Source organism: uncultured Flavobacterium sp. (assembly GCF_951805225.1).
Taxonomy (GTDB): Bacteria; Bacteroidota; Bacteroidia; order Flavobacteriales; family Flavobacteriaceae; genus Flavobacterium.
In genome coordinates, this window is sequence record NZ_OX638201.1 from 4,498,370 (window position 1) to 4,729,055 (window position 230,686).

Consider the following 230,686-nt stretch of genomic DNA (forward strand, 5'->3'; position numbering starts at 1 on the left):
TACTTTGTTTTTTGCACAAAATCACGAGATAAAAGGAACAATTACAAATGAAAGCGGAAATCCGTTGGAATTTGCAACTGTTCTTATCAAAGGAACTCAAACTAATACGACAAGTGATGCTTTAGGAAAATTTACGGTAAATGCTGCAACAAATAATCCTACGCTTATCATATCGCTATTTGGCTATCAAACTAAAGAATTGGTAGCAAAAGATCATTTTGTTGATATACAATTGGCTTTGGAAAATAATAGTCTTGACGAAATTGTAGTTGTAGGAAGTAGAAATCCTAAGAAAAGCAAACTCGAAACTGCCGTTCCTGTTGATGTTGTGAATTTAGCTAAAATCAGAAATATTACGCCACAGACTACTACAAATGATATTTTGACGTATATGATTCCGTCTTTTAATTCAAACAGACAATCTTCATCTGATGGAACGGAACATATTGATCCGGCTTCTTTGAGAGGTTTAGGTCCTGATCAGGTTTTGGTTTTGGTAAATGGAAAAAGAAGACATACAACTTCATTGGTAAATTATCAAAATACGGTTGGAAACGGTTCTGTTGGTACAGATTTAAGTGCGATTCCGGCTTCATCAATAAAACGCATTGAGGTTTTGCGCGATGGTGCGGCAGCTCAATATGGTTCTGATGCGATTGCGGGCGTAATCAATTTGGTTTTAAAAGATAACGCAGGTCTTGAAGTAAATGCAACTTATGGTTCAACATCTCGAGATGATGGTCAGACTACAAATGTGAACTTAAACTACGGAGCAAAAATTGGAAACAAAGGTGGTTTTATCAACTTAACCGGTGAATTTAATAATCGCGAAAAAACGAATCGTTCTCAAAATAACAACCTGATTATCTTTGATCAATCGGCACAAGGAAATTTCTTTGCTTATGATTTTGCTGATAATCCGGCTCAATCTCGTCAAATTGATGATGATTTATTAGCTCAAAACGGATTGAAACGTGATGATTTCAATTTTCAGATTGGAGATGCAAAAATCAAAAATATTCAGGGATTCTTCAATACTTCTATTCCGTTAAACGATCAAATCGAGTTTTATGCTTTTGGCGGCGTGAGTCACAGAAACGGAACTGGTTACGGTTTTAGACGTTTGCCAAGTGAAACTGAAAATGTTGTTGCTTCTATTTTCCCTTTCGGATTTCAACCGGAACTAAATTCTGTTGTAACGGATCTTTCGTCTTCTGTAGGTTTTAAATTTAAGTTTGGAGAATGGAAACTGGACGTGAGTAATACTATCGGTGAAAACAAGTTTATTTACGATGTATCGAACACAAACAACGTTTCCTTAGGTGATAATGGTCCAACAGATTTTAAGGCCGGAAATCACTCGTTTTTGCAAAATACTGTTAATGCCGATATTTCTCGATTGTATAAAGATGTTTTTCATGGTTTGAATGTTGCTTTTGGTGGTGAATATCGTTTTGAAAAATACAAAATTGTTCCAGGCGAAGAAGCTTCTTATATTGATGGCGGAGCACAATCATTCCCTGGCTTTTCTCCTTTGAATGCTGTAAACGAAAACAGAAACAGTGTTGGTGTTTATGCTGATGTTGAAGCTGACGTTACGGAGAAATTATTAATTGGAGTTGCAGGTCGCTACGAAGATTTTACAGATTTTGGAAATACCATTAACGGAAAATTATCTGCGAGATATAAAATCTTAGACAATCTTTTTGTTCGTGGCGCTATTAGTACTGGTTTTAGAGCGCCGTCTTTACACCAACAATACTTCAATAATATCGCAACGGATGTTGTTGACGGACAACTTCTAAATTCAGGTATTTTTAGAAATGATAGCCAAGTTGCTAAAGAACTAGGAATTCCAAAATTGAAAGAGGAGACTTCAAGAAACTATAGTTTTGGTATTGTTTTTTCTCCAACAAAAAAATTACATATCACGGCTGATTATTACCATATTAGAATTGACAACAGAATTATCCTTACGGGAAATTTAGGAAATGACGCTTACGGAGATCCTGTTCCGGCGCTTCGTGATTTGTTTGCTCAATATGGCGCTCAAACGGGTCGTTTCTTTACAAATGCAATCAACACAACTACAAACGGAGTCGATGTTGTTATTGATTATGACTTGAATGTTGGTTACGGAAAAATGAATCTTTCGTTATTGTACAACTACAACGCTAATAAAGTTGATGATAAATTGAATAATATTCCGCCTTTGTTTATTGGTCAGGAAGATGTGTATTATGGTCCGCAGGAAAGAAGTTTGATCGAATCGAATACGCCTAAACATAAAGGTACTTTCGCAATTAATTATAGTTTAACGAAATGGAACTTTTTATTGAGAAATACTTATTTTGGAGAAGTAATTCGTGATGGTTTTCCCTTTGGAGGAATCCAGAAACATAACGGAAAAGTGGTTACTGATTTAACTGTTGCTTATAAATTAACTCCAAAAATTCAGATTGCTTTGGGAGCAAACAACTTATTTGATATTTTCCCGGACAAACAAATTTACGAAAACAGTTACTATGGAGTATTTAAATATGCGCCGGTTCAAATGGGAACTACTGGAGCTTATTACTTTGGAAGAATGAGTTTTACACTTTAATATTTAAAGTTTTAATTTATATTTAACCGCTAAGCGCGCAAAGTTTTACGCAAAGTTCGCAGGTAAATTTCTCGCAAAGACGCGAAGTCGCAAAGTTTTATAATTTAAAAAACCGCCCATTTGGGCGGTTTTTGTTTGTTCTAAAAATCAAAACTAAAACTTTGCGAACTTTGCGTAAAACTTTGCGCGCTTTGCGGTTAATTTCAACTTCCTATTTCTTAACGAATTTCTTAACGATTCTTTTGTCGCCTTTATTCAATTCGATGATATAAATTCCAGTACTCAAGTTGCTTACATCAACAAGATTTCCAGAAAGTTGACCAGTTTTCAATTGCTGACCTAACGTGTTTATAATTCTAAATGAATAACCTTCGCTATTTGCAAATGAAACATTCAATTCGCCTCCAACCGGATTTGGATATAAAGCAAAACTTGAAGTTTCAACTGTTTCCACTAATCCTGCAGTAATATCTTCGCCTGCAATTGCACCTGAAGCGATTATGTTTATAGTATAATCTTCTACTTGGCCATAAGAGAAAGATTCACAAGATGTTGGGATTGCATTGTATTTCATCGAAACTCTAAGTCTTGTTGTTCCTAAAGTTGCAGTTGCCGGAATCGTGATTGATCCTGTTGCAGTTGATGCAGTTGATGCCGCTTTTGTGAAAACAGTTTCGCCTGAATCTGAAAAATCACCATCTTGATTGTAGTCAATAAAAACAGCATATCCTTCGCTGTAAACAGATGAAGTCCATGTTGGCGTTATTGTTATTGTGTATGCAGTTCCTTGCGTTGCATTTGTAGAAGTTGCTGTAAAATCTTCGTATCCAGTTGTTGCTGTAGAAGTTTTATTGATAGTTCCAAAAACAACTTTTGAGATTCTTTCGTCTGTAGCGCTATTTCCTTTTGATGTACAATAAGCAACTGAAGCAGCGGTTGTTGTAACATTTACAGCATTACTTGCTGCTGAAACATTTCCTGCAGCATCTTTAGCTTTCACTGTAAAAGTATAAGATGTCAAAGCTGTTAATCCCGTTACGGTATAGCTTGTTGTTGTAGAAGAACCTTTTAGAGTTGTTCCTTGGTAAATATCATATCCCGTTACGGCTACATTATCTGTAGAAGCTGTCCAGGTTAAATTAGTACTTGATCCTGTTGTTCCAGCCGCAGCAAGAGCTGTTGGAGCACTTGGAGCAACTGTATCTGTAGATCCTGAATATGCAGCTCCAACTCCTACTGCATAAAATGCATTTGTTGTTGCAATAACTTCTGCAGAACCAGCTCCGTATAAATCAATAGCGGATTGGATTCCTGAAGTTCTTGCATTTGCATAAGTAGAGTTCGAAGTTAAATACACACTTTCTAAACGGAAAGCAATTTTTGCTGCTTTGTCAATCGTGATTCCAGTTACGTTATACGCGTTTCCAATATCATTTGTTCCCGATTTACCTACAGACAAAATATAAAACCAGTGATTTAATACCCCAGAGTTGGTATGAACACCACATTGGTCATTGTTATTTGTTGGTGTACAGTTTACGTTTACCCAATAAGTTCCGCCATAAGTATCAGGCTGTCCTTCAGAATTTGGATCGCTCATGGAACGCAAAGCAAGATGCCCGCTTCTTCTTTCAATATCTTCTCCTACTAACCAAGTTGATTTTGTTGGCGCAGCGCGATATTCGATACAAGCTCCCCAAATATCAGAAAACGCTTCATTCATTGCTCCGGATTCTTTTTGATAAGCCAAATTTGCTGTGTAAGTACAAACCGCGTGACCAATTTCGTGCCCAGCAACATCAAGTGCTGTTAAGATATCAAATCCTCCTGTTCCGCTTCCGTCACCGTAAGTCATAACGCTTCCGTTCCAGAATGCGTTATTATTATCCGGATATCCTGCAGCCACTAAGTTATAATGCACATAACTTTTGATTTTAGCTCCGGCATTGTCATAGCTGTTTCTTCCGTGTACGGCTGACCAATAATCATAAGTCATTTCAGCTCCCCAATGTGCATCAAGTGCTCCATTGTCTTTGTTTGTATTATTATACTCTGCTGCTGTCCAGTTATTATCTGCATCCGTAAAGTTTGTTGTTGGATAAGTCGCTGTTTTAGCCGAATTATAAGTTTGAACTCCATTTCCGCGAGTACCATCAGATAAAATATATGAAGATCCGCTTAAAGTTGTCTGGATAGTTTGAGTTCCGCTATAACGCGTCGCAGCATTTGCAGCAACAATTGCCATTTTTGAAGTAGCGTTTTTGTTTTGTTCTTTGGCTGCAGCCGAAATAAATCTTCCATGGCTATTTTCGCCCAAATGTTTTATTGTTGCATTATAAAACAAAGCTTCTCCGGTTTGAGCATCGATATAAAGATCTCCACGACTCAATGGCTTTGTGGCATAAATATCAAACTTATAGGCCAAACGAACTTTATCGCTTTTTCTTTCCTTTCCTTGGTCATCCATTGAAGGAAGTAAAACAAGTTCACCTTTTGGCTTTTTATAGTCCATTGCCGCAGCATCTGCAGGAGTTTCCCATAAATACTGTTTTGCTCCTGTGTAGGCAATCGCTTTGTCAAAAGCTGCCTGGCTTGACAATTTTGGCGTTGTTTTGACATTTTCGAGTGCATAAAACTCTCCATTCATCGAAACTACTTTTCCGCCTTTAGAGTGAATCGTATAATTCGCAAATTCTACTTTAACTCCTTGTTCATACAATTGAAACTTTTCATGCGTAAAACCTTCTTTGTCTAATTCTTTTTTAACCTTAGAAAAAGACTGATTTTCTTTTAATCCTAATTGTTCTTTAAAAACAGTATTATAATCTGTTTCCTTGTAACTGGATTTTTCACTAAATGTGATTAAACTTGGCTGTCCGTTTTCAGACACACTTTTCTGACTTACTCTTTTGTCGGTATTCTGTGCAAATCCTGATAGCGAAAATGTAAGAATAACAACTGTTCCGGCCATAATTTTTGGTAATTTTCTTTCCATAATAAATGTGGTATTTTAGTTTGGTTAAATGGATTACAAACAAAATATTTAATGTAAGTAAATACTTTATTTCGAGATAAAAGTATTTTATTTCTGTTAGATAATCGATGAAATTTACCTTTAATCGATAAAATACAACATCTTTTACCTAAAATTCACATTTATTTAACAAACCATGAAGATTTCACAAAAAGAAAGGGCAAAAATTAATTATTCTATTGATTTGTAATATATTAAACCAATAAAAACAGCTGAGATCCCAATTTTACTGGGAAAAAGTACTTCTTGTGTTTTTATTTTTTTCTTACAAAAAAAGACCAGCCTTTTAAAAGCTGGTCTTCGCGAGTTTTTGTAAGAAATAAAAACTTTATCTAATGTCCATTTCCGGGATATCACCTTCAATAATTAATTCAGCTTCTGTAGATGCAATAATATGTTCGACAGAAATACCCGGCGCTCGTTCTAAAAGTTTAAAACCTTTTTCGGTCACTTCCAAAACTGCAAGTTCCGTTACAACCTTTTTTACGCAACCTACGCCTGTTAATGGCAAAGTACACTTTTTTAGTATCTTAGATTCGCCTGCTTTGTTTACGTGCATCATTGCAACGATAATGTTTTCGGCGGAAGCCACTAAATCCATCGCGCCTCCCATTCCTTTTACCATTTTACCCGGAATCTTCCAGTTTGCAATATCACCGTTTTCTGAAACTTCCATTGCTCCCAGAATCGTTAAATCTACTTTTTGACTGCGAATCATTCCAAAACTAAAAGCCGAATCAAAGAAACTTGCTCCCGGCAATGTTGTAATAGTTTGTTTTCCAGCATTGATAATATCGGCATCTTCTTCCCCGGCAAAAGGAAATGGTCCCATTCCCAAAACACCGTTTTCACTTTGAAATTCAACCGCAATATCTTCTCTCACATAATTGGCAACCAAAGTCGGAATCCCAATTCCAAGATTCACGAAATACCTGTCTTTTACTTCTTTTGCAATTCGTTTTGCAATATCTTCTTTTGTTAACATATCTTTTTAATGTGTTAATTTATTAATGTGCCAATTAGTCAATTTGATAATTAGATAATGCATTACTATGCGCAATCTATATCAATTATCAAATTATCAAATTGACTAATTATCTAATTACTTTTTAATGAAATAATCCCAAGTCACTCTCGCTATATCTGCAATTATCTTCTCTGTATCTTCTTTGCTTTCTGTGATGTTTTTTAAAAACACAGAAATTATAAAATGTTTTCCGTTTGGAAGTTTTACAATCCCTATATCATTCATTGCAACTCTTAAATTAGCATCATTTGTTTCCGAAATTCCGGTTCTGTGAGCTAATTCAGTATTTTCTGGAAGTCCCGCTTTCAACCACGTAAGTCCTCTTGAAGTTTCAACCATTATTTGATACAAATACTTGGTCGTGGCTTCTTTTAGAATTTGTCCTTTATAGAATTTTTCCAATAACTCAGTCGCTGCCAGCGGAGTCGTTGTGTTAATATAAAGATTCTCCCAGTTTTTCATTTGTTCTTCGTTGACTTTAATAACGAAGTCTTTGATTCCTTGCTTGTTGATAAATTTCTGCACCACTTTTGTGCCGCCAACTAAATCAATCAGTATATCACAACCGTTATTATCACTATGCGAAACGGTGTATCTCAATATTTTATCTAAAGTCAACTTTACATTTCCATCCGGATAATCTTCTTTCATCGGACTCCAGGTATCTTCGTGTAAATCTTTCTTTTTAACGAAAATCTCCTGTGTTAATGAAAGCTTGCCTTTATCGACCAAATCTAAAACGGTCAACGCAATATGAAATTTAAAAACGCTCATCAAAGGAGCTTTCAAGTTTCCGTTAATGCTTAAAGTATCTTTATCTTCAATGCTTTTTATAGATATTCCAACTGTTGCATTTTTACTTGCAATAATCTGATTCAATTCCTGACGAAGTTCATTTGTTGTTTGAGCAAACATCTGAAAAGACAGAAACGAAAACAGAATTATGGAGAATTTCTTCATTTAATACGGTTTTTTAAGGTTCTTATTTAATTAGAAAATGTGTCAATGAGAAAATTAGATAATTCTTTACTTTATGTAATTAATTATAAGACCCTAATTATCAAATTACAATAAATTATTTTTATTAATAAAATCGTTCAAATTAAGGAATTTAATACTATGTAATGTTTTACTTTATATAAATTACACTAAACAATTGATTTACAATAAATTTAACAAATAAAATAACACTTAACGCAATAAAGTTGCTTTTGTGTTTAGTGATATATTTATAAAAGATTTTAACTATAGAATTGAATAATATTGGACTATGTACAATCTACACAATTGTCTAATTTTCTAATTGCCTAATTATCTAATTAAACTCTCTGTCTTACGGTTCTTTGCTCTATTCTTTTCTCAAATTTTCCTCCTTGAAAAATGCGCTGTACCATAATTCCCGGAATATGAATTTGATTTGGATCTAATGTTCCAACGGGAACCAATTCTTCAACTTCGGCAATTGTGATTTTTGCAGCACCTGCCATACATGCGTTAAAATTTCTTGCAGTGCCTTTAAATATAAGATTTCCAGCTTCGTCACCTTTCCATGCTTTTACAATGGCAAACTCCGCTTTGAAGGCTTGTTCCATAATATGCATTTTTCCGTTGAATTCACGAACTTCTTTTCCTTCTGCAACTTCGGTTCCATAACCTGCCGGTGTGAAGAAAGCTGGAATTCCGGCTTGTGCAGCACGACAGCGCTCTGCTAAGGTTCCTTGTGGCGTTAATTCGACCTCAAGTTCACCTGAAAGCATTTGACGCTCAAATTCGGCGTTTTCGCCAACATAAGACGAAATCATCTTTTTGACTTGTTTTTTCTGCAAAAGTAATCCTAAACCAAAATCATCAACTCCCGCATTATTCGAAATACAAGTTAAATCTGAAATTGAAGTATTTACCAATGCTGCAATGGTATTTTCAGGAATTCCGCATAAACCAAATCCACCAAACATGATGGTCATTCCGCTTTCGATTCCTTCTATAGCGTCCTGAACGTTATTTACTTTTTTTGTAATCATAACAAACTGTCTTTATTACTGTATATTTTTGATAAAAATAAGATTTTTAGATTAAATTATAACGATTTCGTAAAAATAAATCCGCCTACGAAACCCACATTAACCGCAAAGCTCACAAAGCTTTATAAAATATGCTGTGCAAGTCTTTATTTAACTCTTTACGGTAAAATCCTTTATCCTTATTCCAAAAAAAATCCTTTTGTATTCTTCCGAATTTCAGAAGATCACAAAAGGATTTATTATTTTAAAAGAACTTTAAATTACAGTTCGAATTCATCTGTATTTTGTTCTGTTTGAGTTGTATCTTTTACTACTGCTGGTCTGCTATAGCAATCTACTTTTATCGAAAGATTTGCAGGTCTTTCAAATTCTGACTTAGAAACCTGAAGCCCAGGATCTGCATAACAAAGTTTCATGAAATAACCCCAAATTGGCAATGCTGCTGTAGCTCCTTGTCCGTAAGTTAAACTTTTGAAACGTGCCGAACGGTCTTCACATCCTACCCAAACACCCGTTACTAAGTTTGGAACCATTCCCATAAACCAACCATCTGATTGATTTTGCGTTGTTCCTGTTTTACCTGCAATTGGGTTTCTAAATACATATGGGTATCCTGTCCAACGGTTGTCTCCACTTCCTCCTCCTTCAGTTCTTAAACGAGCACCAGAGCCAGTTTCTGTAACTCCTTCTAATAACTTAATTACAGCAAAAGCAATATCTTTATTCAAAACGTCGTGAGATTCCGGAATTGGCTCGTAAATAACCTCTCCGCTTTTGTTTTCGATACGAGTTAAAAACTGTGGCTTAACATAAACTCCCTGATTGGCAAATGTGCTGTATGCTGCAACCATATCTTCAACAGTAATATCTACAGCTCCTAAAGCGATAGAAGGCTGAGGAGGAATTTCGGTTTTTACACCTAATTTATGCGTTAATTCTACAACAGCTTCCGGACCAACACGATCAATTAACTTAGCCGAAACTGTATTGATCGAATTTGCTAAACCTTGTTTTAGAGTTACCATTCCGCGGTATCTGTTGTCAGAGTTTCTTGGTTCCCAATCTGCTGTAACATTGTGACGTCCTTTGTGAATCATAAATGGTCCGTCAAGAATAGAATCACAAGGAGACATATTCAATTGTTCGATTGCAGTTGCGTAAACAAACGGTTTGAAAGTTGAACCTACTTGTCTCGCTCCTTGCCCAACGTGATCGTATTGGAAATATTTATAGTTAATTCCTCCAACCCACGCTTTGATATTTCCGGTTTGAGGCTCCATCGCCATTAAACCTGATTGCAAGAAGTGTTTGAAATAACGAATGGAATCCATTGGAGTCATTGTTGTATCACGCTCTCCTTTCCAGGTAAATATGCGCATTTTTGTTTTTACTTTGAATGAAGCAATGATATCATCTTCGCTTTTATCTGCATCTTTCATGATTGCCCAACGTGTCGAGTTTTTCATAGCCTGCATCATCAACTTATCTGTTTCTGCCTGCGTGATATTTACGAAAGGTGCATTTTTATTGTTTTTTTGCTCGATGAAAAATTGTTGTTGTAAATTTTTCATGTGCTCAGAAACCGCTTCTTCCGCATGTAATTGCATTCTTGAATCGATTGTAGTATAAATTTTCAATCCATCTTTGTAGATATCATAATCAGAACCGTCTGGCTTTTTGTTTTCAGAAACCCATTTTTTCATGTAATCACGTAGATATTCTCTGAAATAAGTAGCTGTTCCTTCGCGGTGACTTTCTAATTTGAATTTTAAAGTAATTGGCAAAGCTTGTAATCTCAATTTTTCAGATTCTGTGATCATCTTTGCTTTCTCCATTTGAGAAAGTACTACATTACGACGATTTTTTACTCCTTCTGGATTACGAACCGGATTATACAACCCTGAGTTCTTGAACATTCCCACTAAAATAGCGGATTCATCCATAGTTAAATCTTTCGGATCTTTAGAAAAATAGGTTTGTGCTGCTGAACTTACTCCAACAGAATAATTCCCAAAATCATAAACGTTGCAATACATTGCCAAAATTTCATTTTTGGTATATTGTCTTTCCAGACGAATGGCGATTATCCACTCTTTTATTTTCTGTACAATCCTGAATGGAAGAAACTTAGACCCTTCACCATGAAACAATTGTTTAGCTAATTGTTGCGATAATGTACTTGCTCCACCATTGGTTCCTAAACTAAAAACAGCTCTTAAAGTTCCACGACCGTCGATTCCTGAGTGTTCGTAAAAACGAGCATCTTCGGTAGCAACCAAAGCTTCTACCAGACTTTTTGGTAAATCTGAGTATTTAAGTTGTGATCTGTTGGTTTTAAAATATTTACCAATAACTACTCCGTCAGACGAAATAATTTCTGTAGCTAAATTGGAATCTGGATTTTCTAAGTCTTCAAATGAAGGCATTGATCCAAATAATCCCCATGATGCAAATAAAAAGAAGGCTAAAATACCCAATAAGGTATAAGCAAAAATTCTCCAGAATTTCTTTTTATAGTAGTTAATATCCTTATTACTATTAGGTTGATTGTTTTTCTTGGTGGCCATATAACTATTTTTCTAATCTTTTTGTTCTATTCTAAAACCTACGTCTGTAATACCTTCTAAAGCCTGAACTCCCGGAATTTTTCCTGATTCTCTAACAGCTTGTTTTATATGTACTTTGTATTTTCCTCTAAACTTGACATCTTCTTTATAAAACAGTTTACTTTCTTTAATGTCTGTAAAACCATTTCCTAGCAAAGTTCCATCAGGATTTGCCATTTGATATTCTAAAGTATCTACTTTGGTGAAACCGCTTGGTGTTTCTATAGCAACAATTAAAAACAAATTATTGAACGGATAATTGTTATTGTCTCTCAAATTTACAAATAAATTGTATTTTTTTGTAGAATCCAAAACTGGTAAATCAAAGGTTACAACGCTGTCTTTGTGCCATGCACTTCCAACAGATTTGTACTGATCAAATACTCTTTTTTTATCACAAGAAAAAAGAAGTATCGCTACCAAAAGAAGAATTCCGCTATTTTTTATTCTCATTTTTAGTAATAATTATAGGTTTTCTAGGTTCAGCCGGTTTATTCTCATTCGAATTTTTAGGTTTATTCGATTGATTTGGCTTATTATTATTCGGTTTGTTTCCTTTGTTTGGATTTGGATTTCCATTTCCTACTCCTGTACCCGGCTTGTTTTGATTCTGATTTGGATTCGGTTGTTGTTTCTTTGGTGCAGCCACCACTTCTGCTTCTGCATTTGGTTTGCGTTTGCGATTTGGCTTTTTCTTTCTTTTTGGCTGATCAAAACGGGTTAAACTTTCCTGACCCATTGCATTATTAAAGTCTTTTTCAGGCTCTGAAGTAATTTCAACAGCAAAATCTTCTAATGAAGAAACTTTGTTTTTCAACTTATTTTCTGCAATAATTTCTTTTACCTGATCAATTTTCAAAACGTGCCAGTTTGCAAAATTATTCGTGTAAGCAAACCACATTAATCCTTTAAAAATGTCTTGTTTTTGACAAATTGCATCTCCTTTTTCAGTCACCAATTTAGTGTCATAATCCGGAAAATCCTTCAACGCATCCATGTAAGTATCAAGCTCATAGTTCAAGCAACACTTTAATTTTCCGCATTGTCCGGCTAATTTTTGTGGATTTAATGAAAGTTGCTGATATCTTGCTGCAGAGGTATTTACACTTCTAAAATCAGTAAGCCATGTTGAACAGCAAAGTTCTCTTCCGCAAGAGCCAATTCCGCCTAAACGAGCTGCTTCCTGACGGAAACCAACTTGTTTCATCTCAACTCTGGTACTGAATTCTTTGGCAAAATCTTTAATCAAAAGTCTAAAATCGACTCTGTCATTTGCCGTATAGTAAAATGTAGCTTTCGATCCGTCTCCTTGAAATTCAATATCAGAAATTTTCATTTCCAATTTATGCTGAATTGCCAATTCACGGGCTCTAACTTTCATTTGTTCTTCGCGATCACGCGCTACAGACCAAATATCAATATCTTTTTGAGAAGCTTTTCGGTAAATTTTCGGCACTTCATTACTTTCGTGATTAACGCCTTTTTTCTTCATTTGAATTTTAACCAATTCGCCTGTCAAAGTAACAATACCAATATCATGTCCCGGTGATGCAACAGTTGCTACAATATCACCAATACTCAAAGTTAATTTTTCTGAATTTCTAAAGAATTCCTTACGTCCGTTTTTAAAACGTACTTCAACGCAGTCAAAAATAGCCTCTCCATTAGACGGGCTCATGTTTGCGAGCCAGTCAAAAACCGTCAATTTATTGCAGCTATCGGTGCCGCAAGTCCCATTATTTTTACAACCCTTTGGTGCGCCACCATCTGAGGTTGAACAACTTGTACATGCCATAATTATATATGTAGTGTTGCAAAAAAGCAACTTAAGTTCATAAACGTTTGATCGGTAAAGATAGTATTTTTTTTAGTTTGCTTTTTACTGATTATTCTAAAGCTATGTTAAAGAGATAAACACCTCATTTTTAAGTACAAGCAATTTTACCACATCCCTAAAATTGGCTTATTCTAATACTCTTTTGACTTTTACCATTAATGGAAACTGTTAAAACGAAGGAACTTTGCAAATTGAAAATTCCATCTAAATCAATACTACTTTTTATTTAATCAATTAAATAATCTGATTTATTGAATTCCTAAACTACGAAGGCGGTTTAGGTAAAAAAACAATATTACTAACCACAGTTTTCTATGTTATGCAAAATTTAAATCCTAAAAATTATAATTACTTCAAACTAATTTCTTTTCTTTTAGTATTCTTTATTACTGTTCAAATCAGGGCTCAGTTTCCTTTTTCTGAAAGTTTTAAAAACAATACTGCTCCTAATATATTATTTGGTGGATCTCCTACCGCTTTTCTTACGGGAGGTGCAGGTTCAAAAAATGGTTATAATGATCTTAATGGCTCAGGATATCTACGATTAACTAACAGCTCCGCAGATCAAAGGGGTGTAGTGTGGTCAGATCTGTATGCTTTCCCGTCTGCCTACGGAATGACTATCTCTTTTGAATATTATTCCCATTCCGGAAGTGGTGCTGATGGTATTGCTTTTATTTTATTCGACGCAACGGCATCACCCATTAGCGTAGGATCTTATGGTGGTTCCTTAGGATACGCTCAAAACAGTTCAAACAATGGTTTTTCAAAAGGTTACTTAGGAATTGGCATCGATGAATACGGTAGTTTTGGAATGAGCAGCGACGGAAAAAATGGTGGAGCACCGTTCTTCCGCAAACAAAGCGCCGTTACATTAAGAGGTGCCGGCAATGAACAAACTGGATATCCATTTTTAACAACAACTACAACAACAGAATCACCATATCTATTTAACGTTAGTGGTAATGATCGAAATGCAACTGATCAAACTAAAGCTGGTTTTAGAAAAATTGAAATAATTTTAAAACCACGTACTCCTCAAGATGGTTTTCTTATAGATGTTTATATAACACATGGTAACACTAAAACTTTAGTTATTAACAATTACCTTTACACAACACCTGCACCTCCAAATTTAAAATTTGCTATTGCTTCCTCAACTGGAGGAGACAACAACTTTCATGAAATACGTAATTTAAATTTATCTGTAGATTTATCCACTCTTCGTATTCCGGTCGCAAAACCAAATTTAATTACCGGATGTTCAGGATCAATAATCACAACATCTAATGATATAAATGAAAACAATGATGGTACATTAAATACACTAGCTACCATAAATAGATCATCAATAGACTTAGATCTTGACATACCAGGAATTCAATCTTCTAAAACAGTCGCAGGAAAAGGAACATTTACCTATGATTCTATTACAGGAAAAATAACTTTTACCCCCCTAAACATATCTGTAGAAGGATCTGCTGAAATAAATTATACTTTTAATGATACTTATGGCAAAACATCCAATGTTTCTACCATAACCTATAATGCTATTGTAAATAAACCTGCAGATATTGAAACAACAACAACAATATGTGCTGGAGAGACCTATGTTTGGGCAGCAAATGGGCAATCATATACTACTCCACAAACCGGTTTAAAAGTAATTAATAACGGATGTACAGCAAATGAAATTTTAAATTTGGAGGTGCTGCCCAGACCTAACATTCCAACTATAACTACTACGACTGCAAGTTGTTTGGCGGCTAGTACAAGTAAAATAGACAATTATTCACCTGCTGACAACACTTATACTTTTGATCCAACCGGCCCTGAAATTGATGCTCAAGGTTTTATAACCAATATTACCCCGAAAATTCAGTATAACGTCACCTCAGTTTCAAAAACTACAAACTGCTCTTCTTTACCAACATTATTAACTAAAGATGCATTTGATAATTCAGGTTGTTATCCTGTTTTAAATACTACAGTAAATTCGTTAACCAAATCTATTTGTAACAGTCCAAATGAAACAGTCTCTTATGAGATTAAAATCACAAATTCAGGAGGACAAACTGCTGGAGCAGTCAAATTAGATTTCATATTTCCCATTGGTATTATTTTTGATTATGCTAGTGCATCTTATACAAATGGCAGTTCAGGACCAACCGGTTCAATCTCATTTATGAATACTGCTAGCAATCCTGTAATAGAAAATTTTACTATACCTTCTAATGGAACAGTAATAATTCTATTAAAAGGAAAAACTACAACTGCAGCTACAACAGGTACTTTTAGTGTCAATTCTGAAGTAACATATTTAGATCCAAGTCGCACAATTAGCAATCCTAACAGAAGAATTACACCTTATATGAATTCTTACTCAGCAACATCATCATACGAAAGCGGAGGAAATGTACCGGGTTCTAATTTTGACGGCAGCAGTACATTAGAAGATGATGTGGTTATTAATCCAAAACCAACAACTGTAACCACCAAAGAGAGCATCTGTTCTGGAGAATCTTTCCTTTGGACTGTAGACGGAAAAACTTATAGTACTTCCGGAACTTATACTAAAACAAATAGTAGCTGTACTGCAAATCAGATATTAGACTTAACTGTTGGCGCAAAACCAACAACTGTAACTACAAAAGAAAGTATCTGTTTTGGAAAATCTTTCCTTTGGGCTGTAGACGGAAAAACGTATACAACTTCAGGAATTTATACTAAAGTAAATGATGGTTGTACTGCTGATCAGACTTTGGAATTAACTGTTAATGCAAAACCAATAACAGTAACTACAAAAGAAAACATATGTTTTGGTGAATCTTTCCTTTGGGCTGTAGATGGAAAAACTTATACAACTTCCGGAATCTATACTAAAGTAAATGACGGCTGTAACGCGGATCAGACTTTGGAATTAAATATCGGAACTAAACCAGTAACTATAACCACCAAAGAAAACATCTGTTTTGGAGAAACTTTCCTTTGGACGGTAAATGGAAAAACTTATAGTACTTCTGGAATTTATACTAAAGTAAATGATGGTTGTACTGCTAATCAGACATTGGAATTAAACATTGGAACTAAACCGGCAACAGTAATCACAAAAGAAAGCATCTGTTCTGGTGAATCTTTCCTTTGGGCTGTAGATGGAAAAACGTATTCGGTTTCTGGAATTTATACCCAAATCAATGACGGTTGTACGGCCGATCAGACTTTGGAATTAAACATTGGAACTAAACCGGCAACTGTAATCACAAAAGAAAACATCTGCTTTGGCGAATCTTTCCTTTGGACTGTAGATGGAAAAAACTATTCGGTGTCGGGAATTTATACTCAAACTAATGATGGATGTACGGCTGATCAGACTTTGGAATTAAACATTGGAGCTAAACCAACAACTGTAACCACCAAAGAAAATATCTGCTTTGGTGAATCTTTTCCTTGGGCTGTAGATGGAAAAACATATTCAGTTTCTGGAATTTATACTAAAGCAAATGATGGTTGTACTGCCGATCAGACTTTGGAATTAAACATCGGAACCAAACCAGCAACTATAACTACTAAAGAAAGCATCTGTTCTGGTGAATCTTTCCTGTGGACGGTAGACGGAAAAACTTATAGTACTTCTGGAATTTATACTAAAGTAAATGACGGTTGTACTGCAGAGCAAGTATTAGAATTAACTGTGGGTGCAAAACCAACAACAGTATCTACAAAAGAAAACATCTGTTTTGGAGAGACTTTCACTTGGGCTGTAGATGGAAAAACTTATAGTACTTCGGGAATTTATACTAAAACTAATAATGGTTGTACCGCAGATCAAGTATTAGAATTAACTGTGGGTGCAAAACCAACAACTATAACTACAAAAGAAAACATCTGTTTTGGAGAGACTTTCACTTGGTCTATAGACGGGAAAACTTATAGTACTTCTGGAATTTACACTAAAACTAATAATGGATGCAACGCTGATCAAGTATTAGACTTAACTGTTGGTACAAAACCAATCACTGTAACTACAAAACAAAACATCTGTTTTGGTGAATCTTTCCTTTGGACGGTAGATGGAAAAACGTATACAACTTCTGGAATTTATACTAAAACTAATAATGGCTGTACCGCTGATCAGGTATTAGACTTAAATATTGGCGCAAAACCAACAACTGTAACTACAAAAGAAAGCATCTGTTTTGACGAATCTTTCCTTTGGACCGTAGATGGAAAAACCTATTCGACTTCGGGAACTTATAGCAAAACTAATGACGGTTGTACTGCAGATCAGACTTTGGAATTAAACATTGGAACTAAACCTGCAACGGTAATCACTAAAAAAGACATCTGTTTTGGTGAGTCCTTCACTTGGCCTATAGATGGAAAAACTTATTCAACTTCTGGAACTTATACCAAAACTAATGATGGCTGTACCCCTAACCAAGTACTAAACCTTACAGTAAATCCAAAAACAGCCGACATTATTACTAATGACGTTAGTATATGCAAAGGTGGCACAGGTTCATTAACAATAACTACAGATTCAAAGCCGTCATTATCTTTTAATGGCACCTGGCACCCTCTTACGGACCCTAAAACGTACATGCCTACTTTGAAAGATGATAATAATTCAATATGTCTTTTCGAAGATACTGCATTGGCAAGCTACCATACAATTACTTTTTCGGTAAATGTAACAGGGACATATATCTTAAAAATGACAGGGTTAAATCCAGATTATAGAGCTGGATATATTTATAAAGGCAATTACACTTTAGGAACTTGTCCTGAAGATGGAACTTGGATAACAGAAGGTGATGATTACGGAATAATCAGTACTAAAACACCAACTTTAACAGCACATCTTGAAGTAGGAACCCTTTACACATTAGTATCTCTTGTTCAATCCATTACATCGACTCAACCTTTAGATTATACCTGGACATTAACCCCACCAGATGGAGGAGGCTTTTTCTTGAACCCAATTAATTCATGGTACACAGCTCCAACAGGCGGAAACCCAATTAACTGGGGCACCACATTTAATCCTGCAGGAGTTTCTGGTTCAGGTTTATCTAACACAAATACTGCTGGCAAGACCACCTATTATGTTGGAGATATAACAGAGTGTAAGGAAAGAGTTCCTGTAACTTTTGAAATTAAAGAAGATGCAGCTGTTGAAGTTGCTTCCTCTGCACCAGAAGTATGTATTAATACCGTATTACCAGCTATTACTCATCTAACTTCGGGAATAACTGGTATCAATTCATCAACCAATCTACCAACAGGAGTTAGTGCTAATTTTAAAAATAACACCATAACAATTACAGGTACTCCAACAGTATCAGGTATTTTTAATTACAATATTAACTTACTAAACGATAATAGCCATTGTGGTACTAACACTGCAACAGGTACTATTACGGTTAATGCGTTACCAGTAGTTCCAATTGTAACTACTACAAATGCAAGCTGTTCAACAGCAAGCATAAGTAAAATTGATAATTATGTTGTAGGTAACTCATACATCTTTGATCCAACAGGTCCATTGGTTAGTTCCACAGGAATTATTACCGGAATGACAACTGGAAGCAATTATACCGTAAAATCAGTTAATTCTGCTTGTATTTCTGCATCATCTCCTAATTTTAACTTTACGGAGCAGTTAACGTCCCCAACAAAACCAATATTAAGCACAATAATACAACCTAATTGCGACAACGCAACTGGAAGTTTTACTATCACCAATTATGATGCATCATATACTTATAATGTAATTCCATCAACGGGTGTTGTGCAAAACGGAAATACAATAACAGTTTCAAAAGGTGAATATCAAATAACAGCCATTCTGGGAAGCTGTTCTTCTGAGTTATCTGAAAAAGCAACTGTAAATGAACAACCAATAAAACCTTCTGCGTCTATTAGCTATCCAACTTTTTCATATTCAACAACAGAAGGAACTACTTTAGTAAAACTAATTGGTATGGCCGGAGGTAAATATACAGCTACACCTGAAGGTTTAACTATTGATGAAAATAGTGGCGCAATTAACCCTAGCGTAAGCTCTGATGGCACATATACAATACTTTATTCTTATACAAACGGTGTTTGTAGCAATACGACTCAAACCACCGTTAAAATAGTTTCTCCAAAAATTGCAAGTTGGCTACTTGTAAAAGATGGTAATAACAATGGAACAGTAGAACCCGGCGAAATTCTTACTTTTATGTTGAGATTGTCTAACATTGACCTTGATCATTTAACACTGAAAAACATTACAGGTTCTATCGACTTACCTGACCATACAAGCTTAGTGAATCAAGGACAATCAATATATGTTACTCCTCAAAAATTATCTTTTTCATATCCAAATACAGATATACCATATCTCTGGGATTTAAGTTATTTACGTGAACCAGCATTAATGTTGACCGTAAAAGCAGATTGTGATCTGACTGGTGTAAACCAAATAGAAACCAAAGGAAGAATATACATAAATGGAGTAGAAATACAAACATCAGTTCCTTCTATTCCAGTATCACAAGATGGAAAATGGATTATAACTACGGGGTCAAACCAGTATTTAACTCCACCAGAATTAGTAGATTGTAAAAATCCTGGAGGCTGCCCAACATCTCTTCCTGTATCAACTAATAAAGTAGTCGTTCTTAACATTGATACCCCAGAAGCAGTATGCTTTGGAACCGCAGTAAATCTTTCATCAACAGTAAATACTAATAGCACGCCTGGAATTTTAACTTATTGGACAGATACCTTAGCAACTGTATCTTTAACCAATCCGACAGCTGTAGTAACATCTGGCACATATTACATCAAGAATACCTCTGCGCAAGGCTGTGAAATAATAAAACCCGTAATAGTAACAATAACTCCAAAACCAGCAACTGTAATTACTAAAGAAAACATCTGTTCTGGGGAATCTTTCACTTGGGCTGTGGATGGAAAAACATATTCGGTTTCCGGAATTTACACGCAAATCAATGACGGTTGTACTGCGGATCAGACTTTGGAATTAAACATTGGAACAAAACCAAATGCGGTAATTACTAAAGAAAACATCTGCTTCGGCGAATCTTTCACTTGGGCTGTAGATGAAAAAACATATTCGGTTTCCGGAATTTATACCCAAATCAATGACGGTTGTACGGCCGATCAGACTTTGGAATTAAACATTGGAACAAAACCAAATGCAGTAATTACTAAAGAAAACATCTGTTTTGGGGAATCTTTCACTTGGGCTGTAGATGGAAAAACCTATTCGGTTTCCGGAATTTATACCCAAAGCAATGACGGTTGTACGGCCGATCAGACTTTGGAATTAAACATTGGAACAAAACCAACATCGGTAATTAATAAAGAAAGCATCTGTTCTGGTGAATCTTTCACTTGGGCTGTAGATGGAAAAACATATTCGGTTTCTGGAATTTATACGCAAATCAATGACGGTTGTACGGCTGATCAGACTTTGGAATTAAACATTGGAACTAAACCAAATGCGGTAATTACTAAAGAAAACATCTGCTTTGGTGAATCTTTCACTTGGGCTGTGGATGGAAAAACATATTCGGTTTCCGGAATTTACACGCAAATCAATGACGGTTGTACGGCCGATCAGACTTTGGAATTAAACATTGGAACTAAACCAAATGCGGTAATTACTAAAGAAAACATCTGCTTTGGTGAATCTTTCACTTGGGCTGTGGATGGAAAAACATATTCGGTTTCCGGAATTTACACGCAAATCAATGACGGTTGTACTGCGGATCAGACTTTGGAATTAAACATTGGAACAAAACCAAATGCGGTAATTACTAAAGAAAACATCTGCTTCGGCGAATCTTTCACTTGGGCTGTAGATGAAAAAACATATTCGGTTTCCGGAATTTATACCCAAATCAATGACGGTTGTACGGCCGATCAGACTTTGGAATTAAACATTGGAACAAAACCAAATGCAGTAATTACTAAAGAAAACATCTGTTTTGGGGAATCTTTCACTTGGGCTGTGGATGGAAAAACATATTCAGCTTCTGGAATTTATACGCAAAGCAATGACAGTTGTACTGCGGATCAGACTTTGGATTTAAACATTGGAACTAAACCAAATGCAGTAATTACTAAAGAAAATATCTGCTTTGGCGAATCTTTCACTTGGGCTGTAGATGGAAAAACATATTCGGCTTCTGGAATTTATTCGCAAAGCAATGACGGTTGTACCGCGGATCAGACTTTGGAATTAAACATTGGAACAAAACCGGCAACTGTAATTACTAAAGAAAACATCTGTTCTGGGGAATCTTTCACTTGGGCTGTAGATGGAAAAACATATTCGGTTTCTGGAATTTATACCCAAATCAATGACGGTTGTACGGCCGATCAGACTTTGGAATTAAACATTGGAACCAAACCAAATGCGGTAATTACTACAAAAGACATCTGTTCTGGTGAATCTTTCACTTGGGCTGTAGATGGAAAAACATATTCGGTTTCCGGAATTTATTCGCAAAGCAATGACGGTTGTACTGCCGATCAGACTTTGGAATTAAACATTGGAACCAAACCGGCAACTGTAATTACTAAAGAAAACATCTGTTTTGGGGAATCTTTCACTTGGGCTGTAGATGGAAAAACGTATTCGGTTTCTGGAATTTATTCGCAAAGCAATGACGGTTGTACGGCTGATCAGACTTTGGAATTAAACATTGGAACAAAACCGGCAACTGTAATTACTAAAGAAAACATCTGCTTTGGGGAATCTTTCACTTGGGCTGTGGATGGAAAAACATATTCGGTTTCTGGAATTTATTCGCAAAGCAATGACGGTTGTACGGCTGATCAGACTTTGGAATTAAACATTGGAACAAAACCGGCAACTGTAATTACTAAAGAAAACATCTGCTTTGGTGAATCTTTCACTTGGGCTGTAGATGGAAAAACATATTCGGTTTCCGGAATTTATTCGCAAAGCAATGACGGTTGTACTGCCGATCAGACTTTGGAATTAAACATTGGAACCAAACCGGCAACTGTAATTACTAAAGAAAACATCTGTTTTGGGGAATCTTTCACTTGGGCTGTAGATGGAAAAACGTATTCGGTTTCTGGAATTTATTCGCAAAGCAATGACGGTTGTACGGCTGATCAGACTTTGGAATTAAACATTGGAACCAAACCGGCAACTGTAATTACTAAAGAAAACATCTGTTTTGGGGAATCTTTCACTTGGGCTGTAGATGGAAAAACGTATTCGGTTTCTGGAATTTATTCGCAAAGCAATGACGGTTGTACCGCGGATCAGACTTTGGAATTAAACATTGGAACAAAACCGGCAACTGTAATTACTAAAGAAAACATCTGTTCTGGGGAATCTTTCACTTGGGCTGTAGATGGAAAAACATATTCGGTTTCTGGAATTTATACCCAAATCAATGACGGTTGTACGGCCGATCAGACTTTGGAATTAAACATTGGAACCAAACCAAATGCGGTAATTACTACAAAAGACATCTGTTCTGGTGAATCTTTCACTTGGGCTGTAGATGGAAAAACATATTCGGTTTCCGGAATTTATACGCAAATCAATGACGGTTGTACCGCGGATCAGACTTTGGATTTAAACATTGGAACTAAACCTGCAACGGTAATTACTAAAGAAAACATCTGTTTTGGTGAATCTTTTCCTTGGGCTGTAGATGGAAAAACATATTCGGTTTCTGGAATCTATACACAAAGCAATGACGGTTGTACAGCGGATCAGACTTTGGAATTAAACATTGGAACCAAACCAAATGCAGTAATTACCAAAGAAAACATCTGTTTTGGAGAGTCTTTCACTTGGGCTGTAGATGGAAAAACATATTCGGTTTCAGGAATCTATACGCAAAGCAATGACGGGTGTACAGCAGATCAGACTTTGGAATTAAACATTGGAACCAAACCAAACGTGGTAATTACTAAAGAAAACATCTGCTTTGGGGAATCTTTCACTTGGGCTGTAGATGGAAAAACGTATTCGGCTTCTGGAATTTACACGCAAAGCAATGACGGTTGTACAGCCGATCAGACTTTGGAATTAAACATTGGAACAAAACCGGCAACTGTAATTACTAAAGAAAACATCTGTTCTGGTGAATCTTTCACTTGGGCTGTAGATGGAAAAACATATTCGGCTTCTGGAATTTATTCGCAAATCAATGACGGTTGTACGGCCGATCAGACTTTGGAATTAAACATTGGAACAAAACCGGCAACTGTAATTACTAAAGAAAACATCTGTTCTGGGGAATCTTTCACTTGGACTGTAGATGGAAAAACATATTCGGCTTCTGGAATTTATTCGCAAATCAATGACGGTTGTACGGCCGATCAGACTTTGGAATTAAATGTGGGTGATAAGCCAGTAACTATAACTACTAAAATAAGCATCTGTTTTGGTGAGTCTTTACTTTGGAATGCAGATAGAAAAACGTATACGACTTCTGGAATTTATACACAAATTAATGACGGTTGTACTGCGGATCAGGTATTAGAATTAACTGTTGGTGCAAAACCAAATGCGGTAACTACTAAAGAAGATATCTGTTTTGGTCAAAGTTATACATGGTCGGTAAATGGAGAAACTTATAATACATCTGGAACTTATACTGTTAAAAATAATGGTTGTACTGCGGATCAGGTATTAGACTTAAACATTAATCAAGCTTTAAATGCTTTCCTTGTTTCAAATAGTACAATACCAGAATCTTGTCCAGGGGAAAATAACGCATCATTCGACATTGAAATTACAGGAGGAATTATGCCTTATAGCATAAATTTGGATAATAAAATCACACCTTTTACTCCAGTTACTAATAGTGAATATACTTTTATGAATCTTGTCGGAGGATCACATACTGTTTATATTAAAGATGCATTAAATTGTATTTCAGAACTTGACGTTTTCATCCCAAAAGGAATAACAATTAATCCAGTTGCGAATATTACCTATTCTTGCCTGAACGATCTTCCTTCAAATTCAGTTACTATTATGGTAGATCCAAGTATTACTGATCTTGATGATTTAGATTATTCGCTGGACGGAATAAATTACCAAGCAGACAAAACATTTGTAAATGTCGCAGCAGGTACTCATACCATAAAAGCAAGACACACAAATGGTTGTATACAATTGACTAGAGAATTTGTTGTTGATTACATTCAACCTTTAACATTAACACTCGCTGATGGCGAATTAAACGAAATCGTAGCAACCACAACTGGTGGTGATGGACAATACAGATATTCATTCAATAACGAATCTTTCAGTACTACAAATAAATTCATCATATACAAATCAGGAATGTATACGGTTACTGTAACTGATCAAAACGGTTGCTCAGCTACTAGCTCACGATATTTTGAATATGTAGACGTATGTATTTCAAATTACTTTACCCCAAATGGAGATGGCGTAAATGATGAATGGGGACCAGACTGCACTGTAAACTATAAAAACTTAACCTATACCATTTTTGACAGATACGGTCGAACAATTGCAACATATAAATTGGGGCAAAAATGGGATGGTAAATACAATGGTGCAGAACTAACATCCGGAGATTACTGGTATGTTTTAAAATTAAATGATCCGAAAGACAACAGAGAGTTTGTTGGTCATTTTACATTATACAGATAACAACAATCAAAATAATTATGTTATCTAAAACTTATATTACAATGAAAAAATTAATTATATCTATTATACTCATGGCTGTAACTTCAAGTTACAGTCAAGAGTTAAACTTGCCGGTTTTCACACAATATCTGGCAGATAATCCTTTTGTTATATCCCCAACTTATGCTGGTATCGGAGACAATCTTCGTATTAGAGCAAATGGACTGACACAATGGGTTGGCATAAAAGATGCTCCAAACAATCAATCTGTATACGCAGATCTTCGAATTTTAGATCGGTCAGGATTAGGTATTTCACTTTATAAAGATAGTAACGGAAACACCTCTCAAACCGGTGCCAAAGTATCCTTTGCACACCATTTGACTTTAGATTATTATTCAAAACAATACTTATCTTTTGGTATTTCATATAATCTAAATAATTTTAGAATAAACATCAACGATTTTAGTTCCGGAACAGCTAATCCAGGACCATTAGATCCTTCTATTACAAATGATAGAGCTGTTTCAAACAATAACTTTGATATTGGCGCACTTTATCGAAATAAAGATTTTTATCTAAGCCTGAATGTAAATAATATTTTAAACAAAAACACAGATAAATTCTATCATGAAGAGCCTGCTTTATTACGTAATTATCAAATATATACAGGTTATATCTTCACGGGAGACTCTCAAAACAGAGTTGAATATGAACCTTCTGTATACTTCCAACAATTTGCAAGTGACAAACGATCAAGCACTGACCTGAATTTTAAATACCGCCAGTTCAATCGTTATGATGATTATTTTTGGGTAGGAGTTTCTTATCGTTTTCTAAATGATCAGTTTTTAGAACCTTCAATGGCTGGCCCAATGGCCGGATTTAAAAAATCTAATTTCTATTTTGGTTATTCTTATCAGGCAACACTTAATCAAATTGGAGCTTACAATTCAGGAACACATGTTGTAACGATAGGACTAGATTTTCTACGTGGAATTAGCAATTGCCCTTGTACACAGGGTCCGGTTCGTCATTAAAGAATTCCATTTTAAATCAAAGAATAAAATTTAAACTGCTCTTATAAAAAACAAAAGCCCATTCTGTAAATAGAATGGGCTTTTGTTTTTTAATTAATGGTTAAGTTTCCTTAACCGATTAGTCATTACTCAACAAGTTTTTATCTTTAATTTACTATTTTATAAATTTTATCTGATAATCTTATTCTAAAAGGAACTTCAAAAGTAACTTTATCACCAATCTTTGCCGTTAAAGCTTCAATTTCGTTTACGATCATTTTTTCTAAAACCAATTCTTGATTACCAGTAGTTGGTCCGGAAATTAAGATTTTATCACCGGCATTCAAATCGTGGCTTTCAATAGTAAAAAGACCAACTTGTGCTTTTACATAATAATGTTCAGCTTTTCCAAGAAGTACTTTTTTTACTTTTATTTTTTGACGAATATCTGCTTGTTTTTCGGCTGTAGCCAAAGAATTATTCGGTAATTCACCTGAATGTTTGAATTTTAGATTTTCAGACTTTCCTTTTCTAAAAACCTTATTTCCAACTTGTTTTCCGGTTCTTAAACGAACTTGATCAACCAAAGGCATATGAATAATGTCAAGACATTCTGTAGAACAACAGTTTTCCATAGCAGCTTTACAATCATCACATTGAATAAACAACAAATGACAACCGTCGTTTTCGCAATTCGTGTGATTATCACAAGGTTTTCCGCATTGATGACATTGCGAAATAATATCTTCAGTAATTCTTTCGCCAAGACGATTATCAAATACGAAGTTTTTTCCAATGAATTTACTTTCTAAACCTTCAGCTTCAATTTGTTTGGCGTAATTAATGATTCCACCTTCTAATTGAAAAACATTTTTAAAACCCTGATGTTTAAAATAAGCACTCGCTTTTTCACAACGAATTCCACCTGTACAATACATTACAAGGTTTTTATCTTCTTTATGATTTTGAAGCTGATCGTTGATTATAGGCAAACTCTCTCTAAAAGTTTCTACATCCGGAGTAATTGCACCTTTAAAATGTCCAACTTCACTTTCGTAGTGATTTCTAAAATCTACCACAATAGTATTTGGATCATCAAGGATTTCATTGAATTCTTTGGCTTTCAAGTGAACGCCAATATCGGTAACATCAAAAGTTTCATCGTTTAAACCGTCAGCAACAATTTTATGACGAACTTTAATGGTTAATTTTAAAAAGGAATGATCATCATGTTCTACCGCTTCATTCAATCGTATACCTTTCATGAAATCATAAACTTCGAGAGTAGCTCTAAAAGCCTCCAAATTTTCTTCAGGAATACTCATTTGAGCATTAATTCCTTCATTGGCAACATAAATTCGGCCTAAAGCATCGAGCTTATTCCAGGCTAAAAATAAATCATCGCGAAATTTTTTGGGATCTTGAATTTTGGCATACGCATAGAAAGACAACGTTAGTCGTTGTTTACCGGCATCATCGATCATGATGGCTCTTTCTTCTGCGCTTAAAGTGTTGTACAGTTGCATGCTATAAACTAATTTAAGTTGAGAAATAATTATGTAATGAATTCTATTTTCCTAATGAATTCGGGCGCAAAGGTAAGCTTTTCTTTGCAATTTCAAAACCAACTAAACATCAAAAATTAAACAACATAAGACTTAATGGAAAATTTAAGAATTTCCGCTAACACCTCATTCAATAAAATAAACTTTTTTAGTCTAAAAAGCTCCGAAATTAAAAAACATTACTGTTTATCAGATAGTTACTAAAAATTTAGTATATTTATGTTAACAATTTTAACATTTATACTTATGAATGCTTTAAAACTACCAAAACCAATCTTCCCAATTCTCCTTTTTCTACTCTTTTTTATTTCTTGCAAAAAAGAACAACCGAAAGCGCCGCCGCCCATTCAGGCTCCTTTTGTCACAGTAAAAAGTGAAGATGTCCCAATTTATAAAGATTTTGCCGGACAAACTTTTGGCGAATTAGACATTGAATTAATTGCACGAGTAGACGGAATATTGACTGGAGTATATTTTAAAGAAGGTCAAAAAGTTAAAAAAGGTCAATTGCTTTATACAATTGATCCGTTAGAATATGAAACTAAAGTTGAACAAGCTCGCGGACAGGTTGCTGTTGCACAAAGTAGCTTGGTAAATGCTAACGAAGAATTAAAAAGAATTAGGCCACTTGCTGATATGAATGCCGTAAGTAAGCGAGAATTAGACGCCGCAGTTGCAAAAGACAAAGCCGCAAGATCTAATTATGCCAGTATGCAGGCAAGTTTAAAAAATCAGGAAATAGAAAGAGGTTATTGCAATATTAAATCTCCAATCGATGGCGTTATCGGACTTTCGAATGCCAGATTAGGAGACTACATTACCAAATTAGGTAATGCCTCGAGATTGAATATGGTTTCGAAGCTTGATAAAGTAAGAGTGCAATTTACAGTTAGTGAATCTGATTATCTTAAATACCAAAAAAGCACTAAACAAGGAGAGAAAATCACGGATCTTCAGCTAATATTATCAGACGGAAGTATTCATCCTGAAAAAGGAACTCTGAATTTTTCGGATACTAAAATAGATCCCACAACAGGAACAGTAACTATTGAAGCACAATTTCCAAATCCTGACGGAACTTTGCGTTCAGGGCAATTTGGAAAAGTTCGTGTTCTGATTCGCACAGCAAAAGATGCAATCGTAATTCCTCAAAAAGCAGTTACCGAAATTCAGGGACTATTTCAGGTTTCTATAATTGATGATAAAAACACTATTCAAACCCGAATGGTCGAAGTAGGTCAAAAAACTGGTGTTGACTGGATTATTACAAAAGGACTTAAGCCTAATGAAAGAGTAGCTATAATTGGTAATCAGTTTATTCAACCCGGATCAACTGTTGCCCCAGTTCCTTATGTAGCCGACAAAAAACAGATTGCATCATCTCAAAACGACTAAATTATGGATAATTTTTTTGTAAGAAGACCGATAGTCGCCATCGTGCTATCCATATTTATCGTTATTATTGGAGGGCTTTCAATCCTTGGAACTCCCATTGCACAATATCCCGAAATTGCACCGCCTTTGGTACAAGTTTCAACTAGTTATAGAGGTGCAAATGCCTTAAATGTAGAGCAAGCCGTTGCCACACCAATTGAACAAAAAGTAAACGGAGTTGAAAACATGCTCTACATGCAATCCACCAATACCGGAGATGGAAGTATGACTCTGAACATTACATTTGATATGGGAACTGATTTGGATATCGCAACAATGCTTACCCAAAACAGAGTAAATGAAGCCACCAACAAACTCCCAAACGATGTAAAAACAACGGGAGTTACGACCAAAAAGTCGCTTTCGATGCCTTTGCTTATTATATCATTATTCTCTCCCGAAAAAACATTCGACAATAACTTTTTAACCAATTACGCCAATATCAATATTGTAGATGCATTGGCGCGTATTAAAGGTGTTGGAGAAGTTACACTCTACGGAGGAAGTAGTTATGCAATGAGAATTTGGGTCAAGCCCGATATCATGTCCAAATACAATCTGACAGTTCCCGATATTATTCAGGCGATTAAAGAACAAAATGCGATTTCGCCAGGAGGAAAATTTGGAGCACCACCAGCAAAAGACAATAATGAATTTACCTATAATGTAACGCTAAAAGATCGTTTAGTAAATCCTGAAGATTTTGAAAATATCATTCTAAAATCAAACATCAACAATCAACAAGTTCGTTTAAAAGATGTTGGAACCGTGACTTTAGGAACTGAAAGTTATGCATCAGTCGCCAGACTAAACGGAAGTCCTGCAGGAACAATTGGAATTAAACAAATGCCAGGTTCTAATGCCTTAGAAGTTGCTGCCAATGTCAAAAAAACCATCGAACAATTAAGCAAACGTTTCCCGCAGGATTTAAAATATCGGGTTTCATTAGATACAACCCTCGCCATTTCTGAAGGAATAAACGAAATCATGCACACACTTGTAGAAGCGATTATATTGGTAATTATAGTAGTTTTTATCTTTTTGCAAAACTGGCGTGCAACGCTGATTCCGTTAGTAACCGTTCCTGTTTCCTTGGTTGGAGTTTTCATGCTTTTCCCACTATTAGGATTCTCAGTAAACGTACTTTCACTTTTAGGATTAGTACTCGCGATTGGTATTGTGGTCGATGATGCAATTGTCGTCGTCGAGGCCGTAATGCATCATATCGAACAAGGAATGTCTCCAAAAGACGCTACAAATCAGGCGATGAAAGAAGTTTCGGGTCCCGTAATTGCCATCGCAATTGTATTAACCGCCGTATTTATTCCCGTTGCGTTAACACCCGGAATTACTGGACGACTTTATCAGCAATTTGCCATTACGATTGCGATTTCGGTAATATTTTCCGCTTTAAGCGCCTTAACTTTAAGTCCCGCATTATGTTCTTTATTACTAAAACCCAATCAGGAAGCAAAAGGCTGGCTTGGAAAATTCTTTGCCGCTTTCAATCGAAAATTTTCATCCTTTACAGATAAATACACCGGATTTTCAGGTTTTCTAATCAAGAAAATGGCTCGAAGTTTTATTTTCATCGGAATACTGATTGGAGCCATTATTCTCTTGGGAGGAAAAATTCCGGGTGGATTCGTTCCCGAGGAAGATCAAGGATATATGTTTGTAAATATCGAATTACCCGGCGCTTCATCCTTAGAAAGAACCAATAAAGTGATTCAGAAAATTGAACATATTTTAGCTAAAAATGATGGTGTCGAATATTATACTTCTGTTGCCGGATTTAGTTTAATCAAAAACTCGGTTGCAACCAATAACGGATTCTTTTTCGTAGCCTTGAAAGAATGGAAAGAACGTAAACAAGACGTTTTTCAGATTCTAAAAGAAGTAAATGGAAAAGTAGTTTTTGGAATTCCCGAAGCAACCGTCTTTGCTTTTGGTCCACCGCCAATTACCGGAATTGGTAATGCCGCAGGATTCTCAATGATGCTTCAGGATAAGGAAGGAAATACACCTCAATATCTCTTTGAAAACTCACAACGTTTTATGGCTGAAGCTAAGAAACGACCGGAAATTGGAACAATCCGAACGACCTTTAATCCAAATGTACCACAAATTAGTCTTGATGTCGATCGCGAAAAAGTTACAGAACTTGGGCTTTCTCTTTCAGATGTCAATCTCGCTATTGGTGCCAGTTTAGGAGGTCAATATATTAATGAATTCAACAAATTTGGACGTCAATATATTGTATTACTTCAGGCAGATCCAAGTTTTACAGTAAATCCCGAAGACATAAATAAGATTTTTGTTCGAAGTAAAAGCAACAAAATGATTCCGATTTCGAGTATTGCGACCATTCGAAAAGAAAGCGGACCAGAATTTACGACCCGATTTAATTTGTATAGGGCCGCAGAAATTGGTGGAACGCCCGCGCCCGGATTTACTTCCGCGCAAGCGATGACTGCTTTAGAAGAAACCGCTCAAAAAACCTTGCCAGCAGCGATGAGTTATGAATGGGCGAATATGAGTTATCAGGAAAAACAAGCCGAAGGAAAAGGAAATACAGTATTCATCATGGCACTTGTTTTTGTATTCCTGATTTTGGCAGCACAATACGAAAGTTGGAAATTGCCATTTAGCGTACTTCTGGGAACTCCTTTTGCTGTTTTTGGCGCATTTTTAGGATTATACATCTGTCGCTTTTTTAGTCCGGATTATGTCAATAATGTCTTTGCACAAATTGGACTTGTTATGCTTATTGGACTCGCCGCCAAAAACGCCATTTTGATTGTCGAATTTGCCAAAGAAGAATATGAAAAAGGAATGCCGGTAAAAGAAGCAGCTTTATACGCAGCCAAACTTCGTTTCCGTCCAATTCTAATGACAGCATTTGCATTTATTTTGGGAGTTGTGCCTTTGTTAACCGCAACCGGAGCCGGAGCTCAAGCAAGAAAAGTAATGGGAATGACCGTTTTTAGCGGTATGCTCGTCGCCACCATTTTAGGAGTCTGTTTGATTCCGGTGTTATTTGTATTTATTGAAACTTTTGGAAAGAAACCTTCAAAAGAAATTGATGAACCTAAAAAGGAAGAGCCATGAAAAATCTAAAATTAATAGTAGCAGTACTTTTGATGGCCGTTTTTCCTTATGGATGTATGGTTGGACCAAAATACAAGCAACCCGAACAACCTAAACCGGAAACTTTTTTGCATGGTGATCATAGTACGGACACAACAAATACGGTGCGAACCATAAAATGGTCAACAATCTTTAATGATCCCGTTTTAATTGGATTAATCGAAAAAGGGCTTCAAAACAACTTCGATTTAAAGATCGCTATTTCACGATTAGAGCAAGCCAGAGCCAATCTGGGAGTTGCTAAAGCCGACTTATATCCTTCTTTTCAATATTCAGGACAAGTAAATAGTGCTGAAACGTTTGCAATGCCTAATTCTGCTTTTGCAAACATGTCATGGGAATTGGATTTTTGGGGAAAATACCGTCATCAGAACAAAGCCTTTCTAAATGATCTTTTGGCTTCTGATGAAGCTCGAAAAGTAGTACTTTCAGATATCGTAAGTAATATTGCGATTTCGTATTTTGAATTACGTGATTTTGACAATCAATTGGAAATCACGATTCATACTTTAGAAACAAGACAAAAAGCTTATGATATTATAAACGAACGTTTTAAAAGTGGTTATGTTGCTGAATTAGATAAAGTTCAAATCGAACAACAAGTTGCAATTGCCGAAGCTAATATTCCTGCTATTAAAAGACAAATTACAGCACTTGAAAATTCGATTTCAATTTTAATCGGACAAGTTCCGCAACCTATAGAAAGAGGAAAAACCAATAGCGAATTATTGATTCTCACTACTTTTCCAACTTCAATTCCATCTGCTTTGCTCGAAAACCGACCTGACGTAAAAGCCACTGAACTTTTGTACCGTTCTGCAAACGAAAGAATTGGTGTTGCACAAGCCATGCAATATCCATCTTTTAATATTGCGGCTTTGGCTGGTTTTACGAGTGTTATGGTTGCAGATTTATTTAACGATGCTTCGTATTTACAAAATGTTGGCGCAGGAGTTACAGGTCCAATTTTCAATTTCGGAAAAAACAAACGTCGTGTCGAAGTTAACCGTCAAATTGCCGAAGAACGCAAACTGAACTTTCAAAAAACTTATTTAATAGCTATTTCTGAAGTTGAAAATTCGCTTCAAAATGTAGCGATGTACAAAGAAGAATGGGCTGCAAGAAACAGACAAGTCATAGCTGCCCAAACAAATTATGATTTATCAAATGCCAGATATTACAATGGTTACGTTTCATATCTGGAAGTTCTGGATGCACAAAGATCACTATTTGAAGCACAACTTAGCCTTTCTCAATTGACACAAAAACAATTAACCTCAATGATCCAATTGTATAAAGCACTTGGCGGAGGATGGAATTAGTTTTTTTTTAAAGGTACTAAGGTTCTGAGTTGCTGAGGTACTAAGCTTTTAAAATCTATGAGCATAAAAAAAAGCATCAGCCTTGGCTGATGCTTTTTTTATTTAAATCTTTGTCCCTCTGTACCTTTGCTACTTTGAACCTAAAAACTTAGCGCCTTAGTAACTCAGAACCTTAGTCCCTTAAAAATTAGCAAAACTCATTAAACGCATCTTGCAAGTTCTCAGCGATTAATTCCGCTGGACGACCTTCGATGTGGTGACGTTCTAACATATGAACCAATTCTCCGTTTTTGAATAAAGCCATAGATGGCGAAGATGGAGGAAAAGGAAACATATGTTGTCTTGCAGCATCAACAGCTTCTTTGTCAACACCAGCAAAAACAGTAATTAAGTGATCTGGTTTTTTAGCTCCTTCTAAACTCATTTTTGCTCCCGGACGTGCATTTCTTGCAGCACAACCACAAACAGAGTTTACAACAACTAGAGTGGTACCTTCAGCTTTGATAGCATTCTCTACAGCGTCAGCACTATGTAAATCTTGAAAACCTGCAGCTGTCAATTCAGCTTGCATTGGTTTTACCATTTCTTCTGGATACATATTTCTTATTTTTAAATTTTACTTTTGAACTGCAAAGTTACAAAGTTTACTCGCAACTACTTAATTTCAAGTATAAAGTTTTGTTATAGTACGATAATAGATTATAAATCAAGCCAAATGTTATAAAATCCAGTCAAATATTCTCGCTTCACTACTAATTTAATAATGGATCTTTAATTATTAAAGTGCAAGTTTTACCCTTCTGTCAGGAAACTCATAATTATGTTGTTTCAAATAATTTTTTCTGCCTATTAATTTGTGCCTGGTTGCCGAAACCGTTGACTTACTTTGTTCCGGAATTTCGATAGTTGAAAGATAACTGCTCAAATATTTTTTAAGCATTTGAATATTCTCAACCTCAACAGAATAAATAGTTTTCTTTCCAACATTTTCTATAGCTACCAGATTTGCTTTTTTTAATTCTAACAAATGTTTCGATATCGTCGATTGAGCTAACGGAATTAATTCAACAATTTCCCCACAAGTTCTATTGTTTCTTTTCCATAAAAGCGTCATAATTTCAATTCGGGTTGGATGTCCAAGAGCTTTGCAAATTTTGCCTATTGCTTTTGTTTCTAAATCAAAATTTAAGTGTTTTGTAATTCCCATTAACTTGCCAATTTGTTCATTATCGTAAAAAAACGATTACAGTAAATCTGTGCGGCAAAATTAAATATCAAAGCAAGTTTTGAATGCCCCCAAAAGGCTCTTAAAGCAAAAGAATAAGACATTTTATTAGAATGAATCTTCATATTCTAAGGTATCCACTACTTTTTACGATATAAGAATTATTAAAATAGTAATTAAAACAAAGAGATAAATTGCACGCAGATTATACCGATTTAAACAGTTAAGCACAGATTTTTACTTTAAGTTACTATAAAACAAATCTGCTTAAATCTGTAAAATCTAAGTGAAAAGAAATTTTTTATTTAAAGATAACACGAAGTAGCGCCTTTATAAACGGAAATTTTGGGCATTTTAAAATCACCTGAAAATCCTGTGCTAAAGTAGTTTCTTCATCCAGAAACTTAAAAATCAAAGCCGGATTTCCTTTTCTAAATAAAGAAGAAAAAATAGCACTTCCCAATTCATTATGGCGATACAGAATATCCAAAAGCAATAAATCATAAAACCAAAATCGGCTTTTTTTATGGAAAGATGACATTTTAATTGATTCTGATGTCATCCTGAGCGGAGTCGAAGGAGCGCAAAGAAACTCGACCAATTCAGATGATTTTTTATCCGAATTTCTAAACGTAAAACCCGTACTTGCTTTTGTCCATCCGCCGGCAGTTCCAATATTTAAAACTCGTTTTGTGTTTTTTTTCCAAAAAGGATAAGATGTCATTGGAATACTTCCCTGCTCCTTTTCGATAATTTCAAAATTCTTTGTTCCGAGTTTCTTCAAATAAAGCTGAATCTCATTTTCGTATTCTTCTTTTGGAAGTAATTTTTCAGAAAACAAAGTATATTCAACCAAAGCTTCGGTTTTCGAAACAGGCAAAACATACATAAATCTTGTATTCCCTTTTTGTTCAACCGAAAAATCCATGAAAGTAGCTTGTTCCGGATTGAAGATTTCAGATTCGCTTTTTACAAACCAACCTATAAAATGCTGTTGCAAAACCGGATATTTCGTTTGATTTTCGGCGAAAGCCTTTGTATAAATACTATTGAATAACGAATCACAAGTATATCTGTTTTCTTCTGTGCCAACAAAAACATGCGTTTCGAGTTCGTTAATGTCCGTTACTTTTTCATTTAGAAAAGTAATATTTGAATGTTTCAAAAGCGCTTCAAAAACAAAATTATAAAAATCTAAACCCCGAATTTGATTGTATTGATAAGGCTTTAACGCCAAATCACGTTTAAAGTTTTCATCGGCAAATAAAGCCGAATCCCACTTTTTGAAAATAATAGAATCCCAAATTGTTTCTTCTTTTGCCCAAAAACACCAAGTTCTGTCATTTGTTTTTTTTAAATCCTGATCTAAAAGCAAAATAGATTTGTCTGAAAATTTTCCGGACAATGCCATTTTATAAACAGTCATCAAAGCAGATAAACCTGATCCGGTAAAAATGTAGTTGAAATGTTTTATTTGCGAGGAAGTCATCTTCAAAAATAAGAAATTTTATTCTTTCAATTTTTCTAAAAGAATTTTAAAATCCTTCGGACTTAAATAGTTGTTGTACTGCAGAATAATTTCTTTTTTCTCATTCAAAACACATAAAACCGGATAAACAATATGATTATTCATCGTTCCTAATTGCAAAGCCAGTTCATGAACGCCAACATTATTCCCCGAAGGTTGATATTTAAAAACCTGATTATTGAACAGAATATCTCGCTTTTCTTCGGCATTTAAATCAATGAAATAAAACTCGGAATTCAGTTTACCAATAATTTCCTGATTTTTAAAAGTGGTACTTTTCATTCTTTGGCAAAACTGACACCAATCTGTATGGATGAAAACGATTATTTTTCGCTTTTGAATTTGCTGCAAACTATCTACTTCCTCAAAACTTCTGCTTTTTAATTGACAGAATCCTGTTGAAGTTATACCGAAGAAGATTATAAATAGTATTAGCTTTTTCATTTGTTTTTTATTGCCCGCAGATTGTGCGGATTAAAAGGGTTTTCGCTGATTTTTATAACATTTTAGATTTTTAAATCTGTTGCAAAAAATAAGTCCAGCATACAAAAAACAAATCTGTGTAAACCCGTTTAATCCGCACAATCCGTGGATCATTAACTTTTATCTCAAAGTATATCTCAATCCAAAAAATCCGCGAATCGTTTGATTTTGTCCGTAAACATAAGTCGTGTCAAAAGTTAAACCATAAGGATTATCCACTGTGTCTACGATTTGACCTTGTGGAACTACTTTTCCATGAATACCCACAGCAGTTCCGTCTGAAGTTTGTACATTTTTATCAAAAGGATCATTTGTTCTTGAAATCAAAAATGGGTTATTCTGTTTTGGTGTGAAATTCAAAAGGTTTTTGATTCCGCCATAAAGCTCAAAATTCTTCCATCCATAATATGTAAACTGAATATTCTGAATACTATACCAAGGCGATTTCGGACTTCTTGGATCGTATTCGCTCAACAAAGGCAAGTTCATCGGGCTGTAAACATTTCCAGTATAATCTAATAATAAATTTAAGGAATCTAATTTATACGAAACGCTCCAAGTTGCAGTGAAATTCTCCGTTAAAAAAGGTCTTTCCGAAACTCCGTTTTCGACATTTTTATTATCCAAAACTGTCGCGCCCAAAATCATTTTTAATCCTGTTGGGAAATTTACATCAATATTCGTGCTGATTCCCTGACTTATTGCATATCCGTTTATGTTATCGTAGATGATTTTATTGGGATCCGTTGCATAATCTGAAATGATTTTATTGCTGAATCGCGTATAAAAAGCCGTGGTTTCAATTCCGATAAAAGTTCCGTTTCCAAAGTTTATTTTCTGAATATAATTAAGATTCGCATTAATCGATTGTTCAGGTTTCAGATCGCTTTTCAATACAACATCTCTCGAACCTGTTAAGGCTGCGTGATCTTCGGTAAATAAATTCACAACGCGAAATCCAGTTCCTGCGTTGAATCTAAAAATAGTATTTTCGTTTTTCTTCCATCGATATGCAACTCTTGGCGTATAAATCGAACCATGAATAGAGTTATAATCGTATCGCATTCCTAATAAAACCTGACTTTTAGGTGAAAGTGTAATTTCGTCCTGCACAAAAATTCCTGGCAACCAGGTACTCTCCGCTTCCTTTGTAGCAGTCGTATTATCGTCATAATACGAATAACGATTGGCTATTCCCGCAAGGAAATCATTTCGACCTATTTTCTTATCCCAAGTCAATTGTAAAAAACCAATCTTCTGATTTGCAATAAACGATGTTGTTCCGTAACGACTATCCTGATAATGCACATTTCCTGAGAACGAAAGCATCAGTTTTTCTTCGAAAGGCAATTGATAACTTCCAATCAATTCTCCTCTTTTTGTATAAATACTTTCACCATAAATTTCATCTCCGCCACGATATTTTTTCTCCCAACGCACATCTCCGCCCCAGCGATCTTCATACATTCCGCGGGCAGCGATCGTAAAAAGACGATTATCATTTCGCAAAAAACTCCATTTATTAAAAACCGAAATTCGCTGAGAAAGCGTAACATCCGTAAAATTGTCTTTGTCTTTATCAATAACCTGATTGTAATCAAAGTAATTGATTCCTAAAAGTGTTGTCGATTTTTTGGTTGGATTGAATTTCATTCCTAAATCAACATTCGTTTCCAGATAAGTTGTCGAAAAAATATCGGCAGAAAATAATGGAGCATTCGTTGGATTCTTAGTAATAATATTAATCAATCCGCCAACAGCTTCACTTCCGTATAAAGAAGACGCCGGACCTTTTACGATTTCAATTCGCTCAACCAAAGAATTCGGGATTCCTGATAAACCATAAACCGTCGAAAGACTGCTCACAATTGGCATTCCGTCTATTAAAACCAAAGTATACGGACCTTCCAAACCATTAATGTGAATATCTCCCGTATTGCAAACCCCGCAATTAAGTTGAGGACGAACACCATTAATATTTTGAAGCGCTTCGTAAATACTTGGAGTTGGATTTTTCTTGAAGAAAACCGGCGAATAAACCTCAACCGGAACAGCACTTTCTAATCTTTTTACAGGTTTTAAAGTTCCTGAAACTACAACTTCGTTAAGCTGATTTTCATTATCAGTTAATTCAAAATCATATGATAAAACCGAATCTTTCACAACTTCAATTTTCTTTTTTAAAGTCTGAAAACCCATTTGAGAAATCTGAATCGTATAATTTCCAACAGCAACATTTTCCAATTTATAATATCCTAAACTATCCGTAACCGTTTTGTGTTTTGTTCCAATTAAATGAACGTTTACAAGTTGCAATTTCTGCCCTTCACCAGATATAAAACCAGATACAGAAGTGGTTTCCTGCGCGGATAAAAATTGTAAACAAAACAAAAGCAATATCAAAAATAGTTTTTTCATTGTTATAAAATTAAATTTAGACAAATCTAAAAATTAAATTTGACAAATAATGATTTTAGATTTATAAATTTATAACTCAATTCACTTCAATATGTTATATTTCTTTTAAGCAAATTGAAATAAAACGAAAAAGGCTTTAGCAAATCTTATAAGTTTGGCTAAAGCCTTTTTGTTTTGTACCGTTAGGTAGTAAATATTGGTAGTTATTAGTTTGAAGTTCGTTAGCGTGCCGTAGGTACGCCACAAAACGATTGCTGTTGCGTACCTACGGCACGCATAAATTTATTCCAATTCATATTTCTACCGACATTTAGTACCTAAAGGCACATTTCAAGCTTTGATTTACCATAACTGTTTATAATCTCCCATGTAAAAAAGCTAAATAAATGACTCATCAATTAGTTCTTTATTAATTACCGCTCCGGCAAAAGATCCTGTAGAAACCGCAATTGCCACAGATCGCATTTGAGTTGTACAATCTCCGCTCGCATAGATTCCGGCAATATTTGTTTTTTGCATCGCATCGACTTTTAACAAACCTTGTTCAGTCAATTCGCAACCTAAACCTTCCGCTAAATGACAATGCTGTTCAAAAGGAGGTCTTGCATAAATGGCTTTTACTGTAATTTTTGATTGATTTTTGAAGACAACATTCTTAATATTTCCGTTTTCGTGCTCAAAAGAATCAATTTCATCTTCGATAATATCAATATTATGTTGTTGCAAAATCAATGTTTCTTCTGGAGATAAAGTTGATTTTCCGTTGGTTAATACGCTGAGATCTTTTGTCCAATTAGAAATCAGTTTGGCAAATTCAAATCCCATTTCGCCATTCGCAATAATTGCAGTTTTCTCTGTTTTAACTTCATAACCATGACAATACGGACAATGCAAAACTGAAATTCCCCAACATTCAGCAAAACCTGGAATTTCGGGAAGTAAATCTTTTACTCCGGTTGCGAACAATAGTTTTCGAGAAGTAAAGGATTTTCCCGATTCCGTTTTAATTTCAAATCCATTTTCGGTTTTAACGGCGCTTACGGCTAAACCATTATAAAACTGAACTGTATTATATAAGTCAACTTGCAATTTGGCTTTCGCCGAAATGACAGCGGGTTTTTCTCCGTCGTGTGTGATGAAGTTATGCGAATGTGGCGTTTGTCGATTACAAGGCAAACCACTGTCAATAACTAAAACTTGTCGCAGAGAACGACCTAAACTCATTGCTGCCGAAAGTCCACTATAACTTCCGCCCACGATTATAACATCGTATGTATTATTTTCTATCATAATTTTATCTTTTAATAGGTTTTTGGAATAGGAAATGGATCTTTGTTTGGGAAGAAACCGTCATGATAATCTACAATTTCATCTTCGGTACAAAGGCATTTCTTAAGTGCTTCAAGGATTTCCGTTTCGTTTATTTTCTGACCTATAAACACGATTTCATTAAGTCTGTCACCAAAATTAGAAGTCCATCGTTCTTCTATAACATCCTGAAACTCGACAAAACTGTTAAACGTCATTCGTTCACTTAATGGCATACTTGCCCACCAAACTCCCGCTCCTTCAGCTTTCATCGATCCGCCAGCCTGACTCCAATTAATGGCTTGTTCCGGTCGTGATGCCATCCACAATAATCCTTTGCTTCTAATGATGTTCGCCGGAAAATCTGAAGAAATAAAATTCCATAATCTATTGGGATGAAATGGTCTTGGATCACGAAATACAAAAGAATTTATTCCGTATTCTTCTGTTTCAGGCGTATGAATGCCTTCTAATTCTCTAATCCAACCTGCGGAATTTTCGGCTTCTTCATAATTAAACAAACCCGTATTTATAATTTCGTTTGGATTCACTTTTCCTAAAACCGAAGTAACTATTCTTGCAACAGGATTCAGTTTTTGAATAGAAGCTTTCAACATTTGCAATGATTCTGCGCTGATTAAATCTGTTTTATTCAAAATAATAACATTCGCAAACTCTACCTGATCGACCAAAAGATTGACTATAGTTCGATTGTCATTTTCAATATCCGATAAGTTTTGCTCCTGTAATGTTTTGGCTGAGCCAAAATCTTTAAAAAAATTATAACTATCGACAACGGTAACCATCGTATCGACATAACTAAATCGGGACAAATCAATGTTTCCGTCTTCATTCATAAACGAGAAAGTCTGCGCTACCGGAATGGGTTCGCTGATTCCGGAACTTTCGATAAGCAAATAATCAAACCTATTTTCCTTTGCGAGTTTCTCGACTTCAAACATTAAATCTTCGCGCAACGTACAGCAAATACAGCCATTCGTCATTTCAACTAATTTTTCTTCGGTTCGGGATAAAGTGTATTCGTTTTTTACGAGTTGCGCGTCGATATTTACCTCGCTCATGTCATTGACTATTACAGCGACTTTTAATCCTTCTTTGTTGTGCAAAATATGATTGAGCAGCGTTGTTTTGCCAGCACCAAGAAATCCGCTTAATACAGTTACAGGTAATTTTTTCATTGTTGTGAAGATTTATGATTTCTATAATTCAAAAAATGTCCAATGATCATTCCGATTCCGCCAATAAATATTAGATCAAGATGAATGTCCAGAAAAAGATCAGTCAAAACACTAATCCAAATCAAAGACATTGAAATGACAAGAATGCTCGATACCAAAAGATCTGATTTGGTTATAATTTTTAAAATGGCAAAAAGTCCAATCGTCGCAAAAACCAAATCGATAAAAGGATTGTGACTTAAGCCAAAAGGCAGAATTGTCAAAAGCGGAAAAATCAAACAATGAACTAAACAAACGGTCGCGCTCGAGATTCCTAAAATATCGTAAAGAGATGTGCTGGTTTTCTTCATTTTCTGTATATTTGCTTAATGCAATTTTGTTGCAAATATACATATAAAAATCAATTGCAACATTGTTGCGTTAATATTTTTAAATTCTAATAAAAATGAAAACAACACGTAATACCGCAGCAAAGACAGCCGTTTTGGAGATTTTTGGGAAATCTAAAACCGCACTGTCTCACACAGAAATTCAAAAAGAACTGAATGATTTATGCGATCGCGTCACTACTTATAGAATTCTGGATCGCTTAGTAAATGACGATATTGTGCATAAAATTGTCAATCTTGACGGAACGGTAAAGTATGCAAAATGCCATCATAATGCGCAACGTGTGCACATACATAACCACGCTCATTTCAGCTGTGAAAAATGTCAAGAGGTAACTTGCTTAGAAAATGTGAAGCCGAGTTATATCTTACCGCACAATTATAAGGTCAATGATATAAACTTTACGTTATCAGGAATATGCCCAAAATGTTTCAATTCTAACATTTAAGTTTTAGACAAGCCTAAAAATATTGTTGAGCGAATGTAATTTTTATATACATTTGTTAAAACAACATTTCTACAATGACCAAATCTTTAGAAGAAGTTCATCAATCGGTTGCAACACAGCACAAAAAAACAGGATTTAGAAAAATATTAGCCTTTTTAGGCCCGGCATATTTAGTAAGCGTAGGTTATATGGATCCCGGAAACTGGGCGACGGACATTGCCGGAGGTAGTCAGTTTGGGTATTCTTTGCTTTGGGTTTTGCTAATGAGCAACTTAATGGCTTTGTTACTTCAAAGTTTGAGCGCAAGACTTGGAATTGTGACGCAACGCGATTTAGCGCAGGCATCGAGAGAAACGTATTCGAAATTTATAAACTATATTTTATACTTCCTTGCCGAAATTGCCATTGCGGCTTGCGACTTGGCCGAAGTTTTGGGAATGGCAATCGGGATCAATCTACTTTTTGATATTCCGCTTATTGAAGGTGTTTTGATTACCGTTTTAGACACTTTCCTTCTACTCTTCCTGATCAATAAAGGTATACGAAAAATGGAAGCTTTTATTATAGTATTGGTCGCTATTATTGGGTTTTCTTTTATTTTCGAAATGATATTTGCCGAACCTGAATTGGACAAAGTTATTTATGGTTTGGTGCCTTCAATCCCAAGTTCAGCGGCTTTATACATCGCAATCGGAATTATTGGTGCGACCGTAATGCCTCACAATTTGTACCTACATTCTTCTTTAGTACAAACTCGTAAATTCGACAGAACTCCCGCTGGAATCAAACAAGCACTGAAATATAACTTTATAGATTCGACAATTGCTTTGAATCTGGCATTCTTTGTCAACGCTGCTATTTTGATTTTGGCTGCAGCCACATTTTATAAAAACGGAATGTTTGAAGTCGCCGAAATTCAGGATGCGCATAAATTTCTTGAACCTTTATTGGGAACCAAATGGGCGCCGGTTTTATTTGCCGTTGCTTTGATTGCCGCTGGACAAAGCTCAACTGTAACCGGAACTTTAGCCGGACAAATCGTAATGGAAGGTTATTTGAATTTAAGAATTCAGCCTTGGGTTCGTCGTATTATAACACGATTAATTGCAATTGTTCCAGCCGTTATTGTGATCTTAATTTATGGTGAAAGTGTTACTGGAAAGCTCTTGATTTTAAGTCAGGTAATTTTAAGTTTACAATTAGGTTTTGCGATTATTCCGTTGATTCATTTTGTGAGCGATAAAACCAAAATGAAAGGTTTTCATATTTCACGAACTACACAAATCGCAGCCTGGATAATTGCTTCGATCATCGTTTCTCTAAATGCGAAATTGGTTTATGACGAAATCTCTTCTTGGTTAGAAAACTCAAGTAATCCAACTATTCTTTGGTTTACCGTAGTTCCGCTTGCTTTTGGTTTTCTTGCTTTGTTGTTGTACATCATTGCTAAGCCTTTTATCGCAAAAGCAAAATCGAATATAGAGAACCATTCACCGCATCATCTCAAACTGCAATACACTCCCAAAGAAAGTTACAACAAGAAAAACATCGCGATTTCTGTAGACTTTTCTAAAGCCGATGAAGCTGCACTTAACAATGCCTTTGAACTGGGCGGAATCGACGCACAATATACCTTAATTCATATCGTAGAAACTGTTGGTGCATTAATGTATGGACAACATGTTGACGATCATGAAACGACGATCGACGAAAAATTATTATTAGAATATAAAGAGATGCTTTCGCAAAAAGGCTTCAATATCGAAACCGAACTTGGATTTGGAAAACCCAACACCGTGATTCCGAAGATTATCAACCTTGGAAACTTTGATATTTTAGTAATGGGAACTCACGGTCACACTGGTTTAAAAGATATTTTGTTTGGTACAACTGTAGATAAATTGAGACATAAAATTTCAATACCTTTGTTGATTGTTAAATAAAAGGGACTAAGGTTCTGAGTTGCTAAGTTACTGAGGTTTTTCCTTCGAGACTTTTAGCTTAGAACCTTAGCAACTCAGAACCTTAGAACCTCAAAAAAAATGACTTTCTCAGAAGAAAACTATCTTAAATCTATATATCACCTAACGGCTTCAAACGATGCTGAAGTAAGTACGAATGCTATTGCCGAAATGATGGAAACAAAAGCTTCATCTGTTACGGATATGCTTAAAAAGCTGTCAGAGAAAGATTTGGTGAATTATAAAAAATACCAAGGAGTTTCTTTGACGGAAAATGGTAAACTGGCTGCCAAAATGATTGTTAGAAAACATCGTTTATGGGAAGTTTTTCTTGTCGAAAAATTAAATTTCTCTTGGGATGAAGTTCACGATATCGCTGAACAGTTAGAACACATCAAATCTGAACAATTAATTAATCGTTTGGATGATTTTCTTGGAAATCCTACCGAAGATCCGCATGGCGATCCAATTCCGGATGCTAACGGAAGAATTGTTAAGATTGAAAAACACTTACTTTCTGAATTAATCGAAAATCAGATTGGTGTTTGTGTTGGTGTAAAAGATACTTCCTCAGAATTCCTGAAATATCTGGACAAACAAGAGATTGCTTTGGGTTCTAATATCGAGTTTTTGTCTAGAGAAAGCTTTGATTTATCTGTCAAAATTAAAGTTGATGGGCGTGAATTATCTATTTCGAATAAGATTGCTTCGAATTTGTTTGTGAAGCTTGTGTAATATATTTGACTATGGATTTCGATTTACTACTTTATATGATTTTTCAAATTCCACTGGTTTTTATTATCGTCAAACAAGATCAATTACATAAGCCTGATATTTTTCTAAAGTTCTTTTCTTTTGCATTAGTTTTATTTATAGGAGGAGCATTCTTCCTTTATGACAAAAATTCTTCTTTGCAAAAGTTAGCCTATTTCGGATCGCAAACATCCTTGATATTCTTGTTTCTTTATAAAATTATTCGGAATATTTATTATCCTATTTTCTTAAGAGAGCCCGAATTTTCAAAAACACCAATTCACAAAATTGATATAATTCCGACAGTAATTATTATTACTGGAACAATAACATTACCTTTTATAATTGACACTTTTCTTATTCAGAAACTGATAGCTACAATCTAAACAATTCCCTTCTCAATCATTTCTAACATTACTGGAGAAGCATGCTTGAAAGTTGGTTCTTGCTCGATAATACTTCCGGCGTTCTTTTTGTTTACTTTAAAAGTCACATCGTTATCTGTTGTGAACAAAAGCGCGGTCAAAAACGGGTTTTTAATATAAGTTCCTAAAACCAATAAAGCTTCATCTAAACTGTGAAGGCTTTCGATTTCTTCGGTTTTGTAACGCGTTGTTAATGCGATGGAATAGGTATTATCTTCGTTTATCGCCAAACGGAAATAGATGTTTTTAATCTCGGTATCACCCATGGTTTTCGCCAGAGTTAATTTGGCAAAAGTTCCGGCTTGAATGCTTTCTTTAACGCGTTCGCAAAAAAGAGCAAATATTGGTTCGTACATTTTTTTAAGGTTCTAAGGTTCTGAGACTCTAAGTTACTAAGCTTTTTAAGTACTTTGAGAATCTTGATGTTTTTTTACCGCAAAGTTCGCTAAGATTTACGCATAGGTTCGCAAAGCTTTGTCTTAATTTTTCTTTGTGTGTTTTGCGTAAATCTTTGCGGTTAGAGAATATTATTTTCCTGTAAATTCAGCTTTACGTTTTTCTAGAAATGCTGTTGTTCCTTCTTTAAAATCCTGAGTTCCGAAGCATTTTCCGAATGATTTTATCTCGGTATCAAAACCGTTTTTACCGTCTGTATAATTAGCATTAATTGCTTTTATAGCTTTACCAATAGCAAAAGGAGCATTTTTGATGATTTTTTGAGCGATTCCGTTTGCAAATTCAAGAAGTTCCGCTTGAGGAACAACATGATTTACAAGACCAAATTGTTTTGCTTCTTCGGCAGAAATCATCGCTGCTGTCATAATCATTTCCATTGCACGGCCTTTACCTACTAATTGCGGTAAACGCTGCGTTCCTCCATAACCCGGAATCAATCCTAAAGTTACTTCCGGCAATCCCATTTTGGCATTGTCTGATGCTACTCTAAAATGACAAGCCATCGCCAACTCTAATCCTCCGCCAAGTGCAAAACCATTTACGGCAGCAATTACAGGTTTCTTTAAATTTTCTATAAAATCAAATAAAGTCTCTTGTCCTTCTGCAGCTAATTGCGCACCTTCGACAATTGTATAATTGGCAAATTCTGAAATATCGGCTCCAGCCACAAATGCTTTCTCGCCACTTCCAGTAATTATAATTACACGAACATCATCATTTTTGCTTAATAATTTAACTGCTTTACTCAAGTCGCTAATCGTAGCTTTGTTTAAAGCATTTAGTTTTGTAGGACGATTAATTGTTACGGTTGCAATTTTTTCTTCAATCGAAATTAAAAGATTTTCGTAGTTCATGACGTTGGTTTTATGAGTTTGTGATAGGCAAAGAAACTCTAAACGTAGTTCCTTTTCCGTAAGTTGATTCAAAGGTAATTGTTCCTTTGTAATTTTCTATGATGTTTTTTATAATTCCGAGTCCAAGCCCCATTCCACTGGTTTTAGTAGTGAATTTTGGCTCGAAGATTCGGCTGATATCTTGTTTTTGAATTCCAATTCCGTTGTCTTTTACGGCAATTTCCACGTTATTATTCCTACGTTTTACTGTAACCAAAATAGATTTGTGAAACTGACTTTCCGGAATTGCCTGCGTTGCATTTTTAACCAAATTTGTAATAACACGTATTAATTGCGTACGATCCATTTTTGAAATGATTTCTTGTTCTTCGCTTTCGAAAATAATATAATCTTCGTTGAAAATGTCTAAAGCAAGTTCCACAACTTCAACCACATTTAAGGTTTCATTTTGTTGTGCCGGCATTGAAGCAAAATTCGAAAATGCCGATGCAACCGCCGTCATCGTATCAATTTGCTGAATTAAAGTTTCGGAATAATCGTTTAATTTCTGTTTTACATCCGGAGCTGTTGGATCAAACTTACGCTGAAAACTCTGCACCGTTAACCTCATCGGCGTAAGCGGATTTTTGATTTCGTGTGCTACTTGTTTTGCCATTTCGCGCCAAGCTTCTTCACGCTCACTTTGGGCTAATTTTATAGCACTGGTTTCTAACTTATCCACCATTCCGTTGTAAGCCTTTATCAGGAAGTTTACTTCTTTACTATTGGCTTCCAAAACGATTTTTTCGTTTTTCTGATCCAGATTGGTTTCTTCTAATCTGTCAGAAATGGTTTTTAGTGATTTTGTGATATATGTCGAAAGAAAATAAGCCAATGCAAAAGCCACAACCAACATAAAAGAATATACCTGACTAAGACGAATCAGGAAAGTATTCAACTCATTGTCATAATAACCATCATCTTCTAAATAGGGAAGATTTAAAATTCCGAGTGGTTTGAATTTTTCGTCTTTTATCAAACTATAAGAAGATCTGTTTTTGACTCCGTCAATAGTTTTAATATCTACAAAACGCTTTTCGATCGAAGAACGCACTAATTTCAGAATATAATCCGGAACTGGCGGCGCTACTTTATCAACCGCAAAGGATTCTTTGGATGATTTTAGTAGCTTTCCATCAAGGCTATAAATATTGATTTCGATTTTGTGAATCTGAGCTAATTCATGGATTTTATCTTTAAAGATCAAATCTAAGTTAGCCGTTTTTAGAGGATATGTTGTTGTGGAAAGCACGTAATTGATATGTTCTTTTACAGCATTTTCTTTTCGTTCAAGACGTTCCTGATGATATTCTTTGGCTTCATTCTTAAACTGAATAATCGAAATAGAAGCTAATAAAAAAGATGCTACAACAATCAATACAATCATCGAAAGGAATATCCTAACACGCAATGAAAGCATCGACATTTTGAAGCTGTTAAACATAGTTTTCTTAATTATAAATTATAAATTGTTAATTATGAATTATTGGTTCATGTCTTAAATTCACCATTAACAATTCATAATTAACAATTTACAACTATTTCTTTTCTCTAATTCTTTTATAAAAACGGAATCCCAACATAATGATAATCGAGAATAAAAAGATTCCGATTACACCGAAAATCCAGTTGATGGCACTTTTTACAATAATTATAAATACTACAGCAAATAATATAATGGTTGCGCCTTCATTCCATAAACGCATAAAATTGTTACTATATTTTACCTCATCATTTTGCAGCTGTTTAAATATTTGATGGCATTTTAAATGATATAAATACAATAAAAATACAAACCCGAATTTAACCTGCATAAAATCCAAATAGATCAAACCCGGATTTAAATATAATAATGAAAAAGCAAAAATACTCGCCAAAATTGCTGACGGCCAAGTAATAATATACCACAAACGATACGTCATAATTTTGTATTGCGCTTGTAGAATTTCCTTTTCAGGCGAAGGTTTTTCGTTGGCTTCAATTTGGTACACAAACAATCTTACAATATAAAATAAACCAGCAAACCAGGTTATTACAAAAATAAGATGCAGTGCTTTTAGATAGTTATAATATTCCATTAATATAATTATGATTTTGGTCACAACTTGCGTCCAGTATAAAGTCTTTTTTCTTTACTCTTTGTTCTATACTCTTTCTTCTATTTTCTACTTCTTAGCCCAATCATTAATCCAATTTCCAACAGTTTCGCACCATTCGTCATCGTCATTCAAACACGGAATTGCTAAGAATTCTTCTCCTCCATTTGCTTCAAAATCTTCTTTGGCGCGCATTGCGATTTCTTCAAGAGTTTCTAAACAATCAGAAACAAAGGCAGGCGTAACAACCGCAAGATTCTTGATTCCTTTTCCTGGCATTTTGTCGATTTCAACATCTGTATAAGGTTCCAACCATTTGTCACCCGCTAAACGCGATTGAAAAGTCAGACTATATTTATCTGCAGGAAGTCCTAATAATTTTACGACTTGTCTGGTTGTTTCATAACATTGGTGACGGTAGCAGAAATCATGCGCAGGCGAAGGTGTATTACAACAAGAACCATCAATTTTACAATGTGATTTAGTTACATCGGTTTTGCGAATGTGACGTTCCGGGATTCCGTGGTAAGAGAATAATAAGTGATCATAATCAAAACCAACTAAATGTTTCTGAATTGAATCAGCCAAATTCTTGATATAATCCGGCTTGTTATAAAACGCAGGAACATCGGTAAAAGTCATTTGAGGGAATTTCTTTTTACGGATTTCTTCAGCTTTTACTAAAATAGTCAAAGTCGAAGCCATTGCGTATTGCGGATATAACGGAAAAAGCAATACTTCAGTAACTCCTTTATCATGTAATTCCTGAAGTCCTTTTTCGATTGTCATACTTCCGTAGCGCATTGCTAATGCTACCGGAACATTTACTAAAGGCTGAACTTTTTTCTGCATTCTTTCAGAAAGTACCACTAATGGAGAACCTTCGTCCCACCAAATTTTCGCGTAAGCGTGAGCCGATTCTTCTGGTCTTTTTCTTAAAATAATACCACGAACCAACAAAGCTCTCAATAAATACGGAACATCGATCACGTATTTATCCATTAAAAATTCATCTAAATACGGTTTTACATCTTTTGTAGTTGGACTTTCCGGAGATCCTAAGTTTACTAATAATACGCCTTTCATTATATTTTTTCTTGCTTTAGGCTTTAAGCTTTAGGCTTTAAGCATTTGTTTGTTTTTAAAAATTTCGTCAAAAGTAGAACTTGCTACTTTTTAGAAATATGATAAATGTTATTTTTTATTTATACCTTGATTTGTAAAATTGATTTCTGAATCATCTTGAATGCTTCTTTCGCTTTTTTCTTCCGTCACACATTCAATTTCTCCATTTTCTATAGCTACAAAAGCTGTTTTATTTTTTCCGAATAAAACTTTTAATTTCTCTGATCTTATAAAAACAGAAGTAATCTTAGCTTGTCTTTTTCCACAGTTTTTAATGACATCTGCTTTCCATTTGACATTATCATTCTGAATCGCTATCAAGTTTTCACTTTTCTTTTCTATATAAAATGTTATTCCTCCAGAATGTTCCATTCCTTCTAGCTTTACCAACTGACTATAATCAATTTTTGAAGTTTTTTGAGCGTTCATATTTTGAAATCCCCAAAAAGCGATGAAAGCAATCAAAATGCCCTTCTTCATTATACATTAGTATTTATCGACATCAAATATTTCTTTGGAGTTGTAGCAAACTTTTTCTTGAAAGCCGCAATAAAGTGACTTCCGGTGCTGTAACCAATCTTCAACCCAACTTCGTTTACATTATAAGATCCACTGTCTAATAGTTTTCGGGCGAAATCCATTTTGTAATCAAATAGAAAACCATAAACCGTATCGCCGTAAATTTGTTTGAAACCCATTTTGAGTTTCTTCAAATTCAAACCAATTTCATCTGCCAATTCTTGCAATCCCGGCGGTTCAGCCATATTGGCGATAATAATTTCTTTGGCTTTTCTGATTTTTAGAACGTTATCTTCATCGATCAAAAACGGACATTGTTCTGCGTTTGGATCTTCGGTTCTATTAAAATACAAACTCAATAATTCATATCCTTTTCCTTTATAATAAAGGTTTTTTATGGATGGATGAAGGTTGTAATGAAACAGCTGACTCAGCACAATAGCCATAGAAGGACTGATATTTCCTTCATTATAATATTTTTTGTCCTTATTATCAGGACTTAAAAAAGTAATATAATCTGCTTCGGCAGAAAACAACGCGTGAAATTTCTTAATCGAAACAATTACAGAGATCACCCACGAATTTGGAGCTAACTCTAAATTAAGCGGTAATTCTTTCTGCGGATTATACAAAAGCAACGATTTTTCTTCTTTCAAATCTAAAGCATAACTGCCTTGATTGAATAAAAATTTAGCATTGCCTTTTATCCCGAAGTGAAACTGTATCAGACCACTACCTACTTCGTGCTGCCCAAAAAATGGTTCAGAACTATCGTTTTGAAAACGGATTAGCGTAAAGTCGTCTTCAATTTTTATAATTTCCTGAGAACTCATAGCGATATTTTTTTTAGATAAAAATCAAAGCTATCAGAGAATGTTATTTAGAATCACTCTAAACAAATCAATTCAAACAACTTGATTTTGCTACAAAAATACTTCTTTTTGCATAAAAACAGACGTTTAGAAATAAAAAAACATGTAGCGACACAAATAGTACTTTGAGCGTTACTTTTGTAAACACTATAATGATAATTTTGTTGCACTTTTATGAAAGTGAATTTATGGAAAACAATAACGTACCGAAACACCTATATTTTTACTCCGTTGGATTGAGTTATAAAAAAGCTGATGCTGAGGTTAGAGGTCAATTTAGTTTGGATGCAGTTGCCAAAACGCGTTTACTGGAACAAGCTAAAACAGAAGGAATAGAAAGTTTAATTGTCACTTCGACTTGTAACAGAACCGAGATCTACGGTTTTGCTGAACACCCTTTTCAATTAATAAAGCTAATTTGCGATAATAGCAATGGATCCGTGGATGCTTTCCAGAAAGTAGGATTTGTTTATAAAAATCAAGAAGCGATTAATCATTTGTTTCGCGTAGGAACTGGTTTAGACAGTCAGATCTTAGGTGACTTTGAAATTATATCTCAAATAAAAACCAGTTTTGCACATTCAAAATCTTTAGGTTTAGCGAATGCTTTCTTAGAAAGATTAGTGAATGCTGTAATTCAGGCAAGCAAGAAAATCAAAAACGAAACTGAGATTAGTTCCGGCGCAACTTCGGTTTCTTTTGCATCAGTACAATACATTATTAAAAATGTAGAAGATATTGGTAATAAAAATATTTTACTTTTTGGAACAGGAAAAATCGGAAGAAATACTTGCGAGAATCTTGTAAAACATACCAAAAACGAACATATCACTTTAATAAACAGAACGAAAGACAAAGCTGAGAAATTGGCCGGAAAACTAAATCTGGTTGTTAAAGATTATTCAGAATTGCATCTTGAACTTCAAAAAGCCGATGTTGTCGTTGTCGCTACAGGCGCACAAAATCCAACGGTTGACAAAGCAATTCTAAATCTGAAAAAACCTTTATTGATTCTGGATTTGTCTATTCCGAAAAACGTACACGAAAACGTTGAGGATTTAGAAGGCGTAACTTTAATTCACATGGATTATTTGTCTCAATTGACAGATGAAACTCTTGAAAACAGAAAATTACATATTCCTGCTGCCGAAGCTATTATTGAAGAAGTAAAAGAGGAATTCATTACCTGGACAAAAGGAAGAAAATTTGCTCCAACTATTAATGCTTTAAAAGAAAAACTAAACGAAATCAAAGTTTCAGAACTAGATTTTCAAAGCAGAAAAATTGCAGATTTTAATGAAGCTCAAGCTGAAATTATCAGTAACAGAATCATCCAGAAAATCACTACACATTTCGCAAATCATTTAAAAGACGACGACACCATGGTTGATGAAAGCATCGAATGGATCGAAAAAGTCTTTAAGATAAAAGCATCTTAAAAATAAAATTTTAAACCATATAAGTTATTTAAGTTCATTTATAAAACTGCTGTTTTTACCCAAACTTCTTAAATTTACTTAAATAACTTATATGGTGAAATTCAACAAAATGGCAGAAAAAACAATCAGAATTGGAACTCGCGATAGCGAACTAGCACTTTGGCAAGCACATACTGTCGAGAAAAAACTGAATGACTTAGGTTATAAAACTTCAATTGTTGCGGTAAAATCTCAAGGCGATATTATTCTTGACAAACCTCTTTATGAACTTGGCATTACAGGAATTTTTACAAAAACCTTAGATATTGCCATGATTAATGGAGATATAGATATTGCAGTGCATTCGATGAAAGATGTTCCAACAGCTTTACCAAAAGGTATTGTGCAAGCTGCGGTTTTAGAAAGAGCCAATGTTTTAGACATTTTAGTTCACAAAGGAAATCCTGATTTTGCAAATCCAAGTACGATTGCAACCGGAAGTTTAAGACGTCAAGCGCAATGGTTTAACAAATATCCAAATCATACCGTAGTTGATTTACGTGGAAACGTAAACACGCGTATGCAAAAATTACAAGACAATAATTGGGACGGAGCTGTTTTTGCTGCTGCAGGTTTGGAGCGCATTAACCTTAAACCAGGAAATTATATAGATCTTGATTGGATGATTCCGGCACCGGCTCAAGGCGCAATGCTTGTTGTGGCAATGGAAAATGACAATTATACTTTAGACGCACTTTCGCAATTAAACCATATCGAAACTGAAATTTGTACCTATATAGAACGTCAGTTTCTAAGAACGCTGGAAGGCGGTTGTACCGCGCCAATCGGGGCTTTGGTTAACTATAATGAAGATGAAGACACTTTACATTTTCAAGGAGTTTTACTTTCTGTTGATGGAAAACAAAAACTGGAAATCGACAAAACGGTTGACATTTCTGAATGGAAAAAACTAGGTTTCTTCGCTGCTCAGGAAATTCTGAACAATGGCGGAGCCGAATTGATGGCATCTATTAAAGAATCTTTAAAAAAATAATGGCAAAATCAATTCAAATACTATCTACAAAAAAGCTATCGGGCGAACAAAAACAAGCATTGGTAAAAGCCAATATTGAAGTTATCGAAGCTGACTTTATTCAAACTCAAAACAAACCTTTCGAATTAAAAGACCTCAACGAAAATCTGATTTTTACAAGTCAGAATGCGGTTCAAAGCATTTTATCAGATCCAAAAGTCGAAGAATTAAAAAATAAAAATGTGTTTTGCGTTGGCCTAAAAACCAAAATTCTTTTATCTGAAAGTGGATTTAATGTGGTTGCTTATACAGGTTACGCTTCTGATTTGGCTGAAATTATTACTTTGATTTACCGCAACGAAAGCTATACTTTTTTCAGTGGAAATCTTCGCAGAGAAACATTACCGAAAGCTTTAAAAGATGCCGAAGTAAAATTTAATGAGATTCAGGTTTATGACACGTCATTGACACCTCAGAAAATAAAAAATGCCCTTGATGGAATCTTATTTTTCAGTCCTTCTGGCGTTGAAAGTTATTTGAAAGATAATACCATTAAGAAAGAAACCTGCTTTTGCATAGGAGAAACCACCGCAGAAGCTTTACATAAAATTACAAAAAACATCATTATTGCAGATCAGCCAACCGTTGAAGACGTAATTGAAGATGTAATTACTGAATATAAATAATTATAGCAATACGCTTTAGGCTTTAAGCCGTAAGCAGAAAAATTAAAGACAAACACCGCTTAAAGCCTAAAGCTTAAAGCCTAAAGCAATAAAAACAATGTTAAAAAACGACCTATTTTTAAAAGCATTAAAAGGAGAAACAGTTCAACGTCCGCCAGTATGGATGATGCGTCAAGCCGGAAGATACTTACCGGAATTTATCGCTTTGCGTGATAAATATGATTTCTTCACTCGTTGTCAAACTCCTGAATTGGCTGCTGAAATCACGGTTCAACCAATTCGCAGAATTGCTCCGGATGCAGCGATTTTATTCTCAGATATCTTAGTTGTTCCACAAGCAATGGGAATCGAAGTTTTAATGAAAGAGAATTTTGGTCCGTTTTTACCAAACCCAATTCGTTCGCTTGCTGACGTTCATAGAGTTTACGTTCCGGATATTCAGGAAAGTTTAGGTTATGTAATGGATGCAATTAAATTAACTAAAGAAATGCTGAACGACGAAATACCATTAATTGGTTTCGCTGGTTCGCCTTGGACAATTTTCTGTTATGCTGTTGAAGGAAAAGGTTCTAAAAGTTTTGATACTGCAAAAGGATTCTGTTTCTCAAACCCAGCTGCAGCGCATACTTTATTACAAAAAATTACAGACACTACTATTTTATATTTAAAAGAAAAAGTAAAAGCTGGTGTTGATGCCGTTCAGATTTTTGATTCTTGGGGAGGAATGCTTTCTCCGGTTGATTATCAGGAATTCTCATGGAAATACATCAACCAAATCGTTGAAGCTTTGGCTGATCACGCTCCGGTTATTGTTTTCGGAAAAGGATGTTGGTTTGCTCTTGGCGAAATGGGTAAAAGTAGAGCTTCAGCTCTTGGAGTAGACTGGACATGTTCGGCTAGAAATGCGCGTTATTTGTCTGGTGGAAACATTACTTTACAAGGAAACTTTGATCCGTCAAGATTGCTTTCTCCAATTCCAACTATTAAAAAGATGGTTCACGAAATGATCGATGAATTCGGAAAAGATAAATATGTTGTAAATTTAGGTCACGGAATTTTACCAAATATCCCTGTAGATCACGCAAAAGCGTTTATTGACGCGGTTAAGGAATACGGAAATTAGTATATTAGTATTCAGTCGCAGTTTTCAGTTTGCCTGTAACTCTTACTAAATACCAACAATAAAGTTCCGGAGGAACGATTCACTTTGTAGCCCCGGATTTTAATCCGGGGTTTGTGAATAATGCCAAAACATCCCGATTTAGAAAACGTACAAACATGTTAAATAAAGGTTTAAGAGACGAAGAAAAAATCAGAATTGACAATGTTCTAAAAACATTGCGAACACTCATTTTTGTGCCTTATCCTTTGGAGCATTTGCAAAAATCAGATATCGAAAATCAATTAAAAGAGTTTGGACTAAATATTCAAACATTAATCGATTACTCGAATGAAGAATTAATTACCTTATTAAATCGTCTTCATCTTGACTGGGAACAGTTAGAACAATTTGGTGATATTTTAATCGAATTCTCAAAAGAAGAAAACTATAATTTTAAAGATAAAGCTTTAGCCATTTACCAATATATTCAACAGGAAAGCAAGGTTTTCTCCTTTGGGATAAACACTAAAATAGCTTTGGCTAAAAACAAATAAGCAATGGATATCATAGATTGTAAAATAGAATCAATTAGCAATATTCTTCCCGAAGAGTTCTACAACCTCATCGAAAAGAATAGAAAACATATTGAAAAAACTTTCCCGTTGACTCTTTCTTATTGTGAAGATCTCGGAAAAACAAGAAAATTTATTGCCTTCAACCAAGATAAAGAAAAACACAAAGAAGGATATTATTTCTACGCAAGAGATATAAAAACCAATACTTTAATTGGTTATTTATGTATAAAAAGCATCGATACAAATAAAGCAAAATGTGAATTAGGCTATTTTGTTGACGAAGATTTTCAAGGAAAAGGAATTACTTCAATGTTGGTTTCTGAAACTTTAGACTTTTGTTTTAATACTTTAAAAATGAACAAAGTTTTTATTTGTACTTCAAAAATCAATAAAGCAAGTCAACAAATTGCTTTGAAACATCATTTTAAACAAGAAGGAATTTTAAGAGACGAATTCAAAAATGGCGACGGAACATTAGAAGATGTCGTTTACTTTGGATTGCTTAAATCTGAATATAATACACTTGAAAAATAAACTCTTTGACTTTATTTTAATATAAGAAACAGAACTAGAAACCATCATGACTAAAGAAACTGCTATAAAATTATTTGAACAAAAACAAATACGCTCAGTCTGGAGCGATGCAGAAGAGAAGTGGTTTTTTTCTATTGTAGATGTTATGCAAGTTCTAACAGATAGTCAAAATCCGCAAGTTTATTGGAGGGTTTTAAAGAAGAGATTACTTTCAGAAGGCAACCAAACCGTTACAAATTGTAACGGTTTGAAAATGGAAGCAGCTGATGGTAAAATGAGGTTAACTGATGTTGCTGATACAGAACAATTATTCAGACTAATTCAATCGGTTCCATCTAAAAAAGCGGAACCTTTTAAACTATGGCTGGCTCAAGTTGGTCGAGAAAGAATTGACGAAATTGAAGATCCTGAACTTGGTTTTGATAGACTTATGGAAACCTATTTAAAAAAAGGATATTCTAAAGAATGGGTAAATCAACGTTTAAAAAGTATTGAAGTAAGAAAAGATCTTACTGATGAATGGGATAAACGAGGTGTAAAAAAAGGACAAGAATATGCTATTCTTACAGACGAAATCACCAAAGCCTGGAGTGGTTTATCTGTAAAAGAATACAAAAACCATAAAAGTCTAAAAAAAGAAAATCTACGTGATAATATGAGTAACTTAGAATTAGTTCTCAATATGTTGGCTGAAGCTACCACAACAGAAATCAGCAAAGAAAAGAAACCTGAAAATTTTATAGAAAATAAAATAATTGCTAATCAAGGTGGAACAATTGCCGGAAATACACGTAAAGAAATTGAAGAAAAAATAGGTAAAAAAGTAGTCAATAAATTAAATGCTATTGATTATTTGGCGAATAAAAAAGAATTAGAATAACAATGAAAGATCAATTTTACGCATACATACAAAAATTACAAGATCAGATTTGCGCCGGATTAGAAGCCGTTGACGGAACTGCAAAATTCCGTGAAGATCTTTGGAAACGTCCAGAAGGTGGCGGCGGAAGAACACGTGTTATTGAAAACGGTGATGTTTTTGAAAAAGGCGGCGTAAACATTTCAGCCGTTCATGGAAAACTTCCGGAAGCGATGCAAAAAATGTTTGGCGTTGGCGAAGCAGATTTTTTTGCCTGCGGATTAAGTTTGGTTTTACATCCTAAAAACCCGATGGTTCCTACTGTGCACGCCAATTGGCGATATTTTGAAATGTATGATGAATCTGGAAAAGTGATTGAACAATGGTTTGGTGGCGGACAAGATTTAACGCCTTATTATTTGTTTGAAGAAGATGCAAAACATTTTCATCAAACTTGTAAAACTGCTTGCGATAAACACAATCCGGAGTTTTATCCTAAATATAAAAAGCAATGTGACGCTTATTTCTGGAATGCGCATAGAAACGAAGCACGCGGAATTGGCGGTTTGTTCTTTGATTATTGCAAAGCAAGCGAAACAATGTCAATGGAAGATTGGTACAACTTTGTAACCGAAGTTGGGAATAGTTTCCTTCAAGCTTATGTTCCAATTGTAGAAAGAAGAAAAAATTTAGAATATTCTCCGGCAAACAGAAACTGGCAGGAAATTCGTCGTGGCCGTTATGTTGAGTTTAATCTCGTTCATGACAAAGGAACTTTGTTTGGTTTAAAAACCAACGGAAGAATTGAGAGTATTTTGATGAGTTTACCGCCACATGTTCAATGGGTTTACGATCACCATGCAGAAGCAGGAAGTGAAGAAGAAAAATTAGTAAATGTGCTGGAAAATCCTCGTGAATGGATCTAAAACTGATTTATATAGTGTTTTTTGGAGGCGTTTTTGGGTGTTTTGCTCAGAAAGATTCGCTTCAAAATCCCTATTTTAAATCTTATAATGACAAAGTTACCGCCAGCGCTTATTATTTAGATACTTCTAATAATTTTCAGCTTGGCTTTACCATTGACAAACAAAAAAAATACATCGACCTTAATCCAAACCGAAAAGAACAGCTTGGTTTAAGTTTAAGTTATAAGTTCATAGATATAAGTTTTGGTTTTGCTCCCAAGTTTTTCGATGTAAACAGAGACAATTCAAATTCTAAGTTATTTAGTTTCAATACCCGATTTTATTATAAAAAATGGATGCAATCCTTCACTTTTATCAATCAAAAAGGGTTTTATGCTTATGATTCCGGGATTACTATAGATTTTCCGCGAATGCGAACTACAAAAATTGGCGGAACAACTTCGTATATCTTCAATAATAATTTCTCTTATAAAGCATTGGTCAATCAAAATGAATGGCAAACGAAGAGTTCCGGAAGTTTTATTCCCACTTTTTCTTTCTATTATACCAATTTGAATTTGAACAATGAACCAAATTCTTCGAACGGAGATATCTATGTTTTTTCATTGGCTCCCTCCTATTTTTATAATTTCGTAATTAGTGATCGCGTTCTAATAGGAACCGGACTTGCTTTTGGTGCCGGAATCAATGATGTCGATGGAGACGTTTCGGCTTTGTATCAATTAGACTTCAATTTAAAGCTTGCCTATAATAGAGATCGGTTTTTTGCTTATGCGAGCTTAAACACGCTTAATTTCGTTCAGAATGACGCTGCAGAAGCTCGATTGAACGATAATATTTCAACTTTAAAATTCAGTATTGGTTACCGATTTGATCCTCCGAATAAAGTAAAAGAAGTTTATGACGAGATAAATCAAAAAACAGGCTTATAGTTATTTCAATTCAACTAAAATTTTCATTCTACAATTTAAACTAAAATGTTATGGAAAAGAGAAATATAAACACGGTACAATTAGATCGTATGCATTCCGGAAAAGGTTTTATCGCCGCACTGGATCAAAGTGGCGGAAGTACGCCAAAGGCTTTAGCACAATACGGCGTACAGGAAAGCAGTTTTTCGAATGAAGAAGAAATGTACACTCTTGTGCACGAAATGAGAACACGAATTATCAAAAGTCCTGCGTTTGATAGTGAATATATTTTAGGAGCAATTTTGTTTGAAAATACTATGGATCGCAAAATAGACGGACAATGGACCGCCGACTATTTGTGGGAGAAGAAAAACATTGTTCCTTTTCTAAAAGTTGACAAAGGTCTTGCTGATCTTGCAAATGGTGTTCAACTAATGAAGCCTATTTCTAATTTAGACGAATTGTTGACGCGAGCTGTAGAACGAAATGTTTTTGGAACCAAAATGCGTTCTGTTATTAAAGAAGCAAATGCAACTGGAATTCGTGAAGTTGTAGAACAACAATTTGCAGTTGGTTTACAAATTTTCGAAAAAGGACTTGTGCCGATTATTGAACCTGAAGTTGATATTTACAGCGTTGATAAAGAAAAATCAGAAGCAATTCTAAAAGAAGAAATCAAAAAGCAGCTTAGTTTATTAGGCAAAGATGTCAAAGTAATGCTGAAATTGTCTATTCCAACTGTGAATGATTTTTACAAAGAACTAATTTCTGATCCACATGTTGTGCGTATTGTTGCTTTATCCGGAGGTTACGGACAAGACGAAGCCAATGATAAACTATCACAAAATCACGGATTGATAGCAAGTTTCTCAAGAGCATTATCTGAAGGACTTTTTGCAGATCAATCTGAAGAAGAGTTTGACACTAAAATAGGTAAAACAATCAAAGAGATTTACGAAGCTTCAATAACATAAATAAGTCGAAAGTTAAAAGTCGTAAAGTCAAAAGTCTTGACATCAATAAAATAAGAATCTAAACACAAGATTGCAGAAAAATCTAAAATCTGCATTCTGAAATCTAAAATTTAAAACAATGTTCCCATTACAAAGAAACCGTCGTTTAAGAACCAATGAATCTATTCGTTCATTAGTTCGTGAAACTAGTTTGAGCCCACAAGATTTTATGCTTCCAATGTTTGTTGCGGAAGGAAAAGATGTAAAAGTTGCCATTCCTTCAATGCCTGGAATTTATCGTCATTCTTTAGACAATACCATTAAAGAAGTGAAAGAAGCTTGGGATTTAGGAATCAAAGCGGTGAATATTTACGTAAAAGTAAGCGACAGCTTAAAAGACAATAAAGGTGTTGAAGCATGGAATAAAGATGGTTTGATGCAACAAACTATTCGTGCGATTAAAGATGCAGTTCCTGAAATGATTGTTATGCCGGATGTGGCTTTAGATCCGTATTCAATTTATGGCCATGACGGAATTATTGAAAATGGTCAATTAATCAATGATGCAACTGTAGATGCTTTAACCAGAATGAGTTTGAGTCATGCTGAGGCTGGAGCCGATTTTGTTGCGCCAAGTGACATGATGGACGGAAGAGTTTTGGCAATCAGAAAAGCATTAGAAGAAAACGGACATCATAATGTGGGAATCATGAGTTATAGTGCCAAATATGCTTCGGCATTTTATGGTCCTTTTCGTGATGCTTTGGATTCTGCTCCGGTAGATTCTCAAAATATTCCTAAAGATAAAAAGACCTATCAAATGGATTATGCAAACCGAATTGAAGGAATTCGCGAAGCATTATTGGATGTTGAAGAAGGCGCTGACATTGTAATGGTAAAACCGGGAATGGCTTATTTAGACATTGTCCGTGAGGTAAAAAATGCCGTTCATGTGCCTGTTGCTGTTTACCAAGTATCTGGTGAGTACGCTATGGTAAAGGCCGCAGCCGAAAGAGGATGGCTAGATCACGACAAAATTATGATAGAGCAACTATATTGCATTAAGCGTGCAGGAGCAAGTATTATCTCGACTTATTTTGCAAAAGAAGCTGCTGTAATCTTAAATAAATAGTCGATGAAAAAAGTATTATTCTTATCTGCAGTTTTAGCATTTGCATCTTGCAAAAAAGAGTCAACTGAAAATCCAACAGAGAATTCAACAGAATCATATTCCGAAGGAGAATCGGCGAAAGCCAAAACGCCTGAAGCTTTAGGAAAAGAAATTTTTGAAGGACAAGGAAACTGTATTTCATGTCATCAGGTTGATCAAAAAGTAATTGGTCCAAGCTTGCAGGAAATTGCAAAAACCTACAAAGACAAAAAAGGTGATATTGTAACTTTCTTAAAAGGAAATGCAGAACCAATTGTTGATCCAAGTCAGTTTGCGGTTATGAAAACCAATATTCCAATAACTCAGGCAATGTCTGATGAAGAATTGAAAGCTATTGAAACTTATATATACAGTAATTTGAAATAATAGCGATTAAATTTTCTTTTGAAATTCACTGCTGACATACTGTTGTCACCAACTGATTATACATTTGGATTCAAATAAATAATTTAGGTACAATGGACATTCAAAAATTCAATATTATTGGGATTTCGGTTAGAACAACTAACGAAAACGGGCAATCAGGACAAGATATTCCTGCGCTTTTAAAGAAATTTATAGGAGAAGGAATTGCTGAAAAGATTCCGAATAAAATAAGCAACGATGTTATTTTCGTTTATACGGATTACGAAAAGGATCACACAAAACCATATACAACCATTTTAGGATGTCCGGTTGAAGGTTTAGATTCAATTCCCGCAGAAATGACCGGTAAAACAATTGAAGGTGTTCATTACGAGAAATTCGTTGCAAAAGGAAATCTTACGGAAGGCGCTGTTTACAAAGAATGGATGAAAATCTGGAACTCAGATTTAGACAGAAGCTTTACTTCTGATTTTGAAATTTACGGAGAAAAAGCTCAGAATCCTGAAAATGCCGAAGTTGACATTTTCATCGCAATAAATAGATAAAACAAGAACGGCACTAATGTAGCGCCGTTTTTTTGTTTTTATAAATTCCCTTGTTCCAGAGGAACAAATCATCGGTAGAAAATTATATTGGTATTTGTGTTTTACGTTCCGTAGGAACGTTTGTTTTTGACATCATGATTTTTTAACAATCTAACATATCAAACGTTCCTATGGAACGTCAACGTGACCGACCAACATTTTTTCTACCGATGAAACATTCCTATGGAATGATAAACTGGTGTAAAATTGGAGAGCTCAATTTTAATCAAATAATTATAAAAAAGGGGCTTTCTCAAAAATTGAGAAAGCCCCTTTTTATATCATACAAGAATAAATTACCAGATTTTAACTCTCTTTTCTGGATCAACATACATTGCATCTCCTTTTTTGATTCCGAAAGCCTGATAAAAAGCATCAACATTCTGAATTGGAACAACCGCTCTGTACATTCCCGGCGAGTGCGGATCTGTTTTCACTTGGCTTTTGATAGCTTCATCTCTTGATTTAGTTCTCCAAACTGTTGCCCATGAAATAAAGAAACGTTGCTCTGGAGTAAATCCGTCAATTAAGCCAGGATTTCCGTTTGCTTTCAAATACAATTGTAAACCATCGTAAGCAGCATTAATTCCACCTAAATCACCAATATTTTCACCTAAAGTAAATTTACCATCTACGTGAATTCCAGGCAAAGGTTCTAAAGCACTGTATTGTGCTGCAAGTGCTGCTCCAAGAGCCGTAAATTGTTTTAGATCTTCTGGTGTCCACCAATCAACGAGATTTCCATCTGCATTGTAACGCGCACCTGAATCATCAAATCCATGTGAAATCTCATGTCCGATTACAGCGCCAATTCCACCATAATTTACTGCTTCATCAGCTTGGTAATTGTAGAATGGCGGTTGTAAAATTGCTGCAGGAAAAACAATCTCATTATAAGATGGGTTGAAATAAGCATTCACCGTTTGTGGTGACATTCCCCATTCTGTTTTATCAACTGGTTTGCCTAATTTTTCTAAACTTTCGGCATAAGCCCATTTTGCTATATTTTTGGAATTATCAAAATAAGTTCCGCCTTCAGCAACATTTTTAAGTTCTAATTTAGAGTAATCTTTCCATTTATCAGGATATCCAATTTTAATGGTAAGTTTCTTCAACTTTTCAATTGCCTTTGCTTTTGTTGCAGTCGACATCCAAGTCAAAGCATTGATTCTGTTTTCGTAAGCTAACATTACATTAGCAATCATATTCTTTGCTTTTTCTTTTGCTTCAGCAGGAAATAACTTCTCTACATATAATTTTCCTAAAGCTTCTCCGGTTGCACCGTTGATTATTTGCAATGCAACTTCTTCACGCGGACGTTGTTTTAACGCGCCTGTTAATGTTTTTCCGTAGAAATCGAAATTAGCATTTTCTATATCTGTTGATAAAGTTGAAGCTGCTCTGTTTAAGATAGACCATTTTAGGTATTCTTTCCATGCTTCTACTTTCTTCTCTGTTAACGTTTTTTCTAAAGCAATCATGTAGCGTGGTTGCGCAACATTTACTGTATCTAGTTTTGACATTCCAATTCCTGTGAAATATTTATCCCATTGAATTGAAGGCGTATTCTTTTTTAAATCAGCAATAGCTGTTGGATTGTACTGTTTTCTACGATCTCTGCGTTCAACACGATCTAATCTTGGAGCAGACAATTCAATTTCTAAAGCCAGAATTTGTTTAGCACTTTCCTTTGCTTTTGCAGGAGATTCTCCAAGAAATTGTAACATTCTCGCCACGTGAACTTCATATTTTTCACGTTTTTCTTTTGAATCTTTATCATCAGAATTGTAATAATCTTTATCCGACAATCCCAAACCTCCCGGGCTTAAGTTAACTGAGTTTTTATTACTGTTCTTTGCATCAGCTCCAACATAAATTCCAAAGAAACCAATTCCTCCCTGAGGTTGCATTTCGATAAAGAAGTTTTGTAAATCGGTTACATTTTTAATTGCATCGATCTTCTTTAAATAAGGCTGAAGCGGTTTGATTCCATTTTTATTACGACCAACCGTATCCATAATCGTATTAAATAAAGCGATTGCTTTACCCTGATCTGTATTCGATTTGTACTTAGGATCTTTCGACGCTTCTTTTAAAATTGCAAGTGCATCATTGTCTGTCTTTTGACGTAATTCATTAAAACTTCCCCATGAATTTCTATCACTTGGAATTTCGGTTTTGTCAAGCCAGGTTCCGTTTACATAACGGAAAAAATCCTGTCCCGGACTAACTTTGGTATCCATATTAGAAAGATTGATACCCGGTTCTTTAGGTTTTGCGTTTTGTGCCTCTATAGTTACGCAACAAAGCATTGCTGAAAATGCACAAAACACAGATTTGTTAAGCTGTTTTATCATTTTTATTTATAGTTTTTAGTATATATAAACAATTAGTATTCATTTGAAATTTATGTTACAAACTTTAACTAATTGATTGGAAAGATTGTGATGAAATAAAAGTATCTATCTTAATTTTTTAAACAAAAAACGGCGCTAAAATTAGCGCCGTTTTTATTATAATTTAAAGATTACCAGATTTTAACACGTTTGTCTGGACTTACATACATTTTATCTCCGGCTTTAATTCCGAAAGCATCATAAAACGCATCAACATTCTGAAGTGGCACATAAGCTCTGTACATTCCAGGAGAATGCGGATCTGTTTTTACCTGATTTTTGATCGCTTCATCTCTTGATTTAGTTCTCCAAACTGTAGCCCAAGAAATAAAGAAACGTTGCTCAGGAGTATATCCATCGATTAAAGCTGGTCTTCCGTGTGCTTTCAAATACAATTGCAAACCATCGAAAGCAGCATTTATTCCACCTAAATCACCTATGTTTTCACCTAAAGTAAATTTACCATCAACGTGAATTCCAGGTAAAGGCTCTAAAGCGCTGTATTGATCTGCAAGAGCAGTTCCTAAAGCTGTAAATTGTTTTAAATCTTCAGCAGTCCACCAGTCAACAAGATTTCCATCTGCATTGTAACGTGCTCCTGAATCATCAAAACCATGAGAAATCTCATGTCCGATTACAGCTCCAATTCCACCATAATTTACAGCTTCGTCAGCTTGGTAATTATAAAATGGAGATTGTAAAATCGCCGCAGGGAAAACAATTTCGTTATAAGATGGGTTGTAATAAGCATTTACAGTTTGTGGTGACATTCCCCATTCTGTTTTATCAACCGGTTTTTTCAATTTCTCTACGTCTTCCTTAAAAGTCCATTTTGATAAATTGCGTACGTTTTCAAAATAACTTCCGCCTTCGGTAACACTTTTAATTTCAAGAGCCGAATAATCTTTCCATTTATCAGGATAACCTACTTTAATGGTAATTTTATTTAATTTCTCGATTGCCTTTGCTTTTGTTGCAGTTGACATCCATGTTAAATTATTAATACGGTTTTGGTAAGCCAAAATCACATTATGAATCATATCCAAAGCTTTTGTTTTTGCTTCAGCAGGAAATACTTTCTCTACATACAATTTACCAAGAGCTTCTCCAATTCCACGATTTACAACAGACAAAGCACTTTCTTCGCGAGGTAATTGCTTTATTGCTCCTCTTAAAGTTTTACTGTAAAAGTCAAAATTTGCAGTTTCAATATCTGTAGTTAATTGTGATGTTGATCTGTTTAATAAAGTCCATTTAAGATATTCTTTCCATTGAGCAACTTTGTTTTCAGTAAGAATAACTTGAACAGCTTTCATATAACGTGGTTCTGTTACAATAACACTGTCTAATTTTGCCAAGCCAAGACCTGTAAAATAAGCATCCCACTTAATAGCCGGAGTTAATTTTTGAAGATCAGCAACTGTCATTGGGTTGTATTGTAAACGGCTGTCTCTGCTCTCAACACGATCCAATCTTGGAGCTGATAAAGCAGTTTCTAATGCTAAAATTTCAGCAGCACTTTGTTTTGCTTTTGCTGGAGTTTCTCCAATAAACTGCATCATTCTTGCTACGTGAAGCTCATATTTTGCACGTTTTTCTTTTGAATCTTTATCATCAGAATTGTAATAATCTTTATCAGATAATCCTAATCTGCTTGTACCAAGAGCTACAGAGTTTTTAGAACTGTTTTTGTCATCGGCACCAATGTAAATTCCAAAGAAGTCATTTCCTCCTTCAGGTTCCATTTCAACCAAATATTTTTGAAGATCTGCTACATTTTTGATCGCGTCGATTTTCTTTAAATAAGGCTGAAGTGGCGCAACTCCTCTTTTGTTTCTTCCTACTGTATCTAAAACAGTATTGAACAAATTCACCGCTTTACCTTGATCAGTGCTTGATTTATACTTTGGATTTTTTGAAGCATCCTTCAAAATTGCCATTGCATCTTTATCTGTTTTTTTGATTAGTTCGTTAAAACTTCCCCAAGTTGTTCTGTCACTTGGAATTTTAGTTTCGTCCAACCAGGTTCCGTTTACAAATTGGAAGAAATCCTGGCTCGGGCTAATTTTCGTATTCATATACGAAACATTAATTCCCGGTTCTTTTGGAGCTGTGCTCTGAGCTTGAACTGCAGTAAAAGAAAGTATTGCAGAAAAAGCACAAAACAAAGGTTTAGTAAGCTGTTTGTTCATTTTCGAGTGTGTTTTTTGTGTACATACAAACTTATTGTTAATATTCTAAAAAATATGTTAAAATTCCGCAATAATATTCTCGCATTTTTGATGAAAATACATCATCCAAACCAGCTAATATTTTCATGAATATATGTTTGCCTTTTACTTTTTAATTGAAATTGTTTTTGGAATATTTGTTAAAAAAAAATAACACCGTGAAAACTAGGATACAAACTGCCTTTTCAGGAAAAGTTGAAGCAATCGGACTTCCGATTCTGGCTTTATTTTGGGTTAGCTTTTTTTGGGGCACAACCTGGTTGGCGTCAAAAGAAGGAGTAAAACATATGCCGGCTTTGCAATTAGCAACAATTCGTCAGTTTTTGGGCGGAATCATGTACGTTGGTTATTTTATAATTAAAAAAGAACCTTGGCCAAAAGGCAAACAATGGAGCACAATTCTGATTTTGGCAATTTTGAATTTTTGCTGTAGTAATGGTTTAAGTACTTGGGGCGTAAAATATATCAGCAGCGGATTGGGCGCTATAATTGGTGCTATTTTCCCAATCTGGATTGTTATCATTTGCTTTTTTAAAGGCGAACGTATTGCAAAATTAGCGGTTACGGGACTTTTAATCTGCTTTGGCGGAATCTGTATAATTTTTGCGGATCATCTTGGTGATTTCCTGCGACCTGATTTTCAATTTGGAATTTTCTTGTCTGTTGCTTCAACTATAACATGGGCTTTCGGAATTTTGCATACGAAGAAAAAAGCAGCGAGTTTCAATCCGTATTTTAGTTTAGGATTGCAAATGTTACTTTCGAGTTTTATCCTTTTTGGAATTACAGAAACTGCGGGAATGAATATCTCATTATCCGAAATTCCGTTAACTTCTTGGTGGGCAATTGGATATCTGGTAATCATTGGTTCTATCCTGACTTTCGTCGCTTTTATTTATACTTTGCAACATCTTCCAACGGAAGTCAGTAGTATTTATGCTTACATGAATCCGATTGTTGCTATTATTCTAGCCTTTTTTATTTTTGGAGAACCGCTTACTCAATCAATCGTTATTGGAGTTGCGGTAACTTTAATGGGATTATATCTGGTGAATAAATCTATTCGAAAATCTAAACTGAAGTGATTGCACGCGGATGACACGGATTCGCTATTGCGAAAACACGGATTTGCACTGATTTTTTATTGTATTACTTTAATAAATTGGCGATTTACTTTGTGGGTCTTCGACTTCGCTCAGACTGACAATAGAAACATTAAAAAACTTTGCGTCTCTGCGTCTTTGCGAGATTAAAAGAAAGGTTTAAAAAAGAAAATCCGTTTTTAATCCGTGTTTTCGCAATAGCGAATCCGTGTCATCCGCCTACCAATTCGCAATCCAATCGTAAGAAAGCGATTTAAAATCACATCCAAATTTTGTTAAAAAGCTTTATAATTAAGGCTTTTAAAAACCTCTTTTCGTATTTTTGCGCCAAATTGCATTTATGAAATCCCTTCTATATAAATACCGAAAATTCTTTATTGTTTTAATTGTATTTTCTGCTGTAACAATTTCCTTATTTTATTCGGCTTTAAAGCCACAAAAAACATTACCAATTTATAATCCAGCCGATGTAAATCCTGAATTAGTAGATAGTACAATACAATACAAAAGCAAATACCATACAATTGCCGATTTTAAGTTTGTCAACCAAAATGGTGATACGATTACTCAGAAAAACTATGAAGGAAAGATTTATGTAGCTGATTTTTTCTTTACGACTTGTGGATCAATTTGTCCAAAAATGTCAACCAATCTTGAAGAAGTTCAAAAAGCAATTTTAAACAATCCGAAGGTAATGTTGCTTTCTCATACTGTTTTTCCAGAGGTTGACAGTATTCCGGTTCTTAAAGCATATGCCATAAAACATCATGTTGTAGACAGCAAATGGAATTTGGTCACTGGCGATAAAAAAGAGATTTATACAATGGCCAGAAAATCTTATCTGGCGGTAAAATTAGGTCGACCTGATCAATTGTATGATATGGTTCATACCGAGAATTTTGTTTTAGTAGATCAAAAAAGACGTGTTCGTGGTTTTTACGACGGAACAAATAAAGAAGAAATTAAACGTCTTATAGAAGACATCAATTTCTTGTGTCAAGAGTAAAATCCCTTATTTTTAGAAAGATTTAGCATTTACAAAAGTGTTAAATGCCTTGCAATAAAGAATAATTGTCTATTTTTGTAATCTAAATTCAATCTAAATAAGCTTGCAAAATACAATCCATACCCTCAAAAAAGGCGAGAAAGCCATTATCAAAGATTTTGATATCGATTTGATTCCTTTAAAACTATTAGAGATGGGTTGTTTGCCGGGCAACTTAGTCCAATTACTTCAAATTGCTCCTTTTGGAGATCCATTATATTTAGATATTAATGGCTCGCATGTCGCCATTCGTGTTGAAACTGCTCGTGAAATTGAAGTTGAACTTATCAAAACCAATTTGTAATGAGCATTCAAAATATCAATGTTGCCCTTATCGGAAATCCAAATACTGGAAAAACTTCTGTTTTTAATCAACTTACAGGATTAAATCAACAAGTGGGGAATTATCCCGGAATTACTGTTGAGAAAAAAATGGGGTTCTGCAAATTACCTCACAATATCAAAGCTAACATTCTGGATTTACCTGGAACTTACAGCTTGAATGCCAGTTCTATGGACGAAAGTGTTGTAATCGAGCTTTTGCTGAATAAAAACGACAAATTATATCCTGATGTTGCAGTTGTGGTTACAGATGTTGAAAATCTTAAACGAAATCTACTAATTTACACTCAAATAAAAGATCTTGAAATTCCAACGATTTTAGTCATTAATATGTCTGATAGAATGGAAAGTAAAGGAATTACGCTTGATATTCCATTTTTGGAAGAAAAACTAAAAACTAAAATTGCTTTAGTCAGTTCTCGTAAAGGTTTAGGAATTGATCATTTGAAGGAATTAATTGTCTCATACAAAACTATTCCGCATGAACCATGTTTGAATGCTTCAGTTATTGACGCTCAATATTTTGAAAAATTACAACATGCTTTTCCAAATCAATTATTGTACAAATTATGGTTGGTTATTACGCAAGATGTGAATTTTTCGAATTTAGATCGAAATGAAATCAGAAGCACTTTTACCAAATCACATTCTGAATTAAAACGCTTACAGCAAAAAGAAACTATAAAACGTTATCAATTTATAAATGATGTTCTAAAACAAGGTTTACAAGTTGATGAAACAATGGCAAAAGACATCAGAGCCAAGCTTGATCGTGTTTTGACGCACAAAGTTTGGGGTTATGTAATTTTCTTAGCCATCTTATTTTTAATTTTCCAATCGATTTTTAGCTGGTCAACTATCCCAATGGATTTTATTGACAGCACTTTTGCTTCTTTAAGCAGTTGGACCGCTCAGGAATTACCAACCGGAATTCTAACGGATTTACTTTCGCAAGGAATTATTCCGGGAATTGGCGGGGTTATTATATTTATTCCACAAATTGCCTTCTTGTTTCTGTTTATATCTATTCTTGAAGAAAGTGGTTATATGAGTCGTGTTGTCTTTTTGATGGATAAAATCATGCGCAAGTTTGGTCTTTCCGGAAAAAGCGTTGTGCCTTTAATTTCAGGAACTGCATGTGCAATTCCGGCAATTATGGCAACAAGAAATATCGAAAACTGGAAAGAACGTTTAATCACGATTTTGGTTACTCCGTTTACAACATGTTCTGCAAGATTACCGGTTTATACGATTATTATCTCTTTGGTAATACCGGATGAACGCCTTTTCGGAATATTAAATATGCAAGGATTAGCATTGATGTTATTGTATCTTTTAGGTTTTGGAACTGCAATTCTATCTGCTTATATCTTAAACAAAATATTAAAAATCAGCGCCAAAACATATTTCGTTGTTGAAATGCCAAGTTATAAACTTCCTCTTTTCAAGAATGTTGGAATTAATGTGGTCGAAAAAACGAAAGCGTTTGTTGTTGGAGCTGGTAAAATTATCTTGGCAATATCAGTTATTCTTTGGTTCCTGGCTTCATTTGGTCCGGGAGAAAACTTTAATGAAGCAGAATCTATCGTAAAAGAAAGATTTGTAGACAAACCTCTAACCCAATTAGAATTCGAAAATGAAGTTGCTTCTCAAAAACTGGAAAACTCTTATATCGGAATCATGGGAAGAGTAATCGAACCTGCGATTGCGCCATTAGGTTACGACTGGAAAATTGGAATCGCAATTATAAGTTCGTTTGCTGCACGTGAGGTTTTTGTGGGAACTCTTGCTACAATCTACAGCGTTGGAAACAGTGATAATGAAGCGACTATAAAAAGCAAAATGCAGGAAGAGATAAATCCGCAAACGGGTAAAAAGATCTTTAATTTTGCATCAGGGATTTCATTACTTCTTTTCTATGCTTTTGCAATGCAATGTGCGAGTACGCTTGCGATTACCAAAAAAGAAACCAACTCTTGGAAATGGCCGGCAATGCAACTTGTTCTTATGAGCGGACTTGCCTATTTTGTTGCGCTTATTACCTATCAACTTTTAAAATAAACAATCATGGTACAAGAAATTATTGCCTTTGCTATATTATTTATTGCCGTTGGATTTTTAATCAAAAAGTTCTTCTGGAAATCTAAAAAGAAGAAAGATTGCGGCGATGGAAATTGCGGGTGTTCGTAGAAAGAAAGGTTCTTTCATAGAGGAAGGTTCTGAGATACTGAGATTCTAAGGGACTAAGATTTTCTCTTTTCTTTCTAAATGGAATAAATTCCATTATTGAGCACGAAGAAATTTTCAAAAAAATCAATTTAAAATATGACCAATTTTATTTATTATATATTCTTTATATCCTTAAATCTGTTTATATTTTTAATTCTTTCTAAAAGATTTCTTTTAAATCGATACGTTAATTTAAGTATTGCAATATTCTTTATAATTCTTTATTTAACACACCAATTAAACTCTTTTGCAAATCAAATAAATTCATCAGATTTTCGCAAAATATGCTTCTTCAGTTTCACTCTAATATTCTGGTTCTACTTAAATTCCCTTTTTTTAAAACAAATAGAAACTAAAAAAGATTCTCTCAATTATTTCAATAAATGGATATATGTCTTTGTGAAAAGGCGATTTTTAATTTATCTCATTTTTATAATGACGACAATAACTCAAATAGATTGGGTTTCCCGCATAAACTAACAACCTGCAGATTCTAAGTTAACTAAGGTTTTGGCGTTTTGCTTTTATTAAATGGAATAAATTCCATTATTGTTATCATACTTTTTCAACGGATTAATCCCGAAGATTCGGGACGTTGCTACAAAATAAATTGTTCCTGCGGAATTTTAAACTTCAGTGAAACATAAAAAAAGGACGGATAAAAATCCGTCCTTTTTTTATGTAAATGAAATTGTAATTCAGTGCTTTTAAAATATAAATTCTAGTGTAGTGTAGAATGTTCTGGTGTCTGATGGAATAATTCCCGGACCAGGATAACCTGTTGCACGTCTTGTAAAATATTTGTTATCTGTGAAATTGGTAACTCCGGCTTCTAATTTCCAGTTTTTCCATTTGTATGATGATGAAAAATCAGCAACATAATACGTTGGGATTTTACCCGAAATTCCATTACTTATCGAGCTTGTACTCACATCCTGATTGGTTGCATCGGTAAATTGCGATGTAACATACGTAAGCTGAATACTCGACATGAAGTTTTTGTAACCAATTCCCGTTCCGGTTTTAATATTGAAAAGCGGAACAAATTCTACTTTATTTCCTTTAACACCAAAAGCTTGAGATTTTAAATAATCAGAATCGGTAATGGCAACATTCGAAAATACATTCCAGATTAAATCAGTGTTTGCTTCAAAAAAAGTTTTGCTCAAACTCCAATCAATCATCGTTTCAAAACCGTATGTAATGGCGGTTCCAATATTGTCTCTCATCATAGTTGGAACTCCGGCTGCACTTTTGGTCCAGTAATCTCCAATTTTATCATTGTAATACAAAGCATAAATACTCGAATCAAACCTAATTTTATCGTTTATCTGACCTCGAATCCCAATATCTGAGGTGAAACCTCTTTCATCGGTAATATCGTCTGAAATCGAATAACTAGAATAAACGGTTCTAAGATCACTAAAAGTTACAGAACGGTAGTTTTGCGAAATGTTTCCGTAGAACTCAATTCCGCTTTTTGGTTTGTAACTTAAACCAACTCCAAACAAGAAGAAATCACGTTTTCTAACATTATCTTCGGGAACTGTTTCGTCTAAAATAACATTTCCGGCGCCATCAAAATTGATTTTTCTATAGCTTCCAATCGCTTGCGTTTTTATATTTTCATATCTAAATCCTGGCGTAATCGAGAATTTAGACGATACTTTAAAAATGTTTTCTCCAAAAAGAGAAATATTCAAATTCGGATATTTGTAATCGGATTGAGTTGGATATTGTGGAAATTCGGCTGTAGCCAAATTAAAATTAGCATCACTTCCTGAACTTCCCGGACCTTGAATTCCTGTGTTTTGTGCCTGATAATATTTAGCTCCAATCAGGAAAGCATTCGAGTTTCCGTTGATTGTATACTTTTTCAAATAACGAGCTTCTGCTCCCCAATTGACAAAATCTCCCAAAATCAAATCGCGCGCTCCACCCGGATCTGCTAATTCAACACGATTTGGTCTAAATCCAACTGTTTTTCGACTTGCATCTAAACCAAATAATTGCAAAGAGAAATCGGCGTCATTATCAAAATGATGTTTGAAACGCAACGCAAATAAATTCCAATTTACAGCAAACCAATTTCGGGTTCTGTTACTTTGCGTAGGATCTTGCTCAAACATCTGATCTGTTAATCCGCCTGCTTGCTGCGCAACATAATCAAAATGGGTATAATCAAAATGAACAGATGTTTTTTCGGTAAACTGATAATTCAAATTGGCAAAGTAGTTTTTACTGTGAAAACCGGAATTCGGACGGAAACCATCTCCTCGCTTATAATTGAAAAAAGTGTAATAACTAAACTTTCCTTTTGTACCGCTTAAACTCGTAAAATTGGTATACAAACCATATGAACCAACCGTATTTCGTTCTACAAGTTCGATTGGTTTTGTACTTGGACTTTTGATTTTAAAATTAATCAAACCTCCAAACTGAGTTCCATATTGTAAAGAAGCTGCTCCACGAACAATCTGAATTTCGTCCAGAGATTCCGTTGGAGTTGCGTAATAACTTTCGGGGTAACCCAAAACATCGGCGCTAATATCGTAACCGTTTTGGCGTGTGTTAAAATTGGCGCTTCGGTTTGGATCAAGACCACGACCGCCAATACTCAATTGCAAACCTCCATCTGAACTTTCGTTAATGGTTAATCCCACAACTTGCGCATAAATCTGACGCGGATTGTTTGCTGCTTTATTTGCCGTAAGCTTATCAACCTTAACAACTTCGGTTTTTTTACCGGCATAAATCGCCGTTTCTTCAATGTCTTTTAATTTATTAAGTGCAAAAACTTTATCTCTTTCATTCTTAACTACAACTTCGGATAAATTGGTAATCTTGTTTAAAGTAATTACCAAACCTGAACTTGGAGCCGAGATTTCTTGTTCTAAAACTGAGAAATCATCTTTATAGAAAACGAAAGTATAAGTTCCTGATTTAGAAACCACAATATCAAAACTTCCTTCTTTGTTGGTGGTGGTTTTACTTCCGTTTGATTTATTATAAACCTCAACATAGGATAATTTCTCGCCGGATTCTCCCACCAAAACTCCAGAAATATGAGTTTGAGAAATGGCATTTAATGAAAAAAGTAAAAATATAATTAAGCTAAAATCCTTTAATTTCATCATTGAAAGGTAAAATCCAGGTTTTGTGATCGAATGATTCATTTTCTTTTGCGAGGTTAATGTTTTGGTCTATATAAAGTTTGCTCAATCGTCCGTTGAGTGCGACGTAGCTTTCTACGTGAACTTCAGGATCGTTAAAGCCTTGTTTCTGATAATAATCATGTAAAAAATGGGCATATTCTAAAATAAAATCGGGCTGAAACGACATTTGTTTTTCCTGAAAAGCCGTCAGGAAATTTCCATTGTTTACTCTAATCTGATTTTTAGTTTTGCTATCTGTTACTGTAAATTGTGTATAACCCGCTTTTTCCATAAGCATTACGCGCCATGAAAAACGAAAACCTTCTTCAGTCCAGAATAATTCTCCGGGATATAATAAATAACGAAATGGAAATGTTAACTGCAAAATCAGAAAACAAGCTAAAATCGCCAATTTTGCTTTATATAATCCTGTAAATTCTATTACTTTTTCTTTTCCGTTTTCGAATACATTCAAACTAAAACGAAAAAGTCCGGCGATATAATTGAGGCATTTTTTATGAAAATCACTTTCAAAAAACAGCAATGAACTTACGATCATTACATATGGAAAAACGCCAATTGGGAATAAAATTTTGGTCAATACATGAAAAACAACAACCAAAATAAAGGCAAATGTTCTCGTTCGTTTGTAAAGTAATAGAAATGGAATACTTAAATCGTAAATCATTCCGCTCCAGCTAAAGGCAAAATGAATCCAATTTTCATTTAGGAAACCACCAATTATTGGCAAGCTATGATTTGTTGGAAGCCAAATTTTTAATGGCATTGCTTTCAAAAGCCAATCGGAATTTAGCTTTGCCAAACCTGCATAAAAGTATACGATTCCTAAAAGCAGTTTTAAAATATCAGTCGTCCAACGTGGAATTTTTTGATAGGCAATTTTAGGATTTCGATACGCATCAATCGAAAAATAAGCATTCGCAGGTAGAAAAATCAGCACAAAACTTATGATCGAAATAAAGTAATAATGGTTAAGATAAGTCGTCTTATCCATTAGTTCAATATATGTAAAACTAAGGAAGAATAACGTTGTTGCAACTTTGTAGCGATAACCAACTGCAACGGCAATTGATGAAAGCATTGCTACCACAAAAAGCAGGTAAGTGGGCGTCCCGAAAGGCTTTACCCATTCGAAACCATAATAGGTAAAATGGAAAACTGGCTCGATATAAAACTTTTCTACCCAGTTGTAACTCAAAAAACGAATCAAACTGAGGCTCATCATAAAACCAAACGCCAGCCTAAAAAAAGCTAGCGTTGCGGCATGAGTATTCGTTTCTAAATATTTTGTAATGCTATTTTTCATTATTAATCGCCATCACCATCTACATAATCAATTGTTATGTTAAGCGCTTGCATCATATCAAGTTTTGTGTAGGCTACATTTTTTTGCAAAACATTATAAGCATTAATAACTTTAGAATTGTCTGTATTAATCTGATCGGCAAGGCTTGCATTCAAATTATTGTTTACTGCAAATACCGCAGTATATTGTGTATTGATTATTTCGCTTAATTTCTTTCCGTCACGAACGGCATTTACAAAGTCTAAATAGGTTTTTAAACTTTCTCCTGTTGTTGTCGAATTAAAATGTTTTCCGTTAAAGAAATCCTGTGAAGCTTTTATCGAAATGTTTAGCAATTCTGTAGAAGCATTTCCTTTGTACAAAGCTTCTGTTTTCTCCGGAAATTTAACTCCATTTGAAGATAAACCTGCCGGAATACCCAATTTTAGAGTACGAATATCTTTCTCTAAATTCTTAACAAAATTATTGGTTGTAACATTTACCGCACCACTTACAGAAGTTCCTGTGTTAGCAATATAAGCTGCTCTGTAACCACCCTTCCAGTCTGTAACCACTGCATCAATTGTGGTTTTAAGTTTTCCGGTTACATCAACTAAATATTTTTTATAGTTTGATGCTTTTGCATTTGTAGTATAAAAAGTTACGATTGTTGCATCATCGGCGCCTAAACCATTTAGCAAATAGTCCAATGCAGGAAAACCTTGTTTGGCATATTGCGCTTGAAGACTTAGATTGTAAGTTCCTGAAGTGATGTTATCTTCAATACCTGTTGTACTTGTTGGAAACGTATTTGCAATTTCTTTCAGATTAATATCTAAGGCTTTTCCAAAACCGTAAATCGCAACATATTGATAGGCTTTATAAGCTTCATACCAACTTGTTCTCAAAGTTTGTAATGTCGTTGTCGTAGGTGTAGCTGTAAAATTTGCCGCGTCTGTTGACAATATTGCCAATTTTGCCTGATAATTTTCGTAACTCGGAATGATGATATTGTCCGCCCAATTGGTTAAAAGAACTCCACGATCATAATTTTTTCCGCCTGAATTATCTCCGCCACTATCTCCTGATGAACAAGCGATTACAGTTCCTATCAAAGCTAAAAGGAAAATTATTTTTTTCATTTTGATATAAATTTTGACAAAAATACAAAAGCGGATTTAACTTAAGCATATTTATTCTAAATAAAATTTGGGGGAATGTAAGAAATAGTTACTTTTGCTTGAATTTAATCATTCTAAATAAACCGAAATATGAAAAACCTATATCCAAAAGTAGCTTTTGCGTTGTTTGCAGGACTTACTTTTTTTGCTTGTAGTAGTAACGACAACAATGATTCTAACAAAGTTGCTACAAAAAAACAAGTTATCGAAAACTATTCGAACATCGCTTACGCAAACTACAAACAAGCTTATGATGATGCTGTACTTTTAGAAACAGCTATTAAGACTTTTACAACAACTCCTACTGATGCAAATTTCACGGCTGCAAAAAATGCCTGGAAAGTTTCAAGAGAAAGTTACGGAACTACTGAAGCGTTTCGTTTTGCAAACGGACCAATTGATGGAGACGAAAGTGGACCTGAAGGGCTTTTGAATTCTTGGCCATTAGACGAGAACTTTATTGATTATGTTGATGGAAATGCAAATGCAGGAATTATCAATGATTTAGTTGAATTTCCAGTGATTAGTAAAGATCTTTTACAAGCTTTAAACGAAGATGGTGGTGAAAAAAACATTAGTGTTGGATATCACGCAATTGAGTTTTTATTATGGGGACAAGATTTAACTGCTCCATCTGCAAAACTTCCTGGTCAAAGAAAATTTACAGATTATGTAACTGGTGCATCCGGAACTGCTAAAAATCAAGGCAGAAGAGCTGATTACTTAAAAGCTTGTGCTGATTTATTGACTGATAATTTAGATTATTTAGTACAACAATGGAAATCTGGCGGAACTTACAGAACTAAATTTTTGGCTTTGCCAGAAAATGACGCAATCAAAAATATTTACTTAGGAATTACAACTCTTGTTACTGCTGAATTGCCAATTGAGCGTATGGAAGTTGCTTTAGAAAATGCTGATCAGGAAGACGAACATTCTTGTTTTAGTGATAATACACACAGAGATATTGCTTTGAACTTACAAGGAGTTATCAATGTTTACCAAGGAAAATACGGAAATGTTGAAGGACCATCTTTAGAAGATTTAGTAAAACAAACTGATGCTGCAACTTATGATGAAACGTTAGCTTCATTGAATTCTTCTACTACAAAAGTAGCTGCAATATTAATTCCATTTGATTTGGCTATTTCTGGCGGACCTGATTCTCCAGAAGGTGCAAAAGTGAAAACTGCTGTTCAGCAATTACAAAATTTTGGTGCAACTTTATTAAAAGGAGCTGCTAAAATAGGTGTGATCGTAAACGGTTAAGCAAATACTAAGAAAAAAATTAAAACAAAAAGTGTTCCTTTGCGGGAGCACTTTTTTAGCATAATACCATGAAGAATTTTACCACTTATTTTCTTGTTATTCTGAGTCTTAACTTTTATAGTTGTAGCAATAATGATGACAATTATACTCCGCTAACGGCCGAAGATCGCGAACAGTTTTCAGGAGGAGATGCTACCGTTTTTAATGTTAGCGAAGAAGCATTTGGATTTTCTATAGCGTCTTTGAATTTGGACGAGCAAACAGATTTTGGAGTAGGAAATTCTTTTTTCAGGCAAAGTTGGATTTCTGCGCCTTCTTCAACAACTGCACGAGATGGTTTAGGTCCATTTTTTAATGCTATTTCGTGTGCAAGCTGCCACTTTAAAGATGGTAGAGGAAGACCGCCGGCATTTGACGGCGAATTAGGGAAAGGTTTGCTTTTGCGCTTTTCTTTAAACGGACAAGATGCAAACGGACTTGCTTTTCCTGATCCTATTTATGGCGGACAATTACAAGATAATGCGATTCTGGGACAAACTCCGGAAGGGCAATTTAAAATAAGTTACCAGCAAATTTCAGAAACTCTGGCTGACGGAACTGTTGTCTCTTTACAAAAACCAACTTATACGGTTACTAATTTAGGTTACGGACCATTGGCAAACGTTCAGGTTTCACCTCGTGTTGCAAATCAAATTATTGGATTAGGTTTACTGGAAGCAATTCCTGAAGCGACTATTCTTGGTTTTGCCGATGAAAATGATTCTAATAAAGATGGCGTTTCAGGAAGACCAAATTATGTTCATGATTTTGCAACGAATACAACACAAATGGGACGTTTTGGATGGAAAGCCAATCAGCCAAATGTACGTCAGCAAGTTGCGGGCGCTTTATCTGGTGATATGGGAATTACTTCTACTTTATTTCCGAATGAAAGTGGTCCTTTTGGAGTTGATTTAACAACAATTCCGAATGGAGGAACTCCGGAAATTTCGGAAATTAACCTTAACAGAATGGCTTTGTATTCACAAACATTGGCTGTTCCGGCTCGTAGAAACTATACAGATCAGAATGTTCTTAAAGGTAAAAAGACTTTTGAAACAATTCAATGTACAGCGTGTCATATTCCAAAGATTCAAACGGGAAATACGCATTCTATAACATCACTTCGCAATCAAACGATTCGTCCTTATACCGATTTATTATTACACGATATGGGAGAAGGTTTATCTGACAATGCAACTGATTTTAAAGCAACCGGATCTGAGTGGAGAACACAGCCTTTATGGGGAATTGGTTTGATACAAATGGTAAACAAACACACGAATCTATTGCACGACGGAAGAGCAAGAAATGTCGAAGAAGCAATTTTATGGCACGGCGGCGAAGCTCAAAATGCAAAAGATAAATACAAGAAACTGTCAAAAGCAGATCGTGATGACTTATTAGCGTTTATTAATTCGCTTTAATTTTAGACTGACTTAGATTATTTAGACTTGCTTAGATTGTTAGAATCTATTTTATACTAAGATTTTAAAATAATAAATCAACTCTTAAATATTTAAAAACAAAAACGGCTTCAAATCATGAAGCCGTTTTTGTTTAGTTTTTAGTCGCAGCAATCATAAAAGTCTCAGTTCAATTATTAATTCTTACATATCCCGTAGGGATTACATATTGGTAAAAAGAACAAAAACACGTTTTTATTGTCCCGTTAGGGACTATACCTTTCTTTTAAATTTGTCTTGTACCTAACGGGACAAATGATCAGAAAACTTAAAATATTACTACCAACATACAATCTCTAAGGGATAAAGTACCAATCTATCTCAAATTAAAAGAAAACTAAAACCTTACTTCACTCCTTCCCACTCTAAGTAGAACTGAGCAAGAAATGATTCCATGAAGCGATGTCTTTCTGCAGCGATTTGTTTTCCGGTTTCAGTGTTCATTTTATCTTTTAAGAGTAAAAGCTTTTCGTAAAAATGATTTATCGTTGGCGCGTTATTCTTTTTGTATTCTTCTTTTGTCATATTGGTTATTGGAGCAATTTCAGGGTTGTGTAAGGCACGATTTTTAAATCCGCCATAATTGAACGCTCTTGCCACTCCAATCGCTCCTATTGCGTCTAAACGATCCGCATCCTGAACGATATCTAATTCTACAGAAGAAAACTTCTTTTCGAAATTTCCGCCCTTATAAGAGATGTTTTCGATGATATTTACGACATGCTGAATAATATCCTCAGAAACTTGCTGTGATTCTAAAAAAAAACGTGCTGTTTTTGGTCCGATAGTTTCATCTCCGTTATGAAATTTACTGTCGGCAATATCATGAAGCAAAGCACCTAATTGCACAACAACCAAATCACATTCTGTTCCTTTTGCGATTAAAAGAGCGTTTTTATAAACTCGTTCGATATGAAACCAATCGTGTCCGCCTTCGGCATCGTTTAGTTTTTCTTTTACAAAGACAATTGTTTTGTTTATTAATTCGGTATAATTCATATTAGTGTTTTTGAATTTAGAAATAGCACGCAGATGACACGGATTTAAGCGGATTAACGCTGATTATCTTTTAATCTGTTCTTTGTAAAATCCCTTTTAAATAAAAATGTTGATTGCCAAAGTTTTGAAACTTCAACAATCAACAATATTTTCAATATTAATTTTGACTCTGAAATCAGTTTCAGAACAATCTAAAATTATTTACAATCTTGCAGGTTCAACCCATTTAAAGATGTGTGATTCTTGCGGAATTACTAATCTTTCTGAGATTCTAGCCATACGAGCCGGTAATTTCATTAAATAATCACGTGCTTTTTCTGCTTCATCTGTTAGGTTAGTAATTTTATCAACTTCCCATTTATCTATTAATTTTTGCATGATATCAACATAATCATTTGCCGTGTAAACACCAATACGTTGTGCAGAATCAGAAAATTGTTCGAAAGCTGAACTGATCTTTTGACCAGATTCTCTTAAGAAATGTGCCGGCATAACGATTTTTTGTTTCATCATGTATTGAAACGCCAACATCATTTCGCTTGGATCAACTGCAAAAATACGCGTAACAAATTCGCTGTAAGCGTGGTGATGACGCATTTCGTCACCAGCAATCATTTTACACATTTTAGACAACTTGTTATCACCAAATTTCTTAGCCATTTGAGCTACTCTATTGTGCGAAACATAAGTTGCTAATTCCTGAAAACTAGTATATACAAAGTTTTTGTATGGGTCAGATCCAGTTCCAATATCAAAACCGTCGTTGATTAAGTGCTGTGTTGTCATTTCGATTTCACGCATGTTCACACGACCGGACAAATACAAGTATTTATTAAGCAAATCTCCGTGACGGTTTTCTTCTCCGGTCCATTGTCTGATCCATTTTGACCAACCGTTTCCACCATTTTCGACTTGATTTATTCCTTCTACATCCATCAACCACGATTCGTAAGTTGGCAAAGCTTCCTCAGTGATAGTATCACCAACAAGCGTTACCCAGAAATCGTATGGTAATTCTTTAGCAATTTCACGCAACTCTTTTACCTCCTCAAAGAAGTTATCTCCTTCAGAATTAGGTAAAAAGTCTGACGGCTGCCAAATTTTTTCCACTGGAATTAAATACTGTTCTACGAAGCTATCCACGTTTTTTTCCAAAAACTGCATTACTTCTAATCTAATGTTTTTTATAGACATTACTTATTTAAGATTGGGATTTTCATTTCAGATTATTTCTGAATCAAAAATCTATTTATACTCGTTTACTCCTTCTACAACCGCCTTTTCTGTCAATCTCATTAACTCGGCAAAATCATAATCTTTTACCGCCATTGCTTCGTGAACGGTAAAGGTAAGATGATTTCCTAAGCTTACCGGGAAAAGACCGTATTTTACCATTTTCCATGAATTATTAATACTCACAGGTACAACATATGCCGAAGGTGCATATTTGCATAGGATTTTTAAACCACTTTGAGCAAATTCTTTAGGTTTTCCTGTTTTACTTCTTGTTCCTTCAGGAAAAATAACAGCAGATCTTGTGTTTTTTTCGATATATTCAGACAAGCCTTTGATTACAGGAATCGCTTGTTTAGGGTCTTTTCGGTCAATTAGTACAGATCCTCCGTGACGTAAATTATACGATACACTTGGAATTCCTTTTCCTAACTCCTTCTTACTTACAAATTTACAATGAAAACGTCTAAAGTACCAAATCATTGTTATAATATCGTACATGCTTTGATGATTTGAAACGAAAATTATCGGAACTCCGGTTGGAATTGACTCTCTATTTTCGATTTTATAAGTTGTTCCCACAAGATTTGTACATCTTAGAAGGCAAAAATTTAAATAATCGACACTTTTTTTGTGAGCCTGATAACCAAAAACATTTAGGCAAAACCATTGTATTGGATGAAATACCAATAAAACCGAACTAAAAAACAAATAGTAAATTACGGATATGGGATACGAAATTATTTTTTGCATGCTTTAAAAATTAAAGGCCAAAAGTAATAAATAAATTTTTAGCGGTATAAAAATTGAAAACAATAACCGTTTTTCTTGTTTAATTGTACCTTTGCCCTTGAAATTGCAAATCTTTTCTGAATTAAATGAACTTCACTTACCCTAAAAATGAACGCCTAAAGAGCAAGACGACAATTGGTTTACTGTTTTCTGAAGGAAAATCGGTATCTAAATATCCTTTGCGTCTGGTTTACCGTCAAGCGGAAGTTAATCAGGAAGAAAAAATCAAAATTGGCGTTTCTGTATCTAAAAAATACTTCAAAAAAGCGGTTGATCGCAATTATTTCAAACGTGTTTTGAGAGAAACCTATCGTTTAAATAAACATTTGCTTTTGGACAACATTCAGGAATCTTATTCGTTAATGTTTTTCTATCAAACCAAAGACAGATTATCTTACGAAGAAATCAATACCAAAACGATTCAGTTGTTTGAGAAATTCTTATCTCAGGTGAATAAAACTCCTGATTCTGAAAATAAAACAGAGTTGTAAATTTCCAAAAGCAACTTATTTAATCAAATTATACGAAGAATTACAAAAAAATTGTAGTTTTAGACTTAATTTGAAATATTTATGCGACAAATTTTCTTTATATTTCTAGCTGCTCTTACTTTCATAAGTTGCGAAAAACGCTCCGAAGACGTTGCTGTTGCAGATATGTCAATTTCTGCTGTAAAGCTTCCGGCACGAAGCGAATCAGCTCAAGATAAAAACACTGTAATTTCACAAAAAATAATCAAAGAAGCTTTCCTGAAATTTGAAACAAACGATTTAGAGGAAACTTACAATCAAATTAAAACTGCGATTTCGGCCAATAAAGCAAGTATTCAAAATGATTCTCAGGAAAAAGATTATGGTACAATCACCAGAAGATTAACGATAAGAATTCCGAGTCAGAATTTTGATGCTTTTCTGGAATCTATATCCAAAGGCGTTTCTTATTTTGACGAAAAAAACATTTCGGCACAAAATGTTACAGAAGAATATATTGACTTAACATCAAGATTACAGACAAAACGCAAACTCGAAGCACGTTACATCGAAATATTACAGAAAGCATCTAAAGTAAGTGAGATTCTGGAAATTGAAAAACAGATTTCGGCGATTAGAGAAGAAATTGAAGCAAAAGAAGGTCAACTTAAATATTTAGAAAGCAGAGTTTCTGAAAGTACGGTTTCAATTGAATTCTATAAAACCATTGCTCAAAAAGAAGGTGTAAAAATATCTTATGGCTCAAAAATTTGGAATGCAATTCAATCCGGATTTTTTAGTTTATCAGATTTTTTGCTGTCTCTTGTTAGTGTTTGGCCGTTTATTATCTTATTTTGCGTACTTGCCTATTTTATTAGAAAAAGATTTAAAAGAAAAAAAATATAATCATGTATCCTTATTTCAAAAAGAAGTTCATTATTCCAACCGTTGCAGCTGGATTTTTATTTATTGGAACCAGTTTCAAAGATGATTTCTTTGAGATCGCGAAACAAATAGAAATATTCACAACATTATTCAAAGCGGTCAACACCAATTATGTCGACGAAACAAATCCGGGTGATTTGATGGATAAGGCGATTAAAAGTATGTTGGGAAGTTTAGATCCGTATACGGTTTACTTTAATGAGCAAGATGTTGTAAACTTCAAGATTAATAATACTGGCGAATACACCGGAATTGGTGCTATGATCGCCAGAAAGAAAGATCGTTTAATTGTTCGTGAACCTTATAAAAATTATCCTGCTGACAAAGCCGGACTTAAAGCGGGTGATGAAATTATTCAGATTGGTGATGTTTTGATTGCCGATTTTAAAGATGATGCTTCGCAATTATTGAAGGGAACAAAAAACACAAAAATTAGCATAAAATATATTCGTCAGGGCAAAACTTTCACGACAGAATTGGTTTTGGACGAAGTTGATATTAAATCTGTTCCTTTCTATGGAAAAATAGATGAGAAAACGGGTTATATCGTTTTGGCACACTTTAGCCGAAAGGCATCAAATGAAGTAAAAGATGCGCTTGAGAAATTAAAAGCTGATGGAGCAACTCAAATCGTTCTTGATTTAAGAGGAAATCCGGGTGGTTTACTAAACGAAGCTATTGATATCTGTAATTTATTTGTTCCGAAAAATGAGGTTATTGTAACAACAAAATCAAGAATCGAGAAACATAATAATACTTATAAAACGACTAAAGAACCTGTAGATACTGAAATTCCGTTGGCTATTTTGGTGAATGGACGAAGTGCATCTGCATCAGAAATTGTTTCTGGAGCTTTGCAGGATTTAGATCGCGCTGTGATTTTAGGAAGTCGTAGTTTTGGAAAAGGTCTTGTGCAGCGTTCTGTTGATTTGACTTACGGAACTCAGCTTAAAGTAACAATTTCTCGTTATTACACGCCTTCAGGACGTTGTATTCAGGCTTTGGATTATGCGCACAAAGACAAAAATGGTGTGGCTCAAAAAACTGATGCCAAAAATTTCAATGCTTTTAAAACCAGAAAAGGAAGAACGGTTTATGATGGCGGTGGTGTTTTGCCGGATATCGAATTGGATGAAACTAAAATGAGCCCAATTACAACTGCATTGCTTAAAAACGACGGTATTTTTGACTATGCGACTTCTTATTATTACAAAAATCCTAATTTGGGAGACAAGATTCCAACGGTTACAGATGCTGATTATACGAGCTTTAAACAATATCTAAAAACAAACAAAATCACGTTTGATACCGAAACTGAAGTAGCTTTGAAAAATACTTTGGCTGCAGCCAAAACAGAAAAGATAGACGAAACAATTGCGCCGGAATATCAGCAATTATTGAACGCTCTTGAAAAAAGCGAAACAACTTTATTAGACAAAAATCAAAAAGAAATTAGAAACCTGATTCAGGAAGAACTTATAAAAAGATACCAATATCAGGAAGGTTTATATCAATATTACATTAAAAACAATTCAGAAATTAAAAAAGCAGTGAGCGTTTTAAATAATCAAACTGAGTATAAGACGATTTTAAAAATGTAAAAAAATAATGAAGATTTGTAGAGCCCTATTTCTGTTTATTATTTACAATTTATCGGCGCAGCAAAAACCCATCGAAACTATCTATTTTGATTTCGACAAGTATGATCTTACGGATCAGCAAACCGAAGTTGTAACTAATTTTATTAAAACTATTGACACCTCAAAAGTGGAGTCAATACAGATATATGGCTATTGTGATGATCGCGGTAATGACGAATATAATTTTCGTTTATCCAACAATCGCGTTAATACTATTCAGGAATTATTAATTTCAAAAGGCTTTAATCAAAGCAGAATCGTAATTCTGGAAGGAAAAGGACGTGTTGTTGTTCGACCTGATACTGTCGAAAATCTTCATGAAACAAGATCAAAAAACCGTCGTGTAGATTTGATCGTTGTAAAACGAAACAGTTTTGGAAAAGGGATTTATAACTCTCTTAGAAGTGATTTGAAGGTTGGCGACAAAATCTATCTTGAAAATATCTTATTTGATTTTGGAAGCGCAAAACTTACCGCTACTTCTAAAAAGGAATTAAATAAAATTGCCGAAAAACTTCTTCAGAAAAAAAGTTATCAATTTGAAATAAGAGGACACGTTTGCTGTACTCCTGAAATTTATAGTGACGCAATTGACAAAGATACTAAGGAAAGAAGACTTTCCTGGAACCGCGCAAAAGCCGTTTTTTATTATTTAATTTCCAAAAAAATCTCCAAAAGCCGAATGACTTATTTGGGTTGCGGCAATAAATATCCGCTAAAAAAAGGTGATGCCTTAGATCGCCGTGTTGAGTTTGTGATTACAAAAGTTTAGTTACTTGCCAATACTTTTGCTTAAAGTTTTACTCTAACAATATCTAGTAAATGGTTATTTTTAAGATTGTTATAATAAAAATGTAAATTGATCGCTTTTTATTATTGCAACATAATAGCATTAATTTTCAAATAGTAATCATTAAAAATATTGAACCTATTACTTATTTAAAAGTGGGTTCTTCAGGTCGTTCCGATACTGAATTATCAGATTCGAGAATTTCTTTTCCTTCCAAAAACTTGTTAATTACTACATCATTTATTGTATAAGGTTTTCCGATCCATCTTACAATTCCTTTATTGTCGATTAGAACAGTTTTAGGCAAAACGATTTCACCTTTATTATCGGCCACAAAATCATTAAAGGCTTTTCTCGTTTGATCACTTACTACAATTGAATTAAACTTTACCCTTTCTAATGTCTTTTTAGTTTTTTCAGGCGATTCATCTGTAATAGAAACAAAAACAAGATCTTTTCTGTCCTTGAATCGCTCTTGAGTTTTATTGAGATTTGGAACTTCTTCTAAACAAGTTTGGCACCAAGTCGCCCAAAACTCCAACAAAATATATTTATTTTCCAGGCTTTTATCATTCGGAGTATTCTGAAGATAATCAGTGATATTTACTTTTGGCGCTTTTTCACCAACTTTTAATTTGTTTTGACTAAAAGTGTGTTGCGACACAATTAAAACTAAAAGGATCAGAAGAATGTTTTTCATAGATGTTTTTTTTATCTAAAATAAACAAAAATGTAATTCAAAACTGATTAAATAAAAAAGCCTTTATCTGCAAAAAACAAATAAAGGCCTGAAGTATTATAAAATCTTATTGAGAAAGATTTTCAGATATGTTTTTGATATGTTTCTATAAAGGAAAATCAACCGCGAATCATCTCAATATGCTCGATATCATCTTCAAGATACATTTCGCTTGATTGAACAAATCCATGGCTTTCGTAAAATTTCTTCAAATATAGTTGTGCTCCAATCGTGATTTTATCTTTATCGAAATGTGTTTTTATTCCGGCAATTGCTTCACGCATTAAATCGTGTCCCCATTTTTTATCGCGATAATTGGCATCAACTACTACTCGACCAATTGAACTATTATCGAAACTAATTCCGGCATCAAATAAACGCGAATACGCGACGATTTTACCATCATATTCTCCTATCAGATGCAATGCTTTCTTGTCTTTGCCGTCAAGATCTAAATAAACGCAGTTTTGCTCCAATACAAAGATCTCACTTCTTAGTTTAAGCAAATCATATAACTCATGAACCGTTAGTGCTTCAAACGGTTTTATTTTCCATTTTAATTCCATCATTACCTATTGTTGACATTGAAGCGCCTAAATTAATTCAAAAAAACAGAACTAAACCAAGATTTTACGGATATAAACAAAAAAACCCGACTTCGAGAATAGTCAGGTTCTTTGTTTTTGTTTGAAAGTTTAAATCTAAAGTATTAAAATCGTGTACTTATTTTTTCTTCATGATAATTTCCATACTCTTGTATTCTGATCCATTTTTGGTGTCAAACATTTCCATTTTACGAGTAGTTGGGTCAACAATTGTATAAATTTCCCGATAAGGTGTTTTTTTACCGTTTACAGGATTCACCATTTCTCCTTTGAATTCTATACTTTTCGTTTTATCGTCAAATGTACCGGTGGCAACTACCATTCCTGTTCCCATATTGTCGATAAAAGTGGTTGTATATTCTTTACTAGCGTTGTTATAAGCTAATGTGTTTTTTCCTTCAAAAGGCTGTCCCATCATTTTTCCCTGATAATTTGCTTCCTGATAACGGCCGCCAAGTATCATTTTGATATTTGCTGTCGAAGTTGCTTTTTCAGGTTTTCCATTTGCTTCTGACCAAAAAGTCATATCGCAATTCCAGGTTCCTATTTCATCTGCCATCATTTTATGTGGATTTCCCGGAGTTGCGTAGGCTACCCATGCTTTCATTTGTGCTGCCGAATCTAAAGGTTCTTCGACAATTGGTTCTTCTGTTTTAACACCATCTGCAACTTTTGCAGTTTCAGTTTCAGCTTTTATTTCTTTTTTACACGAAACAAAACACAATGCGAACATGGATAGTGTGATATAAAAATTTTTCATAACTAATTGATTTAATGATTATTAAAACAAAAGTATAAAAAATTCAGAAACTACCTTTTATCTATTTTTACTGATTTTATAATCGCTTCGAGATCTAACATCAAATCTCGTTCTTCGTTTGACGGTGAATAACAAAATCCTTCGATGACCAAAATTCTATTATAGGTTTTGTCTACAATGGCATAATTTATAAATGGACCTGCCATAAAATCATTCTTTAATTCCCAACTTCCTTTAGTTTCATAGGCTTTTTTGCCGTCTAATTCTGTGGTTGAAAAATAAGGTGCATAAGCTTCTCCGGTGATCATTCGGGTATTTGGTTCGCGGCCTTTGATATAATAACCTACTGAATCTCTCATTTTGATAATGCTTCCAACAACGTTTGAACCTGTCTTGAAATCATGAAGGGGAATTTGATAAATAAGTAAACTTGTGTTGCCGCTAATAATGTCTTTCTTAAGCCAGATAAAGTTCTTTTTATGCAACATATATTCATATCCTGTTGGAATTTGTATGTCGATATGAAATTTGTTTTTTATAACAGCCGGATGCAATAATGATTTGCTATTATCTTCCTGAATCTTCTGAATCTCGGCATCTCTAATAATCTTTATTATTTGTGCCGAATTCATTTCGATACTGCAAATAATATCGTCTATTGATTTTCCGTAAATGCGAAATGTATTGTGTGGTAATGCTTTGCTTCGAATGATTTCGAATTTGTCCGTGGCTGCTTTTTTTACAACAATAATACTTCGGCTATCGGTAACGAAGCCTTCGAGTAATTTGGCAGGATATTGATTGATTGTAAAAAGTGGTTCTTCCTGGGTAAGTCCCCAAACCGGTGAGGCAAATTTATTTCTAATTGTATCGCCCACTTCTCCATACCATAACTGATCGTCTATGATTATGGAAATTGTATTTGTTTTACCGGATACTGGCTGGGATTGTCTTTCGTTTTTAAAACACGAAATCAGCACAAATGGTAATAGTAACAAAAAAAAATGGGTTTTATTCATTTTATTAATTTATGAAATAAAACCCAAATTTAAATAAGATTTTTTATTATCCGTTTATTTTAAGTTTCATTCCGGGTTTAATATCTCCATCTTTAATATTATTCCATTTTTTAATATCTGAAATGGTTATTCCAGGATATTTTTTTGAAATACTATATAACGAATCTCCTTTTTTAACGTAATAATCTTCTCCTAAGGTTTTTGCAGAAGCTGCTTTTTTCTTAAACGGATCGATATTATTTACTACTATAGCTGTTGAAACATTGTTTCCTTCAACAACAGTCACGATTTTAGAGATAACTAATGTTTTTCCTAATCCAACATTGTTTGATGTTAGATTGTTCAGATCTTTTAGGTCAGCAACAGTCGTACCAAATTTTTTGGCAATGCTGCCTAAATTATCTCCGGCAACTACAACATATTCCTGATTTACTGTATTTGATTTTTCATTCTCTTCAGAAGATGCAATTGCTGTTTCTGTATTTTTCTCAACTACAGGATTAGACTTTATGTCTTCAGTATTTTTAGCAATTGGATCAACATCTGATTTGATTTTTAATGTTTTTCCTAACGCAACTGCATTTGATTTAAGATTGTTCCACTTTTTTAAGTCTGCAACATTTACATTATACTTTTCAGCAATGGTAATTAAATTATCACCTTTTCTAATTTTGTATAACTGAATATCTTTAGCCAATTCCGGTTTCTCTTTTGCAAAAGGTCTTGCTTTTGGAGCTACTTTTAATGCTAATTGTGCAGGAAGAGTTCTTCTTTGTGATTGATAAGCAACATAATCGTAGATCTTATCTTCGTTTGAAGCAAATGTGGCAATTTTATCTTTCGGTAAACGCAAGAAATGAGGTTCTCCCTGATAATAAGGCACAACATTTAATTTATAAGAAGGATTTAAAAGTTGTATTTGAGATTGTGGCATGTCTAACAAATCTGCGATTTGTTTGAATGTCATTTCTCTTTTGATATTGATTGTGTCGGTTTCAAAGTTTTTAACGACTGCTCTTTCCGGGTTAATTCCGTGTTCTTTATGATATTCAAAAAGATACATTGTTGCTAAAAAAGCCGGAACATAACCTTGTGTTTCTTTTGGAAGATAATTGCGGATGTCCCAGTAACTTGTTTTTCCGCCAGAGCGACGAATTGCTTTTGTAACATTTCCTGGTCCTGAATTATAAGATGCTAAAACCAATTCCCAATCACCAAAGATTTTATACATCTTGGTCATATATTCTGATGCTGCGGCTGTAGCTTTAAGTGGATCGCTACGTTCGTCAATATAAGAATCAATTTTAAGTGCGTATTGTTTTCCGGTTCCGTACATGAATTGCCAAAGTCCGGTGGCGCCCATTTTAGAAACTGCTTTAGGGTTTAAAGCAGATTCTACAACGGCTAAATATTTAATTTCTAAGGGAACATTTTGTTTGGCAAAAGCGTCCTCAAAAATTGGGAAATAATATTCTGATAAAGCCATTAATCGAGAAAACGATTTTTTACGGTTCTTAAGAAATGACTTTATTATATTTTCTAATCCTTGATTGTATTCAATCTCAAAGGGTGATTTCTCATTCATCGCCGTAAGTCGTTGTTTGAGCAACTCTGTTGGCAATTCTTCATCAACGGTAACGTCTGTGTTGATGGTTTGAATGTCTTTTGTCAGATCGTCATAAATATCTAAACTTGTTAATTCTTTCATCCAAAGACTGTCTACTCGAGTAGCAACATCATCTTTTTTGAAAGTACTTTTAACTGAATCCAGATAAGATAACTTTACTTCTGGTTTAATTTCTATTGTTGATGTTGTTGGGACTACCTGTGCAAACATCGACATCGAAAAAAAAGCGGAAACCACTATTGATAATTTTTTTACAATCATATAACATTTTTTTAAAATCCTATAATTCAAATAATTACAGAAGTCTTACTTTTGCAAACTTAAACAGATTAACGATGAAAAATACGCAAAAAAATGTTAATTGTGATATTTTAGTCTAAAATCGCGGCGATTCCAGGTAAAACTCTTCCTTCTAACATTTCTAGCATTGCCCCGCCACCAGTGGAAACGTAGCTCATTTTGTCTTCAAAACCAAACTGTTTTACTGCTGCAACTGAATCTCCTCCACCAACTAGTGAAAAAGCTCCGTTTTGAGTAGCTTCTGCGATATAATCACCTAATGCAATTGTTCCTTTAGAGAAAGTTTCCATCTCAAAAACTCCTAATGGACCATTCCATAAGATAGTTTTTGATTCTAAAATTACTTTCTTGAAGTTCTCTAAAGATTTTGGACCTGCGTCAAGACCTTGCCATCCGTCAGGAATTTCTCTTACGTCGACCACTTGTGTATTTGCTGTATTTGAGAAATCGTCTGCTGCAATTACGTCAACCGGAATGTGAATTTGTACTCCCTTTTCTTTAGCAAGTCTTAAAATTTCAAGTGCTAATTCTTGTTTATCATCTTCACAGATAGAATCTCCAATTTTACCTCCAAGTGCTTTAACAAATGTAAAAGTCATACCACCACCAATGATCATATGATCTACTTTGTCAAGTATGTTTTCGATAACTGTAATTTTTGAAGAAACTTTCGATCCTCCTAAAACTGCTGTTACTGGTTTTTCACTGTTTTTAAGAACTTTATTTAAACTTTCAATTTCTTTTGCCAATAATGTTCCGAATGTTTTATCGTTTGGAAAAAATTGTGCAATAATTGTAGTCGAAGCGTGTGCTCTGTGTGCTGTTCCAAATGCATCGTTTACGTAGATATCTCCAAGTGACGCTAATTCTTTTGCAAAAGCAACATCTCCAGCTTCTTCTTCTGCATGAAAACGTAAATTTTCTAATAATAAAACTTCTCCCGGTTGTAAATTTTTAGCAGCGGTTTGAGCTACTTCTCCAACACAGTTTTCAGCAAACTTAACCTGAACTCCTAAAATTTCAGAAGCTGTTTTTAAAATGTGTTTTAATGAATATTTTTCTTCAGCACCTTTTGGTCTTCCTAAATGCGACATCAAAATTACGCTTCCGCCTTGAGCTAAAATTGCATCAATTGTAGGCTTTGCAGCTTCGATACGTGTTGCATCTGTTACATTAAAATTCTCATCCAGTGGCACATTAAAATCAACACGGATAATTGCTTTTTTATTTTTAAAATCGAAATCGTTTAAAGTTTTCATTTTGATAATTTTTTAATTTTTCTGATAGAAAAACAAATATAGAACTTTTAGAGTAGTAATAAATTTGAAAAATCTAAAAATAATATACCATTAACAACGAAAACGTTGTAATTTATGAAAATAAACAAATTAAGTATTAAAATTGCTAAAAATGCTTACAGATCTAATTAATCGTGAACCGGACCTTGTGTACAAGGACAGTTACTGATTGCTTGTAAGAAATCGAAACCAATCGTTATAGAATGAGTTCCGGTATTGTAAGCGCCAAGATCGTTGAACATTACCTGGTACGAATAAGCAAAATAGAATTTAGATTTCATGAAACCAACCATTGGTCCAACTGATAATGGTTTTGGAAACTGGTCGTTTAAGAAACGGTATGAAACTCCAATCCAATAATAATCTTCGTAACGATTGTAACGTCTGTACTTGAAGTTGAAATCGGTTGTTGAACGTTTATCACTAGCAAAGTATTGATAAAAAACAGATGGTTCGTATTCTATACGACTGTTTTCTCCGTCTTTAAAAGTATAACCTGTGTATACCTGATAGTTCGAAAGTAAATTAGGTTCGTTTTTTCTGTCAATATTAAAATTTTTCTTTAAAACATTATTGGCATTAAAACTGAAATAGAAACTCTTGTTACGATACAAGGCACTAATATCAAAGTTATTATTTGCTGTATAACGATTGTCCGTCGGCATGTTTGGATCTGCTATAGGTCCGTCATTGGTGAAGTTTCCGGTTTCTATACGGAAACTATTAAAGTTATACGAAATACCAAAAGACAAATATTGCTTTGAATAATAATCTAAAATGATATGATGTGCAAAAGATACTTTAGCACCCATTTGTCTCGTATTTCCGTTACTGTCATTATATAATGAAATACCAACTCCAGAACGATCTAAAACACGAAAATCAGCATACAAAGATTGGTTATCCGGCGCATCTTTAATTCCCACCCATTGAGTAAGGCCATTGGCACGAATTCTAAGGTTGTCACCAATACCCGCATAAGCAGGAGAAAGCACAAAAGGGTTATCAGCCAAATATTGTGTAAAAACTGGTAGGTTTAACTCTTGGCTGTAACTTGTTGTTACAGCCATGAGTACTAAGGATAAAATTAATTTTTTCATTGTAATAATTTTTTTAGATAACATAATAAGGGGCTTTAATTTGTTATCTGTATAAAGTGAAATGTCCAACAAACTCTCTTGCATCTTTCTCGTCATTTAGTTTAAGAACATACCAATAGTCACCTGTTGGCAATTCTGCACCATTATATTTACCATCCCATTTTTGACCTACTCGATAATTAGCAACTATTCTACCGTATCTATCGAAGATTTTGAATGATAAATCTTTGTAAGCTAATGCACCACAATCAGGTCCAATTGTTGGAGTTGCTCCACCAGGAGTGAAATAATTTGGCATACAAATGTCAATATATTCACCTGGCACATCAAGATAGAACTGACATCCATTTTGATCTCTTACAATTACCTTATAAACATCGGTTTTATAGATTTGATAGCTATTTGACGATGTAAATGGTCCTCCGTTGAAACTGTATTCGTAAGGAGCAACACCACCAGAAGCTTTCACTACGATTGTGTTTATGTCTTTACTTTCTTTCGTAACATCTACTGCAAATACCGGCTCAATTGCCTTAATTGTAATAGTATTCGACGTTTTTGTACATTTCGCAAATGTTGCTTCTACAGAGTAATTTCCTGATGGAAGGTTTTTAAATATCTTGTTACCTGTTTGAGTTACTCCAGTTGTAACACCATCTAATAATAGTGTGTAAACAATTTGTGGATAATCTACTTCTGCAATATTACCTTCAATTGATACTGTAATTGAATTTACCGGAAGATCGTTTTCACAATCATAAGATTCAACAATCGTTGGAATTAATTTAACCGGTTCCGGTAATTTAATTGTCACTTCTTGTGGACATCCGTTTGCATCTTTTACAAATACTGTGTATTCAATACCTCCTAACAGGTCTTTGAAACTGAATGTATTAGCATCAACATCCGGAGCTCTAAAGTCGATCGTTACTCCATTACCTACTATACTAGCAGTATATGGACCTTTTCCGCCTGTAACTTCAACAAATGCAATACCATCTTTATCACCGAAACAATACTCCGGAACTTGAGAATCTACAAGTTCTTTAACTACTAATGGTGTAGCGTCGTTAATTGTAACTTTATAATCCATGTAACATATGTTTCCGTCTTGAACTCTAACAACATAGTCGCCTGGTTTAAGATTTTCGAAAAGCGGTACATCAAAGAATTGTTCTAATTCTGGTGTAATTGCATAAGTATAAGTTCCTGATCCTCCTTTTGGTTCAATTGTGATTTTTCCGTTATTGAATCCTGCACAAAGAACATCAAATGGTGTTACTATTGCTGATAAAGCTTCTGCTGGCTCTGTGATTTTAATCAATTCTGAAATCTGATCACAATCAACACTGTTAACGCTTACATAGTAATCTCCTATTGGAAGATTTGTAAATGTTCCTGGTGTAAGCTGCTCTGGAGTTGGAGTTACCGGAAGTTTAGCCGCATTTAATAACGTGTAAACATAGTTTCCTAATCCGCCTTTTGCAATAGCATAGATACTACCTGTTGAACCACCTTTACATGGAACATTAATAGCAACTAATTTCTCAAATTCTAATTCAGGAACTGGTGCAAAAGGTACTTTGTTTGAAAGTACACTTGTACAATTGTTCGAATCTTTTACATAATAGCTGTAATCAACAACTGCTGTTGTTTTTGGTAACGGAATATCAATAGTTCCGTTAAATGATGCAACACTGTATGTAATTCCATCAGCACTATAATAATATGGCGCTGTTCCTCCTGAAACTGTTAGTGTAATCACTGGTGTGATTTTACAAGTCTCTGAAGTTTTTATAGATAAACCAGCTTTAACCTCATTTGGTTGGTTTATTGTCACTGTATTAGAAGGAGCTGAACAAGTCCAATCATCTGAAACAGTAACATAATAATTACCAGCTGCTAATCCTTTAAACACTTTGTCTGGCTGTGCATCTCTTACGATCACAGTTCCGTCAGCTAACGTTCCGTGTAATGTATATGTATAATTTCCTGATCCTCCGTTAACTGCGGTTACAGTTATTGTTGCATCTGCATTATTATAACAAGTAAGTAACGTTTTGTCTGCTGCAATTGTAGCTGTTATTAGTGTTGGAATTGACAAAGTAACTTTATCAGAATCCTCACAACCACCAGCATCTTTTACAGTTACTGTATAAACTCCCGCTGTTAGTTTAGTAAAGTGACTTTCTGTTCCGTATGGATAAGAAACCGGACCGTCTAATTTGTATAGATAATCTCCATCCCATCCGCCTGTTGCACTTGCCTGAATCTCTCCATTATCGTTTGCCACACAAGTAATGTCTTGTTTAGAAACTGTAATATCAAGTTTAGCCGTTGGTCCTTGGATTGTAAAGTCTGTTTTAACATCACAATTTGGTGGGCCAACTAATGTAGCAACTACTGAGTATTTACCAGCTTTTAGATTCGAAAGATCTAATACTGTAGATGTAGTTACTCCGCTTAGTACTGAACCTGATTCGTGTGTAATTACATAATTAAACTTACCTGAATTGTCTGCTGGTATAATTTTATCAACTAAAGTCAATCTAATACTACCATTTGTATCATTCAAACAAGTTACATTAACCACATTTGAAGCTTCTAAAGCAAATGTATTTGGATTGTTTACAATATGGAATCCTTCAATTGTACATCCTGTTGCTGGATTTTCTATTACAATTTTGTACTGACCAATTGCTAAATCTTTAAACAATCCTGTTGGGTTTGTTTCGTTGAAAACTGTACCGTTTAATCCAGTAAGTGTGTAGCTTAATAAAGCTGGTGTTCCTCCTGTTGTTGCAACAGAAACCTGAATTGTTTCGTTTGCAAGACAAGTAATTGGTTTAACAACATCTACTTTAACTTCATCCATTGTTATGAATGAGTCAATAATAATTGGTGCTGTCCAAGAACCTACACAACCTTTGTCATCAAATACTCTTACTGTATAAGAACCACCTTTAAGATCAAATTCTGTGTAAACATTAGAATCAGAATCCTGAACTACTGTTCCGTTTCTACTAAATTCATAACGAACATATTTACCTGAACCTTCTTTAACTGAATTTACAGTAATTGTAGCATAGTTTACTGCATTTGTTCCTGTTGTACATTTAAATGATGTTACAACCGGCGCATTTACAACAATCGCATTTGGTTCTTTAATTCTGATATCTACCTGAGCATGACATCCTCTTCCTGAAGTTACAAGAACTGTGTAATCTCCAGCTTGTAGATTATCAAACACGTTACTCTCTTGTGGAATTGTGCTTATCGCAGTTCCTCCAACTGTAGTACCTGTAAGCGTATACTTGTAAACAGGGTTATCATTTACTCCGTCTTTAGTTGGATCAAGATTAACAATAATTAATCCATCTGAACCACCATTACAAGATACATCGTTACCTCCAAGTTTTAATCCTGTAATTTCTGTCGCTTTTATCAATTCAACAATTACAGTATCTGTACAACCATAAGTAAGATCTCTTACAACAATTGTATGTGAACCTGCTGGCATATTACCGAATGTTGCAGTAGTTCCCACAACAGTTGGAATATAAGCTCCTGAACTATATTTATAATTTCCTGAACCTCCAGTTGCTGTAACAACAATTTGTCCGTCTTGGAAATCACAGCTTGGCAATGCTTTCACTGTATATTGTAAATCTAAAGCTCCTTCGATTTTAACAGCAGCTGTTGCAGTTGTTGTACAACCGTTAGCATCTTTTACTGTTATATCATAAGTTCCTGGTGCACTTACAATGAATTTTGGATCTGTTTGGAAATTACCTCCAATACTATATTGTAATGGAGCTACTCCTGTAGCAGAAACTGTAAATTCATATGTTCCTGCAGGGCTTGCACATTGACTTGTAACATTTGCAGTGATAGCACTTGGAAGCGGATCAAGTAAAATGTTTTGAACTTTTACTGGTGCCGGACATCCGTTAAGGTCTTTCACATAAACATCCCATGCCATGTTAAGTCCATTGTTTGTATCTACTACAATCGCTTTTTCTGGACTGAAAACTGTTGGTGCTGCAGTACCGCTAATTACAGCTGCATAACCATAAGCTTTTGTTCCGCCAATTGCCTCTACGGTAATTGTTGCGTTTTTATTATCACAACTAATATTTGTTGCAGTTGCAGTGAATGTAAGCGGATCAATTGGTTGTTTAATTGTGAAATCAACAACGCTATCTGTACATCCTGAAATTCTGTCTGTAACTGTAAATGTATATTTACCTGCAGTTAATCCTGTGTATGTAATAACATCTCCTGTTTGTGTAAATGTTCCAACATTTGGATTTATTGCAAAATCGTATTTAGTTGCTGTGATATAATTACTAACTGTGAATGCGATTGATCCTGTTGATCCTGCATTACATAATACATCACTTACTAATTGAGCGTCAACATTAATTTCACTTGCTTTTTCAACAATAATTGAATTTAATGTACTACATCCGTTAGCATCTGTAACCTCAATTACATATGTATTTGGTAATAAACTACCGAAAATACCTGTAGTGTTTGATGTCGCTGAAGCTGTTGGTTGTACTATAGCATATTTGTATGGTGCCACACCTCCAACAATAGTTGTTGGGTCTACAGATATTGTTGTGAATCCTCCTGTAGAATTACAATAAACTGGTGTTGCAGCAATTTTGAAATCAGTTGGTCGAGTGTAAGGAACAACTGTTGCTGATCCTGTTGCTCTACAACCGTTAACATCTACTACTACATAATTGATTGTTCCTGAAGCATTCATAGTGAATACCGGAGAAGGTCCAAACGTTTTACCATTATCAAAACTATAGCTGTATGGTCCTGTACCGTCATGAGCCGTTACTGTGATGAATGCGTCTTGTGGTGCATTTGTCGTACTACATGTAAATGGAGTAACCACATTAGTCGCTGTTAAAGTAACTGGTTCGTTGATATCAACACTTACTGCTGTAGAAAGACATTTTTTAGCATCTCTTACATTGATCAAATATGTACCTTTTTTCAATCCGGCAAAAACATTAACCGAACCAAACGCTCCACCATTAATACTGTATTCGTAAGGAGCTAAACCGTTAGCTGCCGTTACTGTAATCATTCCGTTAAGATCTCCCTGACATTTTACATCAACTTGAGCTGTTGTAAATGTAGGAGTCGTAAGTGGTGTAATAACTACCGGTACAGAAACTGCACTACATTGAGCATCTTTTACTCTAAAAGTATAAGTTCCCGCTGTACTAGTTACAAATGGCTGTGCTGTAACTGGTTTGTAAACTCCACTATTGTTAAGATCATATTCATAATTTGCATATGTACCAGCTCCAGTTCCCTGAGTTGCCAATAATGAAATTGTTGCAGTGTTTGTTGTACAATTTAAATCTACATCAAGTTTTGCTTGTAATAATAATTCTTGTCTTAATGTATATTTTGCATGTGCAATACAACCATTTCCGTCTTTGATATAGAAATCATAAGTTCCAGGCGCGTTAAGCGTGAAATTAGGACTTAAATAATATCCGTTTCCAATGCTATACATTGGTGGATTTACGATATCCTTATCTGTTGTACCTTCAATTGTAATTGCTACCGGACCACCTGTATAACAGTAGATGTTCTTGTTCAAATCAATTGTTGGTGCATCATCTTTAGTAATTGTAATTGGTAATTTATTAATACAAATAAGGTTTGCATCTCGTACATAAACATCCCAATTAGCGCCTTTTGCAAAATCTAAAACAGCAAAGTCTTCATCAAAATAATCTCCCGCTGCTGGTGTTGCTCCAGAAAGAACAAATGCATATTGGTATTTAGGTGTTCCTCCAATTCCTTTTACTGTTACTACAGCTCCTGAATAACAATTTGCTGCAGTTTGAGAAACTACCTGAACATCCAGAACTGCTGGCTGACCAATTACAATTGTCGCAGTATTTTTACATCCTGTAACATTGTCTGTAACTTCTAAAGTATATGATCCAGCAACAAGACCTGTTACTGTAACTACTTTACCTGCTTGAGTTACTGATCCTGTTCCCGCAGTAAGTACAGCTGAATAAGTTCCTGTAAAGTTTTCTACATTGAATTTAGCTGAACCATTTGCACCACCGTTACAAGAAACATCATTAGTTAATCCTGCAGAAACAGTAATGTTTATTGCTGGTTTTACAATGTATGATTCTTGGTATGTACATCCGTTTGCATCCGTAACCTGGAATACATAAGGAGCATTATTTGGAGCCAATCCTGCAAATACATTTGATGGTTGTTTTGTTACAACAATTGGAGATAAGATCTCATATTGTAGTGTACCAATTCCATTTTGAACATTACTAATTGTAACTGTACTTGTTTGTCTTCCTATTGGCTGACAGAATACTAGTGTTCCTGCAATGTCCATATCTGTTGGAGCATTCAATGCCGGAACATTAACTCCATCTGTCAATGTAAATTTACATCCATTAGCATCCTTTACATAAACATCGAATTTAATTCCTGCAAATGTTTCAAAAGTATTATCAGTTGAGTAATTAAGTCCTCCATCATAGCTGTATTGGTATGGCGTAGTTCCTCCAATTCCTGTTACTGTAACTTCTGCTTTTGTCGGTGCATTGCTAGTAGTACACAACAATTTAGTTGTGATTGCTGAACTAGCTGATAACGCTGACGGTGTACCAACTGCTGCTGGTATTAAAACTGAGATACATTCTTTTGCATCTTTAACTTCAACATTATGTGGACCTGCTGCCAATCCTTTGAATACGTTAGAAGTTTGGAAAACTCCTCCGTCGATTCTGTATTGGTAAGGCAAGATTCCGTTTGAAGCCGTTACTGTAACCGTTCCGTTACTATCTCCAGAACAAATTACACTTGTTGCTGCTATACTAGCCGTTGGAACTGTTTTAGGTGTTACGATTACAGCATTTGATACTGCAGGACATCCCTGAGAATCTGTTACTTTAAATGTATATGTTCCAGCAACTGTTGCAACATAAGGCAATGTTGTGAATGCAGTATATCCATTTCCATCACGATCTACTTCGTATAGATTATATGTTCCTGTTCCTCCTGTTGGAGTTAATTTAATAGAAGCGTCTTTAGCACATGTTAAATCCTGATCTAAGTCTGCTTGTAAAAACACTTGTGGTTTTACTATAAAACTTACTTGGTTTGATTTACATCCGTTACCGTCAATGATTCCAAATATATAAGTTCCAGCAGCTTTTACTGTATAAGTAGTACCTGGTATGTCTACACCGTTTAGGGTATATTTTGCAGGAGCTACAGCTACTGTAGATAATGCTGCTAAATCTATTACAACATCTGATCCAATATAACATATTGATGCCGGCATCGCAATTGATGGTGCTGCATCTTTAGTAATTGATACTGCAAATGGTGTTGTAATTACACAACCGTTAGCATCTTTTACATAAACTTTCCAGTTGAAAGAAGAACCAGCAGTACTTAAAAATGCTGTGTCTGATGTTGTATATGTACCAGGTCCTGTTGCTGTTGCAAGTACGAATGAATATTCATATGGTGCAACTCCGCCAGAAGCTAATACTTGTACTTTCGCTTTATTATCACAATTCTCCGGTACATTGGCAATAACTGACAATGATAATGCCGGGTTTTGAATAACATTTACTGAAGCAGGAGCTGTACAACCTGTAACTTCATCAGTTACTACGATACTTTGCGTGCTTGCAGCTGTTAATCCTGTAATTGATATTGTTTTACTTGTTTGTCCTGTAACCGGAGTTCCTGAGTTAAGTACATAACTGTAAGTTCCTGTAAAGTTACCTACTGTAAATAATACTTCTCCGTTTGCACCTGGATTACAAGTTACATCGCTAACCAATGCTCCTGAAACAGTAATGTTTTCAGCTGGTTTTACAATATAAGAGTCTTTATAAGTACATCCGTTTGCATCTGTAACCTGGAATACATAAGGATCTGCACTTGGTGCCAATCCTGCAAATACATTTGATATTTGTTGTCCTCTTACAATTGGAGATAAAATCTCATATTGTAATGTTCCAACTCCATTTGTTACTGAATTAATTGTAACTGTACTTGTTTGTCTTGCTACTGGCTGACAGAATACTAATGTTCCTGTAATGTTCATAGCTGTTGGAGCGTTTAATGCCGGAACATTAACTCCATCTGTCAATGTGAATTTACATCCGTTAGCATCCTTTACATAAACATCGAATTTAATTCCTGCAAATGTTTCAAAAGTATTATCAGATGAGTAATTAAGTCCTCCATCATAACTAAATTGATATGGTGAAGTTCCGCCAATTCCTGTTACTGTAACTTCTGCTTTTGTCGGTGCATTGCTAGTAGTACACAACAATTTAGTTGTGATTGCTGAACTAGCTGATAATGCTGACGGTGTACCAACTGCTGCTGGTATTAAAACTGAGATACATTCTTTTGCATCTTTAACTTCAACATTATGTGGACCTGCTGCCAATCCTTTGAATACATTAGAAGTTTGGAAAACTCCTCCGTCGATTCTGTATTGGTAAGGCAAGATTCCGTTTGAAGCCGTTACTGTAACCGTTCCGTTACTATCTCCAGAACAAATTACACTTGTTGCTGCTATACTAGCCGTTGGAACTGTTTTAGGTGTTACTATTACAGCATTTGATACTGCAGGACATCCCTGAGAATCTGTTACTTTAAATGTATATGTTCCAGCAACTGTTGCAACATAAGGCAATGTTGTGAATGCAGTATATCCATTTCCATCACGATCTACTTCGTATAGATTATATGTTCCTGTTCCTCCTGTAGGAGTTAATTTAATAGAAGCATCTTTAGCACATGTTAAATCCTGATCTAAGTCTGCTTGTAAAAACACTTGTGGTTTTACTATAAAACTTACTTGGTTTGATTTACATCCGTTACCGTCAATGATACCAAATATATAAGTTCCAGCAGCTTTTACTGTATAAGTAGTACCTGGTATGTCTACACCGTTTAGGGTATATTTTGCAGGAGCTACAGCTACTGTAGATAATGCTGCCAAGTCAATTGTAACATCTGATCCAATATAACATATTGATGCCGGCATCGCAATTGATGGTGCTGCATCTTTAGTAATTGATACTGCAAATGGTGTTGTAATTACACAACCGTTAGCATCTTTTACATAAACTTTCCAGTTGAAAGAAGAACCAGCAGTACTTAAAAATGCTGTATCTGATGTTGTATATGTACCTGGTCCAGTTGCTGTTGCAAGTACGAATGAATATTCATAAGGTGCAACTCCGCCAGAAGCTAATACTTGTACTTTCGCTTTATTATCACAATTCTCCGGTACATTGGCAATAACTGACAATGATAATGCCGGATTTTGAATAACATTTACTGAAGCAGGAGCTGTACAACCTGTAACTTCATCAGTTACTACGATGCTTTGCGTGCTTGCAGCTGTTAATCCTGTAATTGATATTGTTTTACTTGTTTGTCCTGTAACAGGAGTTCCTGAGTTAAGTACATAACTGTAAGTTCCTGTAAAGTTACCTACTGTAAATAATACTTCTCCGTTACTACCCGGGTTACAAGTTACATCGCTAACCAATGCTCCCGAAACGGTAATGTTTTCAGCTGGTTTTACAATATAAGAGTCTTTATAAGTACATCCGTTTGCATCTGTAACCTGGAATACATAAGGATCTGCACTTGGTGCCAATCCTGCAAATACATTTGATATTTGTTGTCCTCTTACAATTGGAGATAAAATCTCATATTGTAATGTTCCAACTCCATTTGTTACTGAATTAATTGTAACTGTACTTGTTTGTCTTGCTACTGGCTGACAGAATACTAATGTACCTGTAATGTTCATAGCTGTTGGAGCATTTAATGCTGGAACATTAACTCCATCTGTCAACGTAAATTTACATCCGTTGGCATCCATTACATAAACATCGAATTTAATTCCTGCGTATGTTTCAAAAGTATCATCTTTTGAGTAATTAGCTCCTCCATCATAACTGTATTGGTATGGTGCAGTTCCGCCTGATCCAACTACTGTAACTACAGCTTTTGTTGGTGCATTGTCTGTAGTACACAACAATTTAGCTGTTATTGATGAAGTTGCTGATAATGGTGTAGGTGTGTCAACTGTAGCACCAAGAGTCTTCGTACATAATTTTGCATCTCTAACAGTTACAACATAAGTAGTTGAAGCTGGTAAATTGTCGAATACGTTTGAATCCTGGAAAGCCCAAGTTGTTGCACCGTTAACTAATTGATATTTATATGGTCCAACTCCAGAAGTTACATTAACTGTAATTTTTCCATTAGAACTTCCTGAACAAGTTACTGCTATTGGGTCTACAGTAAAGTCAATTACTGGAATTGCATCTAAAGTAAACTTCGTATCAACACTACAAGTTGTTGTATTACCAAGGTCTGTAGCTCTAAAAATATAATTTCCTGTAACACTTGTATCAAGAACATTACTTGGCATTGTATTCCAACTTCCTCCATTATTCGTAGAGTACTCATATTTATAAGTTGGTCCATAACCACCTGAAGCTGTCAAAGTAATTTTTGCATCAGGAGTACCTGAACAATCAATATCTTTAGTTAAATCAACATCAAGTTTCAATTGTGGTTTAACCTCATAATCTACATTAGCTGTACATCCTTTACCATCTTTGATAACCAAATTGTAAATTTTCGCAGCATTGAAGTTAAAGCTAGGAGATGCTTGGAAAGCACTTCCATCAACACTATATGTTGCACCACCAACAATTGCCGGATCAACAAAACCTGTTATAGTAATTGTAAATTGATTTCCAGCATAACAAATTGGTGCCGGAAGATTGATTTTTGGATCTTGGTATTTATAAACTGTAACTGGTACATGTTTAATACATCCGTAAGCATCTTTTGTATACACATCGTACACAATTCCAGCAACACTTCCTGGTCTTGTAAACGTATTTGGAGTTTTCCAATCAGCATCTACATAAGCAGATCCAGAAGTAACTACCTGATAAGTGTATGGTGCTGTTCCGTCATTTGCCTGAGCAGAAATATTTCCTAAGTTCGTACAGTCTGCTATTGAAGTAGCAGAAGCTGTAAGACCTAATAATCTAGGTGATTGTTTGATGTTAAAGTCTTTAGAAACTACAGAACAACCTTTGTTTGGTCCTGCAACTTCTTTAACTAATACATAATATGTACCAACAGCTAATGGCCCTAAAGCTACACTAGAAGATGTTGCACCTCCAGCAATTGTAGCTGTTCCAGATGCTCCTGCAATTGGTAAATTAGTAAATGATTCGTAGACCTGATAACTTACATCAACTGAAGTTGCATAATTGTTTTTAACTTCAAAAGTCACATTTCCGTCACCTGCGTTAGTACATGTAATATTATGTGCTACATCATTAACAATAGATAATGTTGAATTTGATGGAACTGCCTTATCTGCTTGTTGATAGTAATAACATTTTGTTACTTCATCATAAACTATAAAAGTATAGGTTACTCCAGGAGTAAGTCCGTAAAAAATTGCTGATTCACTTCCTACCGCAGGAAATTCTCCTATCCATCCATCATTACCGTCTCCTGTAAATACTTGTCCATTTCCTGTATAAATATTGAAATGGAATGGTCCTTTACCTGTTAATTTAGTTCCAATTGTTACAACTGCTTTACCACCAGCAGGAACTGCAGGAGGTCCAACTACAGCTTCACAATTAACCGTTGTTAAATCAATATTAATATCAAGATTATCCGGAGGCGAAGCAACTAAAACGTCTTTTTCAATTACTGAACAACCATGTGCATCTACAACTCTAATTGTATAGTAACCAAAATCAACTACATTAAAAGTAACCGAAGTTGCTCCAGTATTATTAGGCTCATTTTTATCGTAACCATTAAGACCTGTCACGTAGTATGTATAAGGCGCTGTTCCACCTACTACACTATCAACGACAACATTTCCTTTAGAAATTCCACCACTAAGGGCATCACAAGTAATTGGATCTGCGTGAGATACAACTACGATTTTATTCGGTTGTTTAATTTCAATATCTTCTGAATAGCTACAACCTTTTGCATCTGTCACTTTAACTACATAAATAGCTGCAGGTAAACCAGATGTTTGTGTTCCATAATCTTGAAGTGTCGCTTTGTTTGTTACATTAATTACAAACGGCGCAACTCCTTGAGTAGGATCAATATTAACAGTTATAGATCCTGAACTGTCTCCATAACAACTAAGCACTGCTGGAAGTGGTGCTGTGAAATGAGGAGGCGTTGGTGTTGTAATTTGAACCGGTACTGCGATAGTCGCTGTACAGTTACTTACATTGTCTTTAACTGTAAAGATATAATCTGCCGGATCACTTGTCGTGAAAACATTTCCAGCAAAAGTTCCTACTGCACCAGCTGGTGTACTTGTATAGCTGTAAGTAAACGAACCGCTTCCGCCACCTGTTGTCAAGGTAACTTTGGCTGCTTCTGAACCTACTGTACAAGTAATGTCTTTATCTACTATTGGAGTTATTGTTAATTTATCATAAACAGTAACTGGCGTAGTAGTTTTCGCAATACATCCATTTGCATCTTTAACCCAAACATTATAAGTTCCTGCAGTAGTTACTGTGAACGTATTTGGAGTGTCAAATGAAGTACCGTTTATACTATAAGTGAAAGGTGCTTTACCAACAGCTGTAGCTGTGATAGTATAAGTACCTACACCTAAACATTGATTAGTAGCCGTAGCTGTAACTGTTGGTACAGCATCTGTAGCAAGCTTAACATCGAATTTTACTTCACATCCGTTAGCATCTACAACATAAGCATCCCAATCAACAATAGCTGGGTCTAAATTAGCCTCATTTGATGACGTTAATGTTCCTTTTGGTGCTCCATCATGTACAAATGCATATTTGTAAGCAAGTGTTCCACCTGCAGCAGTTATGGTAACTTTTGAAGTACCAACTTTACAATTGGCATTTACTTGTGCAAGAGTTGCTGTTAAAGGATTTAAAGGCTCATCAATAATAATTGTTGCCGTGTTTTTACAACCAGTTGCATTTGAAGTAACTTCTACTGTGTAAGTTCCCACTGCAACATCTTTCAATAATAAAACATTAGCATCTGTAGCTGATTTAGTAAGCGTACCAGATCCTAAAGTTCCTGCTGTTAAAGCGAAAGTATAATCTCCAACAATAGCAACGTTTGAAATTGTAAACGTTCCATTTCCTGTTGATCCTCCTTTACATTTAACATCATTGTTCTTACTACTTGAAATTGCAATTTTCACTGCAGGGTTTATCGTAATAACTTTTGTATCAAAACATCCGTTAGCATCTGTAACCTTGAAAGTATAACTTCCTGAAGCTAATCCATTGAATACATTAGATGATTGTTGTGCGATTATTGCCTGAGATGGCGCAATCGTTTCGTATTTAAGTGCAGCTACTCCTGTACCTGCTAAAAGATCAACTGTAACATTACTTGTTGTTGCTCCTGGCAAACAAGTAATTGTTGATGGCGTAATTTTATCAATTACTGGTGAGTTCAGTTTCAATAATGTAACTGATCCTGTAGTAATACATCCATTTTTATCTTTTACAGCATAATCAACTTTTTGATTTGTTCCGTTATCGTCTACCAATAATGTATTGTTTCCAGAATATCCACCTCCATTAAAACTATATTGGAATGGTGAAGTACCACCTGCCGGAGCGTCGATTACAACTTTTCCTTGAACCTTTGTATTAGTTGTGCTACACGCAAATGGTGTAACTGTTGAAGAAATTACTAAAGGATTTGGCTCAGTAATCTTAACCGGAACACTTCCAACACAACCTTTACTATCTTTTACATAGAAAGTATAATCTCCTAAGCCTAATCCTGTAAAGGTAGCGCTTGGACCAAATCCTGTTGTAGCATTGTTGCTATAAGAATATCCACCTGAACCTCCAGTACCTTTTATAGTAACTGATCCGTCAAGTTTTCCATTACAGCTTACATTGCTTTGTGTAACAATTGAAGCTACTGGATTTGTAATAGTTTGTATAATTTCTGTTATAACAACCGTACATAAATTAGCGTCAGTTACTCTAATTTTAAATGTTCCTGCAACTGCTGTTGAATAAACATTTGATGCCATTGCAGAATAACTAGTTCCGTTATTTGTCGAAACTTCATATTTATATGGTGCTAATCCTCCTGTAGGAGTAACTGTAATTGTAGCATCTTTACTAGTCGGTGTTGTTGTAGAACAATCAAGTTCTTTTATAACTGTAGTAGCTTTTAATTGGTCATAAACCGTAACTGCTGGTGCAGAAGCCGGACATTGATTTCCGTCTTTTATCCAAACAGTATAAGTTCCAGGTCCTACAGTGAAAACATTGTTTGTAGAGAATGCTCCATTTACTCCGTTGATTCCGTAAGTCAATGTTCCTGTTCCTAGTGTAGTAGCTGTAGCCGTAATAGTGAAGCTATTTCCAGATCCTGTACATTGGTTATCAACTTTTGCTGTAACTGTTGGTGTTAGATCTGTTTTAATTTTTACCGGATACTTAGCTGTACATCCATTAGCATCCATTACAAATACAACCCAATCAATATCAAGTCCAGTATTAGTATCTACTGTTAATGTTGCACTTCCTGTATAATCTGTTGTTGCTGGATCTGCAGCACTTTGTTTAACAACTGCATATTTATAAGCTGTAGTTCCACCAACCGGACTTGCCGTAATTGTTGATGTGAATTTACTACATGTAATATTTGAAGCAGTTGCTGTAAGACTTAATCCCAGAACTGGCTCATCAATAATAATTGTTGCAGTGTTTTTACATCCTGTTGAATTTGAAGTAACTTCTACTGTGTAAGTTCCTTTTGCAACATTTTTCAATTCTAAAATATTAGCATCAGTAGCTGATTTTGCAAGCGTACCAGATCCTAATGTTCCTGCTGTTAAAACGAAAGTATAATCTCCTGCAGTAGCAACGTTTGAAATTGTAAACGTTCCATTTCCAGTTGATTCTCCTTTACATTTAACGTCATTGTTTTTGTTTCCTGAAATTGCAATTTTTACTGCTGCGTTTATCGTAATAACTTTTGTATCAAAACATCCGTTAGCATCAGTAACCTTGAAAGTATAACTTCCTGCTGCTAATCCATTAAATACATTAGAAGTTTGTTGTGCGATTATTGCCTGTGATGGCGCAATCGTTTCGTATTTAAGTGGAGCTACTCCTGTACCTGCCAAAAGAGCAACCGTAACATTACTTGTTGTTGCATTACAAGTAATTGTTGATGGTGTAATTTTGTCAATTACCGGTGAGTTCAGTTTCAATAATGTAACTGATCCCGTAGTAATACATCCATTTTTATCTTTTACAGCATAATCAACTTTTTGATTTGTTCCGTTATCGTCTACCAATAATGTATTGTTTCCAGAATATCCACCACCGTTAAAACTATATTGGTATGGTGAAGTTCCTGTTGCTGGAAGGTTGATTACAACTTTTCCTTGAACTTTTGTATTAGTTGTGCTACACGCAAATGGTGTAACTGTTGAAGAAATTACTAAAACGCTTGGTTCTGTAATCTTAACCGGAACACTTCCAATACATCCTTTACTGTCTTTTACATAGAAAGTATAATCGCCAGCGCCTAAACCTGCAAAGGTAGCGCTTGGTCCAAATACACCTGTAGCACTGTTGCTATAAGAATATCCACCTGAACCTCCAGTACCTTTAATAGTAACTGATCCGTCAAGTTTTCCATTACAGCTTACATTACTTTGTGTAACAATTGAAGCTACTGGATTTGTAATCGTTTGTATAATTTCTGTTATAACAACCGTACATAAATTAGCATCTGTTACTCTAATTTTAAATGTTCCTGCAACTGCTGTTGAATAAACATTAGATGCCATTGCAGAATAGCTAGTTCCGTTATTTGTCGAAACTTCATATTTATATGGTGCTAATCCTCCTGTAGGAGTAACTGTAATTGTAGCATTTGCGCTAGTAGGAGTTGTTGTAGAACAATCAAGTTCTTTTATAACTGTAGTAGCTTTTAATTGGTCATAAACCGTAACTGCTGGTGCAGAAGCCGGACATTGATTTCCGTCTTTTATCCAAACAGTATAAGTTCCAGGCCCTACATTGAAAACATTGTTTGTAGAGAATGCTCCATTTACTCCGTTGATTCCATAAGTCAATGTTCCTGTTCCTGGTGTAGTAGCTGTAGCCGTGATAGTGAAGCTGTTTCCAGATCCTGCACATTGGTTGTCTACTTTTGCTGTAACTGTTGGTGTTGGATCTTTAGCGATTTTAACCGGATATTTAGCAGTACATCCGTTAGCATCCATTACAAATACAACCCAGTCCAAATCAACTCCATTATTAGTATCCACTGATAATGTTGCACTTCCTGTATATACTCCAGATAATGGATCTGCAGCGCTTTGTTTAACTACTGCATATTTATAAGCTGTAGTTCCACCAACCGGACTTGCCGTAATTGTTGATGTAAAATTAGTACATGTGATATTTGATGCAGTTGCTGTAAGACTTAATCCCAGAACTGGCTCATCAATAATAATTGTTGCAGTGTTTTTACATCCTGTTGAATTTGAAGTAACTTCTACTGTGTAAGTTCCTTTTGCAACATTTTTCAATTCTAAAATATTAGCATCAGTAGCTGATTTTGCAAGCGTACCAGATCCTAATGTTCCTGCTGTTAAAACGAAAGTATAATCTCCGGCTGTAGCAACGTTTGAAATTGTAAACGTTCCATTTCCTGTTGATTCTCCTTTACATTTAACGTCATTGTTTTTGTTTCCAGAAATCGCAATTTTTACTGCTGCGTTTATCGTAATAACTTTTGTATCAAAACATCCGTTAGCATCAGTAACCTTGAAAGTATAACTTCCTGCAGCTAATCCATTAAATACATTAGAAGTTTGTTGTGCGATTATTGCCTGTGATGGCGCAATAGTTTCATATTTAAGCGGAGCTACTCCTGTACCTCCCAAAAGAGCAACCGTTACGTTACTTGTTGTTGCATTACAAGTAATTGTTGATGGTGTAATTTTGTCAATTACTGGTGGGTTCAGTTTCAATAATGTAACTGATCCTGTAGTAATACATCCATTAGCATCTTTTACAGCATAATCAATTTTTTGATCCGTTCCGTTATCATCTACCAATAATGTACTTGTTCCTGAATATCCACCTCCATTAAAACTATATTGGAATGGTGAAGTACCACCTGCAGGAGCGTTGATTACAACTTTTCCTTGAACTTTTGTATTAGTTGTGCTACACGCAAATGGTGTAACTGTTGAAGAAATCACTAAAGGATTTGGCTCTGTAATCTTAACCGGAACACTTCCAACACAACCTTTACTGTCTTTTACATAAAAAGTATAATCTCCTAAGCCTAATCCTGTAAAGGTAGCGCTTGCTCCAAATCCTGTTGTAGCATTGTTACTATAAGAATATCCACCTGAACCTCCAGTACCTTTAATGGTAACTGATCCGTCAAGTTTTCCATTACAACTTACATTGCTTTGTGTAACAATTGAAGCTACAGGGTTTGAAATTGATTGTATAATTTCTGTAACTACAACCGTACATAAATTAGCATCGGTTACTCTAATTTTAAATGTTCCTGCAACTGCTGTTGAATAAACATTAGATGCCATTGCAGAATAGCTAGTTCCGTTATTTGTCGAAACTTCATATTTATATGGTGCTAATCCTCCTGAAGGATTAACTGTAATTGTAGCATTTTTACTAGTAGGTGTTGTTGTAGAACAATCCAATTCTTTTACAACTGTACCAGCTGTTAATTGATCATAAACTGTAACTGCTGGTGCAGAAGCCGGACATAAATTACCGTCTTTTACCCAAACTGTATAAGTTCCTGCTCCTACAGTGAAAACATTATTTGTAGTGAACGTTCCATTTACTCCGTTGATTCCGTAAGTCAATGTTCCTGTTCCTGGTGTAGCTGTAGCCGTTATAGTGAAGGTGTTTCCAGATCCTGTACATTGGTTGTCTACTTTTGCTGTAACTGTTGGTGTAGCATCTTTAGCGATTTTTACCGGATATTTAGCAGTACATCCGTTAGCATCCATCACAAAAACAACCCAATCCAAATCAAGTCCAGTATTAGTATTTACTGTTAATGTTGCACTACCTGTATTATATGCTCCAGATAAAGGATCTGCTGCACCTTGTTTAACTACAGCATACTTATAAGCTGTTGTTCCACCAACCGGACTTGCCGTAATCGTTGATGTAAACTTAGTACATGTAATATTCGACGCAGTTGCTGTAAGACTTAATCCTAAAGCTGGCTGCGTTAATTTCACAACATAAATTGCCTGACATTTAGTTAATTTATCTGTTACTGTAATAGTATAATCATCAGCAACCAAAGAAGAAGTAACTGCAATAGTTGTAGTTGTTGCCGGTACGCCATTTGCTTGTTGAATGGTTGCACCTGCAGTATTTGTAATTACATAATCGTATCCGCTAGCTTTAACACCACTAACTGTAAATTGAATATTTCCTTTATCAGCATTACATTTAATTGTAGTTGTAACTGATCCTCCAGCTGTTATGTCTGAAGTTCCCGATACAACGTAAGATATTGTTTTTGTACATTTTGTTTTACTATCTGACGCTTCAAAAGTATAACTTCCAGGAGTTAATGGTTGGAAGTCTCCAGTTGTATTGCTTGCTGTATTGTATCCAGCCGGACCTGAAATAATTCTATAAGAAACATTAGTCAAAGCTCCTGTTTTTACAGCTGTAATTATTACATGACCTCCTTGTGGAGTTGTAGAACAATCGTATCCTTTATCATCAAGATTAATACCTGTTATTGGTTCAAAAGTACCAACAGTAACGCTTAATGGTCCAAATTGACAACCATTAGTATCTATTATATATCCTTTTACAACTCCAGAAACTGTAGTTGAATAAGTGTTGTCATCACCATAGTTTGAAGGTCCTGTAAAACTATATTTATATGGTGCTGTACCTCCACCGGCAGTTATTGTAACTACTGCAGGAACAGTTGCTGTTGCACCACATTGAATATCTGTAGTTTTAATAGTTCCTGTAACTGCTGTTGGCTCTGTTAAAGTAATAGATCCTTGGTCAGAGATACATCCTTTATCATCTTTTACTTGATATTTATAAGCAATTCCAGCTTTTAAGCCAGTATATTTTATAGTTGATGTAAATCCACTTCCATTAAAACTGTATGAATAACCACTACCTGAACCACCTGAAGCTGAAACTGTAACTTCACCGTTTGCCCCACCAAAACAAGTAACTTGTGTAGGTGTAGCATTAGCAACTGGTTTACCAATAGTAAGAACCGCTGCAGATGTTACAACTTTACATGCTTTTGGTGTATTAGAGTCAGTGATTTCAAAATAATAATTTCCTGCTCCGGGAGCTGGATAATTAAATGTGCTTCCTGTAACGTTAACACTTGCAGAATATGTTCCTGTTGTTTCAAGTTTAACTTTATAAGTAAAAGGAGCTTTACCACCTTTAATATCAACTTTAATAGTTGCACCTGTAGAAATACAATCTAATGTTTTTGTAACATTTGCTACTGCAGTTAATTCATCATTAATTACAATACCACTTATTGTAAATGTACAATTGTTTCCATCTCTAACTACGACACTGTGTGTTCCAACACCAACGTTTGTAAAAGTATTATTGGTATCAAAATCACCACCGTCTAAACTGTAATTTAATATTCCTGTACCACTAGCTTTAACAACTAAAGTAGCTTTATTAGTACTATCATAACATAAATTTGATGTAATATCTAAACTTGCAGTTGGTGGAGTTGGTGTATTTACAACTACTGCTGTAGAAACTCCCGAAGTACAACCTTTTGAATCACGAGCTATAACTTTATAAGTTCCTGTACCTATTCCTGTAAAAATTGCTGAGTGATCGAATCCATTTCCTGGTACATCTGTTACTCCGTCTGCTAATTTTAATGCATAAGTATAAGGTCCAACACCACCATTAGCTTCAGCGGTAATTGTCGCTCCTGAAGTACAAGTTGGTAATGTTGAAACTGTTGCAGTTACTGTAACCGGAGCATTCTGTCCAATTGTTTTAGTAAATGATTTAGAACAAGTTCCTGTTGCATCACTCCTAACGATAACTGTATAAGATTTTGCCGTTAACTTATCTATTATTACCGGTGAAGTTGTAGATGAACTCCATTTAGCTCCTCCGTCTATTGAATAATAAAAACTACCATTAAAGTTTTGAGCCGTAATTGTTATTGTACCAGTTTTTCCTCCAGTACAATCTATATTTCCAATTACAGGTTCAAGAACAGTAAATGCTTTTGAATCTTCTACTTTTAAATCTAATACTTTAGCATTTAAACATGATTTTGGTAATTGACGAACCCAAATATCATCAATAACGATGTCGTTACCTCCATATTGTACGCTTCCTGATCTTATAACAAATGTTAAATCTGTATTATTTCCAGGATTCAAAGAAATTGTAGGTGGAGTAACCCATTTCTCTCTGTTTGCATCATTAACTGGACCAGCTATAGTACCACCAAGATAAGATGATACAACTTTTCCTGAAGGATCAACCAACTGAAATAAAACAGAAGGTGAATCTCCATTTTGACCTTTTCTTAATAAATTAGCTACAGCTATATCTACTTGAATTGGCTGATTTGGTATTACATCATGTATAGGTTTACTATATAAAACACCATTTGGTCCAGCCGCACTACCAATATTTACTAATAAAAATCTTCCGTTAGGATCTCCGGTATTAGCTAAATTATTAGGGTTTGTCGTGTGATCTTTAAAGTGGAACCAAGCTCCAGAATTATTGTTGCTAGGGTCATCACCTCTCCAGAAGAAACTTGCTACAGAATAAGCATTATCTTCTACAGATCTACTTGGTGTTCCGTCAGGGAATTTACATTGATATGGTGCATTAACTCTCTGATCATTGAAACAATATGCTGTTGCAATACCAGGTGTAGTTGTAGGAGGTCCGCTTCCGAAATCCTCTCTTAATAAATTACTGTATGTAGCAGCTGCTATTAAATTATATTCTACTTTAATTTTATAATCACCTGCAGGTATATCTTTAAAAATATTAGCTGGTGAATTCGTGTTTAGAGTATAGTCGTAACTAGTACCATTAAATTTACCTAAATAATAAGAGTAAGTATAATTAGCACTTGGATCAGTAGTTACTGATACAGTTACAGTTCCTTTTCCATCACAAGTATAAGTTGGTGTAGAAGTCTTAAATTCCGGATCTGCTGGTTTTTGTTGTAAAACAATACCAGGTATTGAAAATATACAATCAGCAGCATCTTTAATTAATAAAGTATAAGGAGTAGTACTAGGGTTTACATAAGCTTGACTTGCTTTAATCCAAGTTGTACCACCATCAAAACTATATCTGTACAAGTCTGGTGCAGGAAATTGTACACCTCCCTGAGCATTTGTAATTCTCACCAATCCTTGATTTCCATCAGGTCCACAACCAGATAATTCAGCAACACCTCCAGAAGCCGTTAATGGGTCTGTTGGTCCTGTAATGATAATATCTTGAGCTGTATCAAAACAATCTTCTGTTCCATAAGTATATTTTACAATAACAGAATATTTACCCGGATCTAATCCTGTAGTTGGTAAAGTAGTATAAGCTCCTCCGTTTACATTGTATGCAACTGCATATCCAGAAGTTGCAGGCACAACTGTAATCGAAATTTCACCTTCTTTAGAATTGTAACATCTTACGTTTTTCTGGTTAATAGTAACCGTTGGTTTTTGAGTATCAACAACTGTAAGAGTTGGTAAAGTAATCGAACATGAATTATAATCTTTTACTATAATATCATATGTACCTCCCGGAGGCAATGGTCTTGTAACAGGAAGCTTAACTGTATTACCAATAAGTTGCCCTAAATTAACACCATTTAAAGTATAATAGTACGATGGTGTTGCTCCCGGAATTGGAGTTCCTCCTGAAACGTTAATAGTAATTTCGCCATCACCACCACAAGCCAATGTTTTTGAAACGTTTGCTGTAGCAACTAATTTTTTATCAAATATTTCAATGCCTTTTTTAATTACAGAACATCCGTACTTAGGAGATGTTATTTCAACATCATATTTCCCCGGAGTAAATTTCTGATCGAAAACAACAAAATTTGGAAATGATATTATTCCAGAATCTGCCACTATTGTACTTGTTCCTGCTTTTTTAACTATAAATTGATAATTTCCGTCAGATAAACCATCTCCGGAAATAGTCATTGAACCTAAGTCACCCGGACATAAAGGGTCTGTTGTTGTTACAGTTCCTCCAAAAGTCTCTTTTAAGATTGTAACATTTACAAAAAATGGACAAAATGAAGTTTCACCAGCCGCAGGGTTTTGTTTGATATAAACGGTATGGCTTCCGGCAGCAACATTGTTAAATATATTTGAAGCTTGGTAAGTACCATTTACATTATCTAAACTATAAGTATACCCAGTATTAATAGGCGGATTTGTAACCGTTATAGTTCCTTTTGTATTACAAACAATATTTAGTTTATCAGCTTTTGGATCTAATGGATTTTGGAAAACACTAAAGTAAAACGTGTTCACACAATTATTACCATAAGTAATCACAACTCTAAACGCTCCGGCTCTGTCTGCCATAAACGTTGGTCCAGGTGTTCCTACATTTACCCAATTTGGAGCAGTGTCATAAGGACAACTTGCAGGGAATCCTGTTGGCGGTACATCTTTAGTTTCCTGCCAGATAATGCTTGTCGCCTGACTAATGTGAGTGTCGATTAATTGCTTATCGTTTGCTCCACACAAGAAAATTTTCGGAAACTCAATATTATCTCTCGTACAAGTATATGGTCGCTTTGTAACAGGATCAATATTGTCAGCATATTCGCTAACCGGATTATTATTTGCTCCGGCAATATGATCTTTTACATCAAACGTTTGTACAATTCCTTTACACTTACCATCAGAGCTATCACCTGTTTGTACAGTATAGATTCCCGCTTTTGTAACTGTAATAGATCTTGTGTTTCCAGCATTACTTCCGTCAGGAGCTTTCCATGAATAACTTCCATATCCTAAAGCTGCTGTTAATACTGCGCTACCGCATAATGAAACATCTCTATTGAAACGACATTTATCAACACCAACCAAAAAGTTAGTAGAAGTTGGATCTCCAACAATACAGCCCGAATCAAAAGAATAACTTCCATCTCCATAAGGCTGACCATTATTGGTTGGGCTTTTATCTCCAAAATATCTTGATACTGCAGTATTTTGAATAAGGTTAGAACAAGCGTCCATCAACTCATTACAATCGTTTATAACTCTAACTCTGATTTCTAAAGTTGTAGTTGGTCCCGATTTTACCACCAATTTATCATCGATTTTGTACACAAGAGTTCTTGTCGCTGGTGTATAAGATACAAATGTAACCCCGGCAGGTGTTATTAAACGATCTGTTGCCGGATCAAAAATCACATTTATTGGCAATACATCCGTAATAGTGAAATCTTTGGCATTATCATTTCCTTGATTTCTAAACCCAATTAGATATCTAATTTCTTGTCCTAAATTTACAGGAAGACCTCCTAAATCATATTCGGTTTCAACACCGTTCACCATTTTGACACCTTTGGCAACTTTTGTCAATATAATTTTTGGTTCAATAATATCAACCGCAAAAGTCGTAACATATGCTCCAAAACCATCACCGTCTGTACTAAGTCTTAATGTTGCGCTAGTTTCATCATTAGGGATAATTAAGTTATCGTCGTTTTGAATACCAACATTATCAATATCGATACCCATGGTATTCGTACTCTTAGGAACACGATTTGTGACATTGGCACCACCGCTTGAAATAGAGGCATTAAAGAAATTCCCTAATGGGTTTGCTGCATCCCAAATTTTTGTAAAGCCTGTAACCTTACTCGCTTTAATTTGGAAATCATCACCTGTAATCTGATTATCACCTTCTAATGCTCCAACACCAATTTTCGCTACTACAGGAAAACCTTTTGGCAAAGTTTGAAAACCGCTAACAGTATAATCAACCGTTTTGGTTGCATTTGAACCAGGGTCAACTCCAACATATCCATCAAAAACAGAGATAAATTTACTTGGCAAACTTGGGCTTTCATAAATTACAACAAGAGTCCATCCTCCTGCACCTCCACCATTTCTTTTTCCTCTTGCTGCTCTAACGTTTGCAACTGTATAAGTACCATCAGCATCTAATTGACCTGATGTATTTTTTACCCCTTGTAATAATGTTGTTACATCTTTAAAACAAACGTAAGGCGAATCTTTAAAAGAATCTGATACATTTGATCCATTCAATTTATAACCATCAAAGATTACTTCTTTTTTATCAGTTTTACTAGCTGTAAGTTCTACATAGCTACCATTTGGAACTTTAAACTTTACTTTGTTCCAGTCATCCTCTCTTAACGATCCTTCATACTTTGATCCTGTATTTGTACTTCTTTCATAAGGATATATCGCAGACCAGTATAAACCTGCAAATACAATACTCTTACAAGAATTGTTTATCAATAAATCTGCAGAAGTAGAGTTAAAAGTACTTGCATCAGAATCAATGTCAGTATACTCAACATAGAAATCATTATTATTTCCTGTACCATTAAAATCCTTATTAGCTTCAGTAGTTAAAGCTGCTAAATTTGTTACGGTTCCAGTATATTTTACTCCGTCTTTAGGTTTAGCAGGACTATAATCAGCCGGATCAGCATCTTTTCCAACCGGATAAGGTTTTGATCGGTCATTTACTTTATTTATAGCTGTATTACCAATTAAAATAACATCTCCCTTAACTTTTATGTTACCATTGGTAAGCCTAGCCGAGAACGCTGTTCCTGTTTGCGCATTTACGGCACTAAAACACAAAAACAACACAAGGCCAAGAAAAGTCTTCTTGCTTTGTATTGCTTTTAAAAATAACGGTTGCATCACTTGTTTTTTCGCAAATGATGCCTCTAGCTTTTCAAACTGATTTTGAGTACCAGAAACCATATTTCTGATCAAAGTAAAAACAGTTTTAACTGATTTAAAAGTAGTAGGTTTTTCCATAGTCATCTTTTTGTTTACTTACATTTTATCTCCAAGGGGCATTAGAAATAAAACTATTAGTATTCTAAAATATTTATTTTAATGTCCTTCTCAGTTATCTAAGAAGGACCAACTCTTTAAACTTATTGATATTAATTCTCAACTTTTACGATCGCCATTTTCCCATTATACGGCTTGGTTCCTTTTGCTTCTAATGCCTTAGTTGCTTCAGATAAACCTTCATATTTCTCGTAATAGATATAATATTTACTTGTTGTTATATTATAAAAGAAATTAACATCTGTACGTCCTGCTGCAACCGCTTTGGCAAGGAATTCATCTCTTTTCTCTGCACTGCTGTGAACCGCGATAATCAAATAATAACCACTATCAGAATTTTTAATATTCTTAATAATCTGCATGTTTGACTGATCTTCTCCAAAATCAAAATCGTTTGCAGTTAATGGTGTGCTACTTGGTTTTGTTGTTTCCTTAATACGTTTAAGAGCTGCTACATCCTGCGCATATCTTCCCTGATCATTTTCGTAAGCCGCACGTTTAATTCTACGTTTTTTCTCGATTTCAGTTTCAGCTTTAATACGTTCTAAATTCGCCAGTAATGCTGCACTATCTTGTTCTGCTTTTATTTGTGCTGCTTTTAATTGGTTTATTTTTTCTAAATAAGCTCTGTTTAAAGCATCATTTTTATTCGGAACTTTTTTAAGTCTTTCATTATACAAATTAGTCAACTTATCAATTTCCTCTTTCTGCATTCTGTTTGCATCAGCAAGTTGGTTTTTTAATGCTTCCAACTGACTATTTTCTGCGGCAACACTTTTGAATGGTTTAGGCTCTTTATAAATTCCTTTATCACTTAAGTCATTCTCTTCTTTTAAGTCGTTCAGGTCTTTTTGTTTGTTAGCCACTGTCGCATTAAATTGTGCCAATATATCATTTTGCGCTTTAGCTGAATTTTCGATAGACAACGCCAAATTATCAATTGCTTTTGCTGTGTCATCTTTTGGTGCCGAAGCAGCTTTTGCAGCGGCTGCATCAGCAGCAAGCTTAGCTTTTAATTCAGCTTCTTCAGCTAATTTTGCTTGTAATGCTTCTGCATCGGCTTTCGCTTTTGCATCTGCAGCTAATTTTAATTGTAATGCTTCTGCATCAGCTTTGGCTTTTTCTTCTGCAGCTTGTCTCGCTCTGATTGCGTCTTCTTCAGCTTTTGCTTTTGCATCTGTAGCTTGTTTTGCTTTTAATGCATCTGCGTCAGCTTTTGCTTTTGCGTCTGCAGCTAATTTTGCTTGTAATGCTTCTGCATCGGCTTTAGTTTTTGCATCAGCAGCCAATTTCGCCTGACGTGCTTCTTCTGCTAATTGCAATTGTCTAGCTTCTTCTTCTGCTTGTAATTTTGCAGTTGCCTCAGCATCTGCTTTTACTTTTGCATCAGCTAATAATTTTGCCTGAAGTGCAACCATGTCAGCTTTAGCTTTTGCATCAGCAGCTAGTTTAGCTTGTTGTGCTTCTGCATCTGCTTTTGCTTTTGCGTCTGCGGCTAGTTTCGCCTGACGTGCTTCTTCTTCAACTTTTGCTTTTTCTTCAGCAGCTTGTCTTGCTTGTAAGGCTTTTGCATCTGCAGCTAACTTCGCTTGTAATGCTTCTGCATCAGCTTTTGCTTTTGCATCTGTAGCAAGTTTTGCTTGTAATGCTTCTGCGTCAGCTTTAGCTTTTGCGTCTGCGGCTAATTTTGCTTGTAATGCTTCTGCGTCGGCTTTAGCTTTTGCATCAGCAGCAAGTTTAGCTTGAAGTGCTTGTTCGTCAGCTTTGGCTTTTGCATCAGCAGCTTGTTTAGCTTTAAGAGCTTCTGCATCAGCTTTCGCTTTTGCGTCTGCAGCTAATTTTGCCTGACGGGCATCTTCAGCTTCTTGTAATTGTTTTGCTTCTGCATCGGCTTTCGCTTTTGCTGTTGCTTCTGCATCAGCTTTTACTCTTGCATCAGCTATTAATTTTGCTTGTAAAGCTTCCATGTCTGCTTTCGCTTTGGCATCTGCAGCAAGTTTTGCTTGTAATGCTTCTGCATCAGCTTTTGCTTTTGCGTCTGCAGCTAATTTCGCTTGTAATGCTTCTGCGTCAGCTTTTGCTTTTGCGTCTGCAGCAAGTTTAGCTTGTAATGCTTCTGCATCTGCTTTTGCTTTTGCATCTGCAGCAAGTTTAGCTTGTAATGCTTCTGCGTCAGCTTTTGCTTTTGCATCTGCAGCAAGTTTTGCTTGACGTGCTTCTGCATCAGCTTTTGCTTTTGCGTCAGCAGCTAATTTTGCTTGTAACGCTTCTGCATCAGCTTTTGCTTTTGCGTCTGCAGCTAATTTCGCTTGTAATGCTTCTGCGTCAGCTTTGGCTTTTGCATCTGCTGCAAGTTTAGCTTGTAATGCTTCCGCGTCAGCTTTGGCTTTTGCATCAGCAGCTAATTTTGCTTGTAATGCTTCTGCGTCAGCTTTGGCTTTTGCATCTGCTGCAAGTTTAGCTTGTAAAGCTTCTGCGTCAGCTTTTGCTTTTGCATCTGCAGCTTGTTTAGCTTTAAGAGCTTCTGCATCGGCTTTTGCTTTTGCATCTGCAACTAATTTAGCTTGTAATGCTTCCGCGTCAGCTTTTGCTTTTGCGTCTGCGGCTAATTTTGCCTGACGAGCATCTTCCTCAACTTTTGCTTTTGCATCAGCAGCTTGTTTTACTTTAAGAGCTTCTGCGTCGGCTTTTGCTTTTGCGTCTGCAACTAATTTCGCTTGTAATGCTTCTGCATCAGCTTTTGCTTTTGCATCTGCAGCTAGTTTAGCTTGTATTGCTTCTGCATCAGCTTTGGCTTTTGCGTCTGCGGCTAGTTTAGCTTGTAATATGTCATCTTCTGCTTTTGCTTTAGCATCTGCAGCTTGTTTAATTTTTAAAGCTTCTGCATCAGCTTTTGCTTTCGCTTCTGCAGCAAGTCTTGCTTGTCTTGCTTCTGCATCAGCTTTTGCTTTTGCATCAGCAGCTAGTTTTTCTTTTAATGCAGCATCTTCAGCAGCTTTTGCTTTCGCAGCAGCGGCAAGTTTTGCTTTGTTTGCAGCATCAATACTCGCTTTTGTTTTTACTGCCTCAGCGGCCTTTATTTTAGCTTCTGCGGCCAATCTAGCTTGATATGCGTCTGAGTCTGCTTTTGCTTTTGCATCTGCAGCAAGAATCGATTGTAAGTCTGCAGCTTCAGCTTTTGCTTTTGCATCTGCTTTACGTTTCGCTTCTGCGGCGTCAGCTTTTGCTTTTGCATCAGCAGCTAGTTTAACTTTTAATGCTTCTGCATCGGCTTTTGCTTTATTATCAGCTTCTAATTTTTTAGCTGCCGCTTCTGCATCTGCTTTAGCTTTCTCAGCAGTTAATTGTGCTTGCGTTTTTTGTGGCGCAGCAGCTTTTGCTTTTGCTGCAGCTTCGGCATCTGCTTTAGATTTATCTGCTGCCAACTTCGCTTTCATAGCTTCTGCATCTGCTTTTGCTTTATCAGCTGCTAGTTGCGCTTGTGTTTTTTGTGCTGCTGAACCAGGTCCTGCAGGTTTATTTGCAATAGCTTGTGCTCTTGCTGCTGCAGCGGCATCTACTCTTGCTTTATTGTCTGCAGCTAATTTAATTCTGCGTGCTTCTGCATCAGCTCTTGCTTTATCGGCTGTTAATTGCGCTTGTGTTTTTTGTGCCGTTCCAACTGCTCTGTTTGTAGAAGCTGTTTGTGCTCTGGCTGCTGCGGCTGCATCGGCTTTCGCTTTTGCATCTGCGGCTAATTTTATTTTGATAGCTTCAGCATCTGCTTTAGCTTTATTGTCTGCTTCTAATTTTGCTTTTGCTGCAGCTTCGGCGTCAGCCTTAACTTTTTCAGCAGCTGCCAATCTTGCTTGTTTCGCTTCAGCATCGGCAGTAGCCTTAGCTTCAGCAGCTAGTCTTGCTTTTTCGGCTCCATCAACTCTGGTAATTGGAGCGCTTGTATTTTTCTTAGCTGGTACTGGTTTTGATTTTGAAGGATCTATAAGTGAACCTTCGTCATCATCTCCGTAATAGTAATTTCTGTTTTTGAATTTATATGCAATTGCAAATTCATGAGAACCTCCAAGATTAGAGAAATTTCCCATTCCTCTTTCGTAGTTATATTCGATAGCAATGCTTGGCGAAATATTAACTCCTAATCCTGCCGAAACTCCGTATAATGTATTGTACCCTGCTTGCGCCCAAACTCCTTGCTGAAGTGTAAGCATTCCAAGACCAGATATAACTGTTTTATCTTTTTTAACTTCTGTTTTAATAATTCCTGAGAATTTACTTCTGTCAAAAAAACCATAAGTGTCAATGTATCCAGTGTACATGGCGTGCAATTCAATTGCTCTTTCCGGATCATCTTTTACGATTCCTGATCCAAAATTGTAAAGCACTAAATTGTTGATCGATAAACCAAAATCAAGAAATGCTGTTCCGTAGTTAATCCCGGGATTAACGGTAAGCAACATATTTGACGGATACTCTCCATTTAAAATGGTTGGATCATCTGAGATTATTTTCCCCTGATCTAATCCGCTTTTGTAAAAACCAACATTCAAACCAAAAGTAAGGTTGCTGTCTTCTTCTAAAACGATATTATGAGCAAAGTTTCCGATTCCTCCAAACACGGTCATTAAACCATAATTTTGTTGAAACAGACCAAAAGCAAAGGCTTCATTCTCTTTAAAACGACCTGAATAATTGGCTAAATAAGTTTGTGGGGCATTATCAAATTGTACCCATTGCCTTTTATTATAAAAACTTGCATAGGCGTTTGTTTCACGAACAAAACTGAATGCAGGGTTAATTAAATATCTATTGAACTTTAAAGAATTTCTGATAGGTAACGAAAACGAAACAACTCCATTCTCATTTTTGTCCTGAGAATAGAGTGCATTTGAAAAACCGTAAAATAAAGTTATGAATAGTAAAATTTTCTTCATATTATTTTATCACAGTTATTGATCCTTTTTTTTCACCTGTGTCGGATTGAATGACATAGTAATATACTGGATTTACATTTTTAAAATCTATTGCTGTCTGGGGCCAATCACCTTGGTAATTAACTACGTCCAGAACCTTGTCGCCATTTGAACTTATGATAATAACTTTTGTCGTATCATTTTTATATACATCCGGAATATTCCAATAAGGATTCGCTCCGCTTAATTTAAGTATGTTAGGAATCACATTCGTAACTAAAGCTGTCTCAGATTTAACTTTGAAAGTAAATTCTTTAGTAACAACGCATCCTGCCGTTTGAGAAATTACCGCTTTATAACTACCAATTGTTGCAACTGTATAACTAGTTGCTGTTGCGCCTTGTATTGCATTACCGTTTAAAAACCACTCCACTTTAGGATTGCTCGCATCTGTAGTAATATTAACTTTGAGTAATTCACCGTCTTTTAATATGTACTCATCTGCAACGTCAATACTTGCATTAAATCCGTTACTTTTTAGGTTTATTGAACTACTTCCTGTACATCCTCCAAAGTCAATTTCTACAGTATATATTGCAGGTTCCGTTGCTGTAATTGAGCGCGTATTAGCGCCATTAATTACAACATTATCCTTTTTCCATACATAACTATTTCCTGATCCTACAGTTGCTGTTAAAACAGTTCCTTCACCCTCTGTTGCACAAAAAGGATTTCCTAAACTTGAGTCTATTGTAAATGCAGAACCAGCGCCAGAAGCGCTTACTACAACTCTATTTGAATAAGAAAGAGATGTACAGCTACCATAATTACTTTCAACATAATAGGTACCTGCAGTTGTAACGGTAAAAGTTGGACCACTTGCTCCAGCCAAAAGTGTTGGTTGCGAAGTAGGCCCATTATCTCTAAACCAATTGTAGGTTATAGATGGATATTTCAAAGGGGAATCGTTTGCTGGACTTACTCTGTCCGGATCGATAGAAAGTACTAAACTTCCGCCCGCGCAGAAAGTAGCAGAACCATTAAAATTATTAATGGTGTATTGCTTGTCGTGGATTTTGTAATAAATTGGAAATTGCTTCTTTGCCGTAGAAGAAAAGAAACTAGGACTGGCGGGTTGACCGCCAGAACTTTTAATTCTTAAACTATAAGTATCGCTTCCAACAATATCTGCCGGAATCGAGAATGTTATTGTTTTCTTATTTGGAGTATCATCATTTTCGCCAACAAAAACTATAGCAGTTGGATTGCTAAAGCTTCCCGTTTTGTCTGATAACTCAACCGAAAATGTAGTTCCCACAGCATAACCTGTATACGTAAATGTAGCTTTGTAGGTAGGATTCGTAGAACCACCGGCACAAATTCTGTCAAATGTTAATATATCAGGTACTATTGATTGGGCATGCAAAGACGATTCAGTACAAAACAGAATACTAAATAAAAGGAAAAAATGCGTAATAGTTAAAGTAGTTTTTTGAATCATATAGTGCGTGTTCTTGCTAAATCTATGCGCTCAAAAAACAAAATGTCGATGAATGTTTCTGAAAAATCATACTTATAGTTCTCAATAATATCTTTTGCAAGAGCTGAATAAGTATAAGTAATTGTTGAGTTTTCTTCACAGTTTGATGACTGACTATTCGGCTCATTTGCAACAGCAGAGCTATCCTTGGGGATGGATAGCCCTACTATACAATGATTAGAATTATCTAATTTGCTGCTATTACTATCAGCTATGTCATTCTTTTGGTTTAATGCACTAAACGCGTCTAATTTGCAGTTAGAATCAGTAGAAATTGTAGGTCTTTCAGCTGTACTTTGTGCATATAGACTTAACGTCATAGGAGAAACCAAAAATATTATATATAAGAAATATTTTTTTGTAGATAGTATCATTATGTCTTGATCTTTATTTGGGTCCGTATGAGACTAATACATAAATTGTGTCTGGGGACTTTATTAATAAAATTTACGTTTTGAAATAAAAATCGAAATCTATTTATCTGTTTCCGCTAGATGCTGTAATTTTTCCTAATTGCAGTCTGAAATCTGGTTTTTTAGGGTTAAAAATATCAATGAAAGTCTCTTTGTTATCACTTTGTGAATAAACGTTAAAGAACACACTGTTTCCGTACCAGTTTTCTAAATCTTCGTTGTTAGAATTGTACTCTGTAAAGATGTTTCCGTTACATAGGTTAAAGTACATTTCCTCAAATTTGATTTTTTTAAGGTTGGCATCATTAATTTCTGTTTTACTATCTAATAATACAGCTGGATTAAATCCTGAAATTACGCTTCTTTTCATTTCAAGAGAAGCAGTTTCAGCTACATATACAGCCTCTTTTACTAAACCTGACTGAATATCAGCTTTGATATTATCACTGTCATTAAGCATAGTGATATTTGTTGCAACAACAAGAGTTTGTTTTTTAGTAAAATCAGTTTCATTTTTCTTTTCAAATGATTTTACTTCCAAGCAACGAGAACCGTCTTTATTACTTGATAAGTAAGAAGATCTAACGGCTAATGAGTTGTATAAACGACATTGTACACCTTGAGTAAATTTGTAATCGTCGTTGATAGATTTATAAGAAACTAATTTAGTAGCGTTTACATCACCTCCAAAAAAGGCAAATGAATCACCACCAGAATAGCTTACCATAATGTTTTCTAAGATTGTTTTAGATCCAACACCAGCAATAGTCAAACCATTGAAAGTATCTACACCCTTAACTTTTTTACCTGCAAATTCGATTCTCACAAATCTTAAAACTCCTGAATTTCCGGCAACATTATCACCACCATAAGTAGTAAGTGTAGGATCAAGATCTAAGTTGTATGAACCAACATTTCCAAATTTGTTGATTGGCGCATCACCAAGAATTACAATTCCACCCCAGTCTCCAGCTTTTTTCTGGCTGCGGTTAGATGTAAATACAATTGGGTCAGTTTCTAATCCGTCTGCAATAAGTTGTGCACCTTTTGTAACTACCAATGCTCCTTTTGTTTCGAAATCACCGATGATTAAAGTTCCAGGTTCAATTGTTAAAACAGCGTTGTTTGTAACATAAACATTGCCTTGTAAAACATAAACATTCCTTTTCAGCAGTTTAGTGTTAACAGAAATGTTCCCTGCTAGGATTTGGTTTGGTTCTCCATATTCTACTTTGTTAGGCTTAAATTCGGTCCAGTTGTTCAACCAATTGTTGTAGCCCATAATTCCTTTCTCTTGTTGAGCACTCATACTTGTAACCGTCAAAAGAACGCAGATCATTTGAGTAATTTTTTTCATGATAAGGGGGTATTAGGGTTAATAATAAATTTGGGTATGCGTAAATGAAAAAACTCATCTCGAGTTTTCTGAAAAAATCCAGAACGCTTCGAGAACGAGTTGTTGTTTTTTATCTCTTTTTCAAAATGCCGCAGAAAGTTCTCCACCATCTACGTAAACAAAATCAAAAAGGTTTTAAAAAATATTTTTAAATATTACATTTCATTCAATTCGTTGAATTCGTGTAATGATTTCAATGTACTTTCGTAAAATAAAATTGCAGCAATCAAGTTCCCTTTATCAGAGTACGGCATCATTTTTCTTTGAAATTCTACTGTCGTATCTAAGAAACTTGTTGTACCCACAGCCTGAGCATCTAAAACTTTTTTGTGTTCAGAATCGTCCGGAATACCTAAGTCTGCCATTGTAACACCTGGTTTAGTAACCAATGCAATGTAAGGAAGAGTTTTAACTAAAACTTTTATACGCTCGATGTACAATTCTAACAATTCTCCTTTTTGCATACCACTTAATTCTTTCTGATCATGGTATTTTCGGATAAGTGCAGTTGTACTAATGATACTTCTTGGAGCGTTTTTTGCTTGTGCCGAAATAGCACCAGTCGTCAAGAAAAAAAGTGTACTTAATAAAATAATTTTCCCTTTCATAAATTCTTAGATATAATTGGTTGTTGATGAAAACAAAAATATATAATTTAACTTAAATTGCAACTTTATTGATTTCTTTTTTCAAAAAAAAAGCTTAAAGAAACCTTAAAATCGGGTCTTATGTCGAGAAAATGTGCGTTTTAACGGGGTTTTTGTTAAATTTGTTAAAATTATAACCGTAAGATATTAAGTATTAAAAGTCGATTTTATTTTCAATTAATAGCCAAAAAACTGTTACGTTTGTCGTTTTATTTAAAAAACTATTAACAAAAAAGTCTTAATATCTCCTTCAAATCGTCTCTTTATTAACAAAAGTTGGTTAACAAACTTCAAAAAATCGAACGTAAAACACCAATACCGACAGAAATGAAACGCAGTGCGCAAACTTTTGTTCTAAAATTTTTGCCTATATCATTTTCTTCTATCTTTGCTTCATGCAATTTTCTCAAATTTTAGGTCAAGATTACATCAAAAGTCACTTGATAAAAAGTGCATCTTCCGGAAGAATTCCACACGCTCAATTATTCATTGGGCCAGAAGGAAGTGGCACATTATCAACAGCAATTGCTTATGCGCAATACATTTTGTGTAACAATACAGGAAATGAAAACTCAAACGGAAATGATTCCTGCAATTTGAAGTTTCAAAACCTCTCGCATCCCGATTTGCATTTTATTTATCCAACAGTTACGACCGAGGATGTAAAAACAAAACCAAAAAGTTTAGACTTCATTCAGGATTGGCGCACATTTATTCAGGAAATGCCTTACGGCGGATTATTTGACTGGTATAAAATTCTGGGCGTTCAAAACAAACAAGGTGAAATTCGTGTCGAAGATGCAACCGAAGTTTTAAAATCGCTTTCGCTGAAATCTTACGAAGGCGGCTATAAAATCATGATCATCTGGATGGCCGATAAAATGAATATCGCCGCTTCAAATAAGCTTTTAAAATTATTAGAAGAACCTTCGGATAAAACGATTTTTATTCTGATTTCTGAAAATGAAGAAGATATTATACAAACCATAAGATCTCGTTGTCAGGTAATTCACTTTAATGGACTTCCGGAAAAGGTAATCGCCGAAGCTTTAATTTCAAAAGAAAACATCGACGAAAAATCAGCTTTCAAAATTGCACATCAAGCGCAAGGGAATTTCAGTAAAGCCTTACACTTATTAAAAGAAGACGATTCAGAATACCCTTTCGAACAATGGTTTGTAAATTGGGTTCGTGCTGCTTTTAGAGCAAAAGGAAATGCTGCTGCGATTCAGGATTTAATTTCCTGGAGCGAAGAAATAGCAGGTTTGGGTCGTGAAAGCCAGAAAAAATTTATTCAGTTTTGTATCGAAATGTTTCGTCAGGCACTTTTGCTTAATTATCAGGCACCGACTTTAGTTTACATTGAACCAAAAGTTGACAAATTTAAACTCGAAAATTTTGCTCCTTTCGTAAACGGAAATAACATTCACGAAATTTTCAAAGAACTTTCAGATGCGATGTATCACATTGAAAGAAACGGAAATGCAAAAATAATCCTAACCGATTTATCTATAAAATTGACTCGTTTAATTCATAAAAAATAATTTTCAAATGAATAATGTTGCCTCTATTTTACTATTGGCTTTTCTAGCCTTAACGTTCTTACAATCAGGGTATGAAAAAATATTTTACTGGAAAGACAATGTCGAATGGCTTAAAGGTCATTTTGCCCAGACAATATTAAAAAATCAAGTGCCTCTGGCCTTACTTCATCTTTTGATTTTAGAATTAATTTCCGGAATTTTATGTGTTGTTGGTGCTATACAATTACTAACAGAAAGCGGACGCGAATTTGGTTTTTACGGCGCTATATTTTCTTGCATTTGTTTGTTAATGATGCTTTTCGGACAACGATTAGCCAAAGATTACGATGGAGCGAGAACTATCGTTATTTATTTTATTCCGGCAATAATGGCCGTTTATTGGTTGAATTAGTCAACCTCAATTTTCAAAAATAAAGTCACAGATTTTACTCGTTAAAATAGATTATTATCAATCTTTTTAATCTTTAAATCCTGATGGCAAAAAATAAAATTTTACATCAAAAAAATGAATCCAAAACATCCTTCTGAATCCCTAACAATCTTAACTGATTTAGTTTTACCGAGCGAAACAAATCCTTTAAACAACCTTTTTGGTGGCGAATTATTGGCCAGAATGGATCGCGCAGCAAGTATTGCAGCCCGCAGACATTCACGCCGAATTGTGGTTACGGCATCTGTAAATCACGTAGCTTTTAACAGAGCAATTTCTTTAGGAAGTGTTGTAACTGTTGAAGCAAAAGTTTCAAGATCTTTCAAAAGTTCGATGGAAGTTTTTATCGATGTTTGGGTAGAAGATCGCGAATCAGGAAACAGAACAAAAGCTAACGAAGCCATCTATACATTTGTTGCCGTAGACGATACCGGAAGACCAGTTGAAGTGCCTGCAATTATACCGGAAACGGAACTTGAAATTCAACGTTTTGAAGCTGCTTTACGTCGTAAACAATTGAGTTTATTATTGGCAGGAAAAATAAAACCTTCTGATGCTACAGAATTAAAGGCTTTATTTTTATAGTACTAATTTTGGTACAATTTGGAACAATCAAACTTCGAAAAAAGAACTAATTTTACAAAAATTATAAGCCTAGAGAAATCTAATTCAGGAAGTCGTTTCATTTTCTGATTTATGTTTGAAAGAGAAAAAAATAGAAAAATTTAGATGAAAGAAAAAGAAAAAAAAGAGATGAGTTCAGAAAAAGATGCCAAATTAAAAGCGCTACAACTTACGCTTGACAAACTAGATAAAACTTACGGTAAAGGAACTGTAATGAAAATGGGAGATAAAGCCATTGTAGAAGTAGAAACTATTTCTTCAGGTTCTCTTGGTGTTGATTTAGCCCTTGGAGTAAATGGTTATCCAAGAGGTAGAATCATTGAAATTTACGGTCCAGAATCTTCTGGAAAAACGACTTTAACATTACATGCAATTGCTGAAGCTCAAAAAGCTGGAGGAATTGCTGCTTTTATAGATGCTGAGCACGCTTTTGATAGAAATTATGCTGAGAAATTAGGCGTTGATATCGAAAACCTGATCATCTCTCAACCAGATAACGGGGAACAAGCTTTAGAAATTGCCGAAAACTTAATTCGTTCAGGAGCAATTGATATTGTGGTAATTGACTCTGTTGCTGCATTGACACCAAAAAGTGAAATCGAAGGTGAAATGGGAGATTCTAAAATGGGTCTTCATGCACGTTTGATGTCTCAGGCTTTGAGAAAATTAACCGGGACAATTAGCAAAACAAACTGTACTGTTTTCTTCATCAACCAGTTGAGAGAGAAAATTGGAGTTATGTTTGGTAATCCTGAAACTACAACGGGTGGTAACGCCTTAAAGTTCTATGCTTCAGTACGTATCGATATTCGTCGTTCATCTCAAATTAAAGACGGTGAGAACGTTATTGGTAACAGAACTAAAGTTAAAATCGTAAAAAACAAAGTTGCTCCACCTTTTAAAACTGCCGAATTCGACATTATGTACGGAGAAGGTGTTTCTAAAACTGGAGAAATTCTTGACTTAGCGGTTGAATTTGAAATCGTTAAAAAAGCAGGATCTTGGTTTAGCTACGGAGATACAAAATTAGGTCAAGGTCGTGATGCCGTAAAAGCCCTAATCAAAGATAATCCAGAATTAGCGGATGAATTAGAAGAAAAAATTAAAGCGCATATCAAAGAATTGGCAAACGCTTAATACGCAATAAATCAACTAATTGTTGACAATTTTAAAAAACCGACAAGTTTAAATAACTGTCGGTTTTTTTTATTTTAAAAAAAAATCAAAAATTGACGCAACCATTTTAAAATACCTTCATCTATACACTAGACATAAGATTTGGTATTTGGCCATAAGTACCATTTCAAACGTTCTTTTTTTAGAATAAATTTGGTTGGTTTGTTCCCTAAAAATCCGTTAGTTTATTTGGTGCTAACGGGTTTTTAACATTTTTTTTAAAGTTACATGCAACCTTTTTCGGTTTTTACTATCTAAGCTGTTATTATATTAACTTGAGTTTTAATCAAACTCTTTATTATCAACCGTTTAATGTTTTTTAGTATGAAAGAGAAAATAGAAGCGCTGTACAATAAAAACCGCCGAAAAACCAAATTAAAATTTAAAAAAGTATTACGTTTTATTTCAGAAAAAATAATTCATAGATAAAGCTTTGAATATAAGACGGGGGTTTTTAATTCAAAAGAAAACCCGACAAATTTTAAAGTTTGTCGGGTTTCAATTTTTATATAATTAAGAAGCTTTACTTTGCCTTTTTAAATTCTAGTAAACCTTTATAAATCAATTGTCTTACACTATCGCGAAGCTCTTTTCTGTTTTCGCTTCCTAGTCCTTCTGTCTCTACAAAAGGCAATACTTTCACGCGCATTTTTCCAGGACTTCCACTTAAAAAAGTATACGAGAAACGTTCTTTATTATCGGCAAAAACAATTGGAACAATTGGAATCTGATGTTCTATTGCTAATCTGAAAGCACCATCTTTGAATTCATCCAGCAAAATAGATTCATCATCCGGAACTCCGCCTTCAGGAAAAATACAAATACTAAGTCCTTGATTAAGTCTGCTTTGAGCTCTTTTGAAAACATCATTTTTACTTTTCGAAGAATTTCGATCCACCAAAATGCAAGTTCTTTTATAGAAAAATCCAAACAACGGAATCTTCGAAAGTTCCTTCTTTCCAACAAAAACAAATGGATTTCTAACTACCGCCAGCATCAACATGATATCGGTCATTGAAGTATGATTTGCCACGATCATATAGCTTTTCTTTTTAATCAGCTTCTGCTCGCGTTCGACTTTGTAATAGAAACCCATGCCAAAAAGGATAAATTTAGCCCAAATGCGGGCCATTTTAAAGAAATAGGGATAACCACTCTCTGATATAATAGAAATCAGCAAAAACGGCAGCATAATCAATATCGGAATGGCCATTAAGATGTAAAACCAAATACGCCATAAAACCCAAAAAACAATTTTAATTCCTTTCATGGTTTCAAATGTAAGAAATCAGAAATGATTTTAGATTTTTAGATCATTAGATTTTTAGAATATTAGAATTTATTGGCGGGAAATTGATTTGCAAACGCATTTTACCGCAAAGCGCGCAAAGTTTTTTCGCAAAGGAAAAGAAGTTATTTTGCGTATGAATATTTGCAAACAAATAAGATCACAAAGCTCTATGCTTAATACATCACTTTGCAAAACTTTATAAACTTTGCGAAAAAAATTTGTGTGATTTTACCGCAAAGCGCACAAAGTTTTTTCGCAAAGAAAAGAAGTTATTTTGCATATCGATAATTGCAAGCAATAAGATCACAAAGCTGAGTGATTGAGATATCACTTTACAGAACTTTGCAAACTTTGCGAAAAAACTTTGCGCACTTTGCGGTAAAACCTTAATAATATTATACGAAAATCTGCGTTAAATTTATTAAAAAGCTATGACAGAAAACGAGATATCAAATATTATAATTGGGTTGGCGATAGATGTTCATAAAGCGTTGGGACCAGGTTTATTAGAAAATGCTTATCAAGAATGTTTGTTTTATAAAATTAAACAACGCGGACTTGTTGTCGAAAAAGAGAAGACCATTCCAATAATTTTTGAAGAAATAAAATTAGAATGTGGTTATCGAGTTGATTTACTGGTAGAAAACAAATTTATAATCGAAATTAAAAGCGTTGAATCGTTAACCACAATTCATTTAGCCCAAACGCTAACCTATCTGAAATTAGGAAAATACAAACTTGGACTTCTAATAAACTTCAACGAACTTCTCCTAAAAAATGGCATCAGAAGAGTAATTAATGACAAATAGAAACACACAAACCCTTTGTGATCTCAGCAATATATTGCCCTTTTTCTAATCAAAATCTTTCAAAACTTTGCGAAAACCTTTGTAAACTTTGTGGTAAAAAGACATCCAAACTTTGCGAAAAAACTTTGCGCGCTTTGCGGTAAAAAACATCCCCATTCAAGATAAAAAATAAACTTTGTGGTTATAAAAAAACATTACGACCTTTGCGTTTAAAGAATAAAAAACTAAAATGGCAAAAATACTAACTGGTGTTCAGAGTACTGGAACGCCACATTTGGGAAATTTATTAGGCGCAATTATTCCTGCAATTGAATTATCGAATAATCCTGCAAACGAATCTTTTTTGTTTATTGCTGATTTACACTCAATTACGCAAATAAAAGATGGTAAAACATTAAGAGAAAATACATACAGCACTGCAGCGGCTTGGCTTGCTTGTGGTCTAAATCCTAATAAAGTTACATTCTACAGACAATCTGATGTAACTCAAACAACTGAATTGACTTGGTATTTAAGTTGCTTTTTTCCATTTCAAAGATTGACTTTGGCGCATTCTTTCAAAGACAAAGCAGATCGTTTAGACGACGTTAACGCAGGACTTTTTACGTATCCGATGTTAATGGCGGCTGATATTTTGCTTTACGATGCAGAATTTGTTCCGGTTGGAAAAGACCAATTACAACATTTAGAAATTACTCGTGATGTCGCTTCTCGTTTCAATCATCAAATGGGAGAAACATTTGTAATTCCAGAAGCTAAAATTCAAAAAGACAGCACGTTAATTCCGGGAACAAATGGCGGAAAAATGAGTAAATCTGCGAATAACATTATCAACATTTTCGAAGATGATAAAGTTTTACGCAAACAAGTCATGAGTATTGAAACGGATAGTACTCCGCTTGAAGATCCTAAAAATCCGGATACTTGCAACGCTTTTGCGATCTATGCTCTTTTAGGAAATGAAGCGCAAATTGCTGAAATGAGAGCGAATTATCTTGGTGGAAATTACGGTTACGGTCACGCCAAACAAGCTTTGTTTGAATTGATTACCGAAAAATTCAAAACCGAAAGAGAAAAATACAATTACTATATCAACAATCTTGAAGAAGTTGATGCACTTTTGAAAAAAGGTGCTGGAAAAGCTTCAGTTATCGCTGATGGCGTTTTAGCTAAAGTTCGAGAAATACTTGGATTTGGTAAATAATATATTTTGCCACGAATTACACAAATTTTCGCTAATTAATTAGTTTTGATTGATGTAATTCGTGGCAACTTTTTTTATTTAAATCGCCTCATAAATTCTTCGATTTTCGGAAAAACTCTACTAAAATCAATCTAAATCATTGAGAAAAATATTTACAAAATACCTATTTCTTTTGCTAATAACGCTTTTTTTATTAGGCTTTTTATTAGCTAATCTATTTGGAGATGAGAGGTCTTTTGCCATAAACAAAACTGTTGGTTCTGCTTATACCTTTTCGAATGAAGCCTTGCTAAATGCATTTTTAGCGATCTCTCAGATTCTTTTCATTTTTGGTTATTTGATATTATTCCTTCTTAAGCGAAAGACAAATTATTACATTTCCCTCGCTCATTTTGAGATAATTATAATAGCATTTTATTCCGTTACTTTCGAAAATTTTACCGTTTCGGTACTTTTTGGTGCACTTTCGATTATCCTGTTTTTGATAAATATTTTCAAATCTCAGAAATAAAAACTGCATGATTTTTTATTAAATCGCTTCAAACAATTTCCCTGGTAAAGGTCTAATAACACCTTTGAGTTCCATATTCAAAAGCATTCCTGATATTTTATAAATCGGAAAATCACATTGAAGTGCTATAAAATCCAATATTTCTTTTCCGTTTTTTAAGAGAAAATCATATACTTTTTGCTCATCAGGTTCTAATTCTACAAACAATTGCTTTTGCACCGGTTTTGACTTGTTTTCGACGTCCCAGTTTAAAATATAAACCAAATCGGCAGCTGATGTTAGTACGTTTGCTTTTTGTGTCTTAATTAAGTTATTACAGCCTTGACTGTATTTATCCGTTACTCTTCCGGGAACGGCAAAAACGTCACGGTTATAATCATTGGCTATATTTGCTGTAATTAACGAACCACCTTTGTCAGCAGATTCAATAACAATTGTAGCTTCAGTCATTCCGGCAACAATACGATTTCTACGCACGAAATTCTCTTTATCCGGATTTGAAGAACTCCAAAATTCAGTTATGAATCCACCATTTTCCTCCATTTTTGCAACGTATTTTTTATGCATTTTAGGATAAATTTGGTTTAAGCCATGTGCTAAAACTCCAATCGTCTGCAAGTTGTTTTCGACAGCCAACTGATGCGCTGTAATATCAACTCCGTAGGCAAATCCGCTAACAATCACAGGATCAATCGGAACCAGATCTTCAATAAGTTTTTTGCAGAATTCCATTCCGTAAGAAGTAATCTGACGAGTTCCGACTATACTAATTAATTTTCTATTTTTCAAATTAATGTTTCCCGTGGAAAATATCAAAACCGGCGAATCAATGCAATGTTTCAACCGATCCGGATAATTTTCGTCCTGAAAAAACGAAACATTTATCGCTTTTGATTTTATAAATTCAAGTTCCTGATTGGCTTTTTCGAAAACAATTTTGTCATTCAAATTATTTAATAAAACTCCTCCAACTCCATCAATAGCAGATAATTGATTTCTTTTAGCTTTAAAAACAGCTTCTGCATTTCCGCAATGAGACATCAGTTTTTTGGCCATAATATCTCCAACTCCATCCACTTTTAACAAGGCTAATAAATAAAACAATTCCTGATCTGACATCTGCTAAAATATTATGTAAAATAGAATGTGAAATTCTAATAAATTAATACTGCAAATATGGTTAAAATAAAGTAATTTCTTAATAAAAACAGTAATTTACATTATAGTCTATTTTTAAAAACTAATAACCTAAACCTTAAAATACTGAATATTAATTATCTATAAAAAATTCAGAATTGTTAATAAAAATTGTGAATAAAATTTTGATAACTATATTCATTACCTAACTTTGCTAATATGAAAATCGAAACTTACATAGGACAGTTATTGTATCGTTATCAGTGTGTAACGGTTCCCGGGTTCGGCGCTTTTTTAACCGAAATTCAGTCGGCTCAGCTTAATGAAAGCACAAATTCGTTTTTTCCACCCAAAAAAATGATCTCTTTTAACAGCCATCTAAAAAATAACGATGGACTGCTGGCAAATCATGTCGCAAATGCAGAAAAAACATCTTATGGTTTTGCTGTAAGTGCAATTGCTTTTGAGGTTGTAAGCTGGAAAAAAACATTAGAAGAAAACGGTACTATTTACCTGAAAGGAGTTGGCGAAATTCGCTATAATTCCGAAAAAAATATAATTTTCACACCAAATGATCAGACTAATTATCTAACGAGTTCTTTTGGATTAAGTCCATTTGTTTCGCCGTTGGTTAAGAAAGAAATGTTCGAGAAAAAAATCGAGAAACTTTCAGAAAGAGAAACGGTATCATTGTATGAAAATGAAGAAGAAGGCAGATCAACAAATCCGTTTTTAAAATATGCTGCAATTCTTGTATTAGGTCTTGGAGTTACTGGTAGTATTGGATATCCATTGTACCAAAATCAAATTGCTACCAAAACGTTAATCGTGGAAAGTGCAGTTCAGAAAAAAGTACAAAACAAGATACAAGAAGCTACATTTTTTATACAAAATCCACTTCCTGCAGTTACGCTTTCAGTAGACTCAACAAAAGTTGAAACTGTTGACGAAAAAGTAATGCCATATCACATTATGGCCGGAGCTTACAGAAGCGAGCAAAACGCAAGAAAAGCATATAACCAGTTGATAAAAGACGGTTATAAAGCGAGAATGCTTGGCGAAAACAAACACGGATTATTCCCTGTTTTATACGGAAGTTATGCTACAATGGCAGAAGCTGAAAAAGCACAAAAAGAAATTCAAAAAGGTGAAAATCCAGATGCCTGGATTCTGGTTGAATCACTATAAAAACTTAAAAATCCTGTTCTAACCAACAGGATTTTTTTTTGGCTTATTTTATCTTTAAAAAGACTTTATTCGGCGCTTCAAGTTTTCTTCAGCTACTATTTTTGTTCTTCATTAACAAGAACATAAATAAAATCATGAAGCATAAATTAAAAACATTTTTTGCATTCTTTCTTATCATTTCTGCACAACAATTCTATGCGCAGGATATTGTAACAACTCAAAAAGCTCAGGATGCTTTAGCCAAAAAGGCTGACCAAGAGAGCAAAAGATCATCTGACGAAATTCACAAAAAACTGAATGATGAACAAACCAGATTGAAGAAAGAGCAAAAAACAGTCGAAAATCATCAAAAAGATCTGAAAAAATCTGAAAAAAATCTAGACAAAACAAAACAGAAGATTTCGAAGTTAGAATCTGATAATCAAAAGATTTCCACTAAAATCAACACAAATTCACTTTCTGCGGAGGAATCTCAAAAGCAAGCTATCAAAGTGAAACAAAAAGAACTTGAAATTCAAAAACTTAAGCTGAAACAAATTGATCAGCAAAAAGATTTAAATAAAGTCAAAGCATCACTTTAAACTAAAAAATCCTATTCGCCACGGCAAATAGGATTTTTTTTATTTAGCAATTATTTTCGCATTCTGACTGAGAATCACCTTTTTGCCTTGATAAATTGTGAGTTTCGCCGGAGGCGAGTTTTTTTCGCCCAAAACGATGAATGCACATTCATATTTGTACTTATCTTTTATAAATTCATATTGGTGATTCCCTCCTATTCCTTCAACTACAAGTTCGCCTCTATAGATAATTAAATCAGGCTTTTCAGTCATTTTTTTATCAATGGACCAAGAAACATAACGATAATTATTGTTCCCCAAATTATCGATTCTGATTTTAAATTTAGCCGTTTCTAAAATGCAAATGGGTTTCCAAAAAAAGTTAATACTTGAATCAAGATCCTTCTTTTGCGAAGCTATTAACTTGTTTTTGAGATCTATTTCAAATTTTGACTGATAATTTACTGCCGTTAATCGTCCGTCAACATCCATCCAAATGCTTCCGTGGTTTAACATTATCCCGCGTAAACCCATATCAGACCAGTCTTTTTCAGGATTAGAAGTTGTTATTTCATTTTTTAAAGTCGAATCAAATAGTTCCTCATAACGCTTTACAAAATCTGCTTTATCGGTAATATCCGGTATTGGATATTCTCGTTCCAAAGGATATACAATCCTGTCTCCGATTGCTTCTTTATTATCACTTTTTACGTTGTCAATAAAGCTTTTAACCAACTTTTGATAATCTGCTTTTACATCCTGCGCATCAATCAAACTACTGCAAAAAATCAATAATGCTAAAAATAAATTTCTTGTTTTCATCTTAAAATATTTTTAATCGATTATTAATCTGTTTCTCACAACTTCCTATAAAAGTACTTAATTTATATTTGATTTTTACATTTTTAATTCCTCTTATACAGCTACATAAACTAAAATTTTAATTAAAATATTGCATTCGATTCAATAAAAAAACCTGTTCCACATGGAACAGGTTTTTTATTATTTGGTGATTATTTTTGCGTCTTGAGAAAGTATTTCTTTACCGTTCTTGGAAATCGTCAAACTCGCTGGAGGAGATTCAGATGTGCCCAAAACAATGATCGAACATTGATACAAATAAGAATCTTTTTTGAAATCAAAATGACTATTTCCACCGCTTCCGTCAAAGATCCATAATCCTTTAGTGATCACTAAATCAGGTTTATCACTCATCGATTTGTTAATAGACCATGAAGCATATCTGTAATTTTCTTTTCCTATATCATCAATTCTTATTCTGAATTTAGAGGTTTCCAAAATATAAACCGGAACTTGAAAATAGGCAATAGACGGATGTAACGTTAGTTTTTCTTCAGCAATCAGTTTGCCTTTAAGATCTATCTCTGCTTTCGACTTATAATTAATTGCAATTATCTTTCCGTCAGTGTCAATCCAGATATCACCGCTTCCAAACATAATACCTCTCCAACCAACTTCTGACCAATCTTTTGCAGGATTAGATTTGATGATTTCATTTTTTAAATTCGCATCAAAAATCTCATCATATCTGTTTAAAAAATCAGCTTTGTTCTTGACCGTCGGAATTGGATAATCTCGTCTTAGCGGAAAAGAAATAAACGCCGCAACTCCCTCTTTGTTATTGCTTTTAACACTAGCAATAAAACTCTTTACAAATTTTTGATACTCCGGTTTTAAATCCTGGCCAAAAGTCAATTGACAGCAAAAAATAAAAATAACGAAGTGTATCGCTCTAATTTTCATATATTATTTAATTTATTATTATTCTGATACTTATAAAATTTTGCCATTTAAAAATTGAAATGTGCCTTTAGGTACAAAATATCGGTAAAGAGCACAAATTGAAACAAGTTTAGCGTGCCGTAGGTACGCAACAAAATAGCTACCGATATTTAGTGCCAAACGGCACAAATTACAGACTTTCAACTCTTGATTAACATTAATTATAAAATTACTTAATTAACCCTTTCGATAAACAATTTAGTTTACTACAAACAAATTCATTGCTTTTTCTCTTCGCCAAATTAAATAAATTTTAAAACAAAAAAATCCTGATCGTTTCAAAATCAGGATTATATGTTTTACGTGGAACATTTTTAATTTCAATAAAAAGAATTAATTCTATTTTACATAATGTTAGATGGAAATCTAAAATTTAATCCAGATTTCTTCGGGTTCAAAATCAATTTATACTTGCTTTGAACATTTTAAGTTCATCCCAGGTAAATTCATCTCCATATTTTTCTTTCAACGGACTAAGGGATTCTTCCTGATAAAATTCAAAAGCTTCACGCAATGCCAAAATTTTATCGTAAGGTAAAACATCTGAGATATCGACTTTCTTAGCTTGAATTAGTTTAACCAAATGCGATTCTATTGTTTGAACATTCAGTTTTCTCATTCGCGCAATATCTTCAATGGAATTTTTTGCAAGCCACAAATCATGGGTTTCTTCAACGGTTGTTTTCTTTTCAGCCTTTGGTATGGTTTTATCCAATTTTCTTGCCGTATAACGCACAACAGGCTCTTCTGATTTAAAAATATCAGTGTTCGCCATATTGAATTCCTCGCGGATCTTGGCAATCTTATCTAATTTGTAGTTTTTAATAGCTGTAGACGACAATTTCTCTTTACAGATGGTTTCACCTGCAACAACAATTTCTATTAGTAATTTGGCCTTCATTAAGCGCAAAACTGCTTTCGTTTGCAAATCGTCCAGAAAAGCCAATTCTTCGTAAAACTCTTTAACCTTTTTGAATTTCTGAATTTCGGCCATTTTCTGCAAAAGATCCGTTACCAGTTTGTCCATCGGTTTAAAGAAATAATCATACGCTGCCACTACCCTTTCCTGTACGAAAAACAAATCGACAGTTTCTTTATTGAAAATTTTATTAAGCTGATGAACGAATTTCTGCGAAGGATCAATCAACGCGTCAATAGTTTCTAAACGTTTATGTGCCCAAACGGAATGTTTTGATTTTTCGGATGCAACTGCATTTTCGTTATAGCTAAAACGGTGATTGCGCCATTCCTGAGATAAATCGGCCCAATTAAAACTGTTAATCAAATAGTTGTGAATAAAATTCTTAGTTTCAAAATGCAATGAATGTTTCAAAACATCTTCCGTTGCTTTGTTTAAAGCATAATCCATCACATCCTGATCATTCGAAATACCATTCATTTGTAGCGGAGAAAGCAAAATAAGCCCATTTAAGGACGTTAAACGCGATAATGCTACATATGCTTGTCCGGGTAAAAAAACTTGCGATACATCGAGCGCAGCTTTCTCAAAAGTTAATCCCTGACTTTTATGAACGGTTATTGCCCAAGCCAGTTTTAACGGATAATGTGCAAATGTGCCCAAAACCTCTTCTTCGACTTCTTTTGTGAGATCGTTTACTTTGTATCGAATGTTTTTCCACTCGTATTTTTCGACTTCAATTGTTTTGTTTTCTTCCGGAAAATGAATAAAAATTTCTTCGGGCGAAAGCGATTTTACAACTCCCATTTTTCCGTTGAAATAGCGTTTTTCAAAAGATAAATCATTCTTAACAAACATAACTTGTGCGCCGATCTTCAGTTTTAAATTTTCCTCTACGGGAAATATTTTTTCCGGAAAATCTCCCACAATAAACGGTTGATAAGCAAATTCATTTCCAGCTAAATCGCCAATTGCCAATTCGTTAATCGAATCAGCTTTAGCATTATGCGTGGTAAGTGTAATATATCCCGGATTATTTTTTAAGTCAAAATCAGGCTTAACATATTCGTTCAAAACCTGAATATCCTGAGGCGTAATCTGATTGTTTCGAAGATTGTTCAATACTGAAATAAACGTATCATCTGACTGACGATAAATCTTCGAAAGTTCAATGTATAATGGCGGATTCTGCTGAATTACATGCGAATGAAAAAAGAATTTTCCTTTGTAATAATTGCGTAAAGTTCGCCATTCTTCGTCTCTGATTACAGGCGGAAGCTGCAATAAATCACCAATAAAAAGCACCTGAACGCCACCAAAAGCTTTCGTGTTTTTACGGACGGTCTGCATCATAAAATCTATCGCGTCCAGTAAATCAGCGCGCAACATACTGACTTCATCAATAATCAGCAACTCCATGTTTTTGATGACATTACGCTTAACATTATTCATTTTGAAATGTCGGCGAAGTGTCTCTTTATTCTCGAATTTTACAGTTTCTGTAAACTGCGAAGCTTCTTCATAAGACGGAATAAACGCCGAAAATGGCAATTGAAACATCGAATGAATCGTCACTCCACCGGCATTTAAAGCTGCAATTCCGGTTGGAGCAACAACTACAGTATTTTTGTGCGTTGTGGCAATTATTTCGCGCAAAAGCGTAGTTTTTCCTGTTCCTGCTTTACCAGTCAGGAAGATAGATTTTTGCGTTTGATTGATGAACTGTAAGGTATAAGCTGCTGCTTCTGAAACGTTTTGCATTGGGCGTGTATTGAAAACTAAAAGTATCGCATTTTTATAAAAGAAAAAACCTAAATCTGTAGAGATTTAGGTTTTTAATTTAGTTAGTTTGTTTGGTATTATTTTTTAGCTTCTTCACCCGCTTTAGCAGCTGGTTTTTCTTCAGCTTTAGGTTCTGCTTTATATTTCTCGTTCAAAGCTTTAATGATATCTTTTGTAATATCATATTTCTCTTCAGCGTATAAAATAGATGCTGCATCACCAGTTCCGTAGATATAAGAATAACCGTTTTTCTTACCGTAATCTTTAATGAATTTTTTAACTCCGCTTACTAGAGAATCCATTTCAACACCACTTTCTTGTTGCAATTGTTGAGACAAAGCTTGTTGAGCATAACCCAATTGTTGTTCTCTTTTTTGCAACTCAGCACCTTTTTGTTGAGCCCAAGCCTGACCGTTTGCCTGTGCTTGACTTTGAAAATTAGCAGCGTCTTGTTTAAAACGTGTAATCTCAGCCTGTAGTTGTCTTCCCTTTTCTTCAGCTTGTGCTTTGTATTTTGCTTCAAGGTCTTTTGCTTCAGTGTACTCTTTCATTAAAACCGAAGTATCTACGTAAGCTGTTTTTACTTCCTTAACTTCTGCAGTTTTATTACATGAAACGGCGAAAATTGAAAGTGCGATAATTACTAATGCTTTTTTCATTTTTTGAATTTCTATTTTTTTAATGTATTGAAGACAAAAATATAAAAAAATAAATAGCATCAACATAAAGTTTAAAAAATGCTAGAATTTTATCATATTGTTTTTATTTATCGAAAGAAAAATGTCAATAATTCAACGCTATTAAAAGTGGCTTTCATAGCATTTATTAGAAACACTTTCTCAAAAAAGACATAATTTCTCCTCACTTAGTCTAAAAAATCGCCAGAAACAGGCTTATTTTGCGTTTTAGTCGTTTTTTAAAGCATAAACTGAATGTTGAATACTTTTTTTTCCAATTTGATGTTTTTGAAATTTTTAAAATCGAAAAAAACTCAAAAATCATTTATTGTTCTGAAATTTTTTAAAACCGAAATTCGATTTTCAATATTTTTTAAAATTCTGCTTTTCTAAAAATATAAATTACAATTTTCGATAAATTCAAAATTCCTGACAATTTTCATCTTCATGATTTCAAAATTTCAAATCAGAAAATTTCAGTCGAAAAATTTCAAAAAACACCCGTTTTTTATGGTATTGTTTTTATTTATGGAAGCTTCTTAAAGCATAAAAAACCACTATCGAAAGTGGCTTTTATAGCTTTAATTAGAGACGTTTTCTCAAAAAAGAGGATATTTCCCCTCACTTGAACGGAAAAAGTGCCAGAAACGCGCTTATTTTGCGTTTTAGCTGTTTTTTAAGACATAAATGTGCGATGAATACTCTTTTGTACTGCTCGCTTTTAAATTTGATTTTAAACCAACAAAAAATGCACTCACATAATTCATTTTTCCAGTTTTGTATTTTTCCGATAATAAGCTCACGTAAAAAGAATCAAATTTCATCGGAAGCACTTTTTCCAATTTCATATCGACTTTTTCAAAAAGTGATTGGATCGCTTTTTTAGAGAAATGCCAAAAGTGAATTGGCACATCATAAGCTGCCCAAAATTCATTATAATATTTTGCGTCGTAAGATTTAAAATTTGGAACCGCAACAATTAATGTTCCAGTTGGTTTTAATAAACGCTTCAATTCCTGAATTTGAAATTCCAAATTTGGAACGTGTTCTAAAACGTGCCACATCGTAATTACGTCAAACGAATTATTTTCGAGTTCGCTAATTTCTTCCACAAAAGAAATTCCTTTTTGCTTCGCAATATTTTTTGCTCGTTCGCTTGGTTCTACTCCAACAGTTTTCCAACCATCATTTTTTGCTGTCAATAAAAAATCTCCGGTTCCGGCACCAATGTCCAAAATTTTTCCTTTTTGAGATTGTTCAGCATTTATTAAATTCAGTTTATTTTTTAAAGCAATATTTTTCACAAAGTGATATGCTTTTTCAAATAACGAACGTTTGTTGTCTGTGTGAGAAATATAATCTTCGCTTTCGTAATATCTTCCCAAATTTTGTAATTCAGGTTGCGGAGATGTAATCAACATATCTAAAGTTTCGTCATGATACAATTCGAAAATTTCTTTAGACACAGAATGGTCTTTTACAGTAAGAAAATGTTTTTTGTTTAAAACGTCCATTTTTTAATTATAGGTATTTTGGTTTAATTTCATAGCAAACCCTAAAAGTGAAAATTTCACTTTTAGGGTTTATTGTTTTTAATATTTTTTTTCTTCTATCGTTTCCAATTTATTTTTACAGCCGACATTTTTTCATTTTCAATTCTTGTCTCTGCAATAATTGTAAAACCGTTTTTAATATAAAATGGCATTGGCGATTTATAAAAATCACCATTTTGTTTTACTTCATTTTCATGATCGACAACCCAACCATTCAAACAATTATTTTTACTTTTTATTTCATTCATCAAAAGTGATCCGTTTCCTTTTCCTTGAATTTGATGATCTAAAATTATTGCAAACCAATTTTCATCTTCTCTCAAAAAAGTAAAAGTCCAACCAATTATTTTATCCGAATCATCAACCAACAAATAATGTTTTGTGTTGGGAAGTCCATTCAAATACAAATCAAAATCTTCAATAGTATTCAAATGTAATCGCTCTGGATATTCGTTATTCCAAAGTTGCATTAAGGAATCTTTTTGTTCCAACGTTAAAACATCTTTTTCAATAATCTTCATATTGGCGAAATTTCAGATAAACAGTTTCACGTGGAACAATTTAATCCTTCTTCAAATTATTTACATTTTTTATTCTAGAGGCGCACAGCTGTGCGTCTTTGTTCCAATAATTTTTATTTGTAAAATATATGCTGCACGTTAGATGCACTGCTGTGCATCTCTACAAAATTCAAAATATTAAATTCGTTTCACGTGGAACAAATAAAATTAAATTACATGATCTCACATTCGATTAAACAATCTAAAATCAAAAAAAATCATAAATAGTTTCACGTGGAACATTTTAAAATTTGTTTCAAGTTATAATAGTTTCAGGTTTCAAATCTCAACAACATGAAACTTGAAACCTGAAACAAAATCAACCTTACTATCTTCCCATATAAATCAACAATACGGAAATATCACTTGGTGACACTCCGCTTATTCTTGAAGCTTGAGAAATTGTTACAGGACGAATCTTGCTTAATTTTTGTTTCGCTTCAATTGACATTGATTTGATTTTGTTGTAATCGAAATTCTCTGGAATTTTCACTTCTTCTAAACGAGTAAGTTTATCAGCGTTGTTTCTTTCCTTTTCGATATAACCCGAATATTTAACCTGAATTTCTGCTTGTTCTAAAATCTCCTGATCCAAATCATTCTCTTCTACATATGCTGCAACTTTTTCAAATTTCATCATATCTTCCAAATCAATCTGCGGACGTGAGAAAACTTTAAACATTTTATCACCTTGCGTAATCGGAGCTGTTTCTTTCGCTTCCAAAATTGGATTTGTTTCCGCAACTGAAACACTCGTTTCTCTGAAGAAAGCAACCATCTTTTCAGATTCATTTAATTTCTTCTCCATTCGGCGTAAACGTTTTTCAGAAGCAAGACCAATTTCATGAGACATTGGCGTTAATCTAAAGTCGGCATTATCTTGACGCAACAATGTTCTATATTCTGCTCTTGATGTAAACATACGATATGGTTCTTCCGTTCCTTTCGTAATCAAGTCATCAATCAAAACTCCAATATAAGCTTCATCACGTTTTAAAATCAACGGCGCTTTTTCATGCACTTTTAAATGCGCATTTATTCCAGCCATCAAACCTTGCGAAGCTGCTTCTTCATATCCTGTTGTTCCGTTAATTTGTCCGGCAAAATATAAACCTTCAACTAACTTTGTTTCCAAAGTATGTTTCAATTGTGTTGGCGGGAAATAATCATATTCGATCGCATAACCTGGACGGAAGAATTTCACTTTCTCAAAACCTGCAACAGAACTCAAAGCTTTGAATTGAATATCCTCCGGAAGCGAAGTTGAAAATCCATTCACATAAACTTCACAAGTATTCCAACCTTCCGGTTCAACAAATAATTGGTGACGTTCTTTATCAGCAAAACGATTAATCTTATCTTCTATCGAAGGGCAATATCTTGGACCTAAACTTTTGATTCTTCCGTTGAACATTGGCGAACGATCAAAACCTTCTCTCAAAATATCATGAACATCCAACGACGTGTATGTCATGTGACAAGATCTTTGATGCGTTAACGGAACGGTTAAATCCGAATAAGAAAACTTATCCGGTTTTGCATCTCCTTTTTCTTCGTTCATTTTCGAATAATCCAAAGAACGTCCATCAACTCGTGGCGGTGTTCCTGTTTTCATTCTTCCTGATTCAAAACCGGCTTTCACCAAATCTTCTGTGATTCCTGTTGCGGCACTTTCACCTGCTCTTCCTCCTCCGAATTGTTTTTCTCCAATATGAATCAAACCATTCAAAAAAGTTCCGTTTGTCAACACTACAGATTTGGATCGAATCTCTACTCCTAACGAAGTTCTGATTCCTTTTATCTTTCCGTTCTCGATAATCAAACCTTTCACCATCTCTTGGTAGAAATCCAAATTTGGAGTTCCCTCCAACATCATTCTCCATTCTTCGGCAAAACGCATTCGATCACTTTGAACTCTTGGCGACCACATTGCAGGTCCTTTTGATTTGTTCAACATCTTAAATTGAATTGCCGTGCGATCGGAAACAATTCCTGAATATCCACCAAGCGCATCAATCTCACGCACAATTTGTCCTTTTGCAATTCCTCCCATCGCTGGGTTGCAAGACATCTGTGCAATGTTCTGCAGACTCATAGTAACCAATAAAGTTTTTGATCCTAAATTTGCGGCCGCTGCCGCGGCTTCAGATCCAGCATGACCTGCACCAACTACAATAACATCGTATTCTTCTAAAAACATTTTGTTTTATTATTCTCTGCAAACCGTTTAAGGCGATTCTCAGAATTACTTTTTAGTCCTTTTTTGTTCCACGTGGAACGGCGCTAACGCGCAAAATTCAAATATTCAAATTCAAGAACACAATCTAGAAAACCCAAATTACGTCTTAAACCATATAAATCTGTTCCACGTGGAACAGATTTAATAAACACATTTTTCAATCTTTCAATCAAATTTCCTAAACGAAGCTCCTGTTCCACGTGAAACATTCATGATTCTTTCAAAAGAAAACTCAACTTGATAATTCAAAACTCAACATAAAATCGAAACTCAGATGATTTCAAAATCACATATTCTATTCTCAAAATTCAAAAAACTGTTCCACGTGAAACATCATTTTTACAATTTCGAATATTCAAAATCTAAAATATCAATCTTTCAAATGCATCTTGTTCGACATCGAACGATTTAAAAAATAAATTTTCAAACAAGAAAAACAAAATCAAAACCAAAAAATTTCATGTTCCACGTGAAACACTTTATATTAAAAAATCAAAGTTAAATCTCTATCAGTTTTTCTAAAATTACACTTAGAAAGTTCCACGTGGAACACTCTAATTTTAAAATTTCAAATATGTTTCACGTGGAACGTTTGAAAATCTACCAATCTAAATAAACATGTTTCACGTGGAACATAAATTTTTTGTTATTCAAAAGTGGTTTAATTACTGTTCCACGTGAAACATTGTAATTTTTTCATCCTCTTTTGAACGCATAAGTTCAGCTTCAGAATCGCTCTTATCTTTGTATCCACAATAATGTAGTATACCGTGAGCAAGAACACGTTTCAATTCTTCGATAAAAGAAACATTAAAATCCTTAGCATTATCTTCTACTCTTTCAACAGAAACAAATATATCTCCGTTTAATTCGTTACCAACTGTATAATCAAAACTGATAATATCTGTTAGTGTATCGTGGTTTAGATATTCTACATTTATCTTATGAAGATATTCATCGTCACAAAAAATGTAATTTATCTCACCTTCGTTTTTGTTTTCAGACACGATTACAGCACTTAACCAATCAGCAAAAGCTTGTTCGTTGTCTAAAGTAAATTCGGTTTCGTAATTAAAATTGATCATTTTGTATTAAAATATTCTTGAACTTTTTGATTAAAATTCGAGCGCAAAGGTAGTGATTGTCTATTTAAAATCTCCACACTGTTTAAATAATCCAAAAGTGAACTAGGCAAAGCATTCGTTCTATTAGAAAATTCAGCCTTGTTAGTTTCAGATTGACGCTTCGTATCTTGACCTTGTTGTTGAACTGCATTGTTTAATTTTAATAATTCTTGCTGAATATTAAGTATCCTTTGCAAGTTCTCATTCTTAAAACCTTTATTCAAAAGTTGTTTTTCTGAAGCTTTCATTTGATCGATTACAGATTTACCCTGAGAATCTAATCCTTGTTTAGCTAATTCTTTTTGCAAAGCTTCACGAAGTTTTACTTGCTCTTTGTAAATTTCCATGATAGCTTCTGCATCTCCTTCTCCATCATTACCATCTTTATTATCATTTCCTTTTCCTCCATTTTTATTTCCTTGACCATCTTTGCCTTCTCCATTTTTATCTTTACCATCTTTTCCTTGTCCTTCTTTTCCTTGGCTTTCCTTTCCTTCTCCACTTTTACCTTCGCCAGGTTTGCTTCCAGATTTCATTCCTTCCTTCATTTTATCAGCAAGACCTTTTTGTTTTTGAATAATATCCGGCAATTGCATTCCTTGTCCGTCTCCTGGTTTTGGTTTTCCTGATCCCGGTTTAGACATTGACATTTGCATGTTATTTAATAAATCACTTAAAAAATCTGCCAATTTATTCGCCGAAGAAACTGCATATTGTTGGTGCGAAACTCCTTTCGGAACTTGAACATCGCTTAAAGATTCAATTGCTTTGTCTACATTATATTGTACGTTACCAATTTCTTTAGTTACATCTTCGGCAATTTTAGGATTACGAAGTGACATTGCAAACAAACTATCATCAACATATCTAAACTGTTGTTTCAGATTTTGCTGAACTTTAATGTTCTTCGTGAAAGCTGAAGAACCTAATTTCATAGATTTAAATTGTTTCATTACATCTTCCTGCGATAAAGAGAAAGCTAAAAGATTATCCAGAATCTGACGAAGCATTGCAACATCTTCTTCTAATTGTTCTTGCTCTCCGCCTTCCATTCCAGCATCCATTTGTTCAGCCATACTTTTCATTTTCTTAGCTGCACTTTTTTGTTTTGGCTTAGCCGAAGATGAATTCTTTTTACTCAATTCTTCAGAAGCTTTTTGTAAATCATTCTTCAAATCTTTTTCTTTTGAAGAATCATTAGGAATGTCTAAAGGAGATTTTAATGTCTTATTTTCTTCTTTCAAGTACTTTAAGTCTTCTTGAATTTTATCAAAAGCTTTATTAATATCCTCTTGTTTATCCTGAGTATTTTCTTTTTCTTTATCCGAAAGTTCCTCTTGCTTGTCTGCAAGTTTCTTTAATTTGTCTGCAACTTGTTCTGCCTTTTTAGAAACATAAAAACGTTTCGTTAGTTCAACCAATTGCTCTAAGTTGCGAGATTGGTTCTTACTGATTTGTTTGAACTTTTCCATTTTATCAAACAACTCTTCGCTATTTAATTTATCATTTAAGTTCTTCAATTCATCCATTAACTTCTGATTCTTTTCTAAATCTTTCTCTGCATTATCCAAACGCTTTTGCAAATCATCAGCAGTTTTGTCTTTCTTTTCAGATTGAAATTTATCTAAGTTCTTGTTCATTTTCTCCGCAAACTGTTTCATCAATTCGTCTTGTTGTTTCTGACGTTTGATAAAATCATTAACTTTTTGCTGATCTTTAAACTCTAAATTATCTTTCTCTTTTCCTGCTTTCTGAATCTTATCCATTTCAGAAAACTGCTTCGTTTGATTCTTTAAAGATTTTTCTAAACTATTAATGTTATCATTTTGCTGTTGTAATTCCATATCATGAATCTCATCTGTAGTCGAAACACGATCAGAAAAAACAGAAGACTTTGTACTCTTAAAACCATGAGGTGCATCGTTATCAAAAATCTCAAAATAGTATTCATAAGATACTCCTTCTTGTACAGCAAGATTACTTGGAAAGTTAAAAACAAACTGATCAAATACTCCAGACTTCACCGGAATGGTTCCACGCTTTGCAGTGTTTGGTTTGTTGCGTTCGTAATAAACAACTTGTAATTTTGACAAACCATAGTCATCTCCTAACCTTCCTAAAACATAATTCTTATCCAACTTCAAACTATCCGGAGCAGGCGAAACTGTAATAGTTGGATGCTGATCTTTGATAACTGACAGCTGATAATCCAGTTTTTCATAGTTTTTGACCTTATTATTTGAAGTAAGGATTTGATATTCTGTATTTTGACTGATATTTTTAGCCAATTTAAACTCATTTTCGGCTTTATTGAACTTCAAAACTGAGTTTTCATCCTTCCAAACAATCTCCTGAGTCGATTGCGTATTCATTTTCCAAGTCACCAAAGTTCCTTCTGGTACAATTGCATTTCCAGTTCCCTGAATAGTTTCTGATTTCTTTTTTAGATAAGATGGAAAATTCAGAACCATTTCAAAGTTCGCAATTGATGGAACTGTGATTACTTTCAATTCGTATTCTTCAGATGAAACTGAATTACCTTCGAAAGAAAACTCCACATTCGAAACTGGTTTTTCAATCTTGAATTCGAACTTTCCAGGTTGAGATGATTCCATAAAATAACTTTCGTTACCAATATGAATCATCACATTTTCCGGAACAACATTTCCAACAGATTCCATTTTGATAACAAAATCCTTGTTCTGTTCTGTTTGCAAATTCTGATTTAGAACTACAAATTTAAAAGGTGCCGGAGGTAAAAATGTAGCATTAAAATGTACTACTCTATTTAAACTTTGAGAAATTACATTGCTATTTCCAGAAATATAAAATACTGCAAAAAGCAAAATTGGAATGATTGCTAATGGCAAATACTTTCTATTGGTTTTAAAATTGATTGCATTTCCAAAAGGAATTGGTTGCAATGAATTTGCTTTTTGCTCTATCGAAGCCAACATCAACTCTGAACTTTCTATCGAATTCTCAGACGCTGACAATTGCAAAAAGTTAGTTAGTTTATCACTTACTTCTGTAAAATGATTTCCAATAATAGTTGAAGCTTGATTATAATCGATTCCTTTTTGAAGTTTGAACAACTTAAAAATCGGAAATAAAATAAATCGGAACAATAGAAAAACTTCTACTCCTATAAACATCCAAAATAATAATGTTCTTCCTAATGGTTTTAACCAAAGAAAATATTCAATAAAAAGCGTAAACAGAAAGTACAATAATCCAAAACCAATAAAAAGAAGTGATCCTTTTATTAATTCATTCATATAATATTTCTTTATAAATCCTTCTAACTTTTGGTATATAGCAGATGTTGTTTTCAAAATGAAACTGTTTTATTTATAACCCATAAAAGTACTAATTATAAGTATAAGTTTGAAAGTCAAAAGTCGAAAGTCAAAAGTTACCATCTTAACATAAAAGCTTTCAGACTTTCGACTTTTGACTTTTGACGAATGTTGTATCTTTGCATCAAAATTTAAACAAATGTCAAAGCAAGTTCGTGTGCGTTTTGCACCAAGTCCAACAGGACCTTTACATATTGGCGGAGTTCGTACTGCCCTATTTAATTATTTATTTGCCAAAAAAAATAATGGCGTTTTTTATCTAAGAATTGAAGACACAGATCAGACTCGTTTTGTTCCTGGTGCCGAAGCTTATATTATGGAAGCGCTTGAATGGTTAGGAATTTCTCCTGAAGAAACTGTTGGAAAAAACGAAAAATTTGGTCCATACAGACAAAGTGATCGTAAAGAATTATACCAAACTTATGCTGATCAACTGATCAATTCTGGTTGGGCATATTATGCTTTTGATACTCCTGAAGCGCTTGATGCTTTAAGAAAAGAACAAGAATCAGAAGGAAAAACTTTTATTTACAATCACACAATTCGTGAAAAGTTAGATACTTCTCTAGTAGTTTCTACTGAAGAAGTTGCTAAAAGAATTGCTAATGGAGAACATTATGTTATTCGTTTTAAAACTCCGGTTGATGAAACTTTATATTTGAAAGATATAATTCGTGGTGATGTAAAATTCGAAACTAGTTTACTTGATGATAAAGTATTGTTTAAAAGTGACGGAATGCCAACGTACCATTTAGCAAATATTGTTGATGATCATTTGATGGAAACTTCACACGTAATTCGCGGTGAAGAATGGTTGCCATCTATGCCACTTCACGTTTTATTATACAGAGCTTTTGGTTGGGATGCTCCGGAATTTGCACATTTACCTTTGATTTTAAAACCAATTGGTAACGGAAAATTATCTAAAAGAGATGGTGATAAATTAGGATTTCCTGTGTTTCCGTTAGAATGGAAAACTGAAGAAGGGATTTCATCAGGTTACAGAGAGAAAGGATTTTTCCCGGAAGCAGTTATAAACTTCCTTGCTTTGTTAGGTTGGAATGATGGAACTGACAAAGAATTATTTACGTTAGAAGAACTTGTAGAATCTTTTGACTTGAACAGAGTTCATAAATCTGGAGCTAAATTTGATCCGGAGAAAAACAAATGGTTCAATCACCAATATTTAATCAAACAAAATAATGAAGATTTAGCGAAAAGCTTCTCTCCTATTTTGGTTGAAAAAGGCGTTGAAATTTCTAAATTCGATGTTACAAGAATCGTTTCTTTGATTAAAGAAAGAGCTCATTTTGTTTCTGAATTTTGGGATTTGACTGATTTCTTTTTCCAGGCTCCAACATCTTATGATGAAAAAGCAAGTAAAAACTGGAAGGAAGAAACTCCAACTTTGATGCAGGAATTGATTTCGGTTCTTGAAAATATCGAAGATTTTAGTTCAGTAAATATTGAAACTATCGTAAAAGATTGGTTGACTAAAAACGAAATCGGAATGGGGAAAGTTATGCAACCTTTCCGTCTAAGTTTGGTTGGAGCTTTGAAAGGTCCTCACCTATTTGACATTGTTGAAATCATTGGAAAAGAAGAAACTATTTCAAGAATTCAGAAAGCAATTGCTACTTTATAAAAACAAAAAAGCTCCCAAATTGGGAGCTTTTTTTTATATGATTTTTAAATCGGCCATGACTTTAAACTCGCCTTCCGTTAATTGGTTTGACATATTTGCTCCCCAATTCATAGCTCCAGGCATATACAACCACAGGATTTCGTTAGTCTCACAATCAACAATAATTTTAAAATATACAATTGTAGACATCGATACAAATGGTGCATTCGACTTCACAATTCCGTAAGGAGCTGTATAAACTACAGCAGTATTTTTTGCTTTGTTAACAAGCGCATCATTTAACTCCGCTTCAGGAACGAACTTTAAATCTCCACCGTAATTTTTTATTGCAGCTTCTTTTGTTCTACCTTTTGCTAACATATTATCTTCAACTAATAATGTTTTCCCTTTTAATTTAGAAACATTTTCTTTAGCCATTTTTTCAGCATACTTATCAAAATTTAAAACTTTATTATTAGCAATAATCCAATCTACATTAGCTTGCAAAATTGTTAAAGCATATTTATAATCAGCTTCAGATAAAGACTTATCATTATTTAAATTTCTAGATGGTAAATAAATCTTTGAATCTGTTTTAATAATATTACTTTCAATTCTTGTAAATGCAATTGCAGGAACATTTTGATTTGTTTTTACTCCCCAATAACCTTTATCATTTAGTTGAACTAATCTTAAAACTGCATATGATTTATCTTTTGCTTTTTGCAAAGCTTTGATTTCTGTACTTGTTTTAAACTCCATTTTATCGGTGAAAGTCCAATATTTTTGAGCATAAATTTTAAAGTCTCTATTGAAATCAACTATAAATTTTTTGTAATCAGCTAATTCGTCAGCCTTCTTTGGTTTGTCTAATTTCTTTAAAACATCTTCATCTTCCTCAATAACTTCAACAAGTAACGGACGAGTTTTCAATTGTTTTAATTCTTCAGGATCTGCATAAAAACTAACATTAATCTGAGCTTTCGAAGCGAAAGACGTTAACAGTAAAAAGTAAAATAGAATTTTTTTCATAAATTTTGTTTTGGTTAAATTTTAAACCAAAAATAGAATAAATTTTAACAGAAAAAATCTTCTAAAGAAAATATATAGATATCAAACTAATTATATTATTCGTAATTTTAAAAAATTAATAAAAAACTAAATCAATATCATCATGGGTACAGCATTTATTATCATTATAGTCTTCGGATTATTTATTTTAATGTCTTCGTTCTTTACTGTCAAGCAACAATCTTCTGTAGTTATAGAACGATTTGGAAAATTTCACAGCGTGAGAAATTCAGGATTACAACTAAAAATTCCAATAGTTGACAGATTGGCCGGACGTGTAAATCTTAAAATTCAACAGCTTGATGTTATCATCGAAACCAAAACTAAAGACAACGTTTTTATCAAAATGAAAGTTTCGGTTCAGTTTAAAGTGATTCAGGAAAAAGTATATGATGCTTTTTATAAATTAGAATATCCACACGATCAAATTACTGCTTATGTATTTGATGTTGTTCGTGCCGAAGTTCCTAAACTAAAATTAGATGACGTTTTTGAAAGAAAAGATGATATTGCAATTGCTGTAAAAAGAGAATTGAATGAAGCAATGACTACTTACGGATATGATATTATCAATACTTTGGTTACCGATATTGATCCGGACATTCAGGTAAAAAATGCAATGAACAGAATTAATGCTGCTGACAGAGAAAAAACCGCTGCTGAATTTGAAGCTGAAAGTTCAAGAATCAGAATCGTTGCAAAAGCAAAAGCTGAAGCCGAAAGTAAACGTTTGCAAGGTCAAGGTATTGCAGATCAACGCCGTGAAATTGCCAGAGGTTTAGTAGAAAGTGTTGAAGTTTTGAATAATGTTGGTATAAATTCTCAAGAAGCTTCTGCCCTAATTGTAGTTACTCAACATTATGATACACTTCAAGCAATTGGTGCCGATGCAAATTCTAATTTAATTTTGTTACCAAATTCTCCACAAGCCGGTAGTGATATGTTGAATAATATGGTTGCATCTTTTACAGCTTCAAATCAAGTTGGTGAAATGATGAAGAAAAACAATAAAAAAATTGTGAAACCAAAACCTATTGAACCACAATCTGGTTACGAAGATGACATTCAACCGGAAGTAAAATAATTATAGAAAACAAAAAAGAGGCTCATTTGCCTCTTTTTTTATTAATAAACCAATTGATAATAAACGGTAAAATCGATTGCAAAATTTGTGGATATGATCTGGTGAAATATTCTTTATAAGAAGAAAAAACACCACTAAGAATATTTTGAGGTGTAATTGATTCCTTCGTTTTTTGATAACTTAAAACCAATTTCTGATAATTAATCTCTTTTTCTAATTTCAGAATTTCTAAATCTCTTTCGATTTCTGCGTATGATGAGTATTTTTTAGTTTCCATAATTAGTCATTAAAAAAGATTTCTGAAAATTTTTCCAAAATTGGACCTTCAACAAACTTGTCTTTTATGAAGAAAACTAGAATTGTAACAACAAGATAGATCCCTCCTACTGTCAGAAATCCTAAAGTATAACTACCAAATAAACTACTAAAAGCAAATCCTGCAGCTACAGATCCAAATAGTAAAACCATACTTAAACCTAACAAAATCAAAACAAACTTAAAAATTAAAGTTGTTGATTTCATCGCAACCTTAAAACCCCAAAGCTTATAATAAGCTAAGTGACTTTCCAGGTAAACTTTAGCTTGATCCTGAATGTTTTCAGTATTTTCTTTTAATTCTTCAAAAGCCATAATTGTTATTTTAATTTAAAAAAAAGAAGCACAAAACTCATGATAAAATAATTGCAATTTGATTATTCTAAAATTAAAATAACCAAAACAATTATCAAAATCACATTGAGCTTTGTGCTTCCTGGATTATTATTTTTGAAGTTTAGCGTTTTGCGCTTTTAAATCAGCCAGTTTAGATTCCAAAAAACTGATAACCTCTTCTGTTTTATAACTCATATTAGAAAGTAATTCTCCATAAGTTCCATCTAAATTTTCTTTTGCATGTGTAAATTTTTCACGCAAAACTTCAGAACTTGCAGAAATTGAATCCTTCAAATTGTGTGTTGCATCATCTAAACCTTCTTTAAGTTTAGCACGAGTTTTAGATCCTTTGTCAGGAGCAAATAAAATTCCGATCGCTGCACCAGCGGCGGCAGCACCCAAAATTGCTGCTACTGTATTTAAGTTCTTTGACATAATATTAAAATTTAAATGATTAATAAAGGTACTCATTTTTTAAATTATAAAATACCAGCTAAATACTATTTACTAAAATTTAACAATAAATTTAATACACGTAAGCTACAGCTTCAAATTTTCCATCTGCTTTTTCAACAATGCTTACAAACGGATATCCATTCGAAGCCGATTGTGTTTTAATTCTCAAAGCAGTACTTTTTTGATTTGCAATTGGCGGTTCCCCTTTTGTATTTGTCGAAACTCCGGAAAAGTTAGCAACTTGTTTTAAACCTATTGTCTTTTCCTGAGGCAAAACTGTAACAAATTTATAATCTGATTTTGAATCTACTATTACTTTATCTGATATTTTTTGAGTTTTATTTGTTTGTTTGTTTGTTAATTGAGAAACAGCAAATTTGCTAATTTTATGTTCTTCGGCATTTCCGTTAAAAGAATAATAAACCAAATCATTTTCCAGTTTTATAAAATTAACATCAAGTTGTTCACCGTTATGTTTTGTAATTTGATGTGTTTGAGAAATTGCAATATTTGCAAATAAAATTGATAGCGTAAAAATGATACTTTTCATAAGTAAATAAATTTTAAATTTTTAAATTGTTTATAGTCAAACGATGAAAATCAAAATTTGAAACTATTAGAAAATAAATAATTCTATGATATTTTACTATTATGAAATCATCTTGAAAAAATACTTTTACGCTGAAATATTATCAAAACCAAATCACAATAAAAATTAGAACATAAAATAATTGGCGAGAATTCAGATTTAGAATTAAAAACTAAAATCAAAAACTTATCATTTTTAAAACTTTAGTCTAACTCAATTTTGATTCTCAACTTTTATTTCAAATTGTCGAAAAAACTTTTCTCATTTGACAGTCTGATAAAAATACTAACTTTATAAACAATTGTATGTTAATAACCCGTTAAACTGAGAAAAATAACGGTAAAAACTAAAATAAAGAGCTAAAATCAACGATTATTCAAAAGATGAGTTAAGAGATGAAAGAAATGAAAAAATAGCTTAAAATCAATTTATGAATGTTGTTTTTAATCTAAAAAATCTATTATTTTTAAATTAATAATAGTTTTTATATATAATTTACAAAATCTTTTAAATTATAATAATCAATAATTTAAATTTATATAAAGTAAAATTTGCTATTCTTTCCAAAAATTTCAGTTTTCAATCTAAATATACTTGAATTTATAAAAATAGCTTCTATTCTTAACTTTATAAACAATTCGTTGTTAATAAACCTGAAAGTGAAGCAAAATAAGGTCTAAAATTAAAATAAAGCTTAATTTTTAACGATTTTTAGAAAGATGAGTTAAGAGATGGAAGAAGTAAATTTTTAGCTTAAAATTAATTTATGAAGGTCACTTTTGATCTAAAAATTCTATAAAATTTACATTTTTAATAGAAAATATAAATAATAAAAAAAGCGCTTATAAAAAGCGCTTTTCAATAGATTCTAATGATATTATTTTTTTACTAACTCGGCAAGAATTTCAATTTCTCTTTCCGAAGCATTTTTTGGTGGATTTGCATTTAATTTCAAAATTTCTTCTTCAAATTGATTTCTGAAACTTTCATTTTCCAAATCTCTCAAATTCAAAAGTGCTTTTGATCTAACATAAGTAGATTCACTTCTTAAAGACATTGTATATAATTTTTTAATATCATCTTCTTCAAAATCCTTAGATTTCAAAATTGAATATTTCAAAATAAATTGAGCAAATAACAATGAACCTTTATTATTGTTAATATTCTTCTTTAATGAATTTTGTAATAAAGAAAAACTTGAAACATTTTTGATGCTCTCCCCTATTGCACTTTCAATTGCAATACGTTCCGGTTTAGTCTCAACTTTAAAATATTTATTGATATCTTTTAAAGAATTATTGATACTGTTTTCTTCTTTTTTACCTTTTTCTTCCCAAGCATCTTTAAGTCCAACAGTTTTGTTAAACACTAATTTTGAAGCAGTTGAATCTTTATCAACAGTAAAATAACCTAAACGTTGAAACTGAAATTTATCTTCATTTTGTGATGTTGATAAACTAGGTTCAACATATCCAGTGATGATTTCTAATGAATTTGGATTCACAAAATCTAAGAAATTTTTCTCTTTATAACTGTCCGGAGCTTCATCTGTAAACAAACGATCGTACATACGAACTTCTGCTTCAATTGCATGCGAAATAGAAACCCAATGTAATGTTCCAGAAACTTTTCTTTGACTTGCTTCGGTCCCACTTCCACTTAAAGAATCTGTATCATAAGTTACATGAATCTCTGTAATATTTCCTTCAGTATCTTTTATAACACTTTCTCCTTTAATGATATACGCATTTTTAAGACGTACTTCTTTTCCTAAAGTCAAACGGAAAAACTTCGCTGGAGCTTCTTCAAGAAAGTCTTCTCTTTCGATATATAATTCACGAGAAAAAGGTACTTTTCTGAATCCTGCATTTTCATCTTCCTGATTATTTTCGGCTTCAAGCCACTCTTCTTTTCCTTCAGGATAATTTGTAATTACCAATTTTACAGGATCCAAAACTGCCATTACACGAGGTGCAATTTTGTTCAAATCTTCACGAATACAAAATTCTAAAACCGATACATTAATCAAATTATCACGTTTTGCAATACCAATTGTATTAGCAAAATTACGCAAAGAAGCAGCTGTATAACCACGTCTTCTTAATCCAGAAATAGTAGACATTCTAGGATCATCCCAACCGTTAACATGCTTTTCTTTAACTAGTTGCTGTAATTTTCTTTTACTAACAACGGTATGTGATAAGTTACGTCTGGCAAATTCTCTTTGCTTTGGACGTAGTTTATTTTCATCTAAAATCTGATCTAAAAACCAATCGTATAATTCACGGTGAGGCAAAAATTCAAGTGTACAAAATGAGTGTGAAATCTCTTCTAAATAATCACTTTGTCCATGTGCCCAATCATACATTGGATAAATTTTCCAATCATCTCCAGTTCTATGGTGATGTCTGTGTAAAATTCTGTACATGATAGGATCACGCATCAACATATTCGTAGATTTCATGTCTATTTTTGCGCGAAGAATGTGGGTTCCAGCCTCAAATTCACCGTTTTTCATTCTTTCGAATAAATCTAAATTCTCTTCAACAGAACGATTTCTATATGGAGAATCAGTTCCTGTTGTAGATGGAGTTCCTTTTTGAATCGCCATGTCTTCAGAAGATTGACTATCAACATAAGCTTTATCTTTTTTAATCAATAAAACCGCCCAATCATACAATTGTTGAAAATAATCAGAAGCATAACGTTCTTCTGCCCAGGTATAACCTAGCCATTCAACATCTTTTTTAATTGCATCAACAAATTCCTGTTCTTCTTTTTCAGGGTTTGTATCATCAAAACGTAAATTCACAGGAGATTGATAATCAATTCCTAAACCAAAATTTAATGCAATAGAACTTGCATGACCAATGTGTAGATAACCATTAGGTTCTGGTGGAAAACGAAAGTGAAGCTTATTTTGTGATAGACCTGATTTAAGATCTTCTTCTATGATTTGTTCAATAAAATTGAGTGATTTCTCTTCTGATGCCATTATTTTATAGTAATTTTAGCAAAGATAAAAAAATAGATGATAGATAGAGGATTAGGGGTAAGAGACTTTAAATTAAATTAATCACTATTTTTGCATAAATATTCAAGGTTATGAGACAATTAACTGTTACAATTCCAGACGATTTTTACGAAACTTTCATTAATTTTTTTAAACACATTCCAGATGTTTCTATAGATGAAAACACAGCGAATGAGGTTCCATTATGGCAACAAGAAATGGTTTTAGAACGTATAAAAAATGCTAAGCCAGAAGATTATATTGATGCTGATGTGGCTTTGAAAAATTTAAAAAATAAATATGGTTTTTAAAGTTTTAATACTAAAAAGAGCCGATTTAGAAATTGAAGAAAGTTTTTTATATTATGAAAATATTAGAAAAGGTTTGGGAGAAAAATTTATTTTAGATTACAAAGACCATTTGAAAACGCTTTATAAATTTCCTTTTTTTGAGGAAAAATACAACGTTGTTCATACTTTACCTTTAAAAAAATTTCCTTACACAATCCACTTTACAATTGATGAATTAGAAAAAATAGTTTCCATACATGCTATTACATCCAATCACCAAGATCCAAATATTACAAGAATAAAATTATAAAAATGGGAATCATAAAATTAAAAAACATTCGTACTTTTTCATACCACGGATGTATGATTGAAGAAGGAAAAATTGGATCTGACTACACAGTAGATCTAAAAATTAAAGCTAGTTTAGAGAAATCAGCAGAAAGTGATCATTTATTAGACACCGTTGATTATGTACATTTAAACAAAATTGTTACCGAAGAAATGGCAATTCGTTCCCATTTATTAGAACATGTTGCCAAAAGAATCAATAATCGCGTACTTGCAGAAATAAAAACTGTAGAAAAAACAACAGTTTGGGTTTCTAAAATAAATCCTCCTATAGGTGGTGATGTTGAAACAGTTACTATAAAAATGACCGAAATTAGAAAGTAATTCTTTAAAATAAAAAGCAAAATTTTAAAAATACTTCATTTTAAAGTTTTGAAATTTAAAGATTTTAGTTACTTTTGCCATCCGTTCAAGTAATGGCGTCGTGGCCGAGCGGCTAGGCTGGGCTCTGCAAAAGCTCCTACTCCGGTTCGAATCCGGACGATGCCTCAAAACCTTCAAAGCAATTTGAAGGTTTTTTTATGTCTAAATTTTACCAAAGTTTTATTCTATTGAGTTTATTTTTGTCAAAGTTTAAAACTTTGACAGATTTATAAGCATAAAAAAACCTCTGAAATTCAGAGGTTTAATTTATCTTTTTAAAAGCTTCTTTTCACTTTTTATTCTTCGAATACTATCTCTAATAAACTCTTTATTTTCATAATAGTTTTCCTGTACTTCTTTTTCTACAATAATAACTTTAATTGGAACAAGTCTTGGTAAAAGATAATTTTCAGAACCAGGGAAAGAATAACCAATATCATTAATTACGAAAATAGAGCCTTTTTTTAGCTTTTTAACGGCATTATTAACATCACTATTAAAACTATTTCCAGTGACCACAACCTTTTTATTATTAGAAAACTTTATAATAAAACTGTTTATTTTATATTTTGAAATATTCAAGTCGAAAAGGAAATAATCAGGCAAACCAAAACCAATTCTAGAATCTAAAAGCTCCTCTTTAGTCATTTCTAAAATACATTTTTCACAACAATTTTTATCATTAATTGTGGCGAAAAAAAAACTTTTAATTTCTTTTATTCTAAATTTATGTTCCTCTGTAATTTTAGAACCATCATTCAATTCAATATCAAGTTTAATTACTGAAAAGAGACCTGATCCAGGACTTAGTGAATATTTTCCTTCTGATATTTTATTTAATCCTACACCAGTTGCAATAAATGATTTACAATTTGGAATTGCAATAGAAATTGGATTTGAAACTCCTCTATAAACCACATTTAATTGATCAGCAGAAACTACAGCCAGATTAGATTTATCAACAACTAAAGAATCTTTTTGTGCCACAATATGTAGTGAAAAAGAAAAAAAGAAGAATAAAAGTATTTTTCTAACCATAGTAAATGTTCTACTTCTCTATCTTCTCAAAAGCATTTTTAACCATTTCTTTTTCTTTTGGAAACCAACCTTGAATCATTAAAACAAATCCAAAAACCATTAAAACAATACTGATTCCTTTTTTGATTTTAAGAATGTTTGATGGTGTCATTTTAGATTTTAATTGTTTGGCTAATAGAATTTTAAAACAATCAACTAACAAATAAGTAATAATTACAGAAGTAAAAAAAGTAAACATTCTTGAGTTTTGCATTTCTAATTTTGGTCCTACAGAAATGATAACTGCCAGCCAAAAACCAAGAACTCCAATATTGATAACGTTCAGTAAAAAACCTTTTACAAACAAACTTCCGTAGTTTCTTTTGATAATATCACGATCAATTTCTTCATCGTCGATTTTTTCTTCATTTCTTAATCTTATGAAAGAAATTAAACCATAAGCTAACATGATAATTCCACCAAAAATAAAAAGTGCCGGTTTGTCTTTTAAACTCTGAATTAATCTATAACTTCCTAAATAAGCGATTGCTATAAAAAAAATATCACCTAATACTACTCCAAGATCAAATACCAATGCGGCTCTGAATCCTTTTGTAATACTGGTTTCAAGTAATATAAAAAATACTGGACCTACCATAAAACTTAAAAAAAGTCCCCATGGCAGTCCAGCCAAAATATCATTTATCATTCAAATACAATTTGTTATTTTACTTCTTCGATTTTACCTCCAAAGACTGTTTTCTGATTAATTTGTTTCGGTTTACCATAAATATAAATAGAGCCTCCTGCGCTTACTTTTGCATCTACAAGGGTAGAAGCATTCACATCTGCTTTTCCTCCCGCAGAAACGCTTACAGTAGTTTGAGACGTACTCAATTTACTAGCTAGTAAATATCCGCCAGCTCCTAAACTTGCATCCTGGTTTGCTGCTTTACCAGACAAAGTTATAGAACCTCCTGAAACTGAACTCACTTTCAACTTATCAACATCTAAATTAACATCAATAGTTGCACCTTCCTGAGCACTTACTTTAAAAGACGTAGCTTTTATAGCTTCTGTACTTGTTACATTAGCACCTTCATTAACATCGATAAGTTCTAAATGTTTATAATAAAGCGTTATATCTAAATCATTTCCGGATAATAATTTTGGAAAAGGCATTCTTAGTTTTAATACACCTTTCTTGTTAACAACTTCAACTTCTGATTCACGTGTTCCTTTAATAACTACTTTATTTTCTGAAGACTGAACCAATTTTACACTCAACTTATCAAATACTTTTACGGTATCAAAATCACCTACATCCTTGGTAACCTGACCAAAAGACATTTGAATAAATAAAATTGCCGCTCCTATAATTAACTTTTTCATACTTTTATTTTTAAAATTAAACTTCTATTCTGCTCTTCTTAAAAAATGAAAATCCAGTTGTTTCTTCACTAAATCAGCATTTTTTACTTTTACATAAATTTCATCTCCTAATTGCAAGACACTATTTGAAGTTGCTCCAACTAAAGCATATTGCTTTTCATCGAAAGTATAATAATCATCTTTTATTTCTCTGATTCTTACCATTCCTTCGCATTTGTTAGAAACAATTTCAACATAAATTCCCCATTCAGTAACTCCGGAAATAACTCCAAGGAATTCTTCGTCCTGGTGATCCTGCATGTATTTAACCTGCATGTATTTAATACTATCACGTTCAGCATTTGTTGCTAAACTTTCCATATTCGAACAATGTAAACACTTTGTTTCGTAAACTTCTTCATCTACAGAAGCGCCATTATCTAAATAATATTGCAGCAAACGATGTACCATAACGTCTGGATAACGACGAATTGGCGAAGTAAAATGGCTGTAATAATCAAAAGCTAATCCGTAATGACCAATGTTTTCTGTCGAATATTTGGCTTTACTCATACTTCTAATAGCAAGAGTATCAATTAAATTTTGTTCTTTTTTACCATTTACTTCTTCCATCAAAGCATTCAATGATTTCGAAATATCTCCTTTGTTTCTAAAATCTATTTTGTAACCAAATTTAGCAATTACGGTTTGCATCGCAATTAACTTGTCTTCATTTGGTTCATCATGAATTCTGTAAACGAATGTTTTCTTTTGTTTTCCAATGTATTCAGCCACTTTTCTATTGGCCAAAAGCATGAATTCTTCAATAAGATGATTTGCATCTTTAGAAACTTTAAAGTAAACCCCTTCTGGTTCACCTTCAGCATCTAAGTTGAATTTTACTTCGACTTTATCGAAAGAAATAGCACCATTTGCCATTCTTTTCTTTCTTAAAATCTTAGCCAATTCATCTAATTTTAAAGTAGCATTTGTAATTTCCTCAGAAACTGTATAAGATTCTCCGGTAATTGAAATATCAACAGGAATCGTACTATCTTTTGTTTCAATGATATATTGCGCTTCTTCATAAGCAAAACGCTGATCTGAATAAATTACAGTTCTACCAAACCATTGGTTAATAACTTGTGCATTTTCTGAAACTTCAAAAATGGCTGAGAATGTATATTTCTCTTCATTCGGACGAAGCGAACAAGCAAAATTAGATAAAACTTCCGGAAGCATTGGCACTACTCTATCGACCAAATAAACCGAAGTTGCTCGTTGATAAGCTTCATCATCAAGGATTGTTCCTTCTTCAAGATAATAGGAAACATCGGCAATATGAATACCAATTTCGTAATTTCCATTCTCTAACTTTTTGAAAGATAAGGCATCATCAAAATCTTTTGCATCTTTTGGATCTATCGTAAACGTAAGTGTATCACGCATATCACGACGTTTTGCAATCTCAGATTCCTGAATCGAAGTATCTATTTTTTGTGCATAAACCTCTACTTCTACCGGAAAATCTGACGGTAAACCATATTCGGCTAAAATTGCATGGATTTCAGTATTATGTTCTCCAGGTTTTCCTAAAACTCTGATAACAGATCCAAACGGACTATCAGCTCTTTTTGGCCAATCTTCAATGGTAACTAAAACAACATCACCATTTTCTGCTTCTCCAATTTTATCTTTAGGAATAAAAATATCGGTATACATTTTAGGATTTGCGGTAGATACAAATGCAAAATTTGCCTGAATATCTATAACTCCAACAAATTCTGTTTTGTTTCTTTCTATAACTTCAATTACTTCACCTTCAGGTCTTTTTCCTTTTCTTCGGTTATAAACATAAACTTTTACTTTGTCTTTGTCTAAGGCACGATTCAAATTATTGGTTGGAATAAAAACATCTTCACTAAAATCAGGACAAATAAAATATGCCGTTTTTCTGCTCGTCATATCAATTGTTCCTTCGTAATAATCCTGACTTTCTGCTTTTACTAAATATTTACCCGGTTCAGTTTCTATAATTTTTTTTGAAGTAGCCAGAATTTTTAAATCTTTTATAATCTGATTTCTGCTTTTTGTATCATCAAGTTCTAACTTTGCTCCTATTTGTTTGTAATTGAATGCTTTATTTGGGCTTTGCGATAAAATTTTTATTATTTTGCTTGAGAAATCTTTCTCATTTTTTATCGGCTTTCTAATTTTCTTACTCATATATCTTTTCTTAAAAAGTTAAAATTACAAATAAGATATCAGATTATAGATTTTAACAAATAAATTATTAAAAATATAACTTTCAAAAGGAGATACTTATTGATTTCCAAAGGTCATTTGTAATTCGCATATTTAAAATTACTTATAACGAAAACCTTTAGTTATACTCATTTCGTATCTTTACAAAAAGACGCATTATGGAAAGCTTCAAAACCATTGCAGTATTCAATTATCAGCACGAAACCGTAGTTCTCAAACACTTATTAGAACAAGAAGAAATTCCGTATTTTTTCGAAAACGAAATCACTCTTTCTGTGGCTCCAATGTATTCGGCTGCACTTGGAGGAATCAAACTCAAAGTTCATCCAAACGATTTCGAAGAAGTTCAGCAAATCTTAGACAATCTTAATAACCCACTTAAAATTGTTTAAACTCATCTAATTTTTCAATTTCAAGATTTTTTTTTCTTTTTAAATTTTCAAAGTTGTCAACATATATTAAATACAACAAAAAGAAAAATTTAAATTAAATTAATTTTTGTTTGTTATTATAGCTTGTTAATATGTGCTATAAATTTATTTTTAAAAGCATTGAAATGAAGTTTCTCTTAGTTATCTTGAGTTATCAACATACTTATATTTCGTTAAAAGTCTAATTTATAAGACTTTTTGTATTTTAATTAACAATGGTTAACAACCAAAAAAGGATTCATTTTGTAGATAAGTTCACATGTTGATATTTGTTGAAAATAGCATTTTTGATATTGATAACTTTTCCAAAAATTCATGAAACTTTATTAGGTTATTTCATTCCGGTTTTGGATTAGTTTTTTTTTCGACACAACCAAAAAAAACTTCTAATTTTCTATCTCAACTTATTAACAAATAATGTTAACTTAAAGTTAATTGAATATCAACGAATTAGCTTTTGCTATTAACATTATAAAATTTTAACAAAATAAATGAATATTATTTATTGATTATGAGATACTTATAGAGTTGTTAATAATGTTGATAAGTGTTAAGGTTTTGATAGTAAGATAGTTGTAAATTTATGTTTTTCTGCCACGAATTTCACGAATGTACGCGAATTTTAATTGTTACGTTTTGAGCAAGATTTAAAACTAACTATGAAAAAGAAATTAGTGAAAATTAGTGAAATTCATGGCAAACATTTATTAAATGAGTAAATTTGTACTACACAACTTAATAGTATAGAAAAGATGAAAATTTCGATAGGAAATGACCACGCAGGACCAGATTATAAAAAAGCAATTGTAACGATGCTTAAAGCAAAAGGATATGAAGTAACTAATTATGGTACAGATTCTGAAGATTCTGTTGATTATCCAGATTATGGTCATCCGGTTGCAAATGATGTATCTGAAGGTAAAGCTGATTTTGGAATCGTTATCTGCGGAAGCGGAAACGGAATTGCAATGACTGTTAATAAACACCCGAAAGTTAGAGCTGGTTTATGCTGGACTAAAGAAATTGCTTATTTAACACGTTTACATAACGATGCAAATATTGTGAGTATTCCGGCGCGTTTTACATCTATTCCTCAAGCAGTTGAAATTGTTGAAACGTTTTTAACAACTGCTTTTGAAGGTGGAAGACACCAAAACAGAGTGAATAAAATCGCTTGTCAGTAAAAAGTCAAAAAAAAATTGGGTGCTTCGCACCAATAAGAATAGCAAACCGGGCGGATTTTTGAAATTCATCCGGTTTTTTTATTTAAACAGCTAAATTTCAGATCATTATAATACTTTTTTATACTTATTAACATTGTTAATATCTATAGTTTTGTATCGCTAATTAATTAAAAATAAAGCAATTGTAAAAATATTTACGTTGTTAATAAACAGCAGAACAGCAATTAAAATTTGAATAAAAACAATTGCCGAGAAATTTATAATAAAAGAAGATTTACTCGTTTTATGTCTAAAGAAAAGCATAGCTGTTAATAAACCTATTGTTCCGCCAATTGCTTCAAAGAAAAACAGTGTATTTTCAGGAATTCTACGTTTATTTTTTCTGGCTTGATTTTTATCATATCCGGCAAGAATAAAAACGAAGATATTTACAAATAAAAAATACAGTAATAAAACTTTCATAGGCTAAAAATTAAAAACAAAGATATTATTTTAGCCGAGTGATTTATAAATCTGTTCATGGTTTTAAAAGACAGATTATCTCATTTTGTAATCAAGAAATTATTTCATTAAAAGTATGACTAATATTCAATTCATTGCCAAGACTGTTCAAACAGCAGCGATTAACATTCAAAACACGGTTAAATTATTAGAGGAAGATTGTACGATTCCGTTTATTTCGCGTTACCGAAAAGATACAACCGGAAATCTTGATGAAGTTCAGATTGAGCAAATTGCAAAACTTCATAAAGAATATGAAGCGATTGTAAAACGTAAAGAAGCTGTTCTAAAATCGATCGAAGAACAAAAATCGCTTACGCCTGAATTGAAACAAAAAATTGAGCAAAGTTTTGATTTACAAGAAATAGAAGATTTTTATCTTCCTTATAAAAAGAAGAAAAAAACAAAAGCAGATGTTGCGCGCGAATTTGGTTTAGAACCTTTGGCGAAAATCATTATGTCTGAAAATGATGTTGATGTTGATTTTATTTCGACACAATATCTTAATGAAAATGTTATTAACGAAGAAGCTGCGATGCAAGGCGCACGTGATATTGTTGCAGAATGGATTAACGAAAACATTTATGTTCGTAAACAATTAAGACGTTTATATCAGCGAAAAGCAACGATTGGAACTAAAGTTGTAAAAAAGAAAGCTGAAGAAGAAGGAGCGCAAAAATTCAGTCAATATTTTGATTGGGAAGAACCTTTGACAAAAGCGCCTTCACACCGTTTATTGGCAATGCTTCGTGCAGAAAACGAAGGTTTTGTTAAGATGAAAGTTGATGTTGATATCGATGAAGCTTATGATGTTATTGACGAAATAATCATTAAAAAGCAAAATAGTACAACGGCACATTTGCAATTAGCGATTGAAGATAGTTATAAACGATTGTTGAATCCGGCGATTGGAAACGAAACTTTGCAAGAAGCAAAAGCAAAAGCCGATGCCAATTCTATTCAGGTTTTTGCGAACAATTTAGGTCAGTTATTATTAGCGCCGCCTTTGGGCGAAAAACGTATTTTGGCTATAGATCCAGGATTTAGAAGTGGTTGTAAAGTAGTTTGTCTGGACGAAAAAGGCGATTTACTTTATAATGAAACGATTTATCCGCACGCGCCTCAAAATGAGGAAGCAATGGCGATCAAGAAAATCCGTTCGATGGTAAATGCGTATCAAATTGATGCAATTTCTATCGGGAACGGAACCGCTTCGAGAGAAACGGAATTTTTCATAAAAAAAATCGCGTTTGACAAACCGCTGCAAGTTTTCATCGTTTCTGAGGCTGGAGCTTCGGTATATTCGGCTTCAAAAATTGCGCGTGAAGAATTTCCTAATTATGATGTAACGGTTCGTGGATCAGTTTCTATCGGACGTCGACTTTCTGATCCTTTGGCTGAATTGGTGAAAATTGATCCAAAAGCAATTGGAGTTGGACAATATCAACATGATGTTGATCAAACTAAACTTAAAGAAGAACTTGATAACACAGTAATTCGTTGTGTGAACTCGGTTGGAATCAATATTAATACGGCAAGTAAACATTTACTAAGTTATGTGAGTGGAATAGGGGAGAAATTGGCTGAAAATATCGTGCAATATCGTTCTGAAAATGGTCCGTTTGAAGACAGAAAACAGCTAAAAAAAGTGCCTCGCTTAGGCGAGAAAGCGTATCAGCAAGGCGCGGCTTTTATTAGAATTTCGAATGCTAAAAATCCGTTGGATAATTCGGCAGTACATCCGGAAGCTTATCCGGTTGTTGAAAAGATGGCAAAAGATTTAAAACTTTCGGTAAACGACTTAATTGCAAACAAAGAAAAAACAGCCTTAATTAAGGCCGAAAACTATATTACACCTGAAATTGGTTTACTTACATTAAAAGACATCATAAAAGAGCTTGAAAAACCTGGATTAGACCCAAGAAAGTCGGCTAAGGTTTTTGAATTTGATGCAAACGTAAAATCAATCAAAGATTTGAGAACCGGAATGATTCTGCCTGGAATTGTTAATAACATCACCAATTTTGGTTGTTTTGTTGATATCGGAATCAAAGAAAGCGGATTGGTTCACATTTCTCAATTGAAAGCTGGTTTTGTAAGCGACGTAAACGAAGTGGTAAAACTTCACCAACATGTTGATGTAAAAGTTACTGAAGTTGATGAAGACAGAAAGAGAATTCAGTTGACGATGGTATTGTAAAAAATTAAATTCCAATATTTTAAATTTAAAACTTCAACGGAATAATTTAAAAAAAATCCCAAATTTCAATTGAAATTTGGGATTTTTTGTTTTCAGGATTATTTTAAAATAACCTTTTTGGTAATGCTTTTATTTCCATTTGTAATTTTGATCAAATACAAACCTGAAGAATAATTAGCTAAATTAATTTCTGTATTTTCAGCAGTTGTTTTTTGCTCTAAAATTATTTTTCCTTGAGCAGAAATCACAGAAACTAGAGAATTTTCGGGAGCAGAAACAGTAAATTTATCATTACTTGGGTTTGGATACAGCGTAACAGTGGACTTTTCAACATCAAAATCGCCAGTTGATAAATTTGGGCTTTGCGGTAAATAAAAATTACCAGTTAATAAAAAAGAATACAGTGTTTTTAAGGTATGATTAAAATAACTGTTAGGCTCGTTTAACTGATTTAAATCTGTATAAGAAGCATTCAAATGCGTTTGATTTTCACCTGCCATTGCTGCACAGGCAAAAGCACCAACAAAAGTTGCATTATGCCATTGTCCGATTAAAGTTCCGTTTTGATTGTATCCGTCTTTAATGTTCGAAGATCCTCCCAGATTTAAACGAACAAAATCAGATGATTTTTTTGCGTATGCTTTTGCATCGGTATTTCCGTACCATACATAATCAACAGCGATTCGCCAAGGAGTTCTGGCTGCATCATATGTATATGTTTTTCCTTCTCTGTTATAACCGCCAGCTTGCGAAGAATATGGGCCAGATGCCTGGCACCAGTCTGATACTAATCCGCCAACAGCATTGTTTACAGTTAAATTGCTATTGATAATCGTATAAGATTTTGCTGCAACCTGATTCCAAAAAGTAGCATCGTTTGTAAAAGTTCCAAAAACTCTGTAATAGGCTGGAGAAAAATAAGAAGGATTGGTAATTTGGCTTCCGCCAAATTGATCTCCGGGTTTTAGTACAAAAGTATTTGCTTCAACTTCATGTGCTTTAATGGCAGCAATTAGAGTTTTAGCATCATTTTTATAATTAATTGCTCCGGTACTTCCCCATTGATAATCGGCTACGATAAGAGCAAATGCGGCATCAAGTTCAGCATCTGTTGCGCCATTTGCACCATTAATTCCTGAGCAACCATTGATTTTCCAGTTCATTACACCGTTAGAATTTACATTGTCTTTGTAGTATAGCCAAAGACCGTCAAACAATGTTTTATCAGTTGCATAAGCGGTAAGTAGCATTCCGTAGCCAATTCCTTCGGAGACAGTTTGAGAAGGATCATCAAATTTTATTCGGTATCGACCATTAGAACAGGCTTCAACAAAATTAGCTTGCCAGGTATTATAGTTGTTTCGAGCGTCCTGGCTATTTTTATTTGTTGCCATTAAGCCATTTGTAAATACAACATTGGCAGGAAAAGGTTGCTTTTGTGAATAACTTTTGAGACACAAAAAAGCAACAGTAATCAGAAGTAGGTTTTTCATAATTATTGTTATTAAATTTAGGGACTCTAAAAGTAAGATTTTTTATATAAAAATAAAACCCCAAACTACATTTGTAATTTGGGGTTTTTAATAAGATATGTGAATACTTATTTTGTTTCTTCCTCTTCTTTTTTGGCAGCAGCAGGTTGATCGTCTTTAGCAGCGTTTTTGAATTCTTTGATTCCGCTTCCTAAACCTTTCATTAATTCTGGAATTTTTTTACCTCCAAAAAGTAAAATCACAATACCTACTATTACAAGGATTTCTGTAAGACCTAATCTTCCCATGATTGTATATTTAATGCCGAAGCAAATTGTTTTCTTAGATTGTACCGCAAAGGTATATAGAAATATACGAACAAAAAGTGTTTTTGGATTAAAATATTTGTATTTAGCAACGTTAAATATTTTATAAAATCTTAAATTAAGTATATTCACCAAATTTATGCTAGCATCAACAAGACTATTAATTATTATATTTGCTTACATAAAGAACCGTAATGACTAAGAAGAAATTCGATTTTAGAAAAAAATTATTTATCAAAAACCGATTGGTCATTTTGAATGAAGATACTTTTGAAGAGATTTTTTCATTCAAATTAAATTTAATGAATGTTTTCGTAACGTTTACATTAGGCGGAATATTTTTGATCTTAATAACTACTTTTATCATTGCTTTTACGCCTTTAAGAGAATTTATTCCGGGATATTCTTCTTCTGAATTAAAAAGAAACGCAACAGAATTGGCTATAAAATCTGATTCATTGGAAACGGCTTTAAAGAAAAATGAAGCTTATATAAATGGAATTCAAAAAGTATTAAGAGGCGAATTAGAATATGCTAAATTTAATAAAGATTCTATTTTAGCAGAAGTTGATGAACCTTCAGAAGTAAATATGAAAGCCTCAGAAGAAGAAATTAAATTAAGAGAAGAAGTTTCAAAAGTGGAGAAGGAGTCTGTTGACAAAAAGCAAAGTAAGAACAAAAGTGACAAGAAATAATACCATAAGAAATGTCTATTAAATCAGTAGCAGCAAAATTATTTGCCAGCAAAATATACTACGATACTTTGGCTTGGTCCAAAAAACCGGTAGAAACTCAGCAAGAAATATTTAAAAGTTTAATTAATAGCGCAAGAGAAACCGAGTTTGGTGTTGATCATCATTTTGATAAAATAAAAACCGTTCATGATTTCAAGAAGCGTGTTCCAATTCGTGATTATGAAGATTTGAAACCTTATATTGATAAGGTTCGAATGGGCGAAAAAAATATTCTTTGGAAAGGAAAACCATTATATTTTGCTAAAACTTCAGGAACAACTTCAGGCGCAAAGTATATTCCATTGACCAAAGAATCAATGCCGTATCATATTGAAGCATCACGAAACGCGATTCTACATTATATATATGAAACTGGAAACGCTGATTTTGTTGACGGAAAAATGATTTTTTTGCAAGGAAGTCCAATTTTAGTTGAAAAATACGGAATCAAATTTGGAAGATTATCAGGAATTGGAGCGCATTTTGTTCCAAAATACCTTCAAAAAAACCGCATGCCGTCTTGGGAAACCAATTGTATTGATGATTGGGAAACTAAAATAGACGCTATTGTCGAGGAAACAATCGAGCAGGATATGACTATTATTTCCGGGATTCCGTCGTGGGTTCAAATGTATTTTGAGCGTTTGCAGGAAAAAAGCGGAGGAAAGAAAATTGGCGATTTATTCAAGAATTTCAACTTGTTTATTTACGGTGGCGTAAATTATGAACCTTATCGTGCAAAGTTCGAAAATATGATTGGGCGTAAAGTCGACAGCATTGAATTGTTTCCGGCTTCTGAAGGATTTTTTGCTTATCAGGATTCTCAAAAAACAAAAGGAATGTTGCTATTGTTGAATTCAGGAATTTTCTACGAATTCATAAAAGCCGATGAATTTTTTACTGAAAACCCAAAAAGTTATACCGTTGGCGAAGTTGAAGTTGGTGTAAATTATGCTTTGATTATTTCGACAAATGCAGGACTTTGGCGTTATAATATTGGAGATACTGTTCAATTTACTTCTTTATTTCCGCATAAAGTTATTGTTTCGGGTCGAATCAAACATTACATTTCTGCTTTTGGAGAGCACGTTATTGCAAACGAAGTCGAAAAAGCGATGAAAGAAGCAACAGAAGGAACTAAGATTGTAATTAACGAGTTTACAGTTGCGCCACAAATTAATCCGTCAAGCGGATTACCGTATCATGAATGGTTGGTTGAATTTGAAACTGAACCGGAAAATATGGACACTTTTGCAGAAGCAATAGACGCTTCGATGAGAAAGCAAAACATATATTATGATGATTTGATCACCGGAAGTGTTTTGCGAAAAGTGGTTGTAACCAAAGTTTCTAAAAACGGATTTCAGGAATATATGAAATCTCAGGGAAAACTAGGCGGGCAAAATAAAACGCCAAGATTATCGAATGATAGAAAGATTGCAGATAATTTGAAGTAATTAAAATTGTAAATCTTCATTTAAAATAAGTGTTATCAAATAACAACATGAACAGATTTCAGTTGAATTAACATTTTTAATTCCTAATTTCGTTCAATAAAATATTACCTATTACATCTTCTTAATAGAAGATTTTAAAATAATAAGCATGAAAGAAACCAAACATATATCAAGATCAAGAGCTCAGGAATCATCTGCGGCTATTGAAAAAATGTACATTACAATGCGTCACTTATTCAACCGTGGTTTTTATAAACCAATGGGAGTTTCGGGTGATAGTTTACGTGAATCATTATTAGCATTACGTCCGGAAATTTACGGAAATATAGGTGAAGAAAAAGTAGAACTTAACGGACTTTTGTACGTTATAGAACGTCTTCCGATAGGAATTGAACAATGTCGATTTATTAATTTAACTTCGGATGAAGGATATTCTAAATCACATTTTCAAGCGATTGTTCCTCCAAAAAGAAGAAGAAATTGCTACCGAATCGATGAGGAACAAATGAATGTTGAAATCACGCGCGGACGTTCAGATATTTATGATATTCTGACACATTTGACTTTCATTTTTATTGAATCTCATAAAATTAAAAACAGAGTTTTATTAGATGACGGAGGCGAAGTTTCCCGCGATTGGATGAAACTTGAACAAGCTGTAATGCAGACTAAGAAATTGCCTTTGATTGAAAAAGAAAAAGCAATCTCGCACGTTGCAAATATCTTAGGACGTACGTTTGAGGAAGTTTTAGATATTTATGATGCTTTTGGATCTGAGAATGATCCGGATCGTTTCCTGCACGTTATTTATTGGTTAGGAAAATTAGCGATCGAAGAAGTTATCGACAATAATAAAAGAACGATAACTTTTAGTCCGGTTTTAAGAGAGCGATTAGGACACCATATTCATGGTGAAATTTGGGCAACAAATATCAAGGAAGTTTTAAAGGCTAATAATCTTTTAAAAAGACCAATTCACGTAATTAGTGCGAATATGCACAGTGTAATGAATTCGATTTTTGCAACGCCTTTGTTAAAAACAAAATTCAAAGACAAATCTGATTTCTTTATTTATGAGGAATTAAGTAAATCCGGCGCAAAAGAAATTAGAAGTCATGTTGAAGATTTAGCCCTGAAAAACGGAATGATTTCATTACCGGATACATCAGGAACAAATATCGATGTTCAGATTTTTGATACGGCTAAAATTGACTGGGCAAAAACCGGATTTCCAAAAGCAGAACTTGGCGAAGCGCAACCTGTTATTATTGTAATGGATTATGCTTTTGGTGAGCAAGCTTACGAAACTATTGATGAGCTTTTGAAACCGTATAAAAAAGACACAAAATTAGAAGTAAAATCAGTATCGATAATGGGTAAAGCCGGAATTCTTGAAGGAGGAAAAGGCGACATTATGATCCCGACAGCGCATATAAATGAAGGAACTGCGGATAATTATTTCTTCGAAAATGAATTAACTGGCGCAATGTTCGAAGGAAATGACATTGCCGTTTTTGAAGGCGCAATGGTTACCGTTCTTGGAACATCATTACAAAACAGAGATTTATTGAAATTCTTTCACGAATCGACTTGGGGAGTAATTGGTCTTGAAATGGAAGGTTCCTATTATCAAAAAGCAATACAATCAGCATCAAAAATTAGAAAAAGTGTGCCACACGATATCAAAGTTCGTTATGCTTATTATGCTTCAGATAATCCATTAGAAACTGGAAGCACATTAGCTTCAGGCGGATTAGGAACAACAGGTGTAAAACCAACGTATTTGATTACGATCAAAATTTTGGAACAAATTTTCAACGTAAAATAAAAACAATAAATGAGTACAAAAGTACCCCAGAATAATGAAGATCAAGAAATTGATCTTTTTCTGATTTCAAAAAGTATTGGCCGTTTTTACGATAGAATAAACAGTTCAATTTTTAGATTAATCCAGTTTTTTGTTCGAAACTGGATTATTGTTTTATCCTTAATTATTGTTGGATTTGGGTTGGGTTGGTATCTGGATTCTAATAAAAAATCATTTCAGAATGAGATTATTGTAACGCCAAATTTTGGAAGTGTTGATTATTTATATTCTCAAATAGAATTAATCGAAGCAAAAATTGCTGCTGGAGATACTATTTTTCTAAAAAATGTGGTTGGAATTTCAAATGTAGATGCAATTCAAAAAATTGAAATTAAACCTATTTCTGATGCTTTTAAATTTGTTGAAGATAAAGAACAAAACTATGAATTGATAAAATTAATGGCAGAAGATGGTGACATTAATAAGGTTTTAATTGATAATGTTACGAGTAAAAATTATACTTTTCATACAATTACTTTCACATCAAATGAATTGGTTGATAATAAAAGATTTATCGAACCATTATTGAAATTCCTTAATAGTTCAGAATATTTTAATTCAGTTCAAAAAATAGCATTTAAAAATCTCCAGCAAGAAATTACTCAAAATGATACCATTATTGCTCAGATAGACAATGTTTTAAATGGGTTTTCGAGCACTGTAAAAAATACTAGTAAAAATGATAAATTGGTGTATTATAACGAGAATACTCAATTAAATGATATCATAAAAACGAAACAGTATCTGGTTAGTGAACAAGGGAAAAACAAACTAAAATTAGTAAGTTTTGATAAAACGATCAAAGAGATAAATTCTACTTTAAACATAAGAAACACAAAATCTGTCAACGGAAAATTAAAAATTATTTTACCAATTTTATTTCTTTTAATTTTTAGTCTTATTTTCCTTTTTAGGGCTTTTTATAGAAAACAATTGTTAAAGGAAAAATTAATTTAGAGTGTAATTTTGATAATTTCTCACTTTAAGATAAGTTTTAAATAATACAATTCAAGTTCTTTAGGTTTGTGATTGAATCATTTATGTATAAATTGGTAATGATGAGACATAAGAAATAATAGATTCTATATTTGTTATTTAATTGAAAGTTAGCTACCAATTTATTGATAAATGAAAACGAATACAATTAGAGATTACCTAACTTATGGTTCAGGACAATTAATAAATTTAATTGCGCCACTCTTAGTCGCGCCAAAAGTTATTTCTGTATGTGGTATTGAAAACTGGGGTAAGATTGGTGTTGCACTTTCTTTATTTACTTTGTTAGGATTATTTATTGATTTTGGGTCTAATATTCTCGGTGTTAAGGAAGTTAGTGTTAATAAGGACAATTTCCACAAAATTCAAGATTATCTGAATACTTCATTTGCTATTAAATTGATTTTTCTTTTAATATTAGTTCTTATTATTATCTGTGTTTGTTTAATGTTTAATAACATAGATCAAAGACTTTATTTATTAGGACTAACATTGTTATCGGCTCAATTTTTTAATATTACCTGGATTTATCAGGGTCTTGGTAAATTTGGTATTATAAATAAACTTATATTTTTTTCGAAAGTAATTTATGTCTTATTAGTTTATGCTTTAGTAAAAGGTAAAGATGATTATTACTTAGTTTTATTTATACTAGGAAGTTCAAACTCTATAGTTTATTCGTTTTTTTTTATAAAAATATACAAATCTTATCGTTTGTCTCTTTTAAATGTGAAAGCAGATTTAATTAAAAAACAATTTAGAAATGAATATTCCGTACTTATTTCTAATTTTTCAATCGCGACATATGTACAAACTCCAATTTTAATAATTCAATATTTGTTGGGAGATTATTATGCTGGGATTTACAAAATTGGAGATATGATTTTAAGTGTTTTTAGAAGCTATTTATCTGTTTTTTTTAATGTTAGTTTTCCTAAATTTTGCGAGAGCTATAGTAAAAATAAAAAAGAAGGAATTTTATTTTTAAAAAAAATAAACACGATCAACATTTTGCTGTTAATATTGGGGATTCTGATTATTATAATTGGTGGAATCATTATTATAAATATCTGTACGATAAATAATGAAATTTATAAGTTTTTAGGCTTCTATTCAGGTTTTATTATTGTACCAATTATCACGGCTTTAAATATTCCTTTTTATCAATATTTAATTTACAAAAATGAGCAAAAGATATTATCTAAAATTTTATCTTTCGGTTCTTTAATTATGTTGTTTCTGGGTTATTTTTTGACCTTATTTTTTAAATTGCAAGGAAGCTTAATTGCCGTTTTTTTAATAGAGAGTTTAATCACAACTTTAATAATATTATTTTGTTTTAAGAAGTACAAAATTAATTTAAAGACATTTCAAATCAGCAAATAAACAATATGCAAAAGCCCTATTTAGAGAAAGAAAAAGAATATTTTTCAAATACTAGAAAAGATATTATTTCCTTTATAGGTTGTGATAAAGATTTAACAATTTTAGAAATAGGTGCGGGAAGTGGTGCAACTTTATTGGAATTAAAAAATAAAGGAAATGCAAAAATAATAATAGGATATGATATAGTTGATGTTAATAAGGAGAAAGAAAAATTTGATTCTTTCATTATTGGAAATATTGAGCAGGATAATCTTCCGTTTGATTTGCAATTTTTTGATAGTATAATATTGGCAGATGTTTTAGAACATTTAGTAGAACCTCAAAATACAATTAAAAAACTAATTCCACATTTAAAAAAAGGAGGACATTTTTATATTAGTTTGCCTAATGTAAGGAATTTAGAAGTTTTTTATAAAATCTTTATCAAAGGAAGTTTTGAATATACTGATGAAGGAATTTTTGATAAAACGCACATTCGTTTTTTTTGTAAAAGCGATATGTTGAACTTGATCCACTTATTTACAGAGTTAAAAGTGCAAAAAATTGAATCAAATTTAAAACATATTTCTTCAATCAAATCAGTTTTAAACAAATTAACTTTCGGAGTTTTTGAGCAATTTTTAAGCACACAATACTTTATTAAAGTAATCCGAAATTAAAAGGAATAAATTATTAATGAATAAGAAAGTCTATATTGTTCTTTTAAACTATAATCAATCTCATGATGCAATAGAATGTTTAGAAAGTGTTTTGAAGTTAAAGTATAGTAATTATCAAATAATAATTATTGATAACAGCGAAACATCTCACCATTTTAATAATTTGCAATCATGGGCAAAAGGTGATTTAAATGTTGTTGAAACAGAATTTAAAGACCTTATTTATCCATTACAAGAAAAGCCATTATCTTTTACAAATATTGACGAAAAAGATTTTTTATCAAATTATAAAGATGAGAAAATACTTTTTGTAAAAACAGAGCAAAATAAAGGTTTTGCTGCAGGAAATAATTTGGCTTTAAAATATATATTAAAACATGGAGAATCAGATTCTTATATTTGGCTTTTAAATAGTGATACAGTAGTAGATAAAAATGTACTTACAGATATTATTTTTGAAATCAACAAAGGAGATATTTTAGATACGAAGATTATTTATGGCACGGCTTTATTAGAATATGATAATCCAAAAAAAGTTCAGTCATTAGGAGGTTTTTATCATTCAAAAACAGGATTAACAACACATTTAGGAGAAGGAATCCTGGTTAATGAAGCGATTTTAAATTTTGATAAAATAGTAGAGAAAGTAAGTTATCCGGTTGGAGCTTCAATGATTATAAAATATTCTGATCTTGAAAAGATTGGATTATTATCAGAAGATTATTTTTTATTTTATGAAGAAATTGACTGGGTTTCAAATGCAAAATTGAAAGGTGGAAATGTAAAAATATTACCTGTTTTGGGAATTTATCACAAACAAGGAAATAGTACAAAGTCAAAAATCAGCAAAAAGAAATCTGAATTTATAGATCTGGTTACAATGAGTAGCCGTATTACTTTTGCTAAAAAATTCAACAGAAAAAACCTGGTTATTATTTATCTATCAATTTTGACTTTAACTTTAGGTAATAGGATTTGGCAAAGAAACTTTAAGATAATTCCAAAAATTTTAAAATTAGTTTTTAGTAAAAAGCAAAAAATTAAAGCAATCGAATGAAAATTGATATTAAAAAGGTTTTTTTAGTGTTTCTCCCTTTTACTCAGGCACTAACTATAAATATTTTTTTCCCACTTAAAATATCTGAAATTGCTCTCGTAATTTTGATTCTATTCTATGTTAATAAAAAAACAATCTCAAGAGATACAATATGGTTCGTTAACAACAATCTAATTATTTCAATATTAGCGATTTTGGTAACATTATCATTTATCGTAAATATATATTGGAATTATCCTTATCCGGCGAAAGTAATTCCTTTTAGAATAAGTAGAGTTGGAGATAGTTTTATAAGACTCTGTTATTTTTATTTATGTTTAGCGGCTTATTTCATATCCTATCGGCTATTTACCAAAAGTATAAAAATTTTAGAAAAATGGGTTTTAGGCGCTATGATAGCAGCTATTTACGGATGGTACCTATTTTTGTCGTCCGGTTTAAACTTACCCTATTTTAAACTTCCAGGAATGGGAGATCCGCAAATATTGGGAGGTTTTATTAGATGTAGTACTTTCAAAGAAGGTAATTATTTTGGGTTATTTCTCTTACTATCAGCGTCAGTTTCTTTTTATTTAAAAAAAATGATTCAGGGTTGGTTTTTACTTTTCAGCGTGATAGTATCTATGTCTACGATTTCTATAATTTCGGTATTTCTTTTTGTTTTCTTTTTTTATAGAAAAAAACTTTTTCGTTTAAGCATTCTAATCAAAGTCGTTCCGGTATTAATAATTGGAATAATAGTATTCCTGCAAACCGATTTGTACCAAAGATATGTTTATGAAAAATTATTTGATTCATCAAAAACGCTTACTCAGAGTAATTTTTCAAAAGTAGATAGAATTATTACTGGAAGAGTGGCTTTTTATTCCGGAATAGAAAATCCATTTTTTGGAGTTGGACCTGCGAATTATGGGCTTCATTATGATTATTACAATAGGTATCAAAAAATTGTAGTAAACAGGAATGAATATTTTGATCATTTTGCACAGCGAAAAAACGAAAGAGCGATTCCAAATAATGTATACTTAGAAGTTTTATCTGAATATGGTGTAATTGCTGTAGTTTTATTTGTGTTGTTCTTATTCCTTATTTTGATGAAAGCGTACTATTTAAAGGAAGATGCCATAGTTGCTGGTATATTTAGTATAATATTATCTTTTAATGCATTTCCGTCTTTTATAATGCTTTTTATCTGGGTTTTTCTTGCGATACCTTTTGCGATACACAGAAATAAATTAAATCAACAATTATTAGAAACAAATTAATTGTTTTCCAATCTTAAAAAAACAGATTATTATGACTCAGGATATAGTTAAAAATTTTAAAATAGAATTAGCTTGCTTAGTTTTTATAGCATTTTCTTTTGTTTTTAAGATTTCTTTAGCCACACCTTTTATTTTGCCATTAATACTATTGAATGTTTCAAAAATAAAAAACAAGGAGAATAATTTAACTGCAAAATCATTGACAGTATTATTTATATCAATATATGTATTGTATCTTTTGTCTTTCTTTTTTAAGTTTGATTCTTCTTCAAAATTAATCGTCAGATCACTTGGTTTTGTTTTTATTCCGGCGTTATTTTTAATTAAAAAATTTAGTCTGCAGGAAGTAAAATACTTTGTTTACTCATTTTTATTTTTTCAATTGTTACACTTGTTATATGTTGATTTCATCGTATTTCAGTATCACATATTATCTCATAATAAGAGTTTTGAGAGTTTTAATGCATTAGTTGAAAATAAATTTATAGTTGAGAGACCTTATTTTTCTTTAAATTGTTTGCTATCTATTCTTTGTATTAAATTTTTGATAGATTATACAAAAATTAAAAGAGCGATTCTCTATGCTTTTATAATATTGCTAATATTTACTTTGTTTATTATTGTAGCAAGACTGGCAATGGGAGTTTCTTTTTTACTTTGTTTTTTTATTTTTTTAAAAGAAAAGAAAGTAATCTATTTTTTAGGATTTGTAATTATTCTATTTGTTATTGTTTTAAGTAATAAATATACAATACAAAGACTTGCAATCGAAAAAGGAGAGCCCAGAATCGTAATTTGGAAATGTGCAAAAGAAATAGTTGATCAGAAAACATTTAATTATTTTATTGGAACTTTTAGCAGCGAAAAAGTAGATAAAGATTTAATAGATTGTTACAATTCGGAAGAAGTATCAAATGGACCATATTGGTGGATTGGAAAAAACAATTATAATTATAATACACACAATCAGTATATTTGGTTTTTTGTTAGTTACGGTTTATTAGGTCTTAGCATGTTTTTAGGGATTTTTGGAGTGCACTTTTGGAATTTTCTAAAAAATAAAAATGCGTATTCATTTTTCTTTATTTTGATTTTTTCATTTCAAAGTTTGTTTGAGAATCTTTTAAGCAGACAACTTGGAATTTATTTGTTTTTATGGTTTTGCTATTTATTTATAATCCAAACCGAAAATACTATTCAAGATGAAAAATAAAATAGTAGTCAACGGTCGTTTTTTAACTCAAAAAAGCACTGGAGTTCAAAGAGTTGCTACAGAAATAAGCAAACATTTACAAAAACATTATAAAGATGAAATTATTTTTGTTTGCCCAAATAAGGAATTTTTAAATCCTATTGCAGAATCACTAAATTGCATAAAAATAGGATATTTTTCAGGTTATTTTTGGGAACAATTTGAATTGCCTTTTTTTTTATTTAAGAATAAAGTTTTTCTATTAATTAACTTTTGCAACACAGCTCCAATTTTATTTAAAAAAAACTTGATTGTCATTCATGATATGGCAGTAAAAGAAAACAAAAATTGGTTTGACTGGAAATTTGCTACTGCATATAAAATATTGTTTTATTTTAATTTAAAGAGAGCTTTAAAAATTATTACGGTTAGTAATTTTTCTAAAAAGGAAATTTTAAAATTCTATCCCAAAATTGAAAAATCAAAAATTGATGTTATTTATCTCGCAAGTTTTCTAGATTCTGATGAGGTAGAGAATCAAAAAGATAATTATTTTATTGCAGTCAACTCTTTAAATTCAAGAAAAAACATAAAAGTAATTTTAGAAGCTTTTAAATTATTAAATTTAAATCAATTTAAATTAAAAATTATAGGAGGTTCTTTTAAGAACGTCTTTAATAACGATGTTTTAGAATATAGCACAAATGTTACATTTTTAAATGAAGTTTCGGATGCCGATCTAAAGAAGGAACTTTCAAAAGCAAAAGCACTTATAAACGGTTCTTTTTATGAAGGATTCGGACTTACTGCACTTGAAGCAATGAGCGTTGCGACACCTTGTATTTTATCAGAAATTCCGGTTCATAAAGAATTGTATAGTGAAACAGCATTGTTTTTTGATCCAAAAAATCCGATACAATTAGTGCAAAAAATAAAAGATTTAATGGATTCAGAAAACTATAACGATCTTTGTAAAAGATCATTTGAAGTATCTCAAAAATTTAGCTGGAAGACGGCATCTCAATATTATGTTTCAATAATTGAGAATTTGAAAACTAAATAAAACAACTTGAAAAAAGCATTAATTAGCGATTGGTATTATGTAAATGGAGGTGCTGAAAAAGTTATCCATTCTATAAATTCAATTTGGAAAGACTTTGATCATTTTGCTTTGATTGATTTTTTGGATGATAATGACCGCTCCTTTATTTTAAATGGAAAAAAAGCCAAAACGAGTTTCATTCAAAGATTACCAACTGTAAAACAAAATCATAGAAAGTTTTTACAACTATTTCCAATAGCGATTGAACAATTTAATTTAAGCGATTACGAATTAATTATTAGCTCTTCTTCTGCAGTTGCAAAAGGAGTTAAGACTCATAAGAATCAATTACATATTTGTTATTGCCATTCGCCTATGCGATATGCGTGGGATTTGCAGGATCAATATTTAAAAGATTCGGGATTAGATTCAGGTTTAAAAGGATTTTATGCAAAATATGTTTTGAATAAAATTAGAAAATGGGATCTTAAAACTTCAGAAAATGTAGATTATTTTATTGCTAACTCGAATCATATTGCACAACGAATTAAGAAAATATACAATCGTGAATCAACAGTAATTTATCCTCCGGTTGATGTTGACTTTTTTACTTTGAAAGAAGAAAAAGAAGATTACTATTTTGCCGCTTCCCGATTAGTTTCATACAAAAAAACACAACTTATTGTTGAGGCGTTTAATGAATTACCACAATTAAAACTGATTGTTGCCGGTGATGGACCAGAGTTTGAAAAACTTCAAAAAATAGCCAAAAGTAACATAGAATTTGTTGGTTTTGTGGATAATTTAAGATTAAAAAGCTACATGCAAAAAGCCAAAGCATTTGTTTTTGCTGCCGAAGAAGATTTCGGAATTATTCCTGTCGAAGCACAAGCTTGCGGAACACCTGTAATTGCTTTTGGAAAAGGAGGAACGCTTGAAACTGTTGTTGAAAATGAAACTGGTGTTTTTTTTAAGGAACAAAACCCTCAAAAGATTAAAGAAGCCATAATTAATTTCGAAAATATAAAATTTGATCCACAAATAATCAGAGAACATGCTATGAAATTTTCGAAGCAACGATTTGAAAATGAAATGAAAGAATTTATTGAAGATAAAATAAGCAAATCGTCCTAAACCCTAGCTTGTGAAGAATGGAGATGAATAACATCCAGGTTTATTTCTTTAAACTCTTTTCTCAATTCACAAACCGATTTTAAATCAAAACTCTTGAACCGTATTAATGTTGATCAGATTGGCTCAATTTGAAAATTCAGACTTATTTTTTGAAGATCAATTTCTTTTTGATTACTGTTGTATATGATAGTAGTTTCAGTGTTTTTATTTATTTCATCATCTCTAAAACAGGTATAAACTATTTGTTTAAAAAAACATAAGAAACAATATGATATAAAAAAATTAGTGATGTGAAAATGCTATATTTAAAAATTGAATTAATACAGAATTACAAATTATGAAAGATTTTAAACTAATATTCTTATTTCTAATTTTGATGTGTTTTTACAGTTGTGCAGAATTTCAAAATGCATATGGAGGTAAAAGCGGATATATTAAATGTCGTAAAGAAATTTTTGGTACATGGAAAACATTTAGTTACACAAATACATTTAATATAAGACGAGGTCATGATATAAAAACAGATGAATCAGAAATATGGGTTTTTAATGAAAATGACACGGTAATTATAAATAAAAAAGCAATGAACTATGAATTAGAGGATTGTGAAAGATTAACTATTAATTATGATGAACAGAAAATTTTTTTTAAAGTAAAGCAATATAATGATACACTGTATTTGAGTCAAGGTTTGTCTGGACATGAATCGATAAATATTGGGCTAAAAAGAATAAATTGATTTAGAAGAAGAAATCAGATTAATCAAACAATAAAATAAATATTTACAAAACTGCCTAATTTTAGGCAGTTTTGTTTTTAGAATAGTTTTTATAATTTTCAAATCAGTTACATTTGCGATGTATAAATAATTACTATGAAAAGAATACTTATTACCGGAGCAGCAGGATTTTTAGGATCGCATTTGTGCGACCGATTCATTAAAGAAGGCTATTATGTTATTGGAATGGATAATCTGATTACGGGAGATCTTAAAAATATAGAACATTTATTCAAGTTAGAACATTTCGAATTTTATCATCACGACATTACCAAGTTTGTACACATTCCGGGTGATTTAGATTATATACTACATTTTGCTTCACCTGCGAGCCCAATCGATTATTTAAAGATTCCGATACAAACCTTAAAAGTTGGTTCATTAGGGACTCATAATTTATTAGGATTAGCAAGAGTTAAGAAAGCAAGAATTTTGATTGCGTCAACATCTGAAGTTTACGGAGATCCGTTAGTTCATCCACAAACCGAAGAGTATTACGGAAACGTAAACACAATAGGTCCGCGTGGCGTTTATGATGAAGCAAAACGTTTTCAGGAATCAATAACAATGGCGTATCATACGTTTCACGGTGTAGAAACCAGAATCGTTCGTATTTTTAATACTTATGGACCAAGAATGCGCTTGAACGACGGTCGTGTAATTCCAGCTTTTATTGGTCAGGCTTTGCGTGGAGAAGATTTAACCATTTTTGGAGACGGAATGCAAACCCGTTCTTTTTGTTATGTAGACGATCAGGTTGAAGGTATTTTCAGATTATTACATTCAGATTACGTTTATCCTGTAAACATTGGAAATCCGGACGAAATTACAATTAAGGATTTTGCCGAAGAAATTATCAAATTAACAGGAACAAATCAGAAAGTGGTTTATCATCCTTTGCCAATAAATGACCCTTTGCAACGTCAACCAGATACTACAAAAGCAAAAGAATTATTAGGTTGGGAAGCAAAAGTGAATCGTGCAGAAGGAATGAAAATTACGTACGATTATTTTAAATCACTTTCAAAAGAAGAACTTTCAAAAGAAGAACATAAAGATTTTTCAAGTTACATAAAGTAATAAAAGCATAAATAAAGAAGACATTACAATCTAATGAGCGAATTAGTATCTATTATAATTCCAACATATAATACTGAAAAGTTCATTGGGTTGACTTTGCAATCAGTTCAAAATCAAAGTTATCAAAACTGGGAAGCAATTTTAGTTGATGACGCATCTACAGATAAAACAGTTGAAATCATAAAAGATTTTGCTGAAAAAGATAATAGGATAAAACTCTTTCAACTTGCTAAAAATTCTGGAAACGGAGGTGCCCGAAATATTGCTTTAGAAAAAGCAACCGGAAAATATATTGCTTATTTAGACGCTGATGATTTATGGTTTCCATCTAAATTAGAAAAACAGATTCAGTTTTTAAAAGCAAACGATTTGCCTTTTACGTTTAGTTTTTATGATTGTATTGATGAAGAAGGAAACAATTTAAACAGAAGAGTTGAAGCTCCGTTAAACCTAACTTACAATCAATTGTTTTTTTGCAATTATGTAGGCAATTTAACGGCGATCTATGATTCTGATTACTTCGGAAAAATTGTAATCGAAGCGACACAAAAAAGACAAGATTGGAGATTGTGGCTTACTATTGTAAAACAAATCAAAGAAACAAAGCCAGTTCCGGAACCTTTGGCATTTTACAGAATAAGAAAAGATTCTATTTCGTCTTCAAAATTCAAATTGATAAAACACAATTTTGGTGTTTACAGAAATTTTCACGGATTTAATTTTGTGTTTTCTGTTTTATTAATGTTCCGATTTTTATTCACGCAATTGATTATTAAGCCAAAATATATAAAGAAAGGATAGTATTCTCTAAGGTCGTAAATTGCGACCTTAGAGAAATAGGTTTCCATTTTAAATCTTGATGTCGCAAATTGCGACATCAAGATTAGAATATTCATCAAGATTGGAGATCACAATTTGTGATCTCCAATTATCAAATCCTATTTTGATAAGTTCAAACATAAAATCTTATAAAAACTTGAGGTCACAAATTGTGACATCAAGTTTTCAAGGTCACAAATTGTGACCTTGAAGAATGTATTATTTTTTATATCCAATTTTTACTCTTTCATTTCCATCTTCTTTTTTCTCAGTTAGTTCATCTAAATAAGAAAAAACCAATTCTATATTTTTATCATGATTCTCTAACTTCTTTTGAATCTGCAGAATATCAACTTTAATTTCAGTTGTATCCAGCAGCATTTGTCTCACTTTCGTGAAAATACGCATGATTTGAATATTGGTTTGAATAGCTTTGTCGCTTTTTAGAACGCTTGATAGCATTAAGACACCGTGTTCTGTGAAAACAGAAGGTGTTTTTCGAATTCCTCCCCAACTTGATATCACAGTTTGTGATATCAAGTTATTAAATTCAGTTTGAGATAATTCAAACATAAAATCTACTGGAAATCTGGAGATATTTCTTTTAACAGCCTGTTTTAAAACTCTGGTTTCAATTCCATAAAGTAAAGCCAAATCACGATCAAGCATGACTTTTTGACCACGTATAAAATATATTTTGTTTGAAATAGTTTCTTCAGAAAGCAGAGAATGATCGTCCATGAGTTTTTTATTAGCAAAAACAAATGTAAGATTTAAATTGCTTTAATTTTCCTCGATTGGTTCTTTCCAGAACTGTTTTTCGGGTAAAAGTGAAGTTCAAATTGGGTTCAAGATACAATGCAATAGCTTCTTTAATTTTCTCAATTTGATTTGAATCTAATTCATTTTCAGAAATATATTCGATTTCAAAAGAATCTAATTTTGTTTGTTTGATGATAAATTCTTTTACATTTCCGTCATCTTCAATGATGCTTTTGGTTACATAATAAAACGTCAAACCGGGAGATTTTTTTCCGCTTGGTAAAATGGCAACATCATTTGTTCTTCCAATTAATTTCTTTAAGATTGGTTTTTGTGGCGTACTTTTTTCGTCTAAAATTCCAATATCGCCAATATCATATCTTACAAAAGGATTCGCTTTATTAAAGAGAGAAGTAATCACAATTCGGCCTTCTTTCCCGTAAGGAAGAATATTATTATTATCGTCTAAAATTTCTACAAAAAGTGTTTCTGCGTTAATCTGCCATTCACCTTTTGGATTTTCAAAAGCAATTAAATCAAGTTCTGATGCTCCATATTCATTGATTATCGGAATACCGAATTGCTTTTCTAAAAGTTTTTTATCCGATTCAAAAAGCATTTCCGAAGTAACAAAACAAGCTTTTAAGGTTGGACAGATTTCTTTTAATACGATATTTTTCTTTTCTAAATATTTCGCAAATAAAACAATCGAGCTTGTATAACCATTGACATAATCGAATTTTTTCGTTTTGAATTTTTTTAGAAATTTCTCCAAAATTTCATCAGATAAATCGAAAACCGGAAATCGAAAACGGCCACCTAAAAAATCTTTGAAACGTTCTTTATGATATCCAATAAAATCCATTGGAATACCATAAAAACGAGCTTGATAGGAATGATTAAAATCAATCCCGAACCAACCAAAACGCATAATATTTGATGCCCAGGTTAAGGCGTGAGAATATTTATCTTTTGCAAAAACAAAAGGTGTTCCACTAGATCCTGATGTTTTGTTGAGGTAAACGTTTTTTAAAGTATAACCTTTTGAAAGTCTTTCGCTAAGCGGTTTTTGCAAATTTTGTTTGTTCAGAATAGGTAAATCTTCCCATTTCAAATCTGTTTTATTCCCGACTAATTCTTTGTAGAAAGAGTTATTTTGTAAATGAAAAGCGACAATTTCTTCTTTTTTATTCTGCAGAAAAAGAGTGTATTCTTCTTCAGATAAATTTACGATTTGGTTCAATTCGGCTTTAGCTTTCTTTATTGGAAAACCATTTAATTGAAGCGAAATGTCGAAAAGAGAAATCATTTATGGGTTGAATTTTCGTCAAAAATAATATTATCCCATTACTAACAGAGAAGAATCACGAACTTTTTAAGATTTAATTATTTTTTACGTACAAAAGCAATTATTTTTGCACCACAACTAAATACAACTATAACATGACAATTTTACTATTAGGATCGGGAGGAAGAGAGCATGCTTTTGCGTGGAAAATGATTCAGAGTCCGCTTTGCGAAAAACTTTTTGTTGCACCAGGAAATGCAGGAACGGCTGCTATTGCTACAAACGTTGCAATGTCTCCAACTGATTTTGATGCTATTAAAGCATTTGTATTGCAGGAAAACGTAAAAATGGTTGTTGTAGGACCAGAAGATCCTTTGGTGAAAGGAATTTACGATTATTTTAAAAATGACGAAAGTTTACAACATATTCCGGTTATTGGGCCATCAAAATTAGGTGCACAATTAGAAGGAAGTAAAGAATTTGCAAAAGAATTCTTGATGAAACACAATATTCCAACAGCAGCTTACGATAGTTTTACTGCGGAAACTGTTGAAAATGGATGTGCGTTCTTAGAAATTTTACAACCTCCATATGTTTTAAAAGCTGATGGTTTAGCAGCAGGAAAAGGTGTTTTGATTATTCAGGATCTTGAAGAGGCAAAAACAGAATTGAGAAACATGTTGGTTCATGAAAAATTTGGAGCAGCAAGTTCAAAAGTAGTTATTGAAGAATTTCTTGACGGAATCGAATTAAGCTGTTTCGTTTTGACTGACGGAAAAAGCTATAAAATTCTTCCAACTGCAAAAGATTACAAACGTATTGGCGAAGGTGATACAGGATTAAATACAGGCGGAATGGGAGCAGTTTCTCCAGTTCCTTACGTTGACGCTGTTTTGATGGAAAAAATCGAAACTCGTATCGTAAAACCAACAATTGAAGGTTTCCAAAAAGACGGAATCGAATATAAAGGATTTGTATTTATTGGTTTGATTAATGTAAAAAATGAACCAATTGTTATTGAATACAATGTGAGAATGGGTGATCCGGAAACTGAAGTTGTGGTTCCAAGATTAAAATCTGATTTGGTTGCATTGTTTCAATCCGTTGCAGATCAAAAGTTAGATACTTTCGAATTAGAAGTTGATCCAAGAAGTGCAACTACAATTATGGTAGTTTCTGGTGGATATCCTGAAGATTTTGAAAAAGGAAAAGTAATTACCGGATTAGAAAATATTACAGATTCTATAGTTTTTCATGCAGGAACAAAATTAGATAACGAAAATGTCGTTAGTAATGGAGGACGTGTATTGACTGTAACATCTTATGGTGACGATTTCCAACAGGCCATAAAAAAATCTTACCAAAATATAGATAAACTAAATTTTGATAAGATGTATTTTAGAAAAGATATCGGCTTCGATCTAATATAAAATGAATTCTCTAACCCTTTTCGAAGGGTTAGATACTTTTTATTTTAAAAAAGAGTGAGCTGTTGTATCTTGGTTTTCTGTTCCAGCGTCATCAAATATGCGTAATTGTTTAATCCAATAAACGATTGCACATGCGCAAATGGTCATAAAAATCCAGTTAATTGTATTAGCACCAAACCAAGTAATTAGTTCTAAATGACGTAAAAAGTCAAGAGGAGCAAATAAAATGTTAACGAATAAGTATTGTATTCCTTCAAAAAAAGCTGTCATAATTTATAAAATTATATGTTATTTATTGTTTTGTAACGCATTGAAGTTAAAATTCAATTAATAGAATCTTTTTTCAACTTGTTGGTTTTTCCTTTTAAACAAGTATTATATTTACAATCACAAAAGTATAAAATATCCTTATGATAACAAGTGTTTTTAAAAAATCTACGCCATTAAATTATTCATTGGTCGTAATTTTAATACTGGTTTTCTTTTTCCTGTTCCAAATCCAAGAACCTTCCTGGATTAATAATTACTTTTTGGGATTTCAAAAAGTTAGTTTATTGTGCTTTATATTGGCTTCTTTTTTTATGATTAATTTCATTGTAAAAAAGAACGGGCTCAGTAAAGACAATGGTTATGCGATATTTTTCTATTTGTTGTTTGTATTGTTTTTCCCTACAATATTTAATAATCCAAATGTAATTTATGCTAACTTTTTTCTTTTATTAGCCTTGCGACGATTGATTTCATTACAATCATTGAAAGCTTCTAAAGAAAAAATATTTGACGCTTCATTTTGGATTTTTGTAGCTGCTTTATTTCAATTTTGGTGTGTTCTCTTTATTATTTTAGTATTTATATCAATTGTTTTTCACGTTTCAAGAGATTATAGAAACTGGGTTTTACCATTTATTGCGCTTCTGGCTGTTTCAATTGTCTTTTTAATGATATCATTAATCTTTCATATTAATGCGATTGAATTTTTAGAAAAAAGAGCAGTAATTGATTTTAACATTGATTATTTTAAGAATAATTACGAGAACGGAGCACTTTCTATCTACGTTGCAATATCCTTGTTTTTTGTAGTTTCAATGTTAATGACATTATCAAACAGACCACAAATTGTACATACTTCGTATAAAAAAGTGATTGCATGTTTTTTTATTGCTGTGGCTGTTTATATCATTTCGCCTGATAAAAGTAATGACCTATTGTTGTTTAGTATTGCACCTTTAACGATTATGGCGGCAAGTCATGTCGAGTATATGCAGCAAAAACTCAATAACGAAATTGTTTTTTATGTGTTGATTTGCTGCAGTTTATTTACCTATTTTTCTCAATTATAGTTTACTTCCATAAGCAAGATCTCCGGCGTCGCCAAGTCCTGGAATAATATAGTTTTTCTCATTTAATTTCTCGTCAAGAGAAGCAACCCATAAATGGCAATTATCAGGAAGGCTTTTTTCAAGAAGAGCAATTCCTTCCGGAGCAGCTATAACAACAACAATATGAATCTCTTTTGGAGTTGCATTTTGAACTAATTTTTCATGAACAGCAACTATCGATTGTCCAGTTGCTAACATTGGATCAAGAAGCAAAACAGTTTTATCATTTATGTTTGAAAGCGCTTGATATTCAACCCGAATTTCAAATTCAGCATCATTATTTGGATGATATCTGCAAGCCGAAACAAAGCTATTTTCAGCGTGATCGAAATAGTTTAAAAAACCATTGTGTAAAGGTAAACCAGCTCTAAGAATGGAACATAAAACCAAATCACTTTCGATTTCTGTTGTTTTTTTAATACCAAGTGGAGTTTGAATTTCGACATTTTTATAAGACAGATCTTTGCTCAGTTCATACGCCATAATTTCACCAATTCGTTCTATATTTCTTCTAAAACGCATACTGTCGTTCTGAACATTCACATTTCTGATTTGACTTAAAAAGTGATTTAATACGCTATTATTTTCAGATATATAATGGATTTTCATAATAAAATTTTAGAATTATCAATGGTAACAGTACGATAACGAAAAAATCATCGTTTTATTCGCAGTATAAAAGTATAAAAAGTATCTTTGTAACTCTAACAAATAAAGACATGTTTTCAAAATTAGCATATTCTGTTTTCGAACAAAGCATCAAAGATTATCATCAATTTGATAATGTTGATCAACCAATAAACAATCCTTACCCTAAGGATAAATTCGAACATTTATTATATCTAAAAAACTGGATTGACACTGTTCAATGGCATTTCGAGGATATTATTCGTGATCCGCAAATTGATCCTGTAGCAGCATTGACTTTAAAAAGAAGAATCGATGCGTCTAATCAGGAACGTACTGATATGGTGGAATATATCGATAGTTATTTTTTACAAAAATACAGCGATGTAAAAGTAAAAGATGGTGCAAAAATCAACTCTGAAAGTCCAGCTTGGGCATTTGACAGATTGTCTATTTTGGCTCTGAAAATTTATCATATGCATGAAGAAGCTACTCGTGCTGAGGCTTCACAAGAACATAGAGATAAATGTCAGGAAAAATTAAACATTCTTTTAGAACAAAGAAGTGATTTGTCTACTGCAATTGATGATTTGCTTACTGACATCGAAAATGGAGATAAATTCATGAAAGTGTACAAACAAATGAAGATGTACAATGACGATGAATTGAATCCTGTTTTATATCAAAATAAAAAATAATTGGCAGAATTGTCCAATAAAATTAAGCATATAGCCGTCATGAGACTATCCGCAATGGGAGATGTCGCCATGACGGTTCTTGTTTTACGCGCTTTTGTAAAGCAGTATCCTGACGTTAAACTGACAGTAATTTCACGTCCGTTTTTTAAACCTTTTTTTGACGGAATTCCGAATTTGGAGTTTTTTGCTTTTGATGAAAAAGAGCGTCACAAAGGTTTTGCAGGACTTTTGAGATTATTTACAGATGTAAAAAAACTCAAAATTGATGCTTTTGCAGATCTTCACAATGTTTTGAGATCTAAAATTGTTAGTTTACTTTTCGCTTTAAGCGGAAAAAAAAGAGCAACTGTTGACAAAGGAAGAGAAGGTAAAAAAGAGTTAACTCGCGCCGAAAATAAAATATTCAAACAGTTGCCAACAATGTTCGAAAGACACTCAAAAGTGTTTGAAGAACTTGGTTTTCCGCTAGATTTATCGAATCCTGAATTCCCTGAAAAAGCAATTTTAAGTTCAGATATTTTAGAAATAATTGGAGATAAAAACCAAAAATTAATTGGTATTGCACCTTTTGCACAATATGATTCTAAGGTTTATCCGCAGGATTTAATGCAAGAAGTAATAGCAAAACTAGCTGAAAATAAAGAGCATAAAATATTACTTTTTGGTGGAGGAAAGAAAGAAATAGAAATATTAGATTCTCTTTCTCAACCATTTGAAAATGTAATTAATATGGCTGGAAAAATTAAATTTCAGCAGGAATTACAATTGATAAGTAATCTTGATCTGATGCTTTCTATGGATTCCGGAAATGCTCATATTGCAGCAATGTTAGGTGTAAAAGTGATCACACTTTGGGGAGCAACACATCCATATGCAGGATTTTTACCTTTTAATCAAAGTCTCGAAAATGCTTTAACTTCAGATAGAAATCAATATCCACAATTGCCAACATCGGTTTATGGAAACAAAATCGTTGAAGGTTATGAAGATGCTATGAGAAGTATTTCTCCAGATAAAATAGTTCAAAAAATACAATTAAGCATATAATCCATCTAAATCATGAAGAAAATAGCCTACTGTTTTCTTCTTGTTTTTATTGGCAACAATTACAACAAATTGATTTTCTTTTTCTGTAGAAAGCAAAATGTGTTCAAAATCTTCCGTTGAATTTCTGTAGATTTTATGTACCAATTTTGATTCTTTAATTTTGTGAGACAAGACTTTAGCAGATTTTAGCTTACTTATATAAGGCCAGAAATTAAAAATGTTTTGGTCAGAAGCTGTTATTTCAGTCATTTTTCCAATCATTGTTGCGTTATATTTTTCTTGGGAAAGTAATTTTGGCCCTTTTTTATTTCGTTGTTTTTTAATTATAAAGTAAACACAAAATAAAGCTGTTACTACAAAAAGTGCAATAAATGATAAACGAAGGAAGTGATGCATTGTCATGATATTTAATATTTAAACGTGTTGACAAATCTGATTTAGCTCTACAAATCTCAAAATATGAGATTGCGATTACTGTAATTTCACCTCTAATATAATCAAAATTCAGCAATATTTTAATAAAATTTTGGTTTTATTATAATCTAGGCTATAACCAAATTTTTTCGTCCCGACATCTGCTATAAATATAACTTTTAAGATTCGAAATGGTTTCTTGATAATTAGGGACTTCATATCCAAATCTTTCATGTTCCATTTGTTCTTTTTCAATAGCATTACAACCTTTTATAACTTCTCTGAGCATATCAAGCATAGCGAGTTCTTTATTGTTGGTTTTCTGAAATTTAAACTCTACAATTTCATCTTGAAGTTCTTCACAATATTCTACAAGTCTCTCGACTTCAGGTTCGTCTAAAAGATATTCTTTTGTTTTAAAAATTTCTCGTACAGATCTCATAAAAAATAAATTTCAATTTTTAAATTCCAAATTTCAATCTTCCCAAGACCTAATTTGGACTTTTATCTTTGTCAAAGTTTAAAACTTTGACAAAGATTGCTACAAAGGTTAGAATAACAATCAAACAAAAAAAATTCCAAATCCCAATTTAAAGTTGGAATTTGGAATTTAAATATTTTAGAATTTTAACGACTAAACATCATCATAATCTACATAAATAGATTCTGATGTTGGGTGCGCCTGACAAGTTAATACTAAACCTGAAGCGATTTCTTTATCTGTTAAAATTGAGTTTTTAGTCATTTCTGCAGTTCCAGAAGTTACACGAGCAAGACAGCTGCTGCAAATTCCGCCTTGGCAAGAATATGGAGCATCAATTCCTTGTTTCAAAGCTGCATCTAATATAGTTTGTTTTTGAGACATTTCGAATGTAACTTCATCATCGTCAACTAAAACAGTAATTTTTGTATGTCCTTCTAGCGAATTATGGATTTGATTTTCTTGTGTTGAAGATGTAAAAAGCTCAAATTTAATTGCTGATTCTTTTACGTTTTTCTCTTTCAAAACATTAGAAACGGTGTTAATCATTTCTTCCGGACCGCACAAGAAAAATTTATCAAACTGAAGTTCTTTATGCTTGTTATTCAATACATAATTTACTGCTGATTTCTCGATTCTTCCAAATAATGCATTCTCGGCTTTAGCCTGACTGAAGACATAATGAACAAATAAACGACCTACATATTGCAATTGTAAATCATGTAATTCCTGATGAAAAATAGTTTCTTCAGGAGTTTTATTTCCGTAAACTAAAACGAATGAGCTTTTTGGTTCACTTTTTAAAACTGATTTCAAAATAGAAAGAACTGGCGTAATACCACTTCCGGCAACAAAAGCTGCGTAGTTTTTTTGTCTTTCAGCATCAGGTTCAAAAGTAAATTTTCCTTCTGGATGACCTACTTCAAGAACATCTCCTGCTTTTAATCTTGTGTTTGCAAATTGAGAAAACAAACCATTTTTAACTGCTTTTACGGCAATTCTTAATTCGCCGCTTTCTGGTGCAGAACAAATAGAATAAGCACGTCTAATTTCTTGATTATCAAGAGTTAGTTTTAGGTTTATGTATTGTCCGGCTATAAATTTATAGTCTGGTTTTAGTTCTTCCGGAACATTAAAAAGTACAGAAACGGCGTCGGTTGTTTCGCGTTTTACCTCTTTAATTATGAGTTTTAAAAATGAAGGCATGATTGTATATTTTATGCAAAAGTAGCAAACCACTATTAAATGACGGGCACGAAATTATTTTTTTTAACTTTTTTTGTAACGTTTTCTTACATTTGGTCTCTTACTACAAAACTTAAAACCAATTAACCATGATTAAAAAGTTTATTTATCTCGAATGGAAAGCCTTTACCAGATCGGCATCGTTTGGTAAAAGTGTAGCGATGAAAATAGTAATAGGGTTCTTTATGATTTATTTTTCGCTGCTTTTTATTGCGGGAGGAGTAGGAGTATTTTATGTACTTAAAAAAATGAATCTCGAACCTTTTGAAACTATTAATAAGTTTATGATTTATTATTTCATGTTCGATTTGATAATTCGATTATTATTGCAGGCGATTCCGGTTCTGAATATCAAACCTTTATTGGTTTTGCCGTTTAAGAAGCCAACAATTGTACATTTCTCTTTAGGAAAAACAGCTTTGTCTTTTTTTAACTGGATACATGCACTTTTTTTCATTCCATTTTCGATTGTGTTAGTTCTGGAAGGTTACAACATTGCAGGAGTGATTTTATGGAACTTGGCGATTATAGCTTTAATTTATATCAATAATTTTTTGAATATTATTCTAAGTAATATCGATAAATTGTTTGTTGTTTTTCTTGCCGTAGTTGTTTCTTTAGCAGCAGCGCAATATTATAAATTGTTTGATATTACGACTTTTACAACACCGGTTTTTCTAGGATTTTACAACACAAGCTGGATATTTTTAATTCCTATTTTGGTATTAGCAGCTTTGTATGCTTTTACATTTAAATACTTCAAAAACAACTTATTCTTAGACGCAGGACTTTCTAAAAAAGAAGATATTGCAACAACTGAAGACCTTTATTGGTTGAATCAATTTGGAACTTTAGGAACGTTTCTTAAAAATGATATTAAGTTGATTAAGAGAAACAAAAGATCTAAAACGACTATCGTTATGAGTGTAGTTTTTTTATTCTACGGATTAATCTTTTTCGGAAATATGCATCAGCCTCCAGTTATGCAAATTTTTGCAGGGATCTTTGTTTCGGGAGGATTTTTATTTGTCTTTGGGCAGTTTGTACCAAGTTGGGATAGTTCTTATTATCAATTAATGATGACACAAAATATCCCGTATCGCGGTTACATTACTGCAAAATGGTGGCTGATTGTTATTGCTACTTTTGTTTCGACAATCCTTGCTTCATTTTATCTTTTTTATGGATGGCAAACCTATTTGATTATTGTTGTTGGTGCGATTTATAATATTGGAGTAAATTCTCATTTAGTGCTTTTGGGCGGTGCATTTACAAAAACGCCAATCGATTTAAGTAATGCCGGAGGCGCTTTTGGCGATAAAAAAGCATTCAATGTAAACTCGATGTTGCTTTCGTTACCAAAGATATTTTTGCCATTAATATTGTATTGGGTAGGACTTCATTTTGGAGATAAAACCATCGGATTGGTATTAGTTGCAGGAGCTGGAGTTTTAGGTTTTATATTCAAAGACAAAGTTTTTTCTTTGATCGAAAAGAGATATAAAGTCGAAAAATACAGTACCATAAGTGCTTACAAACAAAAGAATTAATTAGAAAATGTGTCAATTTGATAATTCTATCAGATTGCAAACCAAATTAACGATTAACCAAATCAACAATTAAACATTTAAAAAATGATACAAGTAAATCAACTTTCAAAACAATATAACGGTACAACAGTTTTAAACATTAATAATCTTGAAATTCCAAAGGGACAAAGTTTTGGATTGGTAGGAAATAACGGAGCAGGAAAAACGACTTTTTTCAGTTTGTTATTAGATTTGATTCAGCCTTCGACAGGATTTATTAAAAACAATGATATTCAAGTAAATACAAACGAAAAATGGAAATCTTTTACAGGATCTTTTTTAGATGAAAGTTTCCTGATTGGATATTTAACTCCTGAGGAATATTTCTATTTTATTGGAGATTTGCACCATCAAAACAAAGCAGATATTGATGCTTTATTGGCAAAATATGTAGAGTTTTTTAATGGAGAAATCTTGAATAACAAAAAATACCTGAGAGATTTATCTAAGGGAAATCAGAAGAAGGTGGGTATAATTGCCACACTTATTGGTAATCCTGAAGTGGTTATTTTAGATGAGCCGTTTGCAAACTTAGATCCAACAACAGTTAGCCGATTAAAAAAAATCATTAAAGAATTGGCCGAAAATCCAAATGTTACAGTTCTGGTTTCCAGCCATGATTTGCAGCATACAGTAGAGGTTTGCGATCGAATTGTAGCACTTAATAAAGGAGAGATTGTAAAAGATATTCAAACTTCAAGAGAAACCTTACAAGAATTAGAATTGTTTTTTGCAGTATAAGTTTCTAAAGTTTAAAAAAAGAAGTGTATTTTTACAAGTCAATATACTAAAAATCCTTTTTAGAAGTTAATTTGATTTAAACTCTTTTCTATTGAAAAAGAATACTCTTAAATATAGTTTCGTTGTCGTGATAATGCTTTTTTTGATAGCTTGTTCTACCAAAAAGAATACTTTTTTATCTCGAAATTCTCATGCTTTAAGTACAAAATATAACATTTTGTATAACGGCGGCATTGGTCTTGAAAAGGGTTTGAAATCTGTTCAAGGTAATAATCAGGATAATTTCTGGAAGATATTGCCTATTGAAAAAATGCAAATTGACGAGAATTTTTCTGAAGGTGAAAAAGCTAAAAATGCTGATTTTGAAAAGGCTGAAACAAAAGCAACAAAAGCGATTCAAAAACACTCCATGAATATTGGAGGAAGAGAAAAAAATTATCAGATTGACGAAGCTTATTTAATGCTTGGAAAAGCCAGATATTATGATCAACGCTTTATTCCGGCAGTTGAAGCATTCAATTATATATTATATAAATACCCGAATAGCAGTAATATTTATACGGCAAAAATCTGGCGCGAAAAAACCAATATGCGTTTAGGAAATGATGCTATTGTGATAAAAAATATCAATCTGTTATTAAAAAAGACAGATCTGGATAAACAAACATTTTCAGATGCTAATGCTTTATTGTCTGAAGCATTTTTAAATCTGGAAGAAAAAGATAGTGCTATAACGAAACTTAAAATTGCGGAAAAATTCACAAGGATAAATGAAGATAGAGCGAGATACCGTTTTATTTTAGGCCAGTTGTATCAGGAAGCCGGAAAAAAAGATAGTGCAAATTATTTTTATGATGGCGTAATTGATATGAATCGAAAAGCAGATCGAAAATACATGATGCATGCGTATGCAAAAAAAGCAGAAATGTTTGATTATCAAAATGGAAATCAAGGTTTGTTTATTGATACGTATAATAAATTAGTTAGTGATCGTGAAAACCGACCTTATTATGATATTCTTTTTTATGAAATGGGTGTCTTTTTCGATAAATATAAAGTGCAGGATACAGCTTTAATATTTTATAACAAATCGCTGGGAAGAAAATCTAAAGATCCTTATTTAGTAGCGTCGACCTATAGAAATATAGGAAACATGTATTTTAAAAATGCTGATTATACTATGGCTGCCAAGTATTATGACAGTACATTAACAAAATTAGACAAGAAAACGAGAGAGTACGCTTTTATCGAAAAAAACAGAAAAAATCTTGATAACGTAATTAAATACGAAGGAATTGCAAAACGCGATGACAGTATTATAAAAGTTAAAGGTTTATCAGATCCTGATAGAAAAATTTACTTCGAAAGTTATATTGCAGAGCTTAAAAAGAAAGATGATGCAAAACGTATTTTAGAAGAGAAAGAAAAAGAGAAATTAGCCAATATTGATCGAAATACAAATACTGGTAATTCGCCAACAGCGATTAATCCAAATTCTACAGGAATGCCTACAGATCCTGGAACACCAACACTTCCGGGCGGAAACGAAACGGCGAGTACATTCTATTTTTATAATCCTACAACGGTTGCTTACGGAAAACTTCAGTTCAAGAAAATGTGGGGAAATCGAACTTTAGGAGGAAACTGGAGATTAGCCGGATTAAGATCTGCGAATAATGCAGCAATGAACGATACAATAAATAGTAAAGATGCAGCAAATGCTCTAAAAGATACTATTGTAATACCGAAATATACAACTGATTTTTACGAAAAGCAGCTTCCGACAACGCAAGTTGCGATGGATAGTATTAATAAGGAACGTAATTTTTCGTACTATCAATTAGGACTTATTTATAAAGAGAAGTTTAAAGAGTACAATTTAGCAAGCGACAAACTCGAACAATTATTGAAAAATAATCCGGAGGAAAAATTGATTTTGCCATCGATGTATAATTTGTATAAAATCTATCAAATTACAAATCCTGCACGAGCAGAAAGAGTAAAATCTGATATTACTTCAAATTATCCAAACTCTAGATACGCACAAATTTTAAGCAATAGTAATACAGATAATTTAGCATCAGCGGATAAGGAATATCAAAAATGGTACAAGTTATTTCAGGAAGAACAGTTTGATACCGTTCTGGATAATATAGATAATTTGATTAATCAATATTCCGGTGACGAAATTGTTTCTAAATATGAATTGCTAAAAGCGAATACTTTAGGGAAAGTAAATGGTCTGGCAGCATACAAAAAAGCATTAGAAGGAGTTGCAGATAATTATCCAAATACTGATGAAGGAAAAAATGCGCGCGAAATTCTAGAGAAGCAAATTCCAAGTTTAGAAAAAATGGATTTTACTGCTGTTGATGGTAAAAACTGGAAAATTATTTATGCAGTTCCAAAAGGCGATACAAAAACGGTAAAACAAATTGAAGAAGCTATCAAGAAATTTTTATCAGTTGAAAATTTTGAAAGACTTACAACTTCTTTCGACAAATACAATAAAACAGAAAGTTTTGTAGTTATTCATGGTTTAAAATCTGAAGCTTATGCAAAAGATGTTTCGGAGCTTTTAAGAGATGAAAAACCATATAAAATTTCGCATCCTGCAATCATTATCTCAAGTGATAATTATACAGTAATTCAAATTAAAAAAAATCTAGAAGCTTATTTAGCGCCTAAAAATCCATAATCATGTTTGATAAAGTCAAAAAAAACGGAACAGAACTTCTTGGAAAAACAAATAGAATCGTAGAAGGAACTTCAATAATTGGTGATATCGTTTCAAAAGCTGATTTTAGATTAGACGGTGAATTAATTGGAAATTTTACATCGCAAGGCAAGCTGGTTATTGGAGTATCGGGCAGTATCAAAGGAGAAATTGTTTGTAACAATGCCGATATCGAAGGTGAATTTCAAGGAAAAATAAAAGTTTTAGAAGTCCTTAATATAAAAGCAACGGCTCGAATTCATGGAGAAGTTGCCGTTGGAAAATTATCTATAGAACCTGGAGCTGATTTTACAGCAACTTGTACAATGTTAACAAATACCACTAAAGAAGTTACATTAAAAGATGGAAAAGGAGCCCAAGAAGAACTCAAACAATAATAAATGGTTAGTATTTATTAATATTCCCATTCAAATGGGAGTAATTATTTTTATATTTTCCTATGCGGGAGTTAAGTTAGATCAGAAGTATTCAAACGGTGGTTCTTTGTGGACAATTATTTTTTCTTTATTTTCGGTTTTTTTAGCACTTTATAATGTTTTAAGACAAGTAAAAAATTTGAATAAATAATGAACAAAACGATTGATTTCCTAAAGTATTTTATCCCTTTTTCTGTTGTACTATTTGTTGTACAATATTTTACCATGCAATTTTTATCTGATAAATTCACATTCATGTATTCTACATGGAGTATTTATTTATTCAATATTGTTGCTACTTTTTTGGTATACCTATTTTTGATTTTTGTAAATAAAAATTTTCCAAATTATACTGGATTCGCTTTTCTTGGCGCCAGTTTTTTTAGAATGATGTTAGCCATCCTTTTTTTAATTCCTTTGATAAAAGCACATGTTAAAAGTCCAATTGTAGACATAAGTGCATTTTTTATCCCTTATTTTTTATTTTTACTTTTCGAAACATATTTCACAATTCGCTTAATAAACAAAGGTTAATTGCTTTATTGACAGTAAGATTGGTTGTAAAAAGCTTAAATATTAAAAATTACACCTATAAATTTTCAATTTTCAATTTTAAATGTACCTTTGCAAAAAATTTTTGGAACCTAAAATTAGATACAGATTTAATAATGATAATTTCAAATAAACCAGTCCAGTACTTATTAGTTAGCTTATTAGCACTTACTTCGTCGATTAATTTCGCCTCAACCCCTGTTGATACTGTTTCAGTAAAACATGAAACTGTTGAGTCAACAGAGGCAAGTCATGCGACAAGTGGTCATGGAGAATCTGTTGGTCACGAAATAGAAAAAGAATTCAATGCAAGCGAATTGATTAATTCTCACATTGGAGATTCTCACGATTTTCATATTGCTGATTGGGATGGTCATCCTATCTCTTTTAGCCTTCCAGTTATTTTATGGACAAATAGTGGATTGGAAATTTTCTCATCAGCAAAATTTCACCACGATAATACAGGTGAACATATAGTTGATATTAACGGTCAAAAATTAGTTCGTTATAAAGAAATAATTTTTTATGCTGATAAATTTGAAGAAATGACAGCTGACCAAAGAGACAATGGAGCTTTTGCTTTTGATGCAAGACCTTTAGATTTTTCTATCACTAAGAATGTTTTTTCTATGTTGATGTCTGCAATCATTTTGTTTTTCTTATTTTTTGCTGTAGCAAGATCATATAAGAAAAACCCAAATGCACCAAAAGGATTAGCTGGATTTTTAGAGCCGCTAGTTACTTTTGTTAGAGACGAAATTGCTGTTCCAAATATTGGTACAAAAAAGGCTGGAAAATATATGCCATACCTTTTAACTATATTTTTCTTTATTTGGATTAACAACCTTATTGGTTTAATTCCATTCTTCCCATTCAGTTCTAACTTAACAGGTAATATCTACTTTACATTTGTAATGGCTTTTATTACTTTCATCGTTACAACTTTAAGCGGAAACAAATCATACTGGGGACATATTTTCAATACACCGGGAGTTCCTGTGTGGTTGGCTCCAATTATGATTCCTGTAGAAATCATCGGAATGTTGACTAAACCATTTGCATTAATGATTCGTTTATTCGCAAACATTACTGCTGGTCACATTATCATTTTGAGTTTAGTTTCTTTAATTTTCATTTTCAAAAGTATTGCTGTAGGACCAGTTGCCGGAGCATTCGTATTGTTCATGAGTGTTTTAGAAATGTTAGTTGCTGCTTTGCAAGCGTATGTATTTACTTTGCTTTCAGCATTATTTATTGGTCAGGCTGTTGAAGAGCACGATCATCATTAATTAGAGTTTTATTAATTATTAACTATATAAATTTATTATTATGGTATTAGCTGGAATCGGAGCTGGATTAGCTGTAATTGGTGCAGGTCTTGGTATTGGAAAAATTGGTGGTTCTGCAATGGACGCTATCGCTCGTCAACCAGAAGCTGCTGGAAAAATCCAGACTGCTATGATTATTGCTGCTGCACTTATTGAAGGTGTTGCACTTTTCGCAGTAGTTGTTGCGTTAATCGCAAAATAATTTACATTTAAAACTTCCTGTAGCGGTTGGCTTCAGGAAGTTTTTTTAAAAAACTACAAAACAATTTTTAAATATATACTGTTATGCAATTAACTTCACCAGAAAGTTTAATTTTTTGGACAACAATTATCTTTATTGTTTTCTTCATTCTTTTGGCAAAATTTGCTTGGAAACCTATTTTAGGAGCTGTAAAAAGCCGTGAGGAATCTATCAACAATGCTTTAGCATCTGCAGAAGCTGCACGTTTAGAAATGCAAAATTTAACTGCAGACAATGAGCGTATCTTGAAAGAAGCTCGTGCAGAACGTGACGCAATGTTAAAAGAAGCTCGTGAAATGAAAGAGCAAATGATAGCTGATTCTAAAAATGAAGCACAAGAGCAAGGTCAAAAATTGATTGCTCAAGCTAAATTGGCAATAGAAAATGAAAAAAATGCAGCTATGGCTGAATTGAAATCTCAAGTTTCAACTTTATCATTAAGCATTGCTGAAAAATTATTGAAGGATGAATTATCTAACAAAGAATCTCAAACTAAATTAGTTGAGAAAATGTTAGGTGACGTAAAGTTAAACTAAGATTATGGCAAGTACAAGAGCAGCAATTCGTTATGCACAAGCAATTCTAGACTTAGCAAACTCTAAAGGTGTTGCCGAAGCTGTTAGTAACGATATGAAATCAATTGCTTCAACAATTGGTTCCAATTTAGAATTGAGTACCTTTATCCAAAGCCCAACTAAAGTTGAAGTTAAAGAAAGTGCTCTTTTAGAAGTTTTCGCAAATATAAATGGTGTAACTAAAGGCTTATTTCATTTATTATTCGAAAACAAAAGATTTGAAATTCTTGAGGCGATTGCTCTTGAATACAATAAATTATTTGATGAAAGTAATGGTGTTGAAGTAGCGAAAGTTACAACTGCTATTCCTATGGATGCTGCATTAGAAGCTAAAGTTTTGGCTAAAATTGCAACATTGTCAGATAAAAAAATAACAATAGAAAATATAGTAGATCCATCAATTATTGGAGGATTTATTTTAAGAATAGGTGATCAACAATACAATGCTTCTGTTGCAAACAGATTGCAGGTATTAAAAAGAGAGTTAAGTAATTAGTTTTATTACACATAAAAGTGTCTAAATTATAAATTTAAGATGGCGGAAATCAAACCTGCTGAAATTTCAGCAATATTAAGAAAGCAAGTAGAAGGTTTTGAATCTGGTGCTACGCTAGAGGAAGTAGGAACGGTACTTCAAGTTGGAGACGGTATTGCTCGTATTTACGGGCTATCTAATGTACAATACGGTGAGTTAGTTGAATTTGAAAACGGACTTGAAGCTATTGTATTGAACCTTGAAGAAGACAATGTTGGTGTGGTACTTTTAGGACCATCAACAGGAATCAAAGAAGGATCAACAGCAAAAAGAACACAACGTATTGCTTCTCTTAAAGTAGGTGAGCAAATGGTAGGACGTGTTGTTAACACTCTTGGTTTTCCAATTGATGGAAAAGGGCCAATTGGTGGAGACTTATACGAGATGCCTTTAGAAAGAAAAGCTCCTGGAGTTATCTTCCGTCAGCCAGTTACTGAGCCATTACAAACAGGTATTAAAGCGGTAGATGCTATGATCCCAGTTGGTCGTGGACAACGTGAGCTTGTTATTGGTGACCGTCAAACAGGTAAATCAACTGTTTGTATCGATACAATCTTAAATCAAAAAGAATTTTACGATGCAGGAAAACCTGTATTCTGTATATATGTTGCAATTGGGCAAAAAGCTTCAACTGTAGCAGGAATTGCTAAAATGTTAGAAGAAAAAGGTGCAATGGCTTATACAGTTATTGTTGCAGCTAACGCTTCTGATCCAGCTCCAATGCAAGTTTATGCTCCTTTCGCAGGTGCTGCAATTGGTGAGTATTTTAGAGATTCAGGTCGTCCAGCACTTATCGTGTATGATGATTTATCTAAACAAGCTGTTGCTTACCGTGAGGTTTCTCTTTTATTAAGAAGACCACCGGGACGTGAGGCATATCCTGGAGACGTTTTCTACTTACACTCTCGTTTATTAGAGCGTGCTTGTAAAGTAATTGCAGATAATGGAATTGCTAAAAACATGAACGATTTACCAGATTCTATTAAGTCTATCGTAAAAGGTGGTGGTTCATTAACTGCTTTACCAATTATCGAAACTCAGGCTGGTGACGTTTCTGCATATATTCCAACAAACGTAATTTCGATTACAGATGGTCAGATTTTCCTTGATGGAGATTTGTTCAACTCTGGAGTTCGTCCTGCGATCAACGTAGGTATCTCTGTATCTCGTGTTGGAGGTAATGCTCAGATTAAATCTATGAAAAAAGTTTCTGGAACTTTAAAATTAGACCAAGCTCAATTCCGTGAATTAGAAGCTTTCGCTAAATTTGGTTCTGACTTAGATTCTGTTACTTTAAACGTAATTGAAAAAGGAAAAAGAAACGTTGAAATCTTGAAACAAGGTTTGAACGATCCTTATCCAGTAGAAAATCAAGTAGCTATTATTTATGCAGGTTCTAAAAACTTATTGAAAAGTGTTCCTGTAAATAAAGTAAAAGAATTTGAAGCTGATTTCTTAGCTTACTTAAACAGCAAACATAAAGATACGCTTAACGCGTTGAAAGCTGGCAAGTTAGATGACAACATTACTGATGTTATCGAAAAAGCAGCAAAAGAAATTTCAGCAAAATATATCTAATTAGATAATTCGTAAATTAGATAATTAGAAAATATCTCAGGAGACTTTCTAATTATCTAATTTTCAAATTGTCACATTTTTTTAATCGACAAATGGCAAATTTAAAGGAAATCCGTAATAGAATTACTTCCGTTTCATCGACGATGCAAATTACATCGGCAATGAAAATGGTTTCTGCAGCAAAGCTTAAGAAAGCACAAGATGCAATCACTGCGATGCGCCCTTATGCCGAGAAATTAACGGAATTGTTGCAAAATCTTTCTGCTACACTTGATGGTGAAGTTGGAGGTGATTATACAACACAACGTGAAGTAAAAAAAGTATTGCTTGTTGCTATAACTTCAAACAGAGGTTTATGTGGAGCATTTAATGCAAATATTATTAAAGAAGTTAAAAATCGTGCTGCTTTTTATGCTGGTAAACAAGTAGATGTTTTTCCTATTGGTAAAAAAGGAAATGATGTACTAAGTAAATCTTTTAAAGCACACGGTCACCATAATGCAATTTTCGATCATTTGACTTTTGATAATGTTGCTGGAATTGCTGATAATTTGACTGAGAAATTTTTATCAGGAGAATATGACAGAATCGAATTGATCTACAATCAGTTTAAAAATGCTGCGACACAAATCGTTCAAACTGAACAATTTTTACCGTTAGCACCAATTAAATCTGATGTACCGGTTTCTGGTGGAGATTATATTTTCGAACCGTCAAAAGAAGAAATTGTGTTGACTTTGATTCCAAAGTCATTGAAAACTCAATTATACAAAGGTATTCGTGATTCATTTGCTTCAGAACATGGAGCACGTATGACAGCTATGCACAAAGCAACTGATAACGCAACTGAATTAAGAAACCAATTAAAATTGACTTACAATAAAGCACGTCAGGCAGCTATTACAAACGAAATTCTTGAAATCGTTGGTGGAGCAGAAGCTTTGAACGGATAAGATAATTTTTTTTTAAAATTTAAAAAGAGCTAACATTAACTTGTTAGCTCTTTTTTTTGTGCTAATTGTTGAATGAAAAATAGTGATGATTTTGTTTGATTTTCTACAAACGTACGTTTAAGTTAATTCTTACTTTTAACTATTGTTTATACCAATATTGATTTTTTATTAAGTATTTTTGGAGGCTATTTTAAATCTGAGTTTTAAAAATAGAGCAGAAAAAAGTAGGAATTTTTTCAAGCATAGATTCCGGTAAATAGATCTGATAATAAATTAGTTACATTATATTTTGAAAAAAGTATATATTTATACTTTTAAAAGTAGTAACTTTTTAACACTTTCTGCGTATAACATTTAACAACCAAAAAGTTATTAAAAAATAGATCACCTACAAACGATGACAAAAGAAAGTTTTAATTGGAAGAGTCTTTTCATTAATGATGAAACAGATCAATCAGAGGGCAAAGCTGCAACTCAACCGTCCGCCCCAATTTTACCAACCACAGACAATAAATTTCCGAATCAAGTCACAGAGTCATTTCCGACAAATTCATTAACAAACCCTTTCTTAAACGAAATTTTTGAAGTTTACGATAAAGGTTTTGAGTCATTGAACGAACCAGGATTTGATTTTTTTGAACTTTATAAGTCAGTTATGGCTGTTGGAGTAACAAATCCGCAAAGTTATCAGATGGCTTTTGCAATGGGAAAATCAATTAAATCTGATTTGACTAAAGATTTTCTTTTGCAAAAAGGAAGTTTTTATGTTACTGAAATTGAAAAAGTACATACTAAATATGATACTGTCGGTAAAAATAAAAAAGCCGAATTAGATAATACAATTACAAAAGAAAAATACAATTTATCCAAAAATATTTCTGAATTAGAAGCCAAGATTCTTGAACTTCAAAAAGAATTGGAAGCTAAGAAAATAGAACTTCAAAAAATTGATCCTGTTAATATGGAACAGCTTTCGGAGATTCAATTGAAAATGGAAGCAAATGATTTAGCAAAACAAAAAATATTAACCTCAATCAATACTGTAATAACAGGAATAAATCAATATTTACAATAATGGATAAATTCGAACAAGAAAGAAGCACTCTTTTGACGTTGCCAATACTTAAACATTTTGACGAGTCTAAAGGAGAAATCGCTTTGAAATCAGGTGCGCTTAAAAAAGGAGAAAAGTCATTATTCTTGGCTTTGGCATTAGGTTTATTAGGAGTTGGAGGATATTTGGTATGGACTTATATTATCCCGCCATTATTTACAATGCTTGGTCAGGCAATTGCTTTATCTGCAACGGGAGTATTTTTAGTTTTCTTAGTTATGATGGCTCCTGTAATAATGAAAGCGCTTCGTTTTGCTACAAAAAATATTCATAAAGCATTAATTCAAAGTAATCCTTTTAATGAATTAGAAGAGCAAAAACAAAAAATGGTTAAAAATCGTGAAGTTTTTAAGAATACTAAAGCAAAGCTAAAAGGTCTTAAAAATGAAATGGAAATTGAAGCCAGCAAATCTGAAAAAGAAGCAAAAGGATTTCAGGAAGACGTTTTGAGTTTACAGCGTCAGTCAGAAAAATTGAAATCAGCGATGGATGAAATGGTGAAACAAAATGGCGTTGCAGCAAAAGATACAGATGAGTATGTAGCTCTGCAAAGTGAGTTAGCCAGAAAGTTAAGCGATTCTCAAAGAGTTTCTACTCAATATGAACAAAGCAAAAGTTTTATCCAAAAATATGGTGTTCGTGCAAATGTTTTAGGAAAAATGGATCGTAAACTGACTTTAGCCGGAACAGCGATTGATATTAAAATTGCTGATTTTGATGTGACAGTTAAAATGCTTCAAAAAGAATATGAATTTGCCAGAAATGCTAAAGAAGCAACAGAAAGTGCAAAAAGCGCGATGATGTTTACAAAAGACTGGGAATTAGAATATGCTCTTGAAGTGGTAACGTCTACTATTGCTCTGGATATTGCCAGAACTTCAGAAAACTTAATCGACATCGATGCTTTAACTTCTAAATATTCTGTTGATAATGATGAGCTTTATTCAAGATTAGATTCATTAGCAGATGAAATTAAAACGGGCGATAATACAATTCCGGATTCAACAAAATATACAAGTCCAAATTACAAAATGACCAAAGAAGATAAATTATCCAGTGGTGGTTTTGGAGATATTTTTTAATACAATTAAATTTAATTTTTAGATAAAAATGGGAAAAATTTTAAGAACAGAAAAGTTAACAACCTTTTCTGAATTACTTATCGTTATTGCTGGAATTGGTGCAATTCTAGGAGGAGTTTATTATATATCTCCAGGAATTAAAACCGCAGTTTCAAAACAATTAAATGGAATTGAACTGAATCAGACAGATGTTAATAATGTTACCAATGCTGCAAAAATTGCACTTCCATCTACTGAATTATCTTCAGAAGTTGCAGACAAACCTTTAGTAAGAATTGGTGCTTATGCTTGGAACGCTCAGTCTGGAATTATTGTTTCTAATGGTGGTCCAAAAACAACAAAAGGATCATTGATGGAGAAAAACGGAGTTAATCTTGAGATTATTCGTCAAGACTGGCTTTCGGAATTGCGTAATATGCAAATGAAATTTATCGAAGAATTTGATAAAGGAGAAGCTTTTCCATCTTCAGAAAAAAGTGTTTTTGCAGTTATCATTATGGGTGATGGTGCGCCATTTTACATTAGTTCTGTTCAAAAATCACTTGACGAAAAATACGGAAAAGATAAATACCATGTTCAGGTAATGGGAGCAGTAGGTATGAGTTATGGAGAAGATAAATTAATTGGACCACCAAACTGGAAATCAGATCCAAAATCTATGAAAGGTTCTGTTATATCGGCAGTTCTTGGAGATGGTGACTGGGTTACTACTGTAAACTATTGTTTTGCAAACGGATTAAAAGTAAATCCGGATCCAACAACATATGATGCAGAAGCAGTAAATATTTATCCATCAGAAAATGATGATTATATTAAATCGGCAGAAGAATTAATCAAATCTCAAACAACAGGATGGACTGTTACTTTGAAAGAAGTAGTTGATGGAAAATTAACTGGAAAATCTGTGAACAGAAAAATCGATGGTTGTGCTACTTGGACGCCTGGTGATAAAACTGTATTTGATAAATTGACTGGATTTGTTGATATCGTTTCTACGAAAGAATTCAACAACCAAATGCCAACTACTATTATTGGTGTTAAAGAATGGGCTGTTAAAAATCCTGATATTGTTTCTAATATTTTGAAATCGGCATTGACGGCTTCAAACCAAATGAAAAATTACGAAGATTGGAAAGTAAGAGCTTCTGAAGCAGTTGCTGCAACTTACAAACTTGAAACTCCGGAATATTGGTACAAAATGTTCAAAGGACAACAAGGAACAAAAGGCGGATTGACTTATAATATGGGAGGTTCAAAAGTATTTAACTATGCTGATGCAATGCAATATTATGGTTTATCTGATGGTGTAAACAGATACAAATCAGTTTATAATCAAGTTGCAGGATATTTGACAGAATTGAATCCGTTTGGATTTAATGAAAATGTTGGAGCAGTTGTTCCTTACGATCAAGCAGTAAACTTATTCTTCTTGAAAAACATTAACGATATCGAATCTACTTCTGCAGACAAAGCAGATTATAGCAGCGAAGCAAAAGAAGTTGTAGCTTCTGGAGAATGGAAAATTAATTTTAATACTGGAAGTTCTGATATCTCAAGCTCATCTAGTAAAGAAGTAGAAAAAATTTACAATCTTTTAGTACAAGCTGAGAACACAAAATTAACGGTTGTTGGACACACTGACAATGTTGGAAATGCTGATTCTAACTTAGCTTTATCAAAAAGCAGAGCACAAGCAGTTGTAGATTACCTAAAACAAAAAGGTATTCCTGCAAATCGTTTCCAATTAGTGGACGGAAAAGGTCAAAGTAATCCAATTGCAGATAATAATACTGCTTCTGGAAAAGCACTAAACAGACGTGTGGTTATTACTTTATTAAAATAAAAACAATAAAAGGCTATCTTAATAGATAGCCTTTTTTACAAGCAGTATGATAAAAATTTTAACGCCCTTTGAAAAAATATCAAAATTAAACAAGACACTTATTTTAATTGCTTGGTTAGTTCTTTTGATTATTATTTGGTTTGCAGCAACATCTGGCGAAAAACATCTTTTTCCTTCGCCGGCTCAGGTTTTAACCGGTTTTTCAGATCTGTATAAAGAAGGTTTGGTAGTGCATATTTTCAATTCATTGAAATTGTGTTTTATCTCGATTTTTTTAGCCACAATTATTTCCTTGTTTTTTGCTTATGCATGGCCAATTCCGTTATTAAAATCAGTTTCTGAATTTATCACAAAATTTAGATTTTTACCTTTTACCGGACTTTCATTTTATATTACAATGGTAATTCATGAAGCACGAATGATGCAGGTTTGGATCTTGGTTATTTTCCTGACTACTTTTTTAACAACATCATTAATTGCAGTTATCAAAGATATTCCGCAAGAAGAATTTGATCATGCAAAAATGCTAAAATGCAACCGTTGGGAAGTTCTCGTACAAGTTATTATTTTAGGAAGAATAGATTATGTAATTGATGTAATCAGACAAAATCTTGCCATTACCTGGATGATGCTTGTTACGGTAGAATCGATTGTGGTAGCTTCTGGAGGATTAGGGTTTTTAATCAAAAACTCTGATAAATTTATGAATACCGGAAGAATCATTGCACTTCAAATTATCATTTTATTAATAGGTCTTGGCTTAGATGCAGGAATAAATTTCTTAAGAAAAGCAGTATTTAGATATTCAAAAATATAATTATGACACACGAATATAAAGAGACACTTTTGTATGTAGAAAATCTTAGCGTTGGTTATGATGATACAATTATTATAAAAGATATAAGTCTTATAGAAAAAGATGTAATTAGAGAAGGTGTTGATTGTACAGGTCAGGTTGTAGCTTTTGTTGGAAGATCAGGACGAGGAAAATCAACTTTCTTTAAAGCATTGACAGGATTAATTCCGACCAATTCCGGAAAAATATTAATTAGAGATTTCGAAAACAAAGAACCAAATGCAGCTAAACCTGTAAGCGAAGGAGACATTGGTTTTGTAGATCAAAAATATACTTTGTTCAGACATAAAACAGTTACTCAGGCGTTGAAATTTTCGTTAAGAAAAACAACACTTTCAAATACTGAAAAAGACGAAAAAATAAAGTTGTACCTAAAAGAATGGGGATTAGAAAATTGTAAAGACAAATATCCTAACGAACTTTCCGGCGGACAAAGACAAAGAACCGCTATTATAGAACAATTGTTTTCATCTGATCAATTTATTGTTTTAGATGAACCTTTTTCAGGATTAGATGTTGGAAATATCGAAGAAGTAAAAAAATCATTTGAATTATTAGGTAAATCATCTGAGTTTAATACCGTTATTTTTTCTACGCATGATATTGAATTGGCAATTGAATTAGCACAAACCATTTATGTAATTGGACATCCAACTATTAATGGAAAAAAAGAAAATTACGGAACTATTGTAGCAAAATACGACCTAAGAGACATGGGACTTTCATGGAAAGATTATTGCGATGATCACTTAAAATTATCAAAAGAAATTATTCACCAAATGATGATTTCTTAAATTTGAATATGTCAAAAAAGAACAATCCAATATCGATTATTGAAGAATCATTTTTGTCTCTAAAAAAATATTTAGAAACAAATGTATCTACTAATGAAGCCGTTTTTACGGCTTCATTTATTATAGAACTGCAAAAAGAAACCAAGCAGATTCTAGAAATATGTAATATATTAAATCAAGATGCAGATTTTATTCAGAAGCTTAATGAAACCGTAAATCCAGTTTTTTCTAAAGGTTTATTGTTTAAAGCAGAACACTTTTTTCTTTCGGATATTATTGATCTTTACGAAAGAGAACCCGGACTTAAAAATGAAAAACAGGAATTTGTTCTGGCCTATTATTATGATGCTTTGCGCAATAAACATTTTGCAAACGAAAATTCTGTAAGCGAATTGAATCAGTTGGTTTTTACCGAGAATTTCAAAAACCTTCTTGTAAAAATTAAAAAAGAGAACAAGATAATTACTTCGAATGTTCAGCAAAACTATTATATACTTCCGGAAATAATTATCGAAAAGAAACATAAAGGTTTAGAAGAAATTCTTATCGAATATCAAAACTTCATTTATTTTACATTTGGTAAAAAATTTGAAAACACAACAGCTTTCAGTAATTATTTGGGTTTGAATACGAAAACATCAAAAACAGATAAAAAAGAAATAGACAATCTTCCTGAAGAAGATACACTGGAAAAAGTTCTGAAAGAATTAAACGAATTAGTTGGTTTAGCAGAAGTAAAAAAAGATGTTTCAGAATTAATCAATCTTTTAGAAATACAAAAAAAGCGTTCAAAGCAAGGATTGAAAAATGTTGAGATTACTTTGCATACCGTTTTTCTGGGGCCGCCGGGAACAGGAAAAACTTCTGTAGCAAGACTTTTAAGCAGAATTTTTAAACATTTGGGTTTTTTATCCAAAGGTCAAATGTTTGAAACAGACAGAGAAGGTTTAGTTGCAGGTTATGTTGGGCAAACAGCAACAAAAGTCAATAATGCAGTAGAATCAAGTCTTGGCGGAGTATTATTTATTGATGAAGCTTATGCATTAACTCAAAATGCATTTGGAAATGATTATGGAGCAGAAGCCGTAAATACACTTTTGAAAAGAATGGAAGATCATAGGGAAGATCTGGCTGTCGTGGTTGCGGGATATACAGAACCTATGAAAATTTTTATAGAATCAAATCCGGGATTGCGTTCACGTTTCAACAGATATTTTCATTTTGATCATTTTACACCTTCAGAATTATTTCAAATTTTTGAATCATTTTGCTCGAAATCTGATTTTATTATTTCGGATGAAGCCAAAGAAAAATTGACAGATACTTTTGAATTGCTTTACGAAAGTAAAAATGAAAGTTTTGGAAATGCCAGAGTCGTTCGGAATTTATTTGAAAAATGCGTTCAGAATCAGGCAAATCGAATTGTGAAAATTAAAAAACTCACGAATAAAGTTTTAAAAACATTTACAGAAGAAGACATTCCGGAACCAAAAGAAACGGAACAAAATGTTAATCTTGAAATGAAAAGTAAAGAGCAATAAAAGGAAAAGAGTCGACAAGAAATTGCCGACTCTTTCATATATATAGGGTTGTTATTTTTGAAGTTAACTTATAAAATGGTGATTCCCGCCTTACTCAAAAACCGAGAATCAGTACCATTTTATAAAATTAGACACAGATATATCACTCTGCAGTGCTTTGTCTTTCATGGGAACAAACTAGCTTTATTAATCCCAATGCTCTGTTTTTTTGAGGGTTACATTTCAGCAGAATCACTCCCTTTGCTTTGTCTTTTGTGGGAACAAACAAGCTTTATTAGTCCCATTGCTTTGCTTTTTTTGAAGGGTTGTATTTTAGCTTTGCTCATTCCCTTTGATACAAAGTTAGTACAGAAGTACTCTTAGAAATTTATATAATTTTCGCCGTTTCTTATAGATTTTTCACATCAAGATGTTTCTACTTATATAACAGCACAATAAAAAAATGAGTATTTTTGAAATCTTATTTTTTTACTACAATGAAACTGCAAATACAAGAACTTACAACAGTCGAAGAAATGTTGGCTCAAATTGATACAATGAGATTTCTTTATCCAAATATGTCCATCGAAAAATATAAAGCTTACCTTTCAGAGATGGTTCCGCATAATTATATTCAGATTGGCGTTTTTGAAAACGGAGTTTGTTTGGGTATTACCGGTTGTTGGTCAGCAACGAAACTTTGGACAGGAAAATATCTTGAAATCGATAATTTTGTCGTAAACCCAGAAGTTAGATCAAAAGGAATTGGAAAATTGCTGACAGATTATATCGAACAAAAAGCCATAGATTCAGATTGCAGCAGTATTGTTTTGGACGCTTTTACCGGAAATTTTGCTGCACATCGTTTTTATTATAATCAAGGATACGGACCAAAAGGTTTTCATTTTGTTAAAATATTAGATGAAAACAAAATGACTCACTAATTTTAGCATCAAGTTTTTTTATTGAACCTATAAAATCAATATAAAACCAAAGAATTGGTTATTTTTGTTTTATAAATTTTTTTACACACATATATTTTGGGATTATATAAAAATCTATTCAAGCAAACTGCTATTTACGGATTAGCTACGGTTTTACCACGAATGCTAAGTTTTCTATTAGTTAGATTGTACACAGGTATTTTACCAACGGCAGAATACGGAGAAGTTTCGATCGTTTTGTCCTGGATGGTTTTCTTTAACGTGGTACTTTCTTATGGAATGGAAACCGCTTTTTTTAGATTTTACAGCAATGAAGAAGATAAGAAAAACGTAATTGCAACATCTACAATATCCATCTTTTGGTCGTCGATAATTTTCTTATTTGTAGCTTTAATTTTTAGAAACACACTAGCAAATCTTGCCGAAGTTGACGTACAATATGTTACCTATACCGTTTGGATTTTAGTTTTAGATGCTTTGGTTTTAATACCATTTTCTAAACTAAGAGCGAACCAAAGACCAATGGTTTATGCAGCGATTAAAATTGGGAATGTAATAATCAATCTATTATTGAATATTTTCTTCTTAATATATTTGCCTAAACTTGCGGCTTCAAATCCTAACTCAGTTTGGGATAATTTATATGTAGAGAATTTTCAAATCGCGTATATTTTCATTGCAAATCTTTTGGCGAGTTTGGCCACATTTATAGTGCTTTCGCCGAATTACCTTTCATTGGGAAGAAAATTTGATCCGGTTCTTTGGAAGAAAATGATGAAATATGGTTTGCCAATTCTGGTTGCTGGACTTGCATTTGCCGTTAACGAGCATTTTGATAAAATTCTTTTAGGATATTTACTTCCCGAAAATTTAGCAAAATCTGAAGTTGGAGCCTATTCAGCTTGTTATAAATTAGGATTGTTTATGGTGTTGTTTGCAACGGCTTTTAGATTAGGAATAGAACCTTTCTTTTTCAGTCATGCTAAAAATGAAAATGCGCCTCAGACTTATGCCGTAATTACAAAATACTTTGTTATTCTGGGATCACTAATTTTATTGGGAGTAATTGTTTTTGCAGACGTTTTAAAATATCTTTTGCTTGACAATAAATCATATTGGGAAGCGATGAAAGTTGTTCCATTAATTATTTTGGCAAACTTCTTTTTAGGAATTTATAACAATTTATCGGTTTGGTATAAACTAACCGATAAAACAAAAATTGGAGCATATATTTCGATTGTGGGCGCTATTGTAACATTGGTTTTAAATTATTTTTTGATTCCAAAATATAGTTATTATGGTTCAGCAATTGCAACTATTTCTGCTTACGGAAGTATGATGTTGATTTCTTATATTTTAGGAAACAAATATTATCCAATACCTTATGATATGAATAAGATTGGCGCTTATTTAGGAATTTCAATTGTGTTTTCGGCTATATCTTTTTATGGATTTAGAGAAAATTATTTTGTTGGAATTCCGTTATTTTTAGCCTTTATCTATTTTGTTTATCATAACGAAAAAGAGACAATTAAGGGAATTATGAATAGAAAGTAACAGTACTTTTTAAGTTGCAGAAATAAAAATGAAAATACAAATTATCAATAAATCACAGCACGCATTACCAAACTACGAAACAATTGCTTCGGCAGGAATGGATCTTCGTGCCAATTTAACTGAAGTTATTACGTTAAAACCATTAGAAAGAACAATAGTAAAAACCGGACTTTTTATTGAGTTGCCAATTGGTTATGAAGCACAAGTTCGACCAAGAAGCGGATTAGCAGCAAAAAGAGGTGTAACAGTTTTAAATTCTCCAGGAACTATTGATGCAGATTATAGAGGAGAAATAGGTGTAATTTTGGTAAATTTATCAAACGAAGAATTTGTAATCGAAAACGGAGAAAGAATTGCACAATTAATTATTGCCAAACACGAAAGAGCGGAGTGGATAGAAGTTGAAGAACTTACTGAAACATCAAGAGGCGAAGGCGGATTTGGAAGTACCGGAGTGAAATAGTTTTCAGTCGCAGTAATAAGTTTCTGTACTTTGCGAACTTAAAAATGAAATGAAAAACTTTGTAATCTTTGCGAAAAAACCTTTGCGAACTTTGCGGTTAAATAGTTTTCAGTCTTAGTTGCAGTCACAGTAATAAGTTTCTGTGCTTTGCGAACTTAAAAATGAAATGATAAAACTTAGCATTCTTTGCGAAAAATCTTTGCGAACTTTGCGGTAAAAATTTCAGCACAAGCAGAAAATAAATAACCGTCAAGGTTAAAAATTTAGAACCAAACTAAGAAGATTTTAGAAGATCTTCCCATAAAAAATAAATACAAAAATGAAAATAATCGTTCCAATGGCAGGTCGAGGATCAAGACTAAGGCCACATACTTTAACAGTTCCTAAACCATTAATTCCTGTTGCAGGAAAATCAATCGTTCATCGTTTAGTCGAAGATATTGCCAAAATATTGAAAGAACCTATCGAAGAAGTTGCTTTTATTTTGGGAGATCCAGCTTTTTTTGGAGATGATCTTGTAGAAAGTTTAGAGGAATTGGCAGGAAGTTTAGGCGCAAAAGCTTCGATTTATCGTCAGGATTTACCATTAGGAACAGGTCACGCGATTATGTGTGCCAAAGAATCTTTATCAGGACCAGCAGTAATTGCTTACGCAGATACTTTAATCAGAGCCGATTTTGAATTAGATCCAGAAGCTGATGCTGTAATCTGGGTAAAACAAGTGGAACAGCCTGAAGCCTTTGGAGTTGTTAAATTAAATGCTAATAATGAAATTATAGAATTGGTTGAAAAACCAAAAGAATTTGTTAGTGATTTAGCAGTTATCGGAATCTATTATTTTAAAGAAGTTGGAGATTTGAAAAAAGAACTTCAAGGCGTTTTGGATAATAATATTCAGAATGGTGGAGAATATCAAATCAATGACGGAATCAAAGCGATGATGGCAAACGGAAAAGTTTTTAAAACCGGAAGCGTTGACGAATGGATGGATTGCGGAAACAAAGATGTTACGGTTGAAACCAATTCAAGAATGTTAGGATTCTTGCATAATGATGGAGAACATTTAGTAGATTATGATGTAAAGCTGGATAATTCGACAATTATTCCGCCTTGTTATATTGGAGAAAATGTAGTGTTGAAAAACACAACTGTTGGACCAAATGTATCTATTGGAAAAGGTTGCCATGTTACAGACAGTGTTATCAAAAACAGTTTAGTTCAGACTTTTTCTCAAATAAAAAATGCAAATCTGGACAATGCAATGATTGGAAATCACGTTGTTTATGATGGGAAATTTACCAGTATAAGTATTGGCGATTATTCGGTTTTAGAATAAATTATAGTTTTAAATAGATTCGTTTTTGTTTAAATAATAAATATTAGAAATGATACAAAAAGGAGTTTTAGCAATTTTATTTTTCGTTTTGCTTAGCAATCCAACTTCAGTTATGGCTCAAACCGAACCGGAAGATATTGCTATGGTAACAGATGAATATCAAGACTCTTTTTATGAATCATTAAAACAAAAAGGAATTGAAAATTATGACAAAGCCATTATATCATTAGAGAAATGTATTAAACTGAAACCTAATGATGCTGTAGCTTATTTTGAATTAGGAAAAAATTATTTGTCTCTAAAACAATATGGAAGCGCTCAGACGGCTTTTGAAAAAGCCACTCAATTAGACCCAAAGAATAAATGGTATTGGTTAGGAATTTATGATGTAAGTTATGAAACCAAAAACTATCCTTTGGCAATTGAAACGATTCAGAAAATAATGGTTTTTGATGAAGAATATAAAGATGATTTGATTTCGTTGTATATGATTACCAATCAATATGACAAAGCACTTTTGGCGATTAATGAAATGAATGATAAATTCGGAAAATCAGAAGATCGTGATCGATATAAAATGCAGATTTTATCTCAGGGAAAATATCAAAATGCTGAAATCACGAATCTGATTGATCAAATAAAAAAGAACCCAAAAGAAGAATCGAATTATGTGAATCTGATTTTTCTATATTCAAAAGCAGAAGAAGCAGATAAAGCTGTAGAAGTTGCGAAACAATTGGCAAAGGAAATTCCAAATTCTGAATGGGGACAAGTAAGTTTGTTCAAAGGATATTTGGATTCAAATCAAGCCGACAAAGCAATTAAGGCGATGAATGTTATTTTATCAAGTTCAAAAATTGATACAAAAATTAAACATCGTACCTTAAATGAATTTTTAATTTATGTGAATAAAAATCCGCAATATGCACCGGATTTAGAAAAAGCAATATCTTATTTTGATAATGATCCAAATGTTGATGTTGCAAAAGAAATTGGAAAGTTTTATCATAGTAAAGGTCAATTTGAAAATGCAATTAAATATTATGAAAAAGATTTAAAAGCAAATTCAGATACAGATCGCGAAACCAATTTGCTTTTGCTTGAAGCTTATGTTCAGGCAAAACAATTTGAACCAATGACCAAAAGAGCCATGACTATGATTGAAGTTTATCCGAGTCAATCGCAATTTTATTATTATGCAGGTTTAGGAAACAATAAATTACAACAATTTAAGAACGCAAAAACCGTTCTGGAAATGGGGCTTGATTATGTTGTAGACGATAAAACGCTTGAAGCAAATTTTAATATTCAGCTTGGAGAAGCTTATAATGGTTTGGGAGACGCTAAGAAAAAAGAGGAATACTTTTTGAAGGCAAATGAATTATTGAAACAAAAAAAGTAAAAGGGAGGATTTTAAATGAAAAAATATATTGCAATATTAATAATGTCGGTTTTTGTGATTTCTTGTAAATCAAAAATGCCAGCGGTTCAAAATAATACTGGTAACACCGAAATTGTACCGGTAAAAGAAGATAAAAAAGTAGTAGAAAAACATTATAACAACAAGTTAGATTTTTCGACTTTATACATAAAAGCAAGTGCAAAATATGTTGACGAAAAACAAAGTCAAAATGTTTCGGCCGAAATCAAAATCGAGAAAGACAAACAGATTTTAATAAGCGTTCGTTTTCTGGGAATTACAATGGCAAAAGCTTTGATTACACCAACAACAGTAAGCTATTACGAAAAAATAAACAGTACTTATTACGAAGGTGATTTTACAAGTTTGAGCGAATGGTTAGGAACAGAATTGAATTATTCTAAAGTTCAGAATTTATTGGTTGGAGAAGCTTTAGACGATTTAAAAAAAGGAAAATATACGCAAACAATTGTAGAAAACCTTTTTCGTTTGGACGATGAAAAAGATGCCAAATTGAAAAAATCATTTTATATTGATTCTGAAAAATATTTGTTGCAAAAAGAAGAAATTTCACAACCTTCAGAAAACAGAATGTTGCAAATTAACTATTCTGACAGCAAAACTTTTAATCAGGGAACACTTCCAACAAGTATCGAAATTAACGCGCTTCAGCCAAAGGGAAGAACCAATATTAATTTAAATTATAACAATATTTCGTTTAATGAAGAACTTTCTTTCCCTTATAGCGTGCCTGGAGGTTATAAGAAAGTTATAATTAAGTAAATTTGCAAAAAGAAAATAGAAACATGCCAAAATTTCTCCTAAGCCTAATTTTTATTTGTGCCACAACTTTCATGTGGGCGCAAGATTCGCAACAAGAAAAACTGGAACAGCGTAAAGCTCAGATCCAGCAGGAAATTAGAGATAATGAAAAGATGTTGCAATCTGTAAAGAAACAAGAAAAGTCAGCGGTAAATGTCTTTATGATTCAGGCGAATAAAATTAAACTGAAAGAAAAACTGATTAATACTACAGCAAAACAAGAAAAACTTTTGAGCAATGATATGTATATTAACCAAGTTAAGGTTAATAAACTAAAAAAGGAATTGACGGTTTTGAAAGAAGATTACTCTAAGATGATTTTAAAATCATATAAAAGTAGATCTGAGCAAAGTAGAGCGATGTTTATTTTATCTTCAGAAAGTTTTTTGCAAGCTTATAAAAGAGCACAATATCTAAAACAATATACCAATTTCAGAAAAAATCAAGGATTAGAAATTCAATCTAAAACAAATGAATTAGTTGATTATAATGCGAGATTAAATGGACAAAGACAGGTTAAGAAAAAGATTATTGCTGAAAACGAAAAGGAGAAACAAAGTTTAGAAGTTGAAAAGAAAGAACAACAAAAACTAGTTAATTCGATTAAGAAAGATAAAGGTAAAATCCTTGCAGACATTAGAGCGAAACAAAGCGAGTCAAAAAGAATTGACAGACAAATTGATCGTTTAATTCGTGAGGCAATTGCCGAAGCAAATAGAAAAGCAGCTTTAGAAAGAGCAAAAGAAAATAATACAAGTACAACAGTAGCGGCAAAAGCTCCGGTTTCGTCATCAAAAATTGAATTAACACCGGAAAATAAAATTTTAGCTGCTGACTTTAAAGCAAACAGAGGAAGATTGCCTTGGCCGGTTGAAAAAGGATTTATTTCTCAAGGATTTGGAGATCAGCCGCATCCTTTGTATAATACAGTGACAATCCATAATAATGGAGTCGAAATTACAACAGAATCAGGATCGAGTGCAAGAGCAGTTTTTGCAGGTGAAGTAACCAGTGTAATTGTTTTATCACCAATTAATAAAATGGTAATTATTCAGCATGGAGATTATTTTTCTGTGTACCAGAATTTAAGTTCTGTAAGTGTAGACAAAGGAGATAAAGTTACTATTAAGCAAAATATTGGAAAAATTAGAACAAGTCCCGAGACAGGAAAAACAACGATGAAGTTTTGTATTTCGCAAAACTCAACATATGCAGATCCAAGAGGATGGATTCAAAACAGATAAAAAAAGGGAGCTTAATAAGCTCCTTTTTTTTTACTAAAAGTTATTTAATCCTATTGTTCATTTGAAAATTGTATTGATTGAAATTTAAAAATAGTATTTTTGCATTATGGAAACAAATAGACAGAAAAAAATAGGCGGTGTCATCCAAAAAGATTTGGTTGATATTTTGCAAGGTGAAGTGAGAAAAAACGGAATTAGTAATTTGGTAATTTCAGTATCCAAAGTTAGCGTAACTACAGATTTATCTGTGGCAACAGTGTATTTAAGCATTTTTCCTCAAGATAAAGCAAAAGAAACTTTAGAAGGTATAAAATCAAATTCAACCTTAATTAAACACGATTTATCTCAGCGCGTGCGTTTGCAATTGCGTCGTGTACCAAACTTGGTATTTTTTATCGATGACTCTTTAGACTACATCGAAAAAATCGACAACGCTTTATCAAACAGAGAAAACCCAATCGAAAATCGTGATCTTTTAGAAAAAAGAAGAAAATCATAAATTGAATTTCCCCCTTTACATAGCCAAACGTTACATTTTTAGCAGAAGTAAAAACAATGCTATAAATATTATTAATCGCATTGCCAGCATGGGAATTATTGTTGGCACAATGGCTTTGTTTGTGGTTTTATCAGTTTTTAGCGGACTAAAAGTATTTAGTCTTTCGTTCACGAATGAAATTGATCCGGATCTGAAAATCACCAGTACTTTAGGTAAATCTTTTCTGATTACACCAGATCAGGAAAGCCAGATAAAAAAAATCGATGGTGTTGTATCATACACTAAAATTATCGAAGAGCGAGTTTTATTTTTATTCAAAGACAAGCAAAAAGTAACCTACTTAAAAGGTGTTGATCGTAATTATCCTGTGGTTAACGATATCAGAAAAAAACTTTTTAACGGACAATGGTTAAAACCGGATACGTATCAAGTTGTGATTGGATATGGAATTTCGCGTGATTTTTCTCTTGGAATTCTTGATTTCGAAAATCCGTTGCAGATATTTGCTCCTAAACCAGGAAAAGGAAATATTGAAAATCCCGAAGAAGCATTCAATAAAACAGATGTTTTACCAGTTGGAATTTATTCTATCAGCGAAGATTTGGATTCGAAATATGTCTTTGCCGATTTGGGTTTAGCACAGGAATTATTGATGTACAAACCCAATCAAATTTCTGGAGTCGAATTTAATTTGAAAGATAACGCAAATGAAGCAGCGATTGATGCAAAACTTAAAGCAATCTTTCAAAATAAAATCACGATTAAAAACAGAGCACAGCTTAATGAGTCTTTGTATAAAATGCTCAATACCGAAAATATTGCCGTTTATCTGATTTTTACCTTAGTAATTATCGTGGCACTTTTTAACCTGATTGGCGCTTTAATAATGATGATTTTAGAGAAAAAAGGAAACCTAAAAACCCTTTTCAATCTCGGTACAGAAATTAATCATTTGAGAAAAATATTTTTACTTCAAGGAACTTTGTTAAGTGTTTTTGGTGGAATAATAGGACTTCTTCTGGGAATCATTTTAGTAGTATTGCAACAGAAATATGAGATGATTATGCTTACGCCAACTTTGGCATATCCGGTAGTTTTCACGCTCGAAAATGTTCTCATTGTTATGGGAACCATTGTTTCACTTGGTTTTGTTGCATCATTAATTGCCAGTAGCCGAGTAAGTAAAAAGCTGTTAGATTAGTATTTCTACTCAAAAAATATTACCTATATTTATCGTCTCAAAAATCTACAGCATATGATTGTTTCTGCCTAATCCTATCTTATTTTTTCAAATAATTAGGATACTTACGTTTATTTTCTTGAGTTCAGATTACTACATCTGGACTAATATTATCATTTATCCTAATATATCATGACAGAAACTACCATAAAGAAAAGTTTATTTTCTAAAATTTTTACCACATTAAAACAAGCAATCAAAGGAGATGAATCTTTTGATTATACAGTAGGAAGCATCAAAAAAGCAGTCATTCTATTAGCCATTCCAATGGTTTTAGAAATGATGATGGAATCGGTTTTTGCCTTAGTCGATCTGTATTTCGTTGGACATCTTGAGCACAGTAGTTTTGCGATACAAACCGTTGGATTAACCGAATCTGTGCTTGCAATTATATATTCATTGGCAATTGGAATGAGTATGGCAGCAACCGCAGTTGTAGCCAGACGAGTTGGAGAAAAAGATCCTCTCGCAGCTTCAAAAGCAGGAATGCAGGCTATTATTGTTGCTTTTGTTATAAATAGCATAATGAGCGTTTTTGGCGTTATATATGCCAAAGATATTCTGCTCTTTATGGGCGCATCTGCAGATGCTGCAGAACACGGTTACAGATTTACACAAATTATGATTGGTTCAAGTTTGTGTATTATGCTTTTATTTTTAATCAACGGAATATTTCGTGGTGCAGGAAATGCTGCAATTGCAATGAAAAGTCTTTGGCTAGCCAATATTTGCAATATTATTTTATGTCCGATATTGATTAACGGTTTTGGTCCAATTCCGGCTTTCGGATTAATTGGCGCAGCTTTAGCGACTACTTTAGGAAGAAGTCTTGGAGTATTGTATCAATTGTATCATTTGTTTTCAGGAAACGGAATTTTAAAAATTAAGATCTCTTATTTTATTCCAGATTTTAAACAAATAAAAGCATTAGTAAAAATTGCAGCTCCTGGAATTTTGCAATTTGTAATTGCATCTTGCAGTTGGATTTTTCTAGCGCAATTAGTTGCCACAACTGGCGGAGATCATGGTTCTGCTGGATATCAGACTGCACTTAGAATAATGATGTTTTTTATACTTCCGGCTTGGGGATTGAGTAATGCAGCAGCGACTTTAGTTGGGCAAAATTTAGGTGCAAAACAAATTGATCGTGCCGAAAAATCAGTTTACACAACAGCAAAATACAATGTCATTTTTATGGCAACCATTATGGTGATCACATTGTGTTTTGGTCAATATATAATTTCGTTTTTCACCAATGACGAAATGGTAAAAACCATCGCAGTCGAAGCGCTGCAAATTATGAGCATTGGATTTATATTCTACGGAATCGGAATGGTTTTAATTAATACATTCAATGGAGCAGGAGATACCTGGACACCAACCGGAATTAATTTCTTCGGTTTTTGGTTATTTCAAATTCCACTAGCATATGTGTTGGCAAAACATTTTAATATGGGCCCAACAGGTGTTTTCATCGCAATTCCAGTTGCCGAAACAGCTATAACTCTTGCGGGTATTTTCTTTTACAAAAGAGGAAAGTGGAAACGTATTCAAGTTTAATTTATAAAAAAAGACCTTCAAATTTTGAAGGTCTTTTTTGTATTAAGATCTTTGTCAAAGTTTCAAACTTTGACAAAGATTATGTTTTTTATACAAATTCATATCCCGCATAAACCTGTTCGATTTCTTTCATAATCGCAAACAAATTTTCAGGCTCATCAGTTGTAACTAATTTTTGTTTGTATTCTTTAAAAGAGTGAATTCCTTTGAAATAATTGGTATAGTGACGACGCATTTCAACAATTCCTAAACGTTCACCTTTCCATTCCATTGACCACATAAGGTGATTTCTGGCAGCTTCTACACGATCTGCAACAGTTGGAGCAGGTAAGTGTTCACCTGTTTTAAAATAATGCTTGATTTCGTTAAAAATCCAAGGGTAACCAATTGCGGCGCGACCAATCATGATTCCGTCAATACCGTATTCATTTTTATATTTTAATGCTTTTTCAGGGCTGTCGATATCGCCATTTCCAAAAATAGGCATTGTAATTCTAGGATTATTTTTTACACGTGCAATATGCGACCAATCGGCGTGACCTTTATACATTTGCGCACGAGTTCTGGCGTGAATTGTTAAAGCCTGAACACCAATATCCTGAAGTCTTTCAGCAACTTCATCAATGTTGATAGAACTTTCATCCCAACCCAAACGTGTTTTTACAGTTACAGGTAAATCCGTACTTCTAATAACAGCTTTCGTTAAACGAACCATCAAATCGACATCTTTCAAAACTCCGGCTCCGGCACCTTTACAAACTACTTTTTTTACCGGACATCCAAAGTTAATATCAACTAAATCAGGTTTTACAGTAGAAACAATTTTAGACGAAAGCGCCATTGCTTCTTCATCACCACCAAAAATCTGAATTCCAACCGGACGTTCGTAATCAAAAATATCCAACTTCATTCTACTTTTAATAGCATCACGAATCAATCCTTCTGACGAAATAAATTCAGAATACATCATGTCAGCGCCATGCGTTTTGCACAAACGGCGAAACGGTGGATCGCTCACATCTTCCATCGGAGCAAGTAATAAAGGAAATTCGGGTAATTCTATGTTGCCAATCTTGACCATCTTCAATATTTTTTGCAAAATTACAACTTTTAGTTCAATTTGTATCAAATTGAGGTTCAAAGGTTCAAAGTGACAAAGTTGCAAAGGTTTTACATTCAGATGCTAAACCTTTGTTTCTCTGAACCTTTGCAACTTTGTGCCTTGTTTTTACGAAACTCTGTAATCAAAAAAACGAATAGGTTTTCGACTCATCGGATTAAAAACTAAAGGATTTAAAGTTTCTTTTGAGGCGAATTCAATTCTTGGCGTAACTCTTAATTTGGCTCTAAAGTGGTCTTTGATTTCCTGTAAAAATTCAGGAGATTGATTTTTTACCGCAATCTTTATCACAATTTCATCTGTTCCCAAATCATTGGTAGAAATCTCTATAATATGATTTTCGATATTATCAAAACCACTCAAAACATCATTCATCGCAGGCGGATAAAGTGTTGTTCCTTTATATTTTATCATTTGTTTTTTACGGCCAATTACTGGACCAACACGCAAAGTATGTCGCCCGCAAGAACAAGGTTCGTTATGTAACTGAACAATATCTCCGGTTTTAAAACGCAATAATGGCATCGCTTCAATACCCAAAGTGGTAAAAGTCAATTCGCCAACTTCACCATTTTTTACAGGAATATTATTCTCATCCAGAACTTCAACAATAATCAATTCAGGATGATGATGGCCACCAATTCCGTGTTCACATTCTGTAAAAGCAGTACTCATTTCAGTAGAAGCATAAGTCGAAAACAACTTAATATTCCATTTTTCGGTGATTTTTTGAGATAAAGTATTCATCGAAAAATCTTGATTTCGCAAAGATTCTCCAATGCAAATTGCACCTTTTATGCTTGAATTATTATAATCGATTCCGTGTATTTCCGCGTATTCAATTAACTTTAAAAGAAAAGAAGGAACCGTAATTAAATAAGAAGGTTTGTATTTTAAAATAGAATCCCATTGCAATTCCGGAATTCCCGCACCAACACGAATTACACCAACTTTTAATTTTCGCAATCCTAGAAAATAGGCCAATCCAGCCATAAATTTTCGGTCGATTGTAGTCATTAATTGAACAACATCGCCTTCTGCAATTCCGGCGCAAGCAAAAGAAATAGCTTCATTATAAGCCAATCTATCCAAGTCAGAATCTGTTAAACCAAAAGTTACAGGATCGCCTAAAGTCCCTGAAGTCGAGGCGTAATCGATAATTTTATGTTGCGGAACACACAAAAAATCATCGTTATATTCTTGTAAATCTTCTTTTGTAGTTACCGGTAAATGTTGTAAATCTTCGAGAGTTTTAATTTTCGAAATATCAATATTTTGTCCTGCAAAAAGTCTTTTATAAAAAGGAGAATTTTGACTGATATAAGTTAAAAATTCTGCTAATTTTTGTTCCTGAAAAACTTTAATTTCTTCTAAAGAATTTTTTTCTATTGCTGGAATCATTGTAATTTTCTTTTGAGTTTTTTTAAATATTTTTCAATTTTTGCTTTGTCAGGAGCCGTGGTAATTTCTTTAGTAAATGCTTTTTCAAAATTAGTCTGAGCAAGCAGATATTCTTTTTTTTGATAAAAGTACAACCCTGCTTTGTAATACACAACCCAATAATCAGGGTTTAAGGATTGATAGTTCTGAATAAATTCAGGACTTATTGTTTCTTTCTTTTTCAGATACAAATCTATATTGTCATCTTCAATTCTAAATTTTTGATAGTTTGCATACGCAGTAGTTTTTAGAAAAGGATCTTTGGCAATGTTGAGAT

172 protein-coding genes and 1 tRNA gene (2 of these 173 cut by a window edge) are annotated in these 230,686 nt (G+C 33.3%); 95 read left to right on the plus strand and 78 right to left on the minus strand.

What is annotated here, in order from left to right; genetic code table 11:
* Positions 1-2,605 carry the 3' portion of a TonB-dependent receptor gene (locus tag WN975_RS18810; protein ID WP_337967834.1) on the plus strand. The gene continues 50 nt to the left of window position 1, outside the view, so 2,605 of the gene's 2,655 nt are visible here — the last part of the coding sequence; the start codon falls outside the window, past its left edge; its stop codon occupies positions 2,603-2,605.
* A gap of 211 nt (positions 2,606-2,816) precedes the next feature.
* On the opposite strand, the gene WN975_RS18815 is transcribed toward WN975_RS18810, so the two are convergent.
* From WN975_RS18815 to ricT, 7 genes are all read right to left on the minus strand, one after another.
* Positions 2,817-5,600 carry a M4 family metallopeptidase gene (locus WN975_RS18815; RefSeq protein WP_337967835.1) on the minus strand — a complete coding sequence of 928 codons (2,784 nt, stop codon included), beginning with the start codon at positions 5,598-5,600 and terminating at the stop codon, positions 2,817-2,819.
* A gap of 367 nt (positions 5,601-5,967) precedes the next feature.
* Positions 5,968-6,624 carry a CoA transferase subunit B gene (locus WN975_RS18820; protein WP_337967836.1) on the minus strand — a complete coding sequence of 219 codons (657 nt, stop codon included), beginning with the start codon at positions 6,622-6,624 and terminating at the stop codon, positions 5,968-5,970.
* A gap of 117 nt (positions 6,625-6,741) precedes the next feature.
* Positions 6,742-7,626: a class A beta-lactamase, subclass A2 gene (gene bla / locus WN975_RS18825; protein WP_337967837.1), complete on the minus strand. Its 885-nt coding sequence runs from the start codon at positions 7,624-7,626 to the stop codon at positions 6,742-6,744.
* 359 nt (positions 7,627-7,985) lie between these two features.
* A complete protein-coding gene (locus WN975_RS18830) occupies positions 7,986-8,687 on the minus strand; it encodes a CoA transferase subunit A (protein ID WP_337967838.1) in 702 nt (233 codons plus the stop codon).
* 260 nt (positions 8,688-8,947) lie between these two features.
* Positions 8,948-11,254 (minus strand): transglycosylase domain-containing protein, encoded by a 2,307-nt coding sequence (locus WN975_RS18835; protein WP_337967839.1) that lies wholly within the window; start codon positions 11,252-11,254, stop codon positions 8,948-8,950.
* A 12-nt stretch (positions 11,255-11,266) separates the two neighbouring features.
* The gene (locus tag WN975_RS18840; protein ID WP_337967840.1) at positions 11,267-11,746 is read right to left on the minus strand and encodes a gliding motility lipoprotein GldH; all 480 of its coding nucleotides are present in this window, start codon (positions 11,744-11,746) and stop codon (positions 11,267-11,269) included.
* Positions 11,730-13,088: a regulatory iron-sulfur-containing complex subunit RicT gene (gene ricT / locus WN975_RS18845; protein ID WP_337967841.1), complete on the minus strand. Its 1,359-nt coding sequence runs from the start codon at positions 13,086-13,088 to the stop codon at positions 11,730-11,732. The genes WN975_RS18840 and ricT overlap by 17 nt, the downstream gene beginning before the upstream one ends.
* 361 nt (positions 13,089-13,449) lie before the next feature.
* Between ricT and WN975_RS18850 the strand changes: the two genes are divergently transcribed.
* Positions 13,450-24,825 (plus strand): T9SS type B sorting domain-containing protein, encoded by an 11,376-nt coding sequence (locus tag WN975_RS18850; RefSeq protein ID WP_337967842.1) that lies wholly within the window; start codon positions 13,450-13,452, stop codon positions 24,823-24,825.
* A gap of 41 nt (positions 24,826-24,866) precedes the next feature.
* Entirely contained in the window at positions 24,867-25,844 is a 978-nt protein-coding gene (locus WN975_RS18855) for a type IX secretion system membrane protein PorP/SprF (RefSeq protein WP_337967843.1), read from the plus strand.
* A gap of 146 nt (positions 25,845-25,990) precedes the next feature.
* On the opposite strand, the gene WN975_RS18860 is transcribed toward WN975_RS18855, so the two are convergent.
* A complete protein-coding gene (locus WN975_RS18860) occupies positions 25,991-27,349 on the minus strand; it encodes a rhodanese-related sulfurtransferase (protein ID WP_337967844.1) in 1,359 nt (452 codons plus the stop codon).
* A gap of 258 nt (positions 27,350-27,607) precedes the next feature.
* Between WN975_RS18860 and WN975_RS18865 the strand changes: the two genes are divergently transcribed.
* Genes WN975_RS18865 through WN975_RS18875 form a run of 3 tightly spaced genes read left to right on the plus strand, consistent with a single transcriptional unit; the run spans position 27,608 to position 33,294 of the window.
* Complete coding sequence (locus WN975_RS18865) at positions 27,608-28,783, plus strand: efflux RND transporter periplasmic adaptor subunit (protein ID WP_337967845.1); 1,176 nt, start codon at positions 27,608-27,610, stop codon at positions 28,781-28,783.
* A 3-nt stretch (positions 28,784-28,786) separates the two neighbouring features.
* Complete coding sequence (locus tag WN975_RS18870) at positions 28,787-31,933, plus strand: multidrug efflux RND transporter permease subunit (protein ID WP_337967846.1); 3,147 nt, start codon at positions 28,787-28,789, stop codon at positions 31,931-31,933.
* On the plus strand, positions 31,930-33,294 hold the full coding sequence (locus tag WN975_RS18875) for an efflux transporter outer membrane subunit (RefSeq protein ID WP_337967847.1): 1,365 nt from the start codon (positions 31,930-31,932) through the stop codon (positions 33,292-33,294). Before WN975_RS18870 ends, WN975_RS18875 begins: the two co-directional genes overlap by 4 nt.
* A gap of 187 nt (positions 33,295-33,481) precedes the next feature.
* Here WN975_RS18875 and WN975_RS18880 read toward each other — a convergent pair whose 3' ends face one another.
* From WN975_RS18880 to WN975_RS18915, 8 genes are all read right to left on the minus strand, one after another.
* Positions 33,482-33,892: a BrxA/BrxB family bacilliredoxin gene (locus WN975_RS18880; RefSeq protein WP_121328158.1), complete on the minus strand. Its 411-nt coding sequence runs from the start codon at positions 33,890-33,892 to the stop codon at positions 33,482-33,484.
* A 180-nt stretch (positions 33,893-34,072) separates the two neighbouring features.
* Positions 34,073-34,501, minus strand: a complete 429-nt coding sequence (locus WN975_RS18885) for a metalloregulator ArsR/SmtB family transcription factor (protein ID WP_337967848.1) — start codon at positions 34,499-34,501, stop codon at positions 34,073-34,075.
* Positions 34,502-34,820: 319 nt separating this feature from the next.
* Entirely contained in the window at positions 34,821-36,008 is a 1,188-nt protein-coding gene (locus WN975_RS18890; RefSeq protein WP_337969004.1) for a lycopene cyclase family protein, read from the minus strand.
* Positions 36,009-36,026: 18 nt separating this feature from the next.
* On the minus strand, positions 36,027-36,491 hold the full coding sequence (locus WN975_RS18895) for a thioredoxin fold domain-containing protein (RefSeq protein ID WP_337967849.1): 465 nt from the start codon (positions 36,489-36,491) through the stop codon (positions 36,027-36,029).
* Between the two features lie 159 nt (positions 36,492-36,650).
* Entirely contained in the window at positions 36,651-38,948 is a 2,298-nt protein-coding gene (locus WN975_RS18900) for a TonB-dependent receptor (protein WP_337967850.1), read from the minus strand.
* A 378-nt stretch (positions 38,949-39,326) separates the two neighbouring features.
* Positions 39,327-40,238: an NAD(P)/FAD-dependent oxidoreductase gene (locus tag WN975_RS18905; RefSeq protein WP_337967851.1), complete on the minus strand. Its 912-nt coding sequence runs from the start codon at positions 40,236-40,238 to the stop codon at positions 39,327-39,329.
* 11 nt (positions 40,239-40,249) lie between these two features.
* Entirely contained in the window at positions 40,250-41,455 is a 1,206-nt protein-coding gene (locus WN975_RS18910) for a GTP-binding protein (protein ID WP_337967852.1), read from the minus strand.
* On the minus strand, positions 41,452-41,805 hold the full coding sequence (locus tag WN975_RS18915) for a MerC family mercury resistance protein (RefSeq protein WP_337967853.1): 354 nt from the start codon (positions 41,803-41,805) through the stop codon (positions 41,452-41,454). Before WN975_RS18915 ends, WN975_RS18910 begins: the two co-directional genes overlap by 4 nt.
* A gap of 95 nt (positions 41,806-41,900) precedes the next feature.
* Between WN975_RS18915 and WN975_RS18920 the strand changes: the two genes are divergently transcribed.
* The 3 genes from WN975_RS18920 (at position 41,901) to WN975_RS18930 (ending at position 44,989) form a co-directional block, all read left to right on the plus strand.
* Complete coding sequence (locus WN975_RS18920; protein WP_121328141.1) at positions 41,901-42,293, plus strand: transcriptional repressor; 393 nt, start codon at positions 41,901-41,903, stop codon at positions 42,291-42,293.
* A gap of 74 nt (positions 42,294-42,367) precedes the next feature.
* On the plus strand, positions 42,368-44,236 hold the full coding sequence (locus WN975_RS18925; RefSeq protein ID WP_337967854.1) for an Nramp family divalent metal transporter: 1,869 nt from the start codon (positions 42,368-42,370) through the stop codon (positions 44,234-44,236).
* Between the two features lie 99 nt (positions 44,237-44,335).
* Entirely contained in the window at positions 44,336-44,989 is a 654-nt protein-coding gene (locus WN975_RS18930; RefSeq protein WP_337967855.1) for a metal-dependent transcriptional regulator, read from the plus strand.
* 400 nt (positions 44,990-45,389) lie between these two features.
* Here the strand turns inward: WN975_RS18930 and WN975_RS18935 are convergent, their stop codons facing one another.
* The 7 genes from WN975_RS18935 to WN975_RS18965 all read right to left on the minus strand — a co-directional run bounded on the left by WN975_RS18935 (position 45,390) and on the right by WN975_RS18965 (position 51,354).
* On the minus strand, positions 45,390-45,788 hold the full coding sequence (locus WN975_RS18935) for a hypothetical protein (protein WP_337967856.1): 399 nt from the start codon (positions 45,786-45,788) through the stop codon (positions 45,390-45,392).
* A 171-nt stretch (positions 45,789-45,959) separates the two neighbouring features.
* On the minus strand, positions 45,960-46,742 hold the full coding sequence (locus tag WN975_RS18940) for an enoyl-CoA hydratase-related protein (RefSeq protein WP_337967857.1): 783 nt from the start codon (positions 46,740-46,742) through the stop codon (positions 45,960-45,962).
* A 10-nt stretch (positions 46,743-46,752) separates the two neighbouring features.
* Positions 46,753-48,168, minus strand: a complete 1,416-nt coding sequence (locus WN975_RS18945) for a HAMP domain-containing sensor histidine kinase (protein ID WP_337969005.1) — start codon at positions 48,166-48,168, stop codon at positions 46,753-46,755.
* Positions 48,169-48,319: 151 nt separating this feature from the next.
* Positions 48,320-48,859, minus strand: coding sequence for a CopD family protein (locus WN975_RS18950; RefSeq protein ID WP_337967858.1), 540 nt, complete (start codon positions 48,857-48,859; stop codon positions 48,320-48,322).
* A gap of 87 nt (positions 48,860-48,946) precedes the next feature.
* The gene (hemH, locus tag WN975_RS18955; protein WP_337967859.1) at positions 48,947-49,963 is read right to left on the minus strand and encodes a ferrochelatase; all 1,017 of its coding nucleotides are present in this window, start codon (positions 49,961-49,963) and stop codon (positions 48,947-48,949) included.
* A gap of 108 nt (positions 49,964-50,071) precedes the next feature.
* Entirely contained in the window at positions 50,072-50,482 is a 411-nt protein-coding gene (locus WN975_RS18960) for a hypothetical protein (RefSeq protein WP_337967860.1), read from the minus strand.
* Positions 50,482-51,354: an AraC family transcriptional regulator gene (locus WN975_RS18965; RefSeq protein ID WP_056247889.1), complete on the minus strand. Its 873-nt coding sequence runs from the start codon at positions 51,352-51,354 to the stop codon at positions 50,482-50,484. Before WN975_RS18965 ends, WN975_RS18960 begins: the two co-directional genes overlap by 1 nt.
* 227 nt (positions 51,355-51,581) lie before the next feature.
* Here WN975_RS18965 and hemA point away from each other — a divergent pair, with 227 nt between their 5' ends.
* The 13 genes from hemA (at position 51,582) to WN975_RS19030 (ending at position 62,472) form a co-directional block, all read left to right on the plus strand.
* Positions 51,582-52,832: a glutamyl-tRNA reductase gene (hemA, locus tag WN975_RS18970; RefSeq protein ID WP_337967861.1), complete on the plus strand. Its 1,251-nt coding sequence runs from the start codon at positions 51,582-51,584 to the stop codon at positions 52,830-52,832.
* 109 nt (positions 52,833-52,941) lie between these two features.
* Complete coding sequence (gene hemC / locus WN975_RS18975) at positions 52,942-53,865, plus strand: hydroxymethylbilane synthase (protein WP_121330006.1); 924 nt, start codon at positions 52,942-52,944, stop codon at positions 53,863-53,865.
* On the plus strand, positions 53,865-54,530 hold the full coding sequence (locus tag WN975_RS18980; protein WP_337967862.1) for a uroporphyrinogen-III synthase: 666 nt from the start codon (positions 53,865-53,867) through the stop codon (positions 54,528-54,530). The genes hemC and WN975_RS18980 overlap by 1 nt, the downstream gene beginning before the upstream one ends.
* Positions 54,531-54,627: 97 nt before the next feature.
* Complete coding sequence (gene hemE / locus WN975_RS18985) at positions 54,628-55,653, plus strand: uroporphyrinogen decarboxylase (RefSeq protein ID WP_337967863.1); 1,026 nt, start codon at positions 54,628-54,630, stop codon at positions 55,651-55,653.
* A 155-nt stretch (positions 55,654-55,808) separates the two neighbouring features.
* Entirely contained in the window at positions 55,809-56,186 is a 378-nt protein-coding gene (locus WN975_RS18990) for a hypothetical protein (RefSeq protein WP_337967864.1), read from the plus strand.
* Between the two features lie 3 nt (positions 56,187-56,189).
* Positions 56,190-56,741, plus strand: a complete 552-nt coding sequence (locus WN975_RS18995) for a GNAT family protein (RefSeq protein WP_337967865.1) — start codon at positions 56,190-56,192, stop codon at positions 56,739-56,741.
* A 46-nt stretch (positions 56,742-56,787) separates the two neighbouring features.
* A complete protein-coding gene (locus WN975_RS19000) occupies positions 56,788-57,621 on the plus strand; it encodes a Bro-N domain-containing protein (protein WP_337967866.1) in 834 nt (277 codons plus the stop codon).
* A gap of 2 nt (positions 57,622-57,623) precedes the next feature.
* Positions 57,624-58,526 (plus strand): oxygen-dependent coproporphyrinogen oxidase, encoded by a 903-nt coding sequence (gene hemF / locus WN975_RS19005; protein ID WP_337967867.1) that lies wholly within the window; start codon positions 57,624-57,626, stop codon positions 58,524-58,526.
* Positions 58,517-59,458 (plus strand): DUF4421 family protein, encoded by a 942-nt coding sequence (locus WN975_RS19010; RefSeq protein WP_337967868.1) that lies wholly within the window; start codon positions 58,517-58,519, stop codon positions 59,456-59,458. Before hemF ends, WN975_RS19010 begins: the two co-directional genes overlap by 10 nt.
* 65 nt (positions 59,459-59,523) lie before the next feature.
* Positions 59,524-60,411, plus strand: a complete 888-nt coding sequence (locus WN975_RS19015; protein WP_337969006.1) for a fructose bisphosphate aldolase — start codon at positions 59,524-59,526, stop codon at positions 60,409-60,411.
* Positions 60,412-60,529: 118 nt separating this feature from the next.
* Complete coding sequence (gene hemB, locus WN975_RS19020; RefSeq protein ID WP_337967869.1) at positions 60,530-61,522, plus strand: porphobilinogen synthase; 993 nt, start codon at positions 60,530-60,532, stop codon at positions 61,520-61,522.
* A gap of 3 nt (positions 61,523-61,525) precedes the next feature.
* Positions 61,526-61,927 (plus strand): c-type cytochrome, encoded by a 402-nt coding sequence (locus WN975_RS19025; protein ID WP_099710058.1) that lies wholly within the window; start codon positions 61,526-61,528, stop codon positions 61,925-61,927.
* Between the two features lie 92 nt (positions 61,928-62,019).
* A complete protein-coding gene (locus WN975_RS19030; RefSeq protein ID WP_099710059.1) occupies positions 62,020-62,472 on the plus strand; it encodes a GyrI-like domain-containing protein in 453 nt (150 codons plus the stop codon).
* A 335-nt stretch (positions 62,473-62,807) separates the two neighbouring features.
* Here WN975_RS19030 and WN975_RS19035 read toward each other — a convergent pair whose 3' ends face one another.
* Both WN975_RS19035 and WN975_RS19040 read right to left on the minus strand, forming a co-directional pair.
* The gene (locus WN975_RS19035) at positions 62,808-64,868 is read right to left on the minus strand and encodes a M13 family metallopeptidase (protein ID WP_337967870.1); all 2,061 of its coding nucleotides are present in this window, start codon (positions 64,866-64,868) and stop codon (positions 62,808-62,810) included.
* Positions 64,869-65,038: 170 nt separating this feature from the next.
* Positions 65,039-67,099 (minus strand): M13 family metallopeptidase, encoded by a 2,061-nt coding sequence (locus WN975_RS19040; protein ID WP_337967871.1) that lies wholly within the window; start codon positions 67,097-67,099, stop codon positions 65,039-65,041.
* Positions 67,100-67,296: 197 nt separating this feature from the next.
* Between WN975_RS19040 and WN975_RS19045 the strand changes: the two genes are divergently transcribed.
* The 5 genes from WN975_RS19045 to WN975_RS19065 all read left to right on the plus strand — a co-directional run bounded on the left by WN975_RS19045 (position 67,297) and on the right by WN975_RS19065 (position 71,818).
* On the plus strand, positions 67,297-68,223 hold the full coding sequence (locus WN975_RS19045; protein WP_337967872.1) for an EamA family transporter: 927 nt from the start codon (positions 67,297-67,299) through the stop codon (positions 68,221-68,223).
* A gap of 358 nt (positions 68,224-68,581) precedes the next feature.
* A complete protein-coding gene (locus tag WN975_RS19050) occupies positions 68,582-69,247 on the plus strand; it encodes an SCO family protein (protein ID WP_099710061.1) in 666 nt (221 codons plus the stop codon).
* 103 nt (positions 69,248-69,350) lie between these two features.
* Positions 69,351-69,590, plus strand: coding sequence for a FeoA family protein (locus WN975_RS19055; protein WP_099710062.1), 240 nt, complete (start codon positions 69,351-69,353; stop codon positions 69,588-69,590).
* The gene (feoB, locus tag WN975_RS19060) at positions 69,590-71,689 is read left to right on the plus strand and encodes a ferrous iron transport protein B (RefSeq protein WP_337967873.1); all 2,100 of its coding nucleotides are present in this window, start codon (positions 69,590-69,592) and stop codon (positions 71,687-71,689) included. Before WN975_RS19055 ends, feoB begins: the two co-directional genes overlap by 1 nt.
* Before the next feature lie 6 nt (positions 71,690-71,695).
* Positions 71,696-71,818, plus strand: coding sequence for a FeoB-associated Cys-rich membrane protein (locus WN975_RS19065; RefSeq protein WP_338140824.1), 123 nt, complete (start codon positions 71,696-71,698; stop codon positions 71,816-71,818).
* Between the two features lie 746 nt (positions 71,819-72,564).
* Here WN975_RS19065 and WN975_RS19070 read toward each other — a convergent pair.
* Genes WN975_RS19070 through WN975_RS19080 form a run of 3 tightly spaced genes read right to left on the minus strand, consistent with a single transcriptional unit; the run spans position 72,565 to position 77,460 of the window.
* Positions 72,565-74,991: a TonB-dependent receptor gene (locus WN975_RS19070; protein ID WP_337969007.1), complete on the minus strand. Its 2,427-nt coding sequence runs from the start codon at positions 74,989-74,991 to the stop codon at positions 72,565-72,567.
* Positions 74,972-76,339: an HTTM domain-containing protein gene (locus WN975_RS19075; RefSeq protein WP_337967874.1), complete on the minus strand. Its 1,368-nt coding sequence runs from the start codon at positions 76,337-76,339 to the stop codon at positions 74,972-74,974. Before WN975_RS19075 ends, WN975_RS19070 begins: the two co-directional genes overlap by 20 nt.
* Positions 76,340-76,341: 2 nt before the next feature.
* Positions 76,342-77,460 (minus strand): imelysin family protein, encoded by a 1,119-nt coding sequence (locus WN975_RS19080; RefSeq protein ID WP_337967875.1) that lies wholly within the window; start codon positions 77,458-77,460, stop codon positions 76,342-76,344.
* 129 nt (positions 77,461-77,589) lie between these two features.
* Between WN975_RS19080 and WN975_RS19085 the strand changes: the two genes are divergently transcribed.
* Together WN975_RS19085 and WN975_RS19090 are read left to right on the plus strand one after the other, a co-directional pair.
* Positions 77,590-78,768, plus strand: a complete 1,179-nt coding sequence (locus WN975_RS19085) for an imelysin family protein (RefSeq protein ID WP_337967876.1) — start codon at positions 77,590-77,592, stop codon at positions 78,766-78,768.
* 68 nt (positions 78,769-78,836) lie between these two features.
* Positions 78,837-80,234, plus strand: coding sequence for a di-heme oxidoredictase family protein (locus WN975_RS19090; RefSeq protein ID WP_337967877.1), 1,398 nt, complete (start codon positions 78,837-78,839; stop codon positions 80,232-80,234).
* 384 nt (positions 80,235-80,618) lie between these two features.
* On the opposite strand, the gene WN975_RS19095 is transcribed toward WN975_RS19090, so the two are convergent.
* From WN975_RS19095 to WN975_RS19105, 3 genes are all read right to left on the minus strand, one after another.
* Positions 80,619-81,272: an HD domain-containing protein gene (locus tag WN975_RS19095; RefSeq protein ID WP_337967878.1), complete on the minus strand. Its 654-nt coding sequence runs from the start codon at positions 81,270-81,272 to the stop codon at positions 80,619-80,621.
* Positions 81,273-81,473: 201 nt separating this feature from the next.
* Positions 81,474-82,466 carry an acyl-ACP desaturase gene (locus tag WN975_RS19100; RefSeq protein ID WP_337967879.1) on the minus strand — a complete coding sequence of 331 codons (993 nt, stop codon included), beginning with the start codon at positions 82,464-82,466 and terminating at the stop codon, positions 81,474-81,476.
* Between the two features lie 51 nt (positions 82,467-82,517).
* Positions 82,518-83,258, minus strand: coding sequence for a lysophospholipid acyltransferase family protein (locus tag WN975_RS19105; RefSeq protein WP_337967880.1), 741 nt, complete (start codon positions 83,256-83,258; stop codon positions 82,518-82,520).
* A gap of 125 nt (positions 83,259-83,383) precedes the next feature.
* Here WN975_RS19105 and rnpA point away from each other — a divergent pair, with 125 nt between their 5' ends.
* From rnpA to WN975_RS19125, 4 genes are all read left to right on the plus strand, one after another.
* On the plus strand, positions 83,384-83,788 hold the full coding sequence (gene rnpA / locus WN975_RS19110; RefSeq protein WP_337967881.1) for a ribonuclease P protein component: 405 nt from the start codon (positions 83,384-83,386) through the stop codon (positions 83,786-83,788).
* Between the two features lie 81 nt (positions 83,789-83,869).
* Positions 83,870-84,673, plus strand: a complete 804-nt coding sequence (locus WN975_RS19115) for a DUF4349 domain-containing protein (protein ID WP_337967882.1) — start codon at positions 83,870-83,872, stop codon at positions 84,671-84,673.
* A gap of 2 nt (positions 84,674-84,675) precedes the next feature.
* Complete coding sequence (locus tag WN975_RS19120; RefSeq protein WP_337967883.1) at positions 84,676-86,313, plus strand: S41 family peptidase; 1,638 nt, start codon at positions 84,676-84,678, stop codon at positions 86,311-86,313.
* A gap of 7 nt (positions 86,314-86,320) precedes the next feature.
* Positions 86,321-87,124, plus strand: coding sequence for an OmpA family protein (locus tag WN975_RS19125; protein ID WP_337967884.1), 804 nt, complete (start codon positions 86,321-86,323; stop codon positions 87,122-87,124).
* Positions 87,125-87,287: 163 nt separating this feature from the next.
* On the opposite strand, the gene WN975_RS19130 is transcribed toward WN975_RS19125, so the two are convergent.
* From WN975_RS19130 to WN975_RS19190, 13 genes are all read right to left on the minus strand, one after another.
* Positions 87,288-87,842, minus strand: a complete 555-nt coding sequence (locus WN975_RS19130) for a TlpA disulfide reductase family protein (protein WP_337967885.1) — start codon at positions 87,840-87,842, stop codon at positions 87,288-87,290.
* A 158-nt stretch (positions 87,843-88,000) separates the two neighbouring features.
* Complete coding sequence (locus WN975_RS19135; protein ID WP_337969008.1) at positions 88,001-88,447, minus strand: GNAT family N-acetyltransferase; 447 nt, start codon at positions 88,445-88,447, stop codon at positions 88,001-88,003.
* Between the two features lie 157 nt (positions 88,448-88,604).
* Positions 88,605-89,246: a DUF1579 domain-containing protein gene (locus tag WN975_RS19140; RefSeq protein ID WP_337967886.1), complete on the minus strand. Its 642-nt coding sequence runs from the start codon at positions 89,244-89,246 to the stop codon at positions 88,605-88,607.
* Between the two features lie 50 nt (positions 89,247-89,296).
* Entirely contained in the window at positions 89,297-90,265 is a 969-nt protein-coding gene (locus WN975_RS19145; protein WP_337967887.1) for a DUF4837 family protein, read from the minus strand.
* A 46-nt stretch (positions 90,266-90,311) separates the two neighbouring features.
* Positions 90,312-92,153 (minus strand): LysM peptidoglycan-binding domain-containing protein, encoded by a 1,842-nt coding sequence (locus WN975_RS19150; protein ID WP_337967888.1) that lies wholly within the window; start codon positions 92,151-92,153, stop codon positions 90,312-90,314.
* A gap of 110 nt (positions 92,154-92,263) precedes the next feature.
* Positions 92,264-93,451 carry a phosphoglycerate kinase gene (locus WN975_RS19155; RefSeq protein ID WP_337967889.1) on the minus strand — a complete coding sequence of 396 codons (1,188 nt, stop codon included), beginning with the start codon at positions 93,449-93,451 and terminating at the stop codon, positions 92,264-92,266.
* Positions 93,452-93,618: 167 nt separating this feature from the next.
* Positions 93,619-94,590 (minus strand): type IX secretion system membrane protein PorP/SprF, encoded by a 972-nt coding sequence (locus WN975_RS19160; RefSeq protein WP_337967890.1) that lies wholly within the window; start codon positions 94,588-94,590, stop codon positions 93,619-93,621.
* 43 nt (positions 94,591-94,633) lie between these two features.
* Positions 94,634-119,785, minus strand: coding sequence for a T9SS type B sorting domain-containing protein (locus WN975_RS19165; RefSeq protein ID WP_337967891.1), 25,152 nt, complete (start codon positions 119,783-119,785; stop codon positions 94,634-94,636).
* Between the two features lie 131 nt (positions 119,786-119,916).
* On the minus strand, positions 119,917-124,752 hold the full coding sequence (locus WN975_RS19170; protein WP_337967892.1) for a type IX secretion system membrane protein PorP/SprF: 4,836 nt from the start codon (positions 124,750-124,752) through the stop codon (positions 119,917-119,919).
* Position 124,753: 1 nt separating this feature from the next.
* Positions 124,754-126,232, minus strand: coding sequence for a gliding motility protein SprC (gene sprC, locus WN975_RS19175; RefSeq protein WP_337967893.1), 1,479 nt, complete (start codon positions 126,230-126,232; stop codon positions 124,754-124,756).
* Positions 126,229-126,645, minus strand: coding sequence for a hypothetical protein (locus WN975_RS19180; protein ID WP_337967894.1), 417 nt, complete (start codon positions 126,643-126,645; stop codon positions 126,229-126,231). Before WN975_RS19180 ends, sprC begins: the two co-directional genes overlap by 4 nt.
* Positions 126,646-126,748: 103 nt before the next feature.
* Complete coding sequence (locus tag WN975_RS19185) at positions 126,749-128,041, minus strand: hypothetical protein (protein ID WP_337967895.1); 1,293 nt, start codon at positions 128,039-128,041, stop codon at positions 126,749-126,751.
* Between the two features lie 194 nt (positions 128,042-128,235).
* Complete coding sequence (locus WN975_RS19190) at positions 128,236-128,688, minus strand: hypothetical protein (RefSeq protein ID WP_121328049.1); 453 nt, start codon at positions 128,686-128,688, stop codon at positions 128,236-128,238.
* Between the two features lie 434 nt (positions 128,689-129,122).
* On the opposite strand from WN975_RS19190, the gene WN975_RS19195 reads away from it, so the two are divergent.
* From WN975_RS19195 to recA, 4 genes are all read left to right on the plus strand, one after another.
* Entirely contained in the window at positions 129,123-130,271 is a 1,149-nt protein-coding gene (locus WN975_RS19195; protein ID WP_099710088.1) for a DNA polymerase III subunit delta', read from the plus strand.
* A gap of 7 nt (positions 130,272-130,278) precedes the next feature.
* Positions 130,279-130,662 carry a DoxX family protein gene (locus tag WN975_RS19200; RefSeq protein WP_337967896.1) on the plus strand — a complete coding sequence of 128 codons (384 nt, stop codon included), beginning with the start codon at positions 130,279-130,281 and terminating at the stop codon, positions 130,660-130,662.
* 114 nt (positions 130,663-130,776) lie between these two features.
* Entirely contained in the window at positions 130,777-131,286 is a 510-nt protein-coding gene (locus tag WN975_RS19205; RefSeq protein WP_099710090.1) for an acyl-CoA thioesterase, read from the plus strand.
* Positions 131,287-131,454: 168 nt separating this feature from the next.
* On the plus strand, positions 131,455-132,462 hold the full coding sequence (recA, locus tag WN975_RS19210; RefSeq protein WP_337969009.1) for a recombinase RecA: 1,008 nt from the start codon (positions 131,455-131,457) through the stop codon (positions 132,460-132,462).
* A gap of 562 nt (positions 132,463-133,024) precedes the next feature.
* Here recA and WN975_RS19215 read toward each other — a convergent pair.
* Positions 133,025-133,771 (minus strand): lysophospholipid acyltransferase family protein, encoded by a 747-nt coding sequence (locus tag WN975_RS19215; protein ID WP_337967897.1) that lies wholly within the window; start codon positions 133,769-133,771, stop codon positions 133,025-133,027.
* A gap of 452 nt (positions 133,772-134,223) precedes the next feature.
* On the opposite strand from WN975_RS19215, the gene WN975_RS19220 reads away from it, so the two are divergent.
* Together WN975_RS19220 and trpS are read left to right on the plus strand one after the other, a co-directional pair.
* Positions 134,224-134,601 (plus strand): GxxExxY protein, encoded by a 378-nt coding sequence (locus WN975_RS19220; RefSeq protein WP_337967898.1) that lies wholly within the window; start codon positions 134,224-134,226, stop codon positions 134,599-134,601.
* A gap of 229 nt (positions 134,602-134,830) precedes the next feature.
* Complete coding sequence (gene trpS, locus WN975_RS19225; RefSeq protein ID WP_337967899.1) at positions 134,831-135,805, plus strand: tryptophan--tRNA ligase; 975 nt, start codon at positions 134,831-134,833, stop codon at positions 135,803-135,805.
* Between the two features lie 529 nt (positions 135,806-136,334).
* On the opposite strand, the gene dprA is transcribed toward trpS, so the two are convergent.
* Positions 136,335-137,435: a DNA-processing protein DprA gene (gene dprA, locus WN975_RS19230; protein ID WP_337967900.1), complete on the minus strand. Its 1,101-nt coding sequence runs from the start codon at positions 137,433-137,435 to the stop codon at positions 136,335-136,337.
* 237 nt (positions 137,436-137,672) lie between these two features.
* Between dprA and WN975_RS19235 the strand changes: the two genes are divergently transcribed.
* The gene (locus WN975_RS19235; RefSeq protein ID WP_337967901.1) at positions 137,673-138,641 is read left to right on the plus strand and encodes an SPOR domain-containing protein; all 969 of its coding nucleotides are present in this window, start codon (positions 137,673-137,675) and stop codon (positions 138,639-138,641) included.
* A gap of 134 nt (positions 138,642-138,775) precedes the next feature.
* A complete protein-coding gene (locus tag WN975_RS19240) occupies positions 138,776-139,222 on the plus strand; it encodes a hypothetical protein (protein WP_337967902.1) in 447 nt (148 codons plus the stop codon).
* Between the two features lie 39 nt (positions 139,223-139,261).
* On the opposite strand, the gene WN975_RS19245 is transcribed toward WN975_RS19240, so the two are convergent.
* The 9 genes from WN975_RS19245 to WN975_RS19285 form a co-directional block, all read right to left on the minus strand.
* Positions 139,262-140,023, minus strand: a complete 762-nt coding sequence (locus WN975_RS19245; protein ID WP_337967903.1) for a hypothetical protein — start codon at positions 140,021-140,023, stop codon at positions 139,262-139,264.
* Positions 140,024-140,203: 180 nt separating this feature from the next.
* Complete coding sequence (locus WN975_RS19250; RefSeq protein WP_337967904.1) at positions 140,204-140,965, minus strand: hypothetical protein; 762 nt, start codon at positions 140,963-140,965, stop codon at positions 140,204-140,206.
* Between the two features lie 439 nt (positions 140,966-141,404).
* Positions 141,405-143,684: a helix-turn-helix domain-containing protein gene (locus WN975_RS19255; protein ID WP_337967905.1), complete on the minus strand. Its 2,280-nt coding sequence runs from the start codon at positions 143,682-143,684 to the stop codon at positions 141,405-141,407.
* Between the two features lie 98 nt (positions 143,685-143,782).
* Positions 143,783-144,364 (minus strand): OmpH family outer membrane protein, encoded by a 582-nt coding sequence (locus WN975_RS19260; protein WP_337967906.1) that lies wholly within the window; start codon positions 144,362-144,364, stop codon positions 143,783-143,785.
* A 683-nt stretch (positions 144,365-145,047) separates the two neighbouring features.
* Positions 145,048-145,896, minus strand: coding sequence for a class I SAM-dependent methyltransferase (locus tag WN975_RS19265; RefSeq protein WP_337967907.1), 849 nt, complete (start codon positions 145,894-145,896; stop codon positions 145,048-145,050).
* 95 nt (positions 145,897-145,991) lie between these two features.
* Positions 145,992-146,456 carry a GNAT family N-acetyltransferase gene (locus WN975_RS19270; protein WP_337967908.1) on the minus strand — a complete coding sequence of 155 codons (465 nt, stop codon included), beginning with the start codon at positions 146,454-146,456 and terminating at the stop codon, positions 145,992-145,994.
* A gap of 367 nt (positions 146,457-146,823) precedes the next feature.
* Positions 146,824-148,695, minus strand: coding sequence for a tRNA uridine-5-carboxymethylaminomethyl(34) synthesis enzyme MnmG (gene mnmG, locus WN975_RS19275; RefSeq protein ID WP_337967909.1), 1,872 nt, complete (start codon positions 148,693-148,695; stop codon positions 146,824-146,826).
* A 704-nt stretch (positions 148,696-149,399) separates the two neighbouring features.
* Entirely contained in the window at positions 149,400-149,819 is a 420-nt protein-coding gene (gene ybeY, locus WN975_RS19280; RefSeq protein ID WP_055094482.1) for an rRNA maturation RNase YbeY, read from the minus strand.
* A complete protein-coding gene (locus tag WN975_RS19285; protein WP_337967910.1) occupies positions 149,816-153,136 on the minus strand; it encodes a hypothetical protein in 3,321 nt (1,106 codons plus the stop codon). The genes ybeY and WN975_RS19285 overlap by 4 nt, the downstream gene beginning before the upstream one ends.
* 220 nt (positions 153,137-153,356) lie before the next feature.
* Here WN975_RS19285 and gltX point away from each other — a divergent pair, with 220 nt between their 5' ends.
* Positions 153,357-154,862, plus strand: a complete 1,506-nt coding sequence (gltX, locus tag WN975_RS19290) for a glutamate--tRNA ligase (protein WP_337967911.1) — start codon at positions 153,357-153,359, stop codon at positions 154,860-154,862.
* 33 nt (positions 154,863-154,895) lie between these two features.
* Here gltX and WN975_RS19295 read toward each other — a convergent pair whose 3' ends face one another.
* A complete protein-coding gene (locus WN975_RS19295) occupies positions 154,896-155,873 on the minus strand; it encodes a hypothetical protein (protein ID WP_337967912.1) in 978 nt (325 codons plus the stop codon).
* Positions 155,874-156,015: 142 nt separating this feature from the next.
* Between WN975_RS19295 and WN975_RS19300 the strand changes: the two genes are divergently transcribed.
* Positions 156,016-156,996, plus strand: coding sequence for an SPFH domain-containing protein (locus WN975_RS19300; RefSeq protein WP_337967913.1), 981 nt, complete (start codon positions 156,016-156,018; stop codon positions 156,994-156,996).
* Between the two features lie 22 nt (positions 156,997-157,018).
* Here the strand turns inward: WN975_RS19300 and WN975_RS19305 are convergent, their stop codons facing one another.
* From WN975_RS19305 to WN975_RS19325, 5 genes are all read right to left on the minus strand, one after another.
* Entirely contained in the window at positions 157,019-157,273 is a 255-nt protein-coding gene (locus WN975_RS19305; RefSeq protein WP_337967914.1) for a DUF6327 family protein, read from the minus strand.
* Positions 157,274-157,275: 2 nt separating this feature from the next.
* Positions 157,276-157,626 (minus strand): competence protein, encoded by a 351-nt coding sequence (locus tag WN975_RS19310; RefSeq protein ID WP_337967915.1) that lies wholly within the window; start codon positions 157,624-157,626, stop codon positions 157,276-157,278.
* Between the two features lie 129 nt (positions 157,627-157,755).
* Positions 157,756-158,082, minus strand: a complete 327-nt coding sequence (locus WN975_RS19315) for a YtxH domain-containing protein (RefSeq protein WP_337967916.1) — start codon at positions 158,080-158,082, stop codon at positions 157,756-157,758.
* A gap of 91 nt (positions 158,083-158,173) precedes the next feature.
* Positions 158,174-158,653, minus strand: a complete 480-nt coding sequence (locus WN975_RS19320; protein ID WP_337967917.1) for a hypothetical protein — start codon at positions 158,651-158,653, stop codon at positions 158,174-158,176.
* Between the two features lie 916 nt (positions 158,654-159,569).
* Positions 159,570-161,687 carry a glutamine--tRNA ligase/YqeY domain fusion protein gene (locus WN975_RS19325; protein WP_337967918.1) on the minus strand — a complete coding sequence of 706 codons (2,118 nt, stop codon included), beginning with the start codon at positions 161,685-161,687 and terminating at the stop codon, positions 159,570-159,572.
* 110 nt (positions 161,688-161,797) lie between these two features.
* Here WN975_RS19325 and WN975_RS19330 point away from each other — a divergent pair, with 110 nt between their 5' ends.
* From WN975_RS19330 to WN975_RS19345, 4 genes are all read left to right on the plus strand, one after another.
* A complete protein-coding gene (locus WN975_RS19330) occupies positions 161,798-162,016 on the plus strand; it encodes a hypothetical protein (RefSeq protein ID WP_337967919.1) in 219 nt (72 codons plus the stop codon).
* A complete protein-coding gene (locus WN975_RS19335; protein ID WP_337967920.1) occupies positions 162,006-162,305 on the plus strand; it encodes a hypothetical protein in 300 nt (99 codons plus the stop codon). Before WN975_RS19330 ends, WN975_RS19335 begins: the two co-directional genes overlap by 11 nt.
* Positions 162,306-162,307: 2 nt before the next feature.
* Entirely contained in the window at positions 162,308-162,667 is a 360-nt protein-coding gene (gene folB / locus WN975_RS19340) for a dihydroneopterin aldolase (protein ID WP_099710118.1), read from the plus strand.
* A 94-nt stretch (positions 162,668-162,761) separates the two neighbouring features.
* Positions 162,762-162,832: transfer RNA gene (locus WN975_RS19345), tRNA-Cys, on the plus strand.
* Between the two features lie 141 nt (positions 162,833-162,973).
* Here the strand turns inward: WN975_RS19345 and WN975_RS19350 are convergent.
* Genes WN975_RS19350 through rnr form a run of 4 tightly spaced genes read right to left on the minus strand, consistent with a single transcriptional unit; the run spans position 162,974 to position 167,320 of the window.
* Positions 162,974-163,744, minus strand: coding sequence for a GldM family protein (locus WN975_RS19350; protein WP_337967921.1), 771 nt, complete (start codon positions 163,742-163,744; stop codon positions 162,974-162,976).
* A 10-nt stretch (positions 163,745-163,754) separates the two neighbouring features.
* Positions 163,755-164,432 (minus strand): LysE family transporter, encoded by a 678-nt coding sequence (locus WN975_RS19355; protein ID WP_337967922.1) that lies wholly within the window; start codon positions 164,430-164,432, stop codon positions 163,755-163,757.
* 14 nt (positions 164,433-164,446) lie between these two features.
* Positions 164,447-165,115: a head GIN domain-containing protein gene (locus WN975_RS19360; protein ID WP_337967923.1), complete on the minus strand. Its 669-nt coding sequence runs from the start codon at positions 165,113-165,115 to the stop codon at positions 164,447-164,449.
* 24 nt (positions 165,116-165,139) lie between these two features.
* Positions 165,140-167,320: a ribonuclease R gene (gene rnr, locus WN975_RS19365; RefSeq protein WP_337967924.1), complete on the minus strand. Its 2,181-nt coding sequence runs from the start codon at positions 167,318-167,320 to the stop codon at positions 165,140-165,142.
* Between the two features lie 197 nt (positions 167,321-167,517).
* Here rnr and WN975_RS19370 point away from each other — a divergent pair, with 197 nt between their 5' ends.
* Together WN975_RS19370 and rpiB are read left to right on the plus strand one after the other, a co-directional pair.
* Positions 167,518-167,751, plus strand: coding sequence for a DUF2007 domain-containing protein (locus WN975_RS19370; RefSeq protein ID WP_099710123.1), 234 nt, complete (start codon positions 167,518-167,520; stop codon positions 167,749-167,751).
* Positions 167,752-168,542: 791 nt separating this feature from the next.
* Complete coding sequence (gene rpiB, locus WN975_RS19375; RefSeq protein WP_099710124.1) at positions 168,543-168,974, plus strand: ribose 5-phosphate isomerase B; 432 nt, start codon at positions 168,543-168,545, stop codon at positions 168,972-168,974.
* A 159-nt stretch (positions 168,975-169,133) separates the two neighbouring features.
* On the opposite strand, the gene WN975_RS19380 is transcribed toward rpiB, so the two are convergent.
* Positions 169,134-169,436, minus strand: a complete 303-nt coding sequence (locus tag WN975_RS19380; RefSeq protein ID WP_337967925.1) for a DUF1294 domain-containing protein — start codon at positions 169,434-169,436, stop codon at positions 169,134-169,136.
* A gap of 115 nt (positions 169,437-169,551) precedes the next feature.
* Here WN975_RS19380 and WN975_RS19385 point away from each other — a divergent pair, with 115 nt between their 5' ends.
* Positions 169,552-171,675 carry a Tex family protein gene (locus tag WN975_RS19385; RefSeq protein WP_337967926.1) on the plus strand — a complete coding sequence of 708 codons (2,124 nt, stop codon included), beginning with the start codon at positions 169,552-169,554 and terminating at the stop codon, positions 171,673-171,675.
* A gap of 98 nt (positions 171,676-171,773) precedes the next feature.
* Here the strand turns inward: WN975_RS19385 and WN975_RS19390 are convergent, their stop codons facing one another.
* Together WN975_RS19390 and WN975_RS19395 are read right to left on the minus strand one after the other, a co-directional pair.
* Positions 171,774-173,168, minus strand: coding sequence for a glycosyl hydrolase family 8 (locus WN975_RS19390; RefSeq protein ID WP_337967927.1), 1,395 nt, complete (start codon positions 173,166-173,168; stop codon positions 171,774-171,776).
* Positions 173,169-173,275: 107 nt separating this feature from the next.
* Entirely contained in the window at positions 173,276-173,455 is a 180-nt protein-coding gene (locus WN975_RS19395; RefSeq protein ID WP_140504057.1) for a twin-arginine translocase TatA/TatE family subunit, read from the minus strand.
* Between the two features lie 212 nt (positions 173,456-173,667).
* Here WN975_RS19395 and WN975_RS19400 point away from each other — a divergent pair, with 212 nt between their 5' ends.
* From WN975_RS19400 to WN975_RS19465, 14 genes are all read left to right on the plus strand, one after another.
* Positions 173,668-174,168 carry a peptidase gene (locus tag WN975_RS19400; RefSeq protein WP_337967928.1) on the plus strand — a complete coding sequence of 167 codons (501 nt, stop codon included), beginning with the start codon at positions 173,668-173,670 and terminating at the stop codon, positions 174,166-174,168.
* Between the two features lie 11 nt (positions 174,169-174,179).
* Positions 174,180-175,664 carry a GH3 auxin-responsive promoter family protein gene (locus tag WN975_RS19405; RefSeq protein WP_337967929.1) on the plus strand — a complete coding sequence of 495 codons (1,485 nt, stop codon included), beginning with the start codon at positions 174,180-174,182 and terminating at the stop codon, positions 175,662-175,664.
* 148 nt (positions 175,665-175,812) lie between these two features.
* Positions 175,813-177,492 carry a hypothetical protein gene (locus tag WN975_RS19410; RefSeq protein ID WP_099710130.1) on the plus strand — a complete coding sequence of 560 codons (1,680 nt, stop codon included), beginning with the start codon at positions 175,813-175,815 and terminating at the stop codon, positions 177,490-177,492.
* A gap of 9 nt (positions 177,493-177,501) precedes the next feature.
* Positions 177,502-178,488, plus strand: coding sequence for a hypothetical protein (locus WN975_RS19415; protein ID WP_337967930.1), 987 nt, complete (start codon positions 177,502-177,504; stop codon positions 178,486-178,488).
* Positions 178,489-178,659: 171 nt separating this feature from the next.
* Positions 178,660-179,913 carry a lipopolysaccharide biosynthesis protein gene (locus WN975_RS19420; RefSeq protein WP_337967931.1) on the plus strand — a complete coding sequence of 418 codons (1,254 nt, stop codon included), beginning with the start codon at positions 178,660-178,662 and terminating at the stop codon, positions 179,911-179,913.
* 5 nt (positions 179,914-179,918) lie between these two features.
* Positions 179,919-180,572, plus strand: a complete 654-nt coding sequence (locus WN975_RS19425) for a class I SAM-dependent methyltransferase (protein ID WP_337967932.1) — start codon at positions 179,919-179,921, stop codon at positions 180,570-180,572.
* Positions 180,573-180,588: 16 nt separating this feature from the next.
* On the plus strand, positions 180,589-181,629 hold the full coding sequence (locus tag WN975_RS19430; protein ID WP_337967933.1) for a glycosyltransferase family 2 protein: 1,041 nt from the start codon (positions 180,589-180,591) through the stop codon (positions 181,627-181,629).
* A 194-nt stretch (positions 181,630-181,823) separates the two neighbouring features.
* Positions 181,824-182,894 (plus strand): O-antigen ligase family protein, encoded by a 1,071-nt coding sequence (locus tag WN975_RS19435; protein WP_337967934.1) that lies wholly within the window; start codon positions 181,824-181,826, stop codon positions 182,892-182,894.
* Positions 182,895-183,438: 544 nt separating this feature from the next.
* On the plus strand, positions 183,439-184,107 hold the full coding sequence (locus WN975_RS19440; RefSeq protein ID WP_337967935.1) for an O-antigen ligase family protein: 669 nt from the start codon (positions 183,439-183,441) through the stop codon (positions 184,105-184,107).
* Entirely contained in the window at positions 184,097-185,149 is a 1,053-nt protein-coding gene (locus WN975_RS19445; RefSeq protein ID WP_337967936.1) for a glycosyltransferase family 1 protein, read from the plus strand. Before WN975_RS19440 ends, WN975_RS19445 begins: the two co-directional genes overlap by 11 nt.
* A gap of 6 nt (positions 185,150-185,155) precedes the next feature.
* Positions 185,156-186,262, plus strand: coding sequence for a glycosyltransferase family 4 protein (locus WN975_RS19450; RefSeq protein WP_337967937.1), 1,107 nt, complete (start codon positions 185,156-185,158; stop codon positions 186,260-186,262).
* 337 nt (positions 186,263-186,599) lie between these two features.
* Positions 186,600-187,001: a hypothetical protein gene (locus WN975_RS19455; RefSeq protein ID WP_337967938.1), complete on the plus strand. Its 402-nt coding sequence runs from the start codon at positions 186,600-186,602 to the stop codon at positions 186,999-187,001.
* A gap of 135 nt (positions 187,002-187,136) precedes the next feature.
* The gene (locus WN975_RS19460) at positions 187,137-188,120 is read left to right on the plus strand and encodes a UDP-glucuronic acid decarboxylase family protein (RefSeq protein WP_099710138.1); all 984 of its coding nucleotides are present in this window, start codon (positions 187,137-187,139) and stop codon (positions 188,118-188,120) included.
* A gap of 33 nt (positions 188,121-188,153) precedes the next feature.
* Positions 188,154-188,921 (plus strand): glycosyltransferase family 2 protein, encoded by a 768-nt coding sequence (locus WN975_RS19465; RefSeq protein ID WP_337967939.1) that lies wholly within the window; start codon positions 188,154-188,156, stop codon positions 188,919-188,921.
* Between the two features lie 237 nt (positions 188,922-189,158).
* Here the strand turns inward: WN975_RS19465 and WN975_RS19470 are convergent, their stop codons facing one another.
* Positions 189,159-189,680, minus strand: a complete 522-nt coding sequence (locus WN975_RS19470) for an ORF6N domain-containing protein (RefSeq protein ID WP_337967940.1) — start codon at positions 189,678-189,680, stop codon at positions 189,159-189,161.
* A 10-nt stretch (positions 189,681-189,690) separates the two neighbouring features.
* Complete coding sequence (locus WN975_RS19475) at positions 189,691-191,010, minus strand: phenylacetate--CoA ligase family protein (protein WP_337967941.1); 1,320 nt, start codon at positions 191,008-191,010, stop codon at positions 189,691-189,693.
* A gap of 134 nt (positions 191,011-191,144) precedes the next feature.
* Here WN975_RS19475 and purD point away from each other — a divergent pair, with 134 nt between their 5' ends.
* Positions 191,145-192,419 carry a phosphoribosylamine--glycine ligase gene (gene purD / locus WN975_RS19480; protein WP_337967942.1) on the plus strand — a complete coding sequence of 425 codons (1,275 nt, stop codon included), beginning with the start codon at positions 191,145-191,147 and terminating at the stop codon, positions 192,417-192,419.
* Between the two features lie 39 nt (positions 192,420-192,458).
* Here purD and WN975_RS19485 read toward each other — a convergent pair whose 3' ends face one another.
* A complete protein-coding gene (locus WN975_RS19485) occupies positions 192,459-192,689 on the minus strand; it encodes a uracil phosphoribosyltransferase (RefSeq protein ID WP_089354137.1) in 231 nt (76 codons plus the stop codon).
* A gap of 140 nt (positions 192,690-192,829) precedes the next feature.
* Here WN975_RS19485 and WN975_RS19490 point away from each other — a divergent pair, with 140 nt between their 5' ends.
* On the plus strand, positions 192,830-193,759 hold the full coding sequence (locus WN975_RS19490; protein WP_337967943.1) for a DUF6427 family protein: 930 nt from the start codon (positions 192,830-192,832) through the stop codon (positions 193,757-193,759).
* Here WN975_RS19490 and upp read toward each other — a convergent pair.
* Positions 193,754-194,407, minus strand: coding sequence for a uracil phosphoribosyltransferase (gene upp, locus WN975_RS19495; RefSeq protein ID WP_337967944.1), 654 nt, complete (start codon positions 194,405-194,407; stop codon positions 193,754-193,756). The two genes, WN975_RS19490 and upp, sit on opposite strands and share 6 nt — an antisense overlap.
* Positions 194,408-194,517: 110 nt before the next feature.
* Between upp and WN975_RS19500 the strand changes: the two genes are divergently transcribed.
* Entirely contained in the window at positions 194,518-195,123 is a 606-nt protein-coding gene (locus tag WN975_RS19500) for a DUF4254 domain-containing protein (RefSeq protein WP_121327958.1), read from the plus strand.
* 39 nt (positions 195,124-195,162) lie between these two features.
* Positions 195,163-196,170: a glycosyltransferase family 9 protein gene (locus tag WN975_RS19505; protein WP_337967945.1), complete on the plus strand. Its 1,008-nt coding sequence runs from the start codon at positions 195,163-195,165 to the stop codon at positions 196,168-196,170.
* Here the strand turns inward: WN975_RS19505 and WN975_RS19510 are convergent.
* The 3 genes from WN975_RS19510 to WN975_RS19520 all read right to left on the minus strand — a co-directional run bounded on the left by WN975_RS19510 (position 196,159) and on the right by WN975_RS19520 (position 198,271).
* The gene (locus WN975_RS19510; RefSeq protein ID WP_337967946.1) at positions 196,159-196,572 is read right to left on the minus strand and encodes a hypothetical protein; all 414 of its coding nucleotides are present in this window, start codon (positions 196,570-196,572) and stop codon (positions 196,159-196,161) included. The genes WN975_RS19505 and WN975_RS19510 overlap by 12 nt on opposite strands.
* A 145-nt stretch (positions 196,573-196,717) precedes the next feature.
* Positions 196,718-197,026: a hypothetical protein gene (locus WN975_RS19515; protein ID WP_337967947.1), complete on the minus strand. Its 309-nt coding sequence runs from the start codon at positions 197,024-197,026 to the stop codon at positions 196,718-196,720.
* Positions 197,027-197,218: 192 nt separating this feature from the next.
* On the minus strand, positions 197,219-198,271 hold the full coding sequence (locus WN975_RS19520; protein ID WP_337967948.1) for a ferredoxin--NADP reductase: 1,053 nt from the start codon (positions 198,269-198,271) through the stop codon (positions 197,219-197,221).
* A 128-nt stretch (positions 198,272-198,399) separates the two neighbouring features.
* On the opposite strand from WN975_RS19520, the gene WN975_RS19525 reads away from it, so the two are divergent.
* The 27 genes from WN975_RS19525 to WN975_RS19655 all read left to right on the plus strand — a co-directional run bounded on the left by WN975_RS19525 (position 198,400) and on the right by WN975_RS19655 (position 227,849).
* On the plus strand, positions 198,400-199,860 hold the full coding sequence (locus WN975_RS19525) for a DUF5687 family protein (protein ID WP_337967949.1): 1,461 nt from the start codon (positions 198,400-198,402) through the stop codon (positions 199,858-199,860).
* A gap of 84 nt (positions 199,861-199,944) precedes the next feature.
* Complete coding sequence (locus WN975_RS19530) at positions 199,945-200,640, plus strand: ABC transporter ATP-binding protein (RefSeq protein WP_337967950.1); 696 nt, start codon at positions 199,945-199,947, stop codon at positions 200,638-200,640.
* Between the two features lie 91 nt (positions 200,641-200,731).
* Positions 200,732-203,338, plus strand: a complete 2,607-nt coding sequence (locus tag WN975_RS19535) for a gliding motility protein (protein WP_337967951.1) — start codon at positions 200,732-200,734, stop codon at positions 203,336-203,338.
* Positions 203,339-203,340: 2 nt separating this feature from the next.
* Positions 203,341-203,754, plus strand: a complete 414-nt coding sequence (locus WN975_RS19540; RefSeq protein WP_121327946.1) for a polymer-forming cytoskeletal protein — start codon at positions 203,341-203,343, stop codon at positions 203,752-203,754.
* On the plus strand, positions 203,720-203,944 hold the full coding sequence (locus tag WN975_RS19545; protein ID WP_337967952.1) for an AtpZ/AtpI family protein: 225 nt from the start codon (positions 203,720-203,722) through the stop codon (positions 203,942-203,944). Before WN975_RS19540 ends, WN975_RS19545 begins: the two co-directional genes overlap by 35 nt.
* A gap of 517 nt (positions 203,945-204,461) precedes the next feature.
* The gene (gene atpB, locus WN975_RS19550) at positions 204,462-205,634 is read left to right on the plus strand and encodes a F0F1 ATP synthase subunit A (protein ID WP_337967953.1); all 1,173 of its coding nucleotides are present in this window, start codon (positions 204,462-204,464) and stop codon (positions 205,632-205,634) included.
* A 40-nt stretch (positions 205,635-205,674) separates the two neighbouring features.
* A complete protein-coding gene (atpE, locus tag WN975_RS19555; RefSeq protein WP_031453874.1) occupies positions 205,675-205,875 on the plus strand; it encodes an ATP synthase F0 subunit C in 201 nt (66 codons plus the stop codon).
* Positions 205,876-205,958: 83 nt separating this feature from the next.
* Positions 205,959-206,450 (plus strand): F0F1 ATP synthase subunit B, encoded by a 492-nt coding sequence (locus WN975_RS19560; protein ID WP_099710157.1) that lies wholly within the window; start codon positions 205,959-205,961, stop codon positions 206,448-206,450.
* Positions 206,451-206,454: 4 nt separating this feature from the next.
* Positions 206,455-206,985 (plus strand): ATP synthase F1 subunit delta, encoded by a 531-nt coding sequence (gene atpH / locus WN975_RS19565; protein ID WP_121327940.1) that lies wholly within the window; start codon positions 206,455-206,457, stop codon positions 206,983-206,985.
* Between the two features lie 39 nt (positions 206,986-207,024).
* Positions 207,025-208,602 carry a F0F1 ATP synthase subunit alpha gene (gene atpA, locus WN975_RS19570; protein WP_099710159.1) on the plus strand — a complete coding sequence of 526 codons (1,578 nt, stop codon included), beginning with the start codon at positions 207,025-207,027 and terminating at the stop codon, positions 208,600-208,602.
* A 92-nt stretch (positions 208,603-208,694) separates the two neighbouring features.
* On the plus strand, positions 208,695-209,555 hold the full coding sequence (gene atpG / locus WN975_RS19575; protein ID WP_099717835.1) for an ATP synthase F1 subunit gamma: 861 nt from the start codon (positions 208,695-208,697) through the stop codon (positions 209,553-209,555).
* Between the two features lie 397 nt (positions 209,556-209,952).
* The gene (locus tag WN975_RS19580) at positions 209,953-210,630 is read left to right on the plus strand and encodes a hypothetical protein (RefSeq protein ID WP_337967954.1); all 678 of its coding nucleotides are present in this window, start codon (positions 209,953-209,955) and stop codon (positions 210,628-210,630) included.
* Positions 210,630-211,751 (plus strand): hypothetical protein, encoded by a 1,122-nt coding sequence (locus tag WN975_RS19585; RefSeq protein ID WP_099710161.1) that lies wholly within the window; start codon positions 210,630-210,632, stop codon positions 211,749-211,751. The genes WN975_RS19580 and WN975_RS19585 overlap by 1 nt, the downstream gene beginning before the upstream one ends.
* A 28-nt stretch (positions 211,752-211,779) precedes the next feature.
* Entirely contained in the window at positions 211,780-213,594 is a 1,815-nt protein-coding gene (locus tag WN975_RS19590; protein ID WP_337967955.1) for an OmpA family protein, read from the plus strand.
* A 46-nt stretch (positions 213,595-213,640) separates the two neighbouring features.
* On the plus strand, positions 213,641-214,411 hold the full coding sequence (locus WN975_RS19595; protein WP_337967956.1) for a hypothetical protein: 771 nt from the start codon (positions 213,641-213,643) through the stop codon (positions 214,409-214,411).
* Positions 214,412-214,413: 2 nt separating this feature from the next.
* On the plus strand, positions 214,414-215,244 hold the full coding sequence (locus WN975_RS19600) for an ATP-binding cassette domain-containing protein (RefSeq protein WP_337967957.1): 831 nt from the start codon (positions 214,414-214,416) through the stop codon (positions 215,242-215,244).
* A gap of 8 nt (positions 215,245-215,252) precedes the next feature.
* Positions 215,253-216,785, plus strand: coding sequence for an AAA family ATPase (locus tag WN975_RS19605; protein ID WP_337967958.1), 1,533 nt, complete (start codon positions 215,253-215,255; stop codon positions 216,783-216,785).
* Positions 216,786-217,261: 476 nt separating this feature from the next.
* Entirely contained in the window at positions 217,262-217,708 is a 447-nt protein-coding gene (locus tag WN975_RS19610) for a GNAT family N-acetyltransferase (RefSeq protein WP_337967959.1), read from the plus strand.
* A 96-nt stretch (positions 217,709-217,804) separates the two neighbouring features.
* Positions 217,805-219,265: an oligosaccharide flippase family protein gene (locus tag WN975_RS19615; RefSeq protein WP_337967960.1), complete on the plus strand. Its 1,461-nt coding sequence runs from the start codon at positions 217,805-217,807 to the stop codon at positions 219,263-219,265.
* Positions 219,266-219,293: 28 nt separating this feature from the next.
* A complete protein-coding gene (gene dut / locus WN975_RS19620; protein WP_337967961.1) occupies positions 219,294-219,728 on the plus strand; it encodes a dUTP diphosphatase in 435 nt (144 codons plus the stop codon).
* A 319-nt stretch (positions 219,729-220,047) separates the two neighbouring features.
* The gene (locus WN975_RS19625; RefSeq protein ID WP_337967962.1) at positions 220,048-221,064 is read left to right on the plus strand and encodes a sugar phosphate nucleotidyltransferase; all 1,017 of its coding nucleotides are present in this window, start codon (positions 220,048-220,050) and stop codon (positions 221,062-221,064) included.
* 49 nt (positions 221,065-221,113) lie between these two features.
* Entirely contained in the window at positions 221,114-222,466 is a 1,353-nt protein-coding gene (locus WN975_RS19630; protein WP_337967963.1) for a tetratricopeptide repeat protein, read from the plus strand.
* Between the two features lie 15 nt (positions 222,467-222,481).
* Positions 222,482-223,267 carry a DUF4292 domain-containing protein gene (locus WN975_RS19635; RefSeq protein ID WP_337967964.1) on the plus strand — a complete coding sequence of 262 codons (786 nt, stop codon included), beginning with the start codon at positions 222,482-222,484 and terminating at the stop codon, positions 223,265-223,267.
* Positions 223,268-223,290: 23 nt separating this feature from the next.
* Positions 223,291-224,550 (plus strand): peptidoglycan DD-metalloendopeptidase family protein, encoded by a 1,260-nt coding sequence (locus WN975_RS19640; RefSeq protein WP_337967965.1) that lies wholly within the window; start codon positions 223,291-223,293, stop codon positions 224,548-224,550.
* Positions 224,551-224,656: 106 nt separating this feature from the next.
* Positions 224,657-225,049: a 30S ribosome-binding factor RbfA gene (gene rbfA / locus WN975_RS19645; protein ID WP_121327908.1), complete on the plus strand. Its 393-nt coding sequence runs from the start codon at positions 224,657-224,659 to the stop codon at positions 225,047-225,049.
* A 1-nt stretch (position 225,050) separates the two neighbouring features.
* Entirely contained in the window at positions 225,051-226,250 is a 1,200-nt protein-coding gene (locus tag WN975_RS19650) for an FtsX-like permease family protein (protein WP_337967966.1), read from the plus strand.
* 171 nt (positions 226,251-226,421) lie between these two features.
* Complete coding sequence (locus tag WN975_RS19655) at positions 226,422-227,849, plus strand: MATE family efflux transporter (RefSeq protein WP_337967967.1); 1,428 nt, start codon at positions 226,422-226,424, stop codon at positions 227,847-227,849.
* Positions 227,850-227,937: 88 nt separating this feature from the next.
* On the opposite strand, the gene dusB is transcribed toward WN975_RS19655, so the two are convergent.
* The 3 genes from dusB to WN975_RS19670 all read right to left on the minus strand — a co-directional run.
* Positions 227,938-228,930: a tRNA dihydrouridine synthase DusB gene (gene dusB, locus WN975_RS19660; protein ID WP_099712751.1), complete on the minus strand. Its 993-nt coding sequence runs from the start codon at positions 228,928-228,930 to the stop codon at positions 227,938-227,940.
* Between the two features lie 147 nt (positions 228,931-229,077).
* A complete protein-coding gene (locus tag WN975_RS19665; RefSeq protein ID WP_337967968.1) occupies positions 229,078-230,370 on the minus strand; it encodes an AMP-binding protein in 1,293 nt (430 codons plus the stop codon).
* Positions 230,367-230,686: the final stretch of a C45 family peptidase gene (locus WN975_RS19670; RefSeq protein WP_337967969.1), read on the minus strand. The gene runs 1,348 nt beyond the window's last position; 320 of the gene's 1,668 nt are visible here — the last part of the coding sequence; its start codon lies off the right edge, out of view; its stop codon occupies positions 230,367-230,369. The genes WN975_RS19665 and WN975_RS19670 overlap by 4 nt, the downstream gene beginning before the upstream one ends.

Excerpts from the sequence above, each read along its gene's own strand:
- WN975_RS18815 (WP_337967835.1), bottom strand. The coding sequence starts at position 5,600 with ATGGAAAGAAAATTACCAAAAATTATGGCCGGAACAGTTGTTATTCTT.
- WN975_RS18820 (WP_337967836.1), bottom strand. The coding sequence starts at position 6,624 with ATGTTAACAAAAGAAGATATTGCAAAACGAATTGCAAAAGAAGTAAAA.
- bla (WP_337967837.1), bottom strand. The coding sequence starts at position 7,626 with ATGAAGAAATTCTCCATAATTCTGTTTTCGTTTCTGTCTTTTCAGATG.
- WN975_RS18830 (WP_337967838.1), bottom strand. The coding sequence starts at position 8,687 with ATGATTACAAAAAAAGTAAATAACGTTCAGGACGCTATAGAAGGAATC.
- WN975_RS18835 (WP_337967839.1), bottom strand. The coding sequence starts at position 11,254 with ATGGCCACCAAGAAAAACAATCAACCTAATAGTAATAAGGATATTAAC.
- WN975_RS18840 (WP_337967840.1), bottom strand. The coding sequence starts at position 11,746 with ATGAGAATAAAAAATAGCGGAATTCTTCTTTTGGTAGCGATACTTCTT.
- ricT (WP_337967841.1), bottom strand. The coding sequence starts at position 13,088 with ATGGCATGTACAAGTTGTTCAACCTCAGATGGTGGCGCACCAAAGGGT.
- WN975_RS18850 (WP_337967842.1), top strand. The coding sequence starts at position 13,450 with ATGCAAAATTTAAATCCTAAAAATTATAATTACTTCAAACTAATTTCT.
- WN975_RS18855 (WP_337967843.1), top strand. The coding sequence starts at position 24,867 with ATGAAAAAATTAATTATATCTATTATACTCATGGCTGTAACTTCAAGT.
- WN975_RS18860 (WP_337967844.1), bottom strand. The coding sequence starts at position 27,349 with ATGCAACTGTACAACACTTTAAGCGCAGAAGAAAGAGCCATCATGATC.
- WN975_RS18865 (WP_337967845.1), top strand. The coding sequence starts at position 27,608 with ATGTTAACAATTTTAACATTTATACTTATGAATGCTTTAAAACTACCA.
- WN975_RS18870 (WP_337967846.1), top strand. The coding sequence starts at position 28,787 with ATGGATAATTTTTTTGTAAGAAGACCGATAGTCGCCATCGTGCTATCC.
- WN975_RS18875 (WP_337967847.1), top strand. The coding sequence starts at position 31,930 with ATGAAAAATCTAAAATTAATAGTAGCAGTACTTTTGATGGCCGTTTTT.
- WN975_RS18880 (WP_121328158.1), bottom strand. The coding sequence starts at position 33,892 with ATGTATCCAGAAGAAATGGTAAAACCAATGCAAGCTGAATTGACAGCT.
- WN975_RS18885 (WP_337967848.1), bottom strand. The coding sequence starts at position 34,501 with ATGGGAATTACAAAACACTTAAATTTTGATTTAGAAACAAAAGCAATA.
- WN975_RS18890 (WP_337969004.1), bottom strand. The coding sequence starts at position 36,008 with ATGACTTCCTCGCAAATAAAACATTTCAACTACATTTTTACCGGATCA.
- WN975_RS18895 (WP_337967849.1), bottom strand. The coding sequence starts at position 36,491 with ATGAAAAAGCTAATACTATTTATAATCTTCTTCGGTATAACTTCAACA.
- WN975_RS18900 (WP_337967850.1), bottom strand. The coding sequence starts at position 38,948 with ATGAAAAAACTATTTTTGATATTGCTTTTGTTTTGTTTACAATTTTTA.
- WN975_RS18905 (WP_337967851.1), bottom strand. The coding sequence starts at position 40,238 with ATGATAGAAAATAATACATACGATGTTATAATCGTGGGCGGAAGTTAT.
- WN975_RS18910 (WP_337967852.1), bottom strand. The coding sequence starts at position 41,455 with ATGAAAAAATTACCTGTAACTGTATTAAGCGGATTTCTTGGTGCTGGC.
- WN975_RS18915 (WP_337967853.1), bottom strand. The coding sequence starts at position 41,805 with ATGAAGAAAACCAGCACATCTCTTTACGATATTTTAGGAATCTCGAGC.
- WN975_RS18920 (WP_121328141.1), top strand. The coding sequence starts at position 41,901 with ATGAAAACAACACGTAATACCGCAGCAAAGACAGCCGTTTTGGAGATT.
- WN975_RS18925 (WP_337967854.1), top strand. The coding sequence starts at position 42,368 with ATGACCAAATCTTTAGAAGAAGTTCATCAATCGGTTGCAACACAGCAC.
- WN975_RS18930 (WP_337967855.1), top strand. The coding sequence starts at position 44,336 with ATGACTTTCTCAGAAGAAAACTATCTTAAATCTATATATCACCTAACG.
- WN975_RS18935 (WP_337967856.1), bottom strand. The coding sequence starts at position 45,788 with ATGTACGAACCAATATTTGCTCTTTTTTGCGAACGCGTTAAAGAAAGC.
- WN975_RS18940 (WP_337967857.1), bottom strand. The coding sequence starts at position 46,742 with ATGAACTACGAAAATCTTTTAATTTCGATTGAAGAAAAAATTGCAACC.
- WN975_RS18945 (WP_337969005.1), bottom strand. The coding sequence starts at position 48,168 with ATGATTGTATTGATTGTTGTAGCATCTTTTTTATTAGCTTCTATTTCG.
- WN975_RS18950 (WP_337967858.1), bottom strand. The coding sequence starts at position 48,859 with ATGGAATATTATAACTATCTAAAAGCACTGCATCTTATTTTTGTAATA.
- hemH (WP_337967859.1), bottom strand. The coding sequence starts at position 49,963 with ATGAAAGGCGTATTATTAGTAAACTTAGGATCTCCGGAAAGTCCAACT.
- WN975_RS18960 (WP_337967860.1), bottom strand. The coding sequence starts at position 50,482 with ATGAAGAAGGGCATTTTGATTGCTTTCATCGCTTTTTGGGGATTTCAA.
- WN975_RS18965 (WP_056247889.1), bottom strand. The coding sequence starts at position 51,354 with ATGAGTTCTCAGGAAATTATAAAAATTGAAGACGACTTTACGCTAATC.
- hemA (WP_337967861.1), top strand. The coding sequence starts at position 51,582 with ATGGAAAACAATAACGTACCGAAACACCTATATTTTTACTCCGTTGGA.
- hemC (WP_121330006.1), top strand. The coding sequence starts at position 52,942 with ATGGCAGAAAAAACAATCAGAATTGGAACTCGCGATAGCGAACTAGCA.
- WN975_RS18980 (WP_337967862.1), top strand. The coding sequence starts at position 53,865 with ATGGCAAAATCAATTCAAATACTATCTACAAAAAAGCTATCGGGCGAA.
- hemE (WP_337967863.1), top strand. The coding sequence starts at position 54,628 with ATGTTAAAAAACGACCTATTTTTAAAAGCATTAAAAGGAGAAACAGTT.
- WN975_RS18990 (WP_337967864.1), top strand. The coding sequence starts at position 55,809 with ATGTTAAATAAAGGTTTAAGAGACGAAGAAAAAATCAGAATTGACAAT.
- WN975_RS18995 (WP_337967865.1), top strand. The coding sequence starts at position 56,190 with ATGGATATCATAGATTGTAAAATAGAATCAATTAGCAATATTCTTCCC.
- WN975_RS19000 (WP_337967866.1), top strand. The coding sequence starts at position 56,788 with ATGACTAAAGAAACTGCTATAAAATTATTTGAACAAAAACAAATACGC.
- hemF (WP_337967867.1), top strand. The coding sequence starts at position 57,624 with ATGAAAGATCAATTTTACGCATACATACAAAAATTACAAGATCAGATT.
- WN975_RS19010 (WP_337967868.1), top strand. The coding sequence starts at position 58,517 with ATGGATCTAAAACTGATTTATATAGTGTTTTTTGGAGGCGTTTTTGGG.
- hemB (WP_337967869.1), top strand. The coding sequence starts at position 60,530 with ATGTTCCCATTACAAAGAAACCGTCGTTTAAGAACCAATGAATCTATT.
- WN975_RS19025 (WP_099710058.1), top strand. The coding sequence starts at position 61,526 with ATGAAAAAAGTATTATTCTTATCTGCAGTTTTAGCATTTGCATCTTGC.
- WN975_RS19030 (WP_099710059.1), top strand. The coding sequence starts at position 62,020 with ATGGACATTCAAAAATTCAATATTATTGGGATTTCGGTTAGAACAACT.
- WN975_RS19035 (WP_337967870.1), bottom strand. The coding sequence starts at position 64,868 with ATGATAAAACAGCTTAACAAATCTGTGTTTTGTGCATTTTCAGCAATG.
- WN975_RS19040 (WP_337967871.1), bottom strand. The coding sequence starts at position 67,099 with ATGAACAAACAGCTTACTAAACCTTTGTTTTGTGCTTTTTCTGCAATA.
- WN975_RS19050 (WP_099710061.1), top strand. The coding sequence starts at position 68,582 with ATGAAATCCCTTCTATATAAATACCGAAAATTCTTTATTGTTTTAATT.
- feoB (WP_337967873.1), top strand. The coding sequence starts at position 69,590 with ATGAGCATTCAAAATATCAATGTTGCCCTTATCGGAAATCCAAATACT.
- WN975_RS19065 (WP_338140824.1), top strand. The coding sequence starts at position 71,696 with ATGGTACAAGAAATTATTGCCTTTGCTATATTATTTATTGCCGTTGGA.
- WN975_RS19070 (WP_337969007.1), bottom strand. The coding sequence starts at position 74,991 with ATGAAATTAAAGGATTTTAGCTTAATTATATTTTTACTTTTTTCATTA.
- WN975_RS19075 (WP_337967874.1), bottom strand. The coding sequence starts at position 76,339 with ATGAAAAATAGCATTACAAAATATTTAGAAACGAATACTCATGCCGCA.
- WN975_RS19080 (WP_337967875.1), bottom strand. The coding sequence starts at position 77,460 with ATGAAAAAAATAATTTTCCTTTTAGCTTTGATAGGAACTGTAATCGCT.
- WN975_RS19085 (WP_337967876.1), top strand. The coding sequence starts at position 77,590 with ATGAAAAACCTATATCCAAAAGTAGCTTTTGCGTTGTTTGCAGGACTT.
- WN975_RS19090 (WP_337967877.1), top strand. The coding sequence starts at position 78,837 with ATGAAGAATTTTACCACTTATTTTCTTGTTATTCTGAGTCTTAACTTT.
- WN975_RS19095 (WP_337967878.1), bottom strand. The coding sequence starts at position 81,272 with ATGAATTATACCGAATTAATAAACAAAACAATTGTCTTTGTAAAAGAA.
- WN975_RS19100 (WP_337967879.1), bottom strand. The coding sequence starts at position 82,466 with ATGTCTATAAAAAACATTAGATTAGAAGTAATGCAGTTTTTGGAAAAA.
- WN975_RS19105 (WP_337967880.1), bottom strand. The coding sequence starts at position 83,258 with ATGCAAAAAATAATTTCGTATCCCATATCCGTAATTTACTATTTGTTT.
- rnpA (WP_337967881.1), top strand. The coding sequence starts at position 83,384 with ATGAACTTCACTTACCCTAAAAATGAACGCCTAAAGAGCAAGACGACA.
- WN975_RS19115 (WP_337967882.1), top strand. The coding sequence starts at position 83,870 with ATGCGACAAATTTTCTTTATATTTCTAGCTGCTCTTACTTTCATAAGT.
- WN975_RS19120 (WP_337967883.1), top strand. The coding sequence starts at position 84,676 with ATGTATCCTTATTTCAAAAAGAAGTTCATTATTCCAACCGTTGCAGCT.
- WN975_RS19125 (WP_337967884.1), top strand. The coding sequence starts at position 86,321 with ATGAAGATTTGTAGAGCCCTATTTCTGTTTATTATTTACAATTTATCG.
- WN975_RS19130 (WP_337967885.1), bottom strand. The coding sequence starts at position 87,842 with ATGAAAAACATTCTTCTGATCCTTTTAGTTTTAATTGTGTCGCAACAC.
- WN975_RS19135 (WP_337969008.1), bottom strand. The coding sequence starts at position 88,447 with ATGGAATTAAAATGGAAAATAAAACCGTTTGAAGCACTAACGGTTCAT.
- WN975_RS19140 (WP_337967886.1), bottom strand. The coding sequence starts at position 89,246 with ATGAAAAATTTTTATATCACACTATCCATGTTCGCATTGTGTTTTGTT.
- WN975_RS19145 (WP_337967887.1), bottom strand. The coding sequence starts at position 90,265 with ATGAATAAAACCCATTTTTTTTTGTTACTATTACCATTTGTGCTGATT.
- WN975_RS19150 (WP_337967888.1), bottom strand. The coding sequence starts at position 92,153 with ATGATTGTAAAAAAATTATCAATAGTGGTTTCCGCTTTTTTTTCGATG.
- WN975_RS19155 (WP_337967889.1), bottom strand. The coding sequence starts at position 93,451 with ATGAAAACTTTAAACGATTTCGATTTTAAAAATAAAAAAGCAATTATC.
- WN975_RS19160 (WP_337967890.1), bottom strand. The coding sequence starts at position 94,590 with ATGAAAAAATTAATTTTATCCTTAGTACTCATGGCTGTAACAACAAGT.
- WN975_RS19165 (WP_337967891.1), bottom strand. The coding sequence starts at position 119,785 with ATGGAAAAACCTACTACTTTTAAATCAGTTAAAACTGTTTTTACTTTG.
- WN975_RS19170 (WP_337967892.1), bottom strand. The coding sequence starts at position 124,752 with ATGAAGAAAATTTTACTATTCATAACTTTATTTTACGGTTTTTCAAAT.
- sprC (WP_337967893.1), bottom strand. The coding sequence starts at position 126,232 with ATGATTCAAAAAACTACTTTAACTATTACGCATTTTTTCCTTTTATTT.
- WN975_RS19180 (WP_337967894.1), bottom strand. The coding sequence starts at position 126,645 with ATGATACTATCTACAAAAAAATATTTCTTATATATAATATTTTTGGTT.
- WN975_RS19185 (WP_337967895.1), bottom strand. The coding sequence starts at position 128,041 with ATGAAAAAAATTACTCAAATGATCTGCGTTCTTTTGACGGTTACAAGT.
- WN975_RS19190 (WP_121328049.1), bottom strand. The coding sequence starts at position 128,688 with ATGAAAGGGAAAATTATTTTATTAAGTACACTTTTTTTCTTGACGACT.
- WN975_RS19195 (WP_099710088.1), top strand. The coding sequence starts at position 129,123 with ATGCAATTTTCTCAAATTTTAGGTCAAGATTACATCAAAAGTCACTTG.
- WN975_RS19200 (WP_337967896.1), top strand. The coding sequence starts at position 130,279 with ATGAATAATGTTGCCTCTATTTTACTATTGGCTTTTCTAGCCTTAACG.
- WN975_RS19205 (WP_099710090.1), top strand. The coding sequence starts at position 130,777 with ATGAATCCAAAACATCCTTCTGAATCCCTAACAATCTTAACTGATTTA.
- recA (WP_337969009.1), top strand. The coding sequence starts at position 131,455 with ATGAGTTCAGAAAAAGATGCCAAATTAAAAGCGCTACAACTTACGCTT.
- WN975_RS19215 (WP_337967897.1), bottom strand. The coding sequence starts at position 133,771 with ATGAAAGGAATTAAAATTGTTTTTTGGGTTTTATGGCGTATTTGGTTT.
- WN975_RS19220 (WP_337967898.1), top strand. The coding sequence starts at position 134,224 with ATGACAGAAAACGAGATATCAAATATTATAATTGGGTTGGCGATAGAT.
- trpS (WP_337967899.1), top strand. The coding sequence starts at position 134,831 with ATGGCAAAAATACTAACTGGTGTTCAGAGTACTGGAACGCCACATTTG.
- dprA (WP_337967900.1), bottom strand. The coding sequence starts at position 137,435 with ATGTCAGATCAGGAATTGTTTTATTTATTAGCCTTGTTAAAAGTGGAT.
- WN975_RS19235 (WP_337967901.1), top strand. The coding sequence starts at position 137,673 with ATGAAAATCGAAACTTACATAGGACAGTTATTGTATCGTTATCAGTGT.
- WN975_RS19240 (WP_337967902.1), top strand. The coding sequence starts at position 138,776 with ATGAAGCATAAATTAAAAACATTTTTTGCATTCTTTCTTATCATTTCT.
- WN975_RS19245 (WP_337967903.1), bottom strand. The coding sequence starts at position 140,023 with ATGAAAACAAGAAATTTATTTTTAGCATTATTGATTTTTTGCAGTAGT.
- WN975_RS19250 (WP_337967904.1), bottom strand. The coding sequence starts at position 140,965 with ATGAAAATTAGAGCGATACACTTCGTTATTTTTATTTTTTGCTGTCAA.
- WN975_RS19255 (WP_337967905.1), bottom strand. The coding sequence starts at position 143,684 with ATGCAAAACGTTTCAGAAGCAGCAGCTTATACCTTACAGTTCATCAAT.
- WN975_RS19260 (WP_337967906.1), bottom strand. The coding sequence starts at position 144,364 with ATGAAAAAAGCATTAGTAATTATCGCACTTTCAATTTTCGCCGTTTCA.
- WN975_RS19265 (WP_337967907.1), bottom strand. The coding sequence starts at position 145,896 with ATGGACGTTTTAAACAAAAAACATTTTCTTACTGTAAAAGACCATTCT.
- WN975_RS19270 (WP_337967908.1), bottom strand. The coding sequence starts at position 146,456 with ATGAAGATTATTGAAAAAGATGTTTTAACGTTGGAACAAAAAGATTCC.
- mnmG (WP_337967909.1), bottom strand. The coding sequence starts at position 148,695 with ATGTTTTTAGAAGAATACGATGTTATTGTAGTTGGTGCAGGTCATGCT.
- ybeY (WP_055094482.1), bottom strand. The coding sequence starts at position 149,819 with ATGATCAATTTTAATTACGAAACCGAATTTACTTTAGACAACGAACAA.
- WN975_RS19285 (WP_337967910.1), bottom strand. The coding sequence starts at position 153,136 with ATGAATGAATTAATAAAAGGATCACTTCTTTTTATTGGTTTTGGATTA.
- gltX (WP_337967911.1), top strand. The coding sequence starts at position 153,357 with ATGTCAAAGCAAGTTCGTGTGCGTTTTGCACCAAGTCCAACAGGACCT.
- WN975_RS19295 (WP_337967912.1), bottom strand. The coding sequence starts at position 155,873 with ATGAAAAAAATTCTATTTTACTTTTTACTGTTAACGTCTTTCGCTTCG.
- WN975_RS19300 (WP_337967913.1), top strand. The coding sequence starts at position 156,016 with ATGGGTACAGCATTTATTATCATTATAGTCTTCGGATTATTTATTTTA.
- WN975_RS19305 (WP_337967914.1), bottom strand. The coding sequence starts at position 157,273 with ATGGAAACTAAAAAATACTCATCATACGCAGAAATCGAAAGAGATTTA.
- WN975_RS19310 (WP_337967915.1), bottom strand. The coding sequence starts at position 157,626 with ATGGCTTTTGAAGAATTAAAAGAAAATACTGAAAACATTCAGGATCAA.
- WN975_RS19315 (WP_337967916.1), bottom strand. The coding sequence starts at position 158,082 with ATGTCAAAGAACTTAAATACAGTAGCAGCAATTTTGGGTGCTGCCGCC.
- WN975_RS19320 (WP_337967917.1), bottom strand. The coding sequence starts at position 158,653 with ATGAAAAGTATCATTTTTACGCTATCAATTTTATTTGCAAATATTGCA.
- WN975_RS19325 (WP_337967918.1), bottom strand. The coding sequence starts at position 161,687 with ATGGCATCAGAAGAGAAATCACTCAATTTTATTGAACAAATCATAGAA.
- WN975_RS19330 (WP_337967919.1), top strand. The coding sequence starts at position 161,798 with ATGAGACAATTAACTGTTACAATTCCAGACGATTTTTACGAAACTTTC.
- WN975_RS19335 (WP_337967920.1), top strand. The coding sequence starts at position 162,006 with ATGGTTTTTAAAGTTTTAATACTAAAAAGAGCCGATTTAGAAATTGAA.
- folB (WP_099710118.1), top strand. The coding sequence starts at position 162,308 with ATGGGAATCATAAAATTAAAAAACATTCGTACTTTTTCATACCACGGA.
- WN975_RS19350 (WP_337967921.1), bottom strand. The coding sequence starts at position 163,744 with ATGGTTAGAAAAATACTTTTATTCTTCTTTTTTTCTTTTTCACTACAT.
- WN975_RS19355 (WP_337967922.1), bottom strand. The coding sequence starts at position 164,432 with ATGATAAATGATATTTTGGCTGGACTGCCATGGGGACTTTTTTTAAGT.
- WN975_RS19360 (WP_337967923.1), bottom strand. The coding sequence starts at position 165,115 with ATGAAAAAGTTAATTATAGGAGCGGCAATTTTATTTATTCAAATGTCT.
- rnr (WP_337967924.1), bottom strand. The coding sequence starts at position 167,320 with ATGAGTAAGAAAATTAGAAAGCCGATAAAAAATGAGAAAGATTTCTCA.
- WN975_RS19370 (WP_099710123.1), top strand. The coding sequence starts at position 167,518 with ATGGAAAGCTTCAAAACCATTGCAGTATTCAATTATCAGCACGAAACC.
- rpiB (WP_099710124.1), top strand. The coding sequence starts at position 168,543 with ATGAAAATTTCGATAGGAAATGACCACGCAGGACCAGATTATAAAAAA.
- WN975_RS19380 (WP_337967925.1), bottom strand. The coding sequence starts at position 169,436 with ATGAAAGTTTTATTACTGTATTTTTTATTTGTAAATATCTTCGTTTTT.
- WN975_RS19385 (WP_337967926.1), top strand. The coding sequence starts at position 169,552 with ATGACTAATATTCAATTCATTGCCAAGACTGTTCAAACAGCAGCGATT.
- WN975_RS19390 (WP_337967927.1), bottom strand. The coding sequence starts at position 173,168 with ATGAAAAACCTACTTCTGATTACTGTTGCTTTTTTGTGTCTCAAAAGT.
- WN975_RS19395 (WP_140504057.1), bottom strand. The coding sequence starts at position 173,455 with ATGGGAAGATTAGGTCTTACAGAAATCCTTGTAATAGTAGGTATTGTG.
- WN975_RS19400 (WP_337967928.1), top strand. The coding sequence starts at position 173,668 with ATGACTAAGAAGAAATTCGATTTTAGAAAAAAATTATTTATCAAAAAC.
- WN975_RS19405 (WP_337967929.1), top strand. The coding sequence starts at position 174,180 with ATGTCTATTAAATCAGTAGCAGCAAAATTATTTGCCAGCAAAATATAC.
- WN975_RS19410 (WP_099710130.1), top strand. The coding sequence starts at position 175,813 with ATGAAAGAAACCAAACATATATCAAGATCAAGAGCTCAGGAATCATCT.
- WN975_RS19415 (WP_337967930.1), top strand. The coding sequence starts at position 177,502 with ATGAGTACAAAAGTACCCCAGAATAATGAAGATCAAGAAATTGATCTT.
- WN975_RS19420 (WP_337967931.1), top strand. The coding sequence starts at position 178,660 with ATGAAAACGAATACAATTAGAGATTACCTAACTTATGGTTCAGGACAA.
- WN975_RS19425 (WP_337967932.1), top strand. The coding sequence starts at position 179,919 with ATGCAAAAGCCCTATTTAGAGAAAGAAAAAGAATATTTTTCAAATACT.
- WN975_RS19430 (WP_337967933.1), top strand. The coding sequence starts at position 180,589 with ATGAATAAGAAAGTCTATATTGTTCTTTTAAACTATAATCAATCTCAT.
- WN975_RS19445 (WP_337967936.1), top strand. The coding sequence starts at position 184,097 with ATGAAAAATAAAATAGTAGTCAACGGTCGTTTTTTAACTCAAAAAAGC.
- WN975_RS19455 (WP_337967938.1), top strand. The coding sequence starts at position 186,600 with ATGAAAGATTTTAAACTAATATTCTTATTTCTAATTTTGATGTGTTTT.
- WN975_RS19460 (WP_099710138.1), top strand. The coding sequence starts at position 187,137 with ATGAAAAGAATACTTATTACCGGAGCAGCAGGATTTTTAGGATCGCAT.
- WN975_RS19465 (WP_337967939.1), top strand. The coding sequence starts at position 188,154 with ATGAGCGAATTAGTATCTATTATAATTCCAACATATAATACTGAAAAG.
- WN975_RS19470 (WP_337967940.1), bottom strand. The coding sequence starts at position 189,680 with ATGGACGATCATTCTCTGCTTTCTGAAGAAACTATTTCAAACAAAATA.
- WN975_RS19475 (WP_337967941.1), bottom strand. The coding sequence starts at position 191,010 with ATGATTTCTCTTTTCGACATTTCGCTTCAATTAAATGGTTTTCCAATA.
- purD (WP_337967942.1), top strand. The coding sequence starts at position 191,145 with ATGACAATTTTACTATTAGGATCGGGAGGAAGAGAGCATGCTTTTGCG.
- WN975_RS19485 (WP_089354137.1), bottom strand. The coding sequence starts at position 192,689 with ATGACAGCTTTTTTTGAAGGAATACAATACTTATTCGTTAACATTTTA.
- WN975_RS19490 (WP_337967943.1), top strand. The coding sequence starts at position 192,830 with ATGATAACAAGTGTTTTTAAAAAATCTACGCCATTAAATTATTCATTG.
- upp (WP_337967944.1), bottom strand. The coding sequence starts at position 194,407 with ATGAAAATCCATTATATATCTGAAAATAATAGCGTATTAAATCACTTT.
- WN975_RS19500 (WP_121327958.1), top strand. The coding sequence starts at position 194,518 with ATGTTTTCAAAATTAGCATATTCTGTTTTCGAACAAAGCATCAAAGAT.
- WN975_RS19505 (WP_337967945.1), top strand. The coding sequence starts at position 195,163 with ATGAGACTATCCGCAATGGGAGATGTCGCCATGACGGTTCTTGTTTTA.
- WN975_RS19510 (WP_337967946.1), bottom strand. The coding sequence starts at position 196,572 with ATGACAATGCATCACTTCCTTCGTTTATCATTTATTGCACTTTTTGTA.
- WN975_RS19515 (WP_337967947.1), bottom strand. The coding sequence starts at position 197,026 with ATGAGATCTGTACGAGAAATTTTTAAAACAAAAGAATATCTTTTAGAC.
- WN975_RS19520 (WP_337967948.1), bottom strand. The coding sequence starts at position 198,271 with ATGCCTTCATTTTTAAAACTCATAATTAAAGAGGTAAAACGCGAAACA.
- WN975_RS19525 (WP_337967949.1), top strand. The coding sequence starts at position 198,400 with ATGATTAAAAAGTTTATTTATCTCGAATGGAAAGCCTTTACCAGATCG.
- WN975_RS19530 (WP_337967950.1), top strand. The coding sequence starts at position 199,945 with ATGATACAAGTAAATCAACTTTCAAAACAATATAACGGTACAACAGTT.
- WN975_RS19540 (WP_121327946.1), top strand. The coding sequence starts at position 203,341 with ATGTTTGATAAAGTCAAAAAAAACGGAACAGAACTTCTTGGAAAAACA.
- WN975_RS19545 (WP_337967952.1), top strand. The coding sequence starts at position 203,720 with ATGGAAAAGGAGCCCAAGAAGAACTCAAACAATAATAAATGGTTAGTA.
- atpB (WP_337967953.1), top strand. The coding sequence starts at position 204,462 with ATGATAATTTCAAATAAACCAGTCCAGTACTTATTAGTTAGCTTATTA.
- atpE (WP_031453874.1), top strand. The coding sequence starts at position 205,675 with ATGGTATTAGCTGGAATCGGAGCTGGATTAGCTGTAATTGGTGCAGGT.
- WN975_RS19560 (WP_099710157.1), top strand. The coding sequence starts at position 205,959 with ATGCAATTAACTTCACCAGAAAGTTTAATTTTTTGGACAACAATTATC.
- atpH (WP_121327940.1), top strand. The coding sequence starts at position 206,455 with ATGGCAAGTACAAGAGCAGCAATTCGTTATGCACAAGCAATTCTAGAC.
- atpA (WP_099710159.1), top strand. The coding sequence starts at position 207,025 with ATGGCGGAAATCAAACCTGCTGAAATTTCAGCAATATTAAGAAAGCAA.
- atpG (WP_099717835.1), top strand. The coding sequence starts at position 208,695 with ATGGCAAATTTAAAGGAAATCCGTAATAGAATTACTTCCGTTTCATCG.
- WN975_RS19580 (WP_337967954.1), top strand. The coding sequence starts at position 209,953 with ATGACAAAAGAAAGTTTTAATTGGAAGAGTCTTTTCATTAATGATGAA.
- WN975_RS19585 (WP_099710161.1), top strand. The coding sequence starts at position 210,630 with ATGGATAAATTCGAACAAGAAAGAAGCACTCTTTTGACGTTGCCAATA.
- WN975_RS19590 (WP_337967955.1), top strand. The coding sequence starts at position 211,780 with ATGGGAAAAATTTTAAGAACAGAAAAGTTAACAACCTTTTCTGAATTA.
- WN975_RS19595 (WP_337967956.1), top strand. The coding sequence starts at position 213,641 with ATGATAAAAATTTTAACGCCCTTTGAAAAAATATCAAAATTAAACAAG.
- WN975_RS19600 (WP_337967957.1), top strand. The coding sequence starts at position 214,414 with ATGACACACGAATATAAAGAGACACTTTTGTATGTAGAAAATCTTAGC.
- WN975_RS19605 (WP_337967958.1), top strand. The coding sequence starts at position 215,253 with ATGTCAAAAAAGAACAATCCAATATCGATTATTGAAGAATCATTTTTG.
- WN975_RS19610 (WP_337967959.1), top strand. The coding sequence starts at position 217,262 with ATGAAACTGCAAATACAAGAACTTACAACAGTCGAAGAAATGTTGGCT.
- dut (WP_337967961.1), top strand. The coding sequence starts at position 219,294 with ATGAAAATACAAATTATCAATAAATCACAGCACGCATTACCAAACTAC.
- WN975_RS19625 (WP_337967962.1), top strand. The coding sequence starts at position 220,048 with ATGAAAATAATCGTTCCAATGGCAGGTCGAGGATCAAGACTAAGGCCA.
- WN975_RS19630 (WP_337967963.1), top strand. The coding sequence starts at position 221,114 with ATGATACAAAAAGGAGTTTTAGCAATTTTATTTTTCGTTTTGCTTAGC.
- WN975_RS19635 (WP_337967964.1), top strand. The coding sequence starts at position 222,482 with ATGAAAAAATATATTGCAATATTAATAATGTCGGTTTTTGTGATTTCT.
- WN975_RS19640 (WP_337967965.1), top strand. The coding sequence starts at position 223,291 with ATGCCAAAATTTCTCCTAAGCCTAATTTTTATTTGTGCCACAACTTTC.
- rbfA (WP_121327908.1), top strand. The coding sequence starts at position 224,657 with ATGGAAACAAATAGACAGAAAAAAATAGGCGGTGTCATCCAAAAAGAT.
- WN975_RS19655 (WP_337967967.1), top strand. The coding sequence starts at position 226,422 with ATGACAGAAACTACCATAAAGAAAAGTTTATTTTCTAAAATTTTTACC.
- dusB (WP_099712751.1), bottom strand. The coding sequence starts at position 228,930 with ATGGTCAAGATTGGCAACATAGAATTACCCGAATTTCCTTTATTACTT.
- WN975_RS19665 (WP_337967968.1), bottom strand. The coding sequence starts at position 230,370 with ATGATTCCAGCAATAGAAAAAAATTCTTTAGAAGAAATTAAAGTTTTT.